Here is a 223245-nt window from a genome sequence, read left to right as displayed (position 1 = left end):
GGCGGCCCGGCCGGTGGCTCCTGCGGGGTCGGCGGGGTCATGCGGCCTCCTGCTGCATCAGGTCGACGGTCCGGCCGGCGGCCACCAGGCGGGCGTACAGGCCGCCGGCGGCGAGGAGTTCGGGGTGGCTGCCGGCGGCGTCGACGCGGCCGTGGTCGAGGACGACGATGTGGTCGGCGTGGCGGACGGCTTCTAGGCGGTGGGCGACGAGCAGGCAGGTGCGGCCCCGTCCGGCGGCCAGGAGTTCCCGGGTGATGCGGGCCTCGGCGCGTTCGTCCACGGCGCTGGTGGCCTCGTCGAGGACGAGGACCGGGGCGTCGGCGAGCAGCGCGCGGGCCAGGGCGAGGCGCTGGCGCTGGCCGCCGGAGAGGGTGGCGCCGCGTTCGCCGATCACCGTGTCGTACCCGTCGGGGAGCCGGCTCAGCTCCTCGTGGATGCCGGCGGCGCGGGCGGCCGCGTGGAGCTGGGCCGAGGTGGCGGCGGGGCGGGCGAGGCGGAGGTTGTCGGCGACGGTGGCGCGGAAGAGGTAGGTGTCCTGGGAGACCACGGCGATGCCCCGGCGGAGCGCGTCGAGCCGGTACGCGGCGGTGTCCAGGCCGCCGACGGTGATCCGTCCGGAGTCGGGGTCCCGCTGGCGGAGCAGGAGGCTCAGCAGGGTGGACTTTCCGGCGCCGGAGGGGCCGACCAGGGCGGTGACGCGTCCGGCCGGGGCGGTGAACGCGATGCCCGCGAGGGCGGGGCGGGCCCGTCCCGGGTGGGTGAAGTGGACGTTCTCGAACCGAACTTCGGGGGGTGTGGCCCAGTCGGCGGCGACGGTGCCCTCGTCGGGGACTCCGCCCTCGGTGTGGCGCAGCGCGGCGATCCCGTCGACGGCCGACAGCCCCAGGTGCCCCGCGTGCCACTCGCGGGAGAGGTCGCGGACCGGGCGGAAGCACTCGGAGGCCAGCATCAGCAGGAGGTAGGTGCCGGTGGCGGTGGCGCCTCCGGTGGTGGCCGCGGCGCAGGCGACGAGGACGGCGGCGACGGTGCCGCCCTGCACGGCGAGGTCGGTGAGGCCGGTGTCGGCGAGGGAGACCCGCATCTTGGCCACGGTGGCCCGGTGCAGCGCGGCCGAACGCCGCTCCAGCCGGGCCCGGGTGCGGCCGACGGCCCCGGCGGCGCGCAGGGTCGCCATGGACTGAAGGGCCTCCAGGTGATCGGCGGCGAGAGCCTCGTAGGAGTCCCAGTGTGCGCGGCCCCGGCGGGCGAGGAGCCGGTCCCAGAGACGGGGCCCGGCGAGCGCCAGCAGGAGGGCGGGGGCGAGGGCGGCCACGGCGTACGGCTCGACGAGGGCGACGGCGGCCAGCAGCAGGGGCGGGAGGGCGCAGGTGACGACCAGGTGCGGCAGGTAGCGGGAGACGTACGCGTCCACGCCCTCCACGCCGTCGACGAGGGTGGCCCGGACCGCTCCCGCCCGGGCTCCGGCGAGCGCGCCCGGGCCGGTCCGGCCGAGGTGGGCGAGGAGGTCGTCGCGGAGGCGGACGCGGACCAGGGCTCCGGCGCGGACGGCCAGCAGCCGCTGGGCGCGGCTGAGCAGCGCGCGGGCCAGTACGACGGCGGCCACGGCGGCGAGCAGGGCGGGCAGCCCGGCCGTCTCGCCCCGGGCGACCCGGGCGAGGACGAGGGCGAGCAGCACCGCCTGCCCGATGTGGGTGGCGCCGACCAGGGCGAGCAGGGCGGTGGCCCCGGCCAGTGGCAGGGCGGCGGGGCGGGCGGCGCGCCGCAGTTCGGGGGGCGGGATCATCGCGGGTACGTCTCTCCGGGCGGGGTGGGGTGGTCGGGGACGGGCCGTGGGCGGCGGCTCATCGGGCGGCTCCCAGCGCCAGGCCGTGCAGGACCCAGTCGCGGTCCGGGGTGTCGCCCAGGGCGGCGCCCAGGTCCGCCTGCTGCCAGGAGCCGACGGGGCGGGCGGCGATGCCCTCGGCGGTGGCGTGGGCGTGGGCGGTGCCCGCGGCGAAGCCGGCGGCGAGGTGGTCGTGGCGGATCTGGGGCGCGAGGGCGTCCGAGGGGCAGCCGTGGGCGAGGAGTACCGCTCCGGTGCCGCCGAGCCAGAGCTGGCCGGCGGCCCAGTGGGCGAGGCTGGGGCGGGCGTCGCCCCGGGCGAGGCGGTACGGGGCGGCGGTGCGGTGGCCGGGGGCGAGCAGGGCGGGGGCGGGGTGGGCGACGGCGGCGCACCAGGCGGGGCCGCCGGACCAGGCGGTGGCGGCGGTGTGCAGGAGGCGGGCCACCGTGTCGCCGTCCGGCGGGTGGCCGAGGGTGGCGGGGTCGGCGCTGCGGCGCTCCAGCAGGGCGCGTCCGGTGACGGTGGCGGGGCGGCGGACGGGGTGCCAGGTCGGTTCGGTCCGGGTGGCGGCGCCCAGCAGTTCCAGCAGGCGGCCGGTGCCGCAGGGCCGGGCCGGGGGCCGGGCGGGGGTGCGGGTGCGGTGCGGGAGCGGCAGGGCGGCCCAGCGGTCGAGGGCGGGGGCGGTGCGCTGGGTGCGGCGGGGCGTCACCTGGACGGCGGCGAGGGGGTGTTCGGCCTCGGTGCCGGGCCGTATCCGCTGCCAGCGGTCGGCCGGGGGCAGCCCGGCGGCGGCCGCGAGCGTGGCGGCGTCGGCGTCGAGGCAGACGCGGACGCCGGGTCCCTGCGGGGCGAGGGCGAGGGCGGCGGCCGCGTGGCCCGTGTCGAGGAGCAGCAGGGGCCAGGCGCGGTGGCCGTAGTGGGCGGCGGTGCGTTCGGCGGTGGCGGTGAGGACGGCGATCACGCCGGGGGCCGCTCCGTGGGGGGCCGGGCCGCGCCGGAACACCCGGTGGACCTCGGGGTCGTAGGCGTACCGCCCCGGGGGCAGGGTGCAGCCGGGGCCGATCAGGAGGTGGGCGCGGACGGGGTGGAGGGCTCCGGCGGAGGCGGCGGGGCGCAGCCGGCCACCGGTGCCGGGACGCGCGCGCAGGGAGTGGCGCAGGAGGTGGTCGAGGTCGACGGGGCCGTCGGGGTCGGGGGCGGTGGCGGGGAGGGCGAGCGGGGTGCCGGTCCAGGGGTAGGGGCGGCGTGGGGGCGGGGCGGCGCGGGCCGGGGTGCGGGGTGATCTGGCGAGGGCGAGGGCGTGGCCGAGGGCGGCGTCGGGGGTCATGGGAGGGCCGGGGCTCACATGTGCGGGGCGGGGGCGAGGGTGAAGTCGGCGGGTTCGCGCGGGGGTTCGGTGCGCCAGCCGCGGGCGAGGGCGGCGGTGGCGAAGCGGGGGCAGCCGTAGTAGCCGAAGGCGGCGGGGGCGTTGGGGACGAGGCCGCCGACCAGGACGCGGGCGACGCGCAGGGTGGTCTCGGCGACGTCTTCGGTGGTCAGGTCGAAGGTCAGGACGCGGTGGCCGCCCGCGGTGAGGGCGGCGTCGAGCCGGTCCCGGCTGCCGGGCGCGAGTTCGGCGACGGGGACGGTGCCGAGGGCGGGTGCGGTGAAGCGGCGGGCCAGGGGCGAGAGGCGCGGGTCGAGCCAGGCCTGGACGTGGGCGCCCAGGTCCCGTACGGCGGCGAACTCCTCGCCGCAGTCGTCGAGGTAGCGGCGGTCGGCCCGGTGGTCCAGGTAGAGCCCGCGGGCCAGGACGCCGGCGTCGACGGCCTGGTGCACCCAGCCGTCCGCGGCTTCGGCGCCCAGGGTGAAGACCCAGGTGTGCACGGCTTCCAGGACGGCCTTGCGGGCGGCTTCGGCCGGGTCGAAGCGGCAGGCGAAACCGGCCGCGTGGACACCCCGCCCGGCGTCGTGGACCAGGGCGGCCACGCAGGGCGCGAACTCCGAGGGCATCTCGACGATGCTCACCTCCAGGCCGGACCCGGCGAGGTCGGCGTCGAGCCCGGGGACGCTGCCGGGGTCGACGCCCCGGGTGGGCCCGTCCAGGTGCCACCACAGTTCTAGGGCGTCGCGCTCGACCACTTCGAGGAGGGCCCGTTCGGCGGCGTCCGCGAGTCCCTGTCCGGTGGCGATGCCCGCGTAGTTGAGGTGGTGGGTGCGCGGCAGTGAACGCAGTTCCCCCTGGCGCCAGTTGAGGTGGGTGAGGGCGACCGGCGCCCAGCAGTCGCGGCCGTTCTCCGTGCCGCGCGCCCAGAGGGCGGGGGTGTCGGGCGTGAGCGGGGCGTAGGGGAAGGCGGGGCGGCGGTACTGCCAGGGCGCGTAGGCGGGCACGTCGTCCGGGCCGTACAGCTGGTGTCCTTCGGCGGTGAGCTGGGCGGCGGTGGCACGGCGGGGTGCGTCGGGGTGGCCGGGTGGCGGGAGCCGGTTGCCGCAGTACCGTTCGACGGCTTCGGCGACGGCGGCGGTCCAGGCGCCGGCCGGGTCGCCGAAGGTGGTGCCGAGCGAGACCCGGTCGGCGGGCCAGGCCCCGAACCGGCGGGCGTCGGCGACGTGCGCGGTCATGGCGGTGTAGCGCGGCGGCGCGCCCTCGGGGTGCGGGACGGGGGCGACGTCGCGGACGAGTCCGCAGTGGGGGTCGACGAGGGCGTCGAGGGGCAGGGCGGTGGTCATCGGCAGGTCTCCGGTACGGGGTCGACGGGGCGGGGGCGGCCGGCCACGGGCAGGTGGAGGGCGCTGCCCTCGGTGCGGACGGTGCGGCGGGAGGCGACCAGGCGGGTGGCGGTGACGGGGTCCTCGCCGGTGTGCGGGTTGCGGGCGTGCGCGGGGAAGTGGTGGCCGGCGACCTCGACGCGCAGGGTGGTCCCGGCGGCCAGGGTCCGGCCGAGGGTCCCGAGCGGCACGGTGACGGGGTGCGGGGTGCCGGGCGGGGCGTCACGCCGGACGATGCCGAAGGCGAGGGGGCCGGCGCGTCCGGCCGGGTCGAGGGCGACGAGGCGTACGGCCCAGTCGGCGCGGGGCGTGTCCGCGACGACGGTGAGCCGGGCCTCGGCGGGGCCCGCCAGGTCGAGGGGGCGGGGCAGCGGCGGGGTGGCGAGCAGGCAGCGGTCGGCGGGGGCCCCGCGCGGGACGGTGAGCTCGTCGGAGCGTACGGGGCGGTCCGGGTCGGCGGTGAACTCGGCGCCGGCGAGCAGGCGCAGACCGTTGGCGGCGCCGAACTGCCACACGGAGGCGGCCACTTCCTGCCCTTCGGGCCGGGTCACGGAGTCCGTGAGGTGGTGCCAGCGTCCGCTCTCCGCGAGGCCGATGACGCCGCGCCGTCCGGGGCCGAGCTGTCCGTCGAGCGCGGCCCTGGCCCAGCGGGCGTAGAGGGCGCCGAGGTCGACACGGCCCGGGGCACCGGGCCGCGTCCCCGCCGTGAGCGTGTGGCCCCACGGGCCGAGCAGCAGCCGGGCGGGGCCGCCCCAGCCGCGCCAGAGGGCGACGGTGTCCTCGGCGAAGGGGTCGCGGGTGCCGCCGACGGCGAGCAGCGGGAGCCGGGCGGCGGAGCCGTGGGCGACCAGGCGCCCGCGCCGGCAGTCCTCCCACAGCGCGGGCCAGGAGGGGAGCGGCCGGTCGAGCCGGTCCGCGATCCGGGTCACCGGGAGGTGCTCGGGCAGGCGCGGGTCGCGGGCGAGGGCGTGCGCGAGGGCGTCAGGTGCGGAGTCGCGCCGGTCGCCGTGGGCCGCCCACCAGCCGAGGCGGGCCCAGAGGCGTTCGGGTCCGGTGGGTTCGCGGGCGGTCTCGGCGAGGCCGAGGGCGGGGACGGCGGCGATCACCGCGTCCGGACCGGGGGCGCCGGGGCAGAGGGCGGCGGCGAGGGCGCAGTACGCGGCGTACGAGGCCCCGGCGGCGACCACGCGGCCGTCGCTCCACGGCTGGGCGCGTATCCAGTCCAGCGTGGCCGCGCCGTCCTCCGCCTCGTGGTCGCGGTACGGGTGCCACTCCCCCGCCGAGCCGTGCCGGCCGCGCACGTCCTGGGCGACGGCGGCGAACCCGCGCTCCGCCCAGCCGCGCAGTTCGGCCCGGTGGGCCCGGCGGTCGTAGGGGGTGCGGACCAGCACGGCGGGGTGGGGGCCCGGGGTGGCGGGGAGGTGGAGGTCGGTGGCGAGGGCGGTGCCGTCGGGGGCGGTGACGCGGGTGGTCGCGGGGCTCATGCCGGTCCGCTCCCCCGGCCGGGCAGGGGGGCCACCGGCGGTACGGGCAGCACGGGGTGTTCGGTGACGGTGAGGTCGCGCAGGTCGACGCGGCGGAGCCTGCGGCGCGCGGGAAGCCCGGAGTCGGGGCCCGGCGCGGCCCAGGCGAGGAGGTCGGCGGTGAGGAGGGCGGCGACCAGGGCGGCGGCGGCCTCGCCGGGGCGCGGGCCGTTGTCGGGAGTGCGGTGTCCGGCCCAGTAGGCGGCGAGTTGGCGGTGGGCGGAGGTGGCGGCGAGGCGGCGGAGGCGGACGTGGGCGGAGGTGACGTCGCCGGGTGCGGCGGCGAGCGGTTCGGTCCACAGGTGGGCACCCTCGCGGTGGCAGCGCAGCCAGGCCGTGCCGTGTGCGGGCAGCCGGTCGGCGGTCTCCCAGAGCCCGGGCGGCACCGGCTCGTCGAGGCACCAGACGACGACGGTGGAGGCGTACGCCCCTTCCCCGTCCGCGAGCCGGGCGACGTGGTCGGGGGTGACGTGCCGGGTGCGGGCACCTTCGGCGGCCGCGAACCGGGCGAGCGGAGTGGTGAGCCGCGCGTCACCGAGGAGCAGGACGGTACGGCCGGTGAGCGGACCGCCTTCCTGCGGGCCGGTCCGGACCGCGTACCCCTCGCGCTCGAACGCCGCGGCGACGCGAGCCACTTCGGCATCGGGGGCGGCTTCGCCGGTGACCAGGTGGCGGGTGAGCGCGGCGAGGTCGGCGGCGCCGGTGTCGAGGTGCAGGAACTCGCCCTCGGCGGTGCGTACGGCGGGCCGGCCGCCGGGGACGGTGACGATCCCGGCGCCCGGGGCGAGTCGGCTGCTGGTCACGGAGACCTCCGTCGGATGGAGTACGGGGGGGTGGGCGGCGCCGGTGCCGTGGGGCGCCGAACGCAACGGGCCCGCCCGGGGGGTTCCTGCCGGGCGGACCCGTCACGGGTGTCAGCCGGCCGCCGTCACCGGCGGCCGGGGCCGACTACTTGTCGTCCGCGGCACCGGTCTCGTCGGCGTCGTCGAAGGGGTTCTCGACGAGGGCGTTGGAGTGGGTGGCGGAGAGGTGGGCCAGCTGGCCCGGGTCGGCGATCGGGGCGAACACCTTGTCGTGCTCCATGAGTTGAGCTCCATTCGGTTCGTTGCGTGGTGGACGTGAACGGCGTGGCGCCTGCCGCACCACGGACCTTAATGAATATGATTTTCATTCCGCAAGGGGCGTGCGGCCTCCAGAGGGTGATCTGGGTAACAGACCGGCCAGCCGCCCCGCTCGTCCGGCGCCACCCGCCCCTCGACACCCAGCACCTCGGCGAGGAGGGCGGGGGTGACGATGTCGGCGGGCTTGCCGTCGGCGGCCACCCGGCCGTCCCGGAGGGCGACGATCCGGTCGGCGAACCGGGCGGCGTGGTTGAGGTCGTGCACCACCATCACCACCGTCAGACCCCGTTCCGCGCGCAGCCGGACCACGGTCTGGAGCACTTCCAGCTGATGCCTGAGGTCCAGGTACGTGGTCGGTTCGTCGAGGAGGAGGGTCCGGGTGTCCTGGGCCAGCGCCATGGCCAGCCGTACGCGCTGCCGCTCCCCGCCGGAGAGCGCGTCCACCGGCCGCCCGGCCCAGTCGGCGACCCCGGCGTCGGCCAGCGCCCGCGCGCTCACCGCGTCGTCCCCGTCGCGGAGCATCCCGAGCGGCCCCCGGGCGGCGTACCGCCCCTGCCGGACCAGCTGGCGCACGGTCAGCCCCGGTACGGGCGGCGCCGACTGGTGGAGGAGGGCGACGCGGCGGGCGGCGCCCCGGCGGGAGAGCCGCGCCACCTCCTCCCCGTCCAGCAGGACCCGCCCGCCGTCCGGGCGCAGCAGCCCGGCGGCGAGCCGCAGGAAGGTGCTCTTGCCGCAGCCGTTGAGGCCGACCAGGGCGACCAGTTCGCCCGCGCCGATCCGCAGGTCGACCCCGCGCAGCACCTCGCGTCCCGGGTAGCCGAACCGCAGCCCTTCCGCGACCACGGCACCGGGTTCCCGATGGTCCATCACTCCTCCTTCCGGCCCCGCCCGCGCTCGCCGGGCGGGGCCGTCACTCGTCGGTGCCGGCGGCGCGGTCGCCCGCACGGCCGTTCTTCGGTACGCCTCGGGGGCGTGCGGCCCCGGCCGGCTCATCGCAGGTCGGCGCGGCGCCGGGCCACGATCAGCAGCAGGGCGGCGCCCGCGCAGGTGGTCAGGGCGCCGACGGGGACGGTGAGCCGGTCCGCGTCCAGGGCCTGGGCCAGGGCACGGGAGAGCAGTTGGGCCCCCGCGTCGGCGCCACCCACCACGACCGCGCCGAGCAGGGCGGCGCCGGGCAGGGTGGCCCGCAGGTCGGCGCCGAAGACGGCGAGGGCGACGTGCGGGACCAGCAGCCCCACGAAGCCGAGCGCACCCACCGCCGAGACCGCCCCGGCGGTGAGCGCCACCGCGCAGGCCAGAGCGGCGGCGCGGGCCCGCCCGGTGTCGAGGCCCAGCGCGGCGGCCTGTTCGTCGCCGCACCGCAGCAGCGTCAGCGGCCCGGCCAGCAGCCAGGCGGCGGCGCCCCAGCACAGGGCCCACGGCCACAGGAGTTCCCAGTGCCGCCAGACGCGCCCCTCGGTGGAGCCGACCAGCCACTGCACCACGCTGCCGAGTTCGCCGGGGGCGATCAGCAGCACCACGGCGGTGGCGCCGGTCAGCACGGCGGAGACCAGGACGCCGTGGACGGCGGTCTGTTCGGGGTCCCCCCGCTCCCGACCGGCGAGCAGCCAGAGCAGCCCTGCGCCGGCGCAGCCGCCGAGACAGGCGGCCACCACCACGGCGGTGGGCGACTGCCACCCCGCGAGGCCGAGCCCGGTCGCGGTGACCGCCCCGAGCACCGCGCCCGGGGTGACGCCGGTGACCTCGGGACCGGCCAGCGGGTTGCGCAGGGCCGACTGGAGCACCAGCCCGGCCAGGGCGAGGCAGGCGCCGGCGGTGAGAGCGACCAGGGTGCGCGGCAGGCGGAGGTTGAGCACGATGTGCCGGGCGAGCGGATCACCGCCGCCCGCGAACACCTCGGCGACGTCGGCCGTGGTCGCGGCGGGCCCGGCGACGAGCCCCGCGACCCCGGCCGCGAGGGCGAGGGGCACCAGGACGGCCGCCTTCACCCCGGTGCCGGTCCGGCCCCTCCGGAGCACCGGTGCGGCGGTCCGCGCGGCGCTCACCGCTCGGCCTTCCGCAGGGCGGCCCGGTCGCCGGGCGCGAGGGCCGGTGAACTGCGGGCGGGCGCCCGCCATTTGAGCAGGGCCACGCCGACCGGCACCCCCAACAGGGCGGTCCAGGCGCCGACCGGGGTCTCGACGGGGGCGAGCAGCAGCCGGGCGGGCAGGTCGGCGCAGACCACGACGACGGCGCCGCAGGCGGCCGCGTACCCGAGCAGTCCCGCCGCGTCGGCGCCGGGCCGCAGCCGCCGGGCCAGGTGCGGGGCGAGGAAGCCGACCCACGCCACCGGGCCGCACACCGCGACGACGGGGGCGATGAGCAGCACGGTGACGCCGAGCGCGGCCACCCGGGCGCGGCCCACCCGCACGCCCAGGGCCCGCGCGTCGTCGTCACCCAGCCGCAGCACGCCGAGGACGGGGACGCAGAGGACCAGGGCGGGCAGGGCAGCGGCGAGCCAGGGCCAGAGTCCGGTGACGTCGTCCCAGGTGCGGGCGGAGAGGCTGCCGAGCAGGTAGCGGTAGATGAGCTGGAGGTCGAGCTGGTCGGCGAGGACCATCAGCACCAGCAGCGCGGCCTGGAGGGCGGCGGCGACGGCGGCCCCGGTGAGCAGGACCGCCGAGGGGCTGCGGCCCAGCCCGGCGGCGGCCAGCGTCAGCAGCCCGCCGAGCGCCGCCCCGGCCAGCGCGAGGAAGGGCTGTACGGCGAGTGGCACGGACAGGGAGAGGACCAGCGGCGCCGCCACCCCCAGGGCCGCTCCGCTGGAGACGCCGAGCATCTCGGGCACGGCGAGCGGGTTGCGCAGCGCCTCCTGGAGGACCAGCCCCGCCGCGCCGAGACAGGCCCCGGCGACCAGCGCCAGCACCAGCCGGGGCAGCCGCAGTTCACCGACGACGAGGGCGGCGAGGCCGTCCCCGCCCAGCACCTGCGGCAGCCGGTACGGGGGGACGTACGGCGTCCCGAGGCTCAGGGCGGCCACCGCGCAGGGCAGGAGGACGGCGAGCAGCCAGAGCCAGGGAGCGGGCAGCCGCCTCACCGCAGTGCGGCCGTGGCCTCGTCGAGCACGATCCCCAGCGACCGGGTGCCGCGCCCCTTGGCCCAGACCTCGGGGTCGACCTCGACGACCTTGCCCTGCTCGACGGCGGGGATGCGGGCCCAGAGCGGGTTGTCCGCGAGCTTCTCGGAGAGCTTGCCGTCCTCGCCGCCGAAGGAGAGCGTCTCCACGAAGAGCACGTCGACGTCGCGGGCGAGGATCTCCTCCAGGCTGTACGAGCCGTCCACGCCCCGGCTCTTCCACGGGTAGGCGGAGAGCTTGGGGAAGAGCCCGGCGGCCACGTCGGTCTCGGGCGTCGCGACGCCGAAGTTCTCGTCGCTGCCGAAGATGATGAGCGAGGTCTTGTCGCTCCGGTTCCGTTCGGCCTCGGCAAGGCGGGTCCGGAAGGTCTTCTCGGCACGTTCGCCCTGTTCGGTGCGGCCGGTGAGGGCGGCGAGGTCGCGCAGGTAACTCACGCTGTCCTGCCAGGAACCGGGCTGGACGGGCCAGAAGGTGGTGGCGCCCTCCAGGGCGGGGGCGAGCTTGCCGTGGGTGTCCTCCAGTCCGATCACCAGGTCGGGCCGGTGGGAGAGGATCGCCTCGGCCTCGGGGCTCAGGAAGCCGCCGGGGACCACGGGTATCGCGGCGGCCTTCTCCTTGCCGAGGAACTTCGGGTGGGCGAGCAGGCCGGAGTTGGTGGCGGCCGGGGCCATCCCCAGCTCCGTCAGCATGTCGTCGCAGAGGGCGACCAGGCAGACGATCTTCTCCGGGGGCTTCTCCAGGGAGACGGTGACGCCCTGGGCGTCGGTGACGCGGGTGGCGGCCTCGATCGGCCGCACGTCGGTGCCGGTCCGCGCACCGCCGCCCTTCCCCGCTCCCCCGCCGTCGGCCGCGTCCGGCGCGGGGCCGCCGGTTCCGCAACCGGCCAGCAGGGTGCCCAGGACCGCTGTCGCGGCCCACCGGCGGAGCCTCATCGCTGTGCGTGGCATGGCTTCATCCCTCGGTTCCGTCCTGCGGGGACGCGCGGGGCGCCTCTTCGGCCCCGGCGTTCGCCCGTCTTCCGCCGAGAGAATACACATGATAATCATTGCCATTAGCACTCGGTGCGGTTCCGCGCCCTGCGCCCGGCCCCCGCACCCCCTACCGAGGAGTTCCCCGTGCCCCTGCCCCCGCGTCTGCTGGCGGCGGACCAAGTAGCCGGTCGCATCGCCCTGTTGGACCTGCCGTCCGGAGAGGAACGCGCCGCGCTCGCCGGTCGCCATCTGGCCGAGCACGCCGGGTTCCTCGCGCTGCCCGGGGGTCTGGCCGCCTGTGTGGACGACCGGGCCGGCGAGCTGCTGGTGCTCGACCCGTACGGTCCGGACGCGGGACGCCCGCTGCTGCGCACGGCGGTGCCGGTGGCGGGGCCGGCCGAGCACCTGGCCGCCGCGCCCGGCGGGCGTCACCTCGCCGTCACCACCGGGCTCGGCCGGAACGAGGCCGCGTGGAGCGACCTGTTGACCGCCGTCGACCTGGCGGCGCCGGAAGGTGCCCGTGCGGCCCGGGTCCGCACCCGCGTCGGCGAACCGGGGGTGACGGTCCTCGGCGGGGAGCGCCCGTTGGTGGTCCTCCGCCACCGGGAACCCGGCGAACTGGCCGCCTACCACCACGACACGTTGCTCACCGCCCCGCCCGCCTGCCCGCCGGTCCCGCCCCACCAGCGGCTCGCGCTGCCCGACGCCGACGGGCACGGCGACGCCCACGACCCGGTCACCGGGCGGCTGTTCGCGGCGGCGGGCTCGGGCGTCCACCGGGCCCGCCGGGACGGCGACACCCTGGTCACCGAAGCCCCGTTGTCCTGGGCGGCGGACGGCCGGACCGGCGGGCGGGGCTACTACCTGCGGCTGGACCCGGTGCGCCGGATGCTGTGGTCGTGCGTACGCGGGGGGCCGGGCGATCCGGGACGGTGGCCGGAGTGGTCCAACGACGCCTGGTGGCACCGGCTCGACTCCGGCCTGAGCGGGCGGGTGCCGCTCGGCCCCGGGCTGGTCTTCCGGCTCGCGGTGGCCGTCCGGCACGTCGCGTTCGCCCGGGTCCACCCGGACGGCGACGAACTGGTCCTGCTCGCCGCACCGACCGGGCGGGGCGAGCGGCCCTACGTGGCGGCGCGGCTCCCCCTCCCCGCGATGGCCGGTGCGCCCCGGCCCGGCGGCACCCCGTGGGACGGCGTCCAGCGCCGGGCGGTGGCGGCCTCCCCGGGCGGTCCGCTGGTCGCGGTGAGCCGGGGCGGCCACGGCGAGGTCCACCTCGTCGATGCCGACCACGCCGAGGAGGTCGCCACGCTGACGCTGCCGACCCCGATGGACGACGGCGGCCATCTCGCCCTGGTGACCCCGGGGGACGGGGCGGAGGCGGACCCGGTGGGGCGGTGACTCCTCAGCTCGGCCAGGCGCGCGTCAGGGTGTCGCGAAGCCCGGCCACCGTCTCGGACCCGAGCCGCTTCGCGAGTTCCTCCTCCAGGCCGCGAAGGCTACCCAGGGCGACATCCCGACGCCGGCGGCCCGCGTCGGTCAGCCGGATCAGCGTGCTGCGCGGGACCCCGGGCCCCGGCTCGCCGACCAGGAGACCTTCACCGACGAGCTGGGTGACGGCGCGGTGCGTCGTCTGGCGGGTGACCCCGGCCCGGCGGGCCAGCTCCACGACGCTCAGCGCCGTCTCGGACACCACTGGGCTCGCGGTCAATCCGCTCGCGGTCTTCTGACCGCGAGCCGGCCGGCCGCGCACCGAGCCGCCCGCCGGGTCAGTCCCGCGCCAGCCGGAACCGCAGGGTCTGCCCCGGCCGGGCCTGGGCGGCGAGGTCCAGGTCGGCGCGGAGGACGCAGGCGATCACCGGGTAGCCGCCGGTCACCGGGTGGTCGGCCAGGAAGAGGACGGGGCGGCCGCCGGGCGGCACCTGGAGGGCGCCGGGGACCATGCCCTCGCTGGGGAGTTCGCCACCGACGGCGCGCTCCAGGGCAGGGCCTTCGAGGCGCATGCCGACCCGGTCGCTGGCCGCGCCGACCGTCCACGGCTCGGCCAGGAGGCGGCGTACGGCCTCGGGGGCGAACCAGTCGTCGCGCGGACCCAGTGCCACGCGCAGCTCCGGCTCGCCGCCGAACGGGGTGCGTAAGGGGGCCAGGTCGACGCAGGGGAAGGCGGCGGGGGCGGGGCCGGCCGGGAGTACGTCGCCGGGGGCGAGCGGGGGCGGGCCCAGGGCTGCGAGGAGGTCGCGGGAGCGCGAGCCGAGCACCTCGGGGACGGTGATGCCGCCGCGCACCGCGAGGTAACTCCGCAGTCCCGCCGGGGGTGTTCCCAGTTCCAGGCGCTCCCCCTCGGCCAGCTGGATCACCGACTGGACCGCTCCGGTGCTGAGCGGCGCCGGGGCTCCGGTCACCGCCACCGTCACCGCGCGCAGGGCGCGTACGGCGAGTCCGCCGAGGGTGGCTTCGACGGCGGCGGCGCCCTCCGGGTTGCCGACGAGGCGGTTGGCGAGGCGCAGGGCGGAGCGGTCGGCCGCGCCGGACGCGCCGACCCCCAGGGCGGCGAGCCCGGGCCGCCCGAGGTCCTGCACGGTGGCCAGCGGTCCGGGGGCCAGGATCTGCAGGGCGTCCCCGCTCATGGCTGCCCCGCCTCCTCGAAGCGCACCCGGACGCCGGGCCGCAGCAGGGCGGGAGGTGTGCGGTCCTCGCGCCACATCTCCAGCTCCGTACGGCCGATGAGCTGCCAGCCGCCCGGGGAGGGGCGCGGGTAGACGCCGCTGAACTCGCCGGCCAGACCGACCGCTCCGGCCGGGACGCGGGTGCGGGACTCGGCGCGCCGGGGCACGGTCAGCTCCGCCGGTCCGCCGACGAGGTAGCCGAAGCCGGGGGCGAAACCGCCGAAGGCGACCGTCCAGGTGGTGGAGGTGTGCAGCCGGACGACCTCCCGGACCGGCAGGCCGGTCAGCTCCGCGACGCCGGGCAGGTCCTCCCCGTCGTACACCACGGGAATCCGTACCAGCTCGCCGGTGCCGGCCCGGGCCTCGCCCGGCTCCAGGCCGCGCACGGCCTGTTCGACGCGGGCGGGGTCGGCGCCGGGCGCCAGTCTCAGCAGGACCGTGCGGGCGGCCGGGACGAGGTCCTCGACGCCCGGCGGCGGGCTCTCCTCCAGCGCGCGGTAGAGGGCCAGGGCCTCGTCGAGGGAGCCGGTGCCGACCAGCAGCCCCTGGTCGGCGCAGGGCAGGAACCGCATGTCAGCCCTCCTCGCCGGTGAAGGCGCGCAGGGTGAGCCCCTCGGCCTCCAGCCGTTCGCGGACGGCGAGGGCGACGACCACGGCACCCGGGGTGTCGCCGTGCACGCAGAGCGAGTCGGCGTGGACGACGAGCGGGGTGCCGTCGATCGCGGTGATGGGCTCGCCGCGCGCGAGGCGGACGCACCGTTCGGCGATCTCCTCGGGGTCGTGCAGCACCGCGCCGCGCTCCCGGCGCGGGACCAGCGTGCCGAAGGGCGTGTACGCGCGGTCGGCGAACGCCTCGCGGTAGACCGGGAGTCCGGCCGCCTCGGCCAGCGCCAGCCAGCGCGAACCGGGCAGTCCGAGCACCGGCGTCCCCGGGTCCCAGGCGCGGACGGCCGCCACCACGGCCCCGGCCTGCTCCTCGTGGTGGACGATCGCGTTGTAGAGCGCGCCGTGCGGCTTGACGTACCGCACCCGGGTGCCGGAGGCGCGGGCCAGTCCGTCGAGGGCACCGATCTGGTAGAGCACGTCGTCGGCGAGTTCGCCGGGCGGTACGTCGATGAAGCGGCGCCCGAATCCGGCGAGGTCGCGGTAGCCGACCTGGGCGCCGACCGCGACGCGTCCGGCGGCCGCCTGGCGGCAGGCGCCCCGGATGACGGTGGGGTCGCCCGCGTGGAAGCCACAGGCCACGTTGGCGCTGGTCACCACCGTCAGGAGGGCGTCGTCGTCGCCGAGTTCCCAGCGTCCGAAGCCTTCGGCGAGATCGGCGTTGAGGTCGATGCGGATGGGGATCACCACTTCCGGTCCAGGGCGTCGCGCCGGGGTGCCCCCAGTCCACCACAGGTGATCGCCGCCGCCCCGCCCCGTTCACCTGCGCGTGCCACCATCTGCGGGTGGACTACCCGAATGATCAGGCGCCCGGCGCCCCGGTGCGCTCCGGCGTCCCGGAGCACGGCCGCGTACCGAAGTACTACGCGGTCAAGGCGCGGCTCTCCGCGCTCGTCGACACCCTCGCCGAGGGCGAGGCGCTGCCCACCGAGCGGGAGTTGGCGGTGCGCCACGAGGTCTCCCGGGAGACGGTGCGGCAGGCTTTGCGCGACCTCCTGCTGGAGGGGCGGCTGCGGCGGCAGGGCCGGGGCACGGTCGTCGCCGGGCCCAAGCTGGAGCAGCCGCTCTCCCTGGCCAGCTACACCGAGGGCGTCCGGCGGCAGGGCCGCACGCCGGGGCGGCGGCTCATCGGGCTCGACCGGTTCCCGTGCCCGGCGGCGCTCGCCGAGGAGATCGAGGTGGCACGCGGCGAGCCGGTCTGGCACATGGAGCGCGTCCTGCTCGCCGACGACGAGCGGGTGGGGCTGGAGAGCACCTACGTGGCGGTTGCACGCGTCCCGGCGCTCGACACCGGCTTCGACCCGGACTCCTCCTTCTACGCCCACCTCCGCGAGGAGCTGGGGATCGCCTTCGGGGACGCCGACGAGCGGATCGAGACGGTCCTGGCCACCCCGCGCGAGGCGCTGCTGATCGGGACGCCGCCGGCGCTGCCGATGCTGCTGCTGCACCGGCTCTCCCGGGACACCGGGGGCCGTCCGGTGGAGCGGGTCCGCACCCTGTTCCGGGGCGACCGCTTCTCCTTCCGCACCCGGCTGGGCGCCGGCTCCCGGGACTGACCTGCTCTGTCCGCACCCCTCACCCTCTCCCTGTGATCACGGAAAGATAACGGGTCTGGGCCAGACTTGGGACCTCGTTCACGGTCCCGTCGCCGCGCGGCCCCGTCCGGGTCACCCCGCTTCCGCACCGTTGGCGCCGTGAAGGTCATCGTCGTAGGAGCCGGTGTGGTGGGAACCATGCACGCCTGGCACGCAGTCCAGCGCGGCCACGAGGTCGTACAGATCGAGCGGGAGAAGGAGGCGCGCGGAGCCTCGCTCCGCAACTTCGGACAGATATGGGTGAGCGGCCGCGCGGGCGGCGAGGAGCTGCGGACCGCGCTGCGCGCCCGCGAGCTGTGGGAGGGCATCGGGGCGAACCTCCCGGAGCTGGGCTTCCGCCCGTGCGGCTCGCTCACCCCGCTGCGCACCGACCGGGAGGTGGCCGTCGCCGAGGCGGCCGTCGCCCGCGCGGACGCCGCCGAGCGCGGCTACCGGCTGCTCACCGCCGCCGAGGCCCGCGCGGTCAACCCGGCGCTGCGCGGCGCGTTCACCGCCGCCCTGTGGTGCGAGCGGGACGCGGCGGTGGAGCCGCGCACCGCCCAGCTCGCCCTGAAGCAGGCGCTGCTGGCCTCGGGCCGGTACACCTTCCTCGGCGGCCGTGAGGTGCGCGAGGTGACCGGCCCCGCCGCGGTCCGCGACGACCACGGCGACACGCACACCGGCGACGCCGTGGTCCTGGCGACCGGCGCCTGGCTCGGCGGCCTCGTCCGCGAACTGGCCGGGCCCGGGCTCCCGGTGCGGCGGGTGCGCCTCCAGATGATGCAGACCGAACCGCTCGGCGAGGAGCTGACCACCTCCGTCGCCGACCCCGACAGCTTCCGCTACTACCCGGCCTACGCCGGCGAGGCGCTCGACGCCCTCAACGCCGGCCAGCCGCAGACGCCGACCGCCGCCGCCCACCGGATGCAGCTGCTGATGGTGCAGCGCCGGGACGGCGGACTGACGATCGGCGACACCCACGAGTACGCGCACCCCTTCGCCTTCGACACCGTGGAGGAGCCGTACGAGCACCTCCGCGAGGTCGTGGCGGGCTACCTGGGCCGTCCGCTGCCGCGCGTGCGGCGCCGGTGGGCCGGGGTCTACGCCCAGTGCACCGACACCGGCCGCGTCGTCCACCGCCAGCAGGTGCGCGACGGGGTCTGGCTGGTCACCGGGCCCGGCGGGCGGGGCATGACCTGCTCCCCCGCCATCGCCGAGACGACCGCCGACCGACTGGGCTGGTGAAAGAGATGACCACGCACACCCCTTACCGACTCGTCGTCCTGGACATGGCCGGGACCACCGTCGCCGACGGCGGCCTGGTCGAGGAGGCGTTCTCCGCCGCGGCCGCGCGGCTCGGCGTGGAGCCGGGCACCGCCGAGCACGCCGCCCACCTCGACCACGTCCGCGCCACCATGGGCGAGTCGAAGATCTCCGTCTTCCGCCACCTCTTCGGCGACGCGGAACGCGCCCGCCTCGCCAACACCGCCTTCGAGGAGGCGTACGCCGCCCGCGTGGGCGAGGGGCGGGTCACCGCGCTGCCGGGGGCCCGAGCGGCGGTCGAGGAGCTGCGGGCGGCGGGCCGCACCGTCGTCCTGACCACCGGTTTCGCGCGCGTCACCCAGGACGCCATCCCTGGACGCGCTGGGCTGGCGGGAGCTGGTGGAGTTGACGCTCTGCCCGGCCGACGCGGGCGGCCGGGGCCGCCCCCACCCGGACATGGTCCTCGCCGCCTTCCTGCGCACCGGCGCCGTGGACGACGTACGCCAGGTGGCCGTGGCCGGCGACACCTCGTACGACATGCTGAGCGGGGTGCGGGCAGGCGCCGGTGTCGTCGCCGGGGTCCTGACGGGGGCGCACGACCGGGAGCAGCTGGCCGGGCACGGCGCCACCCACGTCCTCGGCTCCGTCGCCGAGCTGCCGGGCCTGCTCGCCGGGGCGGAAGCATGACGGGCGCGGCGGCCGGTATCCGCTTCGACCAGGTCACCGTCGCCTACGGCGAGCAGGTGGTCCTCGACCGGCTCGACCTGAGCGTGGAGCCGGGCGAGGTGATGGCGCTGCTCGGGCCGTCCGGCTCGGGCAAGACCACCGCGCTGCGCGCCGTCGCCGGGTTCGTCCGGCCCGCCTCGGGGCGGGTCCACCTCGGCGGCCGCGACGTGACCGGGCTGCCGCCGCACCGGCGCGGCATCGGCATGGTGGTCCAGCAGTACGCGCTCTTCCCGCACCTGCGGGTCGAGGAGAACGTCGCCTTCGGCCTGCGGGCCCGCAAGGTCCCCAAGGCCGAGACCCGCGAGCGGGTCACCGAGGCCCTCACCCAGGTCGGCATGGAGGCGTACGCCCGCCGCCACCCGCGCGAACTCTCCGGCGGACAGCAACAGCGGGTCGCCATCGCCCGGGCCCTCGCCATCCGCCCCTCGGTCCTGCTGCTCGACGAACCGCTCTCGGCGCTCGACGCGCAGCTGCGCTCCGGAATGCTCGCCGAACTGGCGCGCCTGCACCGAGAGTTGCCCGAGGTCTCCATCCTGTACGTCACCCACGACCAGGTGGAGGCGCTGACCCTGGCCGACCGGATCGCCGTCATGGACCGGGCCCGGCTCCAGGACTGCGGCACCCCCGAGGAGCTGTACCGGCGCCCGCGCACCGAGTTCACCGCCTCGTTCGTCGGCAACGCCAACCTGCTGCCGGTCCGCGTCGGCGTACGGGAGGGCACGGTCGACCTCGCCGGGCACACCCTGTCGGTGGCGACCGGCGGCGCGGCCCGGGGCTCGGCCGCCACCCTGTGCCTGCGTCCGCACCTGGTCGGGCTGGGCGAAGGGCCCAACGCCCTGCGCGGCACCCTCGCCGACCTCCAGTGGCGGGGCTCGACCCACCGCCTGCGGGTCGACGTGGACGGCCAGGCGGTCCTCGCCGACCTGCGGGAACTGCGCGACCCGCCCGCCCTGGGCTCCCCGGTGACGCTGCACTTCGCGGCCGAGGACGCCGTCCTGCTCGCCGCCGCCGCGCCGGTCGCGGCCGCCGCCCCGGGAGGTGCCGGTGTCTAGCGTCTCCGCCGCGCCGGCACTCCGTGAGGTCCCGCGCCCCCGCTCCGGCGCTCCGGGGTGGGTGTGGGTCCTCCCCCCGGTGGCCCTCCTCGCCTGCGTCTTCCTCTACCCGCTGGTGCTTGTCGTCCAGCAGTCCGTCACCCCGGACGAGGGCGGTACCTCGCTCGCCCCGTACGCCGAGGTGCTGGCCTCGGCCTCCTTCCGGCAGGCGCTGACCACCACGGTCTGGCTGGCGCTCGGCTCCACCGCCGGCTGCCTGGTCCTCGGTCTCGTCCTCGCCCTGGTCATCGCCTTCGTCCCGTTCCCCGGCGCGAAGGCCGTCGCCAAGTTCGTCGACGTCTTCCTCTCCTTCCCGTCCTTCCTGATCACCCTGGCGTTGCTCTTCGTCTACGGCAACGCCGGGATGGCCAACGGCATCTGGACGGGCGTCACCGGCGGGGCCGAGGGGCCGTTCCACTTCCTGACCACGCCGTGGGGGGTGCTGCTCGCCGAGATCACGTACTTCACGCCGTTCGTGATGCGCCCGCTGCTCGCCGCCTTCTCGCAGCTCGACACCGCCCAGCTGGAGGTGGCCTCCTCGCTCGGGGCGCGGCCCGCGCGGATCGTCCGCCGGGTGATCCTGCCGGAGGCGCTGCCCGCGCTGGCGGCGGGCGGGAGTCTGGTCCTGGTGCTCTGCCTCAACGAGTTCGGCATCGTCCTGTTCACCGGCGCCAAGGACGTCACGACCCTGCCGATGCTGGTCTACAGCAAGGCGATCCTGGAGTCCGACTATCCGGCCGCCTGCGTCGTCGCCGTCGTCAACATCGCCCTCTCCGTGGGCCTCTACGGCCTGTACCGGGTGGTGAGCTGTCGTGCTGGTGCATAGCCGGGCCGCGCGGCTGGCCGCGCAGCTCCTCTTCTTCCTGCTCTTCCTGCCCCTCTTCGCGCTGCCGCTGCTGGTCGTCGTCGCCGCCTCGCTGGCCACCCACTGGTCCGGCGCCTTCCCCTCCGGCCCCACCCTGCGGCACTACACCGCCGCCACCAGCGGCGATGCGCTGGCGGCGCTCACCACCAGCCTGGTCACCGCGGTCACGGCCAGTCTCCTCGCGCTGCTCGCCGGCGGCTGGGCCGCGCTGGCCGCCGCCCGGCTGGGGCGGCGCGGCAGGCGGCTGCTGGACGCACTCTTCGTGCTGCCCGTGGCGGTGCCGTCGGTGGTGGTGGGCCTGTCGGTGCTGGTCGCCTTCAGTCAGCCGCCGGTGCTGCTCAACGGCACGCGCTGGATCGTGATCCTCGCCCACACCGTGCTCGTCACCGCCTTCGCCTACCAGTCGGTCTCGGCGGCACTGGCCCGCCTCGACCCGGCGTACGAACAGGCGGCGGCCAGCCTCGGCGCCCGCCCGGCCTACGTCCTGTGGCGGATCAGGCTGCCGCTGCTGCTGCCCTCGCTCACCGGCGCGGCCGGGCTCTGCTTCGCCCTGTCCATGGGCGAGCTGAGCGCCACGATGATGCTCTACCCGCCCGACTGGACGCCGCTGCCGGTGCAGATCTTCGCCGCCACCGACCGGGGCTCCCTCTTCACCGGCGCGGCGGTGGCCACGGTCCTGATGGCCACCACCCTCCTGGTCCTGCTCGCGGTCTCCCGCGTACGCAACCGCGCCTCGTACCGCTGAACCCTCCCCCCTTTTCCCTTCCCCGCTCGCACCACCCCTTCAGGAGAGCCGGACACCCATGCGCACTTCCCTCAGGTCCTTCAGGTCCCTCACGGCAGCCGCCGGCTGCCTCGTCCTCACCGGAGCCCTCGCGGCCTGCGGCGGCGCCTCGGACGCCGCCGACGCCAAGACCGTGACCGTCTACAGCGCCGACGGCCTCAAGGGCGACGGCGGCGACGGCTGGTACGACAAGGTCTTCGCCGACTTCGAGAAGGAGACCGGCATCGGGGTCGCCTACGTCGAGGGCGGCTCGGGCGAGATGGTCCAGCGCGCCCTGCGCGAGAAGTCCAACCCGCAGGCGGACGTGCTGGTCACGCTGCCGCCCTTCATCCAGCAGGCCGACACCAGGGGACTGCTGAAGCCGTACCGGCCTGCGGGCTCGGAGCAGGTCGGCGAGGCGGGCAAGGCGGCGAACGGCGCCTGGACCACCGTGGTCGACAACTACTTCGGCTTCATCTACGACAAGAGCCGGCTGAAGACCCCGCCCACCTCCTGGGAGGACCTGCTCGCCCCGGCCTACAAGGAGAAGGTCCAGTACTCCACGCCGGGTGTCGCGGGCGACGGCACCGCCGTCCTCATCAAGGCGATGCACGACTTCGGCGGCGAGAAGCCCGCGATGGCGTACCTGAAGAAGCTCCAGACCAACAACGTCGGCCCGTCCGCCTCCACCGGCAAGCTCGCCCCCAAGGTCGACAAGGGCGAACTCCTGGCCGCCAACGGCGACGTGCAGATGAACTTCGCCCAGTCGAAGGAGATGCCCCACCTCGGCATCTGGTTCCCGGCCAAGGGGGACGGCCCGGCCACCACCTTCGCCCTGCCCTACGCCGCCGGCCTGGTCGAGGGCGCTCCGCGCTCGGAGAACGGCAAGAAGCTCCTCGACTTCCTCCTCTCCGAGCGCGCCCAGCGGGACGTCAGCGCCGTCGGCGGCGGCTTCGCGGCACGCGAGGACGTCGAGGCGACCGACCCCAACGCCGTGGCCCTGTCCCGGCTGATGGAGGGCGTCGAGATCTTCACCCCGGACTGGGCCGCCGTCGGGGAGAACCTCGACCGCCACGTCGACGCCTGGAAGTCGGCCACCGGCAGCTGACCCCGCGGCCGGCCCTCCCGGCATGCGCGCAAAGCCGGTAATGCGGCAGGTTTCAGACAGGCCGGTGACCGGGAACCCCCTCGGGCATGCTGCGAAACCTTGTCCGAGGCCTCATCGCCGGCGCCGCCGGCACCACCGTGCTGGACGCCGTGACCTACGCCGACATGGCCTACCGGGGAAGAGGCTCCAGCGGAGCCCCCGGGGAGGTCGTCGAGCGGCTGGCCGAGGACACCGGGCACCCGGTCCCCGGCGAGGGCTCCACCCGGACCCACCGGCTCACCGGCCTCGGCGCCCTGGCGGGCATCGCCGCGGGCTGTGGCACGGGGGCCGCCGTCGCCGTCCTGCACGGCGCGGGCCTGCGTCTGCCGTGGTGGGTGGGCGGGCCCCTCACCGGCGCCCTCGCCATGGCTGCCGCCGACCTCCCGATGGCGGGGACGAAGGTCAGCGATCCGCGGACCTGGTCGGCCAAGGACTGGGCCTCGGACATCGTCCCGCACCTCGCGTACGGGCTGGTGACCTACGCCGTGGCGACGTGCGGGCAGGACCGGGCCCCGGAGCGGTGCCGCTCCGGGGCCTGATGTCCACGGCCCGGCCTCAGGTGCCCGGGCGGGCGTACACCTTCCAGGTCACGGCGCCGCACAGGACGTAGACCGCGAGGAAGGCGGCGTACGCGAGGTCGCCGTCGCCGGAGGTCAGGAAGGACTGGCGGAAGGCGACGTTGACCAGGACCCCGCCGAAGGCTCCGACCGCGCCCGCGAAGCCGATGAGCGCGGAGTCCCGGGCCCGGCTCACCGGGTCCCGGGGGTCGGTGGCCGGTTCGGGGATGAGCTTGTACGTGGAGCCGTTGCCCGCACCGCTCAGCACGAAGAGGGCGCTGAAGGCGGTCACGAAGAGCGGCAGCGAGTGGGCGCGGGAGGCGAGCAGCACGAGCACCACTCCGGCGGCCATCCCGGCGAAGGTCCACAGCGTCACCCGCCCGCCGCCGAAGCGGTCCGCGAGCCTGCCGCCCCAGGGGCGCGCCAGCGAGCCGAGGAGCGGGCCGAGGAAGGTGAGGTAGGCGGCGTCCAGCGGCGTGGCGAAGGCGTCGGCGAACTGCACCTGGAGCACCTGGCCGAAGGCGAAGGAGAAGCCGATGAACGACCCGAAGGTGCCGATGTAGAGAAACGAGACGAGCCAGGTGTGGCGGCGGACGGCCAGCGCCCGCAGGGGGTACGTGGCGCGGGGCAGCCGCAGGTCGTCCATGCGCAGGGCGGCGGCGACGGCGGCCCCGGCGACGAGCGGTACGTAGAGGAGGACCAGGAGCCGGGGGTGTCCGGCGCCGGCCGTGGCGAGGACGGCTAGCCCGGCGAGCTGGACGGCGGGGACGCCGAGGTTGCCGCCGCCCGCGTTGACGCCGAGGGCCCAGCCCTTGAGGTGCTGCGGGTAGAGGGCGTTGACGTTGGCCATGGAGGAGGCGAAGTTGCCGCCGCCGAAGCCGCCGAGGGCGGCGCACAGGAGCAGGGTGGAGTAGGAGACCCCTGGTTCGAGGAGGGCCGCGGTGGTCAGCACCGGGATCAGCAGGAGCAGGGCGCTCACCACCGTCCAGAGCCGCCCGCCGAAGACCGCCACGGCGCTCGCGTACGGCACTCGCAGGCAGGCGCCGACGGCGGTGGGCAGGGCGGTCAGCAGGAACTTGCCGGCCGCGTCCACCCCGTACTCCGGGCCGAGGAAGAGGACGAGGACCGACCACAGGCTCCACACCGAGAAGCCGACGTGCTCGGAGAAGACGGACCAGACGAGGTTGCGGCGGGCGGTCCTGGCACCGGTCGCGGCCCAGAAGACGGGGTCCTCGGGGTTCCAGGTGCCGGACGGGGTGGGGGGCGGGCGCAGGGAGGTGGTCATGGCGGGCCTTTCGGAGACTGCGGAGCTCGGTGGCGGAGGGTCAGGCGGGGCCGGTGCCGGTGCGCACCGGCCAGACCCGCAGCCGAGCGGGCGCGCCCTCGGGCCCGCCCTCCTCGTCCAGGCACTCCCCCGTGCGGAGGTCGAAGGCCTGCTTGTACATGGGGGAGGCGACGACGGGGACACCGGCACGGCTGCCGAGCAGGCCCCGAGCCATGACGTAGGCGCCGCTGAACGGGTCGCGGTGGTCGAGGGCGTACAGCCGGCCCGCGGTGTCGCGGTAGAGGGCGATCTGCTCGGTGCCGAGGAGGACGGGGACGCCTCGGCCGGGGGTCAGTTCCTCGTAGGGGACGACGGGGACCCAGGCGGTGCCGTCGTGGATCTCGACGAGGGTGCGGACGGGGTCGGTGGGCGCGGTCATCGGCGGGCCTCCTGGACGGGGCGGGCGACGGGGGTGAGCGGGATCAGGACGCGGGTGCCGGGCGGGCCGTCGAGGGGGCTGCCGGGCTCGCCGGGGCGGGCGGGGCGGACCTGGCCGCGCTCGGGGACGAAGGTGACCGTGGGGTCGGGCACGTCGGGGGCGTTGGCGAAGGAGGTGAAGCGGCGCAGGCGTTCGGGGTCGGCGAGGACGCCGGCCCACTCGTCGGCGTAGTGGGCGACGTGGCGTTCCATGAGGGCGTCGAGGTCGGCGGCGATGCCGAGTCTGTCCTCCAGGACGACGGCGCGGACGTGGTCGAGGCCGCCGTCGAGGCGTTCCAGCCAGGCGGAGGTGCGCTCCAGGCGGTCGGCGGTGCGGATGTAGAACATCAGGAAGCGGTCGATGGCGCGGATGAGCGCGGTCTCGTCGAGGTCGGTGGCGAGCAGGTCGGCGTGGCGCGGCGTGGCGCCGCCGTTGCCGCCGACGTAGAGGTTCCAGCCGGTGGAGGTGGCGATGATCCCGAAGTCCTTGCCGCGGGCCTCGGCGCACTCGCGGGCGCAGCCGGAGACGGCGGACTTGAGCTTGTGCGGGGCGCGCAGGCCCCGGTAGCGCAGTTCCAGGGCGATGGCGAGGGCGGTGGAGTCCTGGACGCCGTAGCGGCACCAGGTCTCGCCGACGCAGGACTTCACGGTGCGCAGCGCCTTGCCGTAGGCGTGGCCGGACTCGAAGCCGGCGTCGACCAGGCGCCGCCAGACGGCGGGGAGCTGGTCGACGCGGGCGCCGAGGAGGTCGATCCGCTGGCCGCCGGTGATCTTGGTGTAGAGGCCGAAGTCGCGGGCGACCTCGCCGAGGGTGATGAGCTGGGCGGGGGTGATCTCACCGCCGGGCACGCGGGGGACGACGGAGTACGAGCCGTTGCGCTGGAGGTTGGCGAGGTGGTGGTCGTTGGTGTCCTGGAGGGCGGCCTGTTCGCCGTCGAGGACGTGGCCGGGCTCCAGGGTGGCGAGGATCGAGGCGACGACGGGTTTGCAGATGTCGCAGCCCTCGCCGGTGCCGTGGGCGGCGAGGAGGCCGGTGAAGGTGGTGAGGCCGGTGACGCGGAGGATCTCGTACAGCTCGGCGCGGGTCTGCGGGAAGTGTTCGCACAGGCCCCGGGCGGGTTCGACGCCCTGTTCGGCAAGGCTCTCCTTGACCAGCCCGGCCAGGGCGGAGACGCAACTGCCGCAGCCGGTACCGGCCTTGGTGCACCGCTTCACCCCGGCGACGTCGGTCAGCCCCTGGGTGCGGACGGCCTCGCGGACGGCGCCGCCGGTGACGTGGTGGCAGGAGCAGACGACGGCGGAGTCGGGCAGGGCGGGGGCCGGCTCGTCGCCCTGGGCACTTGCGGGCAGGACGAGCCGTTCGGCGGGGACGGTCAGCGGTTCGCCGGCCAGGGTGAGGGCGCGCAGGGTGCCGTACGCCTCGGTGTCCCCGACGAGGACGCCGCCGGTCAGGGCGTTGTCGGGGCCGACGAGGAGTTTCTTGTAGACGCCGGCGCGGGTGTCGCGGTAGGTGACCTCCTGGACGCCCTCGGCGGTGCCGTGCGGGTCGCCGAAGCCGGCCACGTCGACACCGAGGAGTTTGAGCTTGGTGGAGAGGTCGGCGCCGGTGAAGGAGGCGTCGGTGCCGCAGAGTTGACGCGCGGCGGTCTCGGCCATCGCGTAGCCGGGGGCGACCAGGCCGTAGACGCGTCCGTCGGCGGCCTGGGCGCACTCGCCGATCGCCCAGACGTGCGGGTCCCCGGTGCGGCAGGTGGCGTCGACGACGATGCCGCCGCGTTCCCCCACCGGCAGTCCGGCGGTGCGGGCGAGCTGGTCGCGGGCGCGGACCCCGGCGGCGAAGACCACCAGTCCGGCCGTCAGGACGGTGTCGTCGGAGAGGACGGCGGCGGCCACCCGGCCGTCGGCTCCGGCGCGGACGGCGGAGGTGGCGGTGCCGGTGTGGACGGCGACGCCGAGTTCCTCGATGCGGGTACGGAGCAGGGCGCCGCCACCGTCGTCGACCTGGAGGGCCATCAGGCGCGGCGCGAACTCGACGACGTGCGTGGTCAGTCCGAGCCCCTTGAGCGCCCCGGCGGCCTCCAGGCCCAGCAGTCCGCCGCCGACGACGACGCCCGCCTCGGCCCGGGCGGCATCGGCGCGGATGGCCTCCAGGTCCTCGATGGTGCGGTAGACGTGGCAGCCGGGGAGGTCGTGGCCGGGCACGGGCGGCACGAAGGGCACCGATCCGGTGGCGAGGACCAGGGCGTCGTACGGCAGGACGCGGCCGGCGGCGCTGGTGACGGTGCGGGCGGTCCGGTCGAGGGCGACGGCCGGGTCCCCGAGGTGCAGGGTGATGCCGTGCCGCTCCAGGAAGCCTTCGGGGCACAGGCCGAGCCCGTCCCCGCTGGCGCTGTCGAACCAGCTGGTGAGGTGGACGCGGTCGTAGGCGGGGCGGGGTTCCTCAGCGAGGACGGTGATGTGCCAGGCGTCGGCGCCGGGCTGTTCGGTGAGAGCTTCCAGGAAGCGCTGGCCGACCATGCCGTGGCCGACGAGGACCAGTTCGCGGCGTGCGGGGGTGCGGCGGGAGGGGGTCATGGCGTTGCCTCTCGAAGGGCGGTACGGGCGGGCGCGGGCGGGGCGAGGAGCAGGGAGAGCGGGTCGGGGCCGACCGGGCGGCCTTCGAGCCAGGCGCGGCTGAGCGTCCCGGCGGTGGCGAGGTCCCCGACGAGGGCGCCGCCGAGGAGGCGGTCGCCGCGCAGGACGAGCCGGCGGTAGGTGCCGCGGGTGGCGTCGCCGAGGCAGAGGACGTCGGCGTCGGCCGGGGCCTCGCCGACGCCGAACGCGGCGTACTCCAGCGGCCCGGCGGTGAGCCGGGCCAGCGTGCGGGTACCGGTCCAGCGGGCGTCGGGGTCGGCGCCGGAGAGCCGCCGGGCCAGCAGGTCGGCCTGGTCCCAGGCGGGGGCGGCGAGGCCGTGGACGGTGCCCCGGTGCTCGGCGCAGTCGCCGATGGCGTACGTGCCGGGGGCGCAGGCGAGGGTGTCGTCGACCTGGATGCCGCGGCCCACGGGCAGTCGCGCGCTGTGGGCGAGGCCGGTGCGGGGGCGGACCCCGCAGGCGAGGACGACGAGGTCGGCGTCGAGGCGGCGGCCGGTGGCGAGGGTGACGCCGGCGACCCGGTCCTCGCCGTCGAGGGCGCGGGCCCGGTTGACCGGGCAGGTCTCGACGCCGAGGCGTACCAGGGCCTGCCGTACGGCGTGGGCGGCGCCCTCGTCGAGGTGGCGTTCGAGCAGGTGCGGGCCCTGGTGGACGATCTCCACGGGCAGGCCGAGCGCGGCGAGGGCGCGGGCCGCGCTGACGCCGAGGACGCCGCCGCCGACGACGACGGCGCGGTGGGCGGTGGCGGCGTCGGCGGCGAGGCGGGCGCAGTCGGCGAGGGAGCGCAGGGCGTGCAGTCCGGTGCGCCAGGAGCCGTCGGCGGCGAAGAGGCCGCGCAGGGGCGGCAGGACGGGGTTGGCGCCGGTGGCGAGGACGAGGTCGTCGTAGTGGGCGCGGTCGCCGTCGGCCAGGGTGAGGGTGCGAGCGGCGGTGTCGAGGGCGACGACCTCGCTGCCGGTGCGCAGCCGGGCCGCGCCGACGGGGAGCGCGAGGTCGGCGGGGCGGTGCCGGCCGGTGAGCACGTCGGCGATCAGGGCGCGGTTGTAGGGGGCTTCGGGTTCGCCGCCGTAGAGGGTGACTTCGGTGTCCGCCCCGAGGGCTTCGAGTTGCTGGGCGAGGCGGGCGGCGGCCATGCCGGCGCCGACGACGGCGAGGGTGCGGGGCGCGCTCACGGCCGGGCCTCCCCGGCGGGCGGGGCCTTCTCCACGCGTACCGCGCAGACCTTGAACTCCGGCATGCGCGAGACGGGGTCGAGGGCGGCGTGGGTGAGGGAGTTGGCGCGGCCCTCGCCCGGCCAGTGGAAGGGCATGAAGACGGTGTCGGGGCGGATGGCCTTGGTGAGGCGGGCCGGTGCGGTGGCGGTACCGCGCCGGCTGGTGACGAGGAGGAGGTCGCCGTCGCCCGCACCGAGGGTGTCGGCGAGCTCGGGGTGGAGTTCGACGTACGGTCCCGGGTCGGCGGCGGTCAGGGCGGCGACGCGGCGGGTCTGGGCGCCGCTCTGGTAGTGGTGGACGGTGCGTCCGGTGGTCAGCCGGGTCGGGTAGGCGCTGTCGGGCTCCTCGGCGGAGGGGCGGTGGGTCGGGGCGGCGAAGCGGGCGCGTCCGTCGGGGTGGGCGAAGCGGTCGAGGAAGAGGCGCGGTGTACCGGGGTGGCCGGGGTCAGGGCAGGGCCAGTGGAGGCCGGGTTCGCCGGTGAGCCGGTCGTAGCTGATGCCGGCGTAGTCGGCGGGGGCGCCGGCAGTGGCGCGGCGCAGTTCGGTGAAGACCTCCTCGGCGTCCTCGGGGAAGCCGTGCGGGTGGCCGAGACGGGCGGCGAGGGAGTGCAGCACGTGCAGGTCGGTGCGGACGCCCGGCGGCGGGGCGAGGGCGGCGCGGCGCAGCAGGACGCGGCCCTCCAGGTTGGTGAGGGTGCCGGTCTCCTCGGCCCACTGGGCGACGGGCAGCACGACATCGGCCAGGCGGGCGGTCTCGGAGAGGACGAAGTCGCAGACGACGAGGTGGTCGAGGGTTTGCAGCCGCCGGGTGACGTGCCCGGCGTCGGGGGCGGAGACGACCGGGTTGGAGCCCATGACCAGCAGCGTCCGTACACCGCCGGGCCGGCCGGCGCGGTCGAGGAGTTCGTAGGCCGAGGTGCCGGAGCGGGGCAGGTGCCCGGGGTCGACGCCCCACACGGCGGCGACGGCGGCCCGGTCGGCGGGGTCCTCCAGCGACCGGTAGCCGGGCAACTGGTCGGCCTTCTGGCCGTGTTCGCGCCCGCCCTGGCCGTTGCCCTGCCCGGTGAGGCAGCCGTAGCCGCTGTACGGGCGCCCGGCCCGGCCGGTGGCGAGGCAGAGGTCGATCCAGGCGCCGACGGTGGCCGTGCCCTTGCTCTGCTGCTCGGGCCCCCGGGCGGTGAGGACCATCCCGTGCGGGCGGGCGGTGAAGAGGCGTACGGCCTCGCGCTGGGCGGGGACGGGGACGCCGGTGAGGGCTTCGACGCGTTCGGGCCAGTGGGCCATGGCGGTGGCCCGCGCGGCCTCGAAGCCGGTGGTGCGGGCGGCGACGAACTCCTCGTCGACGTGGCCGTCGGCGACCACCAGGTGGAGCAGGCCCAGTGCGAGGGCCAGGTCGGTGCCGGGCAGCGGCTGGAGGTGGAGGTCGGCGAGTTCCGCGGTGCGGGTGCGGCGCGGGTCGACGACGATCAGGGTCCCGCCGTTCTCCCGCAGTTCCCGCAGGTGGCGGACGGCCGGCGGCATCGTCTCGGCCGGGTTGGAGCCGACCAGGATGACGCAGCCGGTGCGCGGGATGTCGGCCAGCGGGAAGGGCAGCCCCCGGTCGAGCCCGAAGGCGGCGCGGGAGGCGGCGGCGGCCGAGGACATGCAGAAGCGGCCGTTGTAGTCGATGGCGGCGGAGCCGAGGGCCACCCGTGCGAACTTGCCGAGCAGGTACGCCTTCTCGTTGGTGAGCCCACCGCCGCCGAAGACGCCCGCGGCGTCCGGGCCGTACGTCTCGGCGGCCCGGCGCATCGCCTCCGCCGTCCGGTCGAGCGCCTCGCTCCAGGTGGCGGGGCGCAGCCCGCCCGCCGCGTCCCGGACGAGGGGTTCGGTGAGGCGGGCGGCGGGGGCCAGGAGGGCGGCGGCCGACTGCCCCTTCCCGCAGAGCGCTCCGCGGTTGACGGGGAACTCCTCGCGCCCGGTGATCCGGGGCGGCTCGCCCGCCGCGCCGGGAGCCAGCCGCATGCCGCACTGGAGGGCGCAGTACGGGCAGTGGGTGTCGGTCGTGGTCATGGGCCCGAGCCTGGGGCGGCGCGGTTTCGCGGCGGGTGCGCGGCCGTTGCGCCTCCGCTACGGCTCCCGCACAGCCTCCGGGCGGGCCGGTGCGCTCGGCGACATCTTCCGTAACACGGCTGCCCGCCCTGGTAACCGGCCCGTGACGGCCGGGCAACTGCCGGGAAACCGCGCCCGTCGAGCCTGCCCGGATGAAGGCCGGGACGAGGGAGACGGCCGCCGCGCTCACCGGATTCACGGTGGGTGTCACGGCGGCCCGCAGACGCGAGGAACTGACCGCACTGCTGCGGCGGCGCGGCGCCAGGGTGGTGGAGGCGCCGGCGCTGCGCATCGTGCCGCTGGAGAACGACGCGGAACTGCGCGCGGCCACCGAACGGTGCCTGGCCGCGCCGCTGGACTACGTGGTGGCGACGACCGGGGTGGGCTGGCGCGGCTGGATGAGCGCGGCCGAGGGCTGGGGCCACGGCTCCGCCCTCACCGCCGCCTGCCGTGCGGCCCAGGTCCTCTCACGCGGGCCGAAGGCGACGGGCGCGGTCCGCGCCAGCGGCATCACCGAGGCGTACGCCCCCGCGTCGGAGGCGGTGGACGAGCTACGGGACCACCTGCTCGCCCAGGAACTGACCGGCCGCCGGATCGCGGTCCAGGAGCACGGCACGCCGCTGCCGGGCCTGGTGGCGGCCTTGCGGGAGCGGGGCGCGGAGGTGGTGGAGGTCCCCGTCTACCGCTGGGCGCCGCCCGCCGACCCCGAACCGGCGCGGCGGCTCGCGGAGTACACCGCCCGCGGCGAGGTGCACGCCCTGCTCTTCACCTCCGCGCCCGCCATCGCCTCCTTCCTCGACGAGGCGGCGGCGGTGGGCCGGTACGACGGCGTACTGGAGCGGCTGCGGCGGGACGTACTGCCGCTCTGCGTGGGGCCGGTCTGCGCCCGGCCCTTGCTCGATGCCGGGGTGGAGCCGGTCTGGCCGGACCGCGGCAGGCTCGGCGCGATGGTGCACCTGCTGACCGCGACCCTGCCCGGCCGCGACAGCCGCGTCATCCCGGCCGGCGGCCGCCGCCTCCTGCTCCAGGGCAACGCGCTCCTCCTCGGCGACACCGCCGGCACCACCGGCGCCGAAGAGGCGGTCTGGCTGACACCCATGTCGGCGGGGGTCCTGCGGGTCCTCGCCGAGCGCCCCGGCTGGGTGGTGAGCCGCCGCGAACTGCTCCGCCGCGCCTGGTCCGGCCAGGAGGCCGACGAACACGCCGTGGAGGCCGCGGTGACCCGCCTGCGCCGCGCGCTGGGACCCCACGCGGGCCTGGTACGCACCGTCCCCAAACGCGGCTACCGACTGGAGACCGACCGATGACCCCGACGGACCACGCACCTGCGGCCCCCACCCTGCTCGCCCTCGCCCACGGCACCCGCGACCAGGAAGGCATCCGCGTGGTACGGGAGTTGACCGCCCGGGTACGGGGCCTGCGACCGGGCACACGCGTGGAACTGGCCTGGCTGGGCCTGGTGGAGCCGACGGTGAGCCAGGCCCTCGCCCGCCTCCCCGGCCCCGTCGTCGCGGTCCCCCTGCTCCTGGCCCGCGGCTACCACGTCCGCACCGACATCCCCGCCCTGCTGACCGGCCCGGACGCCGCCCGCGTACGCGTGGCCCCCGCCCTCGGCCCCTCGCCCCGCCTCGCCGAGGCGGCCGCCGCCCAACTGGCCCGCGCGGGCCGTCCTCCCGGCCCCACCCCGGTCGTCCTGGCCGCGGCCGGCTCCACCGACCCCCGCGCCCGGGCCGACACCCACCACTCGGCCCACCTCCTCGCCACCCACCTGAACGCCCCGGTGACCCCCGCCTTCCTCGGCGGCACGGGGCCCGACCCGGCAGACGCCGTGACCACCTGGCACTCCCACGGCCACACCGACGTGGCCGTAGCAGCCCACCTCCTGGCACCGGGCTTCTTCCTGGACCGGCTACGGGGGACGGGCGCACGCTGGGTCGGCGGGGCACTGGGCCGGCGGGAGCCGGTGGCGGAGCTGGTGTGGGAGCGGTATGACGCGGGGTGCGGGGGTGGGGTGCCGCCGGGCAGGCGGACTGCCGCTAGTCAATTCTGTCGAACAGTTGGCACATGAGGGCGAAAAGGGATAAAAGCTCCACCGTGACCGGGCCGAATGCGCCGAGGCCCCCCTCAGCCCTGCCTTGTCACCGCCCCGCCCGCCTTCACTCCCATATTCCATCACCTCACATGCCCACGAACCGCACTCACCCGCCGTCGTCGGCCAGCACTCCGTTCGAGTCCCCCTCGGCGCAGCTCAGTCACGTCTCCAACAGCAGCTATTCCGCTGTGTCCGAAAGGTGGTGCATGAGCGCGAACGGAGAGGAGAGGGCAGCCCCTGACAAGGTGAGGGCATCGGTGTCCACCTCCTCCAGGACGATGGCAATGGCCAGGTCCACAGGGTCAACCGGCCCCACGGCCTCCCCGTTGCGGCACATACCGACCGACGGAATGAAGTCGCCAAGCTCCAGAGTGATGCGTACACCGTCCCGGACCAGGGAATTCGGCTTGCCCATGCCATCCGAGGAGTAGATGTACTCCCGCCCGTCGTAAGAAATACGCAAAGCCCGGTCCTGCTTGCGCACGGCTCGACTGTTGAACCGCAGTCCCACAGGGCGCGCATCGAGGGTTAGTTCCGCCTTGGCCAGAGAAGGCTGACTGTTTCTGCGCTTACCTCGAAATACCGTCACCGGGAAGCTGGGGCCGCTCAGCCGAACGGAATCCATCCCCCTCTCCGCACGCCGATAGACCTTGGCGTGCTCGACGATGACGTACCCGAAGCGCCCCACCGCCCCTTGAAGCCCTTCCTTGGCGTCCCGGGCATTACCGCCATTCTCATAAGCTGCCAGTTCGAACTTCACTACACCGCTCCCATATTCCATGCCCTATCGCTTTCGGCAGTCGCCCAGGCGTCGTCGCCGCTAGTCGAACGGATTGAGGGAGATGGCGAGCCTCTTGGCATCGTCTGCGATTTCCCCACCAACCTCACTCGCCTTCTCCCCCACCCAGTCAACAGCGCCACCTGCACCCCTCTTCACATCGTCCCAATGCTCCACGACCTTCACCCCCCCGTAGACGACACCAGTCCCCACCGCGAGCCCGACGGTCACCGGGTTGGGGGCGACCGTCGCCAACGTCAGGGAGGCGTTGAAACCAGTCTCCGCGTAGTTGGCCAGGTACCCGGGCTTGCTCTTCTTCCACTCCCTTTCATGATCCATGGTCGCGATGTCGGCAACAGAGAAGCCCGTTGCGACCGCAGACCCGACGACGCCCGATGCTCGCCACGCTCCCGCGGCCTTCACCGCAGCACGGAGCCCCCCGCTTCGCCCGATCTTCCACAGACTGGCCTGTGCCGCTCGTTTCACTTCCTGACCCGAGTGAGTCAGACCGCCATGCAGCGCGGCCACCTCGTCGGACCCCGCAAAGAAGTTGAGCAACTGGTTGGGTGTGGTGCGCAGCCACCTGGCGTCCATCAATCGGTTGCCGCGGGCGGAGTCCCAAACGCGCCCCCAGCGGTCACCCAGAATTCCGGAGGTCAACGGAACATCAGCGACCATCTGGTATGCCGGGCTTCCGGCAGCCATGTTGCCGAGTTGGCCAGGAAGCCAGCTACCAGGCGCGGACAGGGAGCGGATGGGCGGGGTGTACTTCTGAAGGAACACACCCGCACGACGGACGAAGAAGCTGCGCCCGGATGCCGTCCAGCGGTCCTCCAAACGGGCTTTCAGCGGGCCAAGCTTGCCGATTTTCACCGAGTTTCCCAACTGCACGTTGGCAATGGAGAACCCGCTCCCCACCACGGTCTGCGCCGCAGCCGCCACGTTCAAGGCATCCCCGCCGATCTTGATGAACTCGACAAGTGACGGCTCGTGAAGGTTCACCCCCGGAACCTGCACCAGGGCATGTGCTTCGAGCCGTGCGATCCAGTCGCCGAACATCTCGCCCTTCCGTCGCCCCAGCTTTTTCGCTTCGGGGGCGTCGCTCGCGGCGACCGAGTTGGCCAGCAGGAAGGTCTCCGGGGTGATCTTCGGGCCGTACTTCTCCAACTCCTTGGGGGTGGCGCCCACGAGCAGCAGCCCGGCTGTCGGGTCGCCGTGCTCCAGGCGCAGGCGGAGTGCGCGCATGCGGAGGTCCTTGGCCTGGTCGCGGGTCCAGGGGCGCAGGGGTTTCAGGGGGGCCAGGTGGCCGGTCACGCCGAGTTGCGCGGCGCGGGTGAAGGCCTCGTCCAGGCGGTCCGCCAGGCCGTCGCGGCCGTCGAGGAGTTTCGCCAGGTGTTCCAAGTCCCCAGGGTTTGCCATCCGTAACGTCATGCGCCATGCCTTTCCCCCTAGCGGATATCCGCCGAGGATGTTAGGGCCTCACAGGAATGAGACGGCGCAGTTCGAACAGTGTTCGCGTACATCGGGGAAGCCCTCACGGGGCGGGAGGGCTGGCACGCCGAAAGCCCGAAGAAACGTTTGCTACTGGGAAGTTGCGGTTGGGGAGGTCAGCTCCAGCGCAGCGAAGTGGCCTCGTAGACGACCGTCGAGCTTCTGGCCAGGCCGCGGCAGGTCAGTTGACGTGGGGGTGTGCGGTGGGAGTGGACCTCCACGTCGAGGGTGGCCGGGCGTGGGGGGCGGCCGGTGAGGTGGACGTGCCAGTGGTCGTCGAGGCGGGTGGTGGCGGTGACGGTCCAGGCGTGGCGGCCTGCGGGGCCGAAGTGGTGGAGGGCGGCGGTGACCGCCACCTGCTGGGCGGGTACCAGGTCGGTGTAGCCGCGCAGGTGGTTGGCGTGGATGCGGTCGGCAAGGTGTTCCTCGACCGTGGTGACGGCGGTGGCGGCGTCGAGGCCGCCGTAGTAGACGCCGTCGGGCAGGGCGACCACGTTGGCGGCGAAGCGGTCGCCGCCGACGTGGGTCGACTCCCAGACGAGTTCGGGGTGCACTTGGCTCAGGGCGCGGGCCGCGGGCCGGCCGCGCACGGCGCAGCAGGTGTCGTGCAGGCCGTGGGCGCAGACGAGGACGACGGGCGGCAGGCCCGGCTCGCCAGGGGCGGCCAGGGCGGCGACGATTCCGGCCAGTTCCTCGTCGCGGGTCCAGGTCCCCCACTGCTGGCGGTGGGCGCCGGAGCCGGCGTACCGCAGGACGGCCCAGCGGCGCGGGCCGCCGAGCGTGCGGCGGCCGTGGCGGCGGATCAGGAGGATGCGGGCCTTGACCGACTGGGCGGCGGCGAACACCAGGGCCTTGACGCCCGGTTCGAGGTCGAGGCCGTCGAAGCCGTTGGGGGGCCAGCCGCCCGGGTACTCGATGAGGACCCAGACGAGACCGAAGGGAGCGGTCCCGGCGAGCGGGTCGCCGCGGCGGCGTGCCGCGTCGGCGCAGAAGAAGCGGGGGAGGTCAGTCACCGTCTGCGGCGGGCTCGTCGGAGGGGACCAGGACACCCGCCCGCAGCAGGCGCGCGACGAGCGCGACGCCCAGGTCGGCGGCGCGGTGGGGCGCGCCGTCGAGCAGGCGGGCCACGGCGGGGAGTTCGGCGTCCGGGAAGTCGAGCCAGCCGGCCCGGGTGGTGAGACGGGCGCCCTCCAGCCGGGGCGCGAGCGCCCCGCGCAGCCGTACGACAGTGTCGGGGCCGAGCGTGTCGACGGCCGCGAGCTGGGCCAGCGGTCCCAGTGGTGCGGGTCTGCCCTGCGCGCGCCGGGCCCGGTGGAAGAGGGGGGCGGGGTCGGCCTGGGCCAGGGCGGCGGTGAGGCTTTCGCGGACCAGGTCCAGGTCGGCGCCGGGCCCGTCCACGCCGAGCGGGAGCGTCGCGCGCATCGCGGGGTCCTCGCGCAGGGTGGCGAGGGCGGCCTGGGCGAGTTGTTCGGCCAGCGCGTACCGCGTCCAGGTGTGGATGCCCAGGGTCAGGTGGACCGAGACGGCGCCCTGCGCCTGGGCGGCGTGCAGCCAGCCGCGCGGGAGGTACAGGACGTCGCCGGGTGCGAGCACCACGTCGAGGTACGGCTCGCTCGCGGCGGCCTCGGCTACGGCCAAGCGGCGGTCGGTCCAGGGCTGGTCGCGGAGCGGGTCGGGATGCACGGGCCGGTGGACGAGCCAGCGCTTGGTGCCCTCGATCTGGAGGACGAAGACGTCGTGGACGTCGTAGTGGTCGTCGAAGCCGCGGTTCTGCGGCGGGGTGACGTAGGCGTTGGCCTGTACGGGGTGGCCCAGTTCCGTGCTGAGCCCGGCGCAGAACTGGGCGACCGGCTCCCAGGTGCGGTGGAGCGCCTGGAGGACGAGGGTGGCGCCGTCGGCGAACTGGCGCCACAGGGCGGTGTCGTCGAGCTGGTCGGCGATGGTGGCGCCGACGCCGGCGGGCGAGGTGAAGGCGGTGTCGGGGAGCGTGGCCCCGTTCCTGGCGACGCGGAGGAAGGGGGTACGCAGTCCCCGGCGGGCGATCAGTTCGTCGACGGCGGCGGCGGAGAAGAGGCCGGAGAAGTCTCCGGCCCGGCGGTTGAGCAGGGCGGTGCGGGCCCAGAAGTCGCGGGCGAACTCCTCGCGGCTCAGGCCCGTCAGACGCGCTTCGAGGACCCCGGGGCCGGTGGCGCCGGGGTCCTCGTGTGCGGTCCGGAGGGTGGTCAACGGCCCCGGCCGGGCCCGTCGGCGCTGCCGTCGGCTCCACCGTCGTGCACGCCGGGCGTACCGGCCGCACCGCCGTCCGCCGGTCCTTCCGCGCCGCCGTCGGCACCACCGTCGTGGACACCCGGCGTGCCCGCCGCACCGCCGTCCGCGGGTCCTTCCGCGGCGCCGTCGGCTCCGCCGTCGTGCACCCCGGGCGTACCGGCCGCGCCACCGTCGGCCGGCCCTTCCGCGCCACCGTCGGCACCACCGTCGTGGACACCGGGGGTACCCGCAGCACCGCCGTCCGCGGGACCCTCGGCGGCGCCGTCGGCACCACCGTCGTGGACACCCGGCGTGCCGGCCGCGCCACCGTCCGCGGGGCCTTCCTGCTGGTTCGGGTCCTGCTCGGGGTTGCTCATCTTTCCTCCCGCGCGTCGTGGGGCTGGGCGTCCGTACCGGCGCCCAGGCGTGGGGCAGCGTCATCCCCTCGGCACCGCCCGAATCAGCGTACCGCTATGGGATGAATGTCACGATTTGAGGAGCGGACGCCCGGGAGCGGGCCTGCCCGGATCACTACATCGAGTGTCCCGATCCATCGATTGCGGCAGCGGCGGGCACGCTTCTACAGTGCACCCTGCAAGTAAGCCTTGCCTAAGTTGCTCGCTCCGGCTGCGCGCAGCCACTCCACGACGACCGCCCTGTGGCCGGGCGTGGGTGAACCGGCACCTTCGGCCCCAGCACCTCGTGGAGTACCGCCATGTCCCCGTCCCGCCCGCGTGAAGGCGGCCGCCCGTGAAGTCCACGTTCGCGGCCGTCCTGCCCGACCTCTCCCCCTGGCGCTCCTCCCGTGACTTCCGGCTGCTCTGGGGGCAGGGCCTCATCACCTTCTTCGGTTCCACCATGGCGCTGGTCGCGCTGCCGCTCCAGATCAAGGAGCTGACCGGATCGCCGCTGGCCGTGGGGGCGATGGGCGCGGTCGAGCTGGTCCCGCTGGTCGTCTTCGGGCTGTACGGCGGGGCGCTGGCGGACGCCGTGGACCGGGCGCGGGTCATCGTGTCGACCGAGGCGGGGCTCGGGCTGCTGGCGCTGATCCTGCTGGTCAACTCGATGCTGCCGGAGCCGATGCTGTGGCCGCTGTACGTGGTCGCGGCGGGCGTGGCCGCGCTGGCGGGGCTGCAACGGCCCGCGCTGGACTCCCTGCTGGCCCGGATCGTGCCGCACGAGCAGCTGGCCGCGGCGGCCGCGCTCAACGCGCTGCGCTGGCAGGCCGGGGCCATCGCCGGCCCCGCCGCTGCCGGGCTGGTCGTCGCGTACGCGGGCAACGTCCCCGCGTACGCCACCACGGTGGCCTGCTTCGCCGTGTCGGTGCTGATGTGCCTGCGGCTCTCCCCGGCCCCGCCCTCCGAGAACGCCGCGAAGCCCTCGCTCAGAGGGATCGCGGAGGGGGCGCGCTACGCCTGGTCGCGGCCGGTGCTGCTGGGGACGTACGCGATCGATCTGGCGGCGATGTTCTTCGCCTTCCCGAACACGATCTTCCCCTTCCTCGCCGACGAGCTGGACGCCGACTGGTCGCTGGGCCTGATGTACGCGGCCGGGTCGGTGGGCTCCCTGCTGGTGAGCCTGACCAGCGGCTGGGCCTCGCGGACGCGGCGGCACGGGCTGCTCGTCGTCTTCGGTGCCACCGGCTGGGGGCTGGCCATCGCGGCGGCGGGGTGGATGTCGGACGTCTGGCTGGTACTGGTCTGCCTGGCGCTGGCCGGAGCGGGCGACATGCTGAGCGGACTGGGCCGCTCCACCATCTGGAACCAGACCATCCCCGACGAACTCCGCGGCCGGCTGGCCGGGATCGAGGTCCTCTCCTACAGTATCGGCCCCCAGCTCGGCCAGGTGCGGGCCGGTGCGATGGCCGGCTGGACCGGCGCCCGCCCGGCCGTCTGGACCGGCGGCCTCGCCTGCGTCGTCTCGGTGGGCCTGCTCACCGCCGCCCTGCCCAAGCTCGTCACGTACGACGCGCGCACCGACGAGGACGCCCGGCGCCGCCGCGAGGCGCACACCCCGAAGGCCGCCGGCGAGGAGGTGCCGGACGCCACCTGAGGCGGGCGCCCGGGGCCGCTCCCGGACCGCCGAACCACCCGTCTGCCACGCCTGGTTCGTCCTGGTGTGCGGGGTTCGGCCCGGAAACATAGCCTGCTCGCACTGCTCGGGATGTCGAGTGCCGGCCCAGCCGGCGGAGGGCGAGCTTCCATGGCTGAGCCACGCGCGAAGTCGGGACTGTTGAAGGAGATGTCGGCGGAGTTCGCCGGCACGATGATCCTCATCCTCTTCGGATGCGGTGTGGTGGCCCAGGTGGCCGCGGGCGAACTGACCGACCCGCCCGGCGGCCTCGGCGACCACGACAGCATCTCGTGGGCGTGGGGCCTGGGTGTCACCCTGGGCGTCTACGTGGCGGCGCGGCTGAGCGGCGCCCACCTGAACCCCGCGGTCACCGTGGCGCTCGCCGCGTTCCGGGGCTTCTCCTGGGCCAAGGTGCTGCCCTACGCGCTGGCGCAGACGGCCGGCGCCTTCGTCGCGGCCCTGCTGGTGCGCTGGAACTACAGCGAGGCGCTGGCCAAGGTCGACCCCGGCCACACCGTCAAGACCCAGACCGTCTTCTCCACCCTGCCGGCCAACGGCAACCCGGCACTGCCGGTGTACGAGTGGGGCGCGTTCCGCGACCAGGTGATCGGCACCGCGATCCTGCTGCTGCTCATCATGGCGGTCACCGACATGCTCAACACGGCGCCGGCCGCCAACATGGGTCCTTTCATCACGGGCCTCATCGTCGTCGGCATCGGCATGGCGTGGGGCACCAACGCGGGCTACGCGATCAACCCGGCCCGCGACTTCGGCCCGAGGCTCGCCAGCTTCCTCACCGGGTACGGCGGGGCGTGGCGAGATCAGTACGGGAATCTCTACTTCTGGGTGCCCATCCTGGGCCCGCTGGTCGGCGGTCTGCTCGGAGCGGGTCTGTACAAGTTCTTCGTCGGACGGCTCCTGCCCACCGAACTCCCCGAGCCCCCCGGGCGCGCCCCGCGCTCCCAGAGCTGACGGCACCAGCCGGAGAGGCAGCACATCATGGCGGACTTCATCGGTGCGGTGGACCAAGGCACCACCAGCACCCGATTCATGATCTTCGACCACAGCGGCAACGAGGTCGCCAAGCACCAGCTGGAGCACGAGCAGATCCTGCCCCGCTCCGGCTGGGTGGAGCACGACCCGGTGGAGATCTGGGAGCGCACCAACTCGGTGATGCAGAACGCCCTGCGGTACGGCGGTCTGTCGGCGGGCGACCTGGCCGCCATCGGCATCACCAACCAGCGCGAGACGGCGGTGGTCTGGGACCCGCGCAACGGGCGGCCCTACTACAACGCCATCGTCTGGCAGGACACCCGGACCGACGCCATCGCCGCCGCCCTCGAACGCTCGGGGCGCGGCGACGTCATCCGCCGCAAGGCGGGGCTGCCGCCGGCCACGTACTTCTCCGGCGGCAAGATCCAGTGGATCCTGGAGAACGTCGAGGGGGTGCGGGAGGCCGCGGAGGCCGGCCACGCGATCTTCGGCAACACCGACGCCTGGGTCCTGTGGAACCTGACCGGCGGTCCGGACGGCGGCATCCACGCCACCGACGTGACCAACGCCAGCCGCACCATGCTGATGGACCTGGAGACCCTCGACTGGGACGACGAGCTGCTGAGCTTCTTCGGCATCCCCCGGTCGATGCTCCCCACCATCAACCCGTCCTCGGACGCGCAGGCGTACGGCACCACGCGCACCTCCCGGCCGCTGCGCGGCGCCGTCCCGATCGGCGGGGTCCTCGGCGACCAGCAGGCGGCCACCGTCGGCCAGGTCTGCTTCGCGCCCGGCGAGGCCAAGAACACCTACGGCACCGGCAACTTCCTCGTCCTGAACACCGGCACCGAGCTGGTCCGTTCGGAGAACGGGCTGCTGACCACGGTGGCGTACAAGTTCGGCGACGAGCCGGTGGTGTACGCGCTGGAGGGCTCCATCGCGGTGACGGGGTCCGCGGTGCAGTGGCTGCGCGACCAGCTGAAGATCATCAAGTCGGCGCCGGAGAGCGAGGAACTGGCGCGGACCGTCGAGGACAACGGCGGCACGTACTTCGTGCCCGCCTTCTCGGGTCTGTTCGCCCCCTACTGGCGCTCGGACGCCCGGGGCGCGATCGTCGGTCTGGCCCGGTACAACAGCGGCGGCCATCTGGCGCGGGCGACGCTGGAGGCGATCTGCTACCAGAGCCGCGACGTGGTGGAGGCGATGGAGCAGGACTCCGGCGTCCACCTCGACGTCCTCAAGGTCGACGGCGGGGTCACCGCCAACGACCTGTGCATGCAGATCCAGGCCGACGTCCTCGGCGTCCCGGTCAGCCGCCCGGTGGTCGCCGAGACCACCGCCCTCGGCGCCGCCTACGCGGCCGGGCTGGCCGTCGGCTTCTGGCGCGACACCGACGAACTGCGCTCCCAGTGGCACGAGTCGAAGCGCTGGGAGCCGGAGTGGGCCGAGGAGCAGCGCGCGGCGGGGTACGCGGACTGGAAGCGGGCCGTGGAACGCACCCTGGACTGGGTGCAGGTGCCCTGACGACGTGGCGCCGCCGGTACCGCGGCCCGGCCGTCCGTCCCCGTCCAGGGGCCGGGCGGCCGGGTTCCGCCGTACATGATCATGGTTGTTAGCCTCGAGTGATGACTGCGATCTTCGACGAGGCCGTCCGTGCCCGCCTCCGCGCTCCCCTCATCTGGTACGTCGGTACCGTCTTCCCCGACGGAGCCCCGCAGGTCAGCCCGATGTGGGTGGACCTGGAAGGGGAGAACGAGCTGACCTTCAACACCTCGGTGGGCCGGGTGAAGGAGGAGAACCTGCGCCACGACCCCCGCGTCTACCTCTCCCACGCCGACGCCGAGAACCCCTTCGACCGGGTGCAGATCAGCGGCGAGGTGGCCCGGTTCGTCGAGGGCCCCGAGGCGCACGACCGGATGGACCGGCTGGCCAGGAAGTACCTGGGCAGCGACCGGTTCGAGTGGATCATGCCCGGGGAGCAGCGGGTCGCGGTGGTCGTCCGCCCGCTGAAGGTCCGGCACATCGTGGGCGTGGAGCGGTTCCGCCCGGGCGGCCCGGTCCCGGCTCCCTGAGCGCCGTTCACCCGGCCGGACCGCTAAACGGGCGCCTCCCGGGAGCGGCGTGCTTATGGTCGGCTCGGGCACGCCTGCCGACGGCGGCGCCAGGGTGCACCGACGACGGCGGGAAAGGCGGGACCGCGATGGCGGGGACGATCCTCATCACGGGCGCGGGGAGCGGCTTCGGCAAGGAGGTCGCCCTGCGGCTCGCCGCCGACGGGCACGACGTGATCGCCGGGGTGGAGATCATCGCGCAGGTCTCCGCGGTACGGGCCGAGGCCCGGGAGCGGGGCGTGGACCTGCGGGTCGAGAAGCTCGACGTCACCGACCCGGGCGACCGGGAGCGGGCGCTCGACTGGGACGTGGGGGTGCTGCTCAACAACGCCGGTGTCTCCGAAGGCGGCTCGACCGTGGACATCCCGGCCGAGCGGCTGCGCCGCCAGTTCGAGGTCAACGTCATCGGCCCGATCCTGCTCACCCAGCCGCTCGCCAGGCGGATGGCCCGGCGGGGCAGCGGCCGTATCGTCTTCATGTCCTCGGTCGCGGGCCTCACCGTCGACCCGTTCACCGGTGCCTACGCGGCCTCGAAGCACGCCGTGGAGGCGTTCGCGGACGCCCTCGACCAGGAGCTGGCCGAGTTCGGCGTCACGGTGGCCACGATCAACCCGGGCCCCTTCCTCACCGGCTTCAACGACACCATGTTCGAGACGTGGAAGGAGTGGCGCGACGACCCCGCCGAGCGCCTCTTCGACTACTCCGCACTCGCCTTCCCGCACGAGCAGTACGACCCGGAACCGGTTTACGCCACCACGGTCCGGGTCCTGCTCGGCGAGGACCGGCGCTACCGCCATCTGCTCCCCGAGGAGATGGAGCCGCAGGTCCGCGAGCAGGTCGCCGCGGAGTGGGTCCGCCCGCTCAACGACGGTCGCCGCCCCGCCCTCGTGCGGAAGGCCTACGACATCGCGCCCGCGACGCCGGTGCGGGCGAACTGACCCGCCCCCGCGCCCCGTCTACGCCACCCAGGTGTACCGGCGCTCCGGGCGCCCCGTGCCGCCGTACCGCAGGGCGACCTGGACCCGGCCGGTCTCGGCGAAGAACTCCAGGTAGCGGCGGGCGCTGACCCGGGAGAGCGCGCCGGCGCCCGCGCACTCGGCGGCGGAGAGCCCCGCCGGGTGGTCGCGCAGGGTCCGCTCGACCAGTTCGGCCGTGTGCGCCGCCAGCCCCTTGGGCAGTTCCCGCGAGCCGGGCGGCCGGGTGCCGAAGAGCTGGTCCACGTCCTCCTGCCGGGCGACCTCCAGGGTGCCGAGCCGGGAGCGCGCCGCCGCCACGTGCCGCAACTGCTCGCGCAGAGCCGCCTGGTGGAAGGGTTTGAGCAGGTAGTGGTGGGCGCCCGCGCGCAGCGCCGAGCGTACGGTCGCACCGTCCCGGGCCGCCGTGATGAACAGGGCGTCGGTGCCGGGGCCCGAGGCCAGCGCGCGTTCCTCGGCGGCGCGCAGTTCGCGCAGGACGCTGATGCCGTCCATGTCGGGCAGGTAGACGTCGAGCAGCAGCAGGTCGGGGCGGAGCCGTTCGGCGGCGCGCAGCGCGTCCGCCCCGGTGTGGGCCACGCCGACGACCGCGCAGTTTTCCGTCGCGGCCACCTGCCGGCTGTGCAGTTTCGCCACCATGAAGTCGTCGTCGACCACCAGGACCCTGAGCATCGCGCCAGCGTAGGCCGCGACCACAACGACCACAACGTCCGTTGATTGCGGAAGGGCGACAGCCCGTTAACACGCGGGCAACATGTGGGCCACCTCGCCGTTTCGTCCGTCACGAAGCGGGCCAGAGCCTCCTCACGAACAGAACCCGTACCGGACCCGTGGGCCGCGCCCCGGATCCCCCTACTCGACCGACAGGTGGTGGCACACGTGCGTCTGCGCACTCCCCTCGCCCTGTCCGGGGCCGCCCTGCTGGTGCTCGCCGGGCCGCCGCTGCTCACCCAGGGCAGCGGTGCCGACACCGGCACCCACATCCCCGGACTCCGCATCATGGTTCCCAACACCCCCGGCGGGGGGTACGACATCACCGCCCGCACCCTGGTCAAGGACGCCGAGGACGCGGAACTCATCCGCAACGTGGAGGTGTTCAACCTCCCCGGGGCCGGCGGCACCGTGGGCCTGAGCCGGCTCGTCTCCGAGCGCGGCAACGGCAAGCTCGCCATGTCCATGGGGCTGGGCGTGGTGGGCGCGGCCCGCTCCAACCACTCCCCCAGCACGCTCGCCGACACCACGCCCATCGCCCGGCTCACCGAGGAGCCGGACGTCGTGGTGGTCGCCAAGAACTCCCCGTACAAGACGATCGACCAGCTCATCGACGCCTGGAAGGAGAACCCGGGCAAGGTCTCCGTCGGCGGCGGTTCGGCGCCCGGCGGGCCCGACCACCTCGCGCCGATGCAGATGGCGCAGGCCGCGGGCATCCCGTCGAAGGAGGTCAACTACGTGCCCTTCGACGGCGGCGGCGAGCTGCTGGCCTCGATCCTGGGCAACAAGATCGGCTTCGGGGTCTCCGGAGTCGGCGAGTACCTCGACCAGATCGAGTCCGGCGAACTGCGGCTGCTGGCCGTCACCGGACCGGAACGCGCCAAGGGCCTGGACGCGCCGACGCTCCAGGAGGCCGGGTACGACGTCGAGTTCACCAACTGGCGCGGCGTGGTGGCCCCGCCCGGACTCACCGGCGCCGAACGGGACCGGCTCGTCGCGCTGACGGAGGAGCTGCACGACTCGCCCGAGTGGCGCGACTCGATGAAGCGGAACGGCTGGGACGACGCCTTTCTGACCGGTGACGCCTTCGGCGACTTCCTGGCAGCCGAGGACAAGCGGGTCGTCGACGTACTGAAGGAGCTGGGACTGTGACCGCCGGACCCGCCCCCGAGCCCGTGCCCGAGGAGCGGCCGGCCCCGTCCGGACGCCGGGCCTGGCTGCGTGAGCACTCCGAACTCGGCGTCAGCGTGCTGCTGCTGGCGCTCGGCGTCCTCGTCCTCACCGACGCCCTCGCCATGGACGTCGACATCTCCCAGCGCGGCCCGGTCGGCCCGCGGACCGTCCCGCTGGTGATCGGCGCCGGCCTGCTGCTCGTCGCGGTGCTGCTCGCCGTGGACGTGCTGCGCGGCGGCCGTGGCGAGGCCGAGGGCGGCGAGGACGTCGACCTGGACGAACCGGCCGACCTGCGCACCGTCCTGCTGCTGGTCGGGGTCTTCCTGGCCACCGCCGTCCTGATCGAGCCGGTGGGCTTCCCCGTCGCCGGCGCGCTGCTCTTCTGGGGTACCGCCTACGCGCTGGGCAGCCGCCGGATCGACCGGGACCCGCTGATCGCGGCCGTCCTCGCGCTCTTCACCTACGTCGTCTTCAACAACCTGCTCGGTGTGCCGCTGCCCGGCGGACCACTGATGGGAGTGCTGTGACATGGATGCCTTCAACTCCCTGATCGACGGGTTCGGCACCGCCCTCACCCCGCTCAACCTGCTCTGGGCCGCCGTCGGCGTCCTGCTCGGCACCGCCATCGGCGTCCTGCCGGGCATCGGCCCCGCGATGGCGGTGGCCCTGCTGCTGCCCGTCACCTACGGGCTCGACCCGACCGGCGCCTTCATCATGTTCGCCGGGATCTACTACGGCGCGATGTTCGGCGGCTCGACCACCTCCATCCTGCTCAACACCCCCGGCGAGTCCGCCGCCGTGGTCGCCGCCATGGAGGGCAACCCCATGGCCAAGGCGGGCCGGGGCTCCCAGGCGCTCGCGGCCGCCGCCATCGGCCACTTCGCGGGCGGCATGATCGGCACGCTCCTGCTGGTCGCGCTCGCCCCGACCGTGGCGAGCCTCGCCGTCGACATCGGCGCGCCCGACTACCTGGCGATCATGGTGCTGGCCTTCATCGCCGTCACCTCCGTCCTCGGCTCCTCCCGGGTACGCGGCCTCGCCTCGCTCCTCATCGGCCTCACCATCGGCCTGGTCGGCCTCGACCAGATGACGGGCCAGCAGCGCCTGACCTTCGGCTCGCTCCAGCTGGCCGACGGCGTGGACGTGGTCATCGTCGCGGTCGGGCTCTTCGCGATCGGCGAGGCCCTGTGGGTCGCCGCCCACCTGCGCCGGACCAGCGCCGAGGCCATCCCGGTCGGCCGCCCCTGGCTCGGCCGCGAGGACCTGAAGCGCACCTGGAAGCCTTGGCTGCGCGGGCCGTTCATCGGTTTCCCGTTCGGCGCGATCCCGGCCGGCGGCGCGGAGATCCCGACCTTCCTCTCCTACGTGGGCGAGAAGCGGCTCTCCAAGCACAAGGAGGAGTGGGGCAAGGGCGCCATCGAGGGCGTGGCGGGACCCGAGTCGGCCGCCTCCGCCTCGGCCGCCGGCACCCTCGTCTCCATGCTGACCCTGGGTCTGCCGACCACCGCCGTCGCCGCCGTCATGCTCGCCGCCTTCCAGCAGTACGGCATCCAGCCGGGCCCGCTGCTCTTCGAACGCGAACCCGAGCTGGTCTGGGGCCTGATCGCCTCGCTCTTCGTCGGCATGGTGCTGCTGCTCGCCCTCAACCTGCCGCTCGCCCCGGTCTGGGCCAAGCTGCTGCGCATCCCCCGCCCCTACCTCTACGCCGGCATCCTCTTCTTCGCGGCGGTCGGCGCCTACGCGGTCGGCGGTGAGTCGGTCGACCTGGTCATCCTGCTGGTCATCGGCCTGATCGGGTTCGGCATGCGACGGTACGGGCTGCCGGTGCTGCCCGCCGTCATCGGCGTGATCCTCGGCCCGGCCGCCGAGCAGCAGTTGCGCCGCGCCCTCCAGATCAGCGACGGCAGCGTCTCGGGCCTGGTCAACACCCCGTTCTCGGTGACCGTCTACGCCCTGATCCTGCTGATCCTGGCCTGGCCCCTGCTCCGCAAACTGCTCCCCGCCCGCTCGCGCCCCTCGGTCCGCCAGGACTGACGCGCACCCCTCCCCGGCGGCCCGCCCGGTGACCTCGTACACCGGGCGGGCCGTTGCGTGTGCAGGGCGGGGGCCGCCCGGCGCGCCCGCGTTGCGCAAGCGTGACCCGACGCCCTCTTGCCTTGGCGTCAGCCCTGCCCCAGGGTGATGTACGCGCCTCCTGTAAGCGCATACAAAGGGATGGCAGCTCCCTCCGGTACGGGAGTCACCGCTACCTGACGGACGGTGGCTCCCGTACCGCCCCCTGCCCTGGTAATCCCTCGCCGACCAACATCGGCTGCGTGCTGTGGTCGGCGGTGGCGGCCCCGGGGCTCGGCGTGACCGGCGAGAGCGCGATGCTCCGCTCGCTGGAGCGCTCCGTCCGGGCCGTCGAGCGGCTGGAGCGCCACCACGGGTTCTGGCTCAACTGGTACGACGCCCACGACGGTCCGGTCCTCACCGAGTGGCCCGGCACCGGGGAGCCGGTCCGCCCGTTCCTCTCCTCCGTCGACAACGCCTGGCTCGTCACCGGCTGCGGATCGCCGCCGACGCCGCCCCCGCACTGCGGCCCAGGATCGCCCGGCTCCTGGAGGCGGCCGACTGGGTCGCACTCCTACACGCCGCACGATCCCGCCGACCCGGTGGCCGGCCCCGGCCGGCTGCGCGGGGGCGCCTGGACCGACACCGGGGAGTCCACCGCGCCTCACTACGGCGCTCTCAACACCGATACAGCATGGCCAGTTACCTCGACATCGCGGACGGTTCCCTGCCCGCCGAGCACTACTGGCGCCTGCTGCGCACCATGCTCCCCGAGCACGAGCAGGAGCAGCCGCGAGGCCGTCGCCAACCTGCGCGGACTCGCCCGCGACTTCGGCGCCTACCACGAGGAGTACGGCTTCCGGGACTCGGTCAACGTGGGCACCGGCCGGGTCAGCGACTTCGTCCTCGCCCTCGACCAGGGCATGATCACGGCATCGCCGGCCCAGGCACTGCGGCCCGGCCTGCTCCAGCGCCCGTTCCGCAGCGGGGGCTTCCACTCCCGACTGCGCCCGCTCCTGGCGGCGGAGCGCTTCAGCCTCTGGGGCGCACCCTGCCCCGGACACGGCGCTGGCCTCCGTGGCGGGGACAGGGAAAGATCACCGGCATGGTCTCAGTGGTGCAGAACGTGGCGATCGACTGTGCGGACGCGTACGAACTGGCGCGGTTCTGGAGCGAGGTGACCGGGCGCCCGCTGGACGCGGAGGACCGGCCGGGTGACCCGGAGGTGCGGGTGACGCCGGCGGAGGGCGGCCCGGCGCTCTACTTCCACCAGGTGCCCGAGCCCAAGACGGTCAAGAACCGGCTCCACCTGTGCCTGCGTCCCGAGACGACGCGCGAGCAGGAGGTGGAGCGGCTGCTGGGGATCGGCGCGACGCTGGTCGCCGACCGCCGCGAGGCCGACGGCGCGGGCTGGGCGGTCCTCGCCGACCCGGAGGGCAACGAGTTCTGCGTGCTGCGCAGCGCCTCCGACCGGGCGGCCTAGGGGTTTCCTCAAGCTGCGCGCCCGGACCCCGCCTGTAGGAAGCGACGAAGATCGTGTGGCGTCCGGGGCGCTGTTTCAGGTCTTCCACGCCTGGTTGTCCGTGGTCCCCGGGCTGTCTACTCCTGGTACGCGGTACGACGGCGCCCGGCGCGTCGCGGTGCCCCTCCCCCGGGCGCAGGGAGGCGGCACCTCGTGCCCGGCCCTGCCTCGTCACCAGGACGGAGACCTCCCGATGCCCCACCCGACCTCCCCCGCCCGCACCTCCCAGCGACTCGACGAAGCCGTCACCGGGGGGATGGGCGACAGCCCGCTGCGCCCGGACAGCACTCTGAAGGTCACCGGGGAGTACGCCTACTCCTCCGACCTGTGGGCCGAGGACATGCTGTGGGGCTCCACCCTGCGCAGCCCCCACCCCTACGCCCGGATCAGCTCCCTCGACATCTCCGAGGCGCTGAAGCAGCCCGGCGTGCACGCGGTCCTGACCCACCAGGACGTACCGGGTGAGAACGTCTACGGCCTGAAGGTCTCCGACACGCCGGTCCTCGCCGAGGACATCGTCCGCTACCAGGGCGAGCCCGTGGCCCTGGTGGCCGCCGACCACCCCGAGACCGCGCGCCGGGCACTGGCCAAGATCGTCGTGGAGTACGAGGTCCTGGAGCCGGTCACCGACCCCGAGCGGGCCGCGCACGACGACACCCTCCCGAAGCTGCACCCGGAGGGCAACATCGTCCGCTACCAGCCGGTCGTCAAGGGCGATCCGGAGGCCGAGGCGGAGGTCGTGGTCTCCGACGTGTACACGATGGGCATGCAGGACCAGGCGTTCCTGGGGCCCGAGTCGGGCCTCGCCATCCCCGACGAGGACGGCGGCGTCGACCTCTTCCTCGCCACCCAGTGGCTCCACGTCGACCAGCGGCAGACGGCCCATGCCCTCGGCCTCCCCCTGGAGAAGGTCCGTTTCACCATGTCCGGCGTGGGCGGTGCCTTCGGCGGCCGCGAGGACCTCTCCATGCAGATCCACTGCTGCATGCTGGCCCTGCACACCGGCCGGCCGGTGAAGATGGTCTACAACCGGCTGGAGTCCTTCTACGGCCACGTCCACCGCCACCCCGCGAAGATGTACTACGAGCACGGCGCCACCAAGGACGGCAAGCTCGTCTACGTGAAGGCGCGGATGTACTTCGACGGCGGCGCGTACGCCTCGAAGACCCCCGTCGTCGTCTCCAACGCCACCTCCCTCGGCACCGGCCCCTACGTGGTGCCCAACGTCAGGATCGAGGGCTGGGGCCTGTACACCAACAACCCGCCCTGCGGCGCGATGCGCGGCCTCGGCGCGGTGCAGCCCGCCTTCGCCTACGAGCTCCAGATGGACAAGCTGGCGGCCGCCCTGGAGATGGACCCGGTCCGGCTGCGCCAGCTCAACGCCGTCGAGGAGGGGGACTCCCTGCACACCGGGCAGGTCCTCGACTCCCCCGCCCCGGTCGCCGAACTCCTCGCCCGCCTGGAGCGCATGCCGCTGCCGCCCGAGCCCGCCGACGTCCCCCGGGACGTCCGCACGCTGCCCGGCGGGCTCTCCAACACCTCGCACGGCGAGGGCGTGGTCCGGGGCGTCGGCTACAGCGTGATCATCAAGAACGTCTCCTACGCGGAAGGGGTGGACGACTACTCCACCGCGCGGGTGCGCCTGGAGGTGATCGGGGGTGCGCCGGTCGCGCTGGTCCACACCGCGGCGGCCGAGGTCGGCCAGGGGCTGATCACCGTGCACCAGCAGATCGCCCGTACCGAACTGGGCGTGGAGCGGGTGACGATCCACCCGGCCGACACCAACATCGGCGACGCCGGGTCGAGTTCGGCCTCCCGCCAGACGTACATCACCGGCGGCGCCGTCCGCGAGGCCTGCACGGCGGTACGGGAGGCGGTCTTCGCGCGGGTGGCGCAACGCTTCGGCGAGGACCCGGCCGGACTCACCCTCTCCGGCGGCAAGGTGGTCTCCGCCTCCGGTGCCGTCCTCGACCTCGTGGAGGTCCTGGGCGAGGAGCCGGTGGAGGAGACCCGCGAGTACCACCACCTCCAGACGTACAAGATGGACCCGGTCACCGGTCAGAGCCGGCGCGTCCACGTCCAGCACGCCTACGCCGCGCACCGCGCCGTGGTGGAGGTCGACACGGAACTCGGCCTGGTCAAGGTGGTCCAGCTCGACTGTGCCCAGGACGTCGGCAAGGCGGTCAACCCGGACGCCGTCGTCGGGCAGATCCAGGGCGGGTCGACGCAGGGGCTCGGGCTGGCCGTCATGGAGGAGATCAAGGTCAAGGACGGCAAGATCCGCAATCCCTCCTTCACCGACTACCTGATCCCGACCATCCTCGACACCCCGCCCATGCGCATCGAGGTCCTGGAGCGCGCCGACCCGCACTCCCCCTACGGCGTCCGCGGTGTCGGCGAGCCGCCCACCATCTCGGCCACCCCCGCCGTCGTCAACGCCATCCGCAACGCCACCGGGCTGAACCTCACCCACACCCCGGTCTCGCCCGAGCAGCTCTGCGGCTCCTGACCGCGCCGGCCCCCTCTCCCGAAGGAAGAACCATGACCACCACCCACGCCCAGGAAGACGGCGTCCACGCCCTGGAACGTGCCTGGATGGAGCAGGCGATCGCCCTGGCCACCGACAGCGCGGGCAGCGGCGGCGGCCCCTTCGGCGCCCTGATCGCCAAGGACGGCCAGGTCGTCGCCACCGGCCACAACCAGGTCACCGCCGCCCTGGACCCCTCCGCCCACGCCGAGGTCAGCGCGATCCGCGCCGCCTGCAAGGAGCTGAACACCTTCTCCCTCGCGGGCTGCGTCCTCGTCACTTCCTGCGAGCCGTGCCCGATGTGCCTCTCGACCGCCCTGTGGGCCCGCGTCGACCGCCTCGTCTACGCCGCCGACCGGCACGACGCCGCCGTGGCCGGCTTCGACGACCGCGCCTTCTACGACCTGTTCGACAAGAGGCCGCAGGCCGACTGGCCCCTGGAGGTCGCCCACCTGGACGTCCCCGACCGGACCCGTCCGTTCGACACCTGGGTGGCGAAGGGGGACCGGGTGGAGTACTGAGGGGGCGTCCGCCGGGAGGGGGCGGGCCGGCTCAGGCCGGCCCGCCCCCTCCCGCCCTTCAGATGCCCTGCCAGTGCGGCTTGGCCGCGAAGGTGGAGCGGAAGTAGGCGGCCAGTTCCAGGCGGGAGGCGGCTGCCTCGTCGGCGACGACGGTGGCGTGCGGGTGGAGTTGGAGGGCGGAGGACGGGCATCTCGCGGTGAGCGGTCCTTCGACCGTGGCCGCCACCGCCTCGGCCTTGGCCTCGCCGGTGGCGAGGAGGACCAGGTGGCGCGCCTCCAGGATGGTGCCGATGCCCTGGGTGAGGACGTGGCGCGGCACCCGGCCGGGGTCGCCGCCGAAGAAGCGGGCGTTGTCGGCGCGGGTCCGCTCGGTGAGCGTCTTGAGCCGGGTCCGCGAGGAGAGCGACGAGCAGGGCTCGTTGAAGCCGATGTGGCCGTCGGTGCCGATTCCCAGGAGTTGCAGGTCCACCCCGCCGGCGGCGGCGAGCGCCCGCTCGTACGCGGCGCAGGCCGCGACGGGGTCGTCGGCGCTCCCGTCGGGCCCGAGGAAGGAGTCCGCCGGTATGCCGAGGGGCTCCAGCACCTGGCGGGCGAGGACCGAGCGGTAGGACTCTGGGTGGCCCGGCGGGAGCCCGGCGTACTCGTCCAGCTGGGCGATCCGGGCGCGGGAGAGGTCCGCCTCGCCGCGCCGGGCCATGGCCCCGAGCGCCGCGTACACCGGGATCGGGGTCGAGCCGGTGGCGACTCCGATCAGTGCGTCGGGTCTGCGGGCGAGCAGCCGGGCGACAGCCTCGGCCACGAGGGCGCCGCCCGCCGCGGCGTCCTCGACGATGACAACTTCCATGCTGGTTCCATCGGTTCGTGAGTCGGTCGGGGCGTGCGGGGCGGTCAGGGCGTGAGGCCCGCCGCGAACAGCCGGGTCAGGGCGGTGGGAGCGGTGATCGCGGTGCCCACCACCACGCTCGTGGCGCCCGCCGCCAGCGCCGCGGCAGCCTGCTCCGGGGTGGCGATCCGTCCCTCCGCGACGACGGGGACCTCGACGGACCGGGCCAGTGCGGCGACCAGTTCCAGGTCGGGCGGGGTCTGCCGGGGGGAGCCCGGTGCGTAGCCGGAGAGGGTCGTGGAGACGAGGTCGGCGCCCTGGGCGGCGGCCTCGCGTCCCTCGTCGGCCGTCGCGACGTCGGCCATGACGAGACCGCCGCCCGCGTGGACGGCGGCGACCAGGTCGGCGAAGGTGCTGCCGTCGGGGCGCGGGCGCGCGGTGGCGTCGGCCGCGACGATCGCCGCCCCGGCGTCCACGAGGGCGAGGGCGTGGCGGACGGTGGGCGTGATGTAGACGCCCGTGTCGCCGTCCTTCCAGAGACCGATCACGGGGAGGTCCACGGCGGCGACGGTGGCCGCGACGACCTCCGGTTCGTTGACCCGGACCGCCGCCGCGCCGCCTGCCTGGGCGGAGCGGGCCAGGCGGACCAGCGTGCCGGTGTCGCGCATCGGGTCGCCGGGCGGGGCCTGGCAGGAGACGATCAGGCGGCCGGTGAGAGCAGCGAGCGGGGAGGCGGGCCGGCGGGGTGTCATGACGGGGCTCCGGTGGTGGGGGCGTGGGTCGGGTGCAGGGCGCGGGCCAGGACGGCCGCGCCGAGGACGGCGGCGTCGGCCCCGGCGAGCGGCGGGACGGGGCGCAGTCCGCGCAGGGGCGGCATGAGTTCGGCGGTGAAGGCGTCGCGGAGGGCGTCCTGGTAGAGGGGGCCGATGTGCGACACACCGCCTGCGACGACGACGCGGTGCGGGGCGAGCAGGTTGGCGAGGCCGCCCAGGGCGCGGCCGGCGGCCCGGGCGCCATGGGTGATCGCCGAGGTGGCGTGCGGGTCGCCGTGAGCCGCGCGTGCGGCGACGGTGTGCAGGGACGGGGCGGGCTCGCCGCTGGTGCGCCGGTAGTGCGCGGTGATGGCGGGCCCGGCCGCGACGGCCTCCAGGTGGCCGGTCGCGCCGCAGGTGCAGGGCAGTCCGGACGCCTCGGGGCTGGGGAGGTGGCCGAGGTGCCCGGCGACGCCGGCGGAGCCGTGGAGCAGCCGCCCCGAGGTGGCGACGGCGCCTCCCACTCCGGTGCCGACGGCGGCGTACAGCAGGACGGCCTCGCCGGGCAGCGTCGCCAGTTCGGTCGCGGCGGCGGCACGGACGTCGTTGTCGCAGGCGACGGGGAGCCCGGTACGGGCGGTGAGGCCCGGACCGAGCGCGGTGCCGGCCCAGCCGTGGATGGTGTCGGTGGCGCTGACCACGGTCCCGGTGGCCGGGTCGATCACTCCGGCGGCGGCCACCCCGATCGCGGTGGCACCGGCCGCCCCGACGGCGCGGGCGGCGGCCGCGAGGGCGTCGAGGACGGCTGCCGGGCCGCGCGTCGCCGGGGTGGGGTCGGTGCGCCGGGTGAGGACGGTGCCGTCGGGCGCGACCAGGGCGGCGGCGATCTTGGTGCCGCCCAGGTCGAGGCCGACCACCGGGCCCGGGTGGTGCGGGGCCGTCATCGGACGGGGAGCAGGCCGGCCGCGCGCAGCCGCGCCTCGACGTGGGCGACCGCCGTCTCGTCCAGCGGGATCTGGGGGGCGGCGGTGGTGCCGTGCGCGACGACGCCGAGCAGGCGCAGGGCGTGCTTGAAGGCGCCGATCGCGGAGGAGTTGCGGCCCATCTCGCTCTCGGGGCCCGCGTCGACCAGGTCGAAGAGGGCGACCAGCCGCTCCTGCTCGGCCACGGCGCGGTCCAGGTCCCCGGCGCGTACGGCGTCGTAGAGGCGGACGTAGCCGGCGGGGTCGACGTTGCCGAGGCCGGGGACGACGCCGTCGGCGCCGGCGAGCAGGGCGGCGTCCACGGTGAGTTCGGAGCCGGTGAGGATGCTGAAGGCGGGGGCGGGTCCGTCGGCGCGGCCGTCGCGCCCGCCGAGGGCGACGACGAGCCGGCGCAGGGAGCCTTCGTCGCCGCTGCTGTCCTTGAGGCCGGCCAGCGTGCCGTCCTCGGCGAGTTCGCGGACCAGGGCCGGGGAGAGCTTGCTGTGGACCGAGACCGGGAGGTCGTAGGCGTAGAGCGGCAGGCCGGAGCGGTCGCGGACGGTGCGGAAGTGGCGGGCAGTCTCCCGGGGGTGGGTGCGGGCGTAGAAGGGGGCGGTGGCGACCAGGGCGTCGGCGCCGGCCGCGCGGGCGGCCTCGGCGTGGGCGAGGACGCGCGGGGTGGTCATGTCGATGACGCCGGCGAGGACGGGGACGCGCCCGGCGGCGGCCTCGACCACCGTCCGCAGGGCCACCTCCCGTTGCGGATCGGTGAGGAAGGCGACCTCGCTGCTGGAGCCCAGGGCGAACAGCCCGTGCACTCCCCCGCCGACGAGGTGCTCGACGAGCCGGGCGAGCGAGGCGGTGTCGACCTCACCGGCCGCGTCGAGCGGGGTGCACACGGGCGGGACGACGCCGCGGAGGGGCTGGGACGGGGACATGAGGACTCCTGGGCTGTGCGAGAGGGTGGTACGTGGTACGAGGAGGCTGCCCGCCCGCGGCAGGCGGGGCGGGCGGGCAGGGGTGCGTGCGGTTCAGGGGGTGGTGACGGTGAGGGTGGTGTCGCCGTAGGCGTGCTGGGAACCGCGCACCTGGTAGGTGGCGGTGGCCCGGACCTCGCCGGCGGTGGTGCCGGCGGGGACGGTGACGGGGATCTTGACGTTGGCGCCCTGACCGGGCTTGAGCGCGGGCAGGGTGACGGCGGGGGCGCTCCAGCCCTGCGGGAGGGAGAGCGAGACGGTGCCGGCGGGGAGGTCCACGTCGTTCTGGCTGACGACGCGGACGGTGACGTCGGTGGTGGTCCCGGCGGGCAGGGCGGCGGGCGGGGTGACGGTGACCGGGGCGCAGACGCCGCCGAGCCAGCGCAGGTCGAAGGAGGAGTAGGTGATGTGCCGGTAGTCCGCGCGCTCCCAGGCCATGCCGACGCGGGGGTTGGCCCCGGTGCCGTCGCTGAGCGGGGTGAGGGTCGAGTAGCCGGCGGAGCCCGCCTCGGCGGTCCTGCGGACCGGCCAGGTCTCCCCGTTGTCGCAGGAGAGGCGGACGGTGAGGTTGCTGCGGCTGCCGGTGGTCGCCGTGTTGCTGAACAGCAGCCAGGAGGCGCGCGGGTGGGAGGCGGGGACGTCGGGCGCGAAGCGGGTGACGGAGCCGTTGTTGGCGGGGTCGGGGAGTTCGGTGTCCTGCTGGAAGGGGGTGTAGGTGACGCCGCCGTCGGTGGAGTAGGCCACCGTGCGGTAGGGCGCGGAGCGGTTGTTGAGCAGGACGCGGCCGTCGGACAGCTCCACGGTCTTGTTCTCGTCGCCGCCGGGTCCGACCGGTGTGCCCATCTTCCAGGTGGCGCCGTGGTCGTCGCTGTAGGCGCTGACGGCGTAGTTGGCGCCGTTGTTCCGGATGGCGTACTGCTGGATCAGGCGGCCCTTGTGGGTGCCGTGGCGCAGCTGGATGCCTTCGCCGGAGGCGGCGAACATGCCGGCCCAGGCGGGGTTCTTGATGTCGGCGGTGATCCGTTCGTGGCGCCAGGTGAGGCCGTCGTCGTCGGAGTAGCTGTAGTCGGCCTGGAGGACGTCGGGGTCGTTCTCGTCGTTGCCGGTGGCGGAGCCGAAGAAGCCCTGGTTCACGGAGGCCGCGTAGAAGACGAAGATCCGCCCGGTCTCCCGGTCGACCAGGAGGCTGGGGTCGCCGTACCCCTGGGGCGCGGGGTCCTTGCGGACGACCTGCTGGGGCTGCCAGGTGGCGCCGCCGTCGGTGCTGCGCCGCAGGACGATCCCGAGGTTGCCGGGCAGGTCGGCGAGGGTGGGGCGGGCGTCGTAGGCGGCGAGCAGGGTGCCCTTGGTGGTCCTGGTCAGGGCGGGGATGCGGTAGTGGGGCGAGCCGGTGCCGGCGGTGGCGATGTCCTGCGAGGTGAAGTCGGCGGTGGCGCCCTGGGCGGTGGGGACGGTGGCGGTGAGCAGAGCGAGGGTCGCGGGGAGTACGGCCAGGAGGGTGCGGCGCTGCATGGACGGACCTCTTCTCGGTGGGCGGATCAGGCGAGCTGGGCGTCGTACGGGGCGTCGGGAGCGCCGGCGGTTGCCGGGCCGGGAGCGGACAGCAGCTCCCGGACCCAGGTGAGTTGTGCGCGCCGGTGGTGGGCGCCGCCGCCCTCGTGTCCGTTGAACTCGTAGACACGCAGGTCCTTGGGGCCGCCGTACCGGTGGTAGGCGGCGAAGCAGGTGGAGGGCGGGCAGATCTCGTCCATCATGGCGATGGAGAAGAGGGCGGGGGCGGTGGCGCGGGAGGCGAGGAGGGCCGCGTCGACGTAGGAGAGGGTGTCGAGGACGGTCGCGGCGCGGTCGCGGTGCAGGCGGAGGTAGTCCGCCGCCTCGGTGTAGGGCGGCCGGTCCGCGATGCGCACGGCGCGCCGGATGTCGCACAGGAACGGGACGTCGGGCATGACGCCGGCGAGGCCGGGGACGAGCGCGGCCGTGGCGAGGGCTATGCCGCCGCCCTGGCTGACGCCGGTCACCACGACCTTGGCCGGGTCGACTGCGGGGTGGGCGCGGATCGCCTCCACGCAGCGCACGGCGTCGGTGAAGACCCGCCGGTAGTAGTGGTCCTGGGGGCTCTCGACGCCCCGGGTGAGGAAGCCGGGCACGCTGCCGGAGAGCGGGGCGGTGTCGGGGGTGTCCCCGGCGGCGGTGGACCAGCCCTGGCCGCGGGTGTCCATGAGGAAGTGGGCGTACCCGGCGGCCGCCCAGAGCAGTTGCTCGTGCGGCAGGCCGCGCCCGCGTCCGTAGCCGAGGAACTCCACCACGCAGCCGAGCGGTTCACGGGCGCCGGCGGGGAGGTGGAGCCAGCCCCGGACGGGTTCTCCGGCGAAGCCCGGGACGACGGCGTCGTAGGTGGTGACCTGGGTCAGTCCGGTGTCCACGGAGGTGAAGCGCGGGGGCGTGGGGTGGGCGGGCGCCGTGGCGAGGGTCCGCTGCCAGAAGGCGTCCAGGTCGCTGGGTTCGTCGAGGTCGGGGCGGAGCGCGAGGCAGTCGGCGAGGGTGAGGTCCGTGAGTGGCATGAGGGGCCCGGTGGGTGAGGCGGGCGCGTGACGCGCCGCTGCGAGCGGAGACGTGGGGAGGGAGCGGAAACCGGGGGCGAGCTGACTCCCACACCAGGAAGTCAGACGTCTGATGTCCTTGATTCCGGGACACTAGAGACCCGGACGCCGACCGTCAAGTGCCCCCACTCGCCCGGCCGTCCGGCACCGGCTTCCGACGGCCGCCCCACGACACGACGAAGGCACCCCTCGGGCGGAGGGGTGCCTTCGTCGTCCGTACGGACCGGTCAGCGGCGGGCGCGGGCCTCCGCGATCCGCTGCTTCACCGGCGCGTAGTGCTCGGTCAGGGCCGTCGCGAACTCGACCGGGTCGCGGTCGCGGACGGCGTCGACGATGCGCTGGTGGTTGGCGATGGTCGCCTCCTCGTGCTCGTGCGTGAAGACGTCGAGATGGGGGGCGACGATCACGTAGACGTCCCAGAACGCCATCGACAGCTGGCCGATGAGGTCGTTGCCGAGCGGGGCGACCAGCAGGGCGTGGAAAGCGCGGTCGGCCTCCACGAAGCCGTCACCCTTGCCGCCGCCGGCCTTGCGCATCTCCTCGACCAGCGCGGCCAGGCGGTCGATCTGCTCCTGGTCGGGGGCGGCGACGAGCTGCTCGGCCATGCCCCGCTCGAACAGCTCGCGCACCTCGACCAGGTCGGACATCACCTGGAAGTCGTCGTCGGGGCTGAGCAGTCCACGGAAGGTCAGGCTCTCCACGAGGGCGGAGAGGCTGAGCCTGCCGACGTAGGTGCCGTGACCGTGGCGCACCTCGACGATGTCGAGCGCGGCCAGGATCTTGATGGCCTCGCGCACGCTGGACCGGCTGGCTCCGAGCGCCTCGCACAGGGCGGGCTCGCTCGGCAGGGGGTCGCCGGGGCGCAGCTGGTTGCGCAGGATGTAGCCCTTGATGCCGTCCACGACCTCCTGCCGCAGCGACTGTCGTGCCGGTTTGGGCCCAGGCACCGTATGCCCCGCCGCCTCCTGTCCCACCGCCACCTCTTGACCCCTTTCATTCGGCAAGCTACGTTCCCCTGTTATTGAGCATCATACATCAGACGTCTGATGTGCCTGGTGGAGCGCTGACCGTCTCGCCTCCTCTCCGTTCGACCATCCCTCATCTTCCTTCTGGAGGACCCCTTGCCCTCGCGCAACGCAGTTGGCGTCGACCGCCGCACCTTCATGAGATACACCGGTGCCATCGGTGTGGCCACCGCGGTCACCGCCGGCCTCACGGCCTGCGGCGGTCCGGCCTCCAGCCAAGGGGCCTCCGGCGGGTCGGGCGCCGGCGGTGACACTATCGAAGCCGGTCTCTCGTACCCGCTCTCCACGGGCTTCGACCCGATGATCACCTCCGGCGCCACCCCGTACGCCGCCAACATGCACATCTTCGAGGGGCTGGTGGACCTCGACCCGGCCACGCTCGCCGCGCGGCCCGCGCTGGCCACCAAGATGCCCGAGAAGATCAACGCCACCACCTACCGGGCCACCCTCCGCAAGGGCGCGACCTTCCACGACGGTTCCCCGGTCCGCGCCGAGGACGTGGTCTTCAGCTTCGAACGCGTGCTGGACCCGGAGAACGCCTCCCTGATGGCGCAGTTCGTGCCCTTCATCGACCAGGTCACCGCCGTCGACGCCTCGACGGTCGAGTTCAAGCTCAAGCACCCCTTCGCCCTCTTCCCCTCGCGCATATCGGTGGTGCGGGTGGTGCCGGAGAAGATCGCGGGCGCCGACCAGAAGGGCTTCGACGCCGCGCCCGTAGGCTCGGGCCCTTACCGCTTCGTCCAGGCGGTCCGCGAGGACAAGATCGTCATGGAGGCGTACGACCGGTACAACGGGCCGCACCCCGCCAAGGCCAAGAAGATGGTGTGGCGGCTGATGTCCGACCCGTCCGCCCGGGTCAGCGCCCTGGAGTCCGGGCGGGTCCAGGCCATCGAGGACGTCCCCTACATCGACGTCAAGGGGATCACCGGCGAGAACACGGTGGAGTCGGTCCAGTCCTTCGGGCTGCTCTTCCTCATGTTCAACTGCGCGGACGAGCGCTTCGCGGACAAGCGGGTGCGCCAGGCCCTGCACTACGCCCTCGACACCGAGAAGATCATTTCGACCGCGCTGCTGGGCAACGCCGAGGCCGCCAGCGGCTACGTACCACCCACCCACCCCGACTACCACAAGGCCGCCACCGTCTACCGGCACGACGTGGCCAAGGCGAAGAAGCTCCTCGCCGAGGCGGGCGCCGGGAAGCTCTCCTTCACCCTGCTGGTCACCGACACCGGCTGGGTCAAGGACATCGCCCCGCTGCTCAAGGAGAGCTGGGCGGAGGCCGGCATCGAGGCCCGTCTCGACATCGCCCAGTCCCCCGCCCAGTACGCCAAGGTCGACAAGGGCTCCTTCGAGGTGCTGGCCGCCCCGGGCGACCCCTCCGTCTTCGGCAACGACGCGGATCTGCTGCTGCGCTGGTTCTACTACGGGTTCTGGCCGGAGAAGCGGTACGGGTGGGCCGGCTCGCCCGTCTACAAGAAGACCAGGTCACTCCTGGACCGCGCGGCCCGGGAGGCGGACGCCGGCCGGCGCAAGGAGCTGTGGGGCGAGGTGACCGACCTGGTCGCCGAGGAGGCCGCCCTCTACCCGGTCCTCCACCGCAAGCTGCCCACCGCCTGGCACTCCGGCGCGCTCAACGGGTTCAAGCCGCTGCCCACCACCGGGCTCTCCTTCGTCGGCGTCGGCCGCGCCTGAGCCCCACCGCCCCGGCCCGTCGGCCGCCGCCGCCTCACCACGGCGGCGGCCCTCGCCCCAATCCCTAGGAAACCCAGGATGGTTGCTTTCCTCCGGCTCGCGCTGCGCCGCGTCGCGATCATGCCGGTGATGGTCCTCGGCATCACACTGCTGGTCTTCGTCGTCCTCCAGTTCTCGCCGGCCGACCCCGCGTACAACGCGCTCGGCGACTCCGCCAGCCCCGCCGCCCGCGCCGCCTTCGCGGAGGCGCACGGTCTCAACGACCCCCTGTTCGTGAGGTACTTCGCCTTCCTCGGCGATCTGCTGCGGGGCGACCTCGGGGTCACCGTCCCGCCGAGCCAGCCGGTCGCCGACCGCATCGCCACCGCGTTCCCGCTGACCCTCCAGCTCACCCTGCTCGGCCTCGCGCTCGCCGTAGCCCTGGCGCTGACCGCGGGCGTCCTCAGCGCCGTGTACCGGGACCGCTGGCCTGACCAGGTCTTCCGCGTCCTGTCGATGGCCGGGGTGGCGCTGCCCTCCTTCTGGCTCGGCGTGCTGCTCATCCAGCAGTTCGCCCTCGCCATGGGCCTCTTTCCGACCGGCGGCTACGTCAACCCGGCGGACTCCTTCCCCGGCTGGCTGGAGAGCATGACCCTCCCGGCGGTCGCCCTGGCGCTCCCGGTCGCCGCCTCACTGGCCCGGCTGGTGCGCACCTCGATGGTCTCCGAACTCGACCGGGACTACGTGCGCACCGCACGCGGCAGCGGCCTGCCGCCCTTCCTGATCATCCGGTCGGTGCTGCGCAACGCCCTGGTCACGCCGTTGACCGTGCTCGGCGTCAAGGTCGGCTACATGCTCAGCGGCGCCGTCGTCATCGAGGCCATCTTCGACCTGCCCGGCATGGGCAAGCTGATCCTCGAAGGGGTCACCGGGGGCGACGTGGGGCTCGTGCAGGGCACGGTGCTCACCATCGCGGTCGCCTTCCTCGTCGTCAACGTCGTCGTCGACCTGCTCTACCTGCTCGTCAACCCGCGCATCAGGACGGTGTGATGTTCGCCCCCACTTCCCTCGGAAAGCGGCTGGCGCGGCCCGGCGTCCGCCTGCGCCGCCTGCCCGTGCCCTCCCGCGTCGCCCTCGGCGTACTCGTGGTGGTCGTGCTGGGCGCGGTCCTCGCCCCGCTCCTCACCCAGGACCCGCTCGCCACCGGCGTCCCCGCCCAGCCGCCCGGCGCCGACCACTGGTTCGGCACCGACCGGGCCGGCCGCGACGTCTTCGCCCGGGTGGTGCACGGCGCCCGGTACTCCCTCGTCATCGGCCTCGGCGCGACGCTGCTCGCGCTGGTCCTCGGCTCGCTGCTCGGCGCGCTGGCCGCGACCTCGCGCAAGCTCGCCGACGAGGGCGTCATGCGCACCCTCGACATCGTCATGTCGTTCCCGCCGATCGCGCTGGCCGCCGTACTGGTCGCCGTCTTCGGCCCCAGCGTGCCGGTCATCATCTTCACCATCGCCTTCGTCTACACGCCCTCGCTGGCCCGCGTCGTCCGGGCCAACGTGCTGGAGCAGTACGGCGAGGACTACGTGGCCGCCGAGCAGGTCATCGGCGCCCGGCGCGGCCACATCGTGGCCCGGCACGTCGCCGTCAACTGCGCCGCCCCCGTCCTGGTGTTCGCCACCGTGATGGTCGCCGACTCCATCATCTTCGAGGCGAGCCTCTCCTTCATCGGCGCCGGCGTGCAGGACCCCGACCCCAGCTGGGGCAGCGTCCTGGCGTACGGCCGGCAACTGCTGCTCTCGGGCGGCTGGTGGGCCACGCTCTTCCCCGGCCTCTGCCTGCTCCTGACGGTGCTCGCGCTGAACGTCCTCTCCGAGGGCATGACCGACGCCGCCGCCTCCCCGGACAGGTCCCGCACCGGCGGCGACGACACCGGGCAGGAGCCGGCCGCCGCCGCTCCCGCCGCCGACGCCACCGAGGTCGACGCCGCCCTGTCGGCGCTCGCCACCCGCCTGGCCGCCACCGAACCGGCCGTCAAGCCGCTCCCCGAGGACGCCCCCGCGCTCCTCACCGTACGTAACCTCACCATCCGCTTCCCGGACCGGTACGGCGACACCCGCGTCGTGGACGGCATCGACTTCACCGTCCGCGAGGGCGAGACGCTGGGCCTGGTCGGCGAGTCGGGGTGCGGCAAGTCGGTCACCAGCCTCGCCGTCATGGGCCTGCTGGCCCGCAACGCGCAGGTCGAGGGGGAGATCCTCTACCGGGGCCGCGACCTCCTGACGCTGACCGCCAAGGAGCGGCGCGCCCTGATGGGGCCGGAGATCGCGATGGTCTACCAGGACGCCATGTCCTCGCTCAACCCGTCCGTCCTCATCGGCACCCAGCTGAAGCGGCTCACCTCTCGGGGCGGCACCCGCACCCCCGCCGAACTGCTGGAACTGGTCGGCCTCTCCCCCGACCGCACCCTGCGCAGCTACCCGCACGAGCTCTCCGGCGGCCAGCGCCAGCGCGTCCTGATCGCCATGGCCCTCTCCCGCAGCCCGCGCCTGCTCATCGCGGACGAGCCGACCACCGCGCTCGACGTCACCGTGCAGGCCCAGGTGGTCGAGCTGCTGGTCCGGCTCCGGGACGAACTGGGCTTCGCGATGGTCCTCGTCTCCCACGACCTGGCCCTGGTCGGCGACCTCGCCCACCGCGTCGCGGTGATGTACGCCGGTCAGGTCGCCGAGGCCGGCGGCACCCGCTCCCTGCTGACCGACCCCGCCCACCACTACAGCCGGGGCCTGCTCGGCTCGGTCGTCTCGCTGGAGTCCGGCGCCGAGCGGCTGCACCAGATCCGCGGCGTGGTACCCGCGCCCAGGGCGTTCGGGCCCGGCTGCCGCTTCGCCTCGCGCTGCGCCGCCGCCACCGAACTGTGCGCCACCACCCCGCCCGTCCCGGCCACCCGGGCGGGGGCACGGGACCACCACGTCGCCTGCCACCACCCGGCGACCGCCCATCCGCAGACCGAGCGACTGGAGAACGCCCGATGACCGCACCGCAGGACCCCGCGAACGCTCCCCTGGTCCGCCTGGACGGTGTCCACGTACGCCACCGGGCGCGCGGCGGTGGCCTGTTCCGCCGGGACGCGGTGCACGCGCTGACCGATGTCTCCCTGGAGATCCGGCGGGGCGAGATCCTCGGCCTGGTCGGCGAGTCGGGGTGCGGCAAGTCGACCCTGGCGCGGGTCGTCACCGGCCTCCAGCGGCCGACCGAGGGCACGGTCTCCTTCCAGGGCACGGACCTGTGGAGCATGAGCCCGGCCGGGCGGCGCGAACGGTTCGGCCCGGCCGTCGGCGTGGTCTTCCAGGACCCCTCCACGGCGCTCAACCCGCGCCTCTCTGTCCGCCGTATCGTCCGCGACCCGCTGGACGTGCACCGGCAGGGCACCCCGGAGCAGCGCGAGGCGCGAGTCAGGGAACTCCTCGACCTCGTGGGCCTGCCGGGCCACACGCTGGAGGCGCTGCCCGGGCAGCTCTCCGGCGGCCAGCGCCAGCGGGTGGCCATCGCCCGCGCCCTGGCGCTGGACCCGGAACTGATCGTCGCCGACGAACCCACCAGCGCCCTGGACGTGTCGGTACGCGCCCAGATCCTCAACCTCCTGGTGGACCTGCGCGCCCGCCTCGGCCTGGCCATGGTCTTCATCTCCCACGACGTCCAGACCGTCCGCTACCTCGCCGACCGCATCGCCGTGCTCTACCTGGGCCGCGTCGTCGAGGAGGGAGCCGCCTCCCAGGTCTCCGGCGATTCCCGCCACCCGTACACGGAAGCCCTGCTCTCCGCCACCCCGAGCCTGCTGGAGCGGCCCGAACGGATCGTGCTGCACGGACCGGTACCGTCCGCGACCAACCCGCCCTCGGGCTGCCCGTTCCGGACGCGGTGCTGGAAGGCGGACGACACCTGCGCCACCGCCTTCCCGGCCGCCACCGAGGACGCGTGGGGACACCGGTGGCACTGCGTCCACCCGCAGCCGGCCACCGCGACGGCGACTTCGGCCGTGTCCTGACAGACGTCGCCTCCCCCCACCGGCCGACCGGGTCGGGGGGGAGGTGACTCCCCGACACCCCCCTCGTCGCCCTGGGCGACGAGGCGCCGAGCAGGCGGGCCTGCTCACACGTGTACCGCTACCGCCGTAGGCTCGACCCTCACTTCCGCACGCCTCACACGGGCCGGTCCGCCGGGACGCTGGTGCCCGCAGGGCGGGGTGAGTGCCAGACGCGCTCGACGGCATCGCCTGTCAGGACGGCCTCCGGAGTCCCGGCCGCGACCAGCCGCCCTTCCTGGAGCAGCAGGACGCACTTTGCCTGCCTCGCCGCGTCGAGGTCGTGGGTCGCCTGCACGACGGTGGCCCCCTCCGCGACGGCCTCGGCGAGCACGTCGGTGATCAACTGTCGTGCGGCCAGGTCGAGCCCGGTGGTCGGCTCGTCCAGCAGCAGCAACTCCGCCTCTTGGGCGAGCCCTTGGGCGACCAGGGCACGCTGGCGCTGTCCGCCGGAGAGTTCACCCAGCTGCCGTCCGGCGAGGTCGGCGATGCCGAGGCGCTCCATGCTCGTCTCCACCACCTGACGGTCGGCGCGGGAGAGCCTGCGCCACGGGCCGCGCCGCGCCCACCTGCCCATCGCCACCGCGTCGCGCACCGTGAGCGGCAGCACGTCGGCCACCCTGCTCCGCTGGACGACGAAGGCCGGGCGCCCGTCGGTGCGGTGCGCCACCTCGCCCGCCGCCACCGGGATCACCCCGGCGATCACGCCGAGCAGCGTCGATTTGCCCGAGCCGTTGGGGCCGACCAGCGCGGTCGTCGCGAACGCCGGTACGCGCGCGCTCAGTCGGCGCAGCACGGGCCGTCCCGCGTAACCGGCCGAGACCTCGTCGAGTGCCACCTGCCACCGCATCCGCAGGGCCTCCCTCTCGTTGATTGTGATGATAATCGTTTTCATTGTAGGGTCCCGCTCCATGGAATGGTTGACGGCCCCCTTCGAGGTGGCCTTCGTGCAACGGGCCTTGTGGGGCGGGGTGCTCGTCTCGCTGGTCTGCGCCCTGGCCGGCACCTGGGTGGTGCTGCGCGGCATGGCGTTCTTCGGGGACGCGATGTCGCACGGGCTGCTGCCCGGCATCGCGCTCGCCTCGCTGGCAGGCGGCAGTCTGGTGGTCGGCGCCTGCGTCAGTGCCGCGGTGATGACCCTGGGTGTCCACGCGCTGCGGCGCTCACCGCGGCTCTCCCAGGACACCGGGATCGGCGTGCTCTTCGTCGGCATGCTGTCGCTGGGCGTGATCATCGTCTCGCGGTCGCAGTCGTTCGCCGTCGACCTGACGGGGTTCCTCTTCGGGGACGTGCTCGCGGTACGGCCGCAGGACCTGGCCTACCTCGGGGTGGCGCTGGGCGTCGCCCTGGCCGTCTCCGTGCTCGGGTACCGGCCCTTCGTCGCCCTCGCCTTCGACGAACGCAAGGCGGCCACGCTGGGGATGCGGCCTCGCCTGGCCCACGCGGTCCTGCTCGGCCTGCTCGCGCTGGCCGTGGTGGCCTCGTTCCACATCGTGGGGACCCTGCTCGTCTTCGGGCTGCTCATCGCGCCGCCGGCCGCCGTCCTGCCCTGGGCGCGCGGGATACCGGTGATCATGGCCGGCGCCGCCTGCCTGGGCGCGCTCGCCACCTTCCTGGGCCTCCTCCTCTCCTGGCACCTGCACACCGCCGCGGGGGCGACGATCGCGGCCACCGCGGTCCTCCAGTTCCTCGTCTCCGTCCTGGCCTCCGGCGCCCTGGCCCGGTGGCGCGGACGGACCGCCCACCGGCTCGACGCCCCCGACCCGCACACGGAATACGGACATCCGGCATGACACGTACCAAGACCAGAACCACCGCGGCCCTCTGCGCCGCGCTCGTCGGCTCGGCCCTGCTCGCGGGGTGCGGGAGCGGCGGTGACGAGCGGCCCGACGCGGCGCCGAGCAGCTCCGGCGTCCCGCACGGCTACGTCGAAGGGGCCGAGGAGCAGGCCGAGCAGCAGTCCCGGCTGGTGCTGGCCGACGCCGGCAGCGGCGCGGTCCACGTCCTCGACCTGATCACCGGCGAGGTCACGAAGCTGAAGCGCGGCGCGAAGGCGCGGGCGCTCCACACCGACGGCCGCTTCGCCTACCTGGACACCCCGGACGGCACCCGCGTCCTCGACAGCGGCTCCTGGACGGTGGACCACGGGGACCACGTCCACTACTACCGGGCCGACATCCGCGAGGTAGGGACGATCGAGGGCACGGCGCCCGAGCACGTCCACGCCGATCAGGCGCTCACCGCCTTCTCCCCGGCCGAGGGCACCACCCGGCTGTTCGACCGCGAGAAGCTCGAAGGCGGCTCGGTCGGCCGCGCCCGCACCCTGGACAGCGCCGCAACGGGGCCCGTCGTCCCGTACGCGGAGCATCTGGTGACGGCGGGAGCCGGGGCGGACCGGGACCGGGTGCGGGTGCTCGACCGCGAGGGCGCCGAGGTCGCCTCGCTCGACGAGCCGTGCGCGGAGGTGCGCGGCGAGGCGGTCACGCGCCGGGGCGTCGTCCTCGGCTGCGCGGACGGCGCGCTCCTCGTGCGCGAGGAGAAGGGGAAGTTCAGCGCCGAGAAGATCGCCTACGAGGGTGAGGTGGACGCCCGGGACCGCGCGACCGGCTTCCGTCACCGGGCCGGCAGTGCCACGCTCGTCAGCCCGTCCGGTGAGGATGCCGTCTGGGTGCTCGATGTCACCGACCGCTCCTGGACCCGGATCGAGACCGGCCCGCTCGCCGCCGCCAACACGGCCGGCGAGGGTGCCGACCTGCTGGCCCTGGGCAAGGACGGGGCCCTCACCGCCTGGGACATCGACTCCGGGAAGCAGACCGCCCGCAAGAAGCTGCTGGCCGGGCGGGCGACGGGCTCCGCCACGATCGAGGTCGACACCGGCCGCGCCTACGTCAACGACCCCGGGGCGCGAAAGGTCTACGAGATCGACTACAACGACCGCCTCCGGCTGGCCCGCGCCTTCCCGCTCTCCCTCACTCCGACGCACATGGTGGAGACCGGCCGATGACCGCCACCCGCCGGGCCGGAAACGTGTCCCCGCTCCTCGTCCTTCCCCTTCTCCTCTGCCTGCTCGCCGCGGTGACCGGCTGCACCGCACAGCAGCAGCACCGGCCGAGCGTGGTCGTCACCACCAACATCCTCGGCGACCTCACCCGCAACGTCGTCGGGGACGAGGCGGAGGTGACGGTGCTGATGCAGCCCGGCGCCGACCCGCACTCCTTCGGCGTCTCGGCGCCCCAGGCCGCCGCCATGGAACAGGCCGACCTCCTCGTCCACAACGGCCTGGGGCTGGAGGAGAACGTCCTGCGCCATGTGGAGGCCGCCCGCGACTCCGGCGTACCCACGCTGGCGGTCGGGGAGTCGGTCGACCCGATGACCTACACAGGGGGCGAGTCGGCCGGCCAACCCGACCCGCACTTCTGGACCGACCCGGTGCGCGTCCGCGAGGCCGTACGTCTCCTCAGCGACCGCGTCGTCCGGCACGTGGAGGGCGTCGACGCCGCCGCGGTGGAGAAGAACGCCGAACGGTACGGCGAGGAGCTGGACGGGTTGCACGACGCGATGCGGGACGCCTTCGGCTCCGTACCCGCTGATCGGCGCCGCCTCGTGACCAACCACCACGTCTTCGGGTACCTGGCGGACCGTTACGGATTCCGGGTCGTCGGCGCCGTCATCCCGAGCGGGACGACGCTCGCCTCCCCCAGCGCCTCGGACCTCGACTCGCTCGCCACAGCCGTCAAGAAGGCCGGGGTTCGGGCGATCTTCGCCGACTCCTCCCAGCCGGACCGCCTGGCGCAGGTGCTGAAGCGCGAGAGCGGGATCGACGTGGACGTGGTGCCGCTCTTCTCCGAATCCCTGACACCGAAGGGCCAGGGCGCCGCCACCTACCTGCAGATGATGCGCGCCAACACCGAGGCGATCACCGAGGGCCTGACCTCCCGCTGAACTCGCCGTCGCCGCACACGGCGACGGCTCCCTGAAAGGAACCGAGGAAGACCATGAAGAACGCAGTACGCCCCCGGGCGGCCGCCGCTGCCGCCGCGCTGCTCGCCGCCTCCGCCCTGCTCACCGCGTGCGGCGGCGACACCACTCAGCCCGCGGCCGACAAGGCGCGGGACACGGCGGACGCCTCGGCCGAGCCGGTCAAGGACCCGGTCGTGGCCACCTACGACGGCGGCCTGTACGTCCTGGACGGCGCCACGCTCAAGGTCGCCGAGGACATACCCCTCAAGGGGTTCAACCGCGTCAACCCGGCCGGCGACGACCGCCACGTGATGGTCTCCACGTCCACCGGCTTCCGCGTGATGGACGCGGTGGGCGGGAAGCTGACCGACGTCGAGTTCGAGGGCAGCAAGCCCGGCCACGTCGTCCGGCACGCGGGGAAGACCATCCTCTTCTCCGACGGCACCGGCGAGGTCACGATCTTCGACCCGGCCCAGCTCGGCGACGGGAAGCCGAAGAGCGAGACGTACAGCTCCGACGCGCCGCACCACGGCGTCGCGATCCAGCTGGCCGACGGCGAACTGGTGACGACCCTCGGTACGGAGGAGAAGCGCACCGGCATCAAGGTCCTGGACAAGGACCGTAAGGAGATCACGCGCAACGAGAAGTGCCCGGAGGTGCACGGGGAGGCCGCCGCGAAGGACGAGACGGTCGTCGTCGGCTGTGAGGACGGCGTCCTCGTCTACCGGGACGGCGCCATCAAGAAGGTCGAGAGCCCCACCGAGTACGGCAGGATCGGCAACCAGGCCGGCTCCCCCGAGTCGGCGGTCGTCCTCGGCGACTACAAGCAGGACCCCGACGCCGAGCTGGAGCGCCCCGAGAAGATCTCCCTGATCGACACGGAGAGCGGCACGATGCGCCTGGTCGACCTGGGGACCAGCTACACCTTCCGCTCGCTGGCCCGCGGCCCGCACGGGGAGGCCCTCGTTCTCGGGACGGACGGCGCGATCCACGTCGTCGACCCCGAAACCGGCAAGGTCGAGCGGAAGATCTCCGTGCTCGACGCGTGGCAGGAGCCGCTGGACTGGCAGCAGCCCCGCCCGGCCCTCTTCGTCCGCGACCACACGGCGTACGTCTCGGACCCGGCCCGGAAGAAGCTGGTGGCCGTCGACATCGAGAGCGGGAAGAAGCTGGCCTCCACCGAACTGGAGCAGGCCCCCAACGAGGTGAGCGGCGTCGACGCGCACTGACGCGCCGGCCCCGGCTACCGTCCGACCCGCGCGACCGCGCCCGTCTCCAGGGCCGTCCAGAGCGCACCGTCCGGGCCCACGGCGATGCCGTGCGGCTCGGACGACGGCGTCGGCAGGCCGTACTCGGTGATCTCACCGCCGGCGGTGACGCGGCCGACGCGGTTGGCGCCCCATTCGGTGAACCAGCACTCCCCCGCCGTGGCCGCGACGATGGCGTGCGGCCTGGCGGCGGGGTCCGGCAGCGGGAACTCCTGGATCGCGCCGTCCAACGAGATCCTGCCGATCCGGCCCGCCGCGATCTCGACGAACCAGAGCGCGGTGCCGTCACCGGTGATGCCTACAGGGGCGGCGCCGGGGGTGGGCAGGGGGTAGGTCGTGACGTCCCCGGAGGTGGTGATGCGGCCGACGGCGTTGGCCTGGTTGAGGGTGAACCACAGGGCGCCGTCGGGCCCGGCGGTGATCGCGGAGGGAAGGGCGGCCGGGCCACCGGCGCCGGGGAGACGGTACTCGGTCACCTCCCCCTCCACGGTGACGCGCCCGATGCGGTCGGTCTGCATCTGCGTGAACCACAACGCGCCGTCGGGCCCCGCCGTGATGCCGAACGGGCCGCTGTCCGGCGTCGGTACGGGGAAGGAGCTGGTCTCCCCGTCGACGGTGACGCGGCCGATCCGGTGGTCACCGTAGCGGGTGAACCAGAGGGCGCCGTCGGGTCCGGGAGTGATCACCGTGGGGCGGCACCCGGACGAGTCCAGCGGGTAGGTGGTGAGGCCGCCGTCGAGGGTGAACCGGGCGATGCGGCCGCTGCGCACGAAGGTGAGCCAGAGCGCGCCGTCGGGTCCGGTGGTGATGCCGTAGGGCCCGTCCTGCCCTTCCGCCACGGCGATCTCGGTGACTGCCGGGCTGTCGGCTGGCTGCACAGTGACTCCTCATCACGGGGGTACGACTTCGTGGGTAGGACCTCCACCCTGCCCGGCCCTGCTCTCCGCAGAACCTTGGGGGGCCGTCAGCCGACGAGGTGGACGAGGAACAGGAGGAGGACGAGCGCCCCGAGCGCGGCCGCCGCGAGCTGTGCGGTGCGCTTGCACGAGGGCAGCACCAGGACGTGCGGCCCGCCGGACGGCACGGGAAGCACGAAGTAGAGCCGGTGCGGGTGCTCAGCGACGACGACCCGGGCGATCCGCGTGGTCCGCACGGTGACGGTCCGGGCGATCTCACCGTCGTTGCCCCGGAGCAACTCCTTCAGGTCCGGGGCGAACTCCTGGTGGAGGCGGGCGGGCAGGGGCTCGTCGTCGGACAGGCGGACTGGGGTCCATTCCCCGTGTTCCCGGGCCTGTTGCCGCGCCAAGTACGGGACTCCGGACTTCGGCAGCCGGACCGGGGTGACGGTGGGTCTCCTCGTGATGATGCCTTCCTGCCACTCCACGGTCGTGCCGGTGCCCGCGCAGCGGCGGTGCTCCACCGTGCCGTCTCCGGCGCAGTCGGGGCAGGGCCGGGTCTCGGCGCCCTGGCAGACGGGGCACCGGAGGCGGCCACGCCCGTGGCATCCGGGGCAGGCGGCGCGCCGGGCACCGCACTCCCGGCACTGCACCCGGTCGCCGTCCTCCCGCTCGGCCGTTCCGGCGGCGGGGCTGCCGGTTCCGTCGCAGCGCAGGCAGCTCTCGACGCCCCCGCACGCGTCGCATGGGCGGAACGGCTCGCAGGGGATGCCTCCCGCGCCCCTGCAACGTGGGCACGCGACCTGACCGTTGCCGCATTCGCAGGTACGGTGGTCCGCCGAGCCCTTCCGCACCAGCCTCCAGGTGCGCTCGCGCCCCGGGTCTCCGGGCGGCGGCAGAGGGTGAAGGCCGATCGTCGTCTCGTATTCCGGCCGGCCGGAGAGATCGAGGGGCCCTGCGTGAAGGCGCCTCTCCTCCCGGCGGTCCTCGACGCACCGCACGATCTCTCCCTCCAGCAGCGGATGCCAGGTGAGGTCCGCATCGCCCGGGGCCGCCACCGCCGAGGTCTCACCGCGCCTCTCGATCTCCTCCCGTACGGCCCGGAGCACGTCGTCGTCGCTCAGCATCCCGCTCCCCCAGCGCTTCCCGCGCGGCCGCGCGCCTCCGACAGGTGAACAGGACCGTACGCGCACGCCGGCGGCTCCGCGGCCGATTCCGGGGAAGGGCCACCGGAACGTGCGCGTCCGGGCGTCAGCCCACCAGCTCCGGCGCCCGCAGCAGCTCCGGCGGGACGCCCCAGGCGTCGACCAGATCGAGGGCAAGGGGGCGGATCTTGCGGCAGAGGTCGTTCACCTCGCGGGTGATGGCCTTGGAGCGCTGGCCGGTGAGGCGCCCGTGTTCCATGAACCAGGCGCGGTCCCCCTCGATCACGGACAGGGCGAACAGGTCACAGAGCAGCCCCAGCGCGACCTTCTCGCCGCCCTCGGGCAGTTCGCGCACCTTCGCCACGAACGCCTCCAGCACCAGCCGCTCGACATGGGCGTGGGCGAGGGCGATGACGTGGTCCTGCACCTGGGAGAAGACGGCGCCCGGATCGCGCTTCTGGTCGACGCCGCGCTTGAGGCGCCGGGCCACACCGGCGAGCATGTGCTCCTCGCGGTAGCGGACCATGGCGAGCTGGTACTCGGAGTCGAGCAGCCCGGCCTCCTGGTCCCACGCGTCACCGCCGGGGAGCAGGTCGCGGACGCGTTCCAGCAGCTTGTGGGCGGAGGTCTTCTCCAGGAGCGTCTCGACGGCGAGGCCGGTGACGTGCCGGACCGTGCCGAGCTGGTCCAGGTCCTCGAACTCGCTGGCGTAGTCGGTGAGCAGGCCCTTGGCGACGAGTTGCAGCAGGACGTGGTTGTCGCCCTCGAAGGTGGTGAAGATGTCGCTGTCGCTCTTGAGGGCGGCGAAGCGGTTGACGCTGAGGTACCCGGCGCCGCCGCACGCCTCGCGGCACTCCTGGATCGTGCGGGTGGCGTGCCAGGTGGTGAGCGCCTTGGTGCCCGCGGCCCGCGCCTCCAGCTCGCGCCGCGCCTGGGCGTCGGTCTCGATGCCGGAGAAGACCTCGTGGAGCCGGGTGCGGACGACGTCCTGCGCGAAGTGCAGCGCGTACGTCCGGGCGATGAGCGGCAGCAGCCGGCGCTGGTGCAGGCCGTAGTCGAGGAGGAGCTGCTCCTGTTCGCCGGGGGCCGGCTCGAACTGGCGGCGTCTGGTCGCGTACCGGGTGGCGACGGTCAGGGCGACCTTGGCGGCGTTGACGGCGGCGCCGCCGACGCTGACCCGGCCCTGGACCAGGGTGCCGAGCATGGTGAAGAAGCGGCGGTTGGGGTTGTCGATCGGGCTCTCGTAGACGCCTTCGGGGGTGACGTCGGCGAAGCGGTTGAGCAGGGCCTCGCGCGGGACGCGGACGCCGTCGAAGTGGAGGCGGCCGTTGTCGACGCCGTTGAGCCCCATCTTGCGGCCGTCGTCCTCGATGCGGACGCCGGGCGCCGGCTCGCCCCCGGCCCGGATGGGCACCACGAAGGCGTGCACCCCCTCGGAGGCGCCGTCGACCTCCAGCTGGGCGAAGACCACGGCCACCTCACCGTGGCGGGCCGCGTTGCCGATGTAGTCCTTACGGGCCTGCTCGTCGGGGGTGGTGAGGACGAACTCCTGGCTCTGGGCGTCGTACCGCGCGACGGTGCCGAGTCTCTGGACGTTGGAGCCGTGCCCGGTCTCCGTCATCGCGAAGCAGCCCATCAGCTTCCCGGTGATCAGGTCGGGGAGGTAGGCGTCGTGGTGGCGTTCGGTGCCCAGTTGCAGGATCGCCCCGCCGAAGAGCCCGAACTGCACGCCGACCTTCACCAGCACCGAGAGGTCGCCGAAGGCCAGGGTCTCGAAGGCGGCGATCGACGCCCCGACGTCCCCTCCCCCGCCGTACTCGCGCGGGAACCCCATGCCGGTCTGGCCCGTCGCCGCCATCTCGACCACCAGCTCGCGCACCCGCTCGCGGTAGGCGTCCAGGCTCAGCTCGTCGGCCTCGTCGAGAATCGAGGCGTACGTCTTCAGGTTGCTGCGGACGAGCTCGCGGATCTCGGCGTACTCGCCGTCGAGCAGGGCCGCGAGGGCGGGGACGTCGATCTCGGGCTGCGTGTACCCGCTCGCCTCGGTGGACGCTTCGTCGGTGACCATGACACTCCGCTACCCCGCGCGGCCCCGGTCAAGCGAGGCTGATCGGGCGACCCGGTGCCGGGTTGCCCTGGCGGGAGAAGGTGGACCTGGACCTCGCCGAAATCCTGACCGGCGCTGGTCAGCACCTTCTCCACCACCGTGAGCCGCCGGACGGGCACGTCCAGTTGCGCTTCGTCGCACCAGTCGTGCCTTGCCTGCCCTTAGCCGGTACGCGGCCCGGAACGCCTCCGCCTCCCCGTTCCCGTGGTCCGTCCGTCGTCGGCTGCCCCTCCTCGGCCCCGCTCCCGGCGCTACCTGGCGGCCCATACGGCCCGGAGCCGCCTTTCGCCCGAGTATGCCGAGGAGGGGCCGTGGCGAGTGGGGCCAGGCAGCGGACCGCGGAAGCTCTGACGGAGACCGGCAGGGACGACCGGGAGACGGCGCTGCTGGTCCTGGAACTGGCGGTGGGCTGGGCCGCCGGCGCACTGGGCGACGGCGCGCCGGGCGCCGGGGACGACGGGCGCCGGGGACGACGGGGCCGAGGCCCTGGTGGTGCTGTCGGCCCTGGACGACGCGCTGACCGAGGTTCCCGCGCTCGCCGCGGCGCTGCCCGTACTGCTGGAGTCGGCGCGGGCGGGCGGGCAGCTGCGCCGGAGCGCCCGGGAGCTGACGGCCGAACTCGCCGCGCTGGCGCAGCGGGTGGCGGCCGAGCGCGCGCGGTTGGACGGGGCGAGGCCGGGTTCCGCCACGCGGGCGGGGAGCGCGAATGCCGAGGAGATACGCGCCTCTTCGGGCACGGAAGCCCTGCGGGGCGGGTCGATGAGGAGCGCGCGGATGCCGGCGCGGGTGGCCTCGAAGCGATGGGCGTGCGGCAGCTGTTCGACACGGGCGTCACCTCCTTCGAGGCCGCATGGCGCAAACCCCACCCGGTGGTCTACCGGGCCGCTTTGCGGGAACTTGGCGCCGACGTGCCCGGCAGCAGTTCGGCGTCCTGGGTGTTGCTCACGACAGCGAGCCGGTAGTCGGCGGCCGGCCCGGTCAACAGCTCCCCGACGCCCGGCCGGTGGCGCACACCCTCGTTCCACTCGGCCAGGTAGCTCCGCACCGGCAGGCCGGTCTCGGCGCGGTCGAATGCGCGCCACAGCACACCTCCCGCAGAAAGGCGGTCCCGAGGTCGGTCATCGGGTACTCGCGGTCGTCGACGGCGCTGAGCCGGCCGAAGTGCGCCGTCGTCCGGGACCCCGGGGTACCGCACCCCGGACGCCGGCCCGGTTGCGGCCAGGAGACGACCGGACGCCCGGCCGGTCCGCCGACGCACCGCGCCGCCTACCCCGCCACTCCGCCGATACGTGATTATCTCTCCTTTTGCCAGGACAGGGACCGGCCAGGGCGTCGCGGGCACGGCGGAAGAGCAGGGCGGCGCAGTCGGGCCGGCGACAGGAGGAAGCGGACGGGTGACGCGGGAATCGCCGGACGAAGCCGGCGGCGGGTCGGCCGAGGTGCCGTACATGTCGCTGCTCAATCTGCCGCTCAGTTCCGATCTGGACCGGATCGGCGAGCAGATGCACGCCCTGGCCCAGGCTCAGCTCCGGTTGCAGGGTCTGCTGGAAGCCGTGCTCAGCATCACCGGCGAGCTGGAACTGCCCGCCGTGCTGCGGCGCATCGTGCGGACGGCGATGGATCTGTCCGGTGCCCGGTACGGGGCGCTGGGGGTACTCGACGAGGAGGGCGAGTTCCTCGCCGAGTTCATCCCGCTGGGGCTCGGCTCGCAGGAGCTGGCGAACCTGTCCGGGGTGGAGCTGCCGCGCGGCCGGGGCCTCCTCGGCCACCTCATCCACCATCCCGACGAGCCGCTGCGGGTCGCCGAGATGGCAGCCCATCCGGAGTACGTCGGCTTCCCCTCCGGCCACCCGCCGATGCGCTCGCTCCTCGGCGTCGCGATCTCGGTCCGGGACCGGGTCTACGGCAACATCTACCTCTGCGACCGGGAGGACGGCCTCCCCTTCGACAGCCATGACGAGGGCGTGATCCTGGCGCTGGCCGGCACGGCGGGGGTCGCGATCGAGAACGCGCGGCTGTACCAGCAGGAACGCACCAGCGCCGAGCAGTTCCAGCGGCTGCTGCTGCCGCGCCTGCTGGACGTGAGGCCCTTCGAGGCGCGCACCATCTACCGTCCGGCCGCCTCGCCGGGCCATCTGGGTGGCGACTGGTACGACGCGGTCAAGCTGCCCGACGGCTCCTGCACCGCCATCATCGGCGACGTCGTCGGCCACGACCTGAACGCCGCGGCGGTCATGTCCCAGATCCGCGGCATGCTCAGGGCCCTGTCCTTCGGCGAGGCCACGGCACCGGCCCACGCCCTCGCCGAGCTAGACCGGATCGCCCACATGACGGACGAGCGGTTCTTCACCACCGCCTGTGTGGCGCGCATCGAACCCGACGGGCGGGGGAGCTGGACGCTCCGCTGGTCCAACGCGGGCCATCCGCCGCCCCTGCTCGTCCTCCCGGACGCCACCACGCGCTACCTGGACGCCGAGCCGGGGCTGCCGCTCGGCGTCGACCTGACCGCCCCGCGCCCCGACCACACCCGCACACTGCCTGGCGGAAGCACCCTCGTCTTCTACACCGACGGGCTGGTGGAACGCCGCGACGAACCCCTCGACCAGGGCCTGGCGGCACTGGCCGCGACCGCCGCCCGCCATGCCGAGGGCTCCCTCGACGAGCTCCGCGAGGCCCTCGTCGCCGACCAGCCGGGCGACGGCCACGACGACATGGCGGTCCTCATCGTCCGCACGCCGGATTCACTCCACGCTTGAAGCGAACCGGGTCGCGGTCCGGGTCTCACCCCCCGCGCCAAGGAGCTGTGCCTTGCCCACCCTCGTCGCCGAGCTGGCCGGCACCGGCGTCACCGACGAGGGCTCCGCGCCGTCGCGGAGCGGGAGGATCGACGTACTGGTGTTCTCGCCGCACGCGGGCCTGACCATGACCGCGCCCCAGGACGTCACGCTCGACATCCCGCGCCCGCAGATCGACAGCCTGCTGTACGGTGCCGTCGCCGCTGTCCAGGCCGTCGCGCACCCGACGAGATCGCCCTCGACCACTGGCACCCGCACACCGCCCGCGAACAGGCCGACCACGGCACCGGCGCCTGAAGGGGACTGCGCGCCGGCGAGGCGCCAGGTACTTTGCGTCGCCAGAGGCGAACTTTGAACACTCTGGTGACGAAGTATGGACGGCGCCGAGGGAAGCCTCCTACTGTTCTCGGCGCGGCCACCCGCCCGGAGTCCCGTCCGGGTGCGCCGCTGCCCCACTCGCACGCGCAAGAGCACGAGCCGCACGTTCACCCCCGGGCGCCGGGTGGCCCCACCCACCGCCGCGACGTGCCCCTCGCCGCGAGGGGCCAGGAGGAAACATGCTCTTACGGCCGTACCACCGCCGCCGCAGACATCTCACCGGCCTGCTGGTCTCCGCCCTCCTCGCCGGCACGTTCGCCGCCGTGCCGGCGGCCGCCGCTCCCGGGCCGCGCGACGAGCTCCCGCCGCAGGAACCCGGTGTCACCCTGCGCGTCTTCGATCTCCAGACCCCCCTCGACGAACTGTGCGAGATCAAGGCCGGGCAGACACCCAACGTCGACAAGCTGATGCCGGTGATCGACTGGAGCGCGACGGACGACTTCGGCATAGCGGACCACTTCGTCTCCGAGGTCACCGCCAACCTCACCGTCCCCGAGGACGGCACCTACGACTTCCGGCTGACCAGCGACGACGGTTCGCGGCTGCTGATCGGCGGCGACACTGTCATCGACCACGACGGGCTGCACGGCGCCGAGCCCGAGGACGGCTCCAAGAAGCTGACCGAGGGCCATCACGCCCTGCGGATCGACCACTTCGACCGCACCAACGACCAGCAGCTGACCCTGGAGTGGAAGCCGCCGGGCGCCGAGGGCTTCAGCGTCGTCCCCGACACCGTGCTGAGCACGGACGCCGATGTCGTCCGGGTGACGGCGCCCGGCCGCAAGGAGTGCGAGGGTGCCCTCGACTCGCCCGGTGACGGCCTGCCCCTCGACGGGGTCCACCCGGACTACGCCCTGACCGACCTGCGCCCCGAGGGGTTCAAGCCGCAGGTCAGCGCGATGGACTGGCTGCCGGACGGGCGGCTTGCCGTGTCCACCTGGGGCGGCACCGACAACACCGACGGCGAGGTCTACCTCCTCGACCACGTGCAGGGCGACACCGGGCCCGAGGAGGTGACGGCGAAGAAGGTGGCCGAGGGGCTCAAGGAGCCCATGGGCATCAAGGCGGTCGACGGCAAGCTCTACGTCTCGCAGAAGCACGAACTGACCGAGCTGACCGACACCGACGGCGACGACGTCACCGACGAACAGCGGACGGTCGCGACCTGGCCCTACGGCGGGAACTTCCACGAGTTCGCCTTCGGCCTGCTCTACCAGGACGGCGCGTTCTACCTCAACCTCTCCGTCGCCATCGACTACGGCGGCGCCACCACCGACCCGCAGCCCGCCGAGAACCGCGGCACGACCATCAAGGTCGACAAGGAGACCGGGAAGGTCAGCTACCTCGCGGGCGGTCTGCGCACCCCCAACGGCATCGGCTTCGGCCCCGAGGGTGACCTGTTCGTCCTGGACAACCAGGGTGGCTGGCTGCCCTCCTCGAAGCTGGTCCACATCGAGCAGGACCGCTTCTTCAACCACTACACCAACCCCTCGGGCCCCTTCGACGACCAGCCGGTCACCAAGCCGGTCCTCTGGCTGCCGCAGAACGAGATAGCCAACTCCCCCAGCACGCCCTTGCAGTTGACGGATGGCCGGTTCGCCGGGCAGATGCTGTTCGGTGACGTGACGTACGGCGGCATCCAGCGGGCGTACCTGGAGAAGGTCGACGGCGAGTACCAGGGCGCGGTCTTCCGCCTCACCCAGGGCCTGGAGGCGGGCGTCAACCGGATCAGCATGGGGCCGGACGGCGCCATCTACGCGGGCGGGCTCGGCGCGGGCGGCAACTGGGGCCAGGAGGGCAAGCTCACCTACGGCCTCCAGAAGCTCACGCCCAGCGGTGACAAGGCCTTCGACATGCTGGCGATGCGCGCGAAGCCGGGCGGTTTCGAGGTCGAGTACACCGAGCCGCTCTCCGAGGAGACGGCCGCCAACCTCGCCGAGAGCTACCAGATCGAGCAGTGGGCGTACGCGCCGACCGCCGACTACGGCGGGCCGAAGATCGACGAGGAGACCCTGTCGGTCAGCGAGGCCACGCTCTCCGAGGACGGCAGGACGGTCACCCTCTCCGTCCCCGGCCTCAAGGCCAACCGCGTCGTCCACCTCCGCTCGCCGCGCCCCTTCAGCTCCGCCGAGGGCACCGAGCTGTGGAGCACCGAGGCGTGGTACACCCTCAACTCCCTGCCGGGCGACCAGCCTCAGGCCACGCTGTACGAGGCCGAGGAGGCGACCCTCACCGGCGGGGCGGGCGTCGACACCGAGCACGCGGGCTACTCCGGCGGCGGCTTCGTCGACAACTTCGGCGAGCAGGGCGCGGCGGTCGCCTTCGACGTGACGGCTCCGAAGGAGGGCACGTACGACGTGGGGCTGCGCTACTCCAACGGGCCGGACCCGGCGCCGGGCACCAAGACGGTGAGCCTCCACGTCAACGGCGAGAAGGTGCGGCAGGCGGAACTGGCCTCCACCACCGACTGGAAGACCTGGAGAACCGCGACGGAGAAGGTGGAGCTGCGCGAGGGCCGTAACACCGTGACCTACTCCTACGACGACGGCGACAGCGGCCATGTGAACCTGGACATGATCGCCGTCCACCCGGAGGGCGCCCGCATCCCGCTCTTCGACGGGACGGACCAGGCGGCCTGGCAGCATCCGGACGGTCGCACGCCCGAATGGCCGGTGAGCGGCGAGGAGATGGAGATCGCCGGCGGGGACCTCCGCACCAAGCAGGGGTTCCAGGACTTCCGCGCACACGTCGAGTTCTGGCTTCCGGAGCTCCCGCCGGACGTGACCGGCCAGGACCGCGCCAACAGCGGCGTGTACCTCCAGGAACGCTACGAGGTGCAGATCCTGGACTCCTACGGCGACACCACGCTCGCCGACGACGAGGCCGGGGCGATCTACACCAAGAAGGCGCCGGACGTGAACGCCGCCACGGCGCCGGAGACCTGGCAGACGTACGACATCACCTTCCGGGCCGCCCGGTACGACGCCTCGGGCGAGAAGACCGAGGACGCGAGGATCACGGTGGTGTGGAACGGCGTCACCGTCCACGACGACGTGGCGGTGGACGGTCCGACCGGCGGCGGCGCCGCCGAGGACCCGACGGCCGGGGCGATCCGCCTCCAGGACCACGGCAGCAAGATCCGCTACCGGAACGTCTGGGTGGAGCCGCTCACCTAGGCCGGTCCCGGACGCCCGGTTCCGGGGTGGCGGGCGCACGCCGCCGCCCCGGGACCGGTGTTCCTACCGGCCCGCGCCCACCGGCGCGGTACCGGCCTGCTGCCGCAGGGTCCCCAGCGTGGCGAGGGTGGCCACGGAGGGGCCGCGCACCGCGCCCGCGATCTCCCGTACCGTCCGGCGCAGCCCCTCCTCCAGGCCGGCCATGGTCCGGCGGGCCTGCGGGGTGTCGACGTGGATGACGTTCATGTGCAGCCCCTCGTCGTCGCGCTGGAACCAGAGGCAGGCGCCGTTGGCGCGGGAGGACCAGACGTGGGTGGTGGGCCGCCAGACGTCGTGGTGGGCAGCGCCGGGGCTGCGGCGCATGTCGATGTAGGAGAAGAAGTTCACCGGGTACGGCCAGGAGGTGGCGGCGAAGTGCTCGGGGGCGAGCAGTTCCCAGGCCCGGACGAAGGGCACGTCGACGTGGCGGATCATCTCCGCGAAGGCGCCCCTCACCTCGGCGAGCAGCTCGGGCAGCTCCGCGCCGGGCCGGACCGGGAACTCGATGGGCATGGTGTTGACGAACCAGCCGACGGCGTGCCGCCAGGGTCCGTCGCCCCGTTCGCTGACGGGCATCAGCGCCCGGTAGACCTCGGGTCCCCCGGCCTCGCGCAGGGACCGGGCGAGCGCGGCCATCACGCCCATGAAGGGCTTGCCGCCGGCGTCCCGGCACTCCTGGTCGAAGGCGCCGGCTTCCCCGGCGTCCAGCAGCGTGCACGCCTCGTTGACGATCGGGTACATCCGGCCCGGCTCCACGCCGAGGTCCAGCGGGAAGGGCGGGAAGAACGCCCCGGCCCGCTCGGTGTACGAGCGCCAGTGGTCCAGCCGCGCGTCCTCGGCGGTCAGGGTCAGGAAGCGGCGGCGCTGGGTGTCCGCGAAGTCCAGGTAGCTGCCGGTGGGCGGCAGTTCCGGCTCGCGGCCGCAGAGGGCGGCGGAGTAGGCGTGGGCGATGTCGTGGACGACGTTGGGCATGGAGACGCCGTCGCAGACGATGTGGTCGAAGGCGAGGTACACCGTGGTGGAGGCGGAGCGGACCACGGCGCCCATCGCGAAGAGGGGCCAGGCCAGCGTGTCGATGGTGGCGCGGAACCGCTCGGCCAGGAAGTCCCGGACCCCCTGGGCAGTGGTGAACTCGCCCAGTTCCGCCGCCTGGAGGGCCAGTCCCTCGGGCGGGTAGGACGCGCAGGAGAGGTCGCCGGCCAGGCGCCGGAAGGCGCACCGCAGCACCTCGTGGCGGCGGACGAAGGAGAGCAGCGCCTGTTCGAGGGCCGCGTGGTCGAGCGGGCCGGGCAGTTCGAAGGTCACCGCGATCCAGGAGGCCACCGGATCGGCCAAGCCCCGGCTCTGCTCGGCGGCGGTGAAGTGCTTGTCCTGGTTGAAGGAGGCCCGCCGGGCGGCGCCGGGCCCGTCGCCCCCGTCCGGCGCGTCCGGCGAGCACAGCCGCCACTCGACCAGCCTGCCGGGGGCCGTATCGAGCGCCTCCAAGGGGAACTGCCGCATATCGGATCGCCTTTCCGCTCAGAGCCGACCCGTGCTCAACGAAGCCGCCCCTGCTACGTCACGCGTGCCTCCTCACCCCGGGAGGTGCCACGGCACCCCTGTCGCAGGTACGTTCGGTCCGGTCCAGCCACGGAGGAGCCCGATGAGGATCACCGACGCCCAGGTCGTCGTCACCAGTCCCGGACGGAACTTCGTCACGCTGAAGGTGACGACCGACGAGGGGCTGACCGGCCTCGGCGACGCCACCCTCAACGGGCGCGAACTGGCCGTCGCCAGTTACCTCTCCGACCACGTCGCCCCGCTGCTGGCCGGGCTGGACCCGCACCGGATCGAGGACACCTGGCAGTACCTGTACCGGGGCGCGTACTGGCGGCGCGGCCCCGTCACGATGGCCGCCGTGGCCGCCGTCGACGTCGCCCTGTGGGACATCAAGGCCCAGGCCGCCGGGCTCCCCCTGTACCAGTTGCTCGGCGGGGCCTGCCGCGACCGGATCGCCACCTACGGGCACGCGAACGGCCGCGACATCCCCGAACTCCTCGACTCCGTCCGCGCCCGGCTGGCGGAGGGGTACCCGGCGGTCCGCGTCCAGACCGGCGTCCCGGGCCTGCGCGCCGTCTACGGCGTCCACACCACCGACGGCGAGGGTGCGGCCGTCGCGCACCAGCGGGCCCGCCCGCTGGTGGAGGACTGGGACACGGAGGCGTACCTGCGTCACCTGCCGGCCGTCTTCGAGGCCGTACGCGCCGAGTTCGGCCCCGGACTGCCGCTCCTGCACGACGCCCACCACCGGCTGACCCCCGTCCAGGCGGCCCGGCTCGGCAAGGACCTGGAGCCGTACCGGCCGTTCTGGCTGGAGGACTGCACCCCGGCGGAGAACCAGGAGGCGCTGCGCCTGGTCCGCCGGCACACCACGACGCCGCTGGCGGTCGGCGAGGTCTTCAACACCGTCCACGACTACCGGGGGCTCGTCACCGAGCAGCTCATCGACTACGCCCGCTCCGCCGTCACCCACTTCGGCGGCGTCACCCCGCTCCGCAAGCTCTTCGACTTCGCCGCCCAGTACCAGGTCAAGGCCGCGATCCACGGGCCCGAGGACATCTCCCCGGTCGGCATGGCGGCCGCCCTCCACCTCGACCTGGCCGTCCACAACTTCGGCATCCAGGAGTACAGCGGCCACACCCCGCTCACCCACGAGGTCTTCCCGCACGCCTACACCTTCTCCGACGGCCACCTCCACCCCGGCGAGACCCCCGGCCTCGGCGTCCGCCTCGACGAGGAACTGGCCGCCGCCCACCCCTACGAGCCGGCCTACCTGCCGGTCAACCGCCTCCAGGACGGCACCCTGCACGACTGGTGAGCCTGGACGGGGGTGACGCCACCGGCCGGGGTCCGTAGGCTCTCGTACCGCGGGGCGGCCGGACGTCGGCGAGCCCCGGAGGAAAGGCGCGAGGTGCGGATGTCCGGGAGTCGGCGGCTGGTCGCGATCAGCGACCTCCACATCGGGTACGAGGAGAACCGTGCGATCCTCGAAGGGCTCCGCCCGGCGGGGGACGGGGACTGGCTGCTGGTCGCCGGTGACATCGGCGAGTTCGTCCACGACGTGGAACGGGCGCTGACCCTGCTCGCCGGCCGCTTCGCCCAGGTGATCTGGACCCCCGGCAACCACGAGCTGTGGACCCCGCGCGACGACACGGTCCAGCTCCGCGGGGAGGCCCGCTACCAGCACCTGGTCGCGCTCTGCCGCCGCCTCGGCGTGGTGACCCCGGAGGACCCGTACCCGGTCTGGCAGGACGAGGACGGCGCCGCCACGCTGATCGTCCCGCTCTTCCTCGGCTACGACTACACCTGGCGCCCGGCCGGGACCCACACCAAGGAGCAGGCCCTCGCCCGTGCGTACGACACCGGGGTGGTCTGCACCGACGAGTTCCTGCTGCACCCGGACCCGCACCCGGGGCGGGACGACTGGTGCCGGGCCCGCGTCGCCCTCACCGCGCGCCGCCTCGACGCCGAGCGCGAGGGCCGGCCGACCGTCCTGGTCAACCACTATCCGCTGGTGCGCGAACCCACCCGCGTCCTGCGCCACCCGGAGTTCGCCCAGTGGTGCGGCACGGAACTGACCGCCGACTGGCACCTGCGGTACGAGGCCGCGGCGATGGTCTACGGCCACCTCCACATTCCCCGGACCACCTGGCACGACGGGGTCCGCTTCGAGGAGGTCTCCGTCGGGTACCCGCGCGAATGGCGGCGCCGCGCGACACCGCCGGGGCACCTGCGGACCATCCTTCCCGCCCCGGCCAGGATGGGGAACTGACATGCTCAAGATGATCCTGCCCGACGGGCTCTCCGTGGTGGAGGCCCGCGCGGACCTCCCGGAGGCCAGGCTGTATCCGGAAGAGGAGGCAGCCGTCGCCCGGGCGGTCCCGAAGCGACGCGCCGAGTACGCCACGGTGCGCCACTGCGCCCGGCTTGCCATGGCTGAACTGGGCCTGGAACCCGCACCGTTGCCCCCCGGGGAGCGCCGGGCCCCCCGGTGGCCGGCCGGAGTGGTGGGCAGCATGACGCACTGCCTCGGCTACCGGGCGGCCGTGGTCGGCCCGGCCTCCCGGTTCAGGTCGGTGGGGGTCGACGCGGAGCCTCACGACACGCTCCCCGAGGGGGTCCTCGGCGTCGTCGCCCGCCCGGCCGAACATGAACAGCACGGCGCGCTGCGCCGCCACAGACCCGGAGTCCACTGGGACCGCCTGCTCTTCAGCGCCAAGGAGAGCGTCTACAAGACCTGGTTCCCGCTGACCGGCCGGTGGCTGGACTTCCAGGAGGCCGAGATCGCCATCGATCCCGGCACCGGGCACGTCGGAACCTTCACCGCCCGGCTCCTGGTCCCCGGCCACACCACCTCCGGGGACCCGCTGACCGGTTTCACGGGCCGGTGGCGGGTGGCGGAGGGCCTGGTCTGCACGGCGATCACGGTGCCGGCACGAGGATCTCGGGAGGTGCACGGCTGAAGACGGCGGGCCCCGGAGAACGCGCGAGGACGGTCCAGGCCAGGACTGGGCGGCCCGGTGGTGGCACGGGCCGCCCGAGTCTGAGCCACCCCGCTCAGCAGCCCGGCCTCCCGCACGCCCCGCCCGCCCCGGCCTCACCGCCGGTGGGGACGTGGGGGTCGCGGTCGGTGAGGCAGTACAGGCTGCCCGCCGGGTCGCGCATGACCGTCCACTCCTTGCCCTCGGCCACGAACCGCGCGCCGAACGCCTCGTGGCGAGCCCGGGCCTCGGCGGGACGCAGCACGGCGAGGTCGAGGTGGGCGCGGGCGGGCTGTTCGTCGTCGAGCCGTTGCACGAGAAAGCGCACCGGCAGTCCGGGCGGGGGCCGGAGCCGGTGGAACTCGGGCTGCCCGGTGAGGACCGGCCGCCAGCCGGTCAGCTCGGCCCAGAAGGCGAGTTCCCGCTCGTGGGCGGCGGGGCCGATGTCGAGGCAGACCTGGTCCAGGCGCTCGTCCGCGACCACGGGTGGCGGTGTCCGCTCCCCCGCCCACGGCACGACGCAGAAGTCGAGCCCGGCGGGTGAGCGCAGCACGCTGAGCCCGGGCTCCTCGAACACCGCCCCGGCGCCGGCCTCCTGGGCGTGCCGTACGAAGGCCGGGACGTCCTCGACGCAGAGGTCGACGTGGGCGCCGCCGGGCCCGTCGGTGACGGTCTGGTGCTTGAAGGACGGGTCGGCACCCCCGGGCGGCAGGAAGGTGACGAACTCCCCGCACTCGCCTCGCGAGGGAGAGAGTGAGCTCCCGGTGACGGCCGCCCAGAAGGTGCGGACGGCCTCCTGACGGGGTCGGGGCCGGTCGGCGAAGGCATAGATCCAGCGGACGGCGGGCGGCGGGGTCATCGGTCCTCCGGGGGTGGTGGCGTGGGGCGGGCAGGGGCGTCTCGATGATCGCGCGCGGCGGCCGGGCGCCTGCGGAGGCGCGGGACGACCGGCCGGGCCGTGGCGGCGAGCAGGGCGAGGAACGCGAGGACGCGGACGGTGGTCCAGGTCGCGACCACGACCGGTCCGCCCGGCGGCCTCGGGCCCCGAGCCGCGTGGTCGTCTCCGCGACGCCGGGCCGGTGGAGGAGCCAGGTGGAGCGCACGGAGGACTCCTCGGGTGCTCGGGAGCGCGACGGCCCCGGGGCCGTGCTGGATCATCTCACCACCCTTGCAGGTGGGCATGCCTTCCTCACCCGCCCCCTCCCCTGCTGCCCGCACCGCCCCGGCCTCCCCGCTGAGCGGCCGCGCCTTCGGCGCCGTCCTCGGCGCCACGGCCGCCGCGGCGACGGCCGGCGCGCGACCACGACGCCGGTTACGCCACCGCGCTGATCGGCAAGTGGCACTGCGGCCACCTCCCGGACCACAGCCCGACGCGCTCCGGCTGGGGCGACGCCACGTACCAGGACCTGCGGTACTACACGCGCGTCCTGACCGAACGGGCCGTCGAGTACGGGGGCCGGTCGGCCCGCACCAGGTCAGCGACGTCCCGGTCCACTCGCCGGACTGGACGGCGACGCTTCTATAACTCGGCGGCGCCCGGCCGGATTCCGCCTACCCGCTGGACGGCACGAGCCTGGCCGGCTACCTGCTGCGCGGTGAGCGCGTCCCGGAGCGCGACCTGTTCTGGCGGGTACGCGGGGAGCGGGCCCTGCGGCTGGAAGGCGGACCGGGCGACGGCGGAGCCCGCCCGGCTCAAGAGCCTGCGCACGGCCTGGGAGCGGACCGACGCCGGGTTGCTGCCGTATCCGGCGGCCGGGTGAGGGGACAGCTCACCGCCCGGTCCGACAGGCGCCCCAGGCAGCCACCTCGCGCACGGTGGCGTCCGGGCCCTCGCGGCGCAGCCGGGTGAGGCCGGCGGTGAACCGGTCGCTCCGCGCACGGGAGAGCCGGACGCCCTCCTGGACGAGCAGCGCGTGGCAGCGGACGGCCGGCGGGACCGGGGTCGAGCCGCCAGGGTCAGTCGGCGGGGCTCCACCGCGGTTCCCCGGGCGTGCGCCGGTCACCGGCCACCGAGGCGACTTCCCGCTCCCCGGCCACCCCGACCAGCGGCCGGGCGAGCACCGAGCCGGTCTCGGCGGAGAACTCGTGGACGGCGGCGGCGTAGAGCCGGTCGTCGGGATGCCCGGCGGGCAACCGCCGGACGGAGCGAGCTGGTCCTGTACGGCCTGCTCCAGGCCGGCCCAGTCGAACGACGTCGGCGGATGACAGCCGGGCTCACGCGCCGGGGCGGGGCCGGGCGTCGAGGGTCCAGGCCAGTTCCGCGCGGAGGGGGCCCGAGCGGGCGGCGAGGGAGCCGTGGTCGGCGGCGAGCGGGGCTAGTTGGGAGGCGTGGCAGAGGACGGCGGCGCGTTTGGCGGCCCACTGCTCGTCGTCGAGGCGCAGGTCGTGGGCGACGGTGCAGGGGCGGTGACGGGTCAGCTCCTGGTAGGCGAGGCCCCATTTCTGGCTGGCGGCCAGGGCGGCGGAGGCGCCGTCGGTCGCCCATTCGGGGAGGTGGCCGGTGTAGGGCAGGTCGGCGTAGACCAGGGTGCGGGCGGCGTCGGGCCGGTCGAGGGCGGCCAGGGCCTGGTGCCGTACCCGCTCGTGGTCGGGCTGGTTGGTGCCGAGGGGGACGAGGACGGTGGTGTCGGGGGTGAGGCCGGTCAGCAGGGGGTCGAGGCCGCGCAGGGGCCCGGCGGTGCCGTAGGGGCCGTCGGGGTTGGGCAGCAGGGTCTGTTCGGCCTCCAGCAGGGTGCAGGCGCGGGCGTCCTCGGCGCGGCGGCAGGCGTACGCCTCGGCGGCCGAGGAGAAGCCGCAGGTCGCGTCCCACCAGGAGACGGGGCCGCCCTCGGGCGGGGGTCCGCCGAAGACGGTGACGACGGTGAGGGGGCGCGGTAGTTGCCGCACGAGGGCGGCGACGGAGAGGGCCGCGTCGTCGAAGTGGGGCGAGAGGACGACGGTGCGCCAGGGCGGGGTCATGCGTCACCTGCTTCGGTGGGGGCGGGGCGGGGTCGGGGGAGGCGCAGGCCGGCGAAGGCGGCGTCCCAGGCGCGGTCGTCGCCCTGCCAGCGGCCGGGAGCGGCGGCGACGGTGCGGGTGAGGATGCCGGGCGGGAGGGCCGCGGCGTCGGCGGGTGCGGTCTGGCGCAGCCACAGCAGGGTGAAGGTGTGGCCGGGGTGGCAGGCGGCCAGTACGGCGCGCAGCCGCCGCAGGTCGTCGGCGCTCGCCTCGTCGAAGGCGTCGAGATGGACGTGGAGGACGTGCGCCGGGGAGGCCGTCAGCTGCCGCCAGCGCTGCGCGAGGGCGGAGAACTTGGCCTGTACGCGTGGTAGTTGGCGGTCGATGTCGTTCTGGGTGAGGCGTTCGCCGTCGCCCGGGGTGAAGTCGTGGAAGAAGCGGATGTCACTCCCCCGGTCCAGGGCGCACAACCCGTCGCTGAAGGGCTCGACGGCTCCGGTGCGCAGGACGTCGCGGAAGCCGGTGTCCACCGCTTCGGTGACGGCGTCCAGGTCGAGGTCGAGCCAGTCGAAGAAGTGGGCGCTCTCCGCTCCGGTGATCCGCCGGAGCTGATAGGTCGTCTCGCAGTGGTAGCCGAGGCCGACGCAGGCGTCGAAGGCCGCGCGGCACATGTCCACGGTCGCCCCCGTCTCAGCGGGGAACGCGGACGGCGGCTGACGGCGAGGATCTGCGGCGCAGGGCCAAGCCGTGGCTGCCGCGTTTGGTGAGGTAGGCGCGGCCGCCGCAGACCGCCTCGATCCGGGGCGCCACCAGGACCGTCTCGTCGGCCACCTCCCAGTGCGGGGTGTGGGCGAGCCAGGGCCGGACGGTGGTGCCGAGGGCCTCGGGTTCGAGGGCGAGGAGGACGAGGTCGGTGGGGAGCCGGTCGACGAGGGCCAGGTCCTGGCCGTAGTAGAGCATCTCGATCAGCAGGTGGGGGCCGCGCGGGCCGGACCCGTCGGCCAGTTCCTTCAGGCCGTCGGACGAGACGCGCAGGTGCTCGGCGCCGGCGAGTGCGGTGGTCAGGCGGTGGCGGAAGCGGTCGTTGGGCTCGGTGGCGTACACCTGGTGGCCGGCGGCGAGCAGGCGGCGGGTCAGGGCGCCCTCGCAGGCGCCGGCCTCGACCAGAGGTGCCGTTCCGGGCGCGCAGTGGCGGCCGGTCCAGGCGAGGGTGGCGTCCAGCCGGGCCCGTTCGTAGGGGGAGGCGGCGAACTCCCAAGGGTCGTCGACCTCGGCGGCGTCGTCGCCGAGGCTGGCCAGCAGCGCGTACAGGCGGTCGGCCTCGGCGGGCTCCGAGCGGAAGAAGCGCTCGGAGGCCGGGACGCGCGCGGTGTCGATCCGGTACTGCGGGGAGCCGGAGGCGAGCAGTTCCTGACCGTGGCGGTTGACGAACTCCCTCTTCGCCTGGGCCAGTTCCTGGGTGAGGGGCACGTCCTCGTCGCTGATCACCTGGAGGTACGGCGAGTGGCCGACCGCGTGCCGCACCGGCAGCCCGTGCGCGGCGCGGACGGTGTCCCGGCCCAGCCGGGCGCGTGCCTCGCGGTTGTCGGCGGGCGAGTGGGTCCACAGCACGGCCTCGCGCCCGGCCACCGCCGCGCCGATCCGGGCGGCCAGCTCTCCCGCCGCCGGCCAGGGGGTGCCCGGCTCCTCGGGTGGACGCAGGTGCGGGGCGAGGAGGGCGAGCCGTCCGGCGAGGCCCGTGCCGGGCGGGAGGCTGACGGTGACCTGGGGGTCGGCCAGCACCACCACGGCCTCGTCACGCGCCTCCCGGCTCAGCACGGTGAGGAATTCGAGTACGGCGTCCTCGGCTCGGACGCACACCAAGACATCGATCACGGGCAGTCCTGTCTGTCGCGTGCGCCGACCGGACGGAATGCCGCCGGAGGGCGCGAACGGGACGCGCTTCGGCGGTCTCCCGCCCACAGGACTAGACCTATCACGGTGGCTGCGGAGCGCCCGGGGGTTGGCACGCTTTCCGGTCCGATCCGCACCCGGGCCCGGGCGCCTGGCCTCTGGGGCGGATGGCGGGCGGGAGGGGCCGCGACCTGCCTGACCGGCGGTGGCCGCCACGGGCGGACCGGACACCGGATGGCTGATTCCGGCGGGTGGGGCATGGCGGGCGGGGGGCGACTGGGGCTATGGGAGCCTGCCGGGCTCGCGCGCCGGGAGGGGACGCGGGCTCAGGGGCGGGGCCACGGGCGGGCGCTGAGCCGCTCGATCCCCGTGTTGAAGCGGCGCAGATAGGCGGCGAAAGCGGCGATGTCCTCCTCGGGCCAGTCGGCCATGACCCGCTCCAGGGAGGCCACGACACCCTCGCGCTCCTCGCGCAGGGCGTCCACCCCCGCGTCGGTCATCCGGAACTTACGGGCCATCCCGCCCTCCGGGTCGGGGACGCGCTCGGCCAGCCCGGCGCGCAGCATGGCGGCGGTCTGCCGGTTGAGCGTGGAGGCGTCCAGGCCGAAGGCGTCACTCAGTTCACCGATGGACATCGGTCCCTGCACCTCCAGGCGGCTGAGCAGGATGTACGCGCTGCGTTCCAGCGCGCCGTGCCGGCGCCGCCCGGCGCGCTGGTGGAGGAAGGAGTGACGGCCCAGCAGCATCTGCTCGTACTCGACCTCGCGCGTCGCCTCGCTCATCCGCCCTGCCGCCTTTCGTTCACCCCTGGGAGCGCCGGCGTACCCCCGCCCCTCGCTCCGCAGGCATCGTCTCATGCGCGTGCAGAACGCACGTAGCATGCACGATACATTCGATGTGTACGATGCACATCGCTTTGCCGCCCCTCCCCCTACCCCCAGGAGCACACCTATGGCCGCCTCGCAGCCCACCGCACGGCCCGGCGCGGTGGTCGCCGTGCTGGCCTTCGCCGGGACCACTGCCGCGATCATGCAGACGCTGGTGACCCCGCTCATCGCGGAACTTCCCCGCATCCTCTCCACCTCCGCCTCGGACGCGACGTGGGTGATCACCGTGACGCTGCTGGTCTCGGCGGTCTGCGTGCCGGTCGTCGGCCGCCTCGGCGACCTGCTCGGCAAGCGCCGGATGCTGCTGGCCTGTTCGGTGCCGCTGATGGCCGGTTCCGTGGTCTGCGCGCTCGCTTCTTCGGTGGTGCCGATGATCGTCGGCCGCGGGCTGCAAGGCATGGGGATGGGGATGGTGCCGCTCGGCATCGCCCTGCTGCGCGACGTGGTGCCCAGGGAACGGCTCAGCTCCTCGATCGCCCTGGTCAGCGCCTCGATGGGGATCGGCGGCGGGCTGGGCCTGCCGCTCTCCGCGGCGGTCGCGCAGTACGCGAACTGGCGGGTGCTCTTCTGGGGTTCCGCCGCCCTGGCCGCGGTGATCGCCGTGCTGATCTGGTTCCTCGTCCCGAGCGTCCCCGCCGTGGCCAAGGGCCGGCGGTTCGACGCGGTGGGCGCCGCCGGGCTGGGCGCGGGCCTGGTCTGCCTGCTCCTCGCGGTCTCCAAGGGGGCCGAGTGGGGCTGGGGTTCGGCCACCACGCTCGGCCTCTTCGCGGCGGCCGCCCTCGTCCTGCCGGCCTGGGGCGCGTGGGAGCTGCGGATCACCGACCCCCTGGTGGACCTGCGCACGACCGCCCGGCCGCGCGTGCTGCTCACCAACCTCGCCTCGGTCCTCATCGGTTTCGCGATGTACGCGAGCATGCTGGTGATGCCGCAGCTGCTCCAGTTCCCCGAGGCCACCGGGTACGGCCTGGGACAGTCGATCCTCGCGGCGGGCCTGTGGATGGCCCCCGGCGGCATCATGATGATGGTGGTCTCGCCGTACGGCGGGAAGCTCACCAACGCGCGCGGCCCCAAGTTCACCCTGGTCACCGGCGCCCTGGTGATCGCCGCCGGTTACGCGACCTCGGTGGCCCTGATGGGCTCCGCCTGGGGCGTCATGCTGGCCATCATGGTGATCAACAGCGGCGTCGGACTCGCCTACGGCTCGATGCCCGCCCTCATCATGGGCTCGGTCCCCCTCACCGAGACCGCCGCGGCCAACAGTTTCAACACCCTGATGCGTTCGCTCGGCACCTCGACGGGAGCCGCGGTGACGGGCGTGATCCTCTCCCAGATGACGGTGGAGCTGGGCGGTGCCGTGGTGACCTCCGAGGGCGGGTTCCGTACCGGACTGCTGATCGGATGCGGGGTCGCACTCGTCTCCGCGGTCGTCGCGTCGGCCATCCCCGCCGCCCGGCCGACGACCCGGGAGGAGTCCGCCCCGGCCGCCAAGGAGGCCCCCGCCGGAGTGTGAGACGGACCCCGCGCGGCACTCGGTCACCTGTCCGCGTCGATTACCGGCCCCGTACACGAAACGCCCGCCCCCACCCGTCTCCCGAAGGGGACATCTTTCTCCACAGGATCGACGGACCACGGCGCGAAGCCCGGCCGCGACCGCAGCCAGAGGTCCGGGAAATGCCTGGCCGAGGCGGTTCCCTGCCCACCGAGGCGCATCCGCGTGTGGCCATTCCGAGCCTTTCCGGTGAATGGCCGAGAAGAGCCCGGAGAAGTTAAGTCAACTGCTTTACTCGGGGCCTTGTCCGCACCGACGAGGAGGACCGTATGGCGCGTTCCGCCGACACCCCGCCCCTGAGCTACCCCCTCGCACCGAAGACGGCCCTGGAACCGCCGGCGGAGTGGGCCGGACTGCGCGAGGGCTGCCCGGCCGCCCGGGTCACGCTGCCCAGTGGCGACGAGGCGACACTCCTCACCCGCTACGACGACGTCAGGACCGCCCTCTCCGACCCCCGGCTGAGCCGGGAAGGGCTGGCCTCGCCGGACGCGGCGCGCGTCTCGGCCGGGGACACCGCCGGAATCTTCGCCAGCCCGATGGCGAGGGCCCTGAACGACGAGGGCCACGAGCGGTGGCGGCGCATGGTGGGCCGGTGGTTCACCGCGCGGCGGATGTCCGCGCTGCGGCCCGGGATGGAGGAGCTGGCCGGCCGGCTGACCGGCCGGATGCGGGAGAACGGCGGCCCCGCAGACCTCGTCACCCACCTCGCCTTCCCGCTGCCCGTCCTGGTGATCTGCTCCATGCTCGGCGTTCCGGAGAGCGACCGGGACGCCTTCAAGGCGTGGTCGGACACCTTCCTGAACACGACCCGGTACACCAAGGCCGAGACCGAGGCCGCCCACCGCGACTTCGCCGCGTACATGAGCGGGCTGGTCGACGCCAAGCGGGCGGCCCCCGGCGACGATCTGCTGAGCCACCTGCTGGCCGGGGCCGACAGCGAGGGCGAGCCGATGTCCGAGGCGGGACTGGTCGCCACCGGGCAGGCCCTGCTCCTGGCCGGGCACGAGACCACGGCCGGGTTCATCGCGATGATGACGGCCCACCTGCTCTCCGACCGCACCCGCTGGGAGCGCCTGGTGGCCGACCCGTCACTGGTCCGCCGCTCCGTCGAGGAGCTGCTGCGGTTCGACCCCAACGCCGGCGGCTTCGGCATGCTCCGCTACGTCCACGAGGACACCGAGTTCTCCGGCGGCACCGTGCCTCGCGGCACCACCGTGGTGTGCAGCATGGCGGCCGCCAACCGGGACGAGCGCGCCTGGCAGGACGCGGCGGCCATGGACCTCGACCGCTCCCCCAACCCGCACCTGGCTTTCGGCGTCGGTCCGCACTCCTGCCTCGGCCAGCCGCTGGCCCGCACGGAGCTGCAGGCGGTCCTGACCGTGCTGTTGCGGGAACTGCCCACCCTCCGCCTCGCCGTGGACCCTCGTGAGCTGCGCCGCCACGAAGGGCTGCTCACCAGCCCGCTGCGCGAACTCCCCGTCACCTGGTGAGAAACGGCCCACTCCGAGCACCACCCCCACCAGCGACCGGAGAGAGACGGCTCATGAGGATCACTGTCGATCAGGAGAAGTGCTGCGGCGCCGGTCAGTGCGTGCTGACCGCGCCCCAGGTGTTCGACCAGCGGGACGAGGACGGCGTCGTCGTCCTCCTGGACGCCGCACCGCCCGCCGCGCTCCACGACGACGTCCGGGAGGCGGCCGAGGTCTGCCCGACCACGGCCATCCAGGTGGCGGAGAAGGCGTGAGCCCACCGGGGCCGGGGCCCGGCGGCTCAGGCGGGCGGCACCGGGCCCCTGGGCTCCAAGTCGTTGACCAGCACCGCGGCGCCGTCGAACCGCCCGGCCTTCAGGTCCCGCAGGGCGTCCTGGGCCCGGGAGAGCGGGTAGGGGTGCGTGGTGGCGCGGACCCGGTGGCGTTCGGCGAGGGCGAGGAAGTCACGGCCGTCGCGCCGGGTGTTGGAGGTGACGCTGCGCAACTCCCGCTCGTAGAAGAGGTCCTGCTCGTACTGGAGGGGCGGGATGCCGGAGAGGTGGATGCCGGCGACGGCCAGGACGCCGCCGCGGTCCAGGGCACGCAGCGCCACCGGGACCAGTTCGCCCGCCGGGGCGAAGAGGATGGCGCCGTCGAGGGGTTCGGGGGGCCGGCCGTCGGCGCCGCCCGCCGAGGCGGCGCCCAGGTCGAGGGCGAGGCGCCGGGCGGCGGCGCCCCGGGTGAGGACGTGGACGCGGGCGCCCCCGGCGAGGGCGAGCTGTGCGCAGAGGTGGGCGCTGCCGCCGAAGCCGTAGAGCCCGAGTCGGCCGTTCTCGGGGAGGGAGGTGCGGAGCAGGGCGCGGTAGCCGATGATGCCGGCGCAGAGCAGCGGGGAGAGCGCGGTGTCGCCGACGCCGCCGGGCAGCGGGTAGGCGAAGGCGGCGGGGACGGTGGTGTACTCCGCGTAGCCGCCGTCGGCGTCCCAGCCGGTGTAGCGGGAGGCGGGGCAGAGGTTCTCGTCGCCGCGCCGGCAGAAGCGGCAGGTGTCGTCGGTGGAGCGGAGCCAGGCGACGCCGACCCGGTCCCCGACGGCGTGGCCGTCCACCTCGGGGCCGGTGGCGGCGACCACGCCGACCACCTCGTGCCCCGGGGTGACGTGCGGCCGGCGCACGGGCAGGTCGCCCTCGGTGACGTGCAGGTCGGTGCGGCAGACCCCGCAGGTGCGGACGTGCACCAGGAGTTCGCCGGGGCCCGGGGTGGGCACGGGTTTCTCCACGTACCGCAGGGGCTGTCCCTCGACCGGCCCCGGATCGCTGACCTCCCACGCGTGCATCGTCGCGGCCACGGCACCGGTCACCTCGCCTTCGCGTACCCCCCTGACCAGCGTGCGAGGGCGGTGGCGCGGGCGCAATCCGTGGCGGTCGGGTGAGCCGGCGGCGGGCTGCTCCGGGCGGACGCCCAGCGTTGGCCGGGGCCCGGTGTCCGTGCGCATGCTGGACGGAACGTCCCGGCCGGCGGGGCGGGGGCTGGAGGGCGCGGCGGGTGGCGGGACGGCACGCGGGAGGAGTCATGAGCGGGGCGGCTCCCGGCACGGGCAGGGGCCCGCTGGCCCTGCTGCCCCCGGCGCTGATCGTCGGCGGCGTCCTCGCCAACGTCGTGGGGCCCCAGCCGTACACGGGACTGCCCCTGCTTGCGGCCGCCCCGCTCGCCGCCTGCATCGTGCTCACCTTCCGCGGCGCCGTCGTCATCGCGGTGCTCAGCATCATCACCTCGGCCGCCGTCGATCTCGGCCTCGCCCGGCCGACCGCCGCCCTGCTGGTGGACGTGGCGGACGTCCTGGTCATCTCGCTGATCGGGCTGTGGCTCAAGCGGGTCATGGACAACCGTGACCGGACCCTGACCCTGACCAGGGACATCGCCGAGGCCGCCCAGCTGGCGGTGCTCCCCCAGCCACCCGCACGGGTCGGTCCCCTGCTGGTGGCCACCCGTTACCAGGGTGCCCACGAGGGAGCACGGATCGGCGGCGACTTCTTCGCCGTGCAGAACACCCCGTACGGCGTGCGGCTGATGATGGGAGATGTGCGGGGCCACGGGCTGCCCGCGGTCTCCGCGATGTCTGTCGTGGTGGGAGTATTCCGGGAGAACGCCCACCACGCCCCCGACCTGCACGAACTGGCGCGGCGGCTGGACACGGCGGCGGAACGGGCCGAGAGCGAGGAGGCGGCGGGTTTCAGTGAGGAGTTCACCACGGCGCTGCTCGCGCAGATCCCGCCCGACGGCGACCGGGTCGCCCTGCTCAGCCGGGGCCACTCGCCGCCGTACCTGGTGGTGGGCGGGCGGGTGGCGCCGCTGGTCCGCAGCACTCCCGGCACTCCGCTGGGCGCGGGCCTGCCCGGTCCGGACCACGCCGAGACCGACACCTTCCCCCTGCCGCCGGGGGCCTCGCTGCTGCTGACCACGGACGGCGTCACGGAGGCCCGCGACCGGCGCGGGGTCTTCTACGACCCGGTGACCGGGCTGGCCGGGTGCTCCTTCGACGAGCCGCAGGAACTGGTGGACGCCGTGGTCCGCGAGGTCACGGCGTGGAGCGGCGGGCGGCTCCACGACGACATGGCGGTGCTGGCGGTCACCCGGCCGGGCGGACCGCGGGGACCGACGACGTGAGCGTGGTGGGGCGCCCTCCCGCTCAGTGCAGCTGCTGCTGCCAGTTCTCGGGGACCGCTCCGGCGGGGCCGGGTACGGGCTGGTCTGCCGGGTGCGAGGTGGGCGGGGCGAGCTGCGGGCCCTCGTAGAACTGCTGGGTCTCGTTGTTGTAGAACCAGTCCTCGCCCGGCTCGTAGCTGGTGATGAAGGGGTGGCCGGCCGCCTTGGCGTGCTTGGTGCCGTGCTGGGAGGGCGAGGAGTCGCAGCAGCCGATGTGGCCGCAGGCGGCGCAGCGCCGCAGGTGGAACCACCAGCCTGGGCCGTCCCCCGTCAGGCACTCGGCACAGCCCCGGCCGCTCGGGGCGGCGGTGGGGTCGATGCCGGGGATCGCTTGGTCGGTCATCGGTACTCTCCTCGCTCGGTCGGCGCCGGGCGGCGGGCCGCACGGCGGCGGGGCAGACGCCCTTTCTCCAGGCTGCGCCCGGCCGGGGAGCGACGCCAGCGGGGAACGACGGCGGCGACCGGGCCGCCCCGTGGAGCCCCGGCCGCCTGCTCACCTCACCAGGACGACTTGGTGACGCCGGGCAGGAATCCCGCGTGGGCCTGTTCGCGGACCCGCACCCGGGAGAGCCCGAACTTGCGCAGGTGGCCGCGGGGGCGGCCGTCGACGCTGTCGCGGTTGCGGACGCGGGTGGGGCTGGCGTCGCGCGGCTGGCGGCGCAACTCGGCGAGGGCGTCACGGCGTTCGGCCTCGGTGGAGGAGGGACGCCGGACGATCTCCTTGAGTTGGGCGCGGCGGGCGGCGTACCGCTCGACGACCGCCTTGCGGCGCTCGTTGCGGGCGATCTTGCTGCGCTTGGCCATCAGACCTTCCCTCCCCGGGCGCGGATGCGGGCGACGGCCGCCTCGATCCCGATCACGTCGATCGTCTTGACCGCCCGCGCGCTCAGGGTGAGGCGGACGGTACGGCCCTCGCTGGGCAGCCAGTAGCGGCGGCGCTGGATGTTGGGGTCGAAGCGGCGCGAGGTGCGCCGGTGCGAGTGGGAGATGGAGTTGCCGAAGCCGGGCTTGGCTCCGGTCAGTTGGCAGTGCGCGGACACGGTGTGACCTGCCTCTCTGATGCGGCTCCCCGATTTGGAGATGAAAACCGTTTCCATATACTAGCCCGCATGGCTCGCAACGAAGTACGCCCGGTGGTCAAGCTCCGCTCCACCGCCGGCACCGGATTCACCTACGTCACCCGCAAGAACCGCCGCAACGACCCGGACCGCCTGGTCCTGCGCAAGTACGACCCCGTCGCCCGGCGCCACGTCGACTTCCGCGAGGAACGCTGACCGCCCGCCACCCACCCCGACACCTGCCGAAGGACACCCCATGAAGCCCGGAATCCACCCGGCCTACCGCCCCGTCGTCTTCCGCGACCGCGCCGCCGGCTTCGCCTTCCTCACCCGCTCCACCCTCACCGGCGACCGCACCGTCGAGTGGGAGGACGGCCGGACGTACCCGGTGATCGACGTCGAGATCTCCTCGGCGAGCCACCCCTTCTACACCGGCAAGGCGCGGGTGCTGGACACCGCCGGCCGCGTCGAGCAGTTCGAACGCCGTTACGGACGGCGGGCGGACCGATGACCGGCGCGCTGCCCGTCGCGATCGTCGCCGGACTCCACGCCGACGCCCGGCGCGAGGCCGTCGAGGAGCTGCTGCGCACGGTCGAGGGGAGCGTCGCCCTCCACCACGACCTGGCCACGGCGGTCACCGGCACCGTACGGCGCACCGTGCGCGACCGCTCCGGGGAGCGGGGCGCGGGCGACACCCCGCTGGTCAACGACTGTGCCTGCTGCGCCCTGCGGGAGGATCTCGTCCCCGAGCTGCGTCGGCTGGCCGGCGACGGAGGGACCCGGCTGGCGGTGGTCGAGCTGTGGGACTCCGTCGAGCCGCAGGCGATGGCCGAGGTGGTCGCGGCCCACGGCGGCGAGGAGCTGATGGTCACGGCCGTGGTGACCGCGATCGACCCCGCCCTGGTCCTGCCCTGCCTCGGCAACGGCGACGACCTCGTCGCATCGGGACTCGCGGCGGCCCGGACCGACCAGCGCACCGTCGCCGACACCTGGGCGCGGCAGCTGGAGTACGCCCCGGTGCTCGCGGTGGCCGAGAGCGAGGAGGCCGACGACGAGGACCGGGCGCTGTTGGCCCAGCTCCACCCGACGGCCCGCCATGTCGCCATCGGCTCGGGCGAGTTGGCGCGTGTCGCCGTCGCCGGGTTCGACCCCGAGGCGGCCTCCGTCGCCCAGCACCCCGCCTGCGCCCTGCTGCCGCAGGAGGCGGACGACGCCGGGGTGGCGACCACGGTGTGGCACCGGGACCGGCCGTTCCACCCCGGGCGGCTCTTCGCGGCATTGGAGGATCTGGCCTGTGCGGCGGCGCGCAGCCGGGGCCGGTTCTGGCTCGCCGACCGGCCGGACACGCTACTGGTCTGGGACTGCGCGGGCGGGGCGCTCTGCGTCGAGGAGGCGGGGCCATGGCTGGCGGCGCTGCCGGACGCGGCCTGGGAGCTGGTGCCGCCGGTGCGCCGGGCGGCAGCCGCCCTCGACTGGCACCCCGCCCACGGCGACCGCTGCCAGCACCTGGTCTTCACCTCGCCGGGGCTCGACAGCGACGGCGTGGTCCGGCTGCTCGACTCCTGCCTGCTGACCGAGGAGGAGTTCCGGGCGGGGCGGGAGCTGCTGCGGGAGCTGCCCGACCCGTTCGCCCGGTTCCTCGATCCGGTGCGCTGACCCGGGCGCACTCCCCCCGTACCCCCTTCAACCAGTGAGGAGCGTGCCGTGGCACGTCGTTCCGAGGCCGGCCGGAAGCCGGTCAAGCCCCGCCCCAACCCGCTGCTCGCGGCGGGCGTCACCTCCATCGACTACAAGGACACCGAGCTGCTGCGGAAGTTCCTCTCCGACCGGGGCAAGATCCGCAGCCGCCGCGTCACCCGGGTCACCGCCCAGCAGCAGCGGCAGCTGGCCCGCGCCGTGCGCAACGCCCGCGAGATGGCGCTGCTGCCCTACCCCGGGCGGTGAGCGCGCGTCAGCTGCGGTGCTCCGGGTTGGGCGCGTCGAAGCGGCAGCCGGCGTCCCACTCGGGGCGCTGGTTGCCGTACGCGGGAATGCCGCCGGCCCGCTTGAGGAGGGCGGCGAGGTGCATGAGGTTCCAGGCGGCGAAGGTGGTGTTCCGGTTGGTGAAGTCGTTCTCGGGGCCGCCGGAGCCCGGTTCGAGGTAGCTGGGGCCGGGGCCCGCCTCACCGATCCACCCGGCGTCGGCCTGCGGCGGGATGGTGAAGCCGATGTGCTGGAGGCTGTAGAGGATGTTCATGGCGCAGTGCTTGAGGCCGTCCTCGTTGCCGGTGATCAGGCAGCCGCCGACCCGGCCGTAGTAGGCGGACTGGCCGGCGTCGTTGATTTCGGCCGAGCAGGCGTAGAGCCGCTCGATGGTGTGCTTCATGACGGAGCTGTTGTCGCCGAGCCAGATCGGGCCGCAGAGCACCAGGATGTCGGCGGCCATCACCTTGGCGTAGAGCTCGGGCCAGGCGTCGCTGGCCGCCCCGTGCTCGGTCATGTCGGGCTGGACGCCGACGGCGAGGTCCCAGTCGACCGGGCGGATCACCTCCGTACGCACGCCGCCCGCCCGCATCACGGCGGTGCTGCGCTCGATCAGCCCGTCGGTGTTGCTGGTCTCCGGTGACGGTTTCAGGGTGCAGTTGAGGTACAGGGCGCTGAGGTCGTCGTAGCGGGGCGGGTTGCCGGACGGCATGGCGCGGGTCCCTTCGCAGCGGCTGGTGGCACGAGCCTGGAACACGGCAGGGCGGGCGGCCACCACAGCGCGGCGAACGCGGTACGTGCCACCGGCGCCCAGCGGATGCGGCCGCGGCCGCCTGACCTGAGAGTGGGACGCAGTGCCCCCGGCCGTCCGGAGCCGGGGCGGGCCGTACGGGAGGCACCGCCGATGGACCTGTTCCCCGCGCTGCCCAGGCAGTCCTGGGCGCCGACCAAGGAGACGCTGCACCGCTTCCTCCAGATCGTCGGGAAGGTGCGGCTGGCGGCCAGCGTCCGGCGCAACCACTGGTGGAACGTCCCCTTCCACCTGACCGGGGACGGCATCACCACCCGGCCCTGCGGCCCGCTGGCCGACGGCACGGTCTTCACCGTCGACTTCGACTTCACCGCCCACCGGCTGCGGGTCCTCACCCTCGACGGACGGCAGGTGTCGTTCGGCCTGGCCGGCCTCTCGGTCGGCGGGTTCCACCGCCGGTTCACCGGCACCCTGGCCGGCCTCGGCATCAGCACCGTCCCCGCCCACCCGCACCCCTTCGACCTGCCGGACGCCGCCCGGCCGTTCGCCGAGGACGAGGAGCACGCGACGTACGACCCGGCGGCGGTGCAGCGCTACTGGACGATCCTCACCCAGGTCATGCTGGTCCTGGAGGAGTACGCCGCCGGGTACTCCGGCAAGACCAGCCCGGTCCACCACTTCTGGCACACCTTCGACATCGCCGTGACCCGGTTCTCCGACCGGCACGTGACGCAGGGGGCCTCGGTCGACCCGGTCACCCGGGAGGCGTACTCGCGCGAGGTGATCAGCAGCGGCTTCTGGTTCGGCGACGAGCGGTCCTACCCCGAACCCGCCTTCTACGCGTACGCGGCGCCGGAGCCCGACGGTCTCGCGCGGCAGCCGCTGGAGCCCGCGGCCGCGCGGTGGACGGAGAGCAACGGCTCGCACCTCGCGCTGCTCCCCTACGACGAGGTGCGCACCTCCCCCGACGCGCGCGCCGAGATCCTGCGGTTCTACGACAGCGCCTACGCGGCCGCGGCCCGGCTGGCCGGCTGGCCCGCCGACCGGCTCTGCCCGGGCGGCGTCACCGACCCCGAGGAACGGGTCGTCCCCGGGCCGCCGTGAGCACCGGTCAGCGCAGGACGCCGGCCTCGCGGGCGGCGCCGAGCCAGAGCGGGAACTCCGAGAGCAGCCGGTCGTACAGCTCCGGGTCGGCGACCCGGTCGACGTCGTCCACGGCGAAGAAGCCGACGTTGTCGACGGTGCGGCCGGGCAGCGTGTCGAAGTACTCCAGGACGCCGTAGTGCGAGCGCCCCAGCCCCACGAACTGCCAGAAGACCGGCTCGTCGGCGGCGGCCCGCAGTTCGCGCTCGATCTCCCTGCTGCGGTAGACGCCGCCGTCGGAGAAGAAGAGCACCAGCGTCGGCAACGGCACGGGGTGGTCGCGGACGTAGGCGCGGACGTCCGCGATGACCTTCTGCTCCTCGTTCTGGATGCCGACGGTGCGCATGTCGACCTGGCCGTCGGCGCGGGACTTGGGGCGCTTCTTGCGGCCGATGACGCCGAGCTGGCCGACGCGTACGTGCAGCCGCAGCCACGCGGGCAGCTCACCGATGTGCAGGTCGGGCAGGCGCGCCGGGCGGGTGCCGAAGGTCCATGCCTGCATGGTGCCGTCGTCGTCGAGCAGGGCGGCGACGGCCGCCATCCGCTCGGCGACCCGGGCGACGGTGCCCTTGGCGTAGAGGCCGCTCATCGAGCCGGAGGCGTCCAGGACGAGGATGACCCGGGCGGTGACGCCGGTGAGGCCGCCCTTGCGCAGGCTAATCGCGACCTGCTGCTTGCGGAGCGAGAGGCGTTCGCCCATGTCGGCCGGGAGGAGTTCCTCACCGCGGGTCTCCCGCCGGGCGGGCGGGGCCGGGCGGGGTGCCGGGCCGGGCCTCGGGGAGCGGGCGGCGGGGCGTGCCGGGGCGGAGGTGAGACCGAAGTCGGCGGCGAGGCCCGAGAAGCCCTGGTCGTAGCCCTGGCCGACGGCGCGGAACCGCCAGCGCCCCGCGCGGCGGTACAGCTCGCCCGCGACCAGCGCGGTCTCGCTGCGCGGGGCCATGTCGAAGCGGGCCAGCACGGTCTCCGAGCCGGCCGCGACCAGGCGCAGCCGCAGCCCGGTCACCCGTCCGAGGTTGCCGGAACCGGTCCAGGCGCAGAGCGCGACGCGCTCGGTGGAGTCGGCGAGCGCCGCCAGGTCGACCTCGACGGCCTCTCCGCCGTCGGGTGCGACGACGTGGCGTACGGCGTCCCCGGGGGCGCCGGGCTGGTCGCGGGCGACGAGGTCGGCGCCGGAGCGGACCCGCCCGGCGCCGGTCAGCAGCAGCGCGGCGGCGCTCACGGCGGGGCCGTCGGCGCGGCCGAGTTCGAGCCGCACCCGGTCCACGTCGACCGGGAGGTTGGCGCCCATGCTCATCGTCGTCACGGGGATCAGTCTGCCAGGGCTTCCGGCGGTGCCCGGTGGCCGGTGCGGCCGGGCCGAAGCGAACGACACGCCGCCGGTGATCCCCTCCCCCGTGCCCGCCGAGGGCGACGATGCTGAGCGACAGGGCAGCGGGACCGGAATCGACACGGGCGAGGGACGGCGCGGTGGACGCGGAGATCGTCATCGTCGGCGCGGGCGCCGCCGGCCTCTCCCTCGCCCGCCACCTGTGCGCGGCTCCCCCGGGCGCGCGCGTCCCCTCCGTGGTGCTGGTGGAGCCGCCGCCCGGCCCCACGCGGCCCGCCGTGCGCACCTGGTGCCACTGGGGTCCCCCCGACGGCCCGTACGACGCGGTGCTCACCGCCTCCTGGGAGCGGCTGCGGGTGCGCGACAGCTCCGGCCGGGAGGCCGGCGGCGTGCCGCGCGGGCTGCGCTACAAGATGCTGCGCTCCGACGTGTTCGAGGAGTTCGTCCTCGGCGAGCTGTCCGGCCGGCCCGGCTTCGTCCGGGAGCCCGCCACCGTCACCCGGGTCACGAGCGGGCCCGGCGGGCCGGTGGTGGAGGGGCACGACGCGCGGGGGCGGCCGTACCGGCGCCGGGCGCGCTGGGTCTTCGACTCGCGCCCTCTGCCCGCGCTGCCCCCGGCCCGGACCACGCTGCTCCAGCACTTCCGCGGCTGGTTCGTGCGCACCGCCGGGCCGCGCTTCGACCCCGGCTGCGCCGACCTGATGGACTTCCGCACCCCGCAGCCCGCGCACGGCCTCTCCTTCGGCTACGTGCTGCCGCTCGGCCCGCGCGAGGCGCTGGTGGAGTACACGGAGTTCTCCCGGGCCCCGCTGGACGAGGCCGGGTACGAGGCGGCGCTGCGCGACTACACCGGGAAGGTGCTGCGGCTCGGGGCGTTCGAGGTGACCGGGAGCGAACAGGGCGTCATCCCGATGACCGACGCGCGCTTCCCCCGGTCCCCCGCGCCCGGAGTCTTCCGCGTCGGCACGGCGGGCGGCGCCACCCGCCCCTCCACCGGCTACACCTTCGCGGCCGTGCAGCGGCAGGCCCGCCAGGTCGCCGACCGGTACCGCCGGGGGCTGGCCCCGGTACCGCCGGTCCCCCACTCGCGCCGGTCGCGGGCGATGGACGCGGTGCTGCTGCGGGCCCTGGACCGGGATCGCGTCGACGGCGCCGCGTTCTTCGCCCGGCTCTTCACGGCGCTGCCCCCGGAACGGGTGCTGGCCTTCCTGGACGGCGCCACCGGCCCCCTCCAGGACCTGGGCGTCGGCCGCCACGTGCCCTGGGGGCCGATGACCCGCACCGCCCTCGAACTGCCCTTCCTGCGCCGTCGGCCGGCCGGCGCCCCGCCCCACCGAGGAGAGCCATGACCACGCGTTCCGCCCGCCGCGAGGTGCCCCGCCGGGGCCGCGACCGCCGGGCCGAGTCCCTGCCGGCGGGGCCGGGCCGCCCCTGGTTCGGCGCCGACGCGCCCCGGGTCGCGGTGATCGGCGGCGGGATCGCGGGGCTCGCCGCCGCCACCGGTCTAGCCGAACGCGGCGTCCGCGTCACGCTGCTGGAGCGCCGGGAACAGCTGGGCGGGAGGCTCGCGGGGTGGGCCGACACGCTGTCCGACGGGTCGCCGGTGACGATGAGCCGGGGCTTCCACGCCTTCTTCCGGCAGTACTACAACCTGCGCGGGCTGCTGCGCCGGGCGGACCCGTCCCTCGCCATGCTGCGCGGCCTGCCCGACTACCCGCTCCTCGGCCGCGACGGCACCCGCGACAGCTTCCGCCACGTGCCGCGCACCCCTCCGCTGAGCGCCCTCGGCTTCGCCGCGCTCAGCCCGAGCTTCGGCCTGCGGGAGCTGGCCGGGCTGGACGCGGCGGCGGCGCTGCCGCTCCTGGACGTACGGGTGCCGGAGGTGTACGCCCGGCTGGACGGGGTCAGCGCCGCCGATCTCCTGGACCGGGTGCGGTTCCCCGAGCGGGCCCGGCACCTGGCGTTCGAGGTGTTCTCCCGGAGCTTCTTCGTCGACCCTGCCGAACTCTCCGCCGCCGAACTGGCCTTGATGTTCCACATCTACTTCCTCGGCTCCTCCGAGGGCCTCCTCTTCGACGTCCCCGACGAGCCCTACCCCCAGGCGCTCTGGAACCCGCTGGCCGCCTACCTCACCCGGCTCGGCGTGGAACTGCGCACCGGCACCGAGGTGGAGCGCGTCCAGCCCGCGGGCGGCGGGCGGCACCGGGTGAGCGCCGGGCGGGAGACGGTGCCGGTCGACGCGGTGGTGCTGGCGCTGGACACCGGTGGCCTGCGCCACCTGGCCGCCGCCTCCCCGGACCTCGCCGACGCGCGCTGGCGCCACCGGGTGGCCGGGCTGCGGACCGCTCCCCCGTTCCTCGTCAGCCGCCTGTGGCTGGACCGTCCCGTGGACGCCGGCCGCCCCGGCTTCCTCGGCACCAGCGGGTACGGGCCGCTGGACAACGTCAGCGTGCTGGAGCGCTGGGAGGGCGAGGCGGCGCGCCGGTCGGCCCGCACCGGCGGCTCGGTGGTGGAACTCCACGCGTACGCCACCACTCCCGGCTGCGACCGCAAGGCCGAACAGCTGCGCCTGACCCAGGAGTTGGCGAAGGTCTACCCGGAGACCCGGGACGCGCTGGTGGTGGACCGGCGCGACCTGTGGTTCGAGGACTGCCCGCACTTCCCCGTCGGCGGCTACGCGGACCGGCCCACCGTCAGCACCCCGGACCCGTCGGTGGTCGTCGCGGGCGACCTGGTCCGCACCGGCCTGCCCGTCGCCCTGATGGAACGCGCGGCCACCTCCGGCTTCCTCGCCTCCAACGCCCTGCTCCAGCGCTGGGGCGTACGCGGCCAGCACCTGTGGACGGTGCCGGACCGGGGCCGCTCGGCGCTGCTGCGGGGACTGGCGCGGCTCGGGGACCGGTAGGGAACCGGCCCGTCAGGGAGCGATGTCGAGGCGGCTGATCAGCCCTTGGTCGAGGGGGAAGCGGTAGTGCAGGTCGACGGTGCCACCGGGGAAGTCGCCCTCCAGGTGCTGGGGGACGGTGCACCGGTCGTCGCCCTCGCGCTCGGCGCCGACGAGGGTGGTGGTGTACGTGTACTCGGTGGAGGTCCGGCCGAGCCAGTCGGTGATCGCGGAGACGCCCCTTGTGGGTCCCGCCGTCGTCGGTGACGGTGGCGTCCGGGGTGAAGGTGGCGGCGGCCCCGGAGAGGTCACCCGCGGTGTGCGCCCGGAGGTAGCGCCGGACGGCGTCCGGCACGTCGATGGACGCTGCTGATCCTGCACGACGCCTTCGACGGCTACACGCGCCTCGACCAGTTCCAGCAGAGCCTGTCCATCTCCACCAGCATGCTCACCGCACGCCTCAGGACCCTGGTCGCCGACGGCCTCCTGGAACGCCGCCCGTACCAGACCAACCCGGTCCGCCACGCATACGTCCTCACCGCACGCGGCCGCTCCCTGCGCCCGGTCATCGTCGCCCTGACCGCCTGGGGCAACCGCCCTCTCGCCCCCGAGGACCGCTCGATGATCCTGGTCGACACCACCACCGGTGAGGAGGTCGAACCGGTCGTGGTCGACGCGCGGACCGGCAAGCGGCTCGACGACAGCGAGGCGTACGGCTTCACCGCGGGGCCGGCGGCGAGTGAGGGGATGCGGGGGCGGTACGAGGAGTGGGGGCGGGGTAGGGCACCGCGGGCTGCCCGGTCTGCCCCAGTCGGCCCGGCCGGTGACCGCCACCGTCGTGCCCAGGCCGATCACGGCCAGGCCGCCCGCGCCGCCGGCCATCTCCATGTGCCGGGGCGAGCGGCCGAACCAGGTCCGTGCGGCGGAGGCCGTCAGGCCCCGGAGGACGTCGGGCGGAAGCGGGGGGCGGGCCCGGCTCCGCCAACTCGCCCATACCGCCTTCACCCCGAGGTGGACGAGGCAGGCGGCCCCGGCAACTCTGGACCTAGGGCACGGAGACGCCCCCGCCTCAGCCCGGAAACCGCCCCGCCGCCCGCAGCGCCCAGCGCCGCTCCGCGTAGGCGAGGTCGTCGCGCCACAGGCGGGCGGCGGTGGCGCGCATGAAGGGGCGGAGGAGAGGGGCGGCGCGGCGGGCGGCAGTGAAGCCGGGGCGGGGGGAGGCGGCGATGACGGCCTCCACGACGGCCGTGCGGGGACGGCCCGTCGCGTCGGGGGTGAGCGGGGTGGCATGGGTCTCGACGACCGAGCCGGTGCCCTCCCCCCGGGTGATGTGCATGACGACCGTGCGGGGTTCGGGCGCGGTGAAGACGGCCTGGACGGGGACGACGGCGCGGCCCGCCACCTTGAAGGAGACCTCGACGGTGAACCCCTCGTCGGGGGCGGCGGCGTCGGCTCCGGGCACGTCGAGGACGCGCAGGTCCACGAAGGAGTACGGGTGGAGCCAGGCCCCGTGCCAGGGATCGAGCCGGTTGGCCACGACGTCCTCGGGCTCGCACCGGCCGACGGCGGTGCAGACGGCGTCGACGGCGGTACGGGGGTCCGGGCGGGCCGGGAGCACCGGCCGCTCCAGCGGGGTCTCGCCGCCCGCCTCGTCCAGCCGCACCCAGAGCAGTACGCCGTCGTCGTGGGCGGGGTAGGGGTGCCAGCCGGCGAACGGAGTGCCGTCCAGGGGCAGTCCGTGCCAGCGGCAGAGCAGGGTGCCGCACCGTACCGGGCTCTCACGCAAGGGCGCGCCGAGGTGCGGGCAGGCGCCCGGGCCCGCGACGAGGGTGCCGTCGGCGGCGCGCCAGGCGACCACCTCGACACCGGCGACGGTGCGGCCGAGGGGGCGTTGACCGCCCGGGGGCAGGTCGCGGGAGGCGCCGATGACGTACCAGTTGCCGCTGGGGGCGGCCTGGGCGCGGGCGAGGGCGGCGGCGATCAGCGGGGGCCGGGCCTCGCGCCAGGTGGGGCGCATCCGGTCCCAGGGGACGGGGTGTCGGCGCAGCCGGAGCGGGACGGGGCTCATGCCGGCACCTCCGGGGCGGGTGCGCGGCGGTGGCGGCGCCGGGCGGCGGCGAGGCGGGCGAGGCCGTCTGCGGCGACGGCGGCGCGGCGGCGGCGGGGCACCACGGCCCGGCGGTGGACGGCGGCGTAGCCGTCGGCGGCGACCGCGTCGAGGATGGAGCCGTAGAGGATGTGGGCGGTGCGGATGCAGGGGCGGGCGACGGGGTCGAGCAGGGCGATGCCGGGGGCGGCGCGATGGTAGATCTCGCGGGTGACGGCGGCGGCCTCGCGCAGGGCGCGGGTGATGCGCGCGTCGCGGTGGCCGGTGGCACGGCTCCAGGTCAGCAAGGCGCGGTCGACGCCGTGGGCGGCGAGGAGGTCGGCGGGGAGGTAGATCCGGCCCCGGTCGAGGTCCTCGCCGACGTCGCGGAGGAAGTTGGTGAGCTGGAAGGCGACGCCGAGGTCGGCGGCGTACGGGGCGGCCTCCTCGCGGGGGACGACGGTGCCGAGGACGGGCAGCATCTGGAGGCCGATGACGGCGGCGGAGCCGTGGGTGTAGCGGCTCAGCGCGGCGAGGTCCGGGTAGTCGGTGACGGTGAGGTCGCTGCGCATGGAGGCCATGAAGTCGTGGAAGTGCCGGTGGTCGATGGCGTGGCGGCGGACGGTGTCGGCGAGGGCGTGGACCACGGGCTCCTCGCTGGTGCCCGTGCGCAGTCCGGCGGCCAGGCGCCGGTCCAGGTGGTCGAGGGCGGCGGCCCGTTCCTCGGTGGTGGCCGAGGTGCCGAGGTCGTCGACGAGGTCGTCGGCGTGGCGGGCGAAGCCGTAGAGGCTGTGCACGGCCGGGCGGCGTTCGACGGGGAGCAGCCGGGTGGCGAGGAAGTACGTCCTGCCGTGGCGGGCGTTGAGGGTGCGGCAGGTGCGGTAGGCAGATCGCAGGGCGGGGTCGGTGATCCGGGCGGCGTCGAGTTCGCGGGCGCTCATGCTCCGCCTCCGGTGGTCGCGGTGGCGGGGGCGGTGCGGCGGGGCCGGGGCGTGCCGCCGGGGAGGCCGGTGACGCGGGCGGCGGCGAGCCGGCCGGAGATGAGGACGGTGGGGACGCCGACGCCGGGGGTGGTGCCGCAGCCCGCCAGGACGGCGTTGGCGGTACCGCGCACCAGGTTGCGGGGGCGGAAGGGGCCGGTCTGGGCGAAGGTGTGGGCGGCGGAGAAGGGGGTGCCGGCGGCGTGCCCCTGGGCGGCCCAGTCGACGGGGGTGACCAGGGCTTCGGCCTCGATGGCTGCGCCGATGCCGGGCAGGCCCCGGGAGTCCAGGACGCGCAGGAGGTGGTCGCGGTAGCCGGGGGCGAGCGCGGCCCACTCCTGGGTGCCGGGGCCGATGTCGGTGTTGGGGCAGGGGGCGAGGACGTAGTGCAGGTGGCGGCCGGCGGGGGCGAGGGTGGGGTCGGTGGCGGTGGGCCGGGTGATGAGCAGCGAGGGGTCGCTCATCGGGCGGCCGTGACGGGTGAGTTCGTCGAAGGTGGTGTGCCAGGCGCGGCCGAAGGAGAGGGTGTGGTGGCCGAGGCCGGGCCAGGTGCGGTCGGTCCCGGCGTGCAGGATCACCGCCGACGGGGAGTGGCGCAGCGGGACGGCGCGGCGCGGGGTGCGGCCGAGCAGGCGGTAGACGGTGGGCAGGTCGGGGGTGAGGACGACGGCGTCGCAGGGGATGCGGGCCCGGTCGGTGCGGACGGCGGTGATCCGCTCGCCGGTGCGTTCCAGGGCCTGGACGGTGTGGCCGTAGTGGATCTCGGCGCCCGCCGCGGTGGCGGCCTCGGCCATGGCGCGGGGCAGGGCGTGCATGCCGCCGCGCGGGAAGTGGACGCCGGCCATGGTGTCCATGTAGGCGATGACCGCGTAGGCGGCCAGCGCCCGGGCCGGGGGGACGCCGGCGTAGAGGGCCTGGAAGGTGAAGACGCGGCGGAGCCGTTCGTCGCGGATGAACCGGCCGACCTGGGCGTCCATCCGGCCGAAGCCGCCGAGGGCGGCGAGGCGGGCGAGGTCGGGGGTGAGCAGGGCGAGCGGTGAGTCGAAGTTGGCGTCGATGAAGCGGCGCATCTGGAGCGCGTAGAGCCGCTCCAGCCAGGTGCGCAGCCGCCGGTACCCGGCCGCTTCGCGAGCGGAGGCGAAGCGGCGGATCTCCTCCTCCATCGGCTCGGGCCTGGTGTGGACGTCGAGGCGGCTGCCGTCGGCGAAGTGGGCGCGGTAGGCGGGGTGGAGTTCGGTGAGGTGGAGGTGGTCGGCGAGGCGGGCGCCGACGGCGGCGAACGCCTCCTCGACCAGGTGCGGCATGGTGAGGACGGTCGGCCCGGTGTCGACCAGGTAGCCGCCCAGGTCGGTGCGGCCGGCGCGCCCGCCGGGCAGGGTGTCGCGTTCGACGAGGGTGACGCGGCGGCCGGCGCCGAGCAGGTGCAGGGCGGCCGACAGGCCCGCGAGCCCGGCGCCGACAACAACTACGTGGTCAGTGGGGCCGTGCAGTGTCCGCATGCCCTGCCTCTCGGTCGGGGTGGTGGGGGGCGCGGCCGGGCTCCGGGGTGGTGCCGGCGGCGAGCCGGAGCAGTCCGCGCAGTCGCTCCCCCGCCACCGGGTCGAGCGGCAGGGCGTCCAGGCGGGCCAGGGCGCGGCAGGCCATCTTGTCGATGCGCTCCTCGACGGCGGCGCGGGCGCCGGTGGACTCCAGGACCTCGCGTACGGCGTCGAGGCCGGCCGGGGTGAGGGTGGAGTCGCCGAGCGCCGCCTCCAGGACGGCCACGTCGGCGAGGCGGCCCCGTGCGGTGGCCCGGGCGTGGGCGAGGGCGACGAGGAGGGTGGGTTTGCCCTCACGGATGTCGTCGCCGGCCGGTTTCCCGGTCCGGGACGGGTCGCCGAAGACGCCCAGCAGGTCGTCCCGGAGCTGGAAGGCGAGCCCGGCGGGGGCGCCGGCCTCGGCGAGGCGCCGGGTGAGGGCGGGGTCGGCCCCGGCGAGGACGGCGCCTAGTTCCAGCGGCCGCGAGGCGGAGTACTGGGCGCTCTTGAGCCGGGCGGTGCGCAGCGCGAGCAGGGCCGAGCGGTCGGCGGTGACCTGGCCGTGCAGGTCGAGGTACTGGCCCGCGACCATCTCGCCGCGCATCACCCGCCACACCGCCCGCACCCGGCGCCGTACCGGGTCGGGGAGTTCGGTCTCGGCGAGGGTGTCCTCCGCCCAGGCCAGGGCGAGGTCGCCGGCGAGCACGGCCGCCGCCCCCGCGAAGAGGTCGGAGCCGGCCTCCCCGTACTGGTCGGCGAGGGAGACGTGCAGGGCGGGGCGGCCCCGGCGCAGCCGCGAGCTGTCCATGACGTCGTCGTGGACGAGGGCGCAGGTCTGGAGGAGTTCGACGGCGGCGCCCACCCGGAGCGCGGCCCGGGCCCGGTCGCCGTCGGGCAACGCGCAGGCCCGCAGCGCCCACCAGAGCAGGGCGGGCCGCAGCCGGCGTCCGCCGAGCGAGGTGAACCGCGCGATCCGCTCGGCGATGTCCCGCCCGGAGACGGGGTCTGTGGCGCACGCCTCGCTCAGGCGCTCGGCGAGGAGGGTGTGGAGCAGGGCGCCCACGGTGCCGTTGATGTCGCGGTCGGCGGCGGCGACCTGGGGGTGCGGTCCGGGGCGTGCCCGGCCGGTGCCGGTGGGACGGGAGCCGTCCGGAGCGGCGGTGGCCGTGGGGTCTTCGGTGCGGCCCACTGCGGTCCTCTCCTCCGGCTCGCTGGGCGCCCCCGCGACGGGTCGGGGAGCGCGGAGGGCGGGGGGTGTCCCGCCGCCCGTTGGGGATCAGTGCCCCGTCCGGGTGGGCCACGGTCGGCGGGCCCCTCGATTGGACGAGCCCGGAAGCTGCAACGCCGCCCGTCCGGCGGAACAGGGGCCGCGCCCCGGGGCCGCCGTGGGCCCCCGGGCCGGACCGCTCAGCTCCGCCCGGCCCACTCCAGCAGTTCGTCGGCGGTCCAGGTCGTGATCACGTCCTCCGCCGGAACGCCGCACTGCTCGGCGCGGGCGCAGCCGAGGCGCTGCCAGGTGAGCTGCCCGGGTGCGTGGGCGTCGGTGTCGACGGCGAAGAGGGTGCCGGCGTCGAGGGCGGCGCGGATCAGGCGGAGCGGGGGGTCGAGGCGTTCGGGGCGGCTGTTGATCTCGACGGCGGTGCCGGACTCGGCGCAGGCGGCGAAGACGGCCTCGGCGTCGAAGGTGGACTCCGGGCGGGTGCGGCCGGTGGTGAGGCGGCCGGTGCAGTGGCCGAGGACGTCGGTGTGCGGGTTGCCGACGGCGGCGAGCAGGCGCCGGGTCATGGCGGGGGCGTCCATCCGGAGCTTCGAGTGGACGGAGGCGACGACCAGGTCGAGCCGGTCCAGCAGCTCCGGCTCCTGGTCGAGCGTGCCGTCCTCCAGGATGTCGCACTCGATGCCGGTGAGCAGCCGGAACGGGGCCCACTGCTCGTTGAGGGCGGCCACCTCGTCGAGCTGGCGGCGCAGCCGGTCGGCGGTCAGCCCGTGGGCGACGGTGAGGCGGGGCGAGTGGTCGGTGAGGACGGCCCACTCGTGGCCGATCTCGATGGCCGCGCGGCCCATCTCCTCGATGGAGCTGCCGCCGTCGGACCAGTCGGAGTGCAGGTGGCAGTCGCCGCGCAGCGCGGCGTGCAGGGCGGCGCCGCCCTCGGCGAGGGGCGCCTTCGCGGCCTCCTCCTCCAGGCTCTGGAGATAGGCGGGGGTCCAGCCGTCGAGGGCCTGGCGGATGACCTTCCCCGTCTTCGGGCCGATCCCCTTGAGCTTCTCCAGCGTGCCGTCGGCCGCCCGTTCGCGGATCTCGTCCGTCCCGTGCTCGCGCAGGACGGCGGAGGCGGTGCGGAAGGCGCGGACCCGGTAGGTGGGTTCCTGGGCGCGCTCCAGGAGGAAGGCGATCCGGTCCAGCGCGTGTTCGGGGTCCACGGCGCCTCCCTCCGGTAAAGGTCCGTTCTTCAGCGTCTCGCGGGCGGGCGGCCGGCGCATCCGGCACCGGCCGGCGAAGGTGGTGGAATGTTCAACCACCCGTTGCTGTTGTCGCGAGTGGCCGTACTCCCCGGCGACGGAGCCGGGAGCGGAGTACGGCCGGCAGTCGTACGGCAGGAGGGAAGAGCGTGACCGAGACCTACTTCGAGTTCGGGACGCCCGCGGACCGCTGGGACCGGGCGCAGCTGTTCTTCGAGGCCAAGGAGTACACCACCGCCGTCCGCATCCTGAACGGCCTGGTCGAGGAGGCGCCCGAGCACCAGGGGGCGCGTCTGCTGCTGGCCCGGGCGTACTACCACTCCGCGCAGCTCGGCCGGGCGGAGCGGGAGCTGCGCACCCTGCTGGCGGCCGACCCGGTCGAGAGTTACGCGACGCTGCTGCTCGGCCGGACCCTGGAGCGGCAGGGCCGGAACGACGAGGCCCGCCCCTACCTGCGGATGGCAGCCGCGATGAGCGGCGACTTCGCGGAGCTGGGCCCGAGCGCCGCGGCGCGCTGACCGGGCACCACCGGCGCCGGGCGCGGTACGGATGGACCCCCGTTCGGCCGCGCCCGGCCCGCGTGCGGGCGCGCGGCTGCCGAGGATGGTGAGCGGTACGGACGGTCACCGAGGGCGGCCCCCGCCGGCGTGGGGCCGCCCGGCCCGTCCGGGCCGTCACCCGCCACCGCCCCGGGAGCCGCCCCCTCATGAGCGCACCGTCCCCGTACTCCAGCCCGCCGCCCGAGCCGCAGGCCGTCCTCACCCCGATCACGGAGAGCGCCGTCTTCCTGGTGCTGACCATCGACCCAGGCGGGGAGGAGACGGTGTACGACCTCCTCCAGGACGTGTCGGCGCTCCGCCGCTCCGTGGGCTTCCGGGTGCCGGACGCCGATCTGACCTGCGTGGTGGGGATCGGTTCGGATGCCTGGGGGCGCCTGTTCACCGGGGAGCGCCCGGCCGGACTCCACCCCTTCAAGGAGCTGCGCGGGCCGCGCCACACGGCCCCGTCCACCCCGGGCGACGTGCTGTTCCACATCCGCGCCCACCGGGCCGACCTCTGCTTCGAACTGGCCGCCCGGCTGATGGACCGGCTGCGGAACGCCGTGACGGTCGCCGACGAGGTGCACGGCTTCAAGTACTTCGACGAGCGCGACCTGATGGGCTTCGTCGACGGCACCGAGAACCCGGAGGGCAACGCCGCGCTCACCGCGGTGGTGGTCGGCGACGAGGACCCGGAGTTCCAGGGCGGCAGCCATGTCGTCGTGCAGAAGTACCTGCACGACCTCTCCACCTGGAACGCGCTGCCCGTCGAGGAGCAGGAGCGGGTGATCGGCCGTACCAAGCTGGAGGACATCGAGCTGCCCGACGACGTGAAGCCCGCCGACTCGCACGTCGCGCTCAACACGATCACCGAGCCGGACGGGACGGAGCGGCAGATCAGGCGGCTCAACATGCCCTTCGGCACGCTCGGCGAGAACGCCTTCGGCACCTACTTCATCGGCTACGCCGCCGACATCGCCGTCACCGAGCAGATGCTGCGGAACATGTTCCTGGGCACCGGCGAGGCCCGGCACGACCGCATCCTCGACTTCTCCACCGCCGTCACCGGCTCCCAGTACTTCGTGCCCAACGCCGGCTTCCTGGACGACCCGCCGCCCGCGCCCGGGGCGTCCGCCGCCGAGGCCCCGGCCGCGTAGCGGGACGCGGCAGCCGCCCCCGCGCGCGAGCGGTGCCCGCCCCCGCACCGGCCGACACCTCGCTGCGGATCGGCAGCCCCAACCCCCCGGAGAACGTCATGAACGACCTGCACCGCGACCTGGCGCCGGTCTCCGCCGTCTGGGCCGAGAGCGAGGACGAGGTGCGCCGTACCTTCAAGGAGCACCCGGCCGGGCGGCGCGTGGTGGACGCCGACGGGCCCACGGGCCCGGACCGGGCCGCCGTCACCACGGGCCACCTCACCGAGATCACCTCGCCCGGCGACGGACTGCGCGCCCGGCTGCACGCCTCGCTGCCGCTGATCGAGCTGCGCCGCCCGTTCACGCTGAAGCGGCAGGACATCGACGACGTGGAGCGCGGCTCGCGGGACTCCGGCTGGGACCCGGCCAAGGACGGTCCGGGCGATGGCCATGGCCGAGGACCAGGCCGTCTTCGAGGGCCGGCCAGACGCCTCGGTCGCCGGCATCCGCGACGGCAGCTCCCACCCCGAGCTGCGGCTGGCGGGGGTGGCGGGACCGTACGCCCTGCTGCTCAGCGCCACCGCGTACACGGCGGTCAAGGAGACCTCCGGCCGCGGCTACCCGGTCCTGAGCCACCTGGCGCGGTTGCCGGGCGACGGGCAGATCATCTGGGCGCCCGGCATCGAGGGCGGCGCCGTCGTCCCGCTGCGCGGCGGGGACTTCTCCCTGACTCACCCGAGGCGGGCGCCGCCCTGCGCCCGGCCTGACCGGACCCGCCCGCCACCCGGCGGACGGCGCCCCGGATGCGGCGTTCGTCCGGTTCGGCTTGGATGGCCCTGGCGCTCGCCGCGCCCCCGGCGGCCGGGTCCGCCGGACGGGTCCCGCAGTCGCACCGGATCGGAGCCTCCCATGACCCCGCCCTCGGACAACGTCCTCTTCTTCACCTTCACCGACCCCAGCGCCGCCTACCGCGCCTTCTCCGAGATCAAGGCCGTGCCCGAGGTCACTCGGGCGGCCATCGTCGAGCGCGGCACGGACGGCGTCCTCTCGGTGCCGGAGGACTACGAGCCGGGGGCGGGGACGGCGGCCCTGACCGGCGGCGCCATCGGCGCGCTGGTCGGCATCCTCGGCGGCCCGATCGGGGTGCTCTTCGGATGGGGACTGGGCACCGTGGCCGGGGCGACCGCCGACACGGAGGAGGCCGAGCACACCCACGACGCCCTGACGGTGCTCAGCAAGAACGTGGACGACGGCCAGAACCTGCTGATGGTGGAGGCCTCCGGCTACTCCCCGGCCGCCGCCGACGATCTCGCCGGGCGGCTGGGCGGCACCGTCGTGGCCGTTCCGGTGGAGGAGGTGCGGGAGGAGGTCGCCTCCGCCGAGCGGGCCGCCGAGGAGGCCGTCCGCCGGGCCCGCCACGACCACCGCAAGCAGCGCCGGCACGAGTTCCGGGAGAAGATGGACACCCTGTTCGGCCGGGGCATCCCGGCCTGACCCACGGCCCCCGGAAGCCGCCCGGCACCCCGCCGGGCGGTTTCCGTCGCTTTCGGCGCCCGCGCGGGTGGGGTACCGTGGGGCGCAGCGAAGGGGAGTAGTCCCGCAACACCGCCGGTCGACATACTGGCCGTCCGCCACCGCGGACAGCCCGGCCGCCGGGCCGCTCGCGCCGTGAGAGGCGGGCGGTGGACGAGACCTTCGGCCAAGGCATGAAGCCGTGCCCGCAGCAGAGCGGGTGCGGTCCGTCGTGCCGGGCCGAGCGGTCCTCCCGTCGCTGGTCCTGCGGGACTTCACGGGGACGATCCGGGGCCCGGCCCCGTACAGAAAGCCCCCGGAATGAGTCTCGACCCCCTGGCGCTCGTCACCGCCTTCGGGCTGATCTTCCTCGCCGAGCTGCCGGACAAGACGATGTTCGCCTCGCTCGCCATGGGCACCCGGATGCGCCCGCTCTACGTCTGGTTCGGCACCTCCACCGCCTTCCTGGTCCATGTGGCCATCGCGGTCGGCGCGGGCAGCCTCATCGGGCTGCTGCCCGACTGGATCGTGCGCCTGGTCTCCGCCCTGCTCTTCGCCTTCGGCGCCTTCATGCTGCTGCGCGGCGGGGGCGACGAGGAGGACGAGGAGGGCGCCGCGAAAACCGTCACCGGCTTCTGGCCCGTGTACACCACGGCGTTCATGGCCGTCTTCATCAGCGAGTGGGGCGACCTGACGCAGATCACCACCGCCAACCTGGCGGCCACCAACGGCACCCTCCCGACCGCGATCGGCGCCGCGGCGGCCCTCATGTCGGTCTCGGCGCTGGCGCTGCTGGCGGGCCGGTTCATCGCCCAGCGCGTCCCGCTCAAGACCGTCCAGCGGATCGGCGGGCTCTGCATGGCGGGCCTGGCGATCTGGTCCCTGGTGGAGGCGGTCAGCGCCTTCACCGGCTGACCCCGGGCACCGCCGCGTCCCCCGCCGCCGCCCACCGGGCGGCGGCGGGGGACGCGGCGTCTCAGGCCTTGCGGGCCACGCCGCCGTAGGCGTCGACGTCGGCGGCCTCCGCCTCCGGGTCGTTCTCCTCGGCGCGCCAGCGGGTCACCTGGACGACCCCCGGGTCCGCCAGTTCGAGCCCGTCGAAGAAGCCGGCGATCTCCGCCACGCTGCGCACGTGGTACGGCACGGCCCCGCTGCGGTTGTAGGCGGCGGAGGCGGCGACCATGCCCTCGCTGGTGGCGGTCGAATCGCTGACGACCAGGTGGCTGCCGGAGGGCAGGCCCGCCAGGAGACGGCCGACCAGTTCCCGCGCCTCGGCGGGGTCCTCCACATGGCCCAGGGTGTTGAGGATCATCAGCGCGACCGGCCGGCTCAGGTCCAGCGTGGACTCGGCGGCCTTCAGGATCTCCTCCGGCTGGTACAGGTCGGCGTCGAGATAGGCCGTACTCCCCTCCGGCGTACTGGTGAGCAGCGCGCGGGCGTGGGCGAGCACCAGCGGGTCGCTGTCGACGTAGACGATCCGGGAGTCGGGGGCGTACCGCTGGGCGACCTGATGGGTGTTGTCGGCGGTGGGCAGCCCGGTGCCGACGTCCAGGAACTGACGTATGCCCTGCTCGACGGCGAGGTACCGCACAGCGCGGCCCAGGAACTGGCGGCTGGTGCGCGCCACGTCGACCAGCCCGGGGAAGATCTCCTTGATCTGGTCCCCGGTCTGCCGGTCGATCTCGTAGTTGTCCTTCCCGCCCACGAAGTAGTTCCAGAACCGGGCGGAGTGCGGCGTGCTCGTGTCGATCCGCGCGCGGATGTCGTCGGCGGCGACGAGCGGGACGTCGTTCTCTGGCAAGGGGGGCCTCCTGGGCGCGGACGGTTCCTCGGTCTGGTACGAACCTAGTCCACCTGGCTCTGCGAAAAACTCGAGAGAACGATCAACTTACCTGCCTGGCAGGGGACATGACGGAACGAGGTGGGCCTCGCCCCCCTGTACGCCTCCAGCAGCCGCCGAGCGGGTTCAAGTTGATGAACTGGTCAGCCAGGGCGGAGGGGGGCCTGACGGCCTGGCGAGGTCTGCGGCGTCCCTCAGCTTTCCGAAGCGGCGTCGAGCGGCCGGAGGAAGCGCGGTCCTGAGGTGGTGCGGGCGGTGTCGCTTGCGTGGAGAACATGGGAGCGCCGGCACACCGCCGTCGCCTTCTGGCAGCGCGGCTCCGCAAGAACGCCGGAGTCGTCCGACGAGCTGAGTTCACGCCTCGACCAGGTACTCGATGTCGGTCGTAGGCGGTGCGCGCCCCGAGGGCGCGATGTCCTTCGGGGCGCGCGGCAGGGGTTGAGGTTCAGGCGTTGTAGCCGCCGTGGGCGTCCAGTACCGCGCCCGTGACGTATGACGCGGCGGGGCTCGCCAGGAAGGCGATCGCCGCGGCGATTTCGTCGGGGTGCCCCATGCGTTGCAGGGACAGCGAGCTGAGCAGGGTCTTGAGGGTGTCGGGGTCCGGCGGTTGCATGTCGCTGTCCATCAGTCCGGCTTCCACGACGTTGGCCGTGATGTCGCGGGGCCCGAGGTCGCGTGCGACCCCCATGGTGTACCTCTCGATGCCTGACTTGGTCGCCGCGTAGTCCGCAACGCCCGGGACGCCGACCCTGGAGCCCAGTCCGGAACTCACCGTGATGATGCGGCCGCCCGTGCGCAGAACTCGGGAGGCGGCCCGTATGACGGCGATCACGCCGAGGTAGTTGGTGGCGTGCATCCGGTCCAGGGCGGCGGCGTCGGCGTCCGGGTCGTCCACCGTGCGGCCCTGCTCCACCGAGATCGCCGCGTTGTTGACGAGGATGTCCAGGCCGCCGAAGTCCGCGACCACGGCGTCGATCAGCGCCGGCGCCCGGCTCGTGTCCGCCTGGTCGGACTTGAAGGCGACGGCCTTGGCTCCCCTGCCACGCACCTCGTCGACGACGGCCTGCGCCCGCTTCTCGGAGCTGACGTAGGTGAAGGCGACGCCGGCGCCCTGCTCGGCCAGCAGTCGTACGGTCGCGGCTCCCAGTCCGCGCGATCCCCCGGTGACCAGGGCGACCTTGCCCGTGAGTGGCTTGCTCATTCTTCTCACCTCGTTGGTTGATCCCTTCCGGCTGTCGCAACGTTAAGTGTTACGACAGCCAGTTGCAACCTTCCCTGTTACGACTGCTGTAAGGTGAGCGTTGCGGTCGAGAGGAAGAGCCCATGAGCGCCAACAGCAAGCTGACCATCGCCGCCCACGCGCTGGCCTGGATCGGCCTCTACCAGCGCCAGGGCCATGAGGTCGCCACCTCCGAGCAGATCGCGACCAGCGCGAACACCAACCCCGTGGTGATCAGACGGCTGCTCGGCGAACTGCGCAGGGCCGGGCTCGTGGAGTCCCGGCGCGGCATGGGTGCGGGCTGGACGCTCGCACGCGAGCTGGAGTCGATGACCCTGCTCGACGTGTACGAGGCAGTGGAGCCCGGCCCGCTGTTCGCCATGCACCGCTCCACCCCGGACCAGGGTTGCGTGGTGGGCCACGGCATCCAGCCGACCATGCAGAGCGTCTACGAGGGCATCGAGGAGACCGTGAGACACGAGCTGGCCCGCGTCACGCTCGCGAAGGTACTCCAGGACGTACTCGCGACACCTCGCTAACCTCTCCGCCACGCCCTGACATCCGCACAACGACACAGCCGGGCAACTCCTGCCCCTGGAGCTGGGGTCCGGTTCCGGGCGGAGCCGTTGGCACCGCCTGGAGCGGCGGCACTGGCCGCCGCCCCGGCCTGCTGCAAGCGGCTCGACAAACGCACCTTTGAGACTCGACAAACGCACCTGTGAGACCCGTTCCCGGGAAACAGTCAAGGCGAAGCTGGCTCAACGGAGGGCGGACCCGTCACAGACACGACCACTCTCAGCTCACACGTTCTTGCACCCGGCCCTCAGCGGCCTCGAAGTCCAGCGGTCTTCCGCGGATCGTCCGCCGGCATGCGGACCGCAAGCTGCGGCACCTGCTCCCCGATGGGCCGATCGCCGACGATGAGCGATTCGTCCACGGAGGAACGTGCGCGCTCTCCCGGTGCCTGGACGTGGCGGAACTCGACGTCGGCCCCCGTCGGGAGTGGTGAGTTCCTCGGGGACGTCGGGCTCTTCGCGTCGTGGCCACTGGTGTTCCCCCCGGCGTCCCAGATCACCCGGTCGCCCTCGCGGCGCCCAGTGACATACAGAGCGCCACAGCCGCCGGCGGTGCAGGCCGGTCCAGTGCCGACGACGGCTGGGCGCCGGCCCTTCCGGGTGGACTTGTCTCAGGACGACCACGCCGCAGCCCAAGGGGCACCTCGGGCCAGGGATCCGCCGCCCAGTCGTCCGGAACCCTGTGCCGCACAGTCATCTCCTGGGCGTGATCAACATGGCCTACCCCCTGTAATTCTCCAGCAGCCGCAGCCACACCTCGCTGATCGTCGGATACGCCGGAACCGCGTGCCACAGGCGGTCGAGCGGGACCTCGCCGGCGACCGCGATCGTGGCCGACTGGAGGAGTTCGGCGGTGCCGGGGCCGACGAAGGTGACGCCGAGGAGGATGTCGCGGTCGAGGTCGACGACCATGCGGGCGCGGCCGCGGTAGTCGTCGCGGAAGAGGGCGGCGCCGGCGACGGCGGCGAGGTCCTGGTCGACGGCGCGGACGCGGTGGCCCGCCGCTTCGGCCTGGGCGAGGGTCAGGCCGACCGAGGCCGCCTCGGGGTCGGTGAAGACGACCTGCGGGACGGCGGCGTGGTCGGCGGTGGCGCTGTGGGCGCCCCAGGGGCCGGTGTCCAGGGGACGGCCCTGGGCGCGGGCGGCGATGGCCGCGCCGGCGACGCGGGCCTGGTACTTGCCCTGGTGGGTGAGGAGGGCGCGGTGGTTGCAGTCGCCGACCGCGTAGAGCCAGTCGCTGCCGGTGACCCTCAGGGTGTCGTCGACGGTGAGCCAGTCGCCGGGGGTGAGGCCCACCGTGTCGAGGCCGAGGTCGCCGGTGCGGGGGGCGCGGCCGGTGGCGAAGAGGACTTCGTCCGCCTGGAGGGTGGAGCCGTCGTCGAGGGTGAGGGTGACGCCGGAGGCGTCGCGGGCCAAGGCCGTGACGGAGACGCCGGTACGGACGTCGGCCCCGGCGGCGCGCAGGCTCTCGGCGACCAGTTCGCCGGCGAACGGCTCCATCCCGGAGAGCAGCCCCCCGCCCCGCACCAGCAGGGTGACGCGCGCGCCCAGGCCCTGCCAGGCGGTGGCCATCTCGGCGCCGACCACCCCGCCGCCGACGACGGCGAGCCGCCCGGGCACCTCCTCGGCGCTGGTGGCCTCGCGGCTGGTCCAGGGGCGGGCGCCGGCCATGCCGGGCAGGTCGGGGAGGGCGGCCCGGGTGCCGGTGCACAGGGCGACGGCGTGCCGGGCGGCGAGGGTGGTGACCTGGCCGTCGGCGCCGGTCACGGTGACCCGGCGCTCTCCGGCGAGGCGGCCGTGTCCGCGGTACAGGTCGGTGCCGGTGGAGTCGACCCACTCCACCTGGCCGTCGTCCTTCCAGTCCGAGGCGAAGCCGTCCCGGCGGTCGAGAACGGCACGGGTGTCGAGCGGACCCGCGGTCATCCGCTCCAGTCCGGGCAGTCCGCGGGCGTCCGCCTGGGCGAGGACCGGGCGGAGCAGGGCCTTGCTGGGCATGCACGCCCAGTACGAGCATTCGCCGCCGACCAGCTCGCTCTCGACGATCGCGGCGCTCAGACCGGCGGCGCGGGCGCGGTCGGCGACGTTCTCGCCCACCGGTCCGGCGCCGACGACGACCACGTCGTAGGTGTGGTCGGGGGCCTGCTCGGGGGTGGGCGTGTCGTCCGTTCGTGCGTGCGTCATGGCGCCAGTGTGACGGGGGGTGTGCGCCGTGGCCACACGGGTAGCGGCACCCGGATACGGAATACACCCGCCGCTCGCGCCGTTGTGCGAGGCGGTTCAGCAGTCAGCAGGAAGGTACGACCTCATGAGCACTGTGGAACTCACCAAGGAGAACTTCGACCAGACGGTGATGGACAACGAATTCGTCCTCATCGACTTCTGGGCGTCCTGGTGCGGTCCGTGCCGTTCGTTCGCACCGGTCTACGAGGCGGCTTCGGAAACCCACCCTGACCTGGTCTTCGGCAAGGTCGACACGGAGGCGCAGCAGGAGCTGGCCGCCGCCTTCGGCATCCAGTCGATCCCGACCCTGATGATCGTCCGCGACCGGGTGGCGGTCTTCGCCCAGCCCGGCGCGCTCCCCGCGGAGGCCCTGGAGGACGTCATCGGCCAGGCCCGCGCCCTGGACATGCAGGAGGTCCACAAGTCGGTGGCCGAGGCACAGGCCGCCGAGGCCAAGGGCGACCAGCCCGACGCACAGGGCTGACGCAGCCGCCCCTGCTGTCCGCCAGGCCCTCGAAGGCGGGGCCGTACCGCATGCCGGTACGGCCCCGCCTTCGCCGTCTCCGGCTGCCCCGGCGTGGCGGCCCGGTGAACACCCGTACCCGGTGGACGGGTTGCGCGCGGCGGGGCCTACCGTGGCGCGGGTGACTATCGACACCGGTGACCTGCCCCTTTCCCCCTCCCCCGGCCGCGAAGGCGCCACGGCGACGGTCGAGGCCGACCCGCGCCGCGTCGGCGCGGTACGGACCGAGTACGCGCCCGAGAAGGACGGCGACCCCGATCCCGGGGAGATCGTCTGGACCTGGGTCCCGTACGAGGAGAACGACGGCCGGGGCAAGGACCGCCCGGTGCTGGTGGTGGCGCGGGAGCGGGCGGGCACGCTGCTGGCCGTCCAGCTGACCAGCAAGGACCGGCGCGGCGACAACGACTTCGTGGCGATCGGCACCGGCCCCTGGGACCGCGAGGAGCGACCGTCGTGGGTGGCGGTCGACCGGGTGCTGCGGGTCCACGAGGCCGGCATGCGGCGCGAGGCCTGCGCGCTGGACCGGGGCCGCTTCAACCTGGTGGTGCTGCGGCTGCGCGAGCGGTACGGCTGGAAGTAGTCCCCGGAGCCCCGGAGGGGCCCGGTCAGGGTCCCTCCGGGGCGAAGGTCTCCTCGAACGCGGCCCGGGTGGTGCCGGCCCGCGACCGGTCCAGGACCGCGAAGACCACCGTGTCGAAGGTGGCCCCGAACCGGGCGCCGGGTGCGGTGAGCAGCCGCCGGAAGGCGTCGGCCACCTCGGCCGGGTCGTTCTGGAAGACGCCGCAGCCCCAGGCGCCGAGCACCAGCCCGCGTACCCCGTTGGCCGCGGCCACCTCCACGACGCGCTCGGCCCGGCGGGCGATCGCCGGCCCCAGCTCGGCCTGCGCGCGGGCGGGGTCGGTGCGGCGCAGGACGCCCGCGTTGGGGGCGGGGCTGGTGAGGAAGGACGCGGTGCGCGGGGTCTCCAGCAGGGCGCCCCTGTCGTCCCGGAAGACCGGCACGCCGGGCGCGAAGATGACCCGGTCGGAGTAGAGGGCGTCCCGGTGCTCGCGGTGGTGGGCGTAGTAGGCGGGGGCGCGCAGCAGGCAGTCGTAGAGGGCGGTGGCGCGGCAGACCGCCTCCTCCTGGGCCTGGGCGCCGTTGAGGTAGCCGCCGCCGGGGTTGCGGGCGGAGGCGAAGTTGAGGGCGCCGACCGGGCCGCCCTCCTCGGCCGCCAGGCGCAGGACGGCCGCGGTGGTGGACTCCCCGGTGACGGCGACCGAGGTGGTGGCGGGCGGGGTGTCGGGGACCGGGACCGGTCCGGGCCCGTACAGCCGGGTTCCTTCGCGGGCGGCGGCCAGCTGACCGGAGAGATCGCGCCAGATTCCGGACGGGGCGTGGTACCCGCCCCGGGCGACCATCTCCTGGGTCTCGCGGGCCGTGGCCCGCAGTCGTGCGCTCACGCCGCTCCTGTCACTGGTGCCCGGCCGCTCGCGGGCACGCCGGTGCCGGGCCCTGGCGCGGCCGCAGGGAGTGCCATGGTGTCGGCCGGGATTTCCGGGGCACAACCCCTTTTCCGGATCACCGCCCCGGCCGGGAGGCGCGGTTGTGCGATGCGCGCCGAGCGTCTTGGCTGGACGGGTGACACCACGGCGCGCCCGCCTGCGGAGCGCCGTGCACCACGGCGGTCCTCCCCCAAGGAGTGCGTCCATGTCCCAGTCGTCGATCCCCTCGTCCGCCTCCCCGCCCCCGTCCGACGGCGGCCCGTCCGCCTGGCCCGGGACCTCGCCTCCCGGGACGGGTCTGAGCGAGGAGTCCTTCTCGGACCTGGTACGAGGCATCTGTTTCAAGACCGGCCCGCCCCGCACGGTGGGGGTGGAGCTGGAATGGCTCGTGCACGACGCGGCCGACCCGCTGCGCAAGGTCTGTGCCGACCGGCTGCGCGCGGCCCACACGGTCCTGAAGGACCTGCCGCTGACCTCGCTGTTCACCGTGGAGCCCGGTGGCCAGCTCGAACTCAGCTCCGCCCCCGCGCCCTCGCTGGCGGTCTGCGTGGAGCAGGTCTCCGCCGACATGGTGGTGCTGCGCGGGGCGCTGGCCGCGCTGGGCCTGCGGGTGACGGGCCTGGGCACCGAACCCTCCCTCCCCGGCGAGCGGCTGCTGCGGGAACCGCGCTACGACGCGATGGAGCGCTACCTCGACCGGGCGGGACCCGCCGGCCGGCACATGATGCGCTCCTCGGCCTCGGTCCAGGTCTGCCTGGACGCCGGGTACGAGGAGCCGGGGCCGCAGGGCCACCACCGCCGGTGGCATCTCGCCCACCTGCTGGGGCCGGTACTGGTCGCCGCCTTCGCCAACTCCCCCGTCCACGAGGGCCGGCTGACCGGCTGGCGGTCGACCCGGCAGTCCCTGTGGGCCGAGATCGAGCCCGGCCGTTCCGCGGCACCGCCGCTGGACGCGGAGCCCCGCGCCGCCTGGACCGAGCGGGTGCTGGACGCCCCGGTGATGTGCGTACGGACCGAGGACGGGCCGTGGGACGCGCCCGAGGGGCTGACCTTCCGTGACTGGGTGCGGGGCGAGGGGCCCCGGCCGGTCACCGAGGAGGACCTCGACTACCACCTGACGACGCTCTTCCCGCCGGTGCGCCCGCGCGGCCACCTGGAGCTGCGGATGATCGACGCGCAGCCCGGCGAGGACGGCTGGCGGGTTCCCCTCGCGGTGACCTGCGCGCTCTTCGACGACGCCGAGGCGACGGAGACGGCGTACCGGATCGTCAAGCCGCTGGCCGAGCGGGCCACCGGCGGGCCGGCCCCGCACAACGCGCTCTGGGAGGACGCGGCCCGCTCGGGCCTCGCCGACCCGGAGCTGCGGGAGGCGGCCACGGCCTGCTTCGCCACCGCGCTCCAGGCGCTGCCCCGCCTGGGTGCCGGCGAGGAACTGACCGCCCAGGTCGCCGCGTTCACCGAGCGGTACACGCGGGCGGGGCGCTGCCCCGCCGACGACTTCCTGGACACCTGTCTGGACATCCGCCCCGGCCGGGGGCCCGCCGAGGGCCCGGCCGCGCACGGGACGGTCAGGGGAGAGGACGCACCGGCATGACTTCGTCCACGGACACGCCGCAGGCCGCCGGGCAGCCCCCGGCCGGACCGGAGGCGCTGCGGCAGCGGGCGCTGGCCGCGCTGCTCGCGGCGCGGGAGCGGACCGCGCTGCTCACCGACTGCGTGGAGGGCCCGGACCTGACGGCGCAGCACTCCCCGCTGATGTCTCCGCTGGTCTGGGACCTCGCCCACATCGGCAACCAGGAGGAGCTGTGGCTGGTGCGCGCGGTGGGCGGGCGCGAGGCGCTGCGGCCGGAGATCGACTCGCTGTACGACGCGTTCGAGCATCCGCGCGCCGAGCGTCCCTCGCTGCCGCTGCTCGCCCCCGAGGAGGCGCGGCGGTACGCGGCGGAGGTGCGGGGCCGGGCGCTGGACGTGCTGGCGGCGGCGCCGGTGGAGGGTGAGCGGCTGACCGCCTCCGGCTTCGCCTTCGGGATGGTCGCCCAGCACGAGCAGCAGCACGACGAGACGATGCTCATCACCCATCAGCTGCGGCGGGGCCCTGCGGTGCTGGACGCCCCGGCGCCGCCCCGCCCCGCGCCGGACGCTGCGCTGCCGGGCCCGGAGGCGCTGGTGCCGGGCGGCCCGTTCACCATGGGCACCTCGGCCGAGCCGTGGGCGCTGGACAACGAGCGGCCCGCACACCGCCGCGACGTGCCCGCCTTCTGGCTGGACACCGCCCCGGTGACCTGCGGGGCGTACCTGCGGTTCATCGACGACGGCGGGTACGACGAGGAGCGGTGGTGGCATCCGGCGGGGTGGCGGATGGTCCGCGAACACGGGCTCAAGGCGCCGCTGTTCTGGCGGCGGGAAGGGACGACCTGGCTGCGCCGCCGGTTCGGTGTGGTGGAGCCGGTGCCCGCCGACGAGCCGGTGGTCCACGTCAGCTGGTACGAGGCGGACGCCTACGCCCGCTGGGCCGGGCGGCGGCTGCCGACGGAGGCCGAGTGGGAGAAGGCGGCCCGGTTCGACCCCGCCACCGGACGGGCGCGCCGCTACCCGTGGGGCGACGCCGACCCGGGGCCCGCCCACGCCAACCTGGGCCAGCGCCATCTGCGTCCCGCCCCCGCCGGGGCCTATCCGGCGGGCCGTTCGCCGCTGGGCGTCGGCCAGCTCATCGGCGACGTGTGGGAGTGGACGGCGAGCGACTTCCTGCCGTACCCGGGGTTCGCGCCGTTCCCCTACCGGGAGTACTCGGAGGTCTTCTTCGGCGACGGTCACAAGGTGCTGCGCGGCGGGTCGTTCGGGGTCGACGCGGTCGCCTGCCGGGGCACGTTCCGCAACTGGGACCTGCCGGTGCGCCGGCAGATCTTCGCCGGGTTCCGCACCGCGCGGGACGCCGCCACCGGCGAGGGCACCGCGTGAGCGGGCGGGGGCGGTCCTGATGTGCCGCCACCTGGCGTACGTGGGCCCGGCCCTGCCGCTGGGCGAGTTGCTCTCGGCGCCGGAGCACAGCCTGTTCCGCCAGTCCTGGGCGCCGCGCCACCAGCGGTACGGCACGGTCAACGCCGACGGGTTCGGCCTGGGCTGGTACGCGCCGGGCGACCCGGTCCCGGCGCGCTACCGCCGGGCGGGCCCGATCTGGGCGGACCCCTCGTTCGGCGATCTGACGCGGGTGGTGCGCAGTACGGCGCTGCTGGCGGCGGTCCGTGACGCGACGGCGGCGGGCGCGGACCCGGAGGCGGCGGTCGCGCCGTACGCCGACGGGCCCTGGCTGTTCAGCCACAACGGGGCGGTGGCCGGGTGGCCGGAGTCGCTGGCCAAGCCCGCCGCCTCGCTGGAGCCGCTGGCCCTGCTGGAGCTGGAGTCCCGGTGCGACGCCGCCCTGGTGTGGGCGCTGGTCCGGGACCGGCTGCGGCGCGGCGAGGGGCCGGGCGACGCCCTCGGCGGGGCGGTCCGGGCGGTGGCGGCGGCCGCGCCCGGCTCCCGGCTCAACCTGCTGCTGACCGACGGCCGCTCGATCGCCGCCACCACCTGGGGCGACACCCTCTTCCACCGTCCCGGACCGGCCGGCGGCCGCGTGGTCGCCTCCGAGCCCTACGACGACGAGCCGGGATGGCGGGCCGTGCCGGACCGCACGCTGCTGCTCGCCGACGCCCGGGAAGTCACCCTCCTCCCTCTCAAGGAGCCCTCCGCGTGAGCCCGTTCCGCATCACCCGCACCCTGCCCGAGGACGCCACCGGCGCCGCCCTGCGCGAGGACGTCCGCGCCGGGCTCACCTCGGTGCCGAAGACGCTGCCGCCCAAGTGGTTCTACGACGCGCGGGGCAGCGAGCTGTTCGAGGAGATCACCCGGCTCCCCGAGTACTACCCGACCCGCGCCGAACGGGAGATCCTGGCGGACCGGGCCGGCGAGATCGCGGCGGCGCTCCCGGCCCGGACGCTGGTGGAGCTGGGCTCGGGCTCCTCCGAGAAGACCCGGCTGCTGCTGGACGCGCTCACCGGACTGGAGGCGTACGTCCCGGTGGACGTGAGCGAGAGCGCGCTGCGCGGGGCCGGGCAGGCCCTGGCCCGGGAGCGGCAGGGCCTGCGGGTGCACGCGCTGATCGCCGACTTCACCGGCCGGCTGGAGCTGCCCGAGGGGCTGCCGGGGCCACGCCTCGTGGCGTTCCTCGGCGGGACGCTGGGCAATCTGCTGCCCGGGGAGCGGGCGGCGTTCCTCGCCTCGGTGCGGGCGTCGATGGCGCCGGGCGACGGTCTGCTGCTCGGCACCGACCTGGTCAAGGACGAGGAGACCCTGGTCGCCGCCTACGACGACGCGCGGGGGGTGACGGCCGAGTTCGACAAGAACGTGCTGCGCGTCGTCAACCGGGAGCTGGGCGCCGACTTCGACCTGGACCGCTTCGACCACGTGGCCCGCTGGGACGCGGAGCGGGAGTGGATCGAGATGCGGCTGCGAGCGCGGTCGGCGGCGACGGTGAAGATCCCGGCGCTGGATCTGGCGGTGGAGTTCGCCGAGGGCGAGGAGGTGCGTACGGAGGTGTCCGCGAAGTTCCGCGAGGAGGGCGTCCGCGCGGAGCTGGCGGCGGCCGGGCTCACGGCGGCCGGCTGGTGGACGGACCGGGCGGGGCGGTTCGCCCTCTCGCTGTCGCTGGCCTGAGACGCCGGTACGCCCGGGGGACGGCTTTCCTTCCCCGGGCGTACAGCCGCGCGGTCAGCGGGTGCGCAGGTCCAGCGTCTTGGTGATGCGCTTCGAGGCGGCCTTGGCGGCGGCCTCGGGGTCGGTGCCGGTGAGCACCTGGGTCATGTACGCCTTGATCGGGTTGTCGCCCTCGACGGCGGCCCAGCGCGGGGAGTTGGGGGTGGCCCGGCCGTGCGCGGCGCCCTCGGCCATCGCGGCTGACCCCTCGTCGCCGCTGACGGCCTCGGCGAGGGTGGTCTTGTTGGGCACGTAGTTCATCGTCTTGGCGAGGTCGATCTGCCACTTCTCGCCGGCCAGCGCCTTGATCAGCTCGACCGCGCCGGCTCGGTTGTCGGTCTTCTCACGGACCACGAGGTCGGAGCCTCCGGTGAAGACGGCACCGGGCTTGGCGGCGGTCTTGCCGGGGACGGGGAAGAAGCCGAGCTTGCCCTTGAGGGCGGGGTTCTCCTCGACGATGGTCTGGGCGGTTCCGGGGACCGTGATGATCTGGCCGACGTCGCCCTTGGCGAAGACCTCGGCCTGCGGCGGGTTCTCCTCGTCGGCGTCCTTCGGGCCGTTGCCCAGTTCCTGGAGCTGCCGGTAGAAGTCCATGCCGCGCAGGGCGGCGGGGGTGTCCAGGGTGCCTTCCCAGATGTTGCCGGACTCCTTGGCGAGGTCGCCGCCCTCGTCCCAGATGAAGCCGGAGAGAGTGTACCAGTCCTGGCCGGCGAGGTAGATGCCCTGGCTGCCGGATTCGTTGATCCTGGTGGTGTCGGCGATCCACTGCTCCCGGGTCTTCGGGGGCTTGCTGACACCGGCTTCGGCGAAGACGTCCTTGTTGTAGATGACGACGCGGTTGGCGGCGTACCAGGGGATGCCGTACTGGGAGCCGCCGAACCGGCCGGGCTCGGCGAGGCCGGGCAGCCAGTCGTCCATGCCGAGGTCGCGCATCGACTCCAGCGTCAGGTCGACCAGGCCGCCGCCGTCGACGTACTGGGCGACCTGGGTGTTGCCGACCTCGATGACGTCGGGTGCGGTCTCGTGGTCGTCGGACTTGAGCGCCTCGTCGACCTTCTCGGTGATGCCGCCCCACTCCTGGATCTCGACCTTGAGGCTCAGCGAGGGGTGCTCCTTCTCGAACTCCTTCGTGAACCGCTCGACGAAGCCCGCCGTCGCACTGCCCTTCATCAGCCAGAGAGTGATCTCCTCGCGGTCGTCGCCACCGGGGAGCAGTCCGCAGCCCGTCAGGAGGGAGGCGGAGGCGAGGAACACGACAAGGGTCGTACAGCGGGTCTTCACGAGGGTCGCTTTCTGCCTGAGGACAGGAGGGAGACGGGCCCGACGTGGGGGGCAGCGCGCGCGCTCGTACGGGTGTACGCACCACCCTGGTATAGACCAAATCGGTGGTCAAGAGGCTGAGGGCGAATCCGCCCATTACGGTTAGGTGACGACACACGCCTCGGGGAGCCCACGCGTACCGCTAGGAGGACGTCCGCCATGTCCGATCATGTCTACCGCGTCACCGAGATCGTCGGCACCTCGCCCGAGGGCGTCGACCAGGCGATCCGCAACGGCATCGAACGCGCCTCCCAGACCCTGCGCGGCCTCGACTGGTTCGAGGTCACCCAGGTACGGGGCGCCATCGCCGACGGGCAGGTCGCCCACTACCAGGTGGGGCTGAAGGTGGGCTTCCGCCTGGAGGGCTCCGACGACTGACGCCCGGCCGGCCCGTCGCTGCGGGGCCGGACCGGATCAGGTCCGGCCCTCACGCTCCTGCCCCGCGCGCAACTGAGCGGAGGTACGCCCCCAGTCCGCCGCCACGACCCGGAACCCGGCCCGCTCGGCCTCCCCGAGGACCAGCGGGTCGTCGTCGACGAGCATCCGCACGGTGCGGGTCGCCCGTAGCCCGCGCAGCGCCTCCAGCTTGGTGCGTACGGCCGGGCGCCGGTCGTGGTCGCGGCGCATCCGCACCGGCCCCTCGGGGAGCCCGTGCGCCCGCAGCCACTCCTCCGTGTCGGCCCGGCACCGCTCCGGACGCCCGGTCAGGTACAGCAGGTCGCAGTCGGCGGCGGCCTCGCGGGCCAGCGCGACGCCCTCGGCCAGCGGCGTGTCGGCGGGCGCGGCGGCGAAGAACCCCCGCCAGTCGCGGGGGGAACGCTCCAGGAAGTGCTGGCGGTGGGCGGTGTCGGCGAGGGTGCCGTCGAGGTCGAAGACGGCGAGGGGGCGCGGCTCGGTCACCGGGCCACCGTAGCGCCCGGGGGAATCGCGCGCCCGGCGCGCGGCGTTGCAGCGGAGGTGAGTACCGTGACCGGCCCCGTGGGCCCCGCATCCCCCTCCCCCGCCACCGCGCCCGCCCTCGGTACGGGCCCCTTCCCCGGGGTCCGCTTCTCGGTCCTGGACCGGTCGCGGGTGCGGGAGGGCCGCCCGGTGGGTGAGGCGCTGCGGGACACGGTGGAACTGGCCCGGGAGGCCGAGCGGCTGGGGTTCTACCGGTTCTGGGTCTCCGAGCACCACGGGGTGCCAGGGGTCGCGGGCTCCGCGCCCACGGTGCTGGCGGCGGCGGTGGCCTCGGCGACCTCCCGCATCCGGGTGGGGACCGGCGGGGTGATGCTGCCCAACCATCAGCCGCTGGTGGTGGCGGAGCAGTTCGGCGTGCTGGAGGCCCTGTACCCGGGCCGGATCGACATGGGGCTGGGGCGTTCGGTCGGCTTCACCGACGGGGTCCGCAAGGCGCTGGGGCGCGGCAAGGAGGAGGCGGACGCCTTCGCCGAGCGCCTGGCCGAACTCCTCGGCTACTTCGACGGAGCCGCCCCCTCCGGCGTGCGGGCCCGCCCGGCCGACGCGGTGCGCGTCCCCGCCTTCGTGCTGGCCACCGGGGCGGGCGCGCGGACGGCCGCCGCGGCCGGGTTGCCGCTGGTGATCGGCGGCCCGCGCCGGGAGAGGCTCGCCGAGGCGGCGCGCACCTACCGCGAGGAGTTCCGGCCCGGCCCCTGGGCGGCCGAACCCTACGTGGTGGTCTCCGGCGAGGTCGCCCTCGCCCGGGACGAGGACTCCGCGCGCCGCCTGCTGCTCCCCGAGGCGTGGGCGATGTCGCACGCCCGCACCCACGGCACCTTCCCGCCGCTGGAGGCGGCCGCCCGGATCGAGGCGATGGAGCTGCCCGAGCGGCAGCGGGGCCTGCTGGAGCAGGGGCTGGACGGCGGGGTGTACGGCACCGAGGAGCAGGTCGTGGAGCGGCTGGGCCGGCTGATCGAGGCGACGGGGGCCCAGGAGGTGCTGGTGACGACCAGTACGTACGACCGGGCGGGCCTGCTGGACTCGTACCGGCGGCTGGCGCGGCTGGCCGGGATCGTCCCGGCGGACGGGAGTTGAGGCGCGGCACGCGGACGCACGGGAGCCCCGTCACCGACCGGCCGGGAAGGTGACGGGGCTCTCGGGGTGGCCCGCCGGAAGGGGCGCGGGACACGGGACGGGACCGGAGGGTTGAGCACCACGGCCGGTCCCGTCTGCCTGGAGGGTGGGTCAGCGCTTGCCGCCCTTGCGGGTGGCGCGCAGCCACTCCTTGTTCATGCGGGTGATGGAGAAGAGCGGGATGCCCTTCGGGCAGGCGGTGGCGCACTCCCCGGCGAGGGTGCAGCCGCCGAAGCCCTCGGCGTCCATGGTGGCCACCATGTCCAGCACGCGGGACTCGCGCTCGGGGGCGCCCTGCGGGAGGACGTTGAGGTGGCTGACCTTGGCGGCGGTGAAGAGCATCGCCGAGCCGTTGGGGCAGGCCGCGACGCAGGCGCCGCAGCCGATGCACTCGGCGTTCTCGAAGGCGTAGTCCGCGTCGGGCTTGGGCACCGGGGTGGCGTGCGCCTCGGGGGCGGTGCCGGTGGGCGCCGAGATGTAGCCGCCGGACTGGATGACGCGGTCGAAGGCGGACCGGTCGACGACGAGGTCCTTGATGACCGGGAAGGCCGAAGCCCGCCACGGCTCGATGTCGATGGTGTCGCCGTCGGAGAACGAGCGCATGTGGAGCTGGCAGGTGGTGGTCCGCTCCGGGCCGTGCGCGTCGCCGTTGATGACGAGGCTGCACGCGCCGCAGATGCCCTCGCGGCAGTCGTGGTCGAAGGCGACCGGGTCCTCGCCCTTGAGGGTGAGCTCTTCGTTGAGGGTGTCGAGCATCTCCAGGAAGGACATGTCCTGGCTGATGTCGTCCACCTGGTAGGTGGACATGGCTCCGGGCTCGTCGGCGTTCTTCTGCCGCCAGACGCGCAGGGTGAGCTTCATGCGTAGCTCCGCTGGGTGGGGTGGACGTACTCGAAGACCAGGTCTTCCTTGTGCAGGACGGGTGCCTCTCCGGTGCCGCCGAACTCCCAGGCGGCGGCGTAGGAGAACTCCTCGTCCCGCCGGGCGGCCTCGCCGTCCGGGGTCTGCGACTCGACGCGGAAGTGGCCGCCGCAGGACTCGGCGCGGTGCAGCGCGTCGAGACACATCAGCTCGGCCAGCTCCAGGTAGTCGACGACGCGGTTGGCGCGCTCCAGCGACTGGTTGAACTCCTCGCCGGTGCCGGGAACCTTGATGCGGCGCCAGAACTCCTCGCGGATCTCGGGGATGCGGGCGAGGGCGGTGCGCAGCCCGTCCTCGCTGCGGGCCATGCCGCAGTACTCCCACATCAGCTCGCCGATCTCGCGGTGGAAGGAGTCCGGGGTGCGGTCGCCGTCGACGGAGAGCAGCAGGTTGAGGCGGTCCTGGGTCTCGGCGACGGTCTCCTGGACGGCCGGGTGGTCGGCGGAGACGTCCTCGGTGTGCGGGTTGCGAGCGAGGTAGTCGTTGATGGTGGACGGCAGGACGAAGTAGCCGTCGGCGAGGCCCTGCATGAGCGCGGAGGCGCCCAGGCGGTTGGCCCCGTGGTCGGAGAAGTTGGCCTCGCCGATGGCGAAGAGGCCGGGGATGGTGGTCTGGAGGTCGTAGTCGACCCAGAGGCCGCCCATCGTGTAGTGCACGGCGGGGTAGATCCGCATCGGGACCTGGTAGGGGTCCTCGTCGGTGATCCGCTGGTACATGTCGAAGAGGTTGCCGTACTTGGCCTCGACCGCCTTGCGGCCCATCCGCTCGATGGCCTCGGCGAAGTCGAGGTAGACGCCCTGTCCGCCGGGGCCGACGCCGCGGCCCTCGTCGCAGACGTTCTTGGCGGCGCGGGAGGCGATGTCGCGGGGGACGAGGTTGCCGAAGGAGGGGTAGATGCGCTCCAGGTAGTAGTCGCGCTCGTCCTCGGGGATCTGGTCCGGGGGCCGCTGGTCGCCCTTGGCCTTGGGCACCCAGATCCGGCCGTCGTTGCGCAGCGACTCGCTCATCAGGGTGAGCTTGGACTGGTGGTCGCCGGTGCGCGGGATGCAGGTCGGGTGGATCTGCGTGAAGCAGGGGTTGGCGAAGTACGCGCCCTTGCGGTGCGCCCGCCAGATCGCCGTCGCGTTGGAGTTCATCGCGTTGGTCGACAGGTAGAAGACGTTGCCGTAGCCGCCGGTGGCGAGGACGACGGCGTCCGCGAAGTAGGTGTCGATCTTGCCGGTGACCAGGTCACGGGCGACGATGCCGCGGGCCTTGCCGTCGACCACGACCAGGTCGAGCATCTCGGTGCGGTGGTGCATCTCGATCGTGCCCGCGCCGATCTGCCGGGAGAGCGCCTGGTACGCGCCGAGCAGCAGCTGCTGGCCGGTCTGGCCGCGGGCGTAGAAGGTGCGGGAGACCTGGACGCCGCCGAAGGAGCGGTTGTCGAGCAGGCCGCCGTACTCGCGGGCGAAGGGGACGCCCTGGGCCACGCACTGGTCGATGATCTCGACCGAGATCTGGGCGAGCCGGTGGACGTTGGACTCGCGGGCGCGGAAGTCGCCGCCCTTGACCGTGTCGTAGAAGAGGCGGTGCACGGAGTCGCCGTCGTTGCGGTAGTTCTTGGCGGCGTTGATGCCGCCCTGGGCGGCGACCGAGTGGGCCCGGCGGGGCGAGTCCTGGAAGCAGAACTGAACGACGTGGTAGCCCTGTTCGGCCAGGGTCGCGCCGGCCGAGCCGCCGGCCAGGCCGGTGCCGACGACGATCACGGTGTGCTTGCGGCGGTTGGCGGGGTTGACCAGCTTCGCCTCGAAGCGGCGGGTGTCCCAGCGTTCGTTGACCGGTCCGGCGGGCGCCTTGGTGTCGGTGACCGGCTCGCCGGTGGTGTAGCGGGTGTAGTCGGTGTCAGCCATGGGTCAGCTCACCAATCCGGTCATGACGGCGACGGGTACGGCGATGAAGCCGAGGGTCAGGACGAGGGCCAGCACGTTGGCGACGGTCTTCAGCAGCCGGTCCCGGTTCCTGTTGCCCGCGCCGAGGGTCTGGGCGGCGCTCCAGAAGCCGTGCTGGATGTGGAGGCCGAGCGCGACCATCGCCACGATGTAGATGGTGTTGCCGTACCAGGTGGAGAAGGTCCCGACGACGTTCTGGTACGCCTGGCCGTGCTGGAAGTCGCCCGCGTGGACGGTGCCCGTGGTCAGGTCCAGGATGTGCCAGACGATGAACAGGGCGAGGATGATCCCGCCCCAGCGCATGGTGCGGGTGGCGTAACTGGCGCGCGGCCGCTTGTGGACGTACTTGACCGGGCGGGCCCTGATGTCGCGGCGGCTGAGCTGCGCGGCGGAGACCGCGTGCAGGATCACGGCGGCCAGCAGCACGAACCGGACGATCCACAGCGCCCACTCGTGGTGGAGGACGGGCTCGCCCATGGTCCGCAGCCAGTGGGCGTAGCCGTTGAAGTCCTCGGGTCCGAAGAAGATCTTCAGGTTGCCCGCCATGTGGGCGACCAGGTAGCCGAGCATGATGAGGCCGGTCACGGCCATCACGGTCTTCTTGCCGACGGACGAGTCCCAGAGCGTGCGGATCGTGGACGGCCGTCGGTCCGTCCTCGTTGCCAGAGCCATGAGCATGACGGTAGGGCCGGAAGGCCCGAGAGGTCCAAGACATGGAACGGCTCATTTCCATAGCCTTAGACTATTCGGGTGTAATGTGCCGGTATGCAGTTCCAGCAGCTCCACTACTTCGTGGCCGTCGCCGAGACCCGCCACTTCACCCGGGCCGCCGAGATGGTGCACGTGGCGCAGCCCTCCCTCTCCCAGCAGATCCGGGCCCTGGAGCGGGAGCTGGGCGCCGACCTGTTCCTGCGCGCACGGGGGAACATCACCCTGACCGACGCCGGGGAGGCCCTGCTGCCGCTGGCCCGGCGCATCCTCGCGGACGCCGACACCGCCCGCCACGAGGTGCAGGAGCTGGCCCAGCTGCGCAGCGGGCGGGTCCGCCTCGGGGCCACGCCGAGCCTGTGCACCGGGCTCCTGCCGGACGTGCTGCGCGCGTACCACGACCGCTACCCGGGCATCCGGCTCATGATCGAGGAGAACGGTTCGCACGACCTGGTCCGCGAGCTGGCCCGCGGCGCCCTCGACCTGGCACTGGTGGTGCTGCCGCTGCCCACCCCCTCCCCCGCGCTGCTCACCACCGAACTGCTCCGCGAGGACCTGGTCGTGGTCTCCGGCCGGGACGTGCCCACCCCCGGCGGACACCATCCGGTGCGCATCGCCGACCTGGCGGGCGAGCGGCTCGTGATGTTCCGGCACGGCTACGACCTGCGGGAACTGACCGTCTCCGCCTGCCGGGCCGAAGGGTTCGAGCCCGCCTTCGCGGTGGAGGGCGGCGAGATGGACGCGGTCCTCGGCTTCGTCCGCGCCGGCCTCGGCCACGCCGTGGTGCCGCGCATGGTCGCCACCCGGGCCGGCCAGGACGTCCAGGTCACCCCGCTCGCCTCACCCGGCCTGCACCGCACCATCGGCCTGGCCCGGCGCGGCGACGTGGACCCGCCGCGAGCCGCCCGCGAGCTCCAGCGGATGCTGCTGGAGACGACGGGGACGGTACGGGAGCCGGCGGCGTAGGCGGGCGGAGGCGTCACAGCCCGGGCGGATCTCGCCGGTCCGGGCTTGTGAGCGGCTCAGCCCACGGCGTCCGCCAGGTCCAGGGTGTGCAGCCGGTCGGGCGGGCCCGGCCGGGCGTAGAACCAGCCCTGGGCGGTGTCGCAGCCCAGTTCCCGCAGGGCGTCGGCCTGGGCGCCGGTCTCCACGCCCTCGACGGTGACCGAGAGGTCCAGGCTGTGGGCGAGCGCCACGATCCCCTCGACGATCTTCCGGTCGACGGGGTCGGCCGGGTACTGCTGCATCCCGCGCGTGAACGACCGGTCGAGCTTGAGCACGCTCACCGGCAGCCGGCGGAGGTTGGCGAGATTGGAGTAGCCGGTGCCGAAGTCGTCCAGGGCGATGTCCACGCCCATCTCGGCCAGCCGCCGGAGCGGCTTGAGCAGGTCGTCGTCGGCTCCTATCAGCGCGGACTCGGTGAGTTCCAGGCAGAGCGCGCCGGGCTCCAGCCCCTCCCGCTCCAGGATGTCCACGGTGTCGGCGACCAGGCCGGGGTGGTGGAGCTGCATCGGGGAGACGTTGACGTTGATCCGGACCGGGCCGGTGTCGGTGCCCTGCCAGCGACGGGCCTGGCGGACCGCCCCCTCCAGCACCCAGCGGCCCAGCGGCACGATGAGCCCGGTGTGCTCGGCGAGCGGGATGAACCGGTCGGGCCCGAGGACCCCGTGCTGCGGGTGGGCCCAGCGGACCAGCGCCTCGGCGCCGCGCACGCTGCCGTCGCCGAGGTGGACCAGCGGCTGGTACTCGATGAAGAACTCGCCCCGCTCCAGCGCGGCCGGCAGGGCCGTGGTGAGGGCGTGCCGGGTGATGGCGCGGGCGTCGGACTCCGGGTCGGCCAGCTCGAAGCGGTTGCCGCCCGCCGACTTGGCCCGGTACATGGTGATGTCGGCGCTGCGCAGCACCTCGGCGGGGCCGCGCTCGCCGGTCGGCCCGTCGACCACGCCGATGGAGCCCCGGACCAGCAGTTCGCGGCCGTCGATGCGGATCGGGGCCTCCAGCGCCTGGAGGATGCGCCCGGCCAGCTCGCTGTGGCCCGGTTCGTCGCGCGGGTCGGTGGTCAGCGCGACGAACTCGTCGCCGCCGAGCCGCGCGACCATCTCGCCGGGGGCGGTGGCGCAGGACTGGAGCCGGTCGGCGACCTCGACCAGGAGCCGGTCGCCGGCGGCGTGGCCGAGGCTGTCGTTGACGGTCTTGAAGCCGTCCAGGTCCAGGTAGCAGAGGGAGAAGTGGCCGTCGGGCCGGGTGACGGCCTTCTCCAGCCGCTCGAAGAAGAGGGTGCGGTTGGGCAGCCCGGTGAGCGCGTCGTGGGTCGCCTCGTACCGCAGCCGCAGGTGGAGCAGGCGGCGCTCGGTGGTGTCCTCCAGCAGCGCCAGCTGGTACTGGGGTTCGCCGTCGGCGTCGCGGAGCAGGGAGACGGTGAGGTTGGTCCACAAAACCGTGCCGTCGCTGCGGAAGAAGGGCTTCTCGACGCGGTAGCTCTCCCGCTCGCCGCGCACCAGTTCGCCGTAGAGGTTCCAGACGTGCGGCGCGTCGTCGGGGTGGACCCACTCGGTGAGGTTGCGGCGGACCGGGTGGCCGAGGCCGCCGAACATACGGACCAGGGTGTCGTTGGCCTCCAGCACCCGGCCGTCCAGCGAGGCGATGGCGATGCCGATGGCGGCGCCCTGGAAGACGGCGCGGAAGCGGACCTCGCTGTCGTGCAGGGCCTCGGCAACGGCGCTGCGCGCGTCCAGGGCCGCGCGGGCCACGGACTCCTGTTCGGCGAGGGTGCGGTCGCGCAGCGCGCGGGCGTACCCGGCGGCCATCCGTTGCTGGAGGCGGGCGCACCGGGCGCGCTGCTCCTCGCGGTCGCCGTCGGTGCCGCAGTACAGCACCAGGTAGGAGTCGACCACGTCGAGGCTGCGGCTGAGCGCCTCGGGATCGGTGCAGTGGGCGGCCACCAGGGCGGCGCCCGCGTACTGCCCGGCCTCGGACTCCAGGGTGCGGTCGGTGAGCGCCTCGCTGAGCCGGCCGGCCAGCGGCAGGAGCTGTTCCTCCAGTTCGGCGCGGGTGCGGGAGGTGGTCGTCACCGGGTAGACGGCGCGGCTCCAGATCGCGGCGAACCGGCGCAGGCGGTCCTCCGCCTCGGCCCGCGCGCTCACGCGGCGCGCCCGACGCCGCCGAAGCCCGAGAAGGCGTACGGATGCTCGTCGTCGACGTCGCTCTCGGGGCGCCAGCGCGGCAGCGGGACCAGGCCCGGGTCGACCAGTTCGACGGAGTCGAGGAAGCGGGCGATGCCCTCGCGGGAGCGCTCCACCAGCGGGGCGCGGACCGAGCGGTAGACCTCGACGGCGCCGCGCACCCTCTCCTCGCCGGCGGGGACGGCGTCGAAGGCGGCGTGGGTGAGGATCAGCAGGCTGCCGGGGGCCAGCCCCTCGACCAGCTCGGCGACGGCCGCGTACGGGTCGTCGGCGTCGTCCACGAAGTGCAGGACGCCGACGAGCAGGACGGCCACCGGCCGCTTCAGGTCCAGCACGTCGGTGGTGACCGGGTGTTCCAGGATCTCGCGTGGCCGGCGCAGGTCGGCGGTGAAGGCGCCCGCACGCTCGTCGCCGGCGAGGACCGTGCGGCTGTGCGCGACGGCGACCGGGTCGTGGTCGACGAGGACGACGCGGGCGCCGGAATCGGCGGCGCGGGCCGTCTCGTGGACGTTGCCGTGCGTGGGGATTCCGGAGCCGATGTCCAGGAACTGGGTGACGCCCTGGCCGACGGCCCAGCGCACCGCGCGACGGGTGAAGGCGCGGTCGGCCTGGACGAACTTCGGCAGTCCGGGGAGGAAGCCCACCGCCTGCCGGGCGGCTTCCCGGTCGACCTCGAAGTTGTGCGAACCGCCCAGGTAGTAGTCATGGATGCGGGACACGCTCGGCACCGTGATGTCGATACCTCGCGGCGCCCAGGCGGGACGCTCCATCAATGTCTCCCAGAGGTGGACAGCCGGTGTTCGGGCAGAGGCTACTGATCACCCGCCAATACAGCGAGCTGAAGCGGAAATTGACCGTCCGTTCTCAGTCACAGCCTGCGACAGCGGCTCTGTGGGGGCAGGGTGGATCATGTCCCCCGAAGCCCCCCGGACTCAAGTGCGGGGCGGGTGCGGAACGCGCGGCGCGGGTGGGCGAAAAGAAGAAAACCTGGACCAGGTACCGCAGAAATCCGGGGATTCCCGGAGCGGAAATCTCTCCGCCGGCCCGCGCCCGGCGAATCGGCGGCACACCGGAAGCGGGAATTCCGGCGTAGGCGGCACGTGATCGAGGACACCCGCAGGGGCCGGTACGGGACACGCCTGCCGAGCGTTACCGGTCCGGCCCCGCCCCCGGGTAAACGCTTACGCTCCGGAACCACCCGATCGGACCAATCACTCCCGGCCGACGCGTGCGGCGGGCGCGGGCGGCCCATGATCCGAGGCGTGTACGCATCCGCGCGGGGGCCGGTCGCCCCCTTACGCCCGCCCGGTCTCCGGCCGTTGCTCCGGCCGTTCTGTCTGGTGGCGGTCGCCTGTCTGGCCTGGCTGCTGTCGGCGCCGCTGCCCGCTCACGCCTCCGACTGCGGCTACGCCTCGATCGGCGACGGCGAGGAGAGCAATGTGTCGGTCTCCACCGACGGCGACTGCTCGGCCGGACCGCTCCCGCCCGAGCCCGCCCCCACCCCCACCCCCACGCCGAAGCCGCCGGCGCCCGAGCCCCCGCCACCGCCGCCCGCTCCGACGCCGAAACCCGGGCCCCCGAAGGCGGTTGTGCCGCCCGTACGCCCGACGCCGCCGCCCGCGCCGACGCCGCCCGCACCCCCGCCGAAGCCGGGGCCCACGCCCACCCCGGAGCCGTCCCCGACCCCCTCGGCGACGCCCAGCCCCTCGGTGAAGCCGGTGGTCTACCCGGCCTACCGCCCGCCGACCCGGCGCACGCAGCCCCGGCACGGCCCCTCGCTCGTCTCACTCACCCTGCTCATCACGGCACCCGCGGTCCTCGCGGTCGCCGCGCTGCGGCCTCGCTGACCGCCGGAGGAACCCATGTCGGAATGGCTTGTTCTCACTCTCGCGATGGCGGCCGTCTGCGCTGTCGTGGTGCTGGTGACCACCCTGCGCCACCGGCGCGTCGGGGACGACGACGACCCCAGCGAGACGCCGGACGTCATCGAGTACATGACGATGATGATCGGCGTGGTCTACGCGATCGTGCTGGGTCTGGCCATCGCGGGCGTCTGGGAGGCCCGGAACGCGGCGGAGGACCACGTCCGCGCCGAGGCCCAGGCACTGCACGAGGTCTCGGAACGCGTACGCATCTACCCGGCGGACGTCCGGGACCGTATCCGGGCGGATGTCGACGCCTATGTCGGCCATGTCACGACCACCGAGTGGCAGTCGATGACCGACCGGGGTGAACTCACCGACGAGGGCGCCCGGCTGCTCGACCGGGTACGCCACGCCGTCACCGACTACGAACCGGCCGACGAGTTCGAGGCGCAGGCGTACCAGCCGCTGATGGACCAGGTGATGGCGGCGGACCAGGCGCGCGGCGCCCGTGCCGACAGCACCGAGGCGACCATGCCGGCCGTGGTCTGGTTCGGCCTGATCACCGGCGGGCTGGTGACCCTGGGGATGATCTTCGCCCTCCAGATCCGGCGGACGGCCCGGGAGTTGATCCTCGCCGGGCTCTTCTCCGCCCTGATCGCCTTCCTGCTCTTCCTCATCTGGGACTTCGACGCGCCGTACAGCCGGGGGGTGGCGACCACGGCCGAGCCGTTCCTGGAGCTGTTCCCGCACCTGGACCGCTGACGTCAAAGGCGGCTCACCCCGCCGGCCGGTCCTCCCTGCCCTCGCCCCGCAGCCAGAGCACCCCGCCGCCGATCAGCGCGGAGGCCACCATGAGGCCGCCGATGACCAGGTCGGCGGTGGAGGCGCCCTGGGACGGCGCGGGGCCGTCGCCGCCCCGGACGGCGCCGTTGATGACGGTGAAGGCCGCGGTGCGGGTGACGGACCGTCCGTCCTCGCAGGTGACGGTGATGTCGTAACTCCCGGGTGCCACGTCGGGGGCGACGGCCGGGGTGGCGCGGCCCCCGGCGCCGTCCGCCTGCGGGGTGAGCCGGGTCTCGCCGAAGGCCGGGGAGGAGGCCGAGCCGGTACGGCACGAGGCGGCGTGGACGGTGACCGTCACCGGCTCGTCCCGGGTGGTGACCGCCGGGGCGACGACGATGTTGCCGGTACTGGTGCCGGCGCCGCTGTTCGCGGCGGCCGACGGGGCCGACAGCGCCAGCAGGACGCACGCGGCGGCGGCCGTGCGGGCACGGGGAGTACGCATCTGGGACCTCCGCGGGAGACACCCCGGGGGCGGTCCCCCGGTCGGTCGGCGGGCAGCGCCTCCCAGGGGAGACCTTCGGACCGCCCGCGGCCACCCGCATGTCGGCGCCCGCCCTCCCCACCGGCCGACACGCCGAGCGGCGCCCCCCGGCCCGTACGGTTCTCCCAGCTCACAGCCGTGCCGCCCCACCCGGCGCGACGACCCGGATGGGCGCGCCCGGCCGGAGGGACACGCGGTGCGGCGGGGCGTCGGCATCCGGAGGCCGGACGGTGAGTGCCCGTCAGGTGGGTTTCGGGCGCGCCCCGTCCAGGACCACGACACACCGTCAGGTAGTGACACCCGGACCCTGCCCCACCACCCGTTCGCCCCCGCTCTGTCGCCGCCCCCGCGCGCCGCGCCTACCGTGGCGACAGGCCCGTCCGGCCGCGTCGAGAGGGGAAGCCGCCATGCCCGAACCCCGGCCCTTCGACCGCCTCGGCCCACCGTCGTGGCCCGCGCCCTGGGGCATCCTCGCCCTGTTGCTGCTGGCCGGACTGGCCCTGATCCGCAACGGCTCGGGCGAGTTCGACAGCGGCCCGCCGCAGCCCGCCCCGGCCGCCGCCACCGGCGCCCGCTCCCCCGCCGCCCTGCACGGCACCGCCGGTGCCGTGCCCGCCGCCCTGCCCGCCTCACCGGCGGTGCGGGTACGGGTGCCGGGGGCCGGGGTCGACGCGCCGGTGCGCCCGGTCGGGCTGGACGACGCGGGCTGGATCGACCCGCCGCCGGCCCGGGCGCCCCACCCGGCGGGCTGGTTCACCGGCTCCCCCGCGCCGGGAGCCAGGGGCACCTCCGTCCTGGTCGGGCTCGTCGACGGGGCCGAGGGGCCCGCCGTCTTCCACGGCCTGGGCGCGGTGGAGAAGGGCGGGCGCGTCGAGGTGGCCCGCGCCGACGGGCGGGCGGCGGTCTCCACCGTGTACGGCGTGGACGTGGTGCCGAAGCGGGGCTTCCCGGCCCGGCGGGTGTAGGGGGACACCGGCCGGGCCGGAGCTGCCGCTGATCACCTGCGGCGGCGGGTACCGGCCGACCGGCGGGTACGACGCCGACGTGGTCGTCTTCGCCCGCCTCGGCGCGGTGACCTGAGGCGGGCCGGCGCGGCGTCAGACCTCGCCGCGCACCGGCACGGTGAAGCGGTGGCCGTCGGCGAGGAGCCGGGGCAGCCAGGTGCGGAGCGCGGTCACCGTCTGCGAGCGGTCGCCGCCCGCGTCGTGGGCCAGCACGATGACGCCCGGCCCCGCTCCGCCTAGTACCTGGTCGATGATGGTGCGGGTGCCGGGCTCCTTCCAGTCCAGCGAGTCGACGGTCCAGGCGAAGGCGTCCATGCCGAGTTCGGCGCCGAGCCGGAAGACCCGGCGGTTCCACGCGCCGTACGGGGCGCGCATCCACTGCGGGGGCCGGCCCACGGCGCGCTCGACGGCCTCGCTGGTGCGCTCCAGTTCGGCGCGGACGACGGCGGTGGAGGCGCGGGTGAGCAGCGGGTGCGACCAGGAGTGGTTGCCGATCACATGGCCCTCGTCGACCATCCGCCGCAGCAGCCCGCCCTGGGTGTCGGCCATCTCCCCGCAGACGAAGAAGGTGGCCCGCACGTGGTGGCGGCGGAGCAGGTCGAGGATGGGCGGCGTGTAGCGCGGGTCGGGTCCGTCGTCGAAGGTCAGCACCATGGGGTGGGCGGCCCCCGGCATCCGCAGCACGGGCTTGGTGCGTACCGGGGTCGGCAGGCGGCGGGACGCCTCGGGCGCCGCGTATCCCGCCAGCGGCCGCAACCGGTGGTCGGGGTGGGCGGGGACGGCGGCGCCGGGGCCGGCGGCGGATGGCGGGCCGGCCGCCGGGAGGGTGCCGCCCGGTTCGGCGACCGGGTCGGCGGTGAGCAGGCGGGTGGTGACGGCGGCGCCGAGGACCGCGGCGGTCCGCAGCAGGAATCTTCGGGGGACCAGAGGCGCGTCGTTCGTCATATCTCATGACAAGCACGTGAGGCGGGCCGCGGCCGCTCCCCCACACCGGGCGGCCGGGGACTTGCACCCGATGGGACGCGCCCCGCCCCCGGGCGCGAGCGCCTATCCTCTGGGCTGTGACCAGCCACCAGTCGTCCTCGTTCGAACGCGGCACGGACGGGCCGAAGGTGATCCTCGCCGGCCTCGACGGGTCGGCGCCCTCGCTGCGCGCGGCGGCCTACGCGGCCGGTCTTGCCCGCCGCCAGCAGTCGCTGCTGGCCATCGTCTACGTCCAGCCGGTGGTCACCGCGGGGACCGCGATGGGCATGCCGGTCCCGGCCGCGGCTCCCGACGGTCTGGCGGAGGAGCTGATCCGCGAGGTGCGCGCCTCGGCGGAGCGGCTGCGGGACCTCTACGAGGTGCGCTGGGAGTTCCACACCTTCCACGGCGACCCGTACTCCGGTCTGGTCCAGGCGGCCGACGAGCTGACCGCGGACGCCGTGGTGGTCGGCGCCTCCGAGCAGGCCGGACACCGCATCGTCGGCTCGGTGGCGGTCCGTCTGGTGAAGGCGGGCCGCTGGCCGGTGACGGTCGTCCCCTGACCCGCCGGGCGCGCCGCCGGTCCGGTCGCCCGTTCGCCGCACCACTCACCGACAGCATCGACCGCCCGCCGCAGAGCCGTGCACGGCGTATGTCGGTCACGGGCGCGCTGCGTTGGCATACGCCCATGACCACCGTGACCCACACCACTGTCGAGGCTCCGGCGGCGCGCACCCACGAGCGGGAGCTCGCGGCCCTCCAGCACGAACACGGCGGAGCCCTCTTCGCCTACCTTCTCCGCCTGACCGACGGCGACCGCCAGCGCGCGGAGGACCTCGTCCAGGAGACGTTCGTCCGCGTCTGGCAGCACCCGGAGGCGCTGCGGTCCGACTACGGCTCGATCCGGCCGTGGCTGTTCACCGTCGCCCGGCGCCTGGCCATCGACGCCCGCCGGGCCCGCCGCGCCCGCCCCGCCGAGGTGGGCGACGCGGTCCTGGAGCACTCCCGGGTGGCGGCCGACCACGCCGAGCGCTCGGCGGCCACGCTGGACGTACGCGAGGCCGTCCGCACCCTCAGCCCCGAACACCGGGCCGTCCTGCACCAGGTCTACTTCCGCGGCGCCAGCGTGGCCGAGGCCGCGGCGGTGCTCGGCATCCCGGTCGGCACCGTCAAGTCCCGCGCTTACTACGCGCTGCGGGCCCTGCGCAGGGTTTTGCCGGGATACGCCACCGACCTGTGCTGAAACCGTACGCTCGGTCAAAGCTCGGCAAAGCGCCTTGCCGGGTGGCCCCTCGCGGTAATCGGCTGTCCCTGTCCGCCCTCGTGGGCCACCGGCCCGGGCGGCGGGGACGCGGACCGGAGGAAGGCAGGACGGCATGCGGTACGAGAGCGGGACCGGCACGGACGGGAGTGGCGGAACCGGCGGCACGGCGGTGCCGATGGCGTGGTTCTACGCGGAGTACATCGCGGAGGAACTGCTGCGCACCGGCGACCTGATGCCGCCGACCACCTTCGAGTTCCGGGCCGGCCGGGAGGCGCTGGCCCTCACCGTCTTCCTCGCCGACACCGAGGACGCCCTCTCGGGCATCCGGGTCGTCACCGAACTGGAGACCTGGCTCGCCCTCACCGCGTACGACCAGCCCTGGCAGGAGTGGGTGGCCGAGCGGCTGGCCGAGCGCGGGGCGCGCGGCCCCGAGGACGCGGACCTGCGCCTCGCGCGGGCCGCCTGGCGGTGGCTGGAGGAGACCGAACTCCTCGCCCCCGACCTGGACGCGGCCCCCGGCGCCGCCGCCCTCCCCGACGAGGAGCAGCCCCAGGTGTGGACCCCGGCGTGGCGGCTGGGGCTGCCGCTGGGGCACCTGGCGATCCACCTGTTCTGAGCGGCCGGGCGGGAGCGGCCTCAGCCGGAGGTGACGCGGTTCCAGAACTGGTGGGTGAGACCGCTCGCCGAGGTCACCGACTCGACGGTGAAGCGGTCCTCGACCCCGGCCAGCCCCTCCCACAGCGAGACCCCCGCGCCGAGGGTGAGGGGCACGGTCACCAGGTGCAGGAAGTCGACGAGGTCCGCCGCCAGGAACTGCCGGACGGTGGTGGGGCCGCCGCCGATCCGCACGTCCAGGCCGCCCGCCAGTTCCACGGCGCGGGTCAGCGCCTCCTCGGGCGTCGCGTCGAGGAAGTGGAAGCTCGTCCCGTTGTCGAAGTGGAGGGGCTCGCGCCGGTGGTGGGTGAGCACCACCACGGGTGTACGGAACGGGGGCTCGTCGCCCCACCAGCCGCGCCACTCGTCGTCGGTCCACGCGCCGGTCTGCGGGCCGAACTTGCGCCGGCCCATGATCTCGGCCCCGATGCCCTGGCCCCAGGTGGTGGTGAGGGCACGGTCGAGGGTGATCGGGGCGTCCACACCGCCCACGCCGTCGATGAACCGCCCGTCGAAGGGCGCGAACAGCCCCTGGGCCTCCCCGAGCGGCTTCTCCAGCGTGACCGTCTCGCCCGCGCCGTAGCCGTCGAGAGAGACATGGAAGTTGTGCACGCGCGCCCTGGCCATCGGTCCACTCTCCTGAGTGCTTGCGATCCGCAACTGGTTGACGCAGCTTACGATCAGGAGTTGCGAGTCGCAATCAGTCAGGAGGTACGCGATGCGCGAGGAGCCCCGTTCGGGGTGTGCGATCAACGCCGCGGTCGAGGTGCTGGGCGACCCGTGGACGCTGATCGTGCTGCGTGACGTGATCTTCGGCGGACGCCGGCACTTCCGCGAGCTGATGACCCGGAACGAGGAGGGCATCGCCTCCAACGTCCTCGCCGCCCGCCTGCGCCGGCTCGTCGAGGCGGGCCTGCTCACCCGCGACGACACCGCCCGGCGCGGCCAGCGGGGGACCTACACCCTCACCGAGGCCGGCATCGAGACCCTCCCCGTGATGGTCGCCCTCGGCACCTGGGGACTGCACCACCGGCCCACCACCCCACGCCTGGCGGTACGCGCCCGCGTCCTCGCCGGCTCCCCGCACCTCGTCGGCGAACTCATGGCCGAGCTGCGCGAGATCCACCTCGGCGTCCCCCGCGAGAACCCCACGGGCCCCAGCGCCTCCGAGCAGCTGCGCCAGGCGTACGAGGCCGCCTCCACCTGAGGTGAGGTCCGGCGCGGAAGTCCGACGGCAGCCGGTACGCCGGCGTCGGGGCACGGCCCGTAGCCGCGACGCCACCCGGTCCCCCGCGCGGCCGAGCGCCCCGTCGAGGACAGCAGGTCGCTACTCCCCCGCCTCCGGCGGCGAGGAGTGCACGCCCGCGCGGAACTTCGGGATGCGGACGGTGATGCGGGTGCCGGCGCCGCGGGCCGTCTCGATGACCAGGCCGTAGGGGTGGCCGAAGACGGTGCGCAGGCGTTCGTCGACGTTGAGGAGGCCGACGCCTGCCGAGGGGCCGCCCTCGCCGCGCAGGAGGGCGCGGAGGCGGTCGGGGTCCATGCCGACGCCGTCGTCCTCGATGACGACCTCCGCCTCGGCGCCGGCGTCCTGGGCGGTGATGGTGATGCGGCTGCGGGTGACCGCGCCCTCCAGGCCGTGTTTGACGGCGTTCTCCACCAGCGGCTGTAGGCAGAGGAAGGGGAGGGTGACGGCAAGGACCTCGGGGGCTATCTGGAGGGTGACGGAGAGCCGGTCGCCGAAGCGGGCGCGGACCAGGGCGAGGTACTGGTCGATGGAGTGGAGTTCGTCGGCGAGGGTGGTGAACTCGCCGTGGCGGCGGAACGAGTAGCGGGTGAAGTCGGCGAACTCCAGGAGGAGTTCGCGGGCACGGGTGGGGTCGGTGCGGACGAACGAGGCGATGGCGGCCAGCGAGTTGAAGATGAAGTGCGGGGATATCTGCGCCCGCAGCGCCTTGATCTCGGCCTCGATGAGGCGGGTGCGGGAACGGTCGAGTTCGGCCAGTTCGAGCTGGACCGAGACCCAGCGCGCCACCTCGTCGGTGGCGCGGGCCAGCACCGCCGACTCGCGGGGCGCGTAGGCGACGAGGGCGCCGAGGACGCGCTGGTCGACGACGATCGGGGCGGCCACGGCCCAGCGCAGCGGGCAGTCGACGGCGCGGCAGCCGCAGTCGAAGGCGGCGGTGCGGCCCGTGTCGAGCACCTCGGCGAGCCGGTCGAGGACCTGCTTGGCGTGGTGTTCGCCGGTGCCGTGCCAGGTGAGCACGGTGGAGCGGTTGGTGAGGCAGAGGGCGTCGGTGCCGAGCAGGGAGCGCAGCCGGCGGGCGGCCTTGCGGGCGCTGTCCTCGGTGAGCCCGGCGCGCAGCGGCGGGGCGGCGAGGGAGGCGGTGTACAGGGTCTCGAAGGTGGCGCGTTCGACGGGGGTGCCGAGGTCGCTGCGGCCGGCGGGGTGGGCGGTGCGGCGGCCGGCCAGGAAGCCGCCGGCGAGCAGCAGCGGGCAGAGGGCGAGCAGGACGGCGGTGGAGCTCATCGGCCGCCTCCGGTGACGCGGGAGCGGCGGGCGGGCGGTACGCCCGGGGCGGGTTCGTCGGGCGGGGGCGGGCGGCGCACGGTGAGGGCCTCGGGGAGGTGGAGCCGGGTCATGGTGGCGCTGGTGTGCGGCGGGACGCTGCCGGGGGTGGCGAGGGAGACCAGGACCATGGTGAGGAAGCCGACGGGCACCGACCAGACGGCGGGCCAGGCGAGCAGGGTGTGCAGCCAGCCGGAGCGCACGACGCCGGCGACGGTGAGGCCCACGGCGAGCAGCGAGGCGCCGCCGCCCAGCAGGAGCCCGGCGACGGCGCCGGGCGGGGTGAGCCGCCGCCACCAGATGCCGAGGACGAGCAGGGGACAGAAGGCGGAGGCGGAGACGGCGAAGGCCATGCCGACGGCGTCGGCCACGGGCACGCCGCTGACCAGGATGGTCCCGCCGAACGGCACCGCCATGGCGAGGACGGTGGCGAACCGGAAATGGCGCACCCCCCGCGAGGGCAGCACGTCCTGGCTGAGCACCCCGGCGACCGCCATGGTCAGGCCGGAGGCGGTGGAGAGGAAGGCGGCGAAGGCGCCTCCGGCGACCAGGGCGCCGAGGAGGTCGCCGCCGACGCCGCCGACCATGAGGCCCGGCAGGAGCAGCACGGTGGCGTCGGCGTCGTGGGCCTGGCTGAGGGCGGGGGCGTAGAGGCGGCCGAGCCAGCCGTAGACGGGCGGCAGGAGGTAGAAGAAGCCGACCAGGGTCAGCACCATCAGGGTGGTGCGGCGGGCGGCGCGGCCGTGCGGGCTGGTGTAGAAGCGGACGACGACGTGGGGCAGGCCCATGGTGCCGAGCACGGTGGCGACGATCAGTCCGTAGGTGGCGTAGAGCGGGTGGTCGGCGCGGCTGGTGGCGAGCGGCTGGTCGGCGCCGGCGCCGCCGAGCAGGGCGGCGGGGATGTCGGGGAAGGAGGGGGCGGCGCCCCCGTCCTGGTGCCAGACGATCAGCAGGAAGAAGGCGGGGACGAGCAGCGCGGTGAGTTTGAGCCAGTACTGGAAGGCCTGCACGAAGGTGATGGAGCGCATCCCTCCGGCGGCGACGGCGAGGATGACGACGGCGGCGACGACGGCGCCCCCGAGCCAGCGGGGCGCGCCGGTGAGCAGCGAGAGGGTCAGCCCGGCGCCCTGGAGCTGCGGGACGAGGTAGAGCCAGCCGGCACCGACCACGAACATCGAGACGAGCAGCCGCACCTGCCGTGACTCCAGCCGGCTCTCGGCGAAGTCGGGGAGGGTGTACGCGCCGGAGCGCCGCAGCGGGGCGGCGACGAAGACGAGCAGGACGAGGTAGCCGGCGGTGTAGCCGACCGGGTACCAGAGCATGTCGGGGCCGTGCACGAGGAGCAGTCCGGCGACACCGAGGAAGGAGGCGGCGGAGAGGTACTCGCCGCTGATGGCGGCGGCGTTGAGGCCGGGGCCGACGCTGCGGGAGGCGACGTAGAAGTCGGAGGTGGTGCGGGACAGGCGCAGGCCGAAGCCGCCGATCAGGACGGTGGCGAGGACGACGGCGGCGACGGCGGGTATGGCGTAGGCCGGGTTCACGGGCCACCGCGGTGCTCGGCACCCTCGACGAGGCGGGCGAAGTCGCTCTCGTTGCGCTCGGCGCGGCGGACGTACCACCAGGCGAGGAGGACGAGGAAGGGGTACGCGGCGAAGCCGAGGACGACCCAGACGACGGTGGCGCTGCCGAGGGCGCCGAAGAAGAGCGGCAGGGTGGCGAGGAGCAGGCCGAGGACGGCGAGGGCGGCCAGACCGGTGCGCAGCTGGCCGCGCATCAGGGAGCGGACGTAGGCGGCGCCGAGGGTGGTCTGTTCGTCGATCTCCCAGCGGGTGTGGGGGCGCTGGGGCCGGTGCACGCGCCGGGGTTCGCCGGTCACGGTCTCGCGGCGCGGCGCTGGCTCTGCGGACACGGCGGGGAGTCTAACCGCCCGCCGGGGCCGGCTGAAGGGGGCGGCGGATCTTCGCGCCGGCCGCTCCGGCGGCGAACGGCCAGGGGGTGTCTGACGAATCCTGTGCGGTGTCCGCGGTGTTCGGTGCGTGCTCCGGGGGTCCCCCCTGATCGAAGAGCTTGGGGGGTGCCGGACGAAGGTCCTCGTAGCGGAGCTATTGGGCCTCTGGCCGGTGCGGCGAGAGTGCGTGCCGGGCGCCGTGGGCGCCGTGCGGGATGCGTCAGACACCCCCTGGGCCAAGGGGTCAGCTCGCGGAGCGTCTGAGGAGGAGTTCGCGCAGTCGGCTGGCGTGCCGGCGGGAGACGGCGAGTTCGGCCTCGCCGACGCGTACGCTCATCGAGCCGCCGTCGAGCCGCAGTTCGTCGATGCGGTGGAGGGCGACGAGGTGGCGGCGGTGGATGCGGACGAAGCCGTGCTGCTGCCACCGCTCCTCCAGCGTGGTGAGCGGGATGCGGACCAGGTGGCTGGCGTCCTGGGTGTGCAGCCGCGCGTAGTCGCCCTGGGCCTCGGCGTAGGCGATGTCCTGTACGGCGACGAGGCGGGTGACGCCGCCCAGTTCCACCGGGATGGTGTCGGGGGTGGTGGTGGCGGGCGGCGCGGCCCTGCGGTACCCGAGGGCCTCGGCCTGTTCGGCGACGCGCCGGACGGCTTCGGCGAGGCGTTCGCGGCGGACGGGCTTGAGGACGTAGTCGACGGCCTTGAGGTCGAAGGCGTGGACGGCGAAGCCCTCGTGGGCGGTGACGAAGACGATGAGCGGCGGGCGCGCGAATCCGGCCAGCAGGCGGGCCACGTCGAGTCCGGTGAGCCCGGCCATCTGGATGTCGAGGAAGAGCACGTCGATGGCCTCGTCGCTCTCCGGGCCCGCCTCCACGGCCCGGGTGATGCGCCGCAGCGCCTCGGTGGCGTCCGTCGCTCCTTCGGCCGCGCGCACCCGGGGGTCGGCGCGCAGCAGGTAGAGCAGTTCGGCCAGCGCCGGTTCCTCGTCGTCCACAGCCAGTACGCGCAGCATGCCGGTGGAGTGTAGGCGCAGGTCGCGTTCCGGCCAATCCGTCCGGGCCCTGGCTGGGCCCTGCGGGGCCCGCCGCCGGTTCCCGGCTCACTTGAGCAGGCGGCTGAGGCGACGGTCGGCGAGGACCTTGCCCCCGGTCTGGCAGGTGGGGCAGTACTGGAGGGAGGAGTCGGCGAAGTTGACCGAGCGGACGGTGTCGCCGCAGACGGGGCAGGGTTCGCCCTCCTTGCCGTGGACCCGCAGGTTGGTCTTCTTCTCCTTCTTGAGGTGGCCGGCGGCGACGCCCCGGCCGCGCTCGACGGCCTCCGTGAGGGTGGTGCGGAGCGCCTCGTACAGGGCGGTGGTCTCCTCGTCGGTGAGGCGTCCGGCGTTCTTGAACGGGGAGAGCCGGGCGGCGTGCAGGATCTCGTCGCTGTAGGCGTTGCCGATGCCGGCGATGAGGCTCTGGTCGCGCAGGGCGCCCTTGAGCAGGCGGCTCTCGGGGGCGAGGAGGGTGGCGAGCCGGTCGCGGTCGAAGCCGTCGGCGAGGGGGTCGGGGCCGAGCCGGGCGATGCCGGGGACGTCGGCGGGGTCGCGGACCACGTACACGGCGAGGCGTTTCTGCGTGCCGGCCTCGGTGAGGTCGAAGCCGGAGCCGTCGTCGAGGACGACGCGCAGGGCCAGCGGGCCCTTGCCGGGCCGGGGCGGGGCGGCGGGGACGGTGTCCTGCCACTTCAGCCAGCCCGCCCGGGCCAGGTGGGTGACGAGGTGGAGCGGGCCGACGGTCAGGTCGAGGAACTTGCCGTACCGGTCGACGGCGGTGACCTGCTGCCCGGCGAGCTCGGTGGCGGGCGGGTCGTAGGTCTTCAGGACGTGGAAGGCGACCGGCAGGACCCGCTCCACCGTCCGGCCCACGGCGTGGACGGCGAGGAATTCCCGCAGGGCTTCGACTTCCGGCAGCTCCGGCATGGTTCCAGCCTGCCTCAGCGGCCGCCGGGACGCTTCCCGTACGGCGGAGGTGGCTCAGCGGGGCCCAGGCGGGACGACGAACTCGCACCAGACGCACTTGCCGGTGCCGCGCGCCTCGACGCCCCAGCCGTCGGCGAGCCGGTCCACCAGGAAGAGGCCGCGCCCGGAGACGCCGTCCGCGCCGGCCTCGCGGCGGCGGGGCAGGGCGCTGGAGGTGTCCTCGACCTCGACCCGCAGCCGTCGCTCGGTGCCGGTGAGCACGCGCAGGGTGACGACGGCGGACCCCTCGGTGTGCGTCAGGGCGTTGACGATCATCTCGTCGGCGGCCAGTTCGATCTCGTCGGCGCGTTCGCCCGAGCCCCAGGAGCGGACGGCGGCCCGGATGAGGTGGCGGGCCCCGGAGAGCGCCTCGGGGTCCTCAGGGGCCACGTGCTGGCGCAGCCGTCCGCCCGCCGCCGGGGTGGAGCCGGTGCGGCGGCGCATCAGCAGCATCGCCACGTCGTCCAGGCCGTCGCGGCGGTCGACGTCGGCGCAGAGCACGTCGGCCAGCTCGTCGAGGTCGGCCGGGCCCTCGCGGACCAGCCGGGCCAGGGTGCGGAAGCCGTCGTCCAGGTCGTCGCCGGGACGTTCGACGAGGCCGTCGGTGCAGAGGATGAGGGTGTTGCCGGGGTCGAGTTCGACGGTGGCGACCGGGTACTGGAGCTGCCCGAACTCGGCGGAGAGGCCGAGCGGCATGCCGCCGGGGACGGGGACGCGGGTACAGGTGCCGTCGGCGGCGCGGACCATCGGGTCGAGGTGGCCTGCGCGGACGATCTGGAGGACCCCGGTGGTGAGGTCGGCGTCGGCGTACAGGCAGGTGACGAACCGGTCGGTGTCCAGTTCGCGGAGGAAGGCGGAGGCGCGGGCCATCACGGTGGCGGGTGGGTGGCCCTCGGCGGCGTAGGCACGCAGCACGATGCGCAGCTGTCCCATGACGGCGGCGGCGTGCGTGTCGTGGCCCTGGACGTCGCCGATGACCAGGCCGGTGTGGCCGCCGGGCAGCGGGATGACGTCGTACCAGTCGCCGCCCACGTCGCGCCCGGCCCGCGCCGAGCGGTAGCGCACGGCGATCTGGGCGCCGGGCACGGCGGGGATGGAGCGGGGCAGCATGGCCTGTTGAAGGCCCTCGGCGAGGTCCTTCTCCTGCTCGTAGAAGAGGGCCCGCTGGACGCTCTGGGCGATGGTGGAGCCGAGGCCGATGAGGAGGGTGCGGGCGCGTTCGCCGAACCGGGTGTCGTCGCGGTACAGCACGGCGAGGGCGCCGATGGGGCGGCCCTGGGCGACGAGCGGCAGGTAGGCGGCGGAGCTGATGCCGCTGCGCCGCAGGTGCCCGGTGACGGCCGGGTAGCGCCGTTCGAACTCGGCGCGGCTCTCGATGAAGCGGGGGGTGACGGTGCGGATCGTCTCGGCCATCGGGTACGGCTCGTCGAGCCGGAAGTGTTCGGCCTCGCGGATGAAGCCGAGGGCCGGCCCGGTCGCCCGCAGCCGGACGCGGCCGCCTTCGAGCAGGCCGAGGGCGATGTCGGAGGCTCCGAGGCGTTCCAGGGAGCGCGGGTCCTCCAGGACCTCGATCACGTCGGCGAGGGTGCGGGCGCCGGCGAGGGCGTCGGTGGTGGACTGGACGATGCCGGCCTCGCGGCGGCGCCGGTCGATACGGCGGCTGCGGGCGGTGGTGTCGTTGAGTTCCTGGGTGGCGTCGCGGATCAGGCCGACGATGCGCAGCGGCCGGCCCTCTTCGTCGCGGCGGATGTACCCCTGGGTGTGGGTCCAGCGCGGCGTGCCGTCGCGCAGCCGCATCCGGAAGTACGCGCCGTAGTTCTCCACGCCCGCCTTGAGCGCCTCGGCGACGGTCTCGTCCAGGCGGCGCCCCTCGTCCTCGGGAATCCGGACGGAGAGCGTCTCGGGGTTGTTGTCGTACTCGCTCGGGCGCATGTCGAAGACGGCCAGCGCCTGGCTGTCCATCGCCATCAGGCCGCTGTCCAGGTCCCAGTCGAAGCTGCCGATGCGGTTCAGGGCCAGGATCGGGTCCGGGTCCGCCGGCCAGTCGTCCGGGAGGGAGTGGGCGTTCGCACCCCGGTCAGCCATGTCCCCACTCTCCCACCGCTTGGCAGATAGGTCGATATTTTCCCGTTCCGGGCGGAAATGCGGGGGCGCGGGGGCGGCGGGGGTGACGATGGGCGCGCCCCGGCACGGAGGAGAGGCCCGATGGAATGGTTCGCGGCACCGGAGTACTGGCTGAGCCGCCTGGTCTTCCAGAAGCTGCTGGCCCTGCTCTACCTGGTCGCCTTCCTCGCCACCGCGCTCCAGTTCCGCGCGCTCAACGGCAGCCGGGGGATGACCCCGGTCCGGGAGTCGGTGAGCTGGGCCCAGTGGCGCCACTCGCCCAGCCTGCTGCTGCCGCGCCGCTCGGACCGGCTCACCGCCTGCTGCGCCTGGACGGGGTGTGCCCTCTCGGCGGCGCTGCTGGCCGGCGCCGACCAGCTGCTGCCGCTGTGGGGCGCGATGCTGCTGTGGACGGCGCCGTGGGTGCTGTACCTGTCCTTCGTCAACACCGGGAGCCTCTGGTACGGCTTCGGGTGGGAACTGCTGATCCTGGAGGCGGGCTTCCTCGCCGTTCTGCTGGGCAACGACCGGGTGGCCCCGCCGCTGCCGGTCCTGCTCCTGCTGCGCTGGGCGCTCTTCCGGCTGGAGTTCGGCGCGGGGCTGATCAAGTGGCGCGGGGACCGCTGCTGGCGGGAGCTGACCTGCCTGTACCACCACCACGAGACGCAGCCCATGCCCGGACCGCTGAGCCGTCTCTTCCACCTGCTGCCACGCCCGGTGCACCGGGTGGAGGCCGCCGCCAACCACGTGGTGCAGCTCGGGGTGCCCTTCCTCCTCTTCACCCCGCAGCCGGTGGCGAGCGCGGCCGCCTGCCTGATGATCGCCACCCAGCTCTGGCTGGTCGCCTCGGGCAACTTCGCGTGGCTGAACTGGCTGACCATCGCCCTGGCGGTCACCGCCCTGGACCTCACCCCCCTCGCCGGGGACCGCGCCTTCGCCTCTCCCCCGCTCTGGTACGTGGTCGTGGTGTGCGCGTCGACGGCCGGACTGCTCGCCCTCAGTTACCGCCCGGCCCGCAACCTGCTCTCGCGGCAACAGGCGATGAACCGCTCCTGGGACCCGCTCCGGCTGGTCAACTCCTACGGCGCCTTCGGCTCGGTCAGCCGGGTCCGCCACGAACTGGTGGTGGAGGGCACCGACGACCCCGCACCGGGCCCCGGGACGCGGTGGCTGGCGTACGAGTTCCGGGGGAAGCCCGGCGATCCGGCCCGGCGGCCGCGCCAGTTCGCCCCGTACCATCTGCGGCTCGACTGGATGATGTGGTTCGCGGCACTCTCCCCGGCGTTCGCCCGGCCGTGGTTCGACGGCTTCCTGGAGCGCCTGCTCACCGGCGACCGGGACACCCTGCGGCTGCTGCGGCACAGCCCGTTCCCGCCCGGCGCGCCGCCGGTCCACGTGCGGGTGCTGCTCTACCGCTACCGGTTCACCACCCGGGAGGAACGGCGGGCGACCGGCGACTGGTGGCACCGGACCTTCGTCCGCGAGCAGACCGGACCCACGCGGCTGGGCGGCGGGCCCGACGGGCGGACCTGACGCCACCGGCGACGACCCGGCCGGTTATGTCCGAAAACGGCCCCCTCGGTGGTGGTCACCGAAGGGGCCGTGCTGCTACGGGGCCATCACGGCCGGAGCCTGGTCGCCCGGCCGGGCTGGTGCCCGGCCCCGGCCCGGCGGAGGCGTCGTACGCCGCCACGGGGCCGTGAGGCCGGGGCGTCCGGGGCCGCCCGGGGCGTCAGTCGACGCTGGGCAGGATGTGCGGTTCGGCGAGGTCGTCCTCGTAGCCCGCGAGCCGGATCGGCGCCGACCGCGACCACACTTCGAGGCAGCCGGGGTTCTGGCTGGCCTTGATCCGGCGGTCCTGCCGGACGGGGAGAGGTTCGTCCTGGACGGTCTGTTCTGGTGTCACCGCGCACTCCTTCGTTTCCGTTACCCGTCGGGTGCCGCGCGTCCGGCTTCCTGCCGGGGCGCCCGCCCTCATGGGTCCTGCTGCTCGAGGCCGTTCGGGCGCGGTGGCGCCGGGAATCGTGCGGGAGGGCCACCGGGTGACCGGTGAGTCCCGGGGACGCGCCGTGGGTGAGGTGGAACCCTGATGGGCTGTCCGTCGCCCAGACTAACCAAATGAGCGGCGCCGCGCTCGATGGCGCTCGAATCGCGGACGGAATGTCAGGACGAACCCACCTCATCCGGCCATGATCCGCCAACGCCGCACGGCCCGCCCCTCCGGAGGAGGAACGGGCCGTGCGGGTGCGTGCGGCCAGGGCGGTGCTACCGCCTCACCACTGGCCGGGGGCGTAGTCCTTGAGGAAGACCCCGTACAGGTCCTCCCCCGCCTCGCCGCGAACCACCGGGTCGTAGACGCGGGCGGCGCCGTCGACCAGGTCCAGCGGGGCGTGGAAGCCCTCCTCGGCGAGGCGCATCTTGTCCGGGTGCGGACGCTCGTCGGTGATCCAGCCGGTGTCGACGGCGGTCATCAGGATGCGGTCCTTCTCGAACATCTCCTGGGCGCTGGTGCGGGTCAGCATGTTCAGCGCGGCCTTGGCCATGTTCGTGTGCGGGTGGCCGGCGCCCTTGTAGCCCCGGCCGAACACGCCCTCCATGGCGGAGACGTTGACGATGTAGGCGCGCCCGGCCTGCTCGGCGGCGGCGGCCATCACCGGCCGGAGGCGGCTGATGAGGATGAACGGCGCGGTGGAGTTGCAGAGCTGCACCTCCAGCAGTTCCACCGGGTCGACCTCGTCCACGGTCTGCACCCAGCTGTTGGAGTCGTGCAGGTCCGGGACGAGCCCGCCGGCGTCGATGGCGGTGCCCGCGGCGATCCGGGCCGGGGTCGCGGAGCCGGTGACGAGCGCCAGTTCGGTGATGTCCTGGGCGCTCAGCCCGCCCTGGCGGGGGCCGGGCAGGGCGGCGACCGCGCCGGAGCCGAAGCCCCCGATGACCTCGGAGGCGGGCAGCTCACCGGCGGGCAGCGGCGCTGACTCGGCACCGAGCAGCTCGCTGTACGCCTGCGGGGAGCGGCGTACCGTCTGCGCGGCGTTGTTGATGAGGATGTCGAGGCGGCCCTCGGCGGCCAGCGAGTCGCTGAGGGCGACCACCTGGGCGGGGTCGCGCAGGTCTATGCCGACGATCTTGAGCCGGTGAATCCACTCGTCGCTGTCCGGCATCGCCTTGAAACGGCGGATGGCGTCGTTGGGGAAGCGCGTGGTGACGGTGGTGTGGGCGCCGTCGCGCAGCAGGCGCAGGGCGATGTACATGCCGATCTTGGCGCGGCCACCGGTGAGCAGGGCGCGCTTGCCGGTGAGGTCGGTGCGGGCGTCGCGGCGCTCGCGGTTCTCGTGGGCGCAGCTCTGGCAGAGCTGGTGGTAGAAGACGTCGACCTCGACGTAGCGGGTCTTGCAGATGTAGCAGGAGCGGGGGCGCTGGAGCACCCCGGCGATGGTGCCCGCGGCAGTGGCGGTGGGCAGCAGGCCCTGCGTCTCGTCGTCGATGCGGTCGGCGGACCCGGTCGCGGTCGCCTCGGTCACCGACCGGTCGTGGGCGGTCTTGGCGGCCCTGCGCTCCTGGCGGCGGCGCTGCTTGACCGTCCGGTAGATCCCGGCCGTGGCGCGGCGCACGGTGATCGCGTCGGGGTGGTCGATCTCCAGGCCGTCCAGCTCGTCCAGGACCGACAGGCAGACGGCCAGACGTTCGGGATCGATTCCGGGGCCGAATTCCTGGCCCTCGGGTGCCACCGTCATCGTTGTTCCTCGTGTGTTCGTCCGCGGGGTCCCGGGGCGGTGCCGGCCGGGACGCGCTTCTCGCGGGGCGGGGCGGCTCGCCGGTACCGGCGGCCCCGCCAATTTTGCCATGCCGCCCGGGTACGGCGGTCGGGCCGGGTTCCAGGGGCGGTGAGCGGGCAGGAGCGGGAGACTGAAGAGAGGCGGGGACCGTCGGCGCAAGGCGGTGGCCCCTGCACGGGACGGGAGGGATCGCGGCCTCGTGTACTCCAGCGGCAGTCGGCGCGAGGGCCTCCGTGGAACGACGACACGGGCCATGTCCCCCGGCAGAGGGCGGCGCCGCTTGGGAGCCGAATCGCATGAATGATCTGACACTGTCGCTGCTGATGTGCCTGGCGTCCGCGCTCGCGTACGCGGGCGCGGCGATCGTGCAGGAGCGGGTGGCCGAGGAACAGGGCCCGGCCTTCGTCCCCTGGCGGCGTCCTGCCTGGTGGGGCGCGGTGTCGCTGAACGGCTCGGGCGCCGTTCTGCACGTCCTGGCGCTCGCCTACGGACCCCTGACACTGGTGCAGCCGCTGGGCGCGCTGACCATAGTCTTCGCCCTGCCGATGGCGGCGCTGCTGGTGGGCCGCAAGGCCGGTGCGACCGCCTGGCGCGGAGCGCTGATGGCCACGGTCGGCCTGGCCGGTCTGCTCGCGCTCACCGGTTCACCGGGGAACGGCGGCCCCGACGCGACGGAACGCACCCTCCTGGTGATTGTCACCGGTGCCACGGTGTTCGTCCTGGCCGGCGCGGCGCTGGCGGCGCACCGGCATCCGGCGGTGCGCGGCGGACTGCTGGCGGCGGCGGGCGGGGTGGCCTTCGGCATCGCCTCGGTCTTCACCAAGATCGTCACGCAGGCGCTGGGCAGCCGTGGTCTCCTCGGCCAGATCCCTGACCTGGCGGTGGTCGCTGTGCTGGCGGTGGGCGGACTGCTCCTCTCCCAGGCGTCCTACCGGGGAGCCGGCCTGGCCGCGCCGCTGGCCACGGTCACGGTGGTCAACCCGGTCGCCGCAGCGGCGGTCGGGATCGCGCTCTTCGGCGAGGGGTTCCGGTACGGCACGGCGGGCACGGTACTGGCTCTGAGCTGCGGGGTGGTCGCCGCCGGAGGGCTGATCCTGCTCACCACGGAACGCATGCGGACGCACGCCACCGCCTCGGAGCGGCGGCAGGCCGCCCCGGGCCCGGCCGGGGCGGAGCCGGCCGGGCCCGAGGCGGCCCGGCACGGCTGAGCCGGACCCGGCCTGCGGCGGTCACACCTTGACGCCGCCTCCCCGGAGATAGGCGAGCGGGTCGATGTCGCTGCCGAAGCCGGGACCGGTCCGCACCTCGAAGTGGAGGTGGGGGCCGCTGCTGTTGCCGGTCGAGCCGGAGCGGGCGATGCGCTGCCCGGCCTGCACGCTCTGCCCGCTCCTGACGGTGAGCGCGGAGAGGTGGGCGTACTGCGAGTACTTGCCGTCGGTGTGCTTGATGACGACCTGGTAGCCGTACGAGCCGCCCCAGCCGGCCGAGACGACCGTGCCCGAGGCGGCGGCCTTGACGCTGGTCCCGGTGGGGACGGGGAAGTCGACCCCGGTGTGGTACCCCTTCGACCAGGAGGACCCGGAGGCCCGGTACGGAGTGCCCGTCCCCGCGTCCACCGGGGAGCTGAAGCGGGCGCTGCTCGGCGCGGAGACCTTCTTGGCCTCCTCGGCCTTCTTCTTCGCCGCCGCCTGCTTGGCCTCCTCTGCCTTCTTGGCGGCCGCCGCCTTCCTGGCCTCCTCGGCCTTCTTCGCCTCCGCCGCCTTCCTGGCCTCCTCGGCCTTCTTCGCCTCCGCCGCCTTGGCCGCCGCCTTCTCGGCCGCCTGCTTGCCGGTCGGCTCCGGCCCTGTCCGGTCCTTGGCCCGGGGGGCCGGGCGGTCCTTGGGCGGGGTGGCGGCGCCGGGCTTCAGCTGGAGGCGCTGGCCGGGGACGATCAGGTCGGGGTCGGTGCCGACCCGCTCGCGGTTGGCCTGGTAGAGCCGCTGCCAGCCGCCCTTGACCCGCTGCTCCTCGGCGATCTGGGAGAGGGTGTCCCCGCGGACCACGGTGTACATCTCCGCGGTGCCGGCCTTGGACTGCGGGGTGGTGGTGGGCGTGGCCGCCGGGGCCTTGGCGGGCCGGGGGGCCGGGGCCGCCTCGGGCGCCGCGGGGGCCGGACCGCCCCGGGTCAGCCCCGCCTTCTGGGAGCAGGCGGGCCAGGCGCCGGGGCCCTGGCCGTCGAGCACCTTCTCGGCGACCGCGATCTGCTGGTCCTTGGAGGCGAGGTCGGCCCGGCTCGCGTAGGCGCCGCCGCCGTACGCCTCCCAGGTGGACTGCTTGAACTGGAGGCCGCCGTAGTAGCCGTTGCCGGTGTTGATGCTCCAGTCGCCGGAGGACTCGCAGGCGGCGACCTTGGCCCAGGTGTCGGCGGAGGCGGCGTCGGCCGTACCGGCCGCGACCAGCGGTAAGGCCAGCCCGGCCCCGCCCGCCGTGACGGTGAGTGACGCGCGGTTGATTCTGCTCTGCTGCCGGCGCCGGTGACGTCCGCGTACGGCCATGACAGGCCCCCCTTGACTCTTGCGCGCCCGGGGCCCGCCCCGGCCGGGCGTGGTGTGAGGACCCGAACGTAACGGGGGCCAACGCTCCGTGACAAGGGGGCGCACAGCGGGCGCACGGGGCACCGGGTCCGCACGGGGCGGCCGGGTGTGGGGTGGCGGGCGGCGGGCAGGCGGCGCCGGGCGCGCGGACCTGCGGCCACGCGCCGATACTGACCTGACGCCCTACCTTTCCCTCCCTTCCCGAACGTGTGAGAGAGACGGCCATGAGTGAGACAGCCCAGCCCCCTGGTACCGCGCAGATCGGCGTCACCGGCCTGGCGGTGATGGGCCGCAACCTGGCCCGGAACTTCGCCCGGAACGGCTACACCGTCGCGGTGCACAACCGCACCGCCGCCAAGACCGAGGAGCTGGTCTCCGACTTCGGTGACGAGGGTGCCTTCCTGCCCGCCACCACCCCCGAGGAACTGGTCGAGTCGCTGGAGCGGCCCCGGCGGGTGCTGGTCATGGTGAAGGCCGGCGCTCCGACCGACGCGGTGATCGAGGAGTTCGCCCCGCTCCTGGAGAAGGGCGACATGATCATCGACGGCGGCAACGCCCACTTCGAGGACACCCGGCGCCGCGAGCAGGCCCTCCGCGAGCGCGGCATCCACTTCGTCGGCACCGGGGTCTCCGGCGGCGAGGAGGGCGCACTGCACGGCCCGTCGATCATGCCGGGCGGCTCCGCCGAGTCCTACGACTCGCTCGGCCCCATGCTGGGGAAGATCTCCGCGAAGGCCGAGGACGGCACCCCCTGCGTCACCCACGTCGGGCCGGACGGAGCGGGCCACTTCGTCAAGATGGTCCACAACGGGATCGAGTACGCCGACATGCAGCTCATCGGCGAGGCGTACCAGCTGCTGCGGGAAGTGGGTGGCTACTCCCCCGCCGAGATCGCGGAGATCTTCCGGACCTGGAACACCGGGCGGCTCGACTCCTACCTCATCGAGATCACCGCCGAGGTGCTCGCCCACACCGACGCGGCCACCGGTGAGCCGTTCGTCGACGTGGTCCTCGACCAGGCCGAGCAGAAGGGCACCGGGCGGTGGACCGTGCAGAGCGCGCTCGACCTCGGCGTGCCGGTCTCCGGGATCGCCGAGGCGGTCTTCGCCCGCGCGGTCTCCGGCCACGCCGATCTGCGCAAGACCTCACGGCACCTCGCCGGGCCCACCCCGCGAAAGCTCTCCGAGGACGAGGCCGCCACCTTCGCCGACCAGGTCGAACAGGCCCTCTACGCCTCGAAGATCGTCGCCTACACCCAGGGGTTCCACCAGATCGCCGTCGGCAGCGAGCAGTACGGCTGGAACATCGACCTCGGCAGGATCGCCGCGATCTGGCGCGCCGGCTGCATCATCCGCGCCGCCTTCCTCGACCGCGTCACCCGGGCCTACGACGCCCAGCCCGGGATGGTGAGCCTCCTGGCCGACCAGGGCTTCGCCGACGAGACCGCCGCCGCCCAGGACGACTGGCGCGCCGTCGTCGCCACCGCCGTCACCAACGGCGTCCCCACCCCAGGCTTCGCCGCCACCCTCGCCTACTACGACTCCCTGCGCGCCCCCCGCCTCCCCGCCGCCCTCACCCAGGGCCAGCGCGACTACTTCGGCGCCCACACCTACCACCGCACCGACCGCACCGGCACCTTCCACACCCTCTGGGGCGGCGACCGGAGCGAGACCGGGAGCTGACGCCGTCCGGCACCGCGACGCGACTCCCGGGGAGCCGCCCGCGCGCCGGAGCAGAGCGAACGAGGGCCCGGAGGTGTGAGCCGTCGACCGCCCCGTCGTCCATCTCCAGCAGTCCCGCCTTGCGCAAGTCGGCCGGCAGCCGCCGCCAGGCCGTCACACCACTGCAACCGATCCGCTCTGCGGGCACCTCGGCCCAGCTCACCCCTCAGCCCACAGCCAAGCTCATTCTGGAATGATCAGTTCTCCTCCGGGGAAAGCGCCGCACGCCACCCGGACCGGGGTTCAACGTCTGATTCTGCAGTCTGCGGTCGGGCCGCTTCCTGGCCCGACCGCAGCACAGCTGTGCCGAAGGCCCGGCAGTTCCTCCGTCAGCGAGGGGTACGCCCGCACTGCGGAGCCCATGGAACCGTGCTGCTCCTGCGAGTCCTCCGAGGTGGCGCCGTCACGCGCCGGTAGAGATGTCGCGGCGTCGGTAAGCGGCGATGGCGCAAGCGCCGATGGCTCCTGCGAGGCCGCAGAGGACGGTGATCGCGGCGATGCCGAGGTCGTCCGCCGGGTACTCCCCGACCTGTTCGAAGGGAGACACGGACAGTGCGGTGTCCGGGAGTTCGAGCAGGGGGCCGAAGAATCCGACTACGGCTCCGTAGCCCACCACGATCCACGCCAGGGGGAGAGCGCGTGGGACGGCCCCGTAGAGGAGGGCCGCCAGGGCAAGCACCAGCCAGACCGCGGGGGTGTGCGCGACGTGACCGAGGAGGACGTCACCGAACAAACTCGCCTCCCCTGTGCTGGCGGCGGCGCCGAAACCGTCGCCAAGACCGGCGAGAAGGAGCAGCCATGCCGCCGTCAGTCCGATCACCACGAGGTGGCTTGCCAACCAGGCAGGCCGGCTGACCGCAGTGGCCAGAACAGGCTCCGTCCTGCCCTCGCTCTCCTCACTTCGGAGTGTCTGCATGGCGAGGATGGCGTATGCCGTGGTGATGAAGGCCCACATCAGGCCCATCAGGCCGAGGTACCCGTTGAGGAGGTCTTCGCTGCCGCCCATCACCGCGACCAGGTCTTCCGGGGCGTCCTCGAAGCCGTCGAGCAGAGCCTGGGTGAACGATCCGTAGGCGAGGCCGCCGACGAGGACGGCTGAGCTCCACCCGATGACGGACGCACGATGCAGCCGGAAGGCGAGGGTCAGCGGAGAGTTGAGCCAGCGTGCTGCTCGGCGCGGCCCAAGGCGTGGCGGGGCCAGCCCGGCACCGACGTCACGGCGAGCGGAGAGACGGAACCCGACGGCCGCGGTGGCTGCTGCCAGCGCGGCGGAGAGGAGAAGTGGCCACCACCTGTCGAGGGTGTAAGGGGCTGCCTGCTGCGACCAGCCGATGGGCGACAGCCACGACAGCCACGAGGGTCCACTGCCCTGGACGTGCGCCATGTCGCCGAGCGCGCGCAGCACGAACGCGCCTCCGAGGACCGCGCCGGCGATCCCGGAGGCTCCGCGCGAATACTCCGAGACCTGGACCGCCACCGCCGTGATCCCGGCGAAGGCCAGGGCACAGGCGCCTGCACTCGCGCCGAAAGTGAGGGATCCGGCCGCGTCGTGTCCGCGTCCGGCCATGACGCCGGTGATCAGCAGAGAGAGCAGGACGGCCATGAGCCCCGTGAGGGCCAACGCCGCCGTCAGCTGTGCGTGGCGGCCGAGGACATTGGCACGGACAAGTTCGGTACGCCCCGCTTGTTCCTCGACCCTCGTGTGGCGGACGACCGTCAGCAAGGCCATGAGTCCGGCACCGGTGACGATGTACAGGCCGTACTGGCCCGCGAGGAAGCGCTCGATGGTGAGCGCGTCGAACCCGAATCCTGGGCCGCCGAACATCGCACCCGCCGGCGAGCCGGCAAACTGGGAGAAGCTGGCGAGGTCTTCCTCGGTCTTCAGCAGCGTGCCCAGTGCCGTGGCGAAGTAGGTCATCAGCAGCGTCAGACCCAGCACCCAGGCCGGGAGACGGATACGGTCCCGTCGGAGCATGAAGCGCAACAGGACACCCGTTCCGGTGAACGGCCCGCCACGAGCAGCGGCCACGCCGGTGAGGCGGGGTTCGGCGAGAGCGGTCATCGCGCCACACCGCCGTTCTCGGTGACGATCGCACCAGGCGGCACGTCGCCGTGCGCCGTCGCGTCACCGTAGTGGCGCAGCAGCAGCTGTTCGAGCGTCGGGGGATGCGCCGTGAGCCCCTGCACCTCGTACTCCCCCAGGCGCTGCACCAGGTGGGGGAGGTGGTCACTGTCGACGTCGAAGCGAACGCGTCCCCGTTCGCTGCGCAGATCGTGCACTCCCGGCAGCGCGGCGAGCGAGCCCGCCGGCTGTCGGGTGACGAGCTCGACGGACGTCCGGGTCAGGTGCCGCAGCTCCTCGAGCGAACCGCTCTCCACGATCCTGCCCTGCCGGACGATCGAGACCCGGTCGGCCAGCGCTTCGACCTGGGCGAGGATGTGGCTGGACAGCAGCACCGTACGGCCTGCCGCCCTGGCCTCACGGATGCACTCCTGGAACACGGCCTCCATCAGCGGATCGAGTCCGGCCGTCGGCTCGTCGAGCAGCAGCAGCTCGACGTCGCAGGCCAGCGCGGAGATCAGCGCGACCTTCTGCCGGTTGCCCTTGGAGTAGGTGCGCCCCTTCTTGCGGGGGTCGAGGTCGAACCGCCCGCACAACTCGTCCCGGCGGGCGGCGTCGGCTCCCCCACGCAGCCGGGCGAAGAGGTCGATCGCCTCTCCTCCGGTCAGATTGGGCCAGAGCTCCACATCGCCGGGTACGTAGGCGAGACGACGGTGCAGCGGCACGGCGTCGGCCCACGGGTCGCGGCCGAACAACCGAGCCGTTCCGCCGTCCTGTCGCAGGAGGCCGAGAAGGACTCGGATGGTGGTGGACTTGCCCGCGCCGTTGGGGCCGAGGAAACCGTGCACTTCTCCGGGCTGCACGGTCAGGTCGAGCTGGTCCAGGGCCCGGGTGTTTCCGAAGGACTTGACGATTCCGCGCATCTCGATGGCAGGTGTCATGGGGATACCTCATCGCTGGTCGTGGGTCTTCCCGGCGCACGCGCGTACGGCGGGACGGGAAGGTGTGCGGGGAGAGCCTTCAGGCCGGACGGAAGCCGGTCGGACGGCTTCGCGTCAGGCGGAGTCGTCGTCCGGCGGCGGGTCCGGGACGTACATGAGGTAGTCGTCCAGCATCGACCGGTCGGAGAACAGGCCCTGGGTGAAGAGCTCCACGGCCGGGAAGGCGATGGTCTCCACGTATGCACGCAGCGACGCGGCGAATCGGGCGTCGTCCCCGTCGTCCGGATGCAGCGTGAACCACACGAGCATGCTGCCGATGTTCTGATACGCCAGGTATCGGGTGCGGGCGGCCGGGGCGCGACTGGGCCGGATCACGCCGGCGGCCTCACCCGCCGCGAGGTAGGTCTCGGCGTCGGCGATCATGTGCTCGGCCATCGCCGCCGCTAGCTCTCCGCCCCCCTGGAAGCTGCGCAACAGGTACCGGACGACGGGCGCGAACTCCTCGACCTCAGCCATCCGGGCCATCATCGAGGCCGTGCTGCCGTCCGTGACAGCCTCTTCCTTCGCGCTGCGCAGCAGCTCAAGGACGTGTTCGTCGCAGGCACGGCGCAAGCCGCCCTTGGAGCCGAAATGGTGGATGATCAATCCCGCCGTCACGCCGGCGTCGGCGCCGATCGCGCGTAGTCCCGCCCCGAAGCCGTCTCGTCCGAAGCGCCGGACGGCGGCGTCCCGGATCCGCGAACGAGTGCCGCCCTCATCCTGGGATGCGAGCTCTGTCTCTGCTGCCACACAGCCAGATTAAACAGGCGTTCAATGCCCAGGCAATGGCTCTCACACGCGGACCCGCTAAGGCTTCGTCAACGTCTCGTGCGGGGATACGCCTCCAGCTCTCGGCACCGGTCTTCGCCCGCGCGGTCTCCGGCCACGCCGATCTGCGCAAGGCCTCACGGCACCTCGCCGGGCCCACCCCAGGCTTCGCCGCCACCCTCGCCTACTACGACTCCCCGCGCGCCCCCCGCCTCCCCGCCGCCCTCACCCAGGGCCAGCGCGACTACTTCGGCGCCCACACCTACCACCGCACCGACCGCCCCGGCACCTTCCACACCCTCTGGGGCGGCGACCGGAGCGAGACCGGCACCTGATCCGCCGCAGCGGCGTCCGCGGGCCGTCCGGTGCGGCGACGCCTGCACGCAGCCGGAGGAGAGACGCTGAGGCGGCGGGGCCCTGGAACCTCCCGCTGCCCGTACAGCCCGGCATGACGGCGGGGCAGGAAGGCCTCCGTGTGCGGTGTGGAGCCTGGGCGCCTCGACCGCACCGGAGGTCTTCGTCATGATCAGGACCTGAACCGCCTCCCCACCACCGTGCTCGACGCGATGAACCGACGTCAGCGGCGCGGGCCGCTCCGTCAGCGCTGAAGGGTCAACAGGCCCGGACGGTAGGGCAGGAGGCCGTAGTCACCGCCGGAGCCGGGGCTGCGCCCCTGGTACAGGAACTGGAGATGGCAGGGATCGACGGTCATGGTCTGATCGGGGCCGGTGCGGATCAGCTCGCCATGGCTGATGTCATTGGTCCACGTGGCGCCGCTGTTGGCCTTGCCGGCGAAGGGACTGCTCTCGGTCGCGGCCTGGGGCGTCCAGGAGCCGTTCAGGCTGGTGGCCGTGAACGAGCGGAAGTAGCGGCCCTGAGAGCCGATCGCCTCGACGATCATGAGGTAGCGGTTCTGGCCCTGCAGTTTGTAGACCTGCGGCGCTTCGAACAAGTTGTTCGTCGTGTCGCTCATGACCACGGTCGAGGTCGTGCCGAAGCTGCCCGGAAAGTTCCCGATCGGCATGTCGGCCCGGTAGATCTTGCCGTTGTCACCGGCGAAGAACAGGTACATGTTCGTTCCGTCACCGATGAGCGTCTGGTCGATGGGGCCCGTGTCGGAGCCGGCGATGCTACCGGAGAAGAGCACCTGCGGGGACGACCAGCCGTTCGGGTCGGTGGGGTCGCTCGACGTCCGGTACGAGAAGGCGCTCCCGCCCCACTGGTAGGCGAGCACCCAGATGTTCTTCGGGGCGAAGTAGAAGAGCGTGGGCGCGACAGTCGAGCTGGACATCGCGTTCTGGCGGGCCGAGGCCATCTGCGACCAGTCACCGAACAGGTCGAAATTCATCGAACCCCAGCTCGTCCCCGTGTCGTGCGTCGTCGCGTAGACGAGTTGCCGGCCGTCGTAGGGGACGACGGTGAAGTCCTTGAGCGACACCCACCCCGACTTGGGCTGCGCCAGCGCACCGGTCGACGTCCAGCGGTAGGAGGACGGGAGGTCGCACGGGGCGGAGGGGTCGTCGCCGGTCTTGACCAGCCTCCACTGCTGGTTGGTACCGCCCCAGTCGTCGTACTGGACGATGTTCGCGCCGTCGGCCGTGGAGGCGCCCTGCACTTCGAGGGCCTTGCCACTGTGGCGTGAGATCAGCCGCACGTAGCCGTCCGAGCTGTCGGCCAGTCGCCACTGCTGGTTGGTGGCGTTCAGGTCGGTCCACTGGACGATCGAGCCGCCGTTCGCGGTGGACCAGTTGTAGACATCCAGCACCTTGCCGGAGAGGCGGGACTTGATGCGGTAGTGGCCGCCCCCGGAGTCGACGAACTGCCATTGCTGCTGGCTCTGATCGTTCCTGGACCACTGGGTGATACGGGCGCCGTCACCGGTCGCCATGTTGTGGACGTCGAGGGCCTTGCCGCTGTTGCGGTTGACCAGCGCGTACGAGGCACTGGTGTCCACCGTCGCCGCTTCGGCGGGCTGGGCGCCGAGGAAGGCGGACATGAGCAGCAGCGGTGACAGGACGGCGAGTAAGCGTCTGAGCAGCCGTCCCGGATGGGCCGGGGACGGATGGCGGGACCACATCGAAGAGCTCCTTGGGGGTGGGGGCGACCCCGGGACAGCGAACAGGCCGTGCGGGGCCAGGAAAGTTCCGAAAACTTTTCGAAAGGCTGCTGGATTCGATGACGCCACAAGCTAGGAATGCGCGGCTCCCCGGTCAAGTCCTCTCACGGATCTGTCTGCAAACAGTGGGTAGTCCCGAGGGATGGCACGTGAAAGCTCAGGTAGCAGCGGCCCATCGCCCCGCCGTCGGCTTCCCGGGAGTTTCGGCCGCATCACGGAAACTGTTTCTGCGAGGAGTATTGACGCTGCACTGTCAATACTCCAATCTCCCTGCCTGAGGAGCCGACCACGGTCCGATATTCGACTGCCGCCCGTCCTGGGTACCCGGAGCCGCACGACAGATCCGCCGCACCACAGCACCGATTGCTCCTGGCTCCTCGCACTGCCCTGCCCGGGCCCGCGCGCCAGTCCTTCCCTGATGTCTCTCCGGGAGATGCAGCCATGAGCTCGTACGCCCTTGCCAGACCCGCCGTCCGTCCAAGGCCCCGCTCAGTGTTACTGGCGCTGGTCGCCGGCATCCTCGGCCTGACCGTCGCACTGGTCGCGCCACCGCCCGCCCATGCGGCCGAGAGCACGCTCGGTGCCGCGGCGGCGCAGAGCGGCCGCTACTTCGGCACCGCCATCGCCTCTGGCAAGCTGGGCGACTCGGCGTACACGACGATCGCGTCCCGCGAGTTCGACTCGGTGACGGCCGAGAACGAGATGAAGATCGACGCCACCCAGCCGCAGCGCGGCCAGTTCAACTTCACCGCCGGGGACCGCGTCTACAACTGGGCGGTGCAGAACGGCAAGCAGGTGCGCGGCCACACCCTGGCCTGGCACTCCCAGCAGCCCGGCTGGATGCAGAGCCTCAGCGGCAGCACCCTGCGCCAGGCGATGATCGACCACATCAACGGCGTGATGGGTCACTACAAGGGCAAGATCACCCAGTGGGACGTCGTGAACGAGGCTTTCGCCGACGGCAGTTCGGGAGCCCGGCGCGACTCCAACCTCCAGCGCACCGGCAACGACTGGATCGAGGTCGCCTTCCGCACCGCGCGCGCCGCCGACCCGGCAGCCAAGCTCTGCTACAACGACTACAACGTCGAGAACTGGACCTGGGCCAAGACGCAGGCCATGTACACCATGGTCAAGGACTTCAAGCAGCGCGGTGTACCGATCGACTGCGTCGGCTTCCAGGCGCACTTCAACAGCGGCAGCCCCTACAACAGCAACTTCCGCACCACGCTGCAGAACTTCGCGGCCCTCGGTGTCGACGTGGCGGTGACCGAACTCGACATCCAGGGCGCCCCGGCCTCGACCTACGCCGCCGTGACCAACGACTGCCTGGCCGTGCCGCGCTGCCTCGGCATCACCGTCTGGGGCGTGCGCGACACCGACTCCTGGCGGTCGGGGGACACCCCGCTGCTGTTCAACGGCGACGGCAGCAAGAAGGCCGCCTACACCGCCGTCCTCGACGCTCTCAACGGCGGTTCCACCACGCCGCCGCCTGCCGGCGGGGGCAGCATCAAGGGCGTCGGTTCGGGCCGCTGCCTGGACGTGCCGAACTCCAGCACCACCGACGGCACCCAGCTCCAGCTGTGGGACTGCTCGGGCGGCACCAACCAGCAGTGGTCGTACACCGCCGCCGGTGAACTGAGGGTCTACGGCGACAAATGCCTGGACGCCGGCGGCACCGGCAACGGCGCCAGGGTGCAGATCTACAGCTGCTGGGGTGCCGACAACCAGAAATGGCGTCTCAACTCGGACGGATCGATCGTCGGCGTCCAGTCGGGCCTCTGCCTTGACGCCGTCGGGTCCGGCAGCGCCAACGGCACCCTGATCCAGCTCTACTCCTGCTCCGACGGCAGCAACCAGCGCTGGACCCGCACCTGAGGGTGGACGAGTCGGCGCCTGGGACACGGGGCCCTTCGCCCCGTCGAGGTCATCTCCGGCGGCCCGGAACGCCGCCGGGGGTGCCCTCGTGTCTTCGGCCTGGGAGAACCGGGGCGTGCCGACACCGGACCACCGGTGCCGAGCCGCGCAGGGGGCGTCACCGGGGTCATCTTCTTCGGACCGGCTCGATCACGGGCAGACCCGTGGGAGCCGCAGGCGGACGCGGGCGGCCCGGCACCCGGGAGTTCCCCGGGTGCCGGGCCGCCCCTCCCTGTGCTCAGCGCGGGTCGGGCTGAGGCTCCGGCGGTGCCGGTTCGGGGTAGGGCGCCGGGTCCGGCGGGGGTTCGGGCAGCGGCCCGGGGTCACCGGGGGCGGGTCCGCCCGGTCCGGGGAGCGGGCCGGGGTCCGGCGGCGGCCCGGGCGGGACCGGATCGGGGCTGCCGGGCCCAGGGGGACGCGGTCCGGGCTTGGGCCCGGGCACCGGGTCGGGCCGGTCGGGCCCCGGCGGGACGGGCCCGGGGCTCGGCGGCGCCGGGGGGACGGGGTCGGGGTACGGGTGGGTCATCGTGTCCTCCAGCCGGGGCGGCCGGGCGGGGGTGCCCCGCCGTACGGCCTGCGCCCGGAGCGGGCGTGGACGGGCGGCGCCGGAAGGTTCCGGCTCCTGATGTCTCCCACGGCTACCCGGCACGCGCGCGCCCACTCATCCGTTCGGGGGACCGGCCTCACCGGTGGCGGCCAGCGCGGCGGCCGCGAACCCGGGGCCGGGGCTGGCGAAGACCGGCGGTTCCGCGGGGAGCAGGGCGCGGGCCGGTGCCATGGACGCCTGGGCGAGCACCACGGCGTCGGTGCCCGTGAGCGGGGAGAGGGCGGCGGCCACGGCCCGGTGGTAGCCGTCCGTGTCGCCGGCCTCGAAGAGGTCCCAGGCGCCCGGGACCAGGAGGGGGGTGATCCGGGGGCGGTGGCCGGCGCGGCGGGCGGCCTCGGTGACCAGGTCGGCGGTGGGGCCGAGGGTGGAGGCGAGGGCGGCGGCCACGGTGATCCGCCCGTCCCCGGCGCGGGCGACCGCCGCCTCGGCCATCGGCCGGTCGATCCGCAGCACCGGGACGGGCGCGGGCACCGTCTCGGTGACGGCGCCCAGGGTGGAGCAGGTGCACAGGACGGCCCCGGCCCCCTCGTCGGCCGCCCGCCGCACCACCTCGGCGATCTCGGCGGCGACGGTGCCGGGCCCGTCGCGGCGGGCCCGGTCGAGGAGTTCCGGGGCGACGGTGTGGCGCAGCGTCAGGCCGGGCCGTTGCCGGTCCCGCAGGGCGTCGAAGACCGGGACGTGCACGGGCGAGGTGTGCAGCAGGGCGAGCATCCGCCGATCGTACGGTCCGGGCCGTTCACCAGAGCGAGGGGTCCTCGGCCACCTTGACGCGGGCCGCCTCCAGCAGTTCCTCGGAGGCGGGCGCCGCCTGGGCGGGGTGGCGCTGGGCCCATTGGGCGACGTAGGGGCAGAGGGGGGCCACGGCGAGGCCCTCGCGGTCGGCCGTGGCGTAGAACTCGGCGGCGAGGGCGGAGGCAATGCCGTGGCCCTCGTGGCCCGGGTCCACGATGGTGTGGACCGGGGCCAGGGCCGCCTCGGGCGCCTCCAGGACGAGGTACTGGATGTGCCCGACGACCTCGTCCTCGGCGACGGCGCGGAGCATCCCCGCCGTCCGGTCGTCGATCAGCTCGGGGACGGGACGCTCACCCGGGGACTCGCTCATTTCCTCGCTCCTTGGCCGGTCCGGCATTCCGGTCGCCACCGTACGTTCCGGGCGGCCGGGCGGCATGTGCGCGGTCAGCCGACGGGGTCCCCGGCCTCGGCGGGGGCGAACTGGGTGCGGTACAGCTCCGCGTACCGGCCCTGGCGGGCCAGCAGGGCGGTGTGGGTGCCCTGTTCGACGATGCGGCCGTCCTCCACGACGAGGATGCGGTCGGCGGTGCGGACGGTGGAGAGGCGGTGGGCGATGACCAGGGCGGTCCGTCCGTCGAGGGCTTCGGCGAGGGCTTCCTGGACGGCGGCCTCCGAGGTGTTGTCGAGGTGGGCGGTGGCCTCGTCGAGGATGACGACGCGCGGGCGGGCCAGCAGCAGCCGGGCGATGGTCATGCGCTGGCGCTCGCCGCCGGAGAGCCGGTAGCCGCGTTCGCCGACGACGGTGTCGAGGCCGTCCGGCAGCGAGGCGACGAGGCCGTCGAGGCGGGCGCGGCGCAGCGCGTCCCAGAGGTCCTCCTCGGTGGCGGCGGGGCGGGCGAGGAGGAGGTTGGCGCGGACCGACTCGTGGAAGAGGTGGCCGTCCTGGGTGACCATGCCGAGGGCGTCGCGCAGGGTGTCCGCGTCGAGGTCGCGGACATCCCTGCCACCGATCCGCACGGTGCCCGCGTCGGTGTCGTAGAGGCGGGGCAGCAGGGCGGCGATGGTGGACTTGCCGGCGCCGGAGGAGCCGACCAGGGCGACGGTCTGGCCGGGCTCGGCGCGGAAACTGACGCCGTGCAGGACCTCGGTGCCCTCGCGGCCGTCGAGGGCGGCGACCTCCTCCAGGGAGGCGAGGGAGACCTTGTCGGCGGACGGGTAGGCGAAGACCACGTCCTCGAAGGCGACGTCGAGGGGCCCGTCGGGCAGCGCCCGGGGGTGCTCCGGTGCGGCGATGAGCGGCTTCAGGTCGAGGACCTCGAAGACCCTCTCGAAGCTGACCAGGGCGGTCATCACCTCCAGGCGGGCACCGGCGAGGGCGGTCAGCGGCGCGTACAGGCGGGTCAGCAGCAGGGCGAGGGAGACGACGGCGCCCGGTTCCAGGGCCCCGCTCAGGGCGAGCCGGCCGCCGAGGCCGTAGACGAGGGCCAGGGCGAGGGCCGAGACCAGGGTCAGGGCGGTGATGAAGGTGTACTCGGCCATCGCGGTGCGCACGCCGATGTCGCGGACGCGGCGGGCCCGTCCGGCGAACTCGGCGGACTCGTCCGCGGGCCGGCCGAAGAGCTTGACGAGGGTGGCGCCGGGGGCGGAGAACCGCTCGGTCATCCGGGTGCTCATGGCGGAGTTGTGCTCGGCGGCCTCGCGGCGCAGGGCGGCCATGCGGCGCCCTGTGCGGCGGGCCGGGAGGACGAAGACCGGGAGCAGGACGAGGGCGAGCAGGGTGACCTGCCAGGAGAGGCCGATCATGACGACGAAGGCGAGGACCAGCGTGGCGACGTTGGAGACGATGCCGGCGAGGGTGTCGCTGAAGGCGCGCTGGGCGCCGATGACGTCGTTGTTGAGGCGGCTGACCAGGGCCCCGGTGCGGGTCCGGGTGAAGAAGGCGACCGGCATCCGCTGGACGTGGTCGAAGACGGCGGTCCGCAGGTCGAGGATGAGCCCTTCGCCGAGGCGGGCGCTGAGGCCCCGGGCGACCATGCCGAGTCCGGCCTCGGCGACGGCGATGCCGGCGATGAGCAGGGCGAGCCGGGTGACGAGGGAGGGGTCGGAGCCGGAGACGAAGGCGTTGACGACCTGTCCGGCGAGGACGGGGGTGGCGACGGCGAGCAGTGCGGTGGCGACGCTGAGCACCACGAACCAGCCGATGCGGACGCGGTGCGGTCGGGCGAAGGCGGCGATGCGGCGCACGGTGGCGCGGGCGAGGGGGCGGCGGTCCTGTTCGGCGTGGAGGACGCTGTAGAGCTGCGTCCATGCCGTGGTCTCCATGCTCATGGGGGTGAAGCTAGGACCTCGACTTAAGTCGAGGTCAAGGGCGCCCGGCCGGAGGGGGTTCCTCCGGCCGGGTCGCGCTCCGGCTGGGGCGGTCAGAGGTCGGCGGCCGCCAGCATGCCGGCCTCGTACGAGCCGCCGGGCTGGCGCACGATCACGGCGAGCCGGTTGGCGGCGTTGATCACCGCGACCTGGCAGACCAGGGCGGCGATCTGGTCGTCGTCGTAGTGGGCGCGGACCTGCTCCCAGGTGGCGTCCGAGACGCCCTGGTGGGCGTCGGCGAGCCGGGTGCCCTCCTCGGCGAGGGCGAGGGCGGCCCGCTCGGCCTCGGTGAAGACGGTGGACTCGCGCCAGGTGGCGACCAGGTGGAGCCGGGTGGCGCTCTCCCCGGCGGCGGTCGCCTCCTTGGTGTGCATGTCGACGCAGTGGCCGCAGCCGTTGATCTGGCTGGCCCGCAGCGACACCAGTTCCTGGGTCGAGTGGGGCAACGGGGACTGGAGGATCACCTGGGCGGCGCCGAAGAACCGCTTGGCGAACCGGGTGGAGAGTGCGTTCTCGAACAGGGGGAAGCGGGCATTCATGGTGGTGTCCTCACGTGTTGCCGGTGGTGGTGCGGAACAGTCACAAGACGCCGGCCGCCCCGCCCGCCGTGACAGGGCTGGCACGTGACGAGCGCCACCGTGATGCGGTGTCACAACGCGGCGCCCTGCGGCGTCCTGTGCGCATGAGGACCGAAGCGAGCGACCAGGACGGGCAGGAGCGGGCGATGGAGACCGAGCACGGCGGGCGGACCGGGGCGGACGCGGCGACGGAGGCGTTCGTCGCCCACCGGAACCTGCTCTTCACCGTCGCCTACGAGCTGCTCGGCTCGGCGGCCGACGCGGAGGACGTGCTCCAGGAGACCTGGCTGCGCTGGTCGGGCGTCGACCTCGCCGAGGTCCGCGAACGGCGCGCGTACCTGGTGCGGATCACCACCCGGCAGGCGCTGACCCGGCTGCGGACGCTCGGCCGCCGCAAGGAGTCCTACGTCGGCCCCTGGCTGCCCGAACCCCTGCTCACCGCACCCGACGTGGCCGAGGACGTGGAGCTGGCCGACAGCCTCTCGATGGCGATGCTGCTGGTGCTGGAGACGCTGGCGCCGACCGAGCGCGCGGTCTTCGTGCTGCGCGAGGTCTTCGCGGTCGAGTACGCGGAGATCGCCGAGGCGGTCGGCAAGAGCCAGGCCGCGGTCCGCCAGATCGCCCACCGGGCCCGGGCGCACGTCGCGGCGCGGCGCCCGCGCTCCGCCGCCTCGCCGGCCGAGACCCGGCGGGCGCTGGAGGCGTTCCGCAGGGCGACGCTGACCGGTGACCTCCAGGGGCTCGTCGACATCCTGGCGCCGGACGTGGTCATGCTCGGCGACGGCGGCGGCGTGAAGCAGGCGGCGCCCCGGCCGGTCGTGGGCGCCGACAAGGTGGCGCGGCTGCTGGTGTCCGGGGTGGGCAAGGTCCCCGGCATCGGCGCGGACTCGCTGCGGCCCACGCAGGTCAACGGCCACCCGGCGCTGGTCCTCAGCCTCGGCGGGGAACTGGACACCGTCGTGGCGCTCCGCCTGGACGAGGGCCTCGTCACCGGGATCTACGCCGTGCGCAACCCCGAGAAGCTGACCGGCATGAAGCGCGCCGCCGCCCTCTCCCGCTGAGCGGGCGCGGACCGTCAGCCCAGCAGGAGGAGCTGGACCCCGCCGACGACCGTGGCCGCGAGGACCAGCTGGCCGAAGAGGCTCTGGTTGATCCGGTGGGCGAGGGCCCGCCCCAGCAGGGCGCCGGGGACGACGAAGAGGACCAGGACGGCGTCGAGCAGCAGGGAGGGCCCGTCGATGAGCCCGAGGCCGACGCTGAAGGGCACCTTGGAGGTGTTGACGATGAGGAAGAACCAGGCGGACGTGCCCAGGAACCCCAGCTTCCGGAAGCCCGCGGAGAGCAGGTAGAGCGACATCACCGGGCCGCCCGCGTTGGCGACCATGGTGGTGAAGCCGCCGAGGACGCCGTAGCCACGGGCCTTCAGGCGGCCGCCCCGGCCGGTCCCGGGCTCCTCGTCCGTCCCGGCCGGCGCGCGGGCGGCCTTCCGGCGGCGCCAGTACGTCATGGCGGACATCGCCAGCAGGATCGCGCCGATCGAGGTGCGGACCGCCCCGTCGTCGGCGAGGGCCAGGAAGGCGGTGCCGGCCAGCACCCCGGCGGCGACGGCCGGGAAGAGGCGCCAGAGCGTCGGCCAGTGGGCGTGCCGACGGTAGACGAGGACCGCGCAGATGTCGCCGACGATGAGCAGGGGCAAGAGGACGCCGGTGGACTCCTTGGCGGGCAGGACCGCGGCGAAGACGGCGAGGCTGATGGTGTTGGCGCCGCTGACGGAGGTCTTGGAGAAGCCCACGAGCAGCGCGGCCGCGGCGAGCAGGGCGAACGCCCCGGGAGTGATCGTGTCCATGCGGAGGCCGATCCTATGCCGGGGTGTCAGGCGACCGTCCGGCAGCCCCGGGGGGCCGTGCCCGGCCCGCCGTGCGGCCGGCTCAGTGCGCGACGGCGTCCGAGTCGTCGGCGGAGGCCTCGCCCCGGTCGAGCCCGGAGATCTCGTCGAGTTCGGCCCCGGACAGCTCGAAGCCGAAGACGTCCAGGTTCTCCCGCATCCGCTCGGAGTGGCCGGACTTGGGCACCGGCACGATGCCCTGCTGGACGTGCCAGCGCAGCACGATCTGGGCGGGGGTGCGCCCGTGCCGCTCGGCGGCCCGCCGCACCGGCTCCTCGGCGAAGACGGTCCCGTCGCGGCCGAGCGGGCTCCACGCCTCGGTGACGATGCCGAGCTTCTCGTGGTGGGCCCGGACGCCGTCGCGCGTGTGGTACGGACTCAGCTGGATCTGGTTGACGTCGGGCACCACCCCGGTGGTCTCGATGATCCGGTCCAGGTGGTGCGGCTTGAAGTTGGAGACGCCGACCGCCTTCAGCGTCCCCTCCCCCATCAGGTCGGCCAGGGTCCGGAAGGTCTCCACGTAGGCGTCCTGGGCGGGGTCGGGCCAGTGGATGAGGTACAGGTCGAGGTGGTCGGTGCCCAGGCGGGCGCAGCTCTCCTCGACGGCACGGCGGGTGCCGGTGCCCTGCTGCTCCTTGGTGAGCTTGCTGGTGACGAAGAGCTCGTCGCGGGCGACGCCGCCGCCGCGCAGCCCTCGGCCGACGCCGATCTCGTTGCCGTAGAGCGCGGCGGTGTCGATGAGGCGGTAGCCGTTCTCGATGGCGGTGGCGACGGCGTGCTCGGCCTCGGTGTCGTCGAGCGGGTAGGTGCCGAAGCCGAGGCGGGGCATCTCCGCGCCGTGGCGCAGCCGGACGGTCGGGGCGAGGGGCGGGATCGGTCCGGTCATGGCGTCGGGACTCCTCGGGTCGGGGTCGGGCGGGCCGTGGCGGCGGGCGTGAGACAGGTTTGCCCGCGACTTCCATGATCCTTAGGGTGCGGGTCATGTGCGACACGATCCTGACCAGCCGGTGAGCGGCGACCCCTCGGACATATCCGGCCCCGGGGGCCCGCGATGACCGGGGTGCTGGAAGGCTTCGCGGTCATCGGGGCCCTCATCGCCGCCGGTTACCTTGCAGGACGCGCCCGCGTCCTCGGGGAGCAGGGCGGCCCCGTGCTGACCCGGCTCGCCTTCCACGTGGCCTCCCCCGCCCTGCTCTTCACCACCCTCGCCGACGCCGACCTCGGCGCGCTGGCCTCCCCGGGCCTGCTGGTCACCGCCGCCTCGACGCTGCTGGTGGCAGGCGTCTACATCGCGGTGGGCGCGCTACGCCATTGGGGTACCGGGCCGACCACGATCGGCGCCCTGTGCGCGGGGTACGTCAACGCCGGGAACCTCGGCATCCCGATCGCGGTCTACGTGCTCGGCGACGCCACCCTGATCGCGCCGGTCCTCCTCTTCCAGCTGCTGATCGTCTCGCCGCTGGCGCTCACCGTCATCGACCTCTCCCGGCCGGGGGCGCGCGCCTCGCCGCTGGCGGTGGTCACGGCGCCGCTGCGCAATCCGGTGGTGCTCGGTTCGCTGGCGGGGGTGGCGGTGGCGGCCGCCGGGGTGCGGGTGCCCGCTCCCCTGCTCGACCCGGTGGAGCTGCTGGGCGCGATGGCGGTCCCGGCGGTGCTGCTGGCCTTCGGGATCTCGCTGCGGGGCGCCACCCCGCCGGCCCGGGGGCCGGAGCGGGGGCAGGTGCTGCTGGCGGTCGGGCTGAAGACGGTGGGCCAGCCGGTGGCGGCGTGGGCGGTGGGCGCGGGGGTCTTCGGGCTGACCGGCCCGGCGCTGCTGACCGTGGTGGTCACGAGCGCCCTGCCGGCCGCGCAGAACCTCTTCACCTACGCCTCGCGCTACGACACCGGCGTCCGGCTGGCCCGCGAGGCGGTGCTGCTCTCCACGGTGCTGGCGGTGCCGGCGCTGGTGACGGTCGCGGTGCTGCTGGGCTGAGGGCGGCCGGGGCCACAGGTCCCCGGCCGGGCCGTCGTCCTCAGCGGGCCTCCTCGCCCTCGGGCAGCGGGGCCGCGAGCGCCTCGGCGACCGTCTCGTGCACCGGCAGGGCGCTCTGGAGACCGATGAGCCCGAAGAGCCGCTCGACGAAGGGGGAGAGCGCGGCGAACCGCAGCCGGGGCCCGATCGCGCCGTACGCCTGGAGGAAGACGTTGACGGTGCTGGAGTCGGCGAAGCCGACCCCGGAGAGGTCCACCACGACGGGGCCGGAGACGGTGGCGGCGGCGTCGGAGAGGGCGGGGCCCAGGGGGGTGATGTTCTCCAGGTCGAGATCGCCGCCGAGCTGGACGACGATGCCTCCGCCTTCGGGGCGCTGCCGGATCTGGAGCGAACGGTCAGCGGGACGGGGGGACGGCTGGGCTGAGGACACGACAACCTCTCTGATCAACCGGCGGGAGGCCGGTGGTCGTGGACGATGCGCCCCGGAGCCGTACGCACCACGGCCACGGGCCGCGGCGCGAGGCCACACGATATGAGCGAGCGTCAGGCTTTGACAACAAGCGACTTCCCCCGTTTCTTCACACTTCCCCCGGAGAACCCCCGCCGGCATGGCCGGGCCGCCGGAGGTCAGGTCAGCAGGCGGCCTGGGGAGTCAGGGCGAAGGCGGCGGTGACGCGCTTGCCGACCGGCACCCGTTCGGCGATGACGCGGTCGGCGACGGCCCGGACGATCTCCAGCCCGTGGCCGCCGAGGCGCGTCGGGTCCGGCTCGTACCAGCGCGGCAGGGCCGAACTGCTGTCGTAGACGGTGACCGACAGCTGACTGTCGGTGCCCTCCAGCTCCAGGACGTACGGACCGTGGCTGTGCCGCTCGGCGTTGGTGACCAGCTCACTGACCACCAGCAGCAGGTCGTCGGCGAGCCGGGGCCGTGGGGCGGCCAGCCACTCGGCCTGGAGCTGCTGGAGGAAGCGGCTCGCGACCTCGCGGGCTCGCGCTATGCAGCCCGGTTCGCCGTCGAACTCCACTGACTGCCGCAGCGGTTCGACGGAGTCCGCCGCGGTGAAGGGAAAGCCCGTGTCCATGGTGACCTGTTCGTTCATCTGCTCCTGCCAGTGCACCCGGTGAGAAGCTCTGTGGGTTCTCCTCGAATCCCTTGTGCCCCGTGATTCCCCGGGTATGTCTCCTTCCGCCGTGAAAGGTGTCACGCGGCGGAAGTCCCAGGTCAGGAGCGGCCCGGGAGCCGTACCACCGTGACGAAGAAGTCGTCGATCTGCTTGACCGCCGCGATGAACTGGTCCAGGTCGACGGGCTTGGTCACGTAGGCGTTGGCGTGCAGCTTGTAGCTGCGCAGGATGTCCTCCTCGGCGGACGAGGTGGTGAGCACCACGACCGGGATGAGGGCGAGCTCCGCGTCCGCCTTGATCTGCGCGAGGACCTGCCTGCCGTCGTACTTGGGCAGGTTGAGGTCGAGCAGGATCAGGTCGGGGCGGGGGGCGTCGGGGTAGGCGCCGCGCCGGTAGAGGAAGTCGAGGGCCTCCTCTCCGTCCCGGACGACGTGGAGGGTGTTGCGGATCTTGTTGTCCTCGAACGCCTCGCGGGTCATCAGCTCGTCGCCGGGGTCGTCCTCGACGAGCAGGACTTCGATGGGCTGGGCGGGGGTGGTCACTGTCCGTCTCCCGGGAGGCTGGTGGTGGCAGGGGTGAGCAGGTCCGACCGCGAGCCGGTGACGGCGGCGGGCAGGGTGAAGTGGACGCGGGTGCCCCGCACCTCACCGGCGTCGCCGTCCTCGCCGGAGCCGGTGACCGGCTCCAGCCAGATCCGGCCGCCGTGGAACTCGACGATCTTGCGGCAGAGGGCGAGGCCGATGCCGGTACCGCCGTAGGCGTCCTTGGCGTGCAGCCGCTGGAAGATCACGAAGACCTTCTCGGAGAACTCCGGGGCGATCCCGATGCCGTTGTCGGTGACCGACAGGTGCCAGGTGTCGTCGGCCTCGCGGACGCAGTCCACCTCGATCCGGGCCGGCACGTCGGGGCGGCGGAACTTCAGGGCGTTGCCGAGGAGGTTCTGCCAGAGCATGGCGAGGGTGGTGGGGTCGCCGCTGACCTCCGGCAGGGGGGTGTCGCGGACGACGACGGCGCCGCTCTCCTCGACGGCCAGCTCGAGGTTGCCCAGCGCCCGGTCGAGGGCGGCGTCGAGGGAGGTCTGCTGCCAGGCGTCACCGACCCGGCCGACGCGGGAGAAGGTGAGCAGGTCGTTGATGAGGACCTGCATCCGCTTGGCGCCGTCGACCGCGAAGTCGATGTACTGGCGTCCGCGGTCGTCCAGTTCGGCCCTGTACCGCTTCTCCAGCAGCTGGCAGAAGGAGGCGACCTTGCGCAGCGGCTCCTGGAGGTCGTGCGAGGCGACGTAGGCGAACTGCTCCAGCTCGGCGTTGGAGCGGCGCAGCTCGTCGGCCTGGCCGGTGAGCAGGGTCTCGCGGGTCCGGGCCGCGACCAGTTCCTCGACCAGGCGGCGGCGCATCGACTCGACGGCGGTGCCGACGGCCCGGAGGTCGGAGGGGCCGCCCACCTCGATGCGGCGCTCGAAGTCACCCTCGCGGACGCGTTCGGAGGCGACCGCCAGGCTCTCCAGGGGCCGGCCGACCATGCGGTGCAGGAGCAGCGCGAGGACGACCACGGCGAGGACGAAGACGACCAGGACCACGACGAGCACGATGTCGCGGACCGAGCGGGCGTCGTTCAGCTCGGCCCGGGTGGCGGCGCGGGCCTCCTCCAGGTGGCTCTGCTGGGCCTCGAAGAGGTCCCTGATGTAGTCGAACTGGAGCTTGCTCTCGGTGACGTCGACGGCGGTGGCGGCCTGCGGACCGCCCTCGCGGACGGCGGCGATCAGCGGCTCGGCCTGCTCGCGGCGCCACTCGTCGGCCGCCTTCTCGATGCGCTCCACGTCCTCGGCGAAGCGGGCGTCGCCGCCGATGTACCGCTCGATGCGGGCGATGTGGTCGCGCTCGCCCTCGCGGCCCTCCTCGTAGGGGGTGAGGAAGGAGGTGTCGCCGGTGAGGACGTACCCCCGGACCCCGGTCTCCTGGTCCAGCAGCGACTTCTGGAGCTGGAAGGCGATGGAGCGGGCCGGCTGGATGCGGTCGACCAGTTCGTTGGTCCGGTCGTTGGTACGGAAGAGCAGCGTGCCGGCGACCGCGGTGCAGCCGAGGACGACGACGACCATCGCCGCCAGGACCAGGCGGACCCAGCCCTGGACGGAGAGGCGCTCCTGGAAGGTCTTGCGGGCCTGGCTCACGACTTCCCCCATCCGAGGTGCAGAACGGCGACGTCATCGGCGAGGCCCCCGAAGGGGGCGGCACCCTCGCTCGCCCCGTCGACGAGGGCGTCCACGAAGGCGGCGGGCTCCAGGTCCGCGTTGCGCAGGGCCAGCTCCAGCAGGCCCTCCTCGCCGAGGCGGGTGTCGGGGCCGGTGCGGCCCTCGAAGAGGCCGTCGGTGAAGAGGACGACATGGCCGCCCTCCGGCAGCTCCACCTCCTCCTGCGGCCACTCGCCCCGGCCGGGCAGCAGTCCGAGGGCCATGCCGCCGGGCGTCTCCACCTGGCGGACGGTGGCGCCGGAGCGGATCAGCATGCCGGGGTGGCCCGCGCGCACCACCCGGACCGAGCGGCGGTCGGGCGGGAAGACGAGGAGGGTGACGGTGGCGAAGACGTGCGGGTCGGAGCGTTCGGCGACCAGGATCTCCTCCAGCAGCCGGACCTTCTCCAGCTGCTCGGTGCCGCACAGCACGGCGGTGCGCCAGGCGACGCGCAGGCAGACGCCGAGCGCCGCCTCGGCCGCGCCGTGGCCCGAGACGTCGCCGATGACCGCGTGGACGGCGCCGTCGGCGGTCTGCACCACGTCGTAGAAGTCGCCGCTGAGCAGGCCGTGGGCGCGGCCGGGCTCGTACCGCGCGGCCGCGCCGAAGTCCTCGCCGTGCAGCAGCGGGACGGGCAGCAGGCCGCGTTCGAGCCGGGCGTTCTCCTGGGCTATCCGCTCGTTGGCGCGCAGGGCCGCGGAGGCGCGTTCGACCTGCTTGCGCTGGAGGGCGTAGCGGACGGCGCGGCTGAGGGTCTCGGGGTCGAGGTGGCCCTTGCCGAGGTAGTCCTGGGCGCCGGTGGCGACGGCGGCGAGCCCCGCCTCGGACTCGGCGAGGCCGGTCAGCACGACGATGGCGGCGTCGGGGGCGGAGTGCACGATGCGGGTGACCGAGTCGAGGCCGTGCACGTCCGGGAGGTGCAGGTCGAGCAGGACGCAGACCAGGCGGTCGCAGCCGGAGAGGTAGCTCTGGGCCTCGGCGAGGGTGCGAACGCTGACCAGTTCGGCGTCGAGGTCGCTGTCGGCGAGCGTCTCCTCCAGCAGGAGCGCGTCGCCGGGGTCGTCCTCGACGAGAAGCAGTACGGCGTCGACGGCTCTGAGGGAGCCGCCCACGGGTCCGGTGCCGTTCAGTGGATTCATCGTTCCTGCCGTCCTCGGAGGAGGCGGCATCACCTGCGGGAGCAGCACGGCTGCGCTCCACCCCCTCACTCACCTGTGACTCGCGCGTGCGGCGCCACCGGCCGGAAGCATATGCGACAAGGGCTGGGGCGTACGCCCCCGAACGGGGCCCGGGGCGGGCACATCCGGCCGTGGCAGGGGGCGTGCGCGGCGCACTGTGTCCGGGCTCACTCGGTCATACCGGGGCAAGCGGCCCACGGGCCGGTCCGCAGGGGCGCGATCCGGTCAAGGCGATCACCGCGGGGAGCGCGCACCGGACTGTCGCCCGCGGGCCCGCGGGGGCTGACGGCCGGGCGCCGGGGGCGGTAGGGCAGACTCGGCCGGGTGCGCAACATCTATGTCATCGGTATGGGATCGGGAGATCCGGATCAGCTGACCCTTCAGGCGGTGAAGGCGATGCGGCGGGTGGACGTGTTCTTCCTGCTCGACAAGGGCGAGGAGAAGGCGGACCTGCTGCGGCTGCGCCACGAGATCCTGGCGGAGCACGCCGGGGACCGCCCGTACCGGCTGGTGGAGGCCAGGGACCCGGACCGCGACCGGGACCGCGGCGCGGGCACCGCCGCGTACACCGAGGCGGTCGAGGACTGGCGCAGCCGCCGGGCCGACGTCTACGAGCGGATGATCACCGACGAGCTGCCCGAGGACGGCACGGGCGCCTTCCTGGTCTGGGGCGACCCGGCGCTGTACGACTCCACCCTCGGCATCCTGGAGGAGATCCTCCAGCGTGGCCGGGTGGCCTTCGACCACGAGGTGATCCCCGGCATCAGCAGCGTCTCGGCGCTCCTGGCGCGGCACCGCACCGGGCTCAACCGGGTGGCCCGCCCGGTGCAGTTCACCACCGGGCGGCGGCTGGCGCAGGGGTGGCCGGAGGGGGTGGACGACCTGGTGGTGATGCTCGACGCCCAGCAGGCGTACCGCCACCACCTGGGCGAGGACCCGGTCATCCACTGGGGCGCCTACGTGGGGACGCCCGACGAGATCCTGGTCTCGGGCCGGCTGAGCGAGGTCGCCGACCGTATCTCGGAGCTGCGCGCCGAGGCGCGTGAGCGCAAGGGCTGGATCATGGACACCTACCTCCTGCGGCGGGGCTGAGTACGCCGCCCGCCCCGCGCCCAGGCCGTCCGGCCCCGCCCGCACCCGGGCGGGGCCGGACGGCCGTTCCGCGCACGGGAATGGCTGGCCCATATACCCCCGGGGGCATCTGTTACGGTGAAACTGGATACCCCGGGGGGTAATGAGCCGCAGAGCAAGGAGTGAGCAGCGTGTTCTTCGTCGAGACGATCGCGATACCCGGTCTGGGCAACCGCCACTACCTGGCGGGCGGCGCCACCACCGCCGTCGCCGTGGACCCCCCACGCGACATCGACCAGGTCATCGCCGCCGCCGCGCGCCGGGGTGTGCGCATCGCCCTGGTGGTGGAGACCCACGTCCACAACGACTACGTCTCCGGCGGGCTGGAACTGGCCCGGGTCACCGGCGCCGAGTACCTCGTCCCGGCCGCCGCCCGGGTCGCCTTCCCCCGCACCCCGGTCCACGACGGCGACAGCGCCGACGTCGACCAGGACCTCACCCTGCACGCCGTGGCCACCCCCGGCCACACCCCGCACCACACGGCGTACGTCCTGCACGAGGCGGGCGCGCCGGTGGCCGCCTTCACCGGCGGCTCGCTGCTGATCGGCACCGTCGGCCGCCCCGACCTCGTGGAGCCCCGCCTCACCGAGGAGCTGGCCCGCGCCCAGCACGCCTCCGCCCACCGCCTCGCCGACACGCTCCCGGACGCGACGGCCGTCCTGCCGACCCACGGCTTCGGCAGCTTCTGCTCCTCGGCGCAGGCGGACGGCGAGACCAGCACCGTCGGCCAGGAGCGGAGCGCCAACGAGGCGCTGGTCAAGGACGCCGACACCTTCGTCGCGGAGCTGCTGGCCGCCCTCGACGACGTCCCGGCCTACTACGCCCACATGGGCCCGGTGAACAGCACGGGCCCCGCCCCGGTCGACCTGACCCCGCCGGCCACCGCCGACCCGGCCACGCTCGCCGACCGCCTCGCCGCCGGCGAATGGGTGGTGGACCTGCGCCACCGGGTGGCCTTCGCCGAGGGGCACGTGCCCGGCACCTACAACTTCGAGGCCGACGGGCAGCTCGCCACCTACCTGGCCTGGCTCATCCCCTGGGGCAAGCCCGTCACCCTGCTCGCCGAGAGCCCCGCCCAGCTCGCCGAGGCCCAGCGCGAACTGGTCCGGGTCGGCATCGACCGCCCCGCCGCCGCGGCGACCGGCGGCCCCGCCGACTGGCTCCCGCCGGGCACCGCGCCCGCCTCCTTCCGGCGCGCCACCTTCGCCGAGCTGGCCGGGGAGCGCCCCGCCGCCGTCCTGGACGTACGCCGCGACAGCGAACGCGCCGGGCGCCGGATCGAGGGCTCCCTGCACATCCCGCTCCACACCCTCGCCGGACGCCTGGACGAACTCCCCGAGGGACCCGTCTGGGTGCACTGCGCCGGCGGCATGCGCGCCGCCGTCGCCGCCTCCCTGCTGGACGCGGCGGGCCACGAGGTGGTCGCCGTCGACGACTCCCTCGACCACGCCGAGGCCGCCGGGCTCACCGTCACCTGAGCCCGCCCCGTACGCCACGACCGCACCGCCGCACGAACGGAACCACCCCGCGCCATGTCCCACCCCGGCTGTCCCCCGCTCCGCTCCGTCCCGTCCGAGGGCACGGCATGAGCGCCGTGGTCCTCGCCCTGCTGGCCGGCGCGGTGGTCGGGCTCGCGCTCGGCGGCATGGGCGGCGGCGGCAGCGTGCTGGCCGTCCCGGCCCTGGTCTACCTGCTGGGCTTCTCCCCCGTGGAGGCGACCACCGCCAGCCTGGTCATCGTCGCGATCACCACGGCCACCTCGCTGTACGCCCACGGCCGCGACGGCAACGTCCGCTGGCGGGCCGGCCTGCTCTTCGCCGCCGCCGGGCTCCTCCCGGCCGTCCTCGGCGGCCTGCTCGCCGCCCGGCTGCCCGAGGCCCTGCTCACCGCCGCCTTCTCGGTCCTGGCCGCCGTGGCCGCCGCCGGGATGCTGCGGGCCCGCGACGAGGCTCCCGCCACCGGCGGGACGAACACCGCACGCGCGGCCGGGGCGGGAGCGGGGCTGGGCGCGGTGACCGGGCTGCTCGGGGTGGGCGGCGGGTTCCTCGGGGTACCCGCCCTGGTGCGGGTGGTCGGGCTGCCGATGCGGGCGGCGGTCGGCACCAGCCTGCTCGTCATCACCCTGACCTCCACCGCCTCCCTCGCGGCCCGCGGCGGCACGCTCTCGGCGCTGGACTGGACGGTGGTCGGGCCCTTCACCGCCGCCGCCGTCCTCGGCGCCTGGGACGGCCGGCGGCTGGCCGCGCGGGTCTCCGGGCGCGCCCTGCAACGCGTCTTCGGAGCGGCGCTGCTCGCCGTCGCCGCGCTGATGCTGGTGGACGCCTTCGTCCTGCGCTGACGGGGACACGCCACCGCACGGAACCGGAAACGATCACAGAACGTCCCCACCTCCATGACCACGACGAAGCGGAACCGCCCGGAGGCCGACGGCAGAGCCGAGACCACCGGAGGCTGCCTCGCCGCCGCCCTCGGCGGGGCCGCCGGACTCGGCTCCTGGGCGGTGGCGGCTCCCCGCCGGTGGCCCGGCGAGTTCGAGACCAGCCCGAACTGGAGCGTGCTCTACCTCGACTTCCCCGCGATGGTGCTGATCGGGATCGCACTCCCCCTCCTCGCCTGGACGGTGGCCGCCCGCACCACCTCCTCCCCCGCCCTGCGCGCCGGCGCGGTCCTCCTCACCACCGCCCTCTTCGTCGCCGCGGCCCTCGGCTGGTACGCCCCCGCCCGGCCGACGACCCCACTCTGACCCGGCGGTGCGGGCGTCCCGGTGGCGGAGTTCAACGCCGAGCTGAGCCGGTACAACGCGGTGGCCGCCGAGGAGGCGGCCCGGGCGGGCGCCCTCTTCGCCGACCTGTACGCCGCCTTCACCGAGGCGCGGGAGGCCGCGCCCGGCGCCGGCCCGCTCTGGTCGGACGGCGTCCACCTCTCCCCCGCCGGTGACGCGGTGGCCCACCGCGCCGTCCTCGCGGCTCCCGCCGGGCCGGGAGGCGGGCCGGGCCGCTGCTGACCGGCACGTCGCGGCGGGAACCCCGCGCGGATCACGGAAGATCGCCTCATGGGATTCCTCGACGCCCTCTTCGGCCGCCGCAAGCAGATCCAGCCCAACCTGGACGACTGGTTCGCCCTGCCCTCGGCCGCCCTGGAACTCCAGGCGGCCACCGGCTTCACCCCCACCGGCCGGGGGGCGGTCTGCTTCACCGGCGTCGAGGGCGGGCAGTTCGCGCGGCTCAAGCAGGAGATCAGGGAGCTGCTGGACACCGACACCGCCCAGGGCGGGGAGCCGGTGGAGTACAGCCAGGACCGGTACGGCTACACCTGGCTCCAGGTCGAGCAGCCCCCGGACGACCTCCCGGCCCTCGTCAACGACCTGCACACGATCAACAGCATGCTCCAGGACCACGGCTGGGGCCCGCAGCTCCTCTGCTCCCTCGTCGGCTTCACCGGCCCGGAGGAGAGCGACGAGGCGGGGCGGCCGCTGGGCCTGGTCTACCTCTACAAGCGCGGCACCTTCTACCCGTTCGCGCCCCGGGAGGCCGACCGCCGCGACAACGCGCTGGAGCTGCGCGTCCAGGGGGCGCTGGAGCACGAACTGCCGCTGGAGGCGGACCTCGGCCGCTGGTACCCGCTGTGGAACAGTCCGGCGCTCAGCGGTCCGTGACGGTCGGGGAGGGGCTGGGCTCGCGTCCGGGTTCGTCGCCCGTGGTGTACGAGGAGGTGGAGCCGGAGGCGCCGCCGGCCAGCCCGGCGAGGAGGAAGACCACCAGCAGCACGGTGGCGGGCGTGCCCAGGACCAGCGGCCGGGTGGCGGACCCGGAGGCGCCGAGGTTCTCGGTGACCCGGCCGACCTCTTCGGCCTCCTCGGCGTCGGTGCCCAGGGCGCCCGGACGGTCGCCGAAGAACCCCTTCGGGTAGGCGGGGGTCAGCATCATCGCGTACGCGCCGGTGCGCATGCGGAAGCGCAGGACGGCGGCGGACGCCTCGAAGAGGGGCTGCGGGACGCGGCCCATGACGAGCACGATCAGCCACCAGATGAGCCCCAGCGCCCACCAGCCGGAGGAGGCCAGCGCCTGCACGATCAGCGCGGGGATCAGCAGGATCAGGCGGAAGAGGACGGCGAGGCGGTTGAGCCGGTCGCCGGCGACCTCGACGCGCACCGGGTAGTGGGGGGCGTGCAGGGCGAACGGCGGGTACCGGTCGACCAGGAGCATCGCCTCGGCCTCCACCCGGGTCGCCCAGCCGAGGTAGCCGGCGAGGAAGCGGTACAGCGGGTCGGGGACGCGGGCGGTGGCGAGGGCGGCGAACCAGGTGGCGATCGTCGCGAACCACGCCGCGATGTGCAGGAAGAACAGCGCGACGAAGTGCGGTACGAGCAGCAGCAGCCGGAAGAAGACGGTCAGGCGGCGCTGCGGGCCCGGTGCGGGGATGTCGAGCTGCGGCAGGCGCTCCATTGGTGCGGAGGGCGGAATCGGTCCCGCCCACGGGCCTTCGGTCATGGCGGCTCACTCCCGGCCTGATCGGCATAAACCCTCAGATTTCCGGCGCGGGAGGGGGCGGGCAAGCCGGGTCGGCCGGGCGGGTGAGCGAAGTCCGGCGATCCGGCCGGTTATTGGTATGGACATGCCCAGCGGGCACTTCTAAGCTCCTGCCGAGCCTGCATGAGAGCGCTCTCACCACTTCCGTTCCCACCCCCACTCCGCTGGAACGACGAAAGGGTCCCCCGTGAGACGCACCACGAGACGCACCACGAGACGCACCACCGCAGCACGCGTCGGCCTCTCCTCCCTGCTGCTCGCCGGCAGCTGGGCCGCGTTCGGCCTGACCCCCGCGGCGACCGCCGCCCCGGACCCCGCGCCCGTCGCCTCCGGCGCGGTGCTGGCCGGGATGGAGCGGGACCTCGGCCTCACCCCGGCGGAGGCCAAGGCCCGTCTGGCCGCCGAGAAGGAGGCGACGGCGGTCGAGAAGAAGGCCCAGCGCGCCGCCGGCGCCGCGTACGGCGGCTCCTGGTTCGACGCCGAGAAGGGCGCGCTGGTGGTGGCGGTCAGTGACAGCGCCGCGGCCGAGGCCGTGACCGAGGCGGGCGCCTCCGTTCGGCTGGTGGAGCACAGCGCGAAGACCCTGGACGCGGCGAAGGAGCGGATCGACGGCCTGGACGCGCCGCGGGGCGTGGCCGGCTGGCGGGTGGACCCGCAGGCCAACAGCGTCGTGGTCAGCGTGGTCGGGGACCAGGCGGACGGAAAGGCGGTGCGCGGCTTCGTGGAGCGGGCGCGGGCGGCCGGACCCGTCGAGGTGGAGACGGTGGCGGCGGCGCCGGAGACCTTCGCGGCGGGCACCGTCGGCGGGGACCCGTACTACACGGGCAACGTCCGCTGCTCGATCGGCTTCTCGGTGCACGGCGGCTTCGTCACCGCCGGCCACTGCGGGCCGGCCGGCCAGGGAGTACGCGGCTGGGACAACAGCACGATCGGCTCGTTCCAGGGCTCCTCGTTCCCCGGGGACGACATGGCGTACGTGAGCGTCGGCAACGGCTGGTGGACCGTGCCGGTCGTGCTCGGCTGGGGCACCGTCTCCGACCAGCTGGTGCGCGGCTCGGCGGAGGCGCCGGTCGGCGCCTCCATCTGCCGGTCCGGCTCCACGACCCATTGGCACTGCGGCACGGTGCTGGCCAAGAACGAGACCGTCAACTACAGCCAGGGCGCGGTCCACCAGATGACCAAGACCAGCGTCTGCGCCGAGGGCGGCGACTCGGGCGGCTCGTTCATCAGCGGCGACCAGGCCCAGGGCGTCACCTCCGGCGGCTGGGGCAACTGCTCCGGCGGCGGTGAGACCTGGTACCAGCCGGTCAACGAGATCCTGGGCCGGTACGGGCTGACCCTGCACACCGCCTGACCTCTCCGGACGACGACGTGGCCCCTCGCACCCGGCTCCGGCCGGGTGCGAGGGGCCACACGCGTTCCGGCCGGGGCCCGGTACGGCCCGATTCGGCACGTTTCGCGCCGGTGAGGAGAGAATGGAGGGGAAAGAGTTGTCAGCCGGTGAGAGGTGCTCCGATGGCTGGTCGGCGGGGATCGCGGTTCGCGGGTGACCGGGGGCTCACCGCGCGCATGGTCATGACGATGTTCTTCATCGGACTGCTGTACGTGGTCCTGGTGGGGGTGCTGCTGGCGGTGGCGCAGGGCTCCTGGCCACTGATCGTGCTGCTGGTCGGCGGGCTCTTCGTGGCCCAGTTCTGGTTCAGCGACTCCATCGCGGCGTACGGGATGGGGGCGCGGCAGGTCACCCGGGAGCAGGCGCCGGAACTGCACGGGGCGGTCGACCGGATCTGCGCCCTGGCCGACATGGAGAAGCCGAAGGTGGCCATCGCCGACAGCGACGTGCCGAACGCCTTCGCCACCGGCCGCAGCGAGAAGACCTCCCTGGTCTGCGTGACCACCGGGCTGCTGCGGCGGCTGGAGCCCGAGGAGCTGGACGGCGTCCTGGCGCACGAGATGTCGCACGTGGCCCACAAGGACGTGGCGGTGATGACGATCGCCTCGTTCCTCGGCGTGCTGGCCGGGGTGATCACCCGGGTGGCCCTCTGGGGCGGCCTGGCGAGGGGCGGACGCGGCGGCAACAACCAGGCGGGCCTGCTCATCATGCTGATCCCGCTGGTCAGCGCGGTGGTCTACGCGGTCGGGTTCCTGCTGACCCGGCTGCTGTCGCGGTACCGGGAGCTGTCGGCGGACCGGGGCGCGGCCCTGTTGACGGGCCGGCCCGCGGCGCTGGCCTCGGCGCTGACGAAGATCACCGGCCAGATGGGCCGCATCCCGACCCGGGACCTGCGCGAGGCCGAGCCCTACAACGCGTTCTACTTCGTGCCGGCCTTCTCCTCGGGGCAGAGCATGGCCCGGCTCTTCTCCTCCCACCCGACGCTGGAGCAGCGCCTTGAGCAGCTGCGGAAGATCGGGCGGGAGCTGGGGCGGCCCTGAGGCGCGGCCGCCCCGGCTCCGGCCGGTGCCCGGTCAGCGGGTGCGGCGGAACTCCTCGATGAGGCGGGCGTAGGTGTGGCCGCTGGTCTTCATGGTGCGGCGCTGGGTCGGGTAGTCGACGTGGACGAGGCCGAAGCGCTTGTCGTAGCCGTAGGCCCACTCGAAGTTGTCCAGCAGCGACCAGGCGTAGTAGCCGTCGACGGGGGCTCCGGCGCGGGCGGCGCGGGCGCAGGCGGCCAGGTGGTCCTGGAGGTAGGCGGTGCGCTCCGGGTCGTGGACGGAGCCGTCGGGGGCGACGGTGTCGGGGAAGGCCGAGCCGTTCTCGGTGACGTGGATGGAGTGCGCGCCGTACTCGCGGGTCAGGCGCAGCAGGAGTTCCTCCAGGCCGTTCGCCTCGATCTCCCAGTCCATGCCGGTGCGCGGGACGCCCTCGCGGCGGACGGTGCGGATGTGCGGGTGGGGGGCGTCGGGGTCGTCGGCGACGACGGCCGGGAAGTAGTAGTTGAGGCCGGTCCAGTCGAGGCGCTGGGCGATGGTGTCGAGGTCGCCGGGGCGTTCGGGCAGGTCGACGCCGTAGACCTCGCGCATGTCGGCGGGGAAGCCGCGGCCGTGGACCGGGTCGAGCCACCAGCGGTTGGTGTGGCCGTCCATGCGGCGGGCGGCGGCCTGGTCGGCCTCGCTGTCGCTGGCGGCGTAGACGGTGGAGAGGTTGTTGACGATGCCGATCTTCGCGTGCGGGGAGGCGGCGCGGACGGCCTGGGCGGCGAGGCCGTGGCCGAGGAGCAGGTGGTACGAGGCCTTGACGGCGGCGCCGATGTCGCGCAGGCCGGGGGCCATGGTGCCTTCGAGGTGGCCGATCCAGGCGGAGCAGAGCGGTTCGTTGAGGGTGGCCCAGCGGCTGACGCGGTCGCCGAGGCGTTCGGCGACGGTGGAGGCGTAGGCGGCGAAGTGCTCGGCGGTCTCGCGGGCCGGCCAGCCGCCCCGGTCCTGGAGGGCCTGGGGCAGGTCCCAGTGGTACAGGGTGACGTTCGGGGTGATCCCCGCTTCGAGGAGGGCGTCGACGAGCCGGTCGTAGAAGGCGAGGCCCGCCTCGTTGACGGGGCCGTCGCCCTGCGGGTGGACGCGGGGCCAGGCGATCGAGAGGCGGTAGGAGTCGACGCCCAGCCGCTTCATCAGGGCGAGGTCCTCGGGCCAGCGGTGGTAGTGGTCGCAGGCCACGTCCCCGGTGTCGCCGCCGGCGACCTTGCCGGGGGTGTGGGAGAAGGTGTCCCAGATGGAGGGGGCCCGGCCGTCCTCGGCGACGGCGCCCTCGATCTGGTAGGCGGCGGTGGCGACGCCCCAGGTGAAGTCGGCGGGCAGGCCGCTGAGGTCGGGGGCGGCCGGGACGGTGAGCGGCGCGGGGTCGGTGGTGGTCACGTGCGGGTCCTTTCGGGAGCCTGTGGGGGCAGGGCGCGGCGCCGTACCGGCGGCGGGGCGGGAGGCCGGGACGGGGTGCGGGGAGGCCGGGCGGTTACTTGACGGAGCCGGCGGTGAGTCCGGCGACCAGGTAGCGCTGGAGCAGCAGGAAGCCGGCGACGACGGGGACGCTCACCACGAGGGAGGCGGCCATGACCTGGTTCCAGTAGACGTCGTTCTGGGTGGCGTAGGACTGGAGGCCGATGGAGAGGGTCCGGGTCGTGTCGTTGGTCATGACGGAGGCGAAGAGGACTTCTCCCCAGGCGGTCATGAACGAGTAGACGCCGACGGCGACGATGCCGGGGGTGGCGGCGGGCACGACCACCCGGAAGAGGGCGCCGAGCGGGCCGCAGCCGTCCACGGTGGCCGCCTCGTCGAGTTCCCTCGGGACCGACTCGAAGTAGCCGATGAGCATCCAGATGGAGAACGGCAGCGAGAAGGTCAGGTAGGTGAGGATCAGGCCGCCGCGGGAGCCGAAGAGGGCGATGCCGGTGGCGTTGCCGATGTTGACGTAGATGAGGAAGAGCGGCAGCAGGAAGAGGATGCCGGGGAACATCTGCGTCGACAGGACGGTGACGGTGAAGACGCGCTTGCCGCGGAAGCGGTAGCGGCTGACGCCGTAGGCGGCGAAGACGGCGACGATCACCGAGAAGACGGCGGCGGCACCGGCGACGATCAGGGAGTTCACGAAGTACTTGGCGAGCGGGACGGTCTCCCAGATGTCGAAGTACGGGCGGACGGTCAGCCCGCTGGGAATCCAGCGGAACTCGCCCGAGACGTCCTGGAGCGGCTTCAGCGAGCTGGAGATCATCACGTAGACCGGGACCAGCACGAAGACCGTGAGCACGGCGAGGAAGACCCACCGGGTCCACACGAACGAGCGGGGCGAGGCCATCGGCGACCGGGCCGGCCGGGAGCGGGGTGTCGCGGGCGGCCGCCCGCTCGCCCCGCCGGTCGGCTCCGCCGTCTTGGTCAGGGTGGCGTCAGCCATCGGAGGACTTCCTTCCGCGGGAGGTCACCAGCAGGTACGCGGCGGTCACCACGAGCAGGAACAGCAGCAGCAGCGCCGACATCGCCGAGCCCGAGCCGAAGTTCCAGGTGACGAACGACGACTGGTAGATGTGGATGGAGATGAGGTCGGCCGATTCCGGGGCGGAGTCACCGAAGAGGACGAACGGCGTGTTGAAGTCGTTGAACGTCCACAGGAACAGCACCAGGATCAGCACCTGGTTGACCGGCGCGAGCGAGGGCAGCGTGATCCGGCGGATCTGCTGCCAGACGCCGGCCCCGTCGATGGCGGCGGCCTCGTACAGCTCCTTGGGGATGTTCTGGAGCCCGGCCATGACGATGAGGAAGGCGAACGGCCAGCCCTTCCACACCGAGACGGTCAGCAGGGCGACGAAGGCGTTGTCGCCGATGAGCCAGAACGGCCGGTCGCCGGTGAGCCCGAGCTGGTCGGTGAGGACGTGGTTCACCAGCCCGTAGTCGCGCTGGAACATGAACGCCCAGGTGATGACGGCGGCGTAGACCGGCAGCGCGTACGGGGTGAGGAAGAGGGCGCGCAGGATGCCGCGGCCGCGGAAGTTGTCCTGCATGAAGACGGCGGCGGCGGTGCCGATGCACCAGCACAGGCCGACCGAGAGGACGGTGAACAGGCAGGTGGTGAAGAAGGAGCGGAGCAGCGCCTCGCCGACGGGGGCGTTGAAGTCGACGGCGAGGGCGAAGTTGTCGAGCCCGGCCCAGGGGGCGTCGCCCCAGTTGGCGATGGAGAACTGCGTGATCTCCTTGAACGCCATCCAGATGCCGATGACCATCGGCACGAGGTGGACGAGGAGTTCGAGCAGGAGCGCGGGGAGCAGCAGCAGGTACGGCAGGCCGATCTTGCGCAGGCGGGCGGGGATGCGCGGGCGCCGCCGGGCCCCGGCCGGGCCGGGGGCGGCCGGGCGGCGGGCGGCGGTGGCAGTCACGGATTCGCTCATTGCTTCGGCATCTGCTGCTCGGCCTTGGCCAGGCGCGTCTTCACCGCTTCGTCGGTGATGGCGCGGCCGGCGGCGGCGTCGGCGAAGAGCTCCTTGACGGCGGTGCCCACGGCGGTCTCGAACTGGGACTCGTTGGGGACCTGCGGGAGCGGCGCCGCACTCTCCAGGAGGGTGTCGCGCAGCACGGCGGTGTCGGGGCGGTCGAACGCCTTGTCCTGCTGGGCTGCCTTGACCGGGGGTATGGAGCCGTAGGTCTTGTTGAGGTGGACCTGCTCGGTGTCGCTCGTCATGAACTCGACGAACTTGGTGGCGCCGTCGAGGTTCTTGGAGTTCTTGAAGACGGCGATGTTGATGCCGGCCACCATGGAGTTGACCTGCTTGCCGGTGCCGGGGGTGCCGGAGGCGACCGGGACGGGGGCGACGCCGAAGTCGTCGTCGGCCATGCCGTGGCTCTTGAAGGTGCTGGCCGCGGCCTGCCAGAGCACCATCGCGGTCTTGCCCTTGGCGAAGTCCTGGAGGGACTGGTTCTGGGCGTACTCGGCGTTGCCGGGCGCGGTGATCTTGTCCTTGGCCATGAAGTCCACGTACTGCTTGACGGCCGCGACGGCGCCGTCCGAGGTGAAGTCGGGCTTGCCCTCGGCGTCGAAGAAGTCGGCGCCGTGCTGCCGGCCCAGCACGAACACCTGGTGGATGTTGTTGGAGAGGTTGGAACCCTCCGCCCCCAGCGCCCACTTGCCGTCCTTGGACAGCTTCTTGCCTACGGTGACCATCTCGTCCCAGGTGGCCGGGGGGCTGTCGACGCCGGCCTCCTCGAACATCGCCTTGTTGTAGTACAGGGCGTAGGCGAGGGAGTAGAGCGGGACGGCGGCCGGGTCCTGGCCCTCGGCGCCGGTGGAGCCGACGGCGGAGTCGACGAAGCGGTCGCGGCCGCCGATCTTGTCGAAGTTCTTGTCGTCCCAGGGCAGCAGGGCGCCGGTGGCCTGGAGCGAGGAGGACCAGGTGTTGCCGATGTTGAGGACGTCGGGGCCCTGGCCGGAGGTGGTGGCGGCGAGGATGCGGTTGAGCAGGTCGGACCAGGGGACGACCTCCAGCTTCACCTTGATCCCGGTCTCCTGCTCGAACTTCTTCAGCCGGGGGGTGAGGATCTTCTTGTCCGCCTCGATGCTGGGGCCCTGGTTGGAGGCCCAGTAGACGAGCTCCTTGGGCTTGTCCCCGCCACCGTCGCCGGAGGTGCTGGTCCCTCCGCCGCAACCGGCGACCACCGTGGCGAGCGCGGTGACCGTGGCGGTCGTACAGGCGGCTCTGAATCTGCGCATGACGCAAACGCCCCTTCCAGGGAGAACACCAACATGTGGCGGACAGACCGTCGGCGTCCGGTCCCCGAACACCGTCACGGCTTAATTTAGGACGTGAGTTAAACCCCGAGAGAAGGTCGCGTCAAGAGGTCGCACACGGGTATGTTGCGGCCTGGGAAGGAGCCACATGGCCGAGAACCACAGACGGACCGTCCGCGACCTGCGGCGCGGCAATCGCGCCGCCGTATTGCAACGGTTGTATTTCCAGGGCCCGATGAGCCGCCAGGCGCTGGGGCCCGCGACCGGACTCAGCTCGGGGTCGATCAGCAACGTCGTCACCGAGCTGGCCGCGGAGGGACTGGTCGAGGAGGCCGGGCACGTCGAGTCGGACGGCGGCCGCCCCCGCACCCTGCTGCGGGTGGCTCCCAGAGCCGGGTACCTGATCGGCATCGACATCGGGGAGACCCGGGTCCGCGCCGAGATCTTCGACCTCGCCATGACCGAACTCGCCCGCTGCGAACTGCCGCTGACCGGCGGCGCCCGCGACATCGACACCGTCGTCGCGCACACCGCGCGCTCCATCGCCGCCGTGCTGGAGGAGTCGGGCATCGCCGCCGAGACGCTCACCGGCATCGGCGTCGGGGTGCCCGGCATCGTCGAGCGCACCCCGGAGGGGGCCGTCGTGCACGGCCAGACCGTCGGCTGGGACGCCGTCCCGCTGGAGCGGCTGCTGCGCGGCGCCACCGACCTGCCACCCGCCACCGCCTTCCACATCAGCAACGGCACCATGGCGCTGGGCCAGGCCGAGATGTGGTACGGCGGCGGGCGCGGCACCACCGACGCGGCCATCGTGCTCTTCGGCTCCGGCGTCGGCGCCTGCATCGTCACCGACGGGCAGATCCACGGCATCGACCACGGCACCCCGGCCGAGTTCGGCCATCTGACCGTGCAGGTGCGGGGCCGCGTCTGCCGCTGCGGCTCACGCGGCTGCCTGGAGGCGTACACCGGGGCGCAGGCCATCCTGAGCCGCTGGCACGAGGCGGGCGGGCCCGATCCCGACGAGGCCACCGAGGAGTACGGGATCAGCCGGCTGCTCGCGGCCGCGCGGCCGGAGGCGGCGGGCGCCGAGGCGGACCCGACGGCGCTGGCGATCCTGGACGACACCGCCGAGTACCTGGCGGCCGGCCTCGCCGACCTGGTCAACCTCTTCCAGCCGCAGCGCATCCTGATCGGCGGCTGGGCAGGGCTCCAGCTCGGGCCGCTGGTGCTGGACACCATCCGCGAGCGGACCCGCGGGTACGCCCTGCACCACCCGGGGCGCCACACCGAGATCACGCTCTCCACCCTCGGCCCCGACGCCATCACCCAGGGCGCCGCCACTCTCCCCCTCAACCACCTCCTGCACCACACCACCACCGCCCAGCCGCCGGTACCCGCCGAACGGCTGCCCCGATGAGTCGGCGGGGCCCGCGCGGTCTATCCCTGTGAGGGGGCCGCCGCGGCCCCGCCTCCCGCGCCGGTGGCCGGGAGGAGCCGAACGCAGGGGAGCACGCCATGCAGAAGATCACCACCAATCTCTGGTTCGACGGCCAGGCCGAGGAGGCGGCGGCCTTCTACACCTCGCTCTTCGAGGACGGCCGCGTCCTCGGCGTCGAGCGGTTCACCGAGGCGGGCCCCGGTGAGCCGGGCTCCGTCGTCACCGTCACCTTCCGGCTGGCGGGGCAGGAGTTCGTCGCCATCAACGGCGGACCGGAGTTCACCTTCACCGAGGCGATCTCGCTCTCGGTGGACTGCGAGACGCAGGAGGAGGTCGACCGCTACTGGGAGGCGCTGACCGCCGACGGCGGCGAGGAGGTCCAGTGCGGCTGGCTCAAGGACAAGTACGGGCTGTCCTGGCAGATCGTGCCCCGGGCCCTGGTCGAGCTGCTGGCCTCCTCGGACCGCGAGGCCGCCGCGCGGGCCACCCGGGCCATGCTGGAGATGAAGAAGCTCGACATCCAGGCGCTGCGGGACGCGGCCGCGGGCGTCTGAGCACCTCGCCGCCCGTGCCTCTCCGGGCCGGGCGGCGCCGCGCGGGTCAGGCGCGGCCGGCCGGGTCCGTCATGCCCTGCCGGCCCAGCAGTTCGCCGAGGCCCTGCCGGGTGGCGACCAGGACCACCCGGTCCTGGGCCCGCAGGACGTAGCCGGGGTGGATGTCCCAGACCAGGGTGGGCGGGCGCCGCTTGCCCGGGACCGCGCCGAGGTGGTCGCGGCGCTCGTCCGGCCGGGCGGCGTCGAGGGCGACGACGCGCCAGGAGCCGGGCCGGAACGCCTCCTCGACGGTGCGGTCCTGGAACTCGGGGTGGCCGGCGACGTCGAGCGCGGCGAAGACCAGGACCCGCCGCTCGACGGGGACCGCGCCGAGGATCTGGCGGCCCATCATGGCGACCGCGAAGGCGGGTGCCGAGAGCGTGGAGACGCTGCGGCTGCGGGTCCGGGCCTGCGGGTGGGCGGCGCGCAGGGTGCGGTAGACGGCGGTGGCGAAGGCGTCGTCGAAGAGGCGCATCACCACCCGCAGGTCCTGTTTGACGCCCCGGGCGTAGAGCACCGCCTCCAGGTTGGTCGAGTCGACGCTGGTGAGGGCGAGCAGCGCGCGGGCCCGGTGGACCTTGGCCGCCTCCAGGACGCCTTCCTCGGTGACGTCGCCGATGACCGTCGGCACCCGCAGCCGCCGGGCCAGGGCGATGCCCCGGGCCTCGGGGTCCTCCTCCACGCAGACCACCGGCACCTCCATCTCGTGCAGCCTGCTCAGCACCCGGCTGCCGACCTTGCCCAGGCCCAGCAGGACCACGTGGCCGCTGAGCCCGCGCGGCGGGCGGCGCAGGTGGGCGGCGGTGCGGAAGGTGCCGAGCGCCTCCAGGACGGCGGCGAGCAGGAAGGGCAGGAGCAGCATGCCGACGACGGAGGCGAGCAGCTGGAGGATCTTCCGGGTGAGGACCTCGCCGTCCTCCACGGCGGGCTCGTTGATCGCCAGCAGGTCCAGCAGCGTCATGTGCATGGCGTGCAGCGGGCGTTCGTCGGTGGTGACGATCGCGACCACCGCCAGGACGCAGACGGCGGCCACCAGCCCCGCCACCGACCAGCGCAGCTGCCGGGAGAAGAGCGAACCGAGCGGGGCGCCCCGGCCGCGCAGCCGGCGGCGCGGGAGCTGCGGCACGCTGGTGCCGACGCGCTCCAGGACGACGGTGGCCCGGCTGCTCTGGGAGTCGGCCACGTCGGTGTCGTCAGGGAGCAGGGTGGGAGTGTCGCCGTCGCTGTCGGAGCCCTCGGAGCCGGCCGGGTCGCTGACGGTGGCGGAGAGCAGGGCGAGGGTGACCGGGGGCGGGTCGCCGGGGCGGCGCGGCAGGGTGGGGTCGCGCTCGGCGGCGCGCAGCAGGATGCCGTCGGCCTCGACCACCTTGCTCGACCCGGCGACGGCGGCCGCGGCGAGGGCGGGCGCGGCGGTGTCGGCGTCGGACATGACGGTGACGCCGGCGTCGACATCCTCGAGCCCGGCGAGGTGGGCGGCCTGTTCGAGGAGTTCTTCGAGGTGCTGGCCGAGTTTGCGGTTGTAGAGGCGGATCACCAGCCGCAGCCGGGGGTTGAGGCGGCGGGCGCGCAGGGCGGCGTGGATGTTGGTCTCGTCGTCGTCGTAGACGAGGGCCAGCGCCTCGGCGGTGTGGACCCGGGCCACGGCGAACGCCTCGTCGTCGGGGGCCGGGGCGTCCACCACGCGGACCTGGCCCGAGCGCCGGGTCTCCTGCGGCGCGGGCGGCGGGGTGGGGCCGTTCCCCGTCCCCGGGCCGCCGTTGCGGTTCATCACGGAGGAGACGCGGCCCAGCAGCAGGGAGGCGCGGCCCGGCGGGCGGGCGGCGCCGGGCAGGCCGGGGCTGCGGCTCTCGGAGCCGGCCGGGGTCAGCAGGACCACACGGACCCGGTACACGTCGGCGAGTTCGGCGGCGAGCCGCTGGGCGAGCGCGTCGTCCCCGCAGACCACCATGTGCGGGGCGGCGGGCGGGGCTTGGCTCGGCAGCGAGGAGGACGGGGTCGAGGCGAAGGACACGGGGACAGGGTGCCCTATCGGGGGCGCGCGGGGGTGATCTCCGGGTGCCTGGGGTGCGTGAGGGGTGTGTACGGGACCGGGCGCGCCCGCCCGTGCCACGGGAAGCGCCCGCCCCCGGTCGGGAGCGGGCGCGTACCCGGTGGGCCGGGTGGCGACCTGACACAGGGTCAGTGGCCGCGGGCGATCCACTCGTCGAGGTGCGGGGCCTCCTCGCCGACGGTGGTGGTGTCGCCGTGGCCGGTGCGGACCACGGTCGCCTCCGGGAGGGTGAGGAGGCGGTCCCGGATCGAGGCGACGATGGTGGGGAAGTCGCTGAAGGAGCGTCCGGTGGCGCCGGGGCCGCCCTGGAAGAGCGTGTCGCCACTGAAGACGGTGTGCAGCTCGGGGGCGTACAGGCTGACGGCCCCGGGGCTGTGGCCGGGGGTGTGCAGCACCGTCAGGGTGGTCCCGGCGACGGTGATCTGCCGGCCGTCGGCGAGGTCGGCGTCGGGGCGGCGGGACGGGTGGGTCTGGTCCCACAGGACGAGGTCGTCCGGGTGGAGCAGGATCGGTGCGCCGTACCGGTCGGCGAGGGCGGGGGCGGCGTCGACGTGGTCGTCGTGGGCGTGGGTGGAGACGATCGCGACGAGTTTCCGCTCCCCGACGACGGCCGCGATGGCGTCGGCGTCGTGGGCGGCGTCGATCACGATCACCTCGGTGTCGTCGCCGACGATCCACACGTTGTTGTCGACGTCCCAGGTGCCGCCGTCCAGCGAGAAGGTGCCGCTGGTGACGAGGTGTTCGATGCGGGCGGCCATCAGAGGACCACCACCGAGCGCAGCACGTCGCCGCGGTGCATCCGGGCGAACGCCTCCTCGACGTCGTCCAGGCCGACGGTCTCGGTGACGAACGCGTCGAGGTCGAGCCGCCCCTGGAGGTAGAGGTCGATCAGCATCGGGAAGTCCCGGGAGGGCAGACAGTCCCCGTACCAGGAGGACTTGAGGGCGCCGCCCCGGCCGAAGACGTCGAGCAGGGGCAGTTCCAGCTGCATCTCCGGGGTGGGGACGCCGACCAGGACGACGGTGCCGGCCAGGTCGCGGGCGTAGAACGCCTGCCGGTAGGTCTCCGGGCGGCCGACGGCCTCGATGACCACGTCGGCGCCGAAACCGTCGGTGAGTTCGCGGATCGCCTCGACGGGGTCGGCCTCGCGGGAGTTGACGGTGTGGGTGGCGCCGACCGAGCGGGCCTTCTCCAGCTTCCGGTCGTCGATGTCGACGGCGATGATCCGGCGGGCCCCGGCGAGCCGGGCGCCCGCGACGGCCGCGTCGCCGACACCGCCGCAGCCGATGACGGCGACCGAGTCGCCACGGCCGACGTTGCCGGTGTTGATGGCGGCGCCGATGCCGGCCATCACGCCGCAGCCCAGCAACCCTGCGGCGGCCGGGGAGGCGGCCGGGTCGACCTTGGTGCACTGCCCGGCGGCGACCAGGGTCTTGTCGGCGAAGGCGCCGATGCCGAGCGCCGGGGTCAGCTCGGTGCCGTCGAGCAGCGTCATCTTCTGCTTGGCGTTGTGGGTGTCGAAGCAGTACTGCGGGCGGCCGCGCTTGCAGGCCCGGCACTGGCCGCAGACGGCACGCCAGTTGAGGATCACGTAGTCGCCGGGGGCGACCTCGGTGACGCCCTCGCCGACCGACTCCACCACGCCCGCCGCCTCGTGGCCGAGGAGGAAGGGGAAGTCGTCGTTGATGCCGCCCTCGCGGTAGTGCAGATCGGTGTGGCAGACGCCGCACGCCTGGATGTCGACGACGGCCTCGCCGGGTCCGGGGTCCGGCACCACGATCGTCGTCAGTTCCACGGGCTCGCCCTTGGCGCGGGCGATGACGCCCCGCACGTGCTGTGCCATCTCTGGTGACTCTCCTCTTCGTCGTGCGGCGCGGTGGCGCCGTCCGGTGGCGCGGCGCGGCGGGTTCCCGTCCGCCGTGCGCACCTCGCTGGCTCCAGGATCACAGATGGTGGGGCGGCAGCCGGCGCGCGGGGCCGCCGTGCAGGTGGGGACGGGTGCGCGCGGGCGCTGTGACCCTCCTCCGGTTCACTCGTTTGACGGAGTGCTCGTCAGCAGCAGTCTCCATGTCCCGCGAAAGGCTCTCCGACCCATGGCGCCCCTCCCCCACCGCCCCGACGCCGCACCCCCCGCCCGGATCGGGCTCGACCGGGCCGAGGCGGTGGTGGTCGAGCGGTACGCCCGCCTGGTGCGCCTGGCCCATCTGGTGCTGCCGCCCGCACTGGGCCGGCACCGGCGGGTCCTGCTGGCCCACGGCGTGGTGCAGCGCGCCCTGCCCGGCCTGACCACCGGGCGCGGCCAGGTCCCGGTCCCGGACGGCAGCACCGACCCGGTCGGCTACGCCTGGGTGCGCGGCCAGGTCCTGTCGGCCGCGCTCGCCTTCGAGCACCGCCCCCGGCTCTGGCCGCGCCGCCTGCCGCCGCCGCGCGCCCTGCGGCCGGGGCTGCCCGCCGTGTGGGGGCTGCGGTTCTTCCCCCGGGCGGGCGGTACCGAGGAACTGGCGCTCGACCGGGTACTGACGGAGGTCTCGGGGCCGGTCAGGGCCGCCTTCGCGCTGGACGCGCTGGAGGAGCTGGGTACGGAGGACGTGGCCGCGCTGCTGGCGGCGGCCGGGGTCGCCGATCCCGAGGCGGCGCTGAAAGCGGCGGCCGGGGTGCGGGCGCGGACGGGCGAGGCGGCCGGGGTGCTGCTGGCCTCCCAGGAGTTCGACCCGTGCCAGGTGCAGACCCGGCCGACCGATCTGCTGAGCCGCCGCCGCAAGGGCCGGCTGGTGGGCGCGGGCCTCGTCGCGGTGGCCGCCTCGTGCGCGCTGGCGGTCTCCGGACCGGCGCCGGTGCCCGGCCCGGAGGTGAGCGAGGCGGACGGCAGGGGCGGGGTGGCCCCGGTCGCCGAGGCGCGGGGCGGGACCCCGGCGCTCAACCCGGCGTTGCTGGGGCGTACCGACGCCGCGCAGTGGGCCGACACCGCGCGGGTGGACTTCACGGCCTGGCCCGCGCGCGGCGGCCGTACCGAGGACACCGAGCTGCTGGGCCGGGCGCTGCGCGCCTGGAGCTCGCCGGAGGCGGCCGGGGTGAAGCTGGCCCGGTCGCGGACCACGCCCGTGGTGCCCCCGGCGGGCCCGCCCCGGCTGCTGTACGCGGGCGACGTGGCGGGGGCGGCGGTGGTCCTGCTGCACGACGGCGCCCGCGCGGCCCGCTACGCCGAGCCGCTGAATGGTTCCTCCCCGCCCTCGCTGGAGGTGGCGAGGACCGACGAGGCCGATGTGACGACGGCGGCGGCGCTGGTGGTCAGCCGTACCGAGAGCGGCGTGCGGTTCCTGCTCGCCCCCTGGGTGAGTGAGGCCGGGACCCGGGACCTGCTGCGGCCCGGCGGCGATGCCCGGAAGCTGCGGGTCGACGAGGACGGGGTGACGGAGGCGGTGGCCGGGCCGCCGGTCGCGGGGGCGGCCTGTGAGCGGTGGCCGGTGGTACGGCTGCGCTCCTCGTCCCGGATCGTGGAGGACCACGCCTTCCTCGTGACCGACCTGGGCGAGCTGACGGCGGCCCACCTCTCGTACACTCCGCTGCCCGGTTCGGGGGCAAAGGCCCGCGCGCCCCGCGAGGCGACCGGCGAGGCGGCGCTGGCGGCGTGGGCCCGGGTCGGGTGCCGGCTGGCGGGGCTGGAGCGGAGCGGAGTGCGGTCGGTGAACACCTGGGACTTCGCCGAGCAGGCCCTGCCGGAGGAGGCCGGGCGGGCGGTGTGGGGGTGCACCCGGGTCAGTACCTGGCGGGGTCCGGGGCACGTCCTGGTCCATCTGCGTCCGGAGTCGGGGCCGGCTGCGGCGCCGGTGCGGCTGGTCGGTGAGAGCGGGCCGACCGCCGCGTGCAGCCGGTTCGGGCAGCACCTGGTGGCCAGCACCGCCTGGCGGGCGCCGTCGGGCCGGTGGTACGCGCTGGCGGCGGGAAGCCGCGAGGTGCGGGGGCTGACGGTCTCCGGGCACGAGCGGGAACGGGGCCGGACGGCGGCCGTCCGCACCGACGGTGAGCCCGATCCCCGCGTGACCGGCCACCTCCCCGGCGGAGACCAGCTGACGGAGCTGGAGTACCGCTGACCGGCGCCCGCCCGCCCCGGTCAACGCAGGTCGAAGACGAGGCGGGCGGTCACCTTGCCGCTCAGCACCTCGTCGACGGAGGTGTTGATGTCCTCCAGGCGGCGGGTCTCCCGGACGACGCGGGTGCGGCCGAGCTGGTGGAGCCGGAAGACCTCCACCAGGTCCTCGCGGGTGCCGACGATGGACCCGGTGACGGTGGTGCCGTTGAGCACGGTGTCGAAGACCGGGATCGACAGCTCGCCCTCGGGCGGCAGCGCCACCAGGACGAGGGTGCCGCCCCGGTTGAGTGAGCCGTAGGCGGCGCGGAACGAGTCGTTGCTGACGGCCAGCGAGATGGCCGCGTCCGCGCCGCCGAGCCGCCGCACCTCCTCGGCCACGTCCTGGGTGCGGGCGTCGATCACGTGGTCGGCGCCGAGGTCGCGGGCGAGCTGGAGCTTCTCGTCGGTGATGTCCACGGCGATGGTCTCGGCGCCGAAGATGGTGGCGTACTGGAGGGCGAGGTGGCCGAGCCCGCCGATGCCGGAGACCAGCGCCCGCTTGCCGGGACGGGCCCCCGAGAGCTTGACCGCCTTGTACGTGGTGACGCCGGCGCAGGTCAGCGGGGCGGCGTCGAGCGGGTCGATGCCGTCGGGGACGGGGACGACGTAGGTGCCGTGGGCCAGGGCGTACTCGGTGTGGCTGCCGTCGACGGAGTACCCGCTGTTCTGCTGCTCGAGGCAGAGCGTCTCCCAGCCGCTGACGCAGTACGCGCAGTGCCCGCACGCCTCGCCCAGCCAGGGGATGGCGACCCGCTGGCCGACCTGTACGTGGTCCACCTGGTCGCCCTTGGCCTCGACGACGCCGATGCCCTCGTGGCCGGGGACGAACGGCGGGCGGGGCTTGACGGGCCAGTCGCCGTGGGCGGCGTGGATGTCCGTGTGGCAGAGGCCGGAGGTCTCCATCCGGACCAGCACCTGGTGGCCGGCGGGCTCCGGCACCTCGCGCTCCTCGACCACGAGCGGCTCGGTGAAGCTGCGGACCACGGCTGCCTTCATGAGGTGCTCCCTGCGCTGCGGACGGGCGGCGGCTCACGCCGGGCAACAGGTTAATTCGCCCCGCCTTGCCGCGCTTGTCCGCATACGACGACCGCCGCCCTCCCCGTACCCCGGGAGGGCGGCGGTCGCGCTCACCGTCGCGGCGGCGTCAGCGGATCGGCATGCCCGCCAGGGTGCGGGCGATGACCAGACGCTGGATCTCGCTCGTCCCCTCGAAAATGGTGTAGATAGCCGCATCTCGGTGCATTCGCTCCACCGGGTACTCGCGGGTGTAGCCGTTGCCGCCGAGGATCTGGATGGCCTGGGCGGTGACCTTCTTCGCCGTCTCGCTGGCGAAGAGCTTCGACATGGAGCCCTCGGCGGCGGTGAACTGCTTGCCGTTGACCGCCATCCAGGAGGCACGCCAGACCAGCAGCCGGGCCGCGTCGACGGAGGTCCGCATGTCGGCGAGCTGGAAGGCGACGCCCTGGTTGTCGATGATCGGGCGGCCGAACTGGGTCCGCGTCTTGGCGTACTCCAGGGCCTCCTCGTAGGCGGCGCGGGCGGTACCGACGGCCATCGCGCCGACGGCCGGGCGGGACGCCTCGAAGGTGGCCATGGCGGCGTTCTTCACGCGCTCGCCGCCGCTCTTCGCGCGCTCCCGGGCGCGGGCGAGGCGCTCGTCGAGCTTCTCCTTGCCGCCGAGCAGGCAGGAGCCGGGAACGCGGACGTCCTCCAGGACGACCTCGGCGGTGTGCGAGGCGCGGATGCCGTGCTTCTGGAACTTCTGCCCCTGGGAGAGGCCGGGGGTGTTCGGCGGCACGATGAAGGAGGCGTGGCCCTTGGAGCCCAGCTCCGAGTCGACCACGGCGACGACGACATGGACGTTGGCGATGCCGCCGTTGGTCGCCCAGGTCTTGGTGCCGTTGAGCACCCACTCGTCCTTCGCCTCGTCGTAGACGGCGCGGGTCCGCATCGAGGCGACGTCGGAGCCGGCGTCGGGCTCGGAGGAGCAGAAGGCGGCGACCTTGACGTCGTTCACGTCGCCGTACATCTGGGGTATCCAGGTGCCGATCTGCTCCTCCGTGCCGTTGGCGAGGACGCCGACGGCGGCGAGGCCGGTGCCGACGATCGACAGGGCGATGCCCGCGTCACCCCAGAACAGCTCCTCCATCGCCATCGGGATGCCGAGGCCGGTGGGGTCGAAGTACTGCTGCGCGTAGAAGTCGAGGGAGTAGATTCCGACCTTGGCGGCTTCCTGGATGATGGGCCAGGGGGTCTCCTCCCGCTCGTCCCACTCGGCCGCGGCCGGGCGGATCACGTCGGCGGCGAAGCCGTGCAGCCAGTCCCGCACCTCTTTCTGCTCGTCGTTGAGCTCCATGGTGAACTCGGCCATGACCCCTCCAGCTGCTTGTTACTTGCGGTAACCTGAGTCTGTTACCGGTCGGTAGCGTCTGTCAACCTCCGCCACCGGGACGCCCGGGCCCGGCCGCCCGGTCACGGTCGGCGACGTTAAGGGTGTTACGTTGCCGAGGCGTCACGAATGAGCAGCCGGCGGGGAGAATCCATGGAGACCACACAGCGGACCGCCGAGCAGCGGGCCGCCCAGCGGCGCCGCGAGCTGCTGGACGCCGCGGACCGGGTGGTCCTGCGGGACGGCCCCGGCGCCTCGATGAACGCCATCGCCGCCGAGGCCGGCATCACCAAGCCGATCCTCTACCGGCACTTCGGCGACAAGGGCGGCCTCTACAGCGCCCTGGCCAAGCGCCACACCGACGCCCTGCTCGCCTCGCTGCGGGCGGCGCTGGACGCCCCGGCCGACCGCCGGGAGCGGGTGGAGGCCACCCTCGACACCTACCTGGCGGCCATCGAGGCCCGGCCGCAGGTCTACCGGTTCCTGATGCACCCCGCCGACGGCGAGCCGGTGGCGGCGGGCGACCCCGCCTTCGACGCCGGCCGCCACTCGGCACCGCTGCTGCGGCTGATGGGCGAGGAGCTGGCCGAGGTCATCGCCGAGCGCGTGGACCTCGGGCCGCGCGGGGGCGAACTGGCCCGCGCCTGGGGCCACGGCATCGTCGGCATGATGCACGCCGCCGGGGACTGGTGGCTCGCCGAGCGCCCGTGCGACCGCGCCGCCCTCGTCAGCGCCCTGGCCGACCTGCTCTGGGGCAGGCTGGCGGCGGCCGGGGACAAGGCCGGCGGCCCGGGGTTCTGACACCACCGGCCGACCTCTGCCTCGTCAGGGCAGCGCTCTACGCCTCCCGCTCCCCCGCCCACGGCGCCCGCGCGGCCGCCCGCAGCACCCGGCGGCGGCGCAGGCCGGTGAGCCGGTCGACGTAGAGGGTGCCGTCCAGGTGGTCGCACTCGTGCTGGAGGCAGCGGGCGAAGAAGCCGGTGCCGTGCACGGTGCGCGGTTCGCCCCGCAAGTCCACCCCCTCGACCACCGCGTGGTCGTACCGCTCGGTGCCCGCCTCCAGCCCCGGCAGCGACAGGCACCCCTCCGGCCCGCGGACCACCACGCCGTCGGCCTCCACCAGACGGGGGTTCACGAGGTGGCCGAGGTGGCGGCGGTCCTCGTCGTCCGGGCAGTCGTGGACGAAGACGCGCAGCGGTACGCCGATCTGGTTGGCGGCGAGGCCGACCCCCCGGGCGGCGTACATGGTGGCGAAGAGATCTTCGACGAGGCGTTCCAGTGCGGGGCCGAAGTCGGTGACCTCCTCGCAGGGGGCGGCGAGGACCGGGTCGCCGAGCAGGGCCAGGGGCCGGACACGTCCGGTGCTGCCCGGAATGGAACGCTGTCGCATGGCGATCAGCGTACGCAGGACGGCGTGGCGGGTGAGCGGGCAGGTGCCGCGGTTCGGGGCCGGGCGCGTCAGTCGATAGGCTGATCCCGACCGCACGCCCCCCGGCCGGTGTGCGGTGCCCAGGGGCGACAGCCGTGGCACCGACGGTGCGACGGCGAGCCGCCAGGTGTGGAGGCGCGGGCGCGGACGCAAGGAGGAGCTAGGACGATGGCAGGCAACACGGAGCCGCTGTCGCCGCGGGCCAAGCTGGCCGTGACGGCGGGAAAGGCGGCGGCGGCGGTGTCCCGCGCCGCGGGCCGCGGCAGCGGGTCGGTGATCGGCGGCAAGGTGGCCCTCAGGCTCGACCCCGATCTTCTGGCGCGGCTCGCGCAGCACCTGGACGTGGTCCTGGTCTCGGCGACCAACGGCAAGACGACGACGACCCGGCTGATCGCCGAGGCGCTGCGGGCGGCCGGACCGGTCGTCTCCAACGCGCTCGGCGCCAACATGCCCGCGGGCATCACCTCGGCGCTGGCGGGCGGCTCCGACGCCAAGTTCGGCGTGATCGAGGTCGACGAGAAGTACCTGGCGGGGGTGGCCCGGGACGTCACGCCGAAGTGCATCGCGCTGCTCAACCTCTCCCGCGACCAGCTCGACCGCGCCGCCGAGACCCGCATGCTGGCGGAGAAGTGGCGTGAGGGGCTGTCCGGCTCGAAGGCCGTCATCGTCGCCAACGCCGACGACCCGCTGGTGGTCTGGGCCGCCTCCTCCTCGCAGCAGGTGGTCTGGGTCGCGGCCGGACAGGCGTGGAAGGACGACGCCTGGTCGTGCCCGTCCTGCGGCGGCGTCATGCAGCGTCCCGGCGACGACTGGTTCTGCGGCCAGTGCGGCTTCCGCCGCCCGACGCCGACCTGGGCGCTCACCGGCGACCACGTGCTCGACCCGCACGGCTCGGCCTGGCCGATCCACCTCCAGCTGCCGGGCCGTGCCAACAAGGCCAACGCCACCTCCTCCGCGGCCGTCGCCGCCGTCTTCGGCGTACCGCCGCAGGTGGCGCTGGAGCGGATGTACCAGGTGCAGGCGGTGGCCGGGCGGTACGACGTGGTGTCGTTCCTCGGCCGCGACCTCAGGCTGCTGCTGGCGAAGAACCCGGCCGGCTGGCTGGAGACCTTCTCGCTGATCGACCCGCCGCCCACGCCGGTCGTCCTCTCCGTCAACGCGCGCGGCGCCGACGGCACCGACACCTCGTGGCTGTGGGACGTGGACTACACGCAGCTGGCCGGACACCCGATCTTCGTGATCGGCGACCGCAAGCTGGACATGGCGGTGCGCCTGGAGGTCGCGGGACTGGACTTCCGGGTGTGCGAGACCCTGGACGAGGCGGTCCAGTCGGCCCCGCCCGGCCGGATCGAGGTCATCGCGAACTACACCGCGTTCCAGGACGTGCGCCGCCGCGTCGGCAACTGATCCGCCCCAGCCCGTAAGGACACCACAGCATGAGCGACAACAGCCTGCGTCTGGTCTGGGTCTACCCGGACCTTCTCAGCACCTACGGCGACCAGGGGAACGCCCTGGTCGTCGAGCGCCGGGCCCGGCAGCGGGGGCTGGACGTGACGCGGATCGACGTCCGCAGCGACCAGCCGGTGCCGACCTCCGGCGACATCTACCTCATCGGCGGGGGCGAGGACCGGCCGCAGCGGCTCGCGGCCGAGCGGCTGCACCGCGACGGCGGCCTCTCCCGCGCGGTGGGCAACGGCGCCATCGTCTTCTCGGTCTGCGCCGGCTACCAGATCCTCGGCCACGAGTTCGTCAACGACCAGGGCCAGCGCCAGGCCGGCCTCGGCCTGCTGGACGTCGTCTCGACCCGGGGCGAGGGCGAGCGGTGCGTCGGCGACGTCCTCGCCGACATCGACCCGCGCCTGGGCCTGCCCCAGCTGACCGGCTTCGAGAACCACCAGGGCGTCACCCACCTCGGTCCCTCGGCCAGCGCCTTCGCCAAGGTCAGGATGGGCCGGGGCAACGGCACCGGCGACGGTACCGAGGGCGCCTTCAACGGCACCGTCTTCGGCACGTACATGCACGGCCCGGTCCTCGCCCGGAACCCGCTCATCGGCGACCTGCTGCTGAAGCTGGCCCTGGACGTCAACGCGCTGCCCCCGGCCGACGACCGCTGGTACGAGGCGCTGCGCGCCGAGCGGATCGCGGCCGCGACCCAGCAGCCGGCCTGACCGCGACCGGCCCTCCCGCGCCTCCCGACGGCGCCGTCCCCGACCCGGGGGCGGCGCCGTCGGCGTACCCGCGCAGGTCAACCGGCGTGCGTCCGGCGGGAGTTCCCCGCACGCCGCTGAGCTGCGCCAACTCCGCTCAAACGACGGCCTCTTCGCACACTTGACAGAGGTCCAGCAGGCGGACTCCGGATTCGGAAACGGGCCCCCGGCGCCGGTAGGGTGGCGGCCATCCAGCCGGACGACGTGGTCCGGTCTCCGCCCACGTTGCAAAGGTTCTGCGGGCCATGCGTATTGGTGTCCTCACCTCCGGCGGCGACTGCCCCGGTCTGAACGCCGTCATCCGTTCGGTCGTGCACCGCGCCGTGGTCGACCACGGCGACGAGGTCATCGGATTCCACGACGGCTGGAAGGGCCTGCTGGAATGCGACTACCGCAAGCTGGACCTGGACGCCGTCTCCGGCATCCTGGCCCGCGGCGGAACGATCCTCGGCTCCTCCCGGGTGCAGCCGGCCCACCTGCGCGGCGGCGTCGAGCGCGCCCGTGGCCACGTCGCGGAACTGGGCCTCGACGCGATCATCCCGATCGGGGGCGAGGGCACCCTCAAGGCGGCCCGGCTGCTCTCCGACGCGGGGCTGCCGATCGTCGGGGTGCCGAAGACCATCGACAACGACATCGCTGTCACCGACGTGACCTTCGGTTTCGACACCGCCGTCGGCGTCGCCACCGAGGCGCTGGACCGGCTGAAGACGACCGCCGAGTCCCACCAGCGGGTGCTGATCGTCGAGGTCATGGGCCGGCACACCGGCTGGATCGCGCTCCACTCGGGCATGGCGGCCGGCGCGCACGCCATCGTCGTCCCCGAGCGGCCCTTCGACATCGAGGAGCTGACCCGGGTGGTCGGCGAGCGGTTCTCGATGGGCAAGAAGTTCGCCATAGTGGTCGTCGCCGAGGGCGCGAAGCCCGTCGAGGGCACCATGAAGTTCGACGTGGGCGGCAAGGACATCTACGGCCACGAGCGGTTCGCCGGGGTGGCCCAGCAGCTCTCCATCGAGCTGGAGCAGCGGCTCGGCAAGGAGGCCCGCGCGGTGATCCTCGGCCATGTGCAGCGCGGCGGCACCCCCACCGCGTACGACAGGGTGCTGGCCACCCGGTTCGGCTGGCACGCGGTGGAGGCCGTGCACCGCGGGGAGTTCGGGAAGATGACGGCGCTGCACGGCACGGAGATCGTCATGGTGCCGCTCGCCGAGGCGGTCGAGACGCTGAAGACGGTCCCCGAGGCGCGGTACGCCGAGGCGCAGACGGTCCTCTGACCCCACCCGCCTGCCGCCACGCGGCGCAAGGACGCCCCCGGCCGCCGACGTGGCCGGGGGCGCCTCTAGTCTGGTGCGGACATCCCGTACGAAATCTTCCGTACGGTGCCGGATCTTCCCCGTGGGAGCGCGACACATGGATCACAGCGGGCACGGCATGATGACGGATCTGCCGCCGTTCACGCTGAGCCGGGGCCTGGAGCCGTCGTTCAACGGCTTCTTCCTCTTCGCCTGCCTGCTGGGGCTGGCGCTCTACGGCTGGGGCGTGGCGCGGCTGGTGGCACGCGGCGACCGCTGGCCGGTGGGGCGGACCGTCTCGTTCGTCATCGGGGTGCTCACCGTGCTGCTGGTGATGTGCACCAAGCTCAACGACTACGGCATGGTCATGTTCAGCGTGCACATGGTGCAGCACATGGTGATCAGCATGCTGACGCCGATCCTGCTCCTGCTGGGCGCGCCGATCACGCTGGCGCTGCGGGCGCTTCCGGTGGCGGCGCGCGGCCGGACCGGGCCGCGGGAACTGCTGCTGAAGCTCCTGCACAGCTGGTACATGCGGATCATCACGCACCCGGCGTTCACCATCCCGATGTTCATCGCGAGCCTGTACGCCCTGTACTTCACGCCGCTCTTCGACTACCTGATGGGCTCGACGGTCGGCCACATCGTGATGATGGTGCACTTCCTCGCCGTCGGCCTGGTCTTCTTCTGGCCGATCATGGGCGTCGACCCGGGCCCGCACCGGCCGGGTTACGTGATGCGGATGCTGGAGCTCTTCGCGGGCATGCCCTTCCACGCCTTCTTCGGCATCGCCCTGATGATGGCCTCGGGCCCGATGATCGGGACCTACATGGACCCGCCGGCCTCGCTGGGCATCGACCCGCTGAGCGACCAGAGCGCGGCCGGCGGCATCGCCTGGGCGTTCAGCGAGATCCCGTCGGTGGTGGTGCTGCTGGCGCTGCTGTTCCAGTGGCGGCGCTCGGAGGAGCGGCAGGCGCGGCGCAAGGACCGGGCCGCGGACCGGGACGGCGACCAGGAGCTGGAGGCGTACAACGCCTATCTCGCCTCGCTCCACGCCCGCAACGGCTGACGCCGGGGCGCCCGGGCCGGTCGCAGACCTGGCGGTGCGGGCCCCGGCGGGCGACCATGGAGGCCGAGGCGGTCCCGCACCGGTTCCGGTCCCGGCCGCCGGAAGGAGGCGTCCGATGCACGGTTCCACGAAGACCATGGGGGGACTCACCGTCGGCACACTGGTGCTCGCGACGGCGTACTCGGTGGCGCTGGAGAGCAACGGCTGGGTCTGGTTCGGCTGGGTGGTCCTGGCGATGGCCACGGTGAGCATGGTGGCGACCTCGCACGGCGTGTGAGTGCCGCTGCCCCGGAGGCGACGGACGGGCGGGCCCCCTTGGCGGGGCCCGCCCGTCGGTGTGTACGGGGCGTGCCCGGAGGGGTCAGGTGGGGGGCGTCGCCGTGCGGCCCACCACGAGCATGGCGTCGTCGTCGAGGTGTCCCCGGCCCCGCCGGGCCACGCCAGGTCCCACCGGACGCTGCGGTCGAGGTCTGAGACCAGTTCGCGCAGGTCGTCCCGGCGGTGGGCGGTGACGCGGAACGCGCCGAGCAGCAGGGCGGCGTCGTGGACGGCGGGCATGCCCCTGCCCCGTACGTCGCCGATGATCAGCCGGGTGCCGGAGGCGGTGCGCACGGCCGCGTACAGGTCCCCGCCGATCTGCGCCTCGGCCTCGGCGGCCAGGTGCAGGGAGGCGGTGCGCAGCGGGCCGGGCCGACGCGGGAGCGGGGGCAGGACCACGCGCTGGGCGGCCTCGGAGACGTACCAGACCTGTTCGAGTTCCTTCGCCCGGCGCTCGCGCAGGACGCAGAAGACGACGAGGCTGACGCCGGCCAGGGTCAGGGCGATGATCTGGGCCTCGTGGTTGGCGGAGAAGAGTGCGGCGGGGTCGCGGACCACGCCGATGACCGTCTGGGCGACCACCGCGAGGGCGGCCACCGCGCCCACCGTCCGGGGGCCGCCGAACGACGGGGTCGGCGCGGGAGCGGCCACGAGCAGCGGGCCGAGGTGGATGTGGGGGCGCGAGGACGTCGACGACGGTCACCGCGACGATCCACACGACCGGGACGGCGACGAGCGCGCGGCCCTCCCGCCCCGGCCGGCGACCGACTTCGACAGGCTGCGACATGGCTCGTCTCTGCACCGCGCCTCGTCCGCTCCGCACCACCAGCATCGGGCGGTGCGGGGCAATCCCCCGCAGGGGTGACTTCGCACCGACGAGTGAATCGAACAGGGCACGCGGCGGGCGCGGCCCCGGCCCCGCTTCACCGCCACCCCGGAAATCGCACATGCGTACGTCGTCTCGCTCGGGGACGGCCGTGACGCCTCCTTGATCAGGCACGTTCTCCGGTCGCTCGTATCCGTCGACCACTTCAGCGGAGGACCCGTGCACCCTTGTCCCTACTCCGGCGCCGCAGCCCCGGCGTTCGATCACCCGAGTCCCGTGCCGTCGTCGGCCGCGCGCCCTGTTGACGCGGCGCGCTCCGGCGCGGACCGCTCCGGCGGGCGCCTGAGCGCCGCCGTCGCCCCGGCCGAAGGCGGGCGCCGATGAGCCGGCGGCGGGCCGCCGTGTCCGGACAGCGGAAGAGGACCGGCCCGTCGGCGCCGGCCGGCCCCGAGCTGTGCTGCGGTCCCCCGGCCCCGGCGGCGGAGCGGGAGGTGCCGCTCGGGCTGATGCTGCGGCGCATCCCGGCCGCCCTGGCCCGGACGGTGCGCCTGGCCTGGTCGGTCGACCGGTGGATGGTGCTGGCCGTCCTCGGCTGCCAGCTGGCCGCCGGAGCGGGCACGGCGGTGACGCTCGCCGCCGTCGCCCGCTCCATGGAGGTGCTGTTCGGCGCCGGGGACCCGGCCCGGACGGTACGGGAGGCGGCGCCCGCGCTGCTGGTGGCGGCCGCGGCGACCGGGGCCGGGGCCGGGGCCGGGGCGCGGCTGATCGCGGAGTGGGCGACCCGGCGTCTCAACCCGAAGATCGCCGGGGCGATGGAACTGACCCTGGTCGACCTGCACATGCGCGCCGAACTCGCCGCCTTCGACGATCCCGGCTTCACCGACCGCAGCCGGGCTGCCGAGACCGGCGTGGGCCGGGCGATGGCACTCACCGAGGACGCGAAGGCGCTCACGGAGGGAGTGGTGCAGCTGGCGGTGGCGGCCTCGGTGCTGACCGTGCTGCACCCCTCGCTCCTCGCCGTGCTGGCCCTGTCGGTGGTGCCGCGCGCCGTGGGCGGGGCGGTGGCGGCCCGCATCGACCACCAGGTCTTCGAGGCGTCGACCTCGGCGCGGACGACCCGGGACGTGATGCGCTGGTTCCTGACCACGCCGGACCTCGCGGACGAGTTGCGGGCCAACACGATGCGGCCGTACCTGTACCGCTGGTACCAGGGGATGTGCGAGCGGGTCGAGGGGCGCACGCTGGCCGCCGCGCCCCGGTTCCTGCGGGTGGGGGCGGTCGCGGCGGTGCTGGGCGGGGTGTGCACGGCGGGGCTGTGGGCGACGCTGGCCGGGCTGGTGCTGACCGGGCGGATGCCGGCGGCGACGGCCGGGGCCGCGGTGGTGGCGGCACAGGGCGCGGGCCGGGCACTGGGCAACCTGGTCCGGTACGGGGCCGCGCTCTTCCACGACGGCCTCTACCTGGACGGCTACCACCGGTTCGTCGCCGACGCCGGGGCGCGCCGGGTCCGCCGGGGCACCCGGGCGGTGGCGGCGCCGCGCGAGATCCGGCTGGAGGCGGCCGGCTACACGCACCCGGGCGCGGAGCGGCCCACCCTCGGCCCCCTCTCCCTGACCCTGCGGCGCGGCGAGGTCGTGGCTCTGGTCGGGGGCAACGGCGCGGGCAAGTCGACACTGGTCCGGCTGGTCACGGGCCTGGTCACGGCGACGAGCGGCACGGTGCGCTGGGACGGCGCCGACCTCGCCGGGGCCGACGCCGAGTCGGTCTGGCGCCAGGTGGGCCTGGTCCCGCAGAACATCGGCAGGTGGCCGCTGACCGTACGGGAGAACCTCCACCTCGGGCAGGAGGGGACGCCGGGGGACGAGGTGCTGTGGCGGGCGGCCCGGCGGGTGGGGATGGACGAGGCGGCCGGACGGATGCCGCACGGCCTGGACACGCTGCTGGCGCGCGCCCTGTGGGGCGGGCACGAGCTGTCCGGCGGGCAGTGGCAGCGGCTGGCCTGCGGCAGGGCCCTGCACCGCGCCCCCGGGCTGCTCGTCCTCGACGAGCCGACCAGCGCCCTGGACGCCGCCGGTGAGCAGCACGTTCTGGCGGCGGTCCGCGAGGGCGCCCGGGAGCGGATCACGCTGATGGTGACGCACCGGCTCGACCACGCACGGCTGGCCGACCGGGTCGTGGTGCTGGCGGGCGGCAGAGTGGTGGAGGACGGCGGTTTCGCGGAACTGGCCTCCGCCGACGGCCCGTTCGCCCGGCTCTGCGCGGAGGCGGCGCGGGTGGGCCGCTGACGCACGGCCGCCTCCGTACGCGGGTGCCAGTGCGCGCGTACGGAGGCGGCGGGCAGAGGGAAGCCCCGGCCGGGACGGGGGAATCACGGCCGGGGCGGATCAGGGGTGGGGGCGGGCGGCGGTCGCCTCGCGGCGAAAGGCTCCACAGGGCTTCAGCCGAACGATCGTCCCTGTGGGCGTAGGACGGGCCCGGGGACACTGTCCGTCCGCGGTTGGTTCAACTATGAACCATCTCCGGTTGTTCCTGCGCACCGGGGTTCCCCGCGGTGAGGTGCGCCACTCACCCGAGGGCCGCCCGGCGTGCCGTCGGCGGTGCCGGGCCGCGACTCGGGCGTCCTTATAGTGCGGGCATGAGCACAGCCCCGCCCCAGCGCACCGATGCCGCCCCGACGCCGGGAGGCGGTCGGGCGTGACCCTCAACCAGCTCAAGGCGTTCGTCGAGGCCCAGCGGCTCGGCTCGTTCACCGCTGCCGCGCGCTCCCTGGACATCGCCCAGGCGTCCGCCTCCGAACTGGTGCGGCGGCTGGAGGCGGAGCTCGACGCCGAGCTGTTCGTCCGTGGCAGCCGCACCCTGACCCTGACCGCCGCCGGACAGGAACTCCTCCCCTACGCCCAGGAGGCGGTGGCCGCCGCCGACAGCGGGGTGCGCGCGGTCCACTCGCTCGGTTCGCTCGGCGGCGGCACCGCCACCTTCGGGGTGCTGCGCAACGCCGACTACTACCTGCTCGCCAACCTCGTCCAGATGTTCCACGCCCGCTACCCGGCCGTCCGGGTCCGCCTGGTGGGCCAGAACTCCGCCGAGACCGCCTCGGCCGTCGCCGCCGGGGTCCTGGAGGCGGGGCTGGTCGTCCTGCCGATCGACGACGAGGGGCTGGCCGTCACCCCGCTGCTGCGCGACGAGGTCCACTACGTCAGCGCCGACGAGGAGCGCACCCGGGAGCCGGTGACCATCGAGGCGTTGGCGGCGGCTCCGCTGGTCCTCTACGACGCGCACTACGGCTGGAAGGACCCGACCCGGCGCCAGCTCGCCGAGCGCGCCCAGCTGGCGGGGGTCGGCATCGACCCGCTGATCGAGCTGGAGCACGTCGAGGCGGCGCTGAAGCTGGCCGCCGCCGGCGTCGGCGACACCATCGCCAGCCGGGCGGTGATCGCGAGCCCCACCTTCCCGGCCGGGCTGCGCACCGCGCCCTTCGCGGAGCCGCTGTACGACACGATCGCGCTGGTCCGGCGGCGCGGCCACCCGCTCTCCCGGGCCACCCGGGAACTCGCCCGCCTCGCCGAGGACACCCTGCGCGAGCTCCGCGGCGGCCTGCCGGACTGACCCGGCCGCCCGGTCCCCGCGATCCACAGGACAACCCTGTGGATCGCACAGGAATCGCCCCTCTAGTCCTGTGGCAGCGGCGCGTCTAACGTCCGGACCATGCAGATCACGCACGACGAAGCCCAGTCCCTCGCTCCCTTCCGGTGGCTCAAGAAGCCCGCCGTCGACGGCCCGCCCGCCCAGCGCGACCCCAAGGTGGTCGAACGGGTCTCCCAGATGCTCTCGGAGATCGAGCGCAAGGGCATGGACGCCGTCCGCGCCTACGCCCAGGAGCTGGACGGCTGGTCCGGCGCGCTGGAGGTGGGCGCGGCCGAGCTGAAGAAGTCCGGCGACGCCCTGCCCGCCGACGTCCGCACCGCCCTGGAGATGGGGTACGAGCGCACCCACCGCTTCGCCTCCGCCCAGCGCGAGCACCTGACCGACTTCGAGATCGAGCTGGCCCCCGGCGTCCGCGGCGGCCAGCGCTACGTCCCCGTCTCCCGCGTCGGCGCCTACCTGCCGGCCGGCCGGTTCCCGCTGCTGGCCAGCGCCTTCATGACGGTCGGCGTGGCCAAGGCGGCCGGGGTGCCGACCGTGGTGGCGTGCACCCCGCCCTCCGGCGAGCACGGCGCCCACCCGGCGGTGCTCTACGGCGCGTACCTCTCCCGGGCCGACCGGGTCTTCGCCGTCGGCGGTGTGCAGGCGCTCGGCGCGATGGCCTTCGGCCTGCTCGGCGAGGCCCCGGTCGACATGCTGGTCGGCGCGGGCAACGCCTTCGTCACCGAGGCCAAGCGCCAGCTCTTCGGCCAGGTCGGCATCGACCTGCTGGCCGGCCCCTCCGAGGTGGCCGTCCTCGCCGACCACACCGCCGACCCGGTCTGGGTCGCCGCCGACCTGCTCGGCCAGGCCGAGCACGGCCCCAACTCCCCCGCCGCCCTCATCACCACCTCCGAGGAGCTGGGCCAGGCGGTCGTCGCCGAGATGGACCGCCAGCTCGCCACCCTGGCCACCCGGGAGATCGCCGGGCCCGCCTGGCGTGACTTCGGCTCGGTGATCGTGGTCCGCGACCGGGACGAGGCGGTCGCGGTGGCGGACGTACTCGGCCCCGAGCACCTGGAGATCCAGACCGAGGACGACGACTTCTACCTGGACAACCTCACCAACTACGGCTCGCTCTTCATCGGCCCCTGGTCGACCGTCGCCTACTCGGACAAGGGCATCGCGGGCACCAACCACGTCCTGCCGACCGGCAAGACCGCCCGCTACAACGCCGGGCTCTCCGTCTCCCGCTTCCTCAAGCCGCTCACCTACCAGCGGGCCGCCAAGGAGGGCACGGCGGCGCTGGCCCCGGCCGTCGAGCGCATCTCGGCCTTCGAGGGCCTGGCCGCGCACGGCGCCACCGCCACCCTGCGGATCGACGCGATCGGCCGGAAGTCCGGCGCCTTCGACGAGGTGCCCGAGGCGCTGCGCGCCCAGCTCTGACACCCTCGCCACCGCCGGCTGCCGGGGCCGCGACCGACGGCCCCGGCAGCCACCGCGCTCTCACCCCCGAGGATCTTCCCCATGCACGACCAGCCCGCCGCGTCCCCAGGGTCCGGCTCCGCGCTCACCCAGGGCCTCAAGGGCCGCCAGATCACCATGATCTCCATCGGCGGGGTGATCGGCGCGGGCCTCTTCGTCGGCTCCTCCACCGCCGTCGCCGCCGCCGGTCCCGCCGTCCTCGTCTCCTTCCTGCTCGCCGCGCTCCTGGTGGTGCTGGTGATGCAGATGCTCGGCGAGATGGCGGTGGCCCAGCCCGACACGGGCTCGTTCTCCACCTACGCCGACCGGGCACTCGGCCGCTGGGCCGGCTTCTCCATCGGCTGGCTGTACTGGTGGTTCTACATCCTGGTGATCCCCATCGAGGCCATCGCGGCGGGCGAGGTGATCGGCGCCCTGACCTCGGTCCCGAGCTGGATACCGGCGCTCGCCATGATCGCCGTCCTCGCCGGGAGCAACCTGCTGGCGGTCCGCAACTACGGCGAGTTCGAGTACTGGTTCGCCCTGCTCAAGGTCGTCGCCATCATCGCCTTCCTGGTCCTGGGCGCCCTGGCGATCTTCGGCCTGCTGCCCGGCTCGGACACCCACGGCATCAGCAACCTCTGGGAGCACGGAGGCTTCGCCCCCAAGGGCACCATGGCGATCGTCGCCGGACTGCTCACCGCGATGTTCAGCTTCCAGGGCAGCGAGATCGTCACCATCGCCGCCGCCGAGTCCGAGGAGCCCAGGAAGAACATCAAGAAGGCGGTCCGCGCCGTGGTCTGGCGGCTCGGCCTCTTCTACATCGGCTCGATCTTCGTGGTCGTCGCCCTCGTGCCGTGGAACGCCGACGGCCTGGCCGACGGTTCCTACCAGGCCGCCCTGGACCTCATGAACATCCCCGGCGCGGGCCTGATCATGGATGTCGTCCTGGTCGTCGCGGTCAGCAGCTGCCTCAACTCGGCGATCTACACCGCCTCCCGGATGGCCTTCTCGCTCGCCCGGCGCGGCGACGCCCCGGCCGCCTTCGCCGCCACCTCGCGGGCCGGAGTGCCGCGCAACGCGGTCGTCGCCTCCACCGTGATCGGCGTCGCGGCGGTCATCGCCAACTACCTGCTGCCGAGCGTCTTCACCTACCTCATCGCCTCCAGCGGCGCCATCGCCCTGATGATGTACCTGGTCATCGCTCTCACCCAGTACGCGACCCGGCGCAAGGGCGGGCAGCCGGCCGAGGTGCGGATGTGGGGCTTCCCCTACCTCACCCTCGCCACCATCGCCTTCATCGCCGGCGTGCTGGTCCTGATGGCCGTCCTCCCGGGCCACCGGCTCGAACTCTGGCTCACCCTCGGGCTCGCCGCCGTCCTGGTCGTCGTCGGCCTCGTACGGCAGCGGCGGCTCGGCGGGCGGACCGGGGCGCCGGGCGGCGAGACGGCCGAGGCCGGCGAACGGACGGCCGCCCCCGCCGGGTGAGCGGTCAGGCGGGGCCGGCGTGGGTGGCCCGGGGCACCAGTTCGGTGGGCAGGACGAGGCGTTCCCCGGCCGGGTCGGCCTCGCCGGTGATCCGCCGGACCAGCAGCCGGGCCGCCTGCCGGGACAGTTCGTCCAGGTCGTGCCGGACCGTGGTGAGCCGGAACGCCTCCCAGGCCGCCATCGGCAGGTCGTCGAAGCCGATCACCGTCAGGTCCCCGGGCACGCGCAGCCCGGCGGCGAGGGCGGCGTTGAGCACCCCGATGGCCACCACGTCGTTGCCGCAGAAGACGGCCGTGGGCGGCTCGGCGGCACCGAGCAGCCGGGGCAGCGCCCCGTACCCGGTGGCGTACTCGAAGGGGCCGCGCACCACGCGGCTCTCCGGCAGCGCTGTCCCCGCGTCGGCGAGGCCGAGGCGGAAGCCCTGCTCGCGTTCGCGGCCGGTCGTGGTGTTGGCCGAGCCGAAGACGCCCGCCACGCGCCGGTGGCCGAGCCCGGTCAGCAGTTCGGCGACCTGGCGGCCGCCGCCCTCGTTGTCCACGACCGAGGCGTACTCGCCCGGGGCGCCGGTGTCGCGGTTGAGGAAGACGTACGGCATGCCGCGCCGGTCGAGCTGGGCGGGGAGGCGGGAGTCGGTGGTGGCGGTGGCGAGGACCACGCCGTCCAGCGACTGGTCGAGCAGGGTCTCCCCCGCCACCGCCTCGTCGGACCGCTCGGTCAGCAGCATCATCCGGTAGCCCAGGCCGCGCAGTTCGTCGTGGAGCGGGGCGACGACGTGCGGGTAGAACGGGTTGGTCAGGTCGGTCACGATCACCCCGATCCGCCGGGTGGACCGCGTCGACAGCGTCCGCCCCGCCTCGCTCGGGACGTACTGGAGCGCCTCGGCCGCGCGCCGCACCTTCTCCCGGGTCGCCGCCGAGACCCGGGAGTCGTCGCGCAGGGCCCGGGAGACGGTGGGCTGCGACACACCCGCCAGCCGCGCCACGTCGTGACTGGTGATCGCCATCGGCCCTCTTCCCGTTCGTCGCCACCGCGCCGCCGTCCGCGCCGCCGCTTTCACTATACGTATGTAGCACCCGCCGGAGCGGGGCCGCTCCCCGCACCCTACGACGAGCCGCCTCCAGGCATGCGCCCGGAACCGGCCACAGCGGCTTCGCCTCCCCCAACCAGGCGTTCGTCGACGACCTCACCCCGGCTCCGCCCGGAAGGGCAACTACGCGATTACGGGGATGACCCGGCGGTCGCCGCGGGGCTCGCTCCGTCGGTGATCGGCAACGTCATGACGCGGCGTGCAGGAGCGGGGCGAACGACGCCACCTACGCCCGCCGGGCTCTCCGCCCCCGGGCCGCGCCCCCGCCATCCCACATACGCATGCACACGTACGTCACACCGGCTGACCCCGTCGCCCACCAGCCCTGCGCCGCCCCGGAGGACGTCGTCCGGGGCGGCAACCGACCGTGTCCGGGTGGGTTCGCGACCTCGTCCCGCAACCGGCGGCGGCCGCCGTCCACTGCCGGGGCACGGGCCGACGCGGCAGGTCATGGCGGGTACTAGCGTGTCTCCCATGAGCCGTTCCGCATCGTCCGCGTCGTCCCCCTCCCCCGCCGTACCCGTCGGGCACGGCGGGGGGCTGACCCTGTCGTGGCCCGGCGGGGTGGTGCCCGAGGCGGCCGCGGGCGGGGCCGCCGTGGTGACCGGGGTCTTCGATCTGCTGCACGTCGGGCACGTACGGTTCCTGGCGGAGGTCCGGGAGCGGGGACTGCCGCTGCTGGTGGGGGTCGAGGACGACCGGCGGACGCGCGGGTGGAAGGGCCCGGCGCGCCCGTTCCAGCCGGCGGAGGAACGGGCGGAACTGCTGCGGGCCCTGCGCCCGGTCGACGGGACCTTCCTCGTCCACGGCGACCCCTCGGTGACGGACTGGACCGCTTACACGGCGCTGCTGGCCCCGCTCGCCCCCGGCGCGATGGCCTGGACCGCGCACGACCCGTACACCGAGCAGAAGCGCCGGGCCGCGGCCGGTCTGGGGGCGCGGGCCTGGGAGATCGCCGAGACCCCGAACCGTTCGACGACGCGGATCGTCAGCGGCCGGATGCCGGGCTGACCGGTCAGGGACGCCCGGCCGCGCCGATGACCTCGGCGGCGGGCGGCGGTCCGGGCGGGGTGCCGTCTCCGAACGGGTGGCCGCCCAGCTCCTCGCGGTGGTGGGGCGAGAGCCAGCCGGTGAGGTCCGGGCCGAGCGGGACGATGCCGGTCGGGTTGATCCCGGTGTGCACCTGGTAGTAGTGGCGCTTGATGTGGTCGAAGTCGACGGTGTCGCCGAAGCCGGGGGTCTGGTAGAGGTCCCGGGCGTACGCCCAGAGCACCGGGTCCTCGGTGAGCTTCTCCCGGTTGCACTTGAAGTGGCCGTGGTAGACGGCGTCGAAGCGGACCAGGGTGGTGAAGAGCCGGACGTCGGCCTCGGTGATGGTGTCACCGACCAGGTAGCGGCGGCCCGCGAGCCGCTCGGAGAGCCAGTCGAGCCGGCGGAAGAGGGCACGGTACGCCTCGGCGTACTCCTCCTGGGTGGAGGCGAACCCGGCGCGGTAGACGCCGTTGTTGACGTCCTGGTAGACGGCGTCCATCACCTCGTCGATCTCCTCGCGCAGCCGCTCCGGGTAGAGGTCCGGGGCGCCGTCGCGCTGGAGGCCGGTCCACTGGGTCTCCAGGTCCAGGGTCAGCTGCTGGTAGTCGTTGGTGACCAGTTCGCCGCTGGGGACGTCGACGATCGCGGGGACGCTGATCCCGCCGTCGTACTCCCGCTCGCGGGCGCGGTACGCCTCGCCGAGGTAGCGGATGCCGAGGACCGGGTCGACGCCGTCGGGGTCGAGGGTGAAGCGCCAGCTCCGGTCGTCCTGGAGCGGGTCGGTGACGGCGAGGGAGAGGGCGTCCTCCAGGCCGAGCAGGCGCCGGACGATCAGGGCGCGGCTGGCCCAGGGGCAGGCGCGGCTGACGACCAGGCGGTAGCGGCCGGCCTCGACGGGCCAGCCGTCGCGGCCGTCGGCGGTGATGCGGTCGGCGAAGTGGCTGCGGGCCCGTTTGAAGGGCTTGTGGCCGTACTCGGCGTTGCCGCTGGGGTCGGCCGCGGGGGTGGTGGCGGGGCTGCTCATCGCCGGGCTCCTTCCGGTGGGGGTCGGTGGCGGGGACGGTCATCATCGTTCCCCGTCCGCGGTGTTCGTGGCTCCTCCCCACCCGTCCGGGGGAACACACGCGTCCTGTTCTCCGGCGCGTCCGGACGGGCGGGTGGGCGGTCAGGGGGTGGCGGGGCCGCCGGTGCCCTGGCGAGCCTCCCGGCGGCCGGCGGCGACGTCGGCGACCGCGGCGATCAGGGCGGCGACGACGAAGGCGACGGAGACGATCAGGCCGTGGTCGTAGGCGTCGGCCCAGCCGTCCGGGCCGACCTGGGCGAAGAAGACGGCACCGACGGCGGCGATGCCGACGGCCGAGCCGACCCGCTGCCCGGTCTGGAGGGTGCCGCCGGCCGATCCGGCGGTGTGCACGGGGACCTCGGAGAGGGTGAGGG

The 223245-nt window shown here is 74.0% G+C and carries 205 protein-coding genes and 7 pseudogenes (2 of these 212 running past the window's edge); 101 read left to right on the top strand and 111 right to left on the bottom strand.

Annotation, left to right across the window (positions count from 1 at the left end):
• From OIM89_RS28870 to OIM89_RS28820, 11 genes are all read right to left on the bottom strand, one after another.
• Nucleotides 1-41 carry the start of an ATP-binding cassette domain-containing protein gene (locus tag OIM89_RS28870; RefSeq protein WP_226964922.1) on the bottom strand. Its footprint begins 1744 nt before the window's first position, so the window shows 41 of its 1785 coding nt (coding positions 1-41); it begins with the start codon at nucleotides 39-41; its stop codon lies off the left edge, out of view.
• A complete protein-coding gene (locus tag OIM89_RS28865; RefSeq protein WP_226964923.1) occupies nucleotides 38-1783 on the bottom strand; it encodes an ABC transporter ATP-binding protein/permease in 1746 nt (581 codons plus the stop codon). The genes OIM89_RS28870 and OIM89_RS28865 overlap by 4 nt, the downstream gene beginning before the upstream one ends.
• Before the next feature lie 58 nt (nucleotides 1784-1841).
• Complete coding sequence (locus OIM89_RS28860; RefSeq protein ID WP_195731362.1) at nucleotides 1842-3149, bottom strand: nitroreductase; 1308 nt, start codon at nucleotides 3147-3149, stop codon at nucleotides 1842-1844.
• A 14-nt stretch (nucleotides 3150-3163) separates the two neighbouring features.
• A complete protein-coding gene (locus tag OIM89_RS28855) occupies nucleotides 3164-4531 on the bottom strand; it encodes a YcaO-like family protein (protein ID WP_030697436.1) in 1368 nt (455 codons plus the stop codon).
• A complete protein-coding gene (locus OIM89_RS28850; protein WP_226964924.1) occupies nucleotides 4528-6054 on the bottom strand; it encodes a CocE/NonD family hydrolase in 1527 nt (508 codons plus the stop codon). Before OIM89_RS28850 ends, OIM89_RS28855 begins: the two co-directional genes overlap by 4 nt.
• Complete coding sequence (locus tag OIM89_RS28845; protein ID WP_226964925.1) at nucleotides 6051-6896, bottom strand: hypothetical protein; 846 nt, start codon at nucleotides 6894-6896, stop codon at nucleotides 6051-6053. Before OIM89_RS28845 ends, OIM89_RS28850 begins: the two co-directional genes overlap by 4 nt.
• A gap of 145 nt (nucleotides 6897-7041) precedes the next feature.
• Nucleotides 7042-7176, bottom strand: coding sequence for a streptamidine family RiPP (gene amiA, locus OIM89_RS28840; RefSeq protein WP_023420772.1), 135 nt, complete (start codon nucleotides 7174-7176; stop codon nucleotides 7042-7044).
• Between the two features lie 68 nt (nucleotides 7177-7244).
• A complete protein-coding gene (locus OIM89_RS28835; RefSeq protein ID WP_030697433.1) occupies nucleotides 7245-8081 on the bottom strand; it encodes an ABC transporter ATP-binding protein in 837 nt (278 codons plus the stop codon).
• Nucleotides 8082-8203: 122 nt separating this feature from the next.
• On the bottom strand, nucleotides 8204-9259 hold the full coding sequence (locus OIM89_RS28830; RefSeq protein WP_226964926.1) for a FecCD family ABC transporter permease: 1056 nt from the start codon (nucleotides 9257-9259) through the stop codon (nucleotides 8204-8206).
• Nucleotides 9256-10290, bottom strand: a complete 1035-nt coding sequence (locus OIM89_RS28825) for a FecCD family ABC transporter permease (protein WP_264491737.1) — start codon at nucleotides 10288-10290, stop codon at nucleotides 9256-9258. The genes OIM89_RS28830 and OIM89_RS28825 overlap by 4 nt, the downstream gene beginning before the upstream one ends.
• Nucleotides 10287-11276: an ABC transporter substrate-binding protein gene (locus OIM89_RS28820; protein WP_175457451.1), complete on the bottom strand. Its 990-nt coding sequence runs from the start codon at nucleotides 11274-11276 to the stop codon at nucleotides 10287-10289. Before OIM89_RS28820 ends, OIM89_RS28825 begins: the two co-directional genes overlap by 4 nt.
• A gap of 168 nt (nucleotides 11277-11444) precedes the next feature.
• Here OIM89_RS28820 and OIM89_RS28815 point away from each other — a divergent pair, with 168 nt between their 5' ends.
• Nucleotides 11445-12698: a hypothetical protein gene (locus tag OIM89_RS28815; RefSeq protein ID WP_030697429.1), complete on the top strand. Its 1254-nt coding sequence runs from the start codon at nucleotides 11445-11447 to the stop codon at nucleotides 12696-12698.
• Between the two features lie 4 nt (nucleotides 12699-12702).
• Here the strand turns inward: OIM89_RS28815 and OIM89_RS28810 are convergent, their stop codons facing one another.
• The 4 genes from OIM89_RS28810 to OIM89_RS28795 are packed head-to-tail and all read right to left on the bottom strand — an operon-like array spanning nucleotide 12703 to nucleotide 15313.
• Entirely contained in the window at nucleotides 12703-13008 is a 306-nt protein-coding gene (locus OIM89_RS28810) for a MarR family winged helix-turn-helix transcriptional regulator (RefSeq protein WP_217685291.1), read from the bottom strand.
• 58 nt (nucleotides 13009-13066) lie between these two features.
• Nucleotides 13067-13924: a biotin-dependent carboxyltransferase family protein gene (locus tag OIM89_RS28805; RefSeq protein ID WP_030697427.1), complete on the bottom strand. Its 858-nt coding sequence runs from the start codon at nucleotides 13922-13924 to the stop codon at nucleotides 13067-13069.
• Nucleotides 13921-14535, bottom strand: coding sequence for a 5-oxoprolinase subunit B family protein (locus tag OIM89_RS28800; protein ID WP_030697426.1), 615 nt, complete (start codon nucleotides 14533-14535; stop codon nucleotides 13921-13923). The genes OIM89_RS28805 and OIM89_RS28800 overlap by 4 nt, the downstream gene beginning before the upstream one ends.
• A 1-nt stretch (nucleotide 14536) precedes the next feature.
• Nucleotides 14537-15313, bottom strand: coding sequence for a LamB/YcsF family protein (locus OIM89_RS28795; RefSeq protein ID WP_175457460.1), 777 nt, complete (start codon nucleotides 15311-15313; stop codon nucleotides 14537-14539).
• A gap of 98 nt (nucleotides 15314-15411) precedes the next feature.
• Between OIM89_RS28795 and OIM89_RS28790 the strand changes: the two genes are divergently transcribed.
• The 8 genes and pseudogenes from OIM89_RS28790 to OIM89_RS28755 all read left to right on the top strand — a co-directional run bounded on the left by OIM89_RS28790 (nucleotide 15412) and on the right by OIM89_RS28755 (nucleotide 22594).
• The gene (locus OIM89_RS28790; RefSeq protein WP_030697424.1) at nucleotides 15412-16182 is read left to right on the top strand and encodes a GntR family transcriptional regulator; all 771 of its coding nucleotides are present in this window, start codon (nucleotides 15412-15414) and stop codon (nucleotides 16180-16182) included.
• Between the two features lie 138 nt (nucleotides 16183-16320).
• A complete protein-coding gene (locus tag OIM89_RS28785) occupies nucleotides 16321-17445 on the top strand; it encodes a TIGR03364 family FAD-dependent oxidoreductase (RefSeq protein WP_226964929.1) in 1125 nt (374 codons plus the stop codon).
• 5 nt (nucleotides 17446-17450) lie between these two features.
• Nucleotides 17451-18150 (top strand): annotated as a pseudogene (locus OIM89_RS28780) (phosphonatase-like hydrolase).
• Entirely contained in the window at nucleotides 18147-19241 is a 1095-nt protein-coding gene (locus OIM89_RS28775) for an ABC transporter ATP-binding protein (protein ID WP_264491736.1), read from the top strand. Before OIM89_RS28780 ends, OIM89_RS28775 begins: the two are co-directional and overlap by 4 nt.
• Nucleotides 19234-20106, top strand: a complete 873-nt coding sequence (locus tag OIM89_RS28770) for a 2-aminoethylphosphonate ABC transporter permease subunit (protein ID WP_247861563.1) — start codon at nucleotides 19234-19236, stop codon at nucleotides 20104-20106. Before OIM89_RS28775 ends, OIM89_RS28770 begins: the two co-directional genes overlap by 8 nt.
• Nucleotides 20093-20890, top strand: coding sequence for an ABC transporter permease (locus OIM89_RS28765; protein WP_030697419.1), 798 nt, complete (start codon nucleotides 20093-20095; stop codon nucleotides 20888-20890). Before OIM89_RS28770 ends, OIM89_RS28765 begins: the two co-directional genes overlap by 14 nt.
• A 58-nt stretch (nucleotides 20891-20948) precedes the next feature.
• A complete protein-coding gene (locus OIM89_RS28760) occupies nucleotides 20949-22016 on the top strand; it encodes a 2-aminoethylphosphonate ABC transporter substrate-binding protein (RefSeq protein WP_264491735.1) in 1068 nt (355 codons plus the stop codon).
• 86 nt (nucleotides 22017-22102) lie between these two features.
• On the top strand, nucleotides 22103-22594 hold the full coding sequence (locus tag OIM89_RS28755; protein WP_030697417.1) for a hypothetical protein: 492 nt from the start codon (nucleotides 22103-22105) through the stop codon (nucleotides 22592-22594).
• 16 nt (nucleotides 22595-22610) lie between these two features.
• On the opposite strand, the gene OIM89_RS28750 is transcribed toward OIM89_RS28755, so the two are convergent.
• Genes OIM89_RS28750 through OIM89_RS28730 form a run of 5 tightly spaced genes read right to left on the bottom strand, consistent with a single transcriptional unit; the run spans nucleotide 22611 to nucleotide 30252 of the window.
• The gene (locus OIM89_RS28750) at nucleotides 22611-23897 is read right to left on the bottom strand and encodes a nitrate/nitrite transporter (protein WP_226964934.1); all 1287 of its coding nucleotides are present in this window, start codon (nucleotides 23895-23897) and stop codon (nucleotides 22611-22613) included.
• Nucleotides 23898-23937: 40 nt separating this feature from the next.
• Nucleotides 23938-24315, bottom strand: coding sequence for a nitrite reductase small subunit NirD (gene nirD, locus OIM89_RS28745; RefSeq protein WP_047467554.1), 378 nt, complete (start codon nucleotides 24313-24315; stop codon nucleotides 23938-23940).
• A complete protein-coding gene (gene nirB / locus OIM89_RS28740; protein WP_264491734.1) occupies nucleotides 24312-26927 on the bottom strand; it encodes a nitrite reductase large subunit NirB in 2616 nt (871 codons plus the stop codon). The genes nirD and nirB overlap by 4 nt, the downstream gene beginning before the upstream one ends.
• Nucleotides 26924-28159, bottom strand: coding sequence for an NAD(P)/FAD-dependent oxidoreductase (locus OIM89_RS28735; RefSeq protein WP_264491733.1), 1236 nt, complete (start codon nucleotides 28157-28159; stop codon nucleotides 26924-26926). The genes nirB and OIM89_RS28735 overlap by 4 nt, the downstream gene beginning before the upstream one ends.
• Nucleotides 28156-30252, bottom strand: a complete 2097-nt coding sequence (locus OIM89_RS28730) for a molybdopterin oxidoreductase family protein (protein WP_030697412.1) — start codon at nucleotides 30250-30252, stop codon at nucleotides 28156-28158. The genes OIM89_RS28735 and OIM89_RS28730 overlap by 4 nt, the downstream gene beginning before the upstream one ends.
• Nucleotides 30253-30443: 191 nt before the next feature.
• Here OIM89_RS28730 and OIM89_RS28725 point away from each other — a divergent pair, with 191 nt between their 5' ends.
• Together OIM89_RS28725 and OIM89_RS28720 are read left to right on the top strand one after the other, a co-directional pair.
• Complete coding sequence (locus OIM89_RS28725) at nucleotides 30444-31598, top strand: uroporphyrinogen-III synthase (protein WP_264491732.1); 1155 nt, start codon at nucleotides 30444-30446, stop codon at nucleotides 31596-31598.
• On the top strand, nucleotides 31595-32359 hold the full coding sequence (locus OIM89_RS28720; RefSeq protein WP_264296892.1) for a sirohydrochlorin chelatase: 765 nt from the start codon (nucleotides 31595-31597) through the stop codon (nucleotides 32357-32359). Before OIM89_RS28725 ends, OIM89_RS28720 begins: the two co-directional genes overlap by 4 nt.
• A gap of 202 nt (nucleotides 32360-32561) precedes the next feature.
• Here the strand turns inward: OIM89_RS28720 and OIM89_RS28715 are convergent, their stop codons facing one another.
• The 5 genes from OIM89_RS28715 to OIM89_RS28695 all read right to left on the bottom strand — a co-directional run bounded on the left by OIM89_RS28715 (nucleotide 32562) and on the right by OIM89_RS28695 (nucleotide 37276).
• The gene (locus OIM89_RS28715) at nucleotides 32562-33143 is read right to left on the bottom strand and encodes a hypothetical protein (RefSeq protein WP_264491731.1); all 582 of its coding nucleotides are present in this window, start codon (nucleotides 33141-33143) and stop codon (nucleotides 32562-32564) included.
• A gap of 60 nt (nucleotides 33144-33203) precedes the next feature.
• Nucleotides 33204-34562: a PE-PGRS family protein gene (locus OIM89_RS28710; protein WP_319802332.1), complete on the bottom strand. Its 1359-nt coding sequence runs from the start codon at nucleotides 34560-34562 to the stop codon at nucleotides 33204-33206.
• Nucleotides 34563-34768: 206 nt separating this feature from the next.
• Nucleotides 34769-35665, bottom strand: a complete 897-nt coding sequence (locus tag OIM89_RS28705) for a sucrase ferredoxin (protein WP_226964937.1) — start codon at nucleotides 35663-35665, stop codon at nucleotides 34769-34771.
• The gene (locus tag OIM89_RS28700) at nucleotides 35658-36878 is read right to left on the bottom strand and encodes a cupin domain-containing protein (RefSeq protein ID WP_264491729.1); all 1221 of its coding nucleotides are present in this window, start codon (nucleotides 36876-36878) and stop codon (nucleotides 35658-35660) included. Before OIM89_RS28700 ends, OIM89_RS28705 begins: the two co-directional genes overlap by 8 nt.
• A complete protein-coding gene (locus OIM89_RS28695; protein WP_047140679.1) occupies nucleotides 36875-37276 on the bottom strand; it encodes a hypothetical protein in 402 nt (133 codons plus the stop codon). Before OIM89_RS28695 ends, OIM89_RS28700 begins: the two co-directional genes overlap by 4 nt.
• Nucleotides 37277-37649: 373 nt before the next feature.
• Here OIM89_RS28695 and OIM89_RS28690 point away from each other — a divergent pair, with 373 nt between their 5' ends.
• The 5 genes from OIM89_RS28690 to OIM89_RS28670 all read left to right on the top strand — a co-directional run bounded on the left by OIM89_RS28690 (nucleotide 37650) and on the right by OIM89_RS28670 (nucleotide 43014).
• Nucleotides 37650-38951, top strand: a complete 1302-nt coding sequence (locus OIM89_RS28690) for an MFS transporter (RefSeq protein ID WP_151170255.1) — start codon at nucleotides 37650-37652, stop codon at nucleotides 38949-38951.
• A gap of 150 nt (nucleotides 38952-39101) precedes the next feature.
• Entirely contained in the window at nucleotides 39102-39944 is an 843-nt protein-coding gene (locus OIM89_RS28685) for an MIP/aquaporin family protein (protein ID WP_030697404.1), read from the top strand.
• Between the two features lie 27 nt (nucleotides 39945-39971).
• Complete coding sequence (glpK, locus tag OIM89_RS28680) at nucleotides 39972-41489, top strand: glycerol kinase GlpK (RefSeq protein ID WP_264491728.1); 1518 nt, start codon at nucleotides 39972-39974, stop codon at nucleotides 41487-41489.
• A gap of 101 nt (nucleotides 41490-41590) precedes the next feature.
• Nucleotides 41591-42037 carry a TIGR03618 family F420-dependent PPOX class oxidoreductase gene (locus OIM89_RS28675; protein WP_030697402.1) on the top strand — a complete coding sequence of 149 codons (447 nt, stop codon included), beginning with the start codon at nucleotides 41591-41593 and terminating at the stop codon, nucleotides 42035-42037.
• A 128-nt stretch (nucleotides 42038-42165) separates the two neighbouring features.
• Entirely contained in the window at nucleotides 42166-43014 is an 849-nt protein-coding gene (locus OIM89_RS28670) for an SDR family oxidoreductase (RefSeq protein ID WP_151170254.1), read from the top strand.
• An 18-nt stretch (nucleotides 43015-43032) separates the two neighbouring features.
• Here the strand turns inward: OIM89_RS28670 and OIM89_RS28665 are convergent, their stop codons facing one another.
• Nucleotides 43033-43722 (bottom strand): response regulator, encoded by a 690-nt coding sequence (locus OIM89_RS28665; protein WP_264491727.1) that lies wholly within the window; start codon nucleotides 43720-43722, stop codon nucleotides 43033-43035.
• 207 nt (nucleotides 43723-43929) lie between these two features.
• Here OIM89_RS28665 and OIM89_RS28660 point away from each other — a divergent pair, with 207 nt between their 5' ends.
• The 7 genes and pseudogenes from OIM89_RS28660 (at nucleotide 43930) to OIM89_RS28630 (ending at nucleotide 51556) form a co-directional block, all read left to right on the top strand.
• Entirely contained in the window at nucleotides 43930-44913 is a 984-nt protein-coding gene (locus OIM89_RS28660) for a Bug family tripartite tricarboxylate transporter substrate binding protein (RefSeq protein WP_264491726.1), read from the top strand.
• A complete protein-coding gene (locus tag OIM89_RS28655) occupies nucleotides 44910-45461 on the top strand; it encodes a tripartite tricarboxylate transporter TctB family protein (RefSeq protein WP_047140674.1) in 552 nt (183 codons plus the stop codon). Before OIM89_RS28660 ends, OIM89_RS28655 begins: the two co-directional genes overlap by 4 nt.
• A 1-nt stretch (nucleotide 45462) precedes the next feature.
• Entirely contained in the window at nucleotides 45463-46968 is a 1506-nt protein-coding gene (locus OIM89_RS28650; RefSeq protein ID WP_030697397.1) for a tripartite tricarboxylate transporter permease, read from the top strand.
• 215 nt (nucleotides 46969-47183) lie between these two features.
• A pseudogene (locus OIM89_RS28645) lies at nucleotides 47184-48026 on the top strand (hypothetical protein); the annotation flags it as partial.
• Between the two features lie 65 nt (nucleotides 48027-48091).
• Nucleotides 48092-48469 carry a VOC family protein gene (locus OIM89_RS28640; protein WP_030697396.1) on the top strand — a complete coding sequence of 126 codons (378 nt, stop codon included), beginning with the start codon at nucleotides 48092-48094 and terminating at the stop codon, nucleotides 48467-48469.
• 232 nt (nucleotides 48470-48701) lie between these two features.
• Complete coding sequence (pucD, locus tag OIM89_RS28635) at nucleotides 48702-51017, top strand: xanthine dehydrogenase subunit D (RefSeq protein ID WP_264491725.1); 2316 nt, start codon at nucleotides 48702-48704, stop codon at nucleotides 51015-51017.
• Between the two features lie 32 nt (nucleotides 51018-51049).
• Complete coding sequence (locus tag OIM89_RS28630; protein WP_030697394.1) at nucleotides 51050-51556, top strand: nucleoside deaminase; 507 nt, start codon at nucleotides 51050-51052, stop codon at nucleotides 51554-51556.
• Between the two features lie 58 nt (nucleotides 51557-51614).
• On the opposite strand, the gene OIM89_RS28625 is transcribed toward OIM89_RS28630, so the two are convergent.
• From OIM89_RS28625 to OIM89_RS28595, 7 genes are all read right to left on the bottom strand, one after another.
• A complete protein-coding gene (locus OIM89_RS28625) occupies nucleotides 51615-52400 on the bottom strand; it encodes a glucosamine-6-phosphate deaminase (protein ID WP_175457438.1) in 786 nt (261 codons plus the stop codon).
• Between the two features lie 44 nt (nucleotides 52401-52444).
• Nucleotides 52445-53131, bottom strand: coding sequence for an N-acetylmannosamine-6-phosphate 2-epimerase (locus tag OIM89_RS28620; RefSeq protein ID WP_030697392.1), 687 nt, complete (start codon nucleotides 53129-53131; stop codon nucleotides 52445-52447).
• Nucleotides 53128-54075, bottom strand: coding sequence for an ROK family protein (locus OIM89_RS28615; RefSeq protein WP_030697391.1), 948 nt, complete (start codon nucleotides 54073-54075; stop codon nucleotides 53128-53130). Before OIM89_RS28615 ends, OIM89_RS28620 begins: the two co-directional genes overlap by 4 nt.
• Complete coding sequence (locus OIM89_RS28610; protein ID WP_030697390.1) at nucleotides 54072-55031, bottom strand: dihydrodipicolinate synthase family protein; 960 nt, start codon at nucleotides 55029-55031, stop codon at nucleotides 54072-54074. Before OIM89_RS28610 ends, OIM89_RS28615 begins: the two co-directional genes overlap by 4 nt.
• A gap of 93 nt (nucleotides 55032-55124) precedes the next feature.
• Nucleotides 55125-56582, bottom strand: coding sequence for an exo-alpha-sialidase (locus OIM89_RS28605; RefSeq protein WP_226964942.1), 1458 nt, complete (start codon nucleotides 56580-56582; stop codon nucleotides 55125-55127).
• A gap of 26 nt (nucleotides 56583-56608) precedes the next feature.
• On the bottom strand, nucleotides 56609-57631 hold the full coding sequence (locus OIM89_RS28600) for an acetylxylan esterase (RefSeq protein ID WP_264491724.1): 1023 nt from the start codon (nucleotides 57629-57631) through the stop codon (nucleotides 56609-56611).
• A 266-nt stretch (nucleotides 57632-57897) separates the two neighbouring features.
• The gene (locus tag OIM89_RS28595) at nucleotides 57898-58650 is read right to left on the bottom strand and encodes a FadR/GntR family transcriptional regulator (RefSeq protein WP_372587994.1); all 753 of its coding nucleotides are present in this window, start codon (nucleotides 58648-58650) and stop codon (nucleotides 57898-57900) included.
• 183 nt (nucleotides 58651-58833) lie between these two features.
• On the opposite strand from OIM89_RS28595, the gene OIM89_RS28590 reads away from it, so the two are divergent.
• From OIM89_RS28590 to OIM89_RS28575, 4 genes are all read left to right on the top strand, one after another.
• Nucleotides 58834-60387, top strand: coding sequence for an ABC transporter substrate-binding protein (locus OIM89_RS28590; RefSeq protein WP_264491723.1), 1554 nt, complete (start codon nucleotides 58834-58836; stop codon nucleotides 60385-60387).
• A gap of 78 nt (nucleotides 60388-60465) precedes the next feature.
• On the top strand, nucleotides 60466-61416 hold the full coding sequence (locus OIM89_RS28585; RefSeq protein ID WP_047467572.1) for an ABC transporter permease: 951 nt from the start codon (nucleotides 60466-60468) through the stop codon (nucleotides 61414-61416).
• On the top strand, nucleotides 61416-63392 hold the full coding sequence (locus OIM89_RS28580; protein ID WP_264491722.1) for a dipeptide/oligopeptide/nickel ABC transporter permease/ATP-binding protein: 1977 nt from the start codon (nucleotides 61416-61418) through the stop codon (nucleotides 63390-63392). Before OIM89_RS28585 ends, OIM89_RS28580 begins: the two co-directional genes overlap by 1 nt.
• A gap of 29 nt (nucleotides 63393-63421) precedes the next feature.
• Complete coding sequence (locus tag OIM89_RS28575) at nucleotides 63422-64405, top strand: ABC transporter ATP-binding protein (RefSeq protein ID WP_217467709.1); 984 nt, start codon at nucleotides 63422-63424, stop codon at nucleotides 64403-64405.
• Nucleotides 64406-64559: 154 nt separating this feature from the next.
• Here OIM89_RS28575 and aztA read toward each other — a convergent pair whose 3' ends face one another.
• Entirely contained in the window at nucleotides 64560-65291 is a 732-nt protein-coding gene (gene aztA / locus OIM89_RS28570) for a zinc ABC transporter ATP-binding protein AztA (protein WP_030697382.1), read from the bottom strand.
• A 61-nt stretch (nucleotides 65292-65352) separates the two neighbouring features.
• Between aztA and aztB the strand changes: the two genes are divergently transcribed.
• From aztB to aztD, 4 genes are read left to right on the top strand one after another with little or no spacing between them, the layout of a single operon-like run.
• Nucleotides 65353-66234, top strand: a complete 882-nt coding sequence (aztB, locus tag OIM89_RS28565; RefSeq protein WP_030697381.1) for a zinc ABC transporter permease AztB — start codon at nucleotides 65353-65355, stop codon at nucleotides 66232-66234.
• Nucleotides 66231-67445 carry a hypothetical protein gene (locus tag OIM89_RS28560; RefSeq protein ID WP_030697380.1) on the top strand — a complete coding sequence of 405 codons (1215 nt, stop codon included), beginning with the start codon at nucleotides 66231-66233 and terminating at the stop codon, nucleotides 67443-67445. The genes aztB and OIM89_RS28560 overlap by 4 nt, the downstream gene beginning before the upstream one ends.
• Nucleotides 67442-68383 (top strand): zinc ABC transporter substrate-binding protein AztC, encoded by a 942-nt coding sequence (gene aztC / locus OIM89_RS28555; RefSeq protein WP_151170247.1) that lies wholly within the window; start codon nucleotides 67442-67444, stop codon nucleotides 68381-68383. Before OIM89_RS28560 ends, aztC begins: the two co-directional genes overlap by 4 nt.
• A 53-nt stretch (nucleotides 68384-68436) precedes the next feature.
• Nucleotides 68437-69630 (top strand): zinc metallochaperone AztD, encoded by a 1194-nt coding sequence (gene aztD, locus OIM89_RS28550; RefSeq protein ID WP_047467580.1) that lies wholly within the window; start codon nucleotides 68437-68439, stop codon nucleotides 69628-69630.
• A 14-nt stretch (nucleotides 69631-69644) separates the two neighbouring features.
• Here the strand turns inward: aztD and OIM89_RS28545 are convergent, their stop codons facing one another.
• The 4 genes from OIM89_RS28545 to OIM89_RS28530 all read right to left on the bottom strand — a co-directional run bounded on the left by OIM89_RS28545 (nucleotide 69645) and on the right by OIM89_RS28530 (nucleotide 74904).
• Nucleotides 69645-70547 (bottom strand): virginiamycin B lyase, encoded by a 903-nt coding sequence (locus tag OIM89_RS28545; protein WP_226964947.1) that lies wholly within the window; start codon nucleotides 70545-70547, stop codon nucleotides 69645-69647.
• An 86-nt stretch (nucleotides 70548-70633) separates the two neighbouring features.
• Nucleotides 70634-71089 (bottom strand): hypothetical protein, encoded by a 456-nt coding sequence (locus OIM89_RS28540; RefSeq protein WP_151170245.1) that lies wholly within the window; start codon nucleotides 71087-71089, stop codon nucleotides 70634-70636.
• A 727-nt stretch (nucleotides 71090-71816) separates the two neighbouring features.
• Nucleotides 71817-73778, bottom strand: coding sequence for an acyl-CoA dehydrogenase (locus OIM89_RS28535; protein WP_226964948.1), 1962 nt, complete (start codon nucleotides 73776-73778; stop codon nucleotides 71817-71819).
• A 913-nt stretch (nucleotides 73779-74691) separates the two neighbouring features.
• Nucleotides 74692-74904: a hypothetical protein gene (locus OIM89_RS28530; protein ID WP_175458667.1), complete on the bottom strand. Its 213-nt coding sequence runs from the start codon at nucleotides 74902-74904 to the stop codon at nucleotides 74692-74694.
• Between the two features lie 307 nt (nucleotides 74905-75211).
• Between OIM89_RS28530 and OIM89_RS28525 the strand changes: the two genes are divergently transcribed.
• The 3 genes from OIM89_RS28525 (at nucleotide 75212) to OIM89_RS28515 (ending at nucleotide 80166) form a co-directional block, all read left to right on the top strand.
• Nucleotides 75212-76573 (top strand): PP2C family protein-serine/threonine phosphatase, encoded by a 1362-nt coding sequence (locus tag OIM89_RS28525; protein ID WP_195731339.1) that lies wholly within the window; start codon nucleotides 75212-75214, stop codon nucleotides 76571-76573.
• Nucleotides 76574-76625: 52 nt separating this feature from the next.
• Entirely contained in the window at nucleotides 76626-76967 is a 342-nt protein-coding gene (locus OIM89_RS28520; protein ID WP_264491720.1) for a hypothetical protein, read from the top strand.
• A 202-nt stretch (nucleotides 76968-77169) separates the two neighbouring features.
• Nucleotides 77170-80166, top strand: a complete 2997-nt coding sequence (locus OIM89_RS28515; protein WP_226964949.1) for a family 16 glycoside hydrolase — start codon at nucleotides 77170-77172, stop codon at nucleotides 80164-80166.
• Between the two features lie 63 nt (nucleotides 80167-80229).
• Here OIM89_RS28515 and OIM89_RS28510 read toward each other — a convergent pair whose 3' ends face one another.
• Nucleotides 80230-81705, bottom strand: coding sequence for a condensation domain-containing protein (locus tag OIM89_RS28510; protein WP_226964950.1), 1476 nt, complete (start codon nucleotides 81703-81705; stop codon nucleotides 80230-80232).
• Nucleotides 81706-81847: 142 nt separating this feature from the next.
• Between OIM89_RS28510 and manD the strand changes: the two genes are divergently transcribed.
• The 3 genes from manD (at nucleotide 81848) to OIM89_RS28495 (ending at nucleotide 84707) form a co-directional block, all read left to right on the top strand.
• A complete protein-coding gene (gene manD / locus OIM89_RS28505; protein WP_226964951.1) occupies nucleotides 81848-83062 on the top strand; it encodes a D-mannonate dehydratase ManD in 1215 nt (404 codons plus the stop codon).
• A gap of 99 nt (nucleotides 83063-83161) precedes the next feature.
• Complete coding sequence (locus tag OIM89_RS28500; RefSeq protein WP_226964952.1) at nucleotides 83162-84016, top strand: metallophosphoesterase family protein; 855 nt, start codon at nucleotides 83162-83164, stop codon at nucleotides 84014-84016.
• 1 nt (nucleotide 84017) lies between these two features.
• A complete protein-coding gene (locus OIM89_RS28495) occupies nucleotides 84018-84707 on the top strand; it encodes a 4'-phosphopantetheinyl transferase family protein (RefSeq protein ID WP_030697367.1) in 690 nt (229 codons plus the stop codon).
• A gap of 94 nt (nucleotides 84708-84801) precedes the next feature.
• Here OIM89_RS28495 and OIM89_RS28490 read toward each other — a convergent pair whose 3' ends face one another.
• A complete protein-coding gene (locus tag OIM89_RS28490) occupies nucleotides 84802-85584 on the bottom strand; it encodes a VOC family protein (protein WP_047467598.1) in 783 nt (260 codons plus the stop codon).
• A complete protein-coding gene (locus OIM89_RS28485; RefSeq protein WP_264491719.1) occupies nucleotides 85581-85742 on the bottom strand; it encodes a hypothetical protein in 162 nt (53 codons plus the stop codon). The genes OIM89_RS28490 and OIM89_RS28485 overlap by 4 nt, the downstream gene beginning before the upstream one ends.
• A 287-nt stretch (nucleotides 85743-86029) precedes the next feature.
• On the opposite strand from OIM89_RS28485, the pseudogene OIM89_RS28480 reads away from it, so the two are divergent.
• Nucleotides 86030-86485, top strand: a pseudogene (locus tag OIM89_RS28480) (hypothetical protein); the annotation flags it as partial.
• A 196-nt stretch (nucleotides 86486-86681) separates the two neighbouring features.
• Here OIM89_RS28480 and OIM89_RS28475 read toward each other — a convergent pair.
• The 5 genes from OIM89_RS28475 to OIM89_RS28455 form a co-directional block, all read right to left on the bottom strand.
• Nucleotides 86682-86858, bottom strand: coding sequence for a hypothetical protein (locus tag OIM89_RS28475; RefSeq protein WP_226964953.1), 177 nt, complete (start codon nucleotides 86856-86858; stop codon nucleotides 86682-86684).
• Between the two features lie 81 nt (nucleotides 86859-86939).
• A complete protein-coding gene (locus OIM89_RS28470; RefSeq protein WP_047467605.1) occupies nucleotides 86940-87683 on the bottom strand; it encodes a PIG-L deacetylase family protein in 744 nt (247 codons plus the stop codon).
• Nucleotides 87680-88339: a DUF1796 family putative cysteine peptidase gene (locus OIM89_RS28465; protein WP_226964954.1), complete on the bottom strand. Its 660-nt coding sequence runs from the start codon at nucleotides 88337-88339 to the stop codon at nucleotides 87680-87682. Before OIM89_RS28465 ends, OIM89_RS28470 begins: the two co-directional genes overlap by 4 nt.
• 13 nt (nucleotides 88340-88352) lie before the next feature.
• Nucleotides 88353-89537 carry a hypothetical protein gene (locus OIM89_RS28460; RefSeq protein ID WP_226964955.1) on the bottom strand — a complete coding sequence of 395 codons (1185 nt, stop codon included), beginning with the start codon at nucleotides 89535-89537 and terminating at the stop codon, nucleotides 88353-88355.
• Between the two features lie 344 nt (nucleotides 89538-89881).
• Nucleotides 89882-90337 carry a MarR family winged helix-turn-helix transcriptional regulator gene (locus tag OIM89_RS28455; RefSeq protein ID WP_030698820.1) on the bottom strand — a complete coding sequence of 152 codons (456 nt, stop codon included), beginning with the start codon at nucleotides 90335-90337 and terminating at the stop codon, nucleotides 89882-89884.
• A gap of 169 nt (nucleotides 90338-90506) precedes the next feature.
• Here OIM89_RS28455 and OIM89_RS28450 point away from each other — a divergent pair, with 169 nt between their 5' ends.
• From OIM89_RS28450 to OIM89_RS28440, 3 genes are all read left to right on the top strand, one after another.
• On the top strand, nucleotides 90507-91952 hold the full coding sequence (locus OIM89_RS28450) for an MFS transporter (protein WP_226964956.1): 1446 nt from the start codon (nucleotides 90507-90509) through the stop codon (nucleotides 91950-91952).
• A gap of 308 nt (nucleotides 91953-92260) precedes the next feature.
• Nucleotides 92261-93481, top strand: a complete 1221-nt coding sequence (locus OIM89_RS28445) for a cytochrome P450 (RefSeq protein WP_226964957.1) — start codon at nucleotides 92261-92263, stop codon at nucleotides 93479-93481.
• 53 nt (nucleotides 93482-93534) lie between these two features.
• On the top strand, nucleotides 93535-93735 hold the full coding sequence (locus OIM89_RS28440; protein WP_030698823.1) for a ferredoxin: 201 nt from the start codon (nucleotides 93535-93537) through the stop codon (nucleotides 93733-93735).
• A gap of 26 nt (nucleotides 93736-93761) precedes the next feature.
• Here the strand turns inward: OIM89_RS28440 and OIM89_RS28435 are convergent, their stop codons facing one another.
• Nucleotides 93762-94793 carry a zinc-binding alcohol dehydrogenase family protein gene (locus OIM89_RS28435; RefSeq protein ID WP_217467459.1) on the bottom strand — a complete coding sequence of 344 codons (1032 nt, stop codon included), beginning with the start codon at nucleotides 94791-94793 and terminating at the stop codon, nucleotides 93762-93764.
• A gap of 236 nt (nucleotides 94794-95029) precedes the next feature.
• On the opposite strand from OIM89_RS28435, the gene OIM89_RS28430 reads away from it, so the two are divergent.
• Entirely contained in the window at nucleotides 95030-96124 is a 1095-nt protein-coding gene (locus OIM89_RS28430) for a PP2C family protein-serine/threonine phosphatase (protein WP_413470882.1), read from the top strand.
• Nucleotides 96125-96146: 22 nt separating this feature from the next.
• On the opposite strand, the gene OIM89_RS28425 is transcribed toward OIM89_RS28430, so the two are convergent.
• From OIM89_RS28425 to rpmB, 3 genes are all read right to left on the bottom strand, one after another.
• Nucleotides 96147-96506 (bottom strand): UBP-type zinc finger domain-containing protein, encoded by a 360-nt coding sequence (locus OIM89_RS28425; protein ID WP_030698826.1) that lies wholly within the window; start codon nucleotides 96504-96506, stop codon nucleotides 96147-96149.
• 155 nt (nucleotides 96507-96661) lie between these two features.
• On the bottom strand, nucleotides 96662-96967 hold the full coding sequence (gene rpsN / locus OIM89_RS28420) for a 30S ribosomal protein S14 (protein ID WP_030698827.1): 306 nt from the start codon (nucleotides 96965-96967) through the stop codon (nucleotides 96662-96664).
• Complete coding sequence (gene rpmB / locus OIM89_RS28415; protein WP_003946690.1) at nucleotides 96967-97203, bottom strand: 50S ribosomal protein L28; 237 nt, start codon at nucleotides 97201-97203, stop codon at nucleotides 96967-96969. Before rpmB ends, rpsN begins: the two co-directional genes overlap by 1 nt.
• A gap of 69 nt (nucleotides 97204-97272) precedes the next feature.
• Between rpmB and rpmG the strand changes: the two genes are divergently transcribed.
• From rpmG to rpsR, 4 genes are read left to right on the top strand one after another with little or no spacing between them, the layout of a single operon-like run.
• On the top strand, nucleotides 97273-97437 hold the full coding sequence (rpmG, locus tag OIM89_RS28410) for a 50S ribosomal protein L33 (RefSeq protein ID WP_003946691.1): 165 nt from the start codon (nucleotides 97273-97275) through the stop codon (nucleotides 97435-97437).
• 40 nt (nucleotides 97438-97477) lie between these two features.
• Nucleotides 97478-97732 (top strand): type B 50S ribosomal protein L31, encoded by a 255-nt coding sequence (locus tag OIM89_RS28405; protein ID WP_030698828.1) that lies wholly within the window; start codon nucleotides 97478-97480, stop codon nucleotides 97730-97732.
• Nucleotides 97729-98877 (top strand): CobW family GTP-binding protein, encoded by a 1149-nt coding sequence (locus OIM89_RS28400; RefSeq protein WP_030698829.1) that lies wholly within the window; start codon nucleotides 97729-97731, stop codon nucleotides 98875-98877. Before OIM89_RS28405 ends, OIM89_RS28400 begins: the two co-directional genes overlap by 4 nt.
• A gap of 48 nt (nucleotides 98878-98925) precedes the next feature.
• Nucleotides 98926-99165, top strand: coding sequence for a 30S ribosomal protein S18 (gene rpsR, locus OIM89_RS28395; RefSeq protein WP_030698830.1), 240 nt, complete (start codon nucleotides 98926-98928; stop codon nucleotides 99163-99165).
• Between the two features lie 7 nt (nucleotides 99166-99172).
• Here the strand turns inward: rpsR and OIM89_RS28390 are convergent, their stop codons facing one another.
• Nucleotides 99173-99895, bottom strand: a complete 723-nt coding sequence (locus OIM89_RS28390) for a flavodoxin family protein (RefSeq protein ID WP_226964959.1) — start codon at nucleotides 99893-99895, stop codon at nucleotides 99173-99175.
• A gap of 192 nt (nucleotides 99896-100087) precedes the next feature.
• Between OIM89_RS28390 and OIM89_RS28385 the strand changes: the two genes are divergently transcribed.
• Complete coding sequence (locus OIM89_RS28385) at nucleotides 100088-101038, top strand: DUF5996 family protein (protein WP_030698832.1); 951 nt, start codon at nucleotides 100088-100090, stop codon at nucleotides 101036-101038.
• A 7-nt stretch (nucleotides 101039-101045) separates the two neighbouring features.
• Here OIM89_RS28385 and OIM89_RS28380 read toward each other — a convergent pair whose 3' ends face one another.
• Nucleotides 101046-102365 (bottom strand): vWA domain-containing protein, encoded by a 1320-nt coding sequence (locus OIM89_RS28380; RefSeq protein WP_264491817.1) that lies wholly within the window; start codon nucleotides 102363-102365, stop codon nucleotides 101046-101048.
• A gap of 179 nt (nucleotides 102366-102544) precedes the next feature.
• On the opposite strand from OIM89_RS28380, the gene OIM89_RS28375 reads away from it, so the two are divergent.
• Both OIM89_RS28375 and OIM89_RS28370 read left to right on the top strand, forming a co-directional pair.
• Entirely contained in the window at nucleotides 102545-103753 is a 1209-nt protein-coding gene (locus OIM89_RS28375; protein WP_175457578.1) for a lycopene cyclase family protein, read from the top strand.
• The gene (locus tag OIM89_RS28370) at nucleotides 103750-105309 is read left to right on the top strand and encodes an FAD-dependent oxidoreductase (RefSeq protein WP_047467635.1); all 1560 of its coding nucleotides are present in this window, start codon (nucleotides 103750-103752) and stop codon (nucleotides 105307-105309) included. The genes OIM89_RS28375 and OIM89_RS28370 overlap by 4 nt, the downstream gene beginning before the upstream one ends.
• A 12-nt stretch (nucleotides 105310-105321) precedes the next feature.
• On the opposite strand, the gene OIM89_RS28365 is transcribed toward OIM89_RS28370, so the two are convergent.
• A complete protein-coding gene (locus OIM89_RS28365) occupies nucleotides 105322-105600 on the bottom strand; it encodes a nuclear transport factor 2 family protein (RefSeq protein WP_226964960.1) in 279 nt (92 codons plus the stop codon).
• A gap of 54 nt (nucleotides 105601-105654) precedes the next feature.
• Between OIM89_RS28365 and OIM89_RS28360 the strand changes: the two are divergent.
• Nucleotides 105655-106050 (top strand): annotated as a pseudogene (locus OIM89_RS28360) (winged helix-turn-helix transcriptional regulator); the annotation flags it as partial.
• Nucleotides 106051-106357: 307 nt separating this feature from the next.
• Here the strand turns inward: OIM89_RS28360 and OIM89_RS28355 are convergent.
• The 5 genes from OIM89_RS28355 to OIM89_RS28335 all read right to left on the bottom strand — a co-directional run bounded on the left by OIM89_RS28355 (nucleotide 106358) and on the right by OIM89_RS28335 (nucleotide 112292).
• Nucleotides 106358-107356 (bottom strand): DUF5914 domain-containing protein, encoded by a 999-nt coding sequence (locus tag OIM89_RS28355; protein ID WP_047467637.1) that lies wholly within the window; start codon nucleotides 107354-107356, stop codon nucleotides 106358-106360.
• Nucleotides 107353-108315 carry a phytoene/squalene synthase family protein gene (locus OIM89_RS28350; protein WP_030698838.1) on the bottom strand — a complete coding sequence of 321 codons (963 nt, stop codon included), beginning with the start codon at nucleotides 108313-108315 and terminating at the stop codon, nucleotides 107353-107355. Before OIM89_RS28350 ends, OIM89_RS28355 begins: the two co-directional genes overlap by 4 nt.
• Nucleotides 108312-109853: a phytoene desaturase family protein gene (gene crtI, locus OIM89_RS28345; RefSeq protein WP_226964961.1), complete on the bottom strand. Its 1542-nt coding sequence runs from the start codon at nucleotides 109851-109853 to the stop codon at nucleotides 108312-108314. The genes OIM89_RS28350 and crtI overlap by 4 nt, the downstream gene beginning before the upstream one ends.
• The gene (locus OIM89_RS28340) at nucleotides 109828-111060 is read right to left on the bottom strand and encodes a polyprenyl synthetase family protein (RefSeq protein WP_195731327.1); all 1233 of its coding nucleotides are present in this window, start codon (nucleotides 111058-111060) and stop codon (nucleotides 109828-109830) included. Before OIM89_RS28340 ends, crtI begins: the two co-directional genes overlap by 26 nt.
• A gap of 218 nt (nucleotides 111061-111278) precedes the next feature.
• Entirely contained in the window at nucleotides 111279-112292 is a 1014-nt protein-coding gene (locus tag OIM89_RS28335; protein ID WP_030698841.1) for a PHP domain-containing protein, read from the bottom strand.
• Between the two features lie 188 nt (nucleotides 112293-112480).
• On the opposite strand from OIM89_RS28335, the gene OIM89_RS28330 reads away from it, so the two are divergent.
• From OIM89_RS28330 to OIM89_RS28315, 5 genes and pseudogenes are all read left to right on the top strand, one after another.
• Nucleotides 112481-112849 (top strand): tetratricopeptide repeat protein, encoded by a 369-nt coding sequence (locus OIM89_RS28330; RefSeq protein ID WP_003946708.1) that lies wholly within the window; start codon nucleotides 112481-112483, stop codon nucleotides 112847-112849.
• 188 nt (nucleotides 112850-113037) lie between these two features.
• On the top strand, nucleotides 113038-114027 hold the full coding sequence (locus OIM89_RS28325; protein WP_226964962.1) for a Dyp-type peroxidase: 990 nt from the start codon (nucleotides 113038-113040) through the stop codon (nucleotides 114025-114027).
• A gap of 98 nt (nucleotides 114028-114125) precedes the next feature.
• Nucleotides 114126-114380: pseudogene (locus OIM89_RS30085) on the top strand (encapsulin); the annotation flags it as partial.
• A gap of 70 nt (nucleotides 114381-114450) precedes the next feature.
• The gene (locus OIM89_RS28320) at nucleotides 114451-115500 is read left to right on the top strand and encodes an encapsulin (protein WP_226964963.1); all 1050 of its coding nucleotides are present in this window, start codon (nucleotides 114451-114453) and stop codon (nucleotides 115498-115500) included.
• Nucleotides 115501-115839: 339 nt separating this feature from the next.
• Nucleotides 115840-116433: a TMEM165/GDT1 family protein gene (locus tag OIM89_RS28315; RefSeq protein WP_151170232.1), complete on the top strand. Its 594-nt coding sequence runs from the start codon at nucleotides 115840-115842 to the stop codon at nucleotides 116431-116433.
• 61 nt (nucleotides 116434-116494) lie between these two features.
• Here the strand turns inward: OIM89_RS28315 and OIM89_RS28310 are convergent, their stop codons facing one another.
• Both OIM89_RS28310 and OIM89_RS28305 read right to left on the bottom strand, forming a co-directional pair.
• Nucleotides 116495-117319, bottom strand: coding sequence for an SAM-dependent methyltransferase (locus tag OIM89_RS28310; RefSeq protein ID WP_151170231.1), 825 nt, complete (start codon nucleotides 117317-117319; stop codon nucleotides 116495-116497).
• Nucleotides 117320-117803: 484 nt separating this feature from the next.
• The gene (locus OIM89_RS28305; protein WP_226964964.1) at nucleotides 117804-118559 is read right to left on the bottom strand and encodes an SDR family NAD(P)-dependent oxidoreductase; all 756 of its coding nucleotides are present in this window, start codon (nucleotides 118557-118559) and stop codon (nucleotides 117804-117806) included.
• Between the two features lie 122 nt (nucleotides 118560-118681).
• Between OIM89_RS28305 and OIM89_RS28300 the strand changes: the two genes are divergently transcribed.
• Nucleotides 118682-119116: an Rrf2 family transcriptional regulator gene (locus OIM89_RS28300; protein ID WP_030698846.1), complete on the top strand. Its 435-nt coding sequence runs from the start codon at nucleotides 118682-118684 to the stop codon at nucleotides 119114-119116.
• Between the two features lie 756 nt (nucleotides 119117-119872).
• Here the strand turns inward: OIM89_RS28300 and OIM89_RS28295 are convergent.
• Nucleotides 119873-121333, bottom strand: a complete 1461-nt coding sequence (locus tag OIM89_RS28295; RefSeq protein WP_030698847.1) for a dihydrolipoyl dehydrogenase family protein — start codon at nucleotides 121331-121333, stop codon at nucleotides 119873-119875.
• Nucleotides 121334-121457: 124 nt separating this feature from the next.
• On the opposite strand from OIM89_RS28295, the gene trxA reads away from it, so the two are divergent.
• Nucleotides 121458-121856: a thioredoxin gene (trxA, locus tag OIM89_RS28290; protein ID WP_003946714.1), complete on the top strand. Its 399-nt coding sequence runs from the start codon at nucleotides 121458-121460 to the stop codon at nucleotides 121854-121856.
• Between the two features lie 160 nt (nucleotides 121857-122016).
• Nucleotides 122017-122475: a type II toxin-antitoxin system PemK/MazF family toxin gene (locus OIM89_RS28285; protein ID WP_047139809.1), complete on the top strand. Its 459-nt coding sequence runs from the start codon at nucleotides 122017-122019 to the stop codon at nucleotides 122473-122475.
• Nucleotides 122476-122500: 25 nt separating this feature from the next.
• Here OIM89_RS28285 and OIM89_RS28280 read toward each other — a convergent pair whose 3' ends face one another.
• Entirely contained in the window at nucleotides 122501-123337 is an 837-nt protein-coding gene (locus tag OIM89_RS28280) for a TIGR02452 family protein (RefSeq protein ID WP_175457583.1), read from the bottom strand.
• Between the two features lie 247 nt (nucleotides 123338-123584).
• Here OIM89_RS28280 and egtA point away from each other — a divergent pair, with 247 nt between their 5' ends.
• The 4 genes from egtA to egtD are packed head-to-tail and all read left to right on the top strand — an operon-like array spanning nucleotide 123585 to nucleotide 128071.
• Nucleotides 123585-124973 carry an ergothioneine biosynthesis glutamate--cysteine ligase EgtA gene (gene egtA / locus OIM89_RS28275; protein WP_264491718.1) on the top strand — a complete coding sequence of 463 codons (1389 nt, stop codon included), beginning with the start codon at nucleotides 123585-123587 and terminating at the stop codon, nucleotides 124971-124973.
• Complete coding sequence (gene egtB, locus OIM89_RS28270) at nucleotides 124970-126337, top strand: ergothioneine biosynthesis protein EgtB (RefSeq protein WP_264491717.1); 1368 nt, start codon at nucleotides 124970-124972, stop codon at nucleotides 126335-126337. The genes egtA and egtB overlap by 4 nt, the downstream gene beginning before the upstream one ends.
• 19 nt (nucleotides 126338-126356) lie before the next feature.
• Nucleotides 126357-127112, top strand: a complete 756-nt coding sequence (gene egtC / locus OIM89_RS28265) for an ergothioneine biosynthesis protein EgtC (RefSeq protein ID WP_257202467.1) — start codon at nucleotides 126357-126359, stop codon at nucleotides 127110-127112.
• Nucleotides 127109-128071, top strand: coding sequence for an L-histidine N(alpha)-methyltransferase (gene egtD / locus OIM89_RS28260; protein WP_030698853.1), 963 nt, complete (start codon nucleotides 127109-127111; stop codon nucleotides 128069-128071). The genes egtC and egtD overlap by 4 nt, the downstream gene beginning before the upstream one ends.
• A gap of 54 nt (nucleotides 128072-128125) precedes the next feature.
• Here the strand turns inward: egtD and OIM89_RS28255 are convergent, their stop codons facing one another.
• Nucleotides 128126-129364: an extracellular solute-binding protein gene (locus tag OIM89_RS28255; protein WP_030698854.1), complete on the bottom strand. Its 1239-nt coding sequence runs from the start codon at nucleotides 129362-129364 to the stop codon at nucleotides 128126-128128.
• A 225-nt stretch (nucleotides 129365-129589) separates the two neighbouring features.
• On the opposite strand from OIM89_RS28255, the gene OIM89_RS28250 reads away from it, so the two are divergent.
• The gene (locus OIM89_RS28250; protein WP_030698855.1) at nucleotides 129590-129808 is read left to right on the top strand and encodes a dodecin; all 219 of its coding nucleotides are present in this window, start codon (nucleotides 129590-129592) and stop codon (nucleotides 129806-129808) included.
• Between the two features lie 36 nt (nucleotides 129809-129844).
• Here OIM89_RS28250 and OIM89_RS28245 read toward each other — a convergent pair whose 3' ends face one another.
• Nucleotides 129845-130330: a haloacid dehalogenase-like hydrolase gene (locus tag OIM89_RS28245; RefSeq protein ID WP_030698856.1), complete on the bottom strand. Its 486-nt coding sequence runs from the start codon at nucleotides 130328-130330 to the stop codon at nucleotides 129845-129847.
• A 66-nt stretch (nucleotides 130331-130396) separates the two neighbouring features.
• Here OIM89_RS28245 and OIM89_RS28240 point away from each other — a divergent pair, with 66 nt between their 5' ends.
• Nucleotides 130397-131464: an MsnO8 family LLM class oxidoreductase gene (locus OIM89_RS28240; RefSeq protein ID WP_151170226.1), complete on the top strand. Its 1068-nt coding sequence runs from the start codon at nucleotides 130397-130399 to the stop codon at nucleotides 131462-131464.
• A gap of 150 nt (nucleotides 131465-131614) precedes the next feature.
• Here OIM89_RS28240 and OIM89_RS28235 read toward each other — a convergent pair whose 3' ends face one another.
• Genes OIM89_RS28235 through OIM89_RS28225 form a run of 3 tightly spaced genes read right to left on the bottom strand, consistent with a single transcriptional unit; the run spans nucleotide 131615 to nucleotide 135027 of the window.
• Nucleotides 131615-132364, bottom strand: a complete 750-nt coding sequence (locus tag OIM89_RS28235; RefSeq protein WP_047467649.1) for a succinate dehydrogenase/fumarate reductase iron-sulfur subunit — start codon at nucleotides 132362-132364, stop codon at nucleotides 131615-131617.
• Nucleotides 132361-134316, bottom strand: coding sequence for a fumarate reductase/succinate dehydrogenase flavoprotein subunit (locus OIM89_RS28230; RefSeq protein ID WP_030698859.1), 1956 nt, complete (start codon nucleotides 134314-134316; stop codon nucleotides 132361-132363). Before OIM89_RS28230 ends, OIM89_RS28235 begins: the two co-directional genes overlap by 4 nt.
• Before the next feature lie 3 nt (nucleotides 134317-134319).
• Nucleotides 134320-135027, bottom strand: a complete 708-nt coding sequence (locus tag OIM89_RS28225) for a succinate dehydrogenase (RefSeq protein ID WP_030698860.1) — start codon at nucleotides 135025-135027, stop codon at nucleotides 134320-134322.
• Between the two features lie 93 nt (nucleotides 135028-135120).
• On the opposite strand from OIM89_RS28225, the gene OIM89_RS28220 reads away from it, so the two are divergent.
• A complete protein-coding gene (locus OIM89_RS28220) occupies nucleotides 135121-136029 on the top strand; it encodes a LysR family transcriptional regulator (RefSeq protein ID WP_030698861.1) in 909 nt (302 codons plus the stop codon).
• Nucleotides 136030-136085: 56 nt separating this feature from the next.
• Here the strand turns inward: OIM89_RS28220 and OIM89_RS28215 are convergent, their stop codons facing one another.
• Nucleotides 136086-138206 carry a putative bifunctional diguanylate cyclase/phosphodiesterase gene (locus tag OIM89_RS28215; RefSeq protein ID WP_264491716.1) on the bottom strand — a complete coding sequence of 707 codons (2121 nt, stop codon included), beginning with the start codon at nucleotides 138204-138206 and terminating at the stop codon, nucleotides 136086-136088.
• Complete coding sequence (locus OIM89_RS28210; RefSeq protein WP_151170224.1) at nucleotides 138203-139015, bottom strand: SAM-dependent methyltransferase; 813 nt, start codon at nucleotides 139013-139015, stop codon at nucleotides 138203-138205. Before OIM89_RS28210 ends, OIM89_RS28215 begins: the two co-directional genes overlap by 4 nt.
• A gap of 492 nt (nucleotides 139016-139507) precedes the next feature.
• Between OIM89_RS28210 and OIM89_RS28205 the strand changes: the two genes are divergently transcribed.
• Nucleotides 139508-140092, top strand: coding sequence for a hypothetical protein (locus tag OIM89_RS28205; protein ID WP_195731543.1), 585 nt, complete (start codon nucleotides 139508-139510; stop codon nucleotides 140090-140092).
• A 15-nt stretch (nucleotides 140093-140107) separates the two neighbouring features.
• Nucleotides 140108-140872, top strand: a complete 765-nt coding sequence (locus OIM89_RS28200; RefSeq protein WP_030695358.1) for a DUF4239 domain-containing protein — start codon at nucleotides 140108-140110, stop codon at nucleotides 140870-140872.
• A gap of 13 nt (nucleotides 140873-140885) precedes the next feature.
• Here the strand turns inward: OIM89_RS28200 and OIM89_RS28195 are convergent, their stop codons facing one another.
• A complete protein-coding gene (locus OIM89_RS28195; protein WP_047467655.1) occupies nucleotides 140886-141395 on the bottom strand; it encodes a hypothetical protein in 510 nt (169 codons plus the stop codon).
• A 446-nt stretch (nucleotides 141396-141841) separates the two neighbouring features.
• On the opposite strand from OIM89_RS28195, the gene OIM89_RS28190 reads away from it, so the two are divergent.
• Nucleotides 141842-142399, top strand: a complete 558-nt coding sequence (locus tag OIM89_RS28190) for a sortase domain-bontaining protein (protein ID WP_319802331.1) — start codon at nucleotides 141842-141844, stop codon at nucleotides 142397-142399.
• A gap of 132 nt (nucleotides 142400-142531) precedes the next feature.
• Here OIM89_RS28190 and OIM89_RS28185 read toward each other — a convergent pair whose 3' ends face one another.
• Nucleotides 142532-143383 (bottom strand): polysaccharide deacetylase family protein, encoded by an 852-nt coding sequence (locus tag OIM89_RS28185; RefSeq protein ID WP_264491715.1) that lies wholly within the window; start codon nucleotides 143381-143383, stop codon nucleotides 142532-142534.
• Between the two features lie 116 nt (nucleotides 143384-143499).
• Here OIM89_RS28185 and OIM89_RS28180 point away from each other — a divergent pair, with 116 nt between their 5' ends.
• The 3 genes from OIM89_RS28180 to OIM89_RS28170 all read left to right on the top strand — a co-directional run bounded on the left by OIM89_RS28180 (nucleotide 143500) and on the right by OIM89_RS28170 (nucleotide 145281).
• The gene (locus OIM89_RS28180) at nucleotides 143500-143964 is read left to right on the top strand and encodes a universal stress protein (protein ID WP_023420648.1); all 465 of its coding nucleotides are present in this window, start codon (nucleotides 143500-143502) and stop codon (nucleotides 143962-143964) included.
• A gap of 125 nt (nucleotides 143965-144089) precedes the next feature.
• On the top strand, nucleotides 144090-144644 hold the full coding sequence (locus tag OIM89_RS28175; RefSeq protein ID WP_030695355.1) for a sigma-70 family RNA polymerase sigma factor: 555 nt from the start codon (nucleotides 144090-144092) through the stop codon (nucleotides 144642-144644).
• A gap of 133 nt (nucleotides 144645-144777) precedes the next feature.
• Nucleotides 144778-145281: a hypothetical protein gene (locus OIM89_RS28170; RefSeq protein WP_030695354.1), complete on the top strand. Its 504-nt coding sequence runs from the start codon at nucleotides 144778-144780 to the stop codon at nucleotides 145279-145281.
• 20 nt (nucleotides 145282-145301) lie between these two features.
• Here the strand turns inward: OIM89_RS28170 and OIM89_RS28165 are convergent, their stop codons facing one another.
• Nucleotides 145302-145946, bottom strand: coding sequence for a dihydrofolate reductase family protein (locus tag OIM89_RS28165; protein ID WP_047467659.1), 645 nt, complete (start codon nucleotides 145944-145946; stop codon nucleotides 145302-145304).
• Between the two features lie 91 nt (nucleotides 145947-146037).
• On the opposite strand from OIM89_RS28165, the gene OIM89_RS28160 reads away from it, so the two are divergent.
• Nucleotides 146038-146526, top strand: coding sequence for a winged helix-turn-helix transcriptional regulator (locus OIM89_RS28160; protein WP_030695352.1), 489 nt, complete (start codon nucleotides 146038-146040; stop codon nucleotides 146524-146526).
• Nucleotides 146527-146646: 120 nt separating this feature from the next.
• On the opposite strand, the gene OIM89_RS28155 is transcribed toward OIM89_RS28160, so the two are convergent.
• From OIM89_RS28155 to OIM89_RS28130, 6 genes are all read right to left on the bottom strand, one after another.
• Entirely contained in the window at nucleotides 146647-147849 is a 1203-nt protein-coding gene (locus tag OIM89_RS28155; protein ID WP_264491714.1) for a sensor histidine kinase, read from the bottom strand.
• Nucleotides 147846-149429: a cation acetate symporter gene (locus tag OIM89_RS28150; protein ID WP_030695350.1), complete on the bottom strand. Its 1584-nt coding sequence runs from the start codon at nucleotides 149427-149429 to the stop codon at nucleotides 147846-147848. Before OIM89_RS28150 ends, OIM89_RS28155 begins: the two co-directional genes overlap by 4 nt.
• Nucleotides 149426-149797 (bottom strand): hypothetical protein, encoded by a 372-nt coding sequence (locus OIM89_RS28145; RefSeq protein ID WP_030695349.1) that lies wholly within the window; start codon nucleotides 149795-149797, stop codon nucleotides 149426-149428. The genes OIM89_RS28150 and OIM89_RS28145 overlap by 4 nt, the downstream gene beginning before the upstream one ends.
• Nucleotides 149798-150080: 283 nt before the next feature.
• Complete coding sequence (locus OIM89_RS28140) at nucleotides 150081-150845, bottom strand: LytR/AlgR family response regulator transcription factor (RefSeq protein ID WP_018471082.1); 765 nt, start codon at nucleotides 150843-150845, stop codon at nucleotides 150081-150083.
• An 87-nt stretch (nucleotides 150846-150932) separates the two neighbouring features.
• Nucleotides 150933-151793 (bottom strand): Fpg/Nei family DNA glycosylase, encoded by an 861-nt coding sequence (locus OIM89_RS28135; RefSeq protein ID WP_264491713.1) that lies wholly within the window; start codon nucleotides 151791-151793, stop codon nucleotides 150933-150935.
• A gap of 54 nt (nucleotides 151794-151847) precedes the next feature.
• Entirely contained in the window at nucleotides 151848-153917 is a 2070-nt protein-coding gene (locus tag OIM89_RS28130; protein ID WP_151170217.1) for a SpoIIE family protein phosphatase, read from the bottom strand.
• Nucleotides 153918-154037: 120 nt separating this feature from the next.
• Here OIM89_RS28130 and OIM89_RS28125 point away from each other — a divergent pair, with 120 nt between their 5' ends.
• Nucleotides 154038-155468 (top strand): lipase maturation factor family protein, encoded by a 1431-nt coding sequence (locus OIM89_RS28125; RefSeq protein ID WP_217467676.1) that lies wholly within the window; start codon nucleotides 154038-154040, stop codon nucleotides 155466-155468.
• Nucleotides 155469-155667: 199 nt separating this feature from the next.
• On the opposite strand, the gene OIM89_RS28120 is transcribed toward OIM89_RS28125, so the two are convergent.
• Both OIM89_RS28120 and OIM89_RS28115 read right to left on the bottom strand, forming a co-directional pair.
• Nucleotides 155668-155841, bottom strand: coding sequence for a hypothetical protein (locus OIM89_RS28120; protein ID WP_162911794.1), 174 nt, complete (start codon nucleotides 155839-155841; stop codon nucleotides 155668-155670).
• A 367-nt stretch (nucleotides 155842-156208) separates the two neighbouring features.
• A complete protein-coding gene (locus OIM89_RS28115; protein WP_030695345.1) occupies nucleotides 156209-157669 on the bottom strand; it encodes an SDR family NAD(P)-dependent oxidoreductase in 1461 nt (486 codons plus the stop codon).
• 338 nt (nucleotides 157670-158007) lie between these two features.
• On the opposite strand from OIM89_RS28115, the gene OIM89_RS28110 reads away from it, so the two are divergent.
• Nucleotides 158008-158919, top strand: a complete 912-nt coding sequence (locus OIM89_RS28110) for a DMT family transporter (RefSeq protein WP_030695344.1) — start codon at nucleotides 158008-158010, stop codon at nucleotides 158917-158919.
• Nucleotides 158920-158940: 21 nt separating this feature from the next.
• On the opposite strand, the gene OIM89_RS28105 is transcribed toward OIM89_RS28110, so the two are convergent.
• On the bottom strand, nucleotides 158941-160245 hold the full coding sequence (locus OIM89_RS28105) for a transglycosylase family protein (RefSeq protein ID WP_217467675.1): 1305 nt from the start codon (nucleotides 160243-160245) through the stop codon (nucleotides 158941-158943).
• 263 nt (nucleotides 160246-160508) lie between these two features.
• Between OIM89_RS28105 and gndA the strand changes: the two genes are divergently transcribed.
• Entirely contained in the window at nucleotides 160509-161966 is a 1458-nt protein-coding gene (gndA, locus tag OIM89_RS28100) for an NADP-dependent phosphogluconate dehydrogenase (protein ID WP_226964967.1), read from the top strand.
• Nucleotides 161967-162408: 442 nt separating this feature from the next.
• Here the strand turns inward: gndA and OIM89_RS28090 are convergent, their stop codons facing one another.
• From OIM89_RS28090 to OIM89_RS28080, 3 genes are all read right to left on the bottom strand, one after another.
• Complete coding sequence (locus OIM89_RS28090) at nucleotides 162409-164067, bottom strand: ABC transporter permease (protein ID WP_226964968.1); 1659 nt, start codon at nucleotides 164065-164067, stop codon at nucleotides 162409-162411.
• Nucleotides 164064-165008: an ATP-binding cassette domain-containing protein gene (locus OIM89_RS28085; RefSeq protein WP_195731316.1), complete on the bottom strand. Its 945-nt coding sequence runs from the start codon at nucleotides 165006-165008 to the stop codon at nucleotides 164064-164066. The genes OIM89_RS28090 and OIM89_RS28085 overlap by 4 nt, the downstream gene beginning before the upstream one ends.
• 114 nt (nucleotides 165009-165122) lie before the next feature.
• Complete coding sequence (locus OIM89_RS28080) at nucleotides 165123-165797, bottom strand: TetR/AcrR family transcriptional regulator (protein ID WP_047467666.1); 675 nt, start codon at nucleotides 165795-165797, stop codon at nucleotides 165123-165125.
• 173 nt (nucleotides 165798-165970) lie between these two features.
• Here OIM89_RS28080 and OIM89_RS28075 point away from each other — a divergent pair.
• A pseudogene (locus tag OIM89_RS28075) lies at nucleotides 165971-166150 on the top strand (NADP-dependent phosphogluconate dehydrogenase); the annotation flags it as partial.
• A 263-nt stretch (nucleotides 166151-166413) separates the two neighbouring features.
• Here the strand turns inward: OIM89_RS28075 and OIM89_RS28070 are convergent.
• On the bottom strand, nucleotides 166414-167892 hold the full coding sequence (locus OIM89_RS28070) for a non-reducing end alpha-L-arabinofuranosidase family hydrolase (RefSeq protein WP_264491712.1): 1479 nt from the start codon (nucleotides 167890-167892) through the stop codon (nucleotides 166414-166416).
• A gap of 480 nt (nucleotides 167893-168372) precedes the next feature.
• On the opposite strand from OIM89_RS28070, the gene OIM89_RS28065 reads away from it, so the two are divergent.
• Nucleotides 168373-169806 (top strand): endo-1,4-beta-xylanase, encoded by a 1434-nt coding sequence (locus OIM89_RS28065; protein WP_030695337.1) that lies wholly within the window; start codon nucleotides 168373-168375, stop codon nucleotides 169804-169806.
• Between the two features lie 700 nt (nucleotides 169807-170506).
• Here OIM89_RS28065 and OIM89_RS28060 read toward each other — a convergent pair.
• From OIM89_RS28060 to OIM89_RS28045, 4 genes are all read right to left on the bottom strand, one after another.
• Nucleotides 170507-171163: an aspartate/glutamate racemase family protein gene (locus tag OIM89_RS28060; RefSeq protein WP_264491711.1), complete on the bottom strand. Its 657-nt coding sequence runs from the start codon at nucleotides 171161-171163 to the stop codon at nucleotides 170507-170509.
• Between the two features lie 25 nt (nucleotides 171164-171188).
• A complete protein-coding gene (locus OIM89_RS28055) occupies nucleotides 171189-171554 on the bottom strand; it encodes a GNAT family N-acetyltransferase (protein WP_030695335.1) in 366 nt (121 codons plus the stop codon).
• A gap of 74 nt (nucleotides 171555-171628) precedes the next feature.
• The gene (locus tag OIM89_RS28050) at nucleotides 171629-173512 is read right to left on the bottom strand and encodes an ABC transporter ATP-binding protein (RefSeq protein WP_047467670.1); all 1884 of its coding nucleotides are present in this window, start codon (nucleotides 173510-173512) and stop codon (nucleotides 171629-171631) included.
• A 92-nt stretch (nucleotides 173513-173604) separates the two neighbouring features.
• A complete protein-coding gene (locus OIM89_RS28045) occupies nucleotides 173605-174090 on the bottom strand; it encodes a carboxymuconolactone decarboxylase family protein (protein ID WP_047139775.1) in 486 nt (161 codons plus the stop codon).
• A 185-nt stretch (nucleotides 174091-174275) separates the two neighbouring features.
• On the opposite strand from OIM89_RS28045, the gene OIM89_RS28040 reads away from it, so the two are divergent.
• The gene (locus OIM89_RS28040; RefSeq protein WP_217467680.1) at nucleotides 174276-175190 is read left to right on the top strand and encodes an RNA polymerase sigma-70 factor; all 915 of its coding nucleotides are present in this window, start codon (nucleotides 174276-174278) and stop codon (nucleotides 175188-175190) included.
• A 14-nt stretch (nucleotides 175191-175204) separates the two neighbouring features.
• Here OIM89_RS28040 and OIM89_RS28035 read toward each other — a convergent pair whose 3' ends face one another.
• Nucleotides 175205-175975, bottom strand: coding sequence for a sulfite exporter TauE/SafE family protein (locus OIM89_RS28035; RefSeq protein WP_264491710.1), 771 nt, complete (start codon nucleotides 175973-175975; stop codon nucleotides 175205-175207).
• An 82-nt stretch (nucleotides 175976-176057) separates the two neighbouring features.
• Entirely contained in the window at nucleotides 176058-176900 is an 843-nt protein-coding gene (locus OIM89_RS28030; protein ID WP_030695331.1) for an aldo/keto reductase, read from the bottom strand.
• Between the two features lie 165 nt (nucleotides 176901-177065).
• Between OIM89_RS28030 and OIM89_RS28025 the strand changes: the two genes are divergently transcribed.
• Nucleotides 177066-177986: an AEC family transporter gene (locus OIM89_RS28025; protein WP_195731313.1), complete on the top strand. Its 921-nt coding sequence runs from the start codon at nucleotides 177066-177068 to the stop codon at nucleotides 177984-177986.
• A 40-nt stretch (nucleotides 177987-178026) separates the two neighbouring features.
• Here OIM89_RS28025 and OIM89_RS28020 read toward each other — a convergent pair whose 3' ends face one another.
• The 5 genes from OIM89_RS28020 to OIM89_RS28000 form a co-directional block, all read right to left on the bottom strand.
• Nucleotides 178027-178416: an STAS domain-containing protein gene (locus OIM89_RS28020; RefSeq protein ID WP_030695329.1), complete on the bottom strand. Its 390-nt coding sequence runs from the start codon at nucleotides 178414-178416 to the stop codon at nucleotides 178027-178029.
• A 202-nt stretch (nucleotides 178417-178618) separates the two neighbouring features.
• Nucleotides 178619-179086 carry an ATP-binding protein gene (locus OIM89_RS28015; RefSeq protein WP_030695328.1) on the bottom strand — a complete coding sequence of 156 codons (468 nt, stop codon included), beginning with the start codon at nucleotides 179084-179086 and terminating at the stop codon, nucleotides 178619-178621.
• A gap of 122 nt (nucleotides 179087-179208) precedes the next feature.
• Nucleotides 179209-179652, bottom strand: coding sequence for a response regulator (locus tag OIM89_RS28010; RefSeq protein WP_003946767.1), 444 nt, complete (start codon nucleotides 179650-179652; stop codon nucleotides 179209-179211).
• Entirely contained in the window at nucleotides 179649-181280 is a 1632-nt protein-coding gene (locus tag OIM89_RS28005; RefSeq protein WP_030695327.1) for a sensor histidine kinase, read from the bottom strand. The genes OIM89_RS28010 and OIM89_RS28005 overlap by 4 nt, the downstream gene beginning before the upstream one ends.
• On the bottom strand, nucleotides 181277-182479 hold the full coding sequence (locus OIM89_RS28000) for a PP2C family protein-serine/threonine phosphatase (RefSeq protein WP_030695326.1): 1203 nt from the start codon (nucleotides 182477-182479) through the stop codon (nucleotides 181277-181279). The genes OIM89_RS28005 and OIM89_RS28000 overlap by 4 nt, the downstream gene beginning before the upstream one ends.
• 363 nt (nucleotides 182480-182842) lie before the next feature.
• Between OIM89_RS28000 and cobF the strand changes: the two genes are divergently transcribed.
• From cobF to pspAB, 6 genes are all read left to right on the top strand, one after another.
• The gene (gene cobF, locus OIM89_RS27995) at nucleotides 182843-183610 is read left to right on the top strand and encodes a precorrin-6A synthase (deacetylating) (RefSeq protein WP_030695325.1); all 768 of its coding nucleotides are present in this window, start codon (nucleotides 182843-182845) and stop codon (nucleotides 183608-183610) included.
• 170 nt (nucleotides 183611-183780) lie between these two features.
• Nucleotides 183781-185127, top strand: coding sequence for an MBL fold metallo-hydrolase (locus tag OIM89_RS27990; protein ID WP_047467675.1), 1347 nt, complete (start codon nucleotides 183781-183783; stop codon nucleotides 185125-185127).
• 107 nt (nucleotides 185128-185234) lie between these two features.
• Nucleotides 185235-185987, top strand: coding sequence for a sulfite exporter TauE/SafE family protein (locus OIM89_RS27985; RefSeq protein ID WP_030695323.1), 753 nt, complete (start codon nucleotides 185235-185237; stop codon nucleotides 185985-185987).
• 54 nt (nucleotides 185988-186041) lie between these two features.
• A complete protein-coding gene (locus OIM89_RS27980) occupies nucleotides 186042-186392 on the top strand; it encodes a hypothetical protein (protein WP_030695322.1) in 351 nt (116 codons plus the stop codon).
• A 21-nt stretch (nucleotides 186393-186413) separates the two neighbouring features.
• Complete coding sequence (locus tag OIM89_RS27975) at nucleotides 186414-186653, top strand: hypothetical protein (protein WP_030695321.1); 240 nt, start codon at nucleotides 186414-186416, stop codon at nucleotides 186651-186653.
• A gap of 48 nt (nucleotides 186654-186701) precedes the next feature.
• On the top strand, nucleotides 186702-187304 hold the full coding sequence (gene pspAB, locus OIM89_RS27970; protein WP_030695320.1) for a PspA-associated protein PspAB: 603 nt from the start codon (nucleotides 186702-186704) through the stop codon (nucleotides 187302-187304).
• On the opposite strand, the gene OIM89_RS27965 is transcribed toward pspAB, so the two are convergent.
• A complete protein-coding gene (locus tag OIM89_RS27965; protein WP_217467668.1) occupies nucleotides 187291-188139 on the bottom strand; it encodes a DUF4389 domain-containing protein in 849 nt (282 codons plus the stop codon). The genes pspAB and OIM89_RS27965 overlap by 14 nt on opposite strands.
• Nucleotides 188140-188365: 226 nt before the next feature.
• On the opposite strand from OIM89_RS27965, the gene OIM89_RS27960 reads away from it, so the two are divergent.
• Both OIM89_RS27960 and htpX read left to right on the top strand, forming a co-directional pair.
• A complete protein-coding gene (locus tag OIM89_RS27960) occupies nucleotides 188366-189532 on the top strand; it encodes an alpha-lytic protease prodomain-containing protein (protein WP_030695318.1) in 1167 nt (388 codons plus the stop codon).
• A gap of 161 nt (nucleotides 189533-189693) precedes the next feature.
• Nucleotides 189694-190611, top strand: coding sequence for a zinc metalloprotease HtpX (gene htpX / locus OIM89_RS27955; protein WP_030695317.1), 918 nt, complete (start codon nucleotides 189694-189696; stop codon nucleotides 190609-190611).
• A 33-nt stretch (nucleotides 190612-190644) separates the two neighbouring features.
• Here the strand turns inward: htpX and OIM89_RS27950 are convergent, their stop codons facing one another.
• The 4 genes from OIM89_RS27950 to OIM89_RS27935 form a co-directional block, all read right to left on the bottom strand.
• Entirely contained in the window at nucleotides 190645-192027 is a 1383-nt protein-coding gene (locus OIM89_RS27950) for a GH1 family beta-glucosidase (RefSeq protein WP_030695316.1), read from the bottom strand.
• Nucleotides 192028-192121: 94 nt separating this feature from the next.
• Nucleotides 192122-192961 carry a carbohydrate ABC transporter permease gene (locus OIM89_RS27945; protein ID WP_195731533.1) on the bottom strand — a complete coding sequence of 280 codons (840 nt, stop codon included), beginning with the start codon at nucleotides 192959-192961 and terminating at the stop codon, nucleotides 192122-192124.
• A gap of 88 nt (nucleotides 192962-193049) precedes the next feature.
• Nucleotides 193050-194045, bottom strand: coding sequence for a carbohydrate ABC transporter permease (locus OIM89_RS27940; RefSeq protein ID WP_107069990.1), 996 nt, complete (start codon nucleotides 194043-194045; stop codon nucleotides 193050-193052).
• Complete coding sequence (locus OIM89_RS27935; RefSeq protein WP_030695313.1) at nucleotides 194042-195361, bottom strand: ABC transporter substrate-binding protein; 1320 nt, start codon at nucleotides 195359-195361, stop codon at nucleotides 194042-194044. The genes OIM89_RS27940 and OIM89_RS27935 overlap by 4 nt, the downstream gene beginning before the upstream one ends.
• 166 nt (nucleotides 195362-195527) lie before the next feature.
• Between OIM89_RS27935 and OIM89_RS27930 the strand changes: the two genes are divergently transcribed.
• Nucleotides 195528-196796: an ROK family transcriptional regulator gene (locus OIM89_RS27930; RefSeq protein ID WP_047467681.1), complete on the top strand. Its 1269-nt coding sequence runs from the start codon at nucleotides 195528-195530 to the stop codon at nucleotides 196794-196796.
• Nucleotides 196797-196894: 98 nt separating this feature from the next.
• Nucleotides 196895-197371 (top strand): VOC family protein, encoded by a 477-nt coding sequence (locus OIM89_RS27925; RefSeq protein ID WP_030695311.1) that lies wholly within the window; start codon nucleotides 196895-196897, stop codon nucleotides 197369-197371.
• A 46-nt stretch (nucleotides 197372-197417) separates the two neighbouring features.
• Here OIM89_RS27925 and OIM89_RS27920 read toward each other — a convergent pair whose 3' ends face one another.
• The 3 genes from OIM89_RS27920 to OIM89_RS27910 form a co-directional block, all read right to left on the bottom strand.
• The gene (locus OIM89_RS27920; protein ID WP_175457328.1) at nucleotides 197418-199421 is read right to left on the bottom strand and encodes an NAD-binding protein; all 2004 of its coding nucleotides are present in this window, start codon (nucleotides 199419-199421) and stop codon (nucleotides 197418-197420) included.
• 167 nt (nucleotides 199422-199588) lie between these two features.
• Nucleotides 199589-200218: an MBL fold metallo-hydrolase gene (locus OIM89_RS27915; RefSeq protein WP_047467686.1), complete on the bottom strand. Its 630-nt coding sequence runs from the start codon at nucleotides 200216-200218 to the stop codon at nucleotides 199589-199591.
• Complete coding sequence (locus OIM89_RS27910; RefSeq protein WP_030695308.1) at nucleotides 200218-201303, bottom strand: S-(hydroxymethyl)mycothiol dehydrogenase; 1086 nt, start codon at nucleotides 201301-201303, stop codon at nucleotides 200218-200220. The genes OIM89_RS27915 and OIM89_RS27910 overlap by 1 nt, the downstream gene beginning before the upstream one ends.
• A gap of 250 nt (nucleotides 201304-201553) precedes the next feature.
• On the opposite strand from OIM89_RS27910, the gene OIM89_RS27905 reads away from it, so the two are divergent.
• The gene (locus OIM89_RS27905; RefSeq protein ID WP_217467665.1) at nucleotides 201554-203551 is read left to right on the top strand and encodes a hypothetical protein; all 1998 of its coding nucleotides are present in this window, start codon (nucleotides 201554-201556) and stop codon (nucleotides 203549-203551) included.
• 20 nt (nucleotides 203552-203571) lie between these two features.
• Here OIM89_RS27905 and OIM89_RS27900 read toward each other — a convergent pair whose 3' ends face one another.
• Nucleotides 203572-204585 carry a zinc-dependent alcohol dehydrogenase gene (locus OIM89_RS27900; protein WP_217467664.1) on the bottom strand — a complete coding sequence of 338 codons (1014 nt, stop codon included), beginning with the start codon at nucleotides 204583-204585 and terminating at the stop codon, nucleotides 203572-203574.
• A gap of 148 nt (nucleotides 204586-204733) precedes the next feature.
• Nucleotides 204734-205960 carry an acyl-CoA dehydrogenase family protein gene (locus OIM89_RS27895; protein ID WP_030695305.1) on the bottom strand — a complete coding sequence of 409 codons (1227 nt, stop codon included), beginning with the start codon at nucleotides 205958-205960 and terminating at the stop codon, nucleotides 204734-204736.
• A 171-nt stretch (nucleotides 205961-206131) separates the two neighbouring features.
• On the opposite strand from OIM89_RS27895, the gene OIM89_RS27890 reads away from it, so the two are divergent.
• Complete coding sequence (locus tag OIM89_RS27890; RefSeq protein WP_030695304.1) at nucleotides 206132-206779, top strand: TetR family transcriptional regulator; 648 nt, start codon at nucleotides 206132-206134, stop codon at nucleotides 206777-206779.
• A 37-nt stretch (nucleotides 206780-206816) separates the two neighbouring features.
• On the opposite strand, the gene def is transcribed toward OIM89_RS27890, so the two are convergent.
• Nucleotides 206817-207368 carry a peptide deformylase gene (def, locus tag OIM89_RS27885; protein ID WP_175457330.1) on the bottom strand — a complete coding sequence of 184 codons (552 nt, stop codon included), beginning with the start codon at nucleotides 207366-207368 and terminating at the stop codon, nucleotides 206817-206819.
• Nucleotides 207369-207575: 207 nt separating this feature from the next.
• On the opposite strand from def, the gene OIM89_RS27880 reads away from it, so the two are divergent.
• The 5 genes from OIM89_RS27880 (at nucleotide 207576) to OIM89_RS27860 (ending at nucleotide 212249) form a co-directional block, all read left to right on the top strand.
• Nucleotides 207576-208814, top strand: coding sequence for a MurT ligase domain-containing protein (locus OIM89_RS27880; RefSeq protein WP_030695302.1), 1239 nt, complete (start codon nucleotides 207576-207578; stop codon nucleotides 208812-208814).
• Between the two features lie 29 nt (nucleotides 208815-208843).
• Nucleotides 208844-209575, top strand: coding sequence for a type 1 glutamine amidotransferase (locus OIM89_RS27875; RefSeq protein ID WP_003946793.1), 732 nt, complete (start codon nucleotides 208844-208846; stop codon nucleotides 209573-209575).
• Nucleotides 209576-209859: 284 nt separating this feature from the next.
• Nucleotides 209860-210885 carry a 6-phosphofructokinase gene (locus OIM89_RS27870; RefSeq protein ID WP_030695301.1) on the top strand — a complete coding sequence of 342 codons (1026 nt, stop codon included), beginning with the start codon at nucleotides 209860-209862 and terminating at the stop codon, nucleotides 210883-210885.
• 136 nt (nucleotides 210886-211021) lie between these two features.
• Complete coding sequence (locus tag OIM89_RS27865; RefSeq protein ID WP_047467693.1) at nucleotides 211022-211972, top strand: cytochrome c oxidase assembly protein; 951 nt, start codon at nucleotides 211022-211024, stop codon at nucleotides 211970-211972.
• A 115-nt stretch (nucleotides 211973-212087) separates the two neighbouring features.
• Nucleotides 212088-212249 (top strand): hypothetical protein, encoded by a 162-nt coding sequence (locus OIM89_RS27860; RefSeq protein ID WP_030695299.1) that lies wholly within the window; start codon nucleotides 212088-212090, stop codon nucleotides 212247-212249.
• Between the two features lie 152 nt (nucleotides 212250-212401).
• Here OIM89_RS27860 and OIM89_RS27855 read toward each other — a convergent pair.
• Nucleotides 212402-213077 (bottom strand): annotated as a pseudogene (locus OIM89_RS27855) (SpoIIE family protein phosphatase); the annotation flags it as partial.
• Nucleotides 213078-213607: 530 nt separating this feature from the next.
• Here OIM89_RS27855 and OIM89_RS27850 point away from each other — a divergent pair.
• The 4 genes from OIM89_RS27850 to OIM89_RS27835 all read left to right on the top strand — a co-directional run bounded on the left by OIM89_RS27850 (nucleotide 213608) and on the right by OIM89_RS27835 (nucleotide 219689).
• Nucleotides 213608-215401 (top strand): ATP-binding cassette domain-containing protein, encoded by a 1794-nt coding sequence (locus OIM89_RS27850; RefSeq protein ID WP_413747429.1) that lies wholly within the window; start codon nucleotides 213608-213610, stop codon nucleotides 215399-215401.
• Between the two features lie 409 nt (nucleotides 215402-215810).
• Nucleotides 215811-216722 carry a LysR family transcriptional regulator gene (locus OIM89_RS27845; protein ID WP_030695296.1) on the top strand — a complete coding sequence of 304 codons (912 nt, stop codon included), beginning with the start codon at nucleotides 215811-215813 and terminating at the stop codon, nucleotides 216720-216722.
• Between the two features lie 99 nt (nucleotides 216723-216821).
• On the top strand, nucleotides 216822-218183 hold the full coding sequence (gene hisD / locus OIM89_RS27840) for a histidinol dehydrogenase (protein ID WP_030695295.1): 1362 nt from the start codon (nucleotides 216822-216824) through the stop codon (nucleotides 218181-218183).
• 81 nt (nucleotides 218184-218264) lie between these two features.
• A complete protein-coding gene (locus tag OIM89_RS27835) occupies nucleotides 218265-219689 on the top strand; it encodes an amino acid permease (RefSeq protein WP_051727054.1) in 1425 nt (474 codons plus the stop codon).
• 4 nt (nucleotides 219690-219693) lie between these two features.
• Here the strand turns inward: OIM89_RS27835 and OIM89_RS27830 are convergent, their stop codons facing one another.
• The gene (locus OIM89_RS27830; protein WP_030695293.1) at nucleotides 219694-220692 is read right to left on the bottom strand and encodes a LacI family DNA-binding transcriptional regulator; all 999 of its coding nucleotides are present in this window, start codon (nucleotides 220690-220692) and stop codon (nucleotides 219694-219696) included.
• A gap of 558 nt (nucleotides 220693-221250) precedes the next feature.
• On the opposite strand from OIM89_RS27830, the gene OIM89_RS27825 reads away from it, so the two are divergent.
• Nucleotides 221251-221787: an adenylyltransferase/cytidyltransferase family protein gene (locus OIM89_RS27825; RefSeq protein ID WP_226964980.1), complete on the top strand. Its 537-nt coding sequence runs from the start codon at nucleotides 221251-221253 to the stop codon at nucleotides 221785-221787.
• Between the two features lie 4 nt (nucleotides 221788-221791).
• On the opposite strand, the gene OIM89_RS27820 is transcribed toward OIM89_RS27825, so the two are convergent.
• Together OIM89_RS27820 and OIM89_RS27815 are read right to left on the bottom strand one after the other, a co-directional pair.
• Nucleotides 221792-222832, bottom strand: coding sequence for a glutathione S-transferase family protein (locus OIM89_RS27820; protein WP_047139739.1), 1041 nt, complete (start codon nucleotides 222830-222832; stop codon nucleotides 221792-221794).
• A gap of 141 nt (nucleotides 222833-222973) precedes the next feature.
• A protein-coding gene (locus tag OIM89_RS27815; RefSeq protein WP_264491708.1) for an MFS transporter crosses the window boundary here: on the bottom strand, nucleotides 222974-223245 show its 3' portion. Its footprint extends 1192 nt past the window's final position; only the last 272 of its 1464 coding nucleotides appear in the window; its start codon lies off the right edge, out of view; the stop codon is at nucleotides 222974-222976.

Source organism: Streptomyces sp. BI87, assembly GCF_025957665.1.
In the GTDB taxonomy this organism is placed as follows: domain Bacteria; phylum Actinomycetota; class Actinomycetes; order Streptomycetales; family Streptomycetaceae; genus Streptomyces; species Streptomyces albidoflavus.
Note: the sequence above shows the minus strand (reverse complement) of the source record. Positions and strands in the feature narration are given on the sequence as shown.

What these genes read in the sequence shown, in the direction of transcription:
- OIM89_RS28865 (WP_226964923.1), bottom strand. Translation starts at nt 1,783, where the DNA reads ATGATCCCGCCCCCCGAACTGCGGCGCGCCGCCCGCCCCGCCGCCCTG.
- OIM89_RS28860 (WP_195731362.1), bottom strand. Translation starts at nt 3,149, where the DNA reads ATGACCCCCGACGCCGCCCTCGGCCACGCCCTCGCCCTCGCCAGATCA.
- OIM89_RS28855 (WP_030697436.1), bottom strand. Translation starts at nt 4,531, where the DNA reads ATGACCACCGCCCTGCCCCTCGACGCCCTCGTCGACCCCCACTGCGGA.
- OIM89_RS28850 (WP_226964924.1), bottom strand. Translation starts at nt 6,054, where the DNA reads ATGAGCCCCGCGACCACCCGCGTCACCGCCCCCGACGGCACCGCCCTC.
- amiA (WP_023420772.1), bottom strand. Translation starts at nt 7,176, where the DNA reads ATGGAGCACGACAAGGTGTTCGCCCCGATCGCCGACCCGGGCCAGCTG.
- OIM89_RS28835 (WP_030697433.1), bottom strand. Translation starts at nt 8,081, where the DNA reads ATGGACCATCGGGAACCCGGTGCCGTGGTCGCGGAAGGGCTGCGGTTC.
- OIM89_RS28820 (WP_175457451.1), bottom strand. Translation starts at nt 11,276, where the DNA reads ATGCCACGCACAGCGATGAGGCTCCGCCGGTGGGCCGCGACAGCGGTC.
- OIM89_RS28805 (WP_030697427.1), bottom strand. Translation starts at nt 13,924, where the DNA reads ATGAGCGGGGACGCCCTGCAGATCCTGGCCCCCGGACCGCTGGCCACC.
- OIM89_RS28800 (WP_030697426.1), bottom strand. Translation starts at nt 14,535, where the DNA reads ATGCGGTTCCTGCCCTGCGCCGACCAGGGGCTGCTGGTCGGCACCGGC.
- OIM89_RS28775 (WP_264491736.1), top strand. Translation starts at nt 18,147, where the DNA reads ATGACGGGCGCGGCGGCCGGTATCCGCTTCGACCAGGTCACCGTCGCC.
- OIM89_RS28760 (WP_264491735.1), top strand. Translation starts at nt 20,949, where the DNA reads ATGCGCACTTCCCTCAGGTCCTTCAGGTCCCTCACGGCAGCCGCCGGC.
- OIM89_RS28755 (WP_030697417.1), top strand. Translation starts at nt 22,103, where the DNA reads ATGCTGCGAAACCTTGTCCGAGGCCTCATCGCCGGCGCCGCCGGCACC.
- OIM89_RS28750 (WP_226964934.1), bottom strand. Translation starts at nt 23,897, where the DNA reads ATGACCACCTCCCTGCGCCCGCCCCCCACCCCGTCCGGCACCTGGAAC.
- nirD (WP_047467554.1), bottom strand. Translation starts at nt 24,315, where the DNA reads ATGACCGCGCCCACCGACCCCGTCCGCACCCTCGTCGAGATCCACGAC.
- nirB (WP_264491734.1), bottom strand. Translation starts at nt 26,927, where the DNA reads ATGACCCCCTCCCGCCGCACCCCCGCACGCCGCGAACTGGTCCTCGTC.
- OIM89_RS28730 (WP_030697412.1), bottom strand. Translation starts at nt 30,252, where the DNA reads ATGACCACGACCGACACCCACTGCCCGTACTGCGCCCTCCAGTGCGGC.
- OIM89_RS28725 (WP_264491732.1), top strand. Translation starts at nt 30,444, where the DNA reads ATGAAGGCCGGGACGAGGGAGACGGCCGCCGCGCTCACCGGATTCACG.
- OIM89_RS28720 (WP_264296892.1), top strand. Translation starts at nt 31,595, where the DNA reads ATGACCCCGACGGACCACGCACCTGCGGCCCCCACCCTGCTCGCCCTC.
- OIM89_RS28695 (WP_047140679.1), bottom strand. Translation starts at nt 37,276, where the DNA reads ATGAGCAACCCCGAGCAGGACCCGAACCAGCAGGAAGGCCCCGCGGAC.
- OIM89_RS28685 (WP_030697404.1), top strand. Translation starts at nt 39,102, where the DNA reads ATGGCTGAGCCACGCGCGAAGTCGGGACTGTTGAAGGAGATGTCGGCG.
- glpK (WP_264491728.1), top strand. Translation starts at nt 39,972, where the DNA reads ATGGCGGACTTCATCGGTGCGGTGGACCAAGGCACCACCAGCACCCGA.
- OIM89_RS28675 (WP_030697402.1), top strand. Translation starts at nt 41,591, where the DNA reads ATGACTGCGATCTTCGACGAGGCCGTCCGTGCCCGCCTCCGCGCTCCC.
- OIM89_RS28670 (WP_151170254.1), top strand. Translation starts at nt 42,166, where the DNA reads ATGGCGGGGACGATCCTCATCACGGGCGCGGGGAGCGGCTTCGGCAAG.
- OIM89_RS28665 (WP_264491727.1), bottom strand. Translation starts at nt 43,722, where the DNA reads ATGCTCAGGGTCCTGGTGGTCGACGACGACTTCATGGTGGCGAAACTG.
- OIM89_RS28650 (WP_030697397.1), top strand. Translation starts at nt 45,463, where the DNA reads ATGGATGCCTTCAACTCCCTGATCGACGGGTTCGGCACCGCCCTCACC.
- OIM89_RS28640 (WP_030697396.1), top strand. Translation starts at nt 48,092, where the DNA reads ATGGTCTCAGTGGTGCAGAACGTGGCGATCGACTGTGCGGACGCGTAC.
- pucD (WP_264491725.1), top strand. Translation starts at nt 48,702, where the DNA reads ATGCCCCACCCGACCTCCCCCGCCCGCACCTCCCAGCGACTCGACGAA.
- OIM89_RS28630 (WP_030697394.1), top strand. Translation starts at nt 51,050, where the DNA reads ATGACCACCACCCACGCCCAGGAAGACGGCGTCCACGCCCTGGAACGT.
- OIM89_RS28625 (WP_175457438.1), bottom strand. Translation starts at nt 52,400, where the DNA reads ATGGAAGTTGTCATCGTCGAGGACGCCGCGGCGGGCGGCGCCCTCGTG.
- OIM89_RS28620 (WP_030697392.1), bottom strand. Translation starts at nt 53,131, where the DNA reads ATGACACCCCGCCGGCCCGCCTCCCCGCTCGCTGCTCTCACCGGCCGC.
- OIM89_RS28615 (WP_030697391.1), bottom strand. Translation starts at nt 54,075, where the DNA reads ATGACGGCCCCGCACCACCCGGGCCCGGTGGTCGGCCTCGACCTGGGC.
- OIM89_RS28610 (WP_030697390.1), bottom strand. Translation starts at nt 55,031, where the DNA reads ATGTCCCCGTCCCAGCCCCTCCGCGGCGTCGTCCCGCCCGTGTGCACC.
- OIM89_RS28605 (WP_226964942.1), bottom strand. Translation starts at nt 56,582, where the DNA reads ATGCAGCGCCGCACCCTCCTGGCCGTACTCCCCGCGACCCTCGCTCTG.
- OIM89_RS28600 (WP_264491724.1), bottom strand. Translation starts at nt 57,631, where the DNA reads ATGCCACTCACGGACCTCACCCTCGCCGACTGCCTCGCGCTCCGCCCC.
- OIM89_RS28590 (WP_264491723.1), top strand. Translation starts at nt 58,834, where the DNA reads ATGAGATACACCGGTGCCATCGGTGTGGCCACCGCGGTCACCGCCGGC.
- OIM89_RS28585 (WP_047467572.1), top strand. Translation starts at nt 60,466, where the DNA reads ATGGTTGCTTTCCTCCGGCTCGCGCTGCGCCGCGTCGCGATCATGCCG.
- OIM89_RS28580 (WP_264491722.1), top strand. Translation starts at nt 61,416, where the DNA reads ATGTTCGCCCCCACTTCCCTCGGAAAGCGGCTGGCGCGGCCCGGCGTC.
- aztA (WP_030697382.1), bottom strand. Translation starts at nt 65,291, where the DNA reads ATGCGGTGGCAGGTGGCACTCGACGAGGTCTCGGCCGGTTACGCGGGA.
- aztB (WP_030697381.1), top strand. Translation starts at nt 65,353, where the DNA reads ATGGAATGGTTGACGGCCCCCTTCGAGGTGGCCTTCGTGCAACGGGCC.
- OIM89_RS28560 (WP_030697380.1), top strand. Translation starts at nt 66,231, where the DNA reads ATGACACGTACCAAGACCAGAACCACCGCGGCCCTCTGCGCCGCGCTC.
- aztC (WP_151170247.1), top strand. Translation starts at nt 67,442, where the DNA reads ATGACCGCCACCCGCCGGGCCGGAAACGTGTCCCCGCTCCTCGTCCTT.
- aztD (WP_047467580.1), top strand. Translation starts at nt 68,437, where the DNA reads ATGAAGAACGCAGTACGCCCCCGGGCGGCCGCCGCTGCCGCCGCGCTG.
- OIM89_RS28535 (WP_226964948.1), bottom strand. Translation starts at nt 73,778, where the DNA reads ATGGTCACCGACGAAGCGTCCACCGAGGCGAGCGGGTACACGCAGCCC.
- OIM89_RS28515 (WP_226964949.1), top strand. Translation starts at nt 77,170, where the DNA reads ATGCTCTTACGGCCGTACCACCGCCGCCGCAGACATCTCACCGGCCTG.
- OIM89_RS28510 (WP_226964950.1), bottom strand. Translation starts at nt 81,705, where the DNA reads ATGCGGCAGTTCCCCTTGGAGGCGCTCGATACGGCCCCCGGCAGGCTG.
- manD (WP_226964951.1), top strand. Translation starts at nt 81,848, where the DNA reads ATGAGGATCACCGACGCCCAGGTCGTCGTCACCAGTCCCGGACGGAAC.
- OIM89_RS28500 (WP_226964952.1), top strand. Translation starts at nt 83,162, where the DNA reads ATGTCCGGGAGTCGGCGGCTGGTCGCGATCAGCGACCTCCACATCGGG.
- OIM89_RS28495 (WP_030697367.1), top strand. Translation starts at nt 84,018, where the DNA reads ATGCTCAAGATGATCCTGCCCGACGGGCTCTCCGTGGTGGAGGCCCGC.
- OIM89_RS28490 (WP_047467598.1), bottom strand. Translation starts at nt 85,584, where the DNA reads ATGACCCCGCCGCCCGCCGTCCGCTGGATCTATGCCTTCGCCGACCGG.
- OIM89_RS28470 (WP_047467605.1), bottom strand. Translation starts at nt 87,683, where the DNA reads ATGACCCCGCCCTGGCGCACCGTCGTCCTCTCGCCCCACTTCGACGAC.
- OIM89_RS28455 (WP_030698820.1), bottom strand. Translation starts at nt 90,337, where the DNA reads ATGAGCGAGGCGACGCGCGAGGTCGAGTACGAGCAGATGCTGCTGGGC.
- OIM89_RS28450 (WP_226964956.1), top strand. Translation starts at nt 90,507, where the DNA reads ATGGCCGCCTCGCAGCCCACCGCACGGCCCGGCGCGGTGGTCGCCGTG.
- OIM89_RS28445 (WP_226964957.1), top strand. Translation starts at nt 92,261, where the DNA reads ATGGCGCGTTCCGCCGACACCCCGCCCCTGAGCTACCCCCTCGCACCG.
- OIM89_RS28440 (WP_030698823.1), top strand. Translation starts at nt 93,535, where the DNA reads ATGAGGATCACTGTCGATCAGGAGAAGTGCTGCGGCGCCGGTCAGTGC.
- OIM89_RS28435 (WP_217467459.1), bottom strand. Translation starts at nt 94,793, where the DNA reads ATGCACGCGTGGGAGGTCAGCGATCCGGGGCCGGTCGAGGGACAGCCC.
- OIM89_RS28430 (WP_413470882.1), top strand. Translation starts at nt 95,030, where the DNA reads ATGAGCGGGGCGGCTCCCGGCACGGGCAGGGGCCCGCTGGCCCTGCTG.
- OIM89_RS28425 (WP_030698826.1), bottom strand. Translation starts at nt 96,506, where the DNA reads ATGACCGACCAAGCGATCCCCGGCATCGACCCCACCGCCGCCCCGAGC.
- rpsN (WP_030698827.1), bottom strand. Translation starts at nt 96,967, where the DNA reads ATGGCCAAGCGCAGCAAGATCGCCCGCAACGAGCGCCGCAAGGCGGTC.
- rpmG (WP_003946691.1), top strand. Translation starts at nt 97,273, where the DNA reads ATGGCTCGCAACGAAGTACGCCCGGTGGTCAAGCTCCGCTCCACCGCC.
- OIM89_RS28405 (WP_030698828.1), top strand. Translation starts at nt 97,478, where the DNA reads ATGAAGCCCGGAATCCACCCGGCCTACCGCCCCGTCGTCTTCCGCGAC.
- OIM89_RS28400 (WP_030698829.1), top strand. Translation starts at nt 97,729, where the DNA reads ATGACCGGCGCGCTGCCCGTCGCGATCGTCGCCGGACTCCACGCCGAC.
- OIM89_RS28390 (WP_226964959.1), bottom strand. Translation starts at nt 99,895, where the DNA reads ATGCCGTCCGGCAACCCGCCCCGCTACGACGACCTCAGCGCCCTGTAC.
- OIM89_RS28385 (WP_030698832.1), top strand. Translation starts at nt 100,088, where the DNA reads ATGGACCTGTTCCCCGCGCTGCCCAGGCAGTCCTGGGCGCCGACCAAG.
- OIM89_RS28380 (WP_264491817.1), bottom strand. Translation starts at nt 102,365, where the DNA reads ATGGGCGCCAACCTCCCGGTCGACGTGGACCGGGTGCGGCTCGAACTC.
- OIM89_RS28370 (WP_047467635.1), top strand. Translation starts at nt 103,750, where the DNA reads ATGACCACGCGTTCCGCCCGCCGCGAGGTGCCCCGCCGGGGCCGCGAC.
- OIM89_RS28355 (WP_047467637.1), bottom strand. Translation starts at nt 107,356, where the DNA reads ATGAGCCCCGTCCCGCTCCGGCTGCGCCGACACCCCGTCCCCTGGGAC.
- OIM89_RS28350 (WP_030698838.1), bottom strand. Translation starts at nt 108,315, where the DNA reads ATGAGCGCCCGCGAACTCGACGCCGCCCGGATCACCGACCCCGCCCTG.
- crtI (WP_226964961.1), bottom strand. Translation starts at nt 109,853, where the DNA reads ATGCGGACACTGCACGGCCCCACTGACCACGTAGTTGTTGTCGGCGCC.
- OIM89_RS28325 (WP_226964962.1), top strand. Translation starts at nt 113,038, where the DNA reads ATGAGCGCACCGTCCCCGTACTCCAGCCCGCCGCCCGAGCCGCAGGCC.
- OIM89_RS28320 (WP_226964963.1), top strand. Translation starts at nt 114,451, where the DNA reads ATGGCCATGGCCGAGGACCAGGCCGTCTTCGAGGGCCGGCCAGACGCC.
- OIM89_RS28315 (WP_151170232.1), top strand. Translation starts at nt 115,840, where the DNA reads ATGAGTCTCGACCCCCTGGCGCTCGTCACCGCCTTCGGGCTGATCTTC.
- OIM89_RS28305 (WP_226964964.1), bottom strand. Translation starts at nt 118,559, where the DNA reads ATGAGCAAGCCACTCACGGGCAAGGTCGCCCTGGTCACCGGGGGATCG.
- OIM89_RS28300 (WP_030698846.1), top strand. Translation starts at nt 118,682, where the DNA reads ATGAGCGCCAACAGCAAGCTGACCATCGCCGCCCACGCGCTGGCCTGG.
- OIM89_RS28295 (WP_030698847.1), bottom strand. Translation starts at nt 121,333, where the DNA reads ATGACGCACGCACGAACGGACGACACGCCCACCCCCGAGCAGGCCCCC.
- trxA (WP_003946714.1), top strand. Translation starts at nt 121,458, where the DNA reads ATGAGCACTGTGGAACTCACCAAGGAGAACTTCGACCAGACGGTGATG.
- egtA (WP_264491718.1), top strand. Translation starts at nt 123,585, where the DNA reads ATGTCCCAGTCGTCGATCCCCTCGTCCGCCTCCCCGCCCCCGTCCGAC.
- egtB (WP_264491717.1), top strand. Translation starts at nt 124,970, where the DNA reads ATGACTTCGTCCACGGACACGCCGCAGGCCGCCGGGCAGCCCCCGGCC.
- egtC (WP_257202467.1), top strand. Translation starts at nt 126,357, where the DNA reads ATGTGCCGCCACCTGGCGTACGTGGGCCCGGCCCTGCCGCTGGGCGAG.
- OIM89_RS28250 (WP_030698855.1), top strand. Translation starts at nt 129,590, where the DNA reads ATGTCCGATCATGTCTACCGCGTCACCGAGATCGTCGGCACCTCGCCC.
- OIM89_RS28235 (WP_047467649.1), bottom strand. Translation starts at nt 132,364, where the DNA reads ATGAAGCTCACCCTGCGCGTCTGGCGGCAGAAGAACGCCGACGAGCCC.
- OIM89_RS28230 (WP_030698859.1), bottom strand. Translation starts at nt 134,316, where the DNA reads ATGGCTGACACCGACTACACCCGCTACACCACCGGCGAGCCGGTCACC.
- OIM89_RS28225 (WP_030698860.1), bottom strand. Translation starts at nt 135,027, where the DNA reads ATGGCTCTGGCAACGAGGACGGACCGACGGCCGTCCACGATCCGCACG.
- OIM89_RS28220 (WP_030698861.1), top strand. Translation starts at nt 135,121, where the DNA reads ATGCAGTTCCAGCAGCTCCACTACTTCGTGGCCGTCGCCGAGACCCGC.
- OIM89_RS28210 (WP_151170224.1), bottom strand. Translation starts at nt 139,015, where the DNA reads ATGGAGCGTCCCGCCTGGGCGCCGCGAGGTATCGACATCACGGTGCCG.
- OIM89_RS28200 (WP_030695358.1), top strand. Translation starts at nt 140,108, where the DNA reads ATGTCGGAATGGCTTGTTCTCACTCTCGCGATGGCGGCCGTCTGCGCT.
- OIM89_RS28195 (WP_047467655.1), bottom strand. Translation starts at nt 141,395, where the DNA reads ATGCGTACTCCCCGTGCCCGCACGGCCGCCGCCGCGTGCGTCCTGCTG.
- OIM89_RS28190 (WP_319802331.1), top strand. Translation starts at nt 141,842, where the DNA reads ATGCCCGAACCCCGGCCCTTCGACCGCCTCGGCCCACCGTCGTGGCCC.
- OIM89_RS28185 (WP_264491715.1), bottom strand. Translation starts at nt 143,383, where the DNA reads ATGACGAACGACGCGCCTCTGGTCCCCCGAAGATTCCTGCTGCGGACC.
- OIM89_RS28175 (WP_030695355.1), top strand. Translation starts at nt 144,090, where the DNA reads ATGACCACCGTGACCCACACCACTGTCGAGGCTCCGGCGGCGCGCACC.
- OIM89_RS28170 (WP_030695354.1), top strand. Translation starts at nt 144,778, where the DNA reads ATGCGGTACGAGAGCGGGACCGGCACGGACGGGAGTGGCGGAACCGGC.
- OIM89_RS28165 (WP_047467659.1), bottom strand. Translation starts at nt 145,946, where the DNA reads ATGGCCAGGGCGCGCGTGCACAACTTCCATGTCTCTCTCGACGGCTAC.
- OIM89_RS28160 (WP_030695352.1), top strand. Translation starts at nt 146,038, where the DNA reads ATGCGCGAGGAGCCCCGTTCGGGGTGTGCGATCAACGCCGCGGTCGAG.
- OIM89_RS28155 (WP_264491714.1), bottom strand. Translation starts at nt 147,849, where the DNA reads ATGAGCTCCACCGCCGTCCTGCTCGCCCTCTGCCCGCTGCTGCTCGCC.
- OIM89_RS28140 (WP_018471082.1), bottom strand. Translation starts at nt 150,845, where the DNA reads ATGCTGCGCGTACTGGCTGTGGACGACGAGGAACCGGCGCTGGCCGAA.
- OIM89_RS28135 (WP_264491713.1), bottom strand. Translation starts at nt 151,793, where the DNA reads ATGCCGGAGCTGCCGGAAGTCGAAGCCCTGCGGGAATTCCTCGCCGTC.
- OIM89_RS28130 (WP_151170217.1), bottom strand. Translation starts at nt 153,917, where the DNA reads ATGGCTGACCGGGGTGCGAACGCCCACTCCCTCCCGGACGACTGGCCG.
- OIM89_RS28125 (WP_217467676.1), top strand. Translation starts at nt 154,038, where the DNA reads ATGGAATGGTTCGCGGCACCGGAGTACTGGCTGAGCCGCCTGGTCTTC.
- OIM89_RS28115 (WP_030695345.1), bottom strand. Translation starts at nt 157,669, where the DNA reads ATGACGGTGGCACCCGAGGGCCAGGAATTCGGCCCCGGAATCGATCCC.
- OIM89_RS28110 (WP_030695344.1), top strand. Translation starts at nt 158,008, where the DNA reads ATGAATGATCTGACACTGTCGCTGCTGATGTGCCTGGCGTCCGCGCTC.
- OIM89_RS28105 (WP_217467675.1), bottom strand. Translation starts at nt 160,245, where the DNA reads ATGGCCGTACGCGGACGTCACCGGCGCCGGCAGCAGAGCAGAATCAAC.
- gndA (WP_226964967.1), top strand. Translation starts at nt 160,509, where the DNA reads ATGAGTGAGACAGCCCAGCCCCCTGGTACCGCGCAGATCGGCGTCACC.
- OIM89_RS28090 (WP_226964968.1), bottom strand. Translation starts at nt 164,067, where the DNA reads ATGACCGCTCTCGCCGAACCCCGCCTCACCGGCGTGGCCGCTGCTCGT.
- OIM89_RS28085 (WP_195731316.1), bottom strand. Translation starts at nt 165,008, where the DNA reads ATGACACCTGCCATCGAGATGCGCGGAATCGTCAAGTCCTTCGGAAAC.
- OIM89_RS28070 (WP_264491712.1), bottom strand. Translation starts at nt 167,892, where the DNA reads ATGTGGTCCCGCCATCCGTCCCCGGCCCATCCGGGACGGCTGCTCAGA.
- OIM89_RS28065 (WP_030695337.1), top strand. Translation starts at nt 168,373, where the DNA reads ATGAGCTCGTACGCCCTTGCCAGACCCGCCGTCCGTCCAAGGCCCCGC.
- OIM89_RS28060 (WP_264491711.1), bottom strand. Translation starts at nt 171,163, where the DNA reads ATGCTCGCCCTGCTGCACACCTCGCCCGTGCACGTCCCGGTCTTCGAC.
- OIM89_RS28055 (WP_030695335.1), bottom strand. Translation starts at nt 171,554, where the DNA reads ATGAGCGAGTCCCCGGGTGAGCGTCCCGTCCCCGAGCTGATCGACGAC.
- OIM89_RS28050 (WP_047467670.1), bottom strand. Translation starts at nt 173,512, where the DNA reads ATGAGCATGGAGACCACGGCATGGACGCAGCTCTACAGCGTCCTCCAC.
- OIM89_RS28045 (WP_047139775.1), bottom strand. Translation starts at nt 174,090, where the DNA reads ATGAATGCCCGCTTCCCCCTGTTCGAGAACGCACTCTCCACCCGGTTC.
- OIM89_RS28040 (WP_217467680.1), top strand. Translation starts at nt 174,276, where the DNA reads ATGGAGACCGAGCACGGCGGGCGGACCGGGGCGGACGCGGCGACGGAG.
- OIM89_RS28035 (WP_264491710.1), bottom strand. Translation starts at nt 175,975, where the DNA reads ATGGACACGATCACTCCCGGGGCGTTCGCCCTGCTCGCCGCGGCCGCG.
- OIM89_RS28030 (WP_030695331.1), bottom strand. Translation starts at nt 176,900, where the DNA reads ATGACCGGACCGATCCCGCCCCTCGCCCCGACCGTCCGGCTGCGCCAC.
- OIM89_RS28025 (WP_195731313.1), top strand. Translation starts at nt 177,066, where the DNA reads ATGACCGGGGTGCTGGAAGGCTTCGCGGTCATCGGGGCCCTCATCGCC.
- OIM89_RS28015 (WP_030695328.1), bottom strand. Translation starts at nt 179,086, where the DNA reads ATGAACGAACAGGTCACCATGGACACGGGCTTTCCCTTCACCGCGGCG.
- OIM89_RS28000 (WP_030695326.1), bottom strand. Translation starts at nt 182,479, where the DNA reads ATGAATCCACTGAACGGCACCGGACCCGTGGGCGGCTCCCTCAGAGCC.
- OIM89_RS27985 (WP_030695323.1), top strand. Translation starts at nt 185,235, where the DNA reads ATGAGCGCCGTGGTCCTCGCCCTGCTGGCCGGCGCGGTGGTCGGGCTC.
- OIM89_RS27980 (WP_030695322.1), top strand. Translation starts at nt 186,042, where the DNA reads ATGACCACGACGAAGCGGAACCGCCCGGAGGCCGACGGCAGAGCCGAG.
- pspAB (WP_030695320.1), top strand. Translation starts at nt 186,702, where the DNA reads ATGGGATTCCTCGACGCCCTCTTCGGCCGCCGCAAGCAGATCCAGCCC.
- OIM89_RS27965 (WP_217467668.1), bottom strand. Translation starts at nt 188,139, where the DNA reads ATGACCGAAGGCCCGTGGGCGGGACCGATTCCGCCCTCCGCACCAATG.
- htpX (WP_030695317.1), top strand. Translation starts at nt 189,694, where the DNA reads ATGGCTGGTCGGCGGGGATCGCGGTTCGCGGGTGACCGGGGGCTCACC.
- OIM89_RS27945 (WP_195731533.1), bottom strand. Translation starts at nt 192,961, where the DNA reads ATGGCCTCGCCCCGCTCGTTCGTGTGGACCCGGTGGGTCTTCCTCGCC.
- OIM89_RS27940 (WP_107069990.1), bottom strand. Translation starts at nt 194,045, where the DNA reads ATGAGCGAATCCGTGACTGCCACCGCCGCCCGCCGCCCGGCCGCCCCC.
- OIM89_RS27935 (WP_030695313.1), bottom strand. Translation starts at nt 195,361, where the DNA reads ATGCGCAGATTCAGAGCCGCCTGTACGACCGCCACGGTCACCGCGCTC.
- OIM89_RS27930 (WP_047467681.1), top strand. Translation starts at nt 195,528, where the DNA reads ATGGCCGAGAACCACAGACGGACCGTCCGCGACCTGCGGCGCGGCAAT.
- OIM89_RS27925 (WP_030695311.1), top strand. Translation starts at nt 196,895, where the DNA reads ATGCAGAAGATCACCACCAATCTCTGGTTCGACGGCCAGGCCGAGGAG.
- OIM89_RS27915 (WP_047467686.1), bottom strand. Translation starts at nt 200,218, where the DNA reads ATGGCCGCCCGCATCGAACACCTCGTCACCAGCGGCACCTTCTCGCTG.
- OIM89_RS27910 (WP_030695308.1), bottom strand. Translation starts at nt 201,303, where the DNA reads ATGGCACAGCACGTGCGGGGCGTCATCGCCCGCGCCAAGGGCGAGCCC.
- OIM89_RS27905 (WP_217467665.1), top strand. Translation starts at nt 201,554, where the DNA reads ATGGCGCCCCTCCCCCACCGCCCCGACGCCGCACCCCCCGCCCGGATC.
- OIM89_RS27900 (WP_217467664.1), bottom strand. Translation starts at nt 204,585, where the DNA reads ATGAAGGCAGCCGTGGTCCGCAGCTTCACCGAGCCGCTCGTGGTCGAG.
- OIM89_RS27895 (WP_030695305.1), bottom strand. Translation starts at nt 205,960, where the DNA reads ATGGCCGAGTTCACCATGGAGCTCAACGACGAGCAGAAAGAGGTGCGG.
- OIM89_RS27890 (WP_030695304.1), top strand. Translation starts at nt 206,132, where the DNA reads ATGGAGACCACACAGCGGACCGCCGAGCAGCGGGCCGCCCAGCGGCGC.
- def (WP_175457330.1), bottom strand. Translation starts at nt 207,368, where the DNA reads ATGCGACAGCGTTCCATTCCGGGCAGCACCGGACGTGTCCGGCCCCTG.
- OIM89_RS27880 (WP_030695302.1), top strand. Translation starts at nt 207,576, where the DNA reads ATGGCAGGCAACACGGAGCCGCTGTCGCCGCGGGCCAAGCTGGCCGTG.
- OIM89_RS27875 (WP_003946793.1), top strand. Translation starts at nt 208,844, where the DNA reads ATGAGCGACAACAGCCTGCGTCTGGTCTGGGTCTACCCGGACCTTCTC.
- OIM89_RS27870 (WP_030695301.1), top strand. Translation starts at nt 209,860, where the DNA reads ATGCGTATTGGTGTCCTCACCTCCGGCGGCGACTGCCCCGGTCTGAAC.
- OIM89_RS27865 (WP_047467693.1), top strand. Translation starts at nt 211,022, where the DNA reads ATGGATCACAGCGGGCACGGCATGATGACGGATCTGCCGCCGTTCACG.
- OIM89_RS27860 (WP_030695299.1), top strand. Translation starts at nt 212,088, where the DNA reads ATGCACGGTTCCACGAAGACCATGGGGGGACTCACCGTCGGCACACTG.
- hisD (WP_030695295.1), top strand. Translation starts at nt 216,822, where the DNA reads ATGCAGATCACGCACGACGAAGCCCAGTCCCTCGCTCCCTTCCGGTGG.
- OIM89_RS27835 (WP_051727054.1), top strand. Translation starts at nt 218,265, where the DNA reads ATGCACGACCAGCCCGCCGCGTCCCCAGGGTCCGGCTCCGCGCTCACC.
- OIM89_RS27830 (WP_030695293.1), bottom strand. Translation starts at nt 220,692, where the DNA reads ATGGCGATCACCAGTCACGACGTGGCGCGGCTGGCGGGTGTGTCGCAG.
- OIM89_RS27825 (WP_226964980.1), top strand. Translation starts at nt 221,251, where the DNA reads ATGAGCCGTTCCGCATCGTCCGCGTCGTCCCCCTCCCCCGCCGTACCC.
- OIM89_RS27820 (WP_047139739.1), bottom strand. Translation starts at nt 222,832, where the DNA reads ATGAGCAGCCCCGCCACCACCCCCGCGGCCGACCCCAGCGGCAACGCC.